Source organism: Bacillus cereus ATCC 14579 (assembly GCF_000007825.1).
Classification (GTDB): domain Bacteria; phylum Bacillota; class Bacilli; order Bacillales; family Bacillaceae_G; genus Bacillus_A; species Bacillus_A cereus.
Window position 1 is genome coordinate 4,527,007 of sequence record NC_004722.1, and the last position, 230,686, is coordinate 4,757,692.

The window sequence follows — 230,686 nt, forward strand, 5'->3', positions numbered from 1 at the left end:
GTTCCAGCGCATCACTTTATCATCTCATCCTTAAAAATAAGAAGGTATATAGGGCACTACCTCATTTGCAAGAGTCCAATTTATTCAACTAACGAGTACGTTATATTTTCCCTTTTTTATAAACTAAAAAAGAGGTGCATTATACACCTCTTTACATTTTAAATCAATTATGTTCTTTTTTAAAGAGCTTTTGTTTCTCTCTGCTTAATTTCGAAGCTACCAGTGCCTCGAGGAAGCTCGATGCTCTCACGCGTTTTCGCGTTTAAACCTTCTGCAATATATTCTGCAGCAACATTTGGATCAATACGATCCCCACAAGTATAAACATCAATACTTGCGTAACCGTGCTCCGGAAAGCTATGAATTGTTAAATGTGATTCTGAGATAATTACTACTCCACTTACACCTTGTGGTGCAAATTTATGGAAAGCAACCTCACGCACTTCAGCACCAGCTCTTAGTGCTGCATCCACAAATAATTGTTCAATATACGGCATGTCATTAAGCTTGTCGAAATCGCAATCCCAAAGTTCAGCGATCACGTGACGACCCATCGTATCCATAGTATCCATTCTACAGTTCCCCCTTGTAAATTTATTCTAACTGTTCGAATTGAAAACTAATTTGCAATTTGGCTTGCTCCACTACCACGGGGGAAAGTTAGTCCAGAGAGGTCCTAACCCTTTAAGTAGTGACTACGTACCTCAGCTCTTAAGTTTACGAGTGTTAGTATACTTTGTTTATTTTCATTTTGCAACAACAGTTTTTTCGATTTTCTGTCATATTTTCCTCTTTACTTTTCCCTAAAAAAAATAAACGATTCACAAATGCAGTAATCACAACGTTTCGTGGTATGTCCACTTTTTAAAATATACTTATATAATTTTTTTCCTTTTCAGAAAAAATTAAAAAAAGAGGGCAAATATCGCCTTGCCCTCTCCTCCCTTATTCACTTAAATGTGTTGCACATTTTCTTGTTTCGCTAACTCTTCAACAACTAACGTTACAAGATCTACAACACGACGAGAGTAACCCCACTCGTTATCATACCAAGCAAGTACTTTCACTTTACGATCACCCATTACCATTGTAGATAAACCATCGATAATAGCTGAGTGTGTATTTGTATTAAAGTCGATAGATACTAAAGGCTCTTCGCTGAATTCTACAATACCTTTTAACGCACCGTTTGCAACAGTTTTGAATGCATCGTTAATAGCTTCAACTGTCACATCGCGTTTTACATCTACTACTAAATCAACAAGAGACACGTTTGGTGTTGGTACACGAAGTGCCATACCATGAAGTTTTCCGTTTAAATGTGGAAGAACTTTTGCTAGCGCTTTCACAGCACCTGTCGTTGTCGGAATGATTGATTGTCCGCAAGCACGTGCTCTTCTTAAATCTTTATGTGGGTTATCAATATTTTTTTGGTCATTTGTATAAGCGTGAACTGTCGTCATTAAACCGTTTTCAATTCCAAACTGCTCATCTAACACCTTCACAACAGGCGCTAAACAATTTGTTGTACAAGATGCATTTGAAATAACAGTATGTTTTGTAATATCTAATTGGTCTTCGTTCACACCAACTACAATTGTTACATCTTCATTTTTACCAGGCGCTGTTAAAATAACTTTTTTCGCTCCAGCTTCAACGTGAAGAATTGCTTTTTCTTTCGAATTAAATTTACCAGTTGCTTCAATTACAACTTCAACACCTAAATCTGTCCAAGGCAATTCCTTTGGATCGCGGTTGTTTAAAAGGCGAATCATTTTTCCATCAACTAATAAGTGATCTTCAAATGCTTCTACTGTTCCGTCAAACTTGCCATGAACTGTATCATATTTAATTAAGTGTGCTAACGTTTCAGATGGATAGCTTGCATTGATTGCTACAATTTCGAATGCGCTTTCTTTTATTGCTTGACGAAATACCATTCTCCCAATACGTCCAAATCCATTAATTGCCACACGAGTCATAATATGTTATCCCCCTTGAATGCGTTATACTATTTATCTCCAATCCCAATAATAGTATAACACAAAAAGGGGATATGTCACTAAGCATTTTCATTAATTTCACAATTTTTTAGTCAATAATGTTCCACTTTTTTAAAATTACCTGCAATTGTGTTTTCGTTCCCATAATTGTGCCATCATTATTTATCACTTCATCTGCATTTTTCACTTTTTCTTCTAACGGCATTTGAGATTGAATACGAGCTGTTGCTTCTTCTTCTAAAAAGTTATTTCGTTTCATTAAACGTTCTAATTGCGTATGCGGCTTAACCGCTACAACTAAAATGCGGTCAACGAGACTTGTTAATTTGCTTTCAAATAAGAGAGGAATATCTAACACAACCGCTTGCATACCTTCTTTTATGTACATTTCCTTTTGCCTATTCATTTCCTCACGCACTGCAGGATGAACAATTTTATTTAACTGCAATCGTTTTTCTTCATTATAGAAAACGACACTTCCTAGTTTTGGACGATCTAGTTCTCCATCCTCTTGTAACACTTCCGTTCCAAATACTTCTACTATTTTGTTATATGCTGGTTTTCCTCGCTCTACAACTTCTCTTGCGATAATATCTGCATCAATAACTGGTATGCTCAGTTCACGAAACATTTGAGACACTGTACTTTTTCCGCTTGCAATGCCTCCCGTTAATCCAATTACTACTGTCATAATAATCCTCCTCATAATAAAAGGCGCGAAACTAATGTTCCACGCCCATACTTACATTTTCCAAATTCCAATAATGATGAGTAATACTCCAGGCAGGAATGTAAATTTTTGTAACCACTTCATATTTGATAAAACCGTTCCAAGTTTCATTCCAATAAATAAAAACAAAGAACTCATAACTGCAACTAATATCGCCATCATAGCGGGTGCATACCCTAATAAAGATGCACCAATTCCGGCACCAAATGAATCTACAGAAAGAGCTATACCAAGAAGTAATGCTTCTCCTGCAGAAATGGTGCCTGATTTATCAAAATCTGCAACAGTCGGTTTCCGTAAAATTTGAATCACTAGGCCTAGCGAGGCAATCTCTAATTTCCAGACCTTCTCCTCTTGCTTCGGTTCTTCTTTTCTCTCACTTCGAAAAAATTGATATAATACCCAAATCCCTATTCCAATAAGAACAAGCCCACCGATACGCGTTGCGATAACAGGTGAAAATACTTTCGCGATCATATGTCCAATTCCCATTGAAACAAGCATAACAGCCGCTGAACACATTCCGATAATTATAATTGATCTTAGTGGAATTCTTACGCTTCTTAAACCATATGTTAGCCCTACACTACAGCTATCTAAGCTTAATGTAAAAGCTAATAAAATAAGAGATAAATAAAGGTACATCGGTAAGCTCCTCCCTTATACATAGCTCTGCTGTATGTATATGACAAATGCCTATCCGATGTTATCTCTTTTCTATATTCTAGGCTGACAAATTGGGCAGTAATGCGTTCCTCGCCCGCCAACAACTGTTTTTTCTAATATCGTGCCACAAGTTACGCACGGCTCTCCTTTTTTCCCATATACATTTAGGAGTTCTTGGAACGAACCAATTTGCCCTTGTGAGTTGATATACGTCCGAATTGTACTTCCGCCACGCTTTACTGCTTCGCCTAGCGTTGTAACGGTAGCCTCATAAATTCGCTCAATTTCTTCTACTGTTAAAGACGAAGCTTCTCGTTCTGGATGGATTTGAGAACGGAATAAAACTTCATCTACATATATATTTCCAAGCCCTACTAAAAGACGCTGGTCCAGTAGCACAACTTTTATTTTACGATTTGTCTTTTGTAATCTTTCTTGTAAATACTGCGGTGTCATTTCAGCATCAAATGGCTCCGGACCTAAGTCAGCAAGAGGCATTTGGTTCATTTCTTCACCTTTCTTAAAGAGATGCATCGTACCAAACTTTCTCACATCTTTATAATGTAATTCCGTTCCATCTGTAAATAAGAAACGGACGTGCGTATGTTTATCAATCGGCTCATCCTCTTGATGTAATAAAAACTTACCTTCCATACGCAAATGTGAAACAATGACATAATTCGTTACATATAAAAGCAAAAACTTTCCTCTTCGCTTTATATTTTCAATCTTCTCGCCTTTTAGCATTTCTTTAAAGATTTCTGCATCATCCGGTCGTTTCACTATTTTTGGATAAGTAACAATAACATCTTCAATCGTTTTTCCTGTTACAAGATTTTCAAGTGTCCGTCTGACGTTTTCAACCTCTGGTAATTCAGGCATTTCATCACTTCCTTATTTTGCGTCGTACCAAGTTGGACCGTAAGAATAATCAACTTTCAGCGGAACTGCAAGTTCAATCGCATGTTCCATTACTTCAGGTACAAGCTGCTCTAATTTTTCGATTTCTTCTTTTGGTGCTTCAAATATTAATTCATCGTGTACTTGCAGAAGAAGACGCGCTTGTAATCCTTCTTCTTCTAAACGATCTGCCATAATAATCATCGCTTTTTTAATAATATCTGCTGCAGTACCTTGAATTGGTGTATTCATCGCTGTACGCTCAGCGAAGCTACGCAAGTTAAAATTACGACTCGTAATTTCTGGAATATAACGGCGACGATTTAATAATGTAGCTACATATCCTTTTTGTTTCGCATCTTTTACGATGTCCTCCATGTATTCTTGTACACCAGGGAAACTTTCTAAATACTTTTCAATAAATTCCGCTGCTGCTTTTCTTGTAATTCCTAAGTTTTGTGAAAGACCATAATCACTAATACCATACACAATTCCGAAGTTAACAGCTTTCGCTTGTCGTCTCATATTTGAAGTTACTTCATCTTTTTCAACGCCAAATACATCCATAGCTGTTTTCGTATGAATATCCATGTCATGTTGGAACGCTTCAACTAGCCCTTTATCATTTGCAATATGAGCTAATACACGCAGTTCGATTTGTGAATAATCAGCCGCATACATAATCCATCCTTCTTCTGATGGAACAAATGCCTGACGAATCTTTCTTCCTTCTTCTAATCGAATCGGGATATTTTGCAAGTTCGGATCCGTTGAACTTAATCGACCTGTTTGCGTTAACACTTGATTAAAGCGAGTATGAATTTTAGATGAATCTTCATGTACAACTTTCAGTAAACCTTCAATGTAAGTTGAATTTAGTTTCCCTAATTGACGATAATGTAAAATATTTGGAATAATTTCATGGTGATTCATAAGCTTATCTAGTACATCAGCTGACGTAGAATAACCTGTTTTCGTCTTTTTAATAACCGGTAAGTTTAAGTTCTCAAACAGAATAACACCAAGCTGCTTCGGTGAATTAATATTAAACTCTGTTCCCGCAAGCTTATAGATTTCCTGTTCCATTTCCTTTAATCTACCCGCAAGTTCTTCTCCCATATTACGAAGACGCTCTGTATCAACTTTTACACCCTTTACTTCCATATCAGCTAATACACGTGCAAGCGGCAATTCTAACTCTGTAAACAGTTCATATTGCTCATTCTTCTTTAACTCTTCAACGAATGTTTGCTTTACATCATATAATACATGCACTTTACGAGCCACATGCTCCGCGACTACCTTTAACTCTGGAACAGCACGTTTCGCACCTTTTCCGTAAACTTCTTCATCTGATTTCACAGCATGCGTTTCTTTCATTTTCGCTACAGTACAGAAATCTTTATCTGTATCAGCCGGGTCAAGTAAATAAGCAGCGATTAATAGATCAAAGTCAATCCCTTGCATATCTATCCCATTCCATTTCAGTGCAACGATTGCACGCTTCGCATCAAATGTATGCTTTCTCATCTCTCCATCTGCAAGCCACTCTTTAAAAGCATCTGACTTAAGAGCAATGTCTGTCTGAATAAAGTAACATCCATTTTCATTTTGAATACCGAAACCTTGAATGTCTGCTTTATGATAGTTATCTTCTTGTACTTCAACGATAAGCGCACTATCTTGCTGAAGCATTTCTTCTGTAACTTCTTCCACAATATCAAATGTAATATCATCTAATTCAGCTGGAGCTGTTTCTTCTGGCGTAACACCTAATTTATTTAAAAGAGATGTAAATCCTAAACTCTCGAACATTGGAATGACATCACTTGCTTCATATCCTTTATACGCCATATCATCCACATGAACTGTAATCGGCGCATCTGTAATAATAGTTGCAAGATCCTTACTCATAAGAGCTTGTTCTTTATTTTCTTCCAGTTTTTCTTTTAATTTCTTCCCACTTACTTGATCTAGATTTTCATACACTTCTTCAACCGTTCCAAACTGTGTTAACAATTTAATCGCCGTTTTTTCACCAACTCCTGGTACACCCGGAATATTATCTGATTGGTCTCCCATTAAACCTTTCATATCGATAATTTGCTTTGGTGATAAGCTGTATTTTTCAAATAAAGCTTCTTTCGTATATTCATCCACTTCTGTAATCCCTTTTCGCGGAATACATACAAGCGTGTTATCAGAAACAAGTTGAAGTAAATCTTTATCTCCTGAAATAACTTTTACACTCGCCCCTTGCTCACTCGCTTCTTTCGCTAACGTTCCCATGATGTCATCCGCTTCATAATTTTCTAATTCATAACGCGGTACATTGAACGCATCCAGCATCTCACGAATAAACGGGAACTGCTCTGATAATTCAGGTGGAGTCTTTTGACGTCCTCCTTTATACTCACTATACGTTTTATGACGGAACGTTGTTTTGCCTGCATCAAACGCCACTAACATATGAGTTGGCTTTTCTTCCTCTAATATTCTCATTAACATCATTGTAAAACCGTAAATTGCGTTCGTATGTATACCTTTGTCGTTATTTAAAAGCGGTAGTGCAAAGAAAGCACGATACGCGATATTATTACCATCTACTAATACGACCTTTTTTTCCAAAATTGAAACCTCCCCATACAAATTTGAAATGATTTTTTTCACAGAAAAAAACCGTTCCTTTCCTCTTTCTATATTAACATGACTAATAGAGAGAAGAAAAATAACGGCTATTTTCTTTCATATATAAAACAGACTTATATTGGCATAAAGGGAAGTGACGAGAACAGCTTAACTATTCTCGTCCAAAATTACTCCTTGGATGAAGGGGTTTTCATGTATTATATTAACAGAGCTTTATTAATATTTAATTAAGCCATTGTTAATATATTGTAAACATCCTTCATCCTATTTTTCAGTTGCTGATTTCGGTAAAACAACTGTAAACGTTGTCCCTTCTCCAACTTCACTATCTACTGTAATCGTACCTTGATGCGCCTCAACTAAATGCTTTACGATCGACAATCCAAGGCCGGTACCACCAGTATTTCTACTTCTTGCTTTATCCACCCGGTAGAAACGTTCAAAAATACGCGGAATTTCCTCTTTACTAATACCAATTCCAGTATCCGATACTTTTATATAAGCATTATATTTATCTTCCGCTAACTCTACTGAAACAACGCCTCCAGCCGGTGTATATACGATTGCGTTATTAATTAAATTAATAAAGATTTGTTTCAAACGACTTGGATCTCCAATAACAGAGGCACGTTTTAATACATTAACTTGTAAAGAGATTTCTTTTTCTCCTGCTTTATTATCAAGTACCATATGAATATCTTCAAGCAGCCCCTTCATATCAACGGTTCCCATATTTAATTTAAATCCTTGTTGTTCGATCTTCGACAAATCTAATAAATCTTCAATTAATCCTTGCATGCGCTCACTTTCTTTTAAAATAATGTGCAAGAAATGTTCGCAGAATTTTTTATTATCCATCGCTCCGTCTAAGAGTGTTTCTGAAAAACCTTTAATAGAAGTAATCGGTGTCTTTAATTCATGAGAAACATTCGCTAAAAAGTCTTTTCTCATTTGTTCTAATTTCTTTAACTCTGTTATGTCATGGAATACGAGAACAATCCCTTTCCATTCATGGTTTGTCCCGATAATCGGCGCTCCATATACTTCGAAATGCTTCCGTTCAATTCCAAGTGGCAATAACATTTGTTTACGCACTTTCACTTCTGTCATAAAGATTTCTTCTACAAGCTCAATAATTTCTGTATGATGAAACGATTCATAATATAAGCGATCTAAATATTCTTCATCTGTTACGTGGAAAGTTTCCTTATAAGAGCGGTTTACAAGGTTTATATATCCTCGGCTATCAATTAAAATCATTCCGCTTCCCATATTTTCAATTAACGTATGCAGACGATCTTGCTGCATTTCTTGTTCAAGTGTCATCTCTTGTAAATTTCGAGCTAAAATATTAATCGCTTTACTCAGCATCCCTGTTTCATCCGAATGACTTTCGTATGCACGTGCTTTATAATTACCCTTTGCCAATTCAATTGCAACTTTCGTAACCGATTCAATTGGCCTAATATATTGCCCTGTAATTTTCATACCTAAAAATACAACTACGAGACAAGCAATGACAAATCCGATAATTAATAATCCCCACGTTTTTTGATGTACGTCTCTTAAAGGATCAATTATACTTTTCACCAAAATGTATCCTTGTTTTCCTTCTACATCTTGAACGAACACCGCATGATAAAATTCATTCTTTCGATCCGTTTCTTTCGTAATCACTTTACTTCGTTGTTTTGCCACTTCCGAAGAAAGTTCTTTAATCGTCTCTGGACTAAATGCCAATTCTTGTCCTTTTCTATATTGAACTTTCTTTTTTTCATCCAAAAATACGATAGAAGCTGGTATTTTTTCTTCTAACTTTTCAAATACGTATGGATTTTTTAAGACATTATCAAACCCTTGCTCTTCTGCTAACGTCGCAACATACTCTGTCTCTTTTACCATTCTCTCTTTAGCATGATCTATATAGTAGTTTTCAAACACAGTTTCTAGTAATAAACCTAGTCCAACTAAAATAAATACAATAAGAGAAACAAATGTAAAAAGAAGCCTGGAACGAAATTTATTCATTCCCTTTTGGCTCCTCTAATTTATATCCTAAACCACGTATCGTTTTAATGTACGTCGGTTTTTTCGTATTTTGTTCAATTTTATCGCGCAAATGGCTAATATGAACATCAACAATTCGTGTATCACCAGCAAAATCGTAATTCCATACAGCACTTAGTAATTGATCACGTGTTAACACGCGACTTTTATTTTTCGCAAGATACACAAGTAGTTCAAATTCTTTTGGTGTTAATTCAAGCTTTCTTCCTTGGAAATAAGCCTCATAAAATTCCGGTAAAATTTTAAGTTCTGCAATTGTGATGCTATCTTCATCTGGCGCTTCTGCAACTTGTTCTTCTTGTTGTAATTTCGTACGACGCAAAATCGCCTTCACACGAGCAACAACTTCTCTTGGACTAAATGGCTTTGTCATATAATCATCCGCCCCAAGTTCAAGGCCTAGCACCTTATCAAACTCATCATCTTTTGCCGTTAACATTAAAATCGGCGTCATAACGCGCTGCAATCGTAATTCTTTACACACTTCCATACCATCCATTTTCGGAAGCATTAAATCTAATATAATTAAATCTGGGCGTTCTGTTGTCGCTTTTTGAAGCGCCATTTCTCCATCCATCGCTGTTATAACTTCAAACCCAGCTTGTTGTAAATTAAATTCGATTAAAGTTAAGATAAATTCCTCATCATCAACTACTAAAATACGATTGTTCATTCTTTTCCTCCAAGTTATAGACTTGAAACCTTCTTCATCCTAGTATTTTCCCCGTTATTCTCATCATACTAGAAAACAAGGTCCCTCTCAATATAATTGTCTATTCATGGAGATCGTTTGTGTAGAATTGAGAAAATAGAAGTAATTACGATTCACCTGCAACTACACAGGATTTTGCCAAACTTTATAGATTGCTCTCTCTTCTTTAAAGCTCACTTCCGTATGAACTATAAAATCTTGATTTTGTGCTAGGAAAAACGAAAGAGCATACGCTATTTTATAATCTGGTGTTTCATATCCATCAAATACTCTCCCGTACATTTCATTCGCAACCCCGTCTGCCCACACTTCAGCTTCTCTTACCGTTTCAAAGATCACGTCTTCTCTTTTCCACCTCACCTAAAAAACCACTCCTTTAATTGACTTCAATTACCGATAATTATATTATTAATCTTAATATATAAATTAATAATATAAGGAGGTCTATTATGCGACTAATACTATCCATTCTATCTTTAGCAGTCACATGTATCCTTGCTTTTAACGCTCCGAGCTGGGATACGATTAAAACGGGGTGCTCAGAATTTGCTGAAGGGTTCAAAGAAGGGTTCTTCAACTAAAAATAGCGCTAGCATCCTTATTAAAGGTATGCTAGCGCTATTCATATTTTCATCTTTTTAAAAATTATCTAATGCTTTTTCCATAATAGAAACTGATTTAAAAGGTGGCGTTACTGTTAATGAACCTTTCACAACAGTTTCTCCTTTTTCATCATGAGCAGATACAAGCATATCAATTGTATGTTCCTCCTCAGAAACAGCCACAACTTCAAAGTGGATTTGTAACGTTTCATAATGGTGAACATGTTTCACGAATGTAAGGTCCTTTCTCGTAATATGACTTCCTGGACCCGGTAAATATTTCGTAACCGCCGTTGTAATCATTCCCGTTAGCATAATGCTTGGTACAATCGGCTTTTCATACGGAGTTTGGGATGCGTAATCATGCTGAATATATAATGGATTGGCATCATTCGTTAACCCTAAGTACAATAACAAATCTTTATCCTCAATTTTTTCAGTGATAGATAATTTCTCTCCTACTGTAATTTCATCCATTTTACGACCAATTTGAACTTTTTTCTTTAACATGTTACAACCCCCTCCGATTTTTTCACCTTATTATCCTACTAAAAGCGATACCTTATCCGAAATTTACTATGATGAGGGCAATGTATAGTATAAATCTACAGTTTCATTATAGGATATTACAAATGATAGCGTTTTCATATTATTTCAAAAAAACAATTCGGTAAATAGTAGAAAAAGATTCGGAATCCCGAATCTTTTTCACTACTATTCAATTATTAAACAAGAACTTTCATTACATTACGTACAGATTCTACAGAGCGATCTAACGCTTCTTTTTCATCTGCAAGAAGTTCTAATTCAATAATTTTTTCAATTCCGTTACCACCTAGAATTACTGGTACCCCTAAGTAAAGGTCACTATAACCATACTCACCTTCAAGGTACGCAATAGCTGGTAATATACGGCGTTGATCTTTTAAGATTGCTTCTGTCATTTCAACTAAAGAAGCTGCTGGTGCGTAATATGCACTACCGTTTCCTAATAAGCCTACAATCTCACCGCCACCTTTACGTGTACGTTCTACGATTGCTTCTAAACGCTCTTTCGGAATTAACGTTTCTAACGGAATACCGCCTGCATAAGAATAACGCACAAGAGGTACCATGTCGTCACCGTGTCCGCCAAGAACAAATCCTGTAATGTCTTTTACAGAAAGATTTAATTCTTGTGCGATGAATGTACGGAAACGAGCTGTATCTAATACACCCGATTGGCCGATTACACGCTCTTTCGGGAATCCTGCTTCTTTAAATACAGAATATGTCATTGCATCAACTGGATTTGTTAACACAACAATAATTGCATTTGGTGAATGTTTTGCAATGTCGCGCGTAATACTTTTCATAATTTTAGAGTTTGTTGCTACTAAGTCATCACGGCTCATACCAGGCTTACGTGCAATACCTGCTGTAATAACGACAACGTCAGAATCAGCAGTATCTGCGTAATCAGATGTTCCAATAATGTTAGCATCAAAACCTTGTACTGGGCTCGCTTCTAACATATCTAACGCTTTCCCTTTTGTTGGATTTTCCAGTTGTGGAATGTCCACTAATACAACATCTGCAAGTTCTTTTTGTGCTAATAAGAATGCCGTTGTTGCTCCTGTAAATCCTGCACCGATGACTGAAACCTTCTTGCGTTTGATTGTCATAATTTACCCCCCGCTTTAATTATGCGTTTTTGATTATCGCTACATCCATGTTTTTAATAAGTTCATTAGCGAACTCAGAACATTTCACTTCTGTTGCACCTTCCATTAAGCGTGCGAAATCATAAGTTACTACTTTTGAAGCAATTGTTTTCTCAACAGAAGCAGTTACTAATTTCGCAGCTTCGTTCCATCCTAAGTGTTCTAATAATAATACACCTGAAAGAAGAACAGAAGATGGGTTTACTTTATCTAAACCTGCATATTTTGGAGCTGTACCGTGTGTAGCTTCAAAGATAGCATGTCCAGTCACATAGTTAATGTTTGCACCAGGTGCAATACCAATTCCACCTACTTGTGCAGCAAGTGCATCAGAGATATAGTCACCATTTAAGTTCATTGTTGCAACAACATCGAACTCACGTGGACGAGTTAAAATTTGTTGTAAGAAGATGTCTGCAATAGAATCTTTTACGATGATTTTTCCAGCCACTTCAGCGTCTGCCATCGCTTTATTCGCTGCATCTTTACCATCTTTTTCAACGATACGATCGTATTCAGCCCAAGTAAATACTTTGTCGCCGAATTCTTGTTCCGCTACTTCGTAACCCCAGTTTTTGAAAGCACCTTCTGTAAATTTCATAATGTTTCCTTTATGAACTAATGTAACAGAAGAGCGTTTTTCGTTAATTGCATATTGAATTGCAGCACGAACAAGACGCTTTGTCCCTTCTTCTGAAATTGGCTTAATACCAATACCAGATGTTTCTGGGAAGCGAATTTTATTAACACCCATTGCTTCTTTTAAGAAAGCAAGAACTTTTTCTGCTTCTGGAGATCCTTGCGCATATTCAATTCCAGCATAAATGTCTTCTGTATTTTCACGGAAAATAACCATATCAGTATCTTCCGGACGTTTTACAGGTGAAGGAACACCTTCAAAATAACGAACTGGACGTAGACATACATATAAATCTAATTCTTGACGAAGTGCTACGTTTAGAGAACGAATACCACCGCCAACTGGAGTTGTAAGTGGACCTTTAATCGCGATTAAATATTCACGAATTAAGTTTAAAGTTTCTTCTGGTAACCACTCGCCTGTTTGGTTGAATGCTTTTTCCCCTGCAAGCACTTCTTTCCAAACGATTTTCTTCTCACCATCATAAGCTTTTTCAACTGCTGCTTCTAGTACGCGAGATGCAGCTGCCCAAATATCAGGACCAATTCCATCTCCCTCGATAAATGGAATAATCGGATTGTTTGGTACATTCATAACACCATTAGTTACAGTAATTTTTTCACCTGTCGTCAATGTGATAACCCCCATGTTTGAAATTTCATATGTATGAAACTGAGGGAATAACCCCTCAGTTCAAACCGTTAGTCAAATTAAAATATTCTAATCATTACATCTTTCCGAAAAAATCAGACTTTTGAAAGCGTATTTTCACTATCAAAATAGTGTTATTCGCTTATCGTTGTGCAATTGGAACATACACTTGATGCGTTGGTCCATTATAATCAGCACGCGGACGAATTAAACGGTTGTTTTCATATTGTTCTAGAATATGAGCTAACCAGCCTGACATACGGCTAATTGCAAAAATAGGTGTAAATAAGTCATGGTCAATTCCTAAACAATGGTATACAGAAGCTGAATAGAAATCAACATTTGGTGGAAGACCTTTTTCTTTTGTTACAATGTCTTCAATTTTGATAGACATATTATACCATTTCTCTTCTCCTAAAAGCACGCATAATCTCTTAGACATTTCACGTAAGTGTTTTGCACGTGGATCACCCTGCTCATACACACGGTGGCCAAAGCCCATGATTTTCACTTTATTTTGAAGAGCATTATGAATATATGACTCTACATTTTCTTCTTCACCAATCTCAGTTAACATCTTCATTACATTTTCATTTGCCCCACCGTGAAGAGGACCTTTTAATGCACCGATTGCTGCTGTAATACCAGAATATACATCTGAAAGTGTAGCTACGCAAACACGTGCAGTAAATGTAGAAGCGTTTAACTCATGATCTGCATGAAGTACAAGCGCCTTATCAAAAGCTTCAATTTCAACTTCATTTGGCTCGCGATCATTTAACATGTACAAGAAGTTTGCAGCTAATGATAAATCCTTTCTTGGCTCAACAATATCTAAACCTTTACGGATTCTCGCGTAAGCAGCAACTAAAGTTCCTACTTGCGCCTGTAATTTAACCGCTTTCAAATAATTGGACTTTTCGTCCATAATTTCAGCGCTCTCATCGTATAATGATAGCATGGAAATTGCAGTTCGTAAAACAGACATCGGATGTGCAATTTTTAAATCTACTTGTTTCAAATATGTTAAAATCTCACCTGGAACTTTATAGTATTCTGATACAATTTCATTAAATTCTGCTAGTTCTTTTTCATTAGGAAGCTTGCGGTGCCATAATAAGTACACTACTTCTTCAAACGTAGCATTCTCAGCTAAATCATCAATATTATACCCAACATAAGTTAATGTATCATCAATAATAGAGCTCACAGATGATGTTGTTGCTACTACCCCTTCTAAACCTCGAATAACAGTCATGACATTCTCTCCTTTTCCTGAAAATTCTCCCAACCTTGCTCCTTATATCTATTTGCTCCCCTTTTGAATTATGAACGCCCGTTCACTCTTTAGGCAAGCAAAATGCACGATCATGCAAATTTGTTGCGATGTTCCCCTCTTATTGTCCATTGTTTACATGGAAAGCATGAGCGTGAATGTCTCCCCGAATCCTCACGCTCAAAACAACAAGTTAGTGAGGAAAATTAATTCCGAAGAGTTTTATGATAAAAACAACATAAAACAATATCATTATAAAATTGTTTTATGTTGTTTTTATTTTATCTGGTGTAAAGTCTCTGCTGTTATGTAACTTTTCAAAGTTTCTAATCCTATTATAAACAATTATCTGACTTTTGTGAACAGAAAGAATTCAAAAATTTTATATTACTATAAAATTCCTTATTTAAACATTTGTATAATACTCATAACCGCATAGGCAATTCCAGCCCCAATTAACGGACCAACAGCAACCCCATTAAATAGCGCAACCGCTATAATTGTCCCAAAAACAAGCGCAGTTGTAATGTGGGGATCCGTTGTCAACAATTGTACGCCGCCTTTCGCTAACAAAGCGACCGCTACACCTGAAGCTAAAGCAATCCACGCATAATAAGATTTTGCCGCTTCTCCAAGTTGTTTAAAACCTATTTCCCCCGTCGCAATCGGTACGAGCACCGCTATTGTAATGACCGTTACACCTAGGTTAATTCCTTTCGTTTGTAAATAAGGAAAGACCTTATCTCCTAAAAACGTAAACTTCAATAAAAATAACACACCAATAGCCACAGTAAGCGATTGGTTTTTCGCAATAAGTCCTATAATAAGTAGTATGAATAAAAATAACGTTGACTGACTAATCATGTTTGCACTTCCTTTCTGAAAATAATGAACTCATTTCCAAACAAAAATACCTTTAAACCTATCGTTATACATGATATATCGATGCCTATTCAACATGAATCACTTCATTTTTTATGTATTTTAAAATGATAAATTGAGACTTTCACCATAAAAATTTAAGCGTGTATACATTTTAAAAAACAGACGTCTCTTCTTTCTTTTCTAATTAGAAACAGGTAAAATAAAAAGAAGAGAAAATGAAGTTTTTACCATATAGTAGAAGCATCAACACCAAGCTTTCACAGTCACTCACATACTGAAAAAGCAGGAAAAATCCATCATTCCACTATAACATAAAGTGAAACTTTAATCAGTGGGGCACACTCGTTATAAGTTGAACGAATTAGGATAATCCAAATTGGAATGGGAGGTATACATCTTTGAACCGAAACTTACTATATATGATATTGCGACTCATATTTGTCATTGTAGCAACGGTAGCTGGGTTCTATGTATTACTATACATGTCAGGGCTTATCTATCCTTTTATTATCGCTTTTGCATTTGCTTATTTGATTAATCCTGTCGTCAATTTCCTTAATCAAAAACTACAATTTCCTCGCGCACTAGCAGTACTCGTTAGCTTAATTCTCGTATTTGGAGCTATCGTTGGACTTGTTACATATCTTGTGACTGAAGCAATATCTGCCACAACATACTTACTACAACTTGTTACAGTAAAGTTTCCAGATATCGTTACATTCGCTCAGCAATTTGCACTTAATCATATTATGCCTCTCTACGATGATTTAATCTCTAAATTTAATCATCTTGGAGAACCACAGCGCTATACAATTACACAAAACATTCAAAACTTAGGAACAGAAGCGACAACACAAATGAAAGAACTTTTAACCGCCATTATAAGCGGGTTAACGAATTTCATTAGTGCACTGCCAACAACTTTAACTGTCCTTGTATTCATTTTATTAGCCACTTTCTTCATTAGTTACGATTGGCACCGTCTTGCTCAGAAAGCAAGAAAATTGCTACCGAATCGTGTACATGGCTATGGAAAAACTATTTTTGTCGACTTAAGAAAAGCTTTGTTTGGTTTTGTGAAAGCACAACTTACACTCGTATCTATGACAACTGTCATTGTACTAATCGGGCTTTTAATATTACGCGTACCATACGCCATTACTATCGCGATTATTACAGGGGTTGTAGATTTACTACCATATTTAGGAACAGGCGCAGTCTTTGTTCCATGGGTTATATACGTATTTTTCACTGGCGATACCGCATTCGCCATTGGTCTTCTCATTTTATACATCGTCGTGATTGTCCAAAGACAAATTATGGAGCCGAAAGTACTTTCATCTAACATCGGTCTCGATCCATTAGCAACACTCGTCGCTCTATTTGTCGGCTTTAAACTTTTTGGCTTTTTAGGATTAATCATCGGCCCAGTCACCTTAGTACTACTTAATACATTACACAAAGCTAATGTCTTCCATGACTTGTGGAAATATATTAAAGGTTCACCTTCAAAATAATAGTTTTTAATTCATACACAACAAAAAACTTACATGTAATCAGTGGGAAATTCCCACTGATTATTCCTTGTACTTATTTTTCATACTTATTACATAAAACAAGAGAATTGCACTCAAAAAAGATAATTCTCTTGTTTTTTTTGCATGAAAAACGCATATTCCGTGGTGTTTTTACATATTTATTCTAGTTATTTTATAATTATCATTTACATTTATTACTTTTTATGTAAACGAATAAATATGCAAAATAGCATAAAATAAGACTTCAACTAACAATCTCCGCCTTTTTATATGAATTTTTTACACCAATCGTTCCTCTATATAAGAAAGCAAAACTTTAATTTAGCAGTGTTTCCCTCCATCTTATTCATCTAAATTAATAGCACTAAAAAATCACAAGTTTAATCGAGGTACACACAAGAGTTCAAACGAAAATTATATAGCAAATATAATAAGCGAACGTTTTGTTCATCCCCACTCATCATTTGCCCCACATCAGACACTTACGAGCAGCCCAGCTTTGAGATAGAAATTCCCCCCACAAATAGCGCGGTAAAACAAAGCTTCAATCAGCAAGTTCCTCTCCTTTTACAAGACAAAAAAATAGCACTTAGATTTCTACAATCTAAGTGCTATTTCTGAATAATAATAGTAGAATTCTTTCTAAATTTCCATTCCATCCACTTCATAACAAGCGGCTTCAATAAAGCTCTCGTAATAGGGATCACGCAGATAAACCCTAGCATATCTGTCACATACCCAGGAAGCACTAAGAGAATACCTCCTACAAATACAAAAATACCATCTAGTACCGCCTCACCTGGCATTTCCCCTCTATTCAACTTAGATTGAATCTCTCCAAGCACTTTAAACCCTTGTCTTTTCGCCAAATACACACCTACAACACCTGTAAATACAATCATAGCGAACGTAGACCATAAACCTATTACATGACTTGATCCAATTAAGACCGTAATCTCAATCGCCGGTATTAAAATAAAAAAGAATAGTAACCACTTCATAGTTCTACACCTCTCTCACATCTCACTTTTAACGCCCTCACAATGCCTATATACATCATATGAAATATAGATACCCTTTCATATTAAAACCCATAACAAACAGCTTTTAAAAGCAATTCTAGGCGCTTTAAGCTAATTTTATCTCGTTTTTGTGTAAAAAAAAGAGAAGGACTCCGATCCTTCTCTCCAGTATTACTTATAGCACTTCCGCATGTCCATTATAAACAATTCCGCGTGCTGCATCAACTGTTACTTCTTGGCCATTTTTTAAAGTTGCTGTTACGCCGTTTACACCAACGATAACAGGAATACCGATTGATACACCTACAACAGCTGCATGGCTTGTTAAGCCACCTTCTTCTACAACTAAAGCTGCAGCTTTTTCGATTGCAGGAATCATATCTTTATCAGTGCTTGTTGTAACAAGGATATCACCTTCGTTTACGTTCGCTACAGCTTCAGCAGCTGTTTTTGCTACAACTACTTTACCTTTTGCAGCTTTACGACCGATTCCTTGTCCTTTAGCAATTTCTTCACCAACAACGTGGATTTTCATTAAGTTTGTTGTACCAGTTTCAGCAACTGGAACACCAGCAGTAATCACTACAGTATCTCCAAGTCCGATTAGACCTGCATCCATACCTGTTTGAATTGCTGTATCTAACATTTCGTCAGTTGAAGCTGCGCGCTTCTCAGCCATAAATGCTTGTACACCCCAAACAAGTGCAAGACGACGTCCTACTTGCTCGTCAGATGTTACAGCTACGATTGGAGATTTTGGACGGTATTTAGAGATCATTTTCGCAGTATATCCACTTTCTGTTGGAGCTACGATTGCAGCTACATCAAGAGCAAGTGCTGTATGTGCAACAGATTGGCTAATTGCATCTGTAATTGTTGGAGTGAACTCTTTAATACGTTTTTTGAACATATCTTCATATTGTAATGATTTTTCAACACGTACCGCAATGTTAGCCATCATTGTTACTGCTTCTACTGGGTATTGTCCAGCAGCTGTTTCACCTGAAAGCATGATTGCATCTGTACCATCGAAGATTGCGTTAGCTACGTCACTTGCTTCCGCACGAGTTGGACGTGGGTTACGTTGCATAGAATCTAACATTTGTGTTGCAGTAATAACTGGTTTACCTAACACGTTACATTTTTTAATTAGACGTTTTTGTACTAACGGTACTTCTTCTGGTGGAATTTCTACACCCATGTCACCACGAGCTACCATTAAACCGTCAGAAACTTCTAAGATTGAATCGATGTTGTCGATACCTTCTTGGTTCTCGATTTTTGGTACGATTTGGATGTATTGAGCGTTATGCTCTTCTAATAATTCACGGATTTCTAATACGTCAGACGCTTTACGTACGAATGAAGCTGCAATGAAATCAACTTTTTGCTCGATACCGAAGATGATATCTTTTACGTCTTTTTCAGTGATACCAGGAAGCTTAATGCTTACGTTTGGTACGTTAACACCTTTTTTATTTTTTACAGTTCCGCTGTTAAGAACTTTTGTACGGATGTTTCCATCAGCTTTTTCGATTACTTCTAGTTCGATAAGACCGTCATCGATTAGAATACGAGAACCTGGGTCTACATCGTCATAAAGACCAGCATAAGATACAGAGAACTTCTCTGCAGTACCTAATACTTGCTCAGTAGAAAGAACTACTTCTGCACCTGTTACAAGCTCAGCTTGTCCGTCTACGAAGTCGTGAGTACGGATTTCTGGACCTTTTGTATCAAGTAAGATACCAACTGTTTTACCAGTTTTCTTTGAAGCTTCACGAATGTTTTTAATACGAGCTCCGTGCTCTTCATGGCTACCATGAGAGAAGTTTAAACGAGCAACGTTCATACCTGCTTCGATTAATTGCTCTAATTTTTCAATACTTTCACTAGCAGGACCTATAGTACATACAATTTTAGTTTTACGCATATTGCACCTCCGAAAATTATGAAACCGTTCCCAAATATCTGACATTACGCCGATTAGATGGATAATTCTTTAGATAATTGATACATGTCTTTATCGATTGTATGCTTTTGAGCTAACGCTTCGATAATGTCATGATCAACAAGTTTGTTATCTTGAATACCTACACAACGTCCGCCTTTACCAGCAATTAATAATTCAACTGCTCTTGCGCCAAGACGACTTGCTAATACACGGTCTTGTGCACTTGGTGATCCACCACGTTGTACGTGACCTAATACAGTTACACGAGTATCAAAGTTTGTTGCTTCTTCAATGTGCTTACCGATGTCAATTGCACTTCCAACACCTTCAGCTACAACGATAATACTGTGTTTTTTACCACGTTCACTACCACGCTTCAGACGAGCGATAACATCATCCATGTCATACTCTTCTTCTGGAATTAAGATCGTTTCCGCACCATCAGCTAAACCAGCCCATAATGCGATATCACCAGCGTGACGTCCCATTACTTCGATAACATATGTACGTTCATGAGATGTAGCTGTGTCACGAATTTTATCAATTGCATCAATAACAGTGTTTAAAGCTGTATCGAAACCAATTGTGAAGTCTGTTCCAGGGATATCATTGTCGATTGTACCTGGTACACCAACACATGGGAATCCTTGTTCAGTTAATTTTTTAGCGCCTTGGTAAGAACCATCTCCACCAATAACAACAAGCCCTTCGATACCGTGTTTCTTTAATTGCTCGATACCTTTTAGTCGTACTTCTGGATCTTTAAACTCAAGACATCTTGCTGTATATAATTTTGTACCACCGCGGGGGATAATATCGCCAACAGAACCAAGTTCTAATTTTTCAATGTGACCAGAAATTAATCCAGCGTATCCATGGTAAATACCATATACTTCAATATCATGGAAAATCGCTTTACGAACAACTGCACGAATGGCAGCATTCATACCAGGTGAATCTCCACCACTTGTTAATACACCAATACGTTTCATTTGTACTCACCTCATAAAGATTATTTGCCTTATAATAAAATAACACGAAAAAATATAAAAATACAATGGAGAAGATGTGTCTTTTCATAATAAAAACGTGCATTCGCGAAGTGGAACGCACGCTTTTCTTATTTTATCCAAATGGAAGCGTTTGAAAACGAAACTTGCCCAATTTTCATATATTTTTCATAACGTTTTTCGATTAATTCATCTTTCGAAATTCCGTTTAATTGTTGAAAAGTTTTTTGAATCATTAAGTCTATATTTTCTGACTGTTTCAAAATATTACGGTGAGCTCCGCCTCTTGCTTCTGGAATAATTTCGTCAATTACACCTAATTCTTTCAAATCTGCTGCTGTAATTTTCATTGCCTCTGCAGCTTCCTTTGCTTTTCCTGCATCTTTCCAAAGAATTGCCGCTGCACCCTCTGGTGTAATAACAGAATAAGTGGAATTTTCTAGCATATGAATGTAATCTCCAACTCCAAGGCCTAGCGCACCACCACTACCACCTTCGCCGATAACGATACAAATAACAGGTACCGTTAAACCTGCCATTTCAAATAAATTGCGGGCGATAGCTTCACTTTGACCACGTTCTTCAGCAGCTTTACCAGGATAAGCTCCTTTCGTATCAATAAAACAAATAATAGGACGATTAAACTTTTCCGCCTGCTTCATTAAACGTAATGCTTTTCGATATCCTTCTGGATGAGGCATTCCAAAGTTACGGCGAATATTTTCTTTCGTATCTTTTCCGCGCTGATGCCCAATTACAGTTACAGGCATCCCTTTATATTTCGCAATGCCGCCGACAATCGCTGCATCATCGCCAAATAGACGATCTCCATGACATTCGAAAAAATCAGTAAATAAGTGCTCAATATAATCGAGCGTTGTCGGTCGTTCTGCATGACGAGCAATTTGAACACGGTCCCATACTTTCAGATTGCCGTATATATCTTCCTCTAAATTTTCTAGCTTTTCTTCCAAAATACGAATCTCCTCGCTGAAGTCCATCTGGCTGTTTTTCGTATAGTCTTTCAGTTCACGAATCTTATTTCTTAGCTCAACAACTGGTTTTTCAAATTCTAGCTCTGCCATACAGCCATTTCCCCTCCTTGATGAACTTCTAAAATCTTGCGAAGTGATTCTCTCATATCATCACGATGCACCACCGCATCTAATTGACCATGATCTAGTAAGAATTCTGCCGTTTGGAAATCTTCTGGTAGTTTCTCACGCACCGTTTGTTCAATTACACGTCTACCAGCAAATCCGATAAGTGCACCTGGTTCTGCAAGATTATAATCACCAAGTGAAGCGAAACTCGCTGAAACCCCGCCCGTCGTTGGGTGAGTCATAACAGAAATAAATAATCCTCCTGCATTACTATGCTTTTTCAAAGCTACGCTTGTTTTTGCCATTTGCATTAAACTTAATATACCTTCTTGCATACGGGCACCACCCGAAGCAGTAAAGATAATAAATGGAACTTGTAAGTCGTACGCCTTTTCAACCGCACGGGCGATTTTTTCTCCTACTACAGAGCCCATGCTCCCCATTCGAAAACGAGAATCCATTACTGCAACAACAACAAGCATGTCATCAATTGTTCCTTCACCAGTTACAACCGCTTCGTTCAATTCAGTCTTCTTACGATCGCTCTCTAGTTTCTCTTCATAACCTGGAAACTCGAGTGGATTTAATGAAACCATTTCTTTGTCATACTCACGGAATGACCCTTCGTCCAATATACTATCAAGACGTTCCCATGCATTCATAGGATGATGATATCCACAATTCACACATACTTTTAAATTTTTTAGAAGTTCTTTCGTATACATGATTTTTTTACATTCCGGACATTTTGTCATAACGCCATCTGGTACATCTTTTCGTACTTGTTCTGAAGGTATTGCAGCGTACTTTTTCTTTTTCACGAATAAATCTCTTAGCACAATTTGACCCCCTTCGTTGAGAGCTAAGGTTAGCGTAAGAAGAAAATGGGGCTAACACCAAAGTTTGATGTTAGCCTTATCTTCTCAATCTGTCTAATAACCTCACTCTTTACGTTTAACTTTAACCGCTAAGCGGTAGAATGTTTGTCATAACGTGTCATGGTCATTTCGACAAATTTTATACATTACGAGTGAAACTGTATATTCTCTACTAATTCATCGTAAATTTTTAGTGCATCATTTTCTTGTTTTTCTTCCAAAGTAGCATAAAGCTTTCTATACATATCGATAGAATCTCTTGAAACTTTACAAGAAAGAGTTGCTACGTAATCATTTACGATCATCCAAATGCGATATAGTAAATAATTATCGACTTGTTCAATAAGTGTTTTAAAGAACGTTTGATGAAGCGTTGGGACTGAGCTTTCATTTCCTTCAAGTACTTGGTGTAATCTACTTAGTACTTTAGAAAACGTTTCTTTCGGTAAATTACATACAATTCGAATCATATCTTTCTCAAGTAATCGTTTCGTTTGTAATAAATCACGAATTGTTTTCTCATCTTGCAATAAGAACGGAGCAATTAATTGTACAAGACCGTTATCATAAAAGTTTCGAATAAACGTCCCTTCACCACGTCTCGTTTCAATCAATCCTACCAGTTCTAAAGCACGCAATGCTTCTCTTACAGAGGAACGTCCTACGTTTAAGCGTGAACTTAACTCACGCTCAGACGGCAAACGATCCCCCGCCACCAAACCATCCTCTTCCATAATGGAACGGATTTTTTTTACAATTTCGAGATATACTTTTGTATTTGATGATGTCAATGGAAATTCCTCGCTTATTCTTTACCAATCAGCGCTAATTGTTTTGTTTTTTCAGCGATCTCATTTGGATCTACTTGACGGCGAGCTACTCCTGTCTCCATTGCTGCTTTTGCAACGTAAGCCGCTACTTGAGGCGCTACACGCGCGTCAAATGGTGCCGGAATGATATAGTCTGCATTTAACTCATCTTCTGCTACAAGCTCAGCAATAGCCTGTACAGCTGCCATCTTCATTTCTTCGTTAATTTGTGTCGCATGTACGTCAAGTGCACCGCGGAAAATACCAGGGAACGCCAGTACATTATTTACTTGGTTCGGGAAGTCAGAACGACCTGTTCCAACAACAGCTGCGCCCGCTGCTTTTGCCAATTCTGGCATAATTTCTGGAACTGGATTCGCCATTGCAAAAATAATCGCATCGTCATTCATTGTACGAACCATCTCTTCTGTTAATGCACCTTCTGCAGATACACCAATGAATACGTCCGCACCTTGTACAACATCAGCTAAAGAACCTTCTATACGATTCTTATTTGTATATTTTGCAACTTCATCCTTCACCGGATTCATACCTGTAGGACGACCATCATAGATTGCGCCTTTACGGTCACACATAATAATGTCGCGTACACCATAGCGATATAAAAGTTTAATAATTGCAATACCTGCTGCACCTGCGCCATTTGCGACAACTTTAATGTCAGACATTTTCTTTCCAACTAATTTCAGTGCATTTACAAGACCTGCTACTGTTACAATAGCTGTTCCGTGTTGATCATCATGGAAGATAGGAATATTTGTTTCTTTTTTCAAACGCTCTTCAATAATGAAGCAGTTTGGTGCTGCGATATCTTCTAAGTTAACGCCGCCAAAAGTTGGCTCCATTAATTTTACAGTTTCAACAATTTTATCTACATCGTTTGTATTTAAGGCAATTGGGAATGCATCTACACCAGCAAAGCTCTTGAATAATACAGCTTTACCTTCCATTACTGGAAGAGATGCTTCAGGTCCAATGTTACCAAGACCAAGTACAGCTGTTCCATCTGTCACAACTGCTACCATATTTCCCTTCATCGTATATTCATATACCTTACTTTTATCGTCATAAATTTCTTTACAAGGTTCTGCAACCCCTGGAGAATATGCAAGACTTAAATCTTTTGCATTTTCTACTTTTACTTTTGATACAGTTTCTAATTTTCCTTGATGCACTTTATGCATGTGAAGTGCTTCTTCACGAAGTGTTGACAAACTATCCACTCTCCTCAAATTATTCTTGCTGATATCAATTTCTCCAAGTGGTCTGACCACGAACACTACTACTATAATAATCGAAGTGTAGGGAAATTGTCCATTATATTTTCACAACTACATTTTCTTCCCCGACAATTTCACGAAGTGCTCCTAAACATTCTTCACTTGGATGAATCGATAAACTCCGAGATAATTGTACCATTTTATGTTCCTTTTCATAATAAATTAGTACTTTCGCAAAACCTGAATAGTCGAACAATATTTTCGTAACCTGATTTAAAAGCTTTTTCTCATACTGAGACGGCAATTTCACGTAAACAGATGCGTCTTTCTTTTCTTCATAAACATCCATTTCCTCTAGCGGATATAGTCCATTTACAATCCATTGCAGCTTATGATTTCTTAGCTCAATCGTACCGTCAACTAAAACAATTGCTCCTTCTTGCAACTTATCCGAGAAATGTATATACGTTTCCGGGAAGAGGACCGCTTCCATTTCATCATTTTGATCACAGAATGTAATAAATGCCATCTTTTGAAACTTTTTCGTACGAATCACTCTCACACTTGTTATATACACAATAGCTCTTTGTACTTTTTTCTTGTGTCGCATCGCCTGAGCGAGAGATGGAATTTCTAATTCTTTTGCTAACTTCACATATTGCGCTGTCGGATAACTTGATAAATAAAAGCCAAGCGCTTCCTTCTCTTTATTTAGTTGTTCAATAAAAGATAACTCTTCTCCTTGTACATATTTTGATTTTGGAACAGCATCTCCTAAATCACGTGCGAGATTCGCGTACTCTAACGCCCCTTTAATACTTTTCCATAAATTCGTTCTCGAAACACCAAAATCGTCAAAACATCCCGACCAGACGAAAGCTTCTAAATTACGCTCCGTTACGAACTTTGACGGCATACGAAGACAAAATTCAAATAAATCTTCGAACATTTTTTTCTCTCGTTCTTCTAATAATGCTGTCACTGTAGCCATTCCAATATTTCGGATCGAAAGTAAACTGTAACGTATCGCATTCCCTTCTATTTGGAAGTTGTAGCCACTCCTCTGAAGAGACGGTGGCAAAACGTGAAAACCTTTCCGCTTCGTTTCTCGTATATACTGTACAATCTTATCTTCATTTCCAATTGCGCTTGATAATAATGCCGTCATAAATTCCAGCGTATAATTCGCTTTCAAATAGGCAAGCTGATATCCGATCATACTGTAAGCTACAGCGTGACTTCGGTTAAAACCGTAATTCGCAAATCTTACAATTAAATCATAAATTTTCTCTGCAGATGTCTCATCATAACCATTTCGCAAACATCCTTGGACGAAATGCTTACGTTCCTGATCTAAAATATCACGATTTTTTTTACTCACCGCACGGCGCAGTAAATCTGCTTCTCCGAGCGAAAAACCAGCTAACTTCGATGCAATTTGCATAATTTGTTCTTGGTATACAATGACGCCGTATGTTCTTTCTAAAATTGGCTTTAAATCCGGATGTAAATATTCAATTTTTCTTTTTCCATGTTTCGATTCAATAAAAGTCGGTATCTGTTCCATCGGTCCTGGTCTGTATAACGAGTTAACAGCTACGATATCTTCAAACTCATTCGGTTTTAACCCGCGAAGTACATTTCGCATACCACCCGACTCAAGCTGGAATACACCTGTTGTATCCCCTCTCCCTAATAATTGGAACGTCTTTTCATCTTGAAGAGGTAAGTTTCTTATATCGATTTCTTTCCCTATTTTGTTCGCGATAAATTTTATAATATTTTCAAGTAACGTTAAATTACGTAATCCTAAAAAGTCCATCTTAAGCAAACCAAGTTCTTCTAGCGCATCGGCTGGATATTGCGTAACATAAACATCGTTATGTCCTTCTTGAATTGCTACACTTCCTGTTAGCGGTTCTTGACTCATAATAACACCAGCCGCATGAATAGACGTATGACGTGGTAAACCTTCTACACGTTTTGCGATTTCAAATACACGCTCATGCAGAAGATTCCCTTGTATAAACTCACGAAGTGATTGTGATTCTTCATATGCATCTTTTAACGTTATACCAAGCTTTGATGGAATAAGTTTTGAAAATATATCAATATCTCGCGGCGGAAGCCCCATTACGCGGGCAATGTCTCTAATTGCCGCTTTTGCTGCAAGCGTACCAAACGTTACAATTTGCGCAACACGGAGCTGACCGTATTTATCTTTCACATAGCGAATCATCTCATCACGTCTTACGTCTGGAAAATCAATATCAATATCGGGAAGCGTCACACGTTCAGGATTTAAAAACCTTTCAAATAATAGATCGTATTCAATTGGATCAATATCTGTAATTTCTAATACGTATGAAACGAGTGAACCAGCTGCCGATCCACGACCTGGTCCTGTTAGAATATGATTTTCATGTGCATACTTCATAAAATCCCATACGATGAGGAAATAATCACTAAATCCCATACGAGAAATAACATTTAATTCATGATCCAAACGCTTTATATGCACTTCTTTCGGTTCACCATATCGTTTCCGCAAACCTTCTTCACAAACACGACGCAAGTATATATCACTCGTTTCATTAGACGGAACAGGAAACTTCGGAAGTTGATTTACATGGAACGGTATTTCTACTTGGCAACGCTCTGCAATTTTTATTGTATTTTGGATTGCTTCCGGCGCATGGGAAAATAGTGCTTCCATTTCATCCGATGACTTTAAATAATACTGATCTGTTTTCAGCCTCGGCCTATCTGGATCAGTCATTTTCGTTCCACTTTCAACAGATAGTAAACATTCGTGAACAAGCGCGTCACTTTGATTGATATAGCGCACATCGTTTGTTGCAACGACTGGAATATTAACCCTACTAATAAATTCAAGTAGTTTCTCTTGTAAAAGCAACTCATCTTGAATCGCATGATGCTGCAAACTCATATAAAAATGGCCAAACATATTTTGATACGTGCGATCTACTTCTTCAGCCTGACTCTCATTGTCTTCTAGTAATAATTGCTCAATTTCGCCATCTTTACCTGGTGAAATTGCAATTAATCCTTTCGCATAATGCGCAAGCCACTTCTTAAGAATACCTTCTTTGGACTTTGTCATAATACTGCTAGAAATCTTTAATAAATTTTGGTAGCCTATTTCATTCTCAGCAAGTAATACAAGCGGATAAGACCTTTCTTCTTCTTCACTAAAAATAGAAGCGGTTAATCCAATAACGGGCTGTATACCATGTTTCTTACATGCTTTATAAAACGGAATAACGCCATACATAACATTTTCATCCGTAATAGCCAGCGATGAAAAACCGAGTTCTTTCGCCCTGACTACAAGCTCATCAATTTTACAAGCACTTTTTAATAAACTAAAAACGGTTTGACATTGTAAATGCACAAACTTCACTGTTGTACCCTCTCTTTACCTATTTGACTACTTTTATTATAGGTGATGAGGAAAGCGGAAATCAAAACATACTTCTTATACTTTGTCCATATATATGAAGAAGAAAGGGGAATGACGATGGATGTAAGAGAACATACTTTTTTCTCTCTGCTTATTATTAGTTATTTTATTGCCTTTGGGGTTATACTTGGCGGTTCATTAATTGGTGGATTTGGTGCGTTTCTTATCGGAAAACCAGCTCTAACTTACATTAATCAATTCGCCCAAAATTTAAGAATTTGGGCACTCGTTGCAGCAATCGGCGGAACATTCGATACCTTTTATAGCTTTGAAAGAAGTTTCTTTGGCGGAGATATGAAAGATATCGTAAAGCAAATTCTCCTTATTTTTTTCGCAACTGGTGGTATGCAAACAGGTCTCATTATTATTAAATGGCTAACGCAGGAACATGTATGAGAGTACCAAGTGCCAATACAGCAAAAAGATGGTACTTAGTATTAGCTGGGGCTGCTGTTGGAGGCGTGTTGAGCTGGTTTATTTTTTTGTACATATACGGTGTTTTTCAAGAAGAACAAGCTAGTAAAATAGCAGAACAAAGAGAAATTATAGAAAAACAAGAAGCAAAGCTCCACGTCCTTCTCGAAGATCAAGAAAAATTGAACACTGAAAATAAACGGCTCTTAACCATTCAAGAGATTAAAATAAAACTTATCAATCGAGAAAAATACGATTTAGACAATCTCACACTCGAAAATATGACTACATCTATCCATAATGACCTCCAACATCTTTTAACGAAAAACATTCAAAGTATCGCAAAAAATAAAGACCTACTTAAAAAGGTAATCGAAAATAAAACGTACAAACATTACGATCGGCTATACCGTTTTAAAGTCGATACAATATCTTTTGATACAGTGCTTGAAATTAGCATTACTATAGAGAAAGAAAAATAAAGAAGGAGGGCTTTAGCGCCGCTCCTTCTTTTCGTTCTAACATATAGTCTCTTATTTACAAATCTCACGTAAATCAGCAAAAAGACGATCCGCTTCTTCCCAAGAAGATGCCTTCGCACCAGAAGCCATCGGATGCCCCCCGCCGTTATATTGCATTGCTAATTTGTTTATAACTGGTCCTTTTGAACGAAGACGAACACGAATTACGTCGTCTTCCTCTAAAAATAGAACCCACGCCTTTAATCCATCAATATTGCCAAGCGCTCCAACAACACCAGATGCTTCAGAAGGAAGTACATCAAACTCTTCTAATACTTCTTTCGTTAATTTAATGTAAGCTGCTCCTTCTTCTACCATCGTAAAGTTTTGTAAAATATAACCGTTTAAACGAGCAATTTTTTCTTTTGTCTTATACATCTCATTGTATAAATCTGTGAATTTCACACCCATGTCAACAAGCTCACTTACGTAACGAAGTGTTTTTGCTGTCGTATTCGGGAATAAGAAACGACCTGTATCTCCAACAATTCCTGCTAAAATAAGGCGGGCTGCTTCTTTTGTTATTTTTAATCCTTTATCTTTTCCATAGTTATAAAACTCATAAATCATTTCACTTGTAGAACTCGCTGTCGTATCTACCCACGTAATATCTCCATACGGATCTTCATTTGGATGATGATCAATTTTAATTAACATCTTCCCTTTTGTATAGCGTTGATCGTCAACACGTTCTTGATTCGCAGTATCACAAACAATAACAAGCGCATTTTCGTATACACTATCTTCAATATCATCCATTACTCGTAAGTATGCTAGTGACGGCTCATTATACCCAACCGTATAAATATTTTTCTCTGGAAACGATTCTTGTAGAATTGTACCAAGACCACCCTGTGAACCTAACGCATCTGGATCCGGACGCACGTGGCGATGAATAATAATTGTATCAAACTCTTTAATTGCTCCTAAAATTTGCTCATGCATATGTATAATCTCCTTTTTAATCAACTTCTTCACTTTATCCTCCATTATAACGGAAAGTATTTCATACATGCGAACAATTGCTTTATAATAAAAGTTAGAAAGTTTAGATATTTCTTTTTCTTTTCTATTATTTTTCACAAAGCGATGGGAGTGTTCATTATGCCAGTATTAGTCTTCTGTATTATCGTCTCATTTATGTTGTACCTCTTTTACAAAACAAAATACTTTCGTACAAACCGCCCAATGGAGAAAGGTTGGCTCTCAGGAAAATCCGCAATGGCACTCGGTTCATTCGTTTTATTTTTCGGGATAAACCAATTCTTTTTAGAACTTTCAACCGCTCGTATTATCGTTGGTGTTTTATTCGTTCTATTTGGTAGTGCAAGTGTATTTAACGGGTTTCGCCAATACAAACATTTCTTGCCATTAGCAGTTAAAGAAGCTGAAGTCTATGAAGCAACGTAAAAAAGCATCAATATTGTGATGCTTTTTTACGTCCCTTAACTTTCAAAATCATATACGCAACAAACGCAGATGGTATATTAAATGGGTTCCCTTGTACGTGAAAATGTAATTGTTCTTCTCCAAAAGACATTTTTTCATATAGCTCTCGCTGAGATAATCCTGTCTTTTCCTTTTTTTCATGTAAACCTTGTAAATATAAATATTGAATCGGTATCATTACAAGAAAGTAAAATAGTGCGATACTACCAAAAAAGAGTACGGCTGACGACATAATGCATACCACCTCTCGCGATTCCATTTTCTTACAATATAATCATAACACAATATACAACTGAATTGAATTATTATTCCGTCTTTTCTCACATTACTTTTCCACTCCATCCCATACATATTTCACTAAAACTCCCATCTAAAATCATGCCTTTCAAATTTAAAACAACAAAAAAAGATGGAACAAATCAAAACGATTTGTTCCATCTTTTTATTTATCGATTAACTGAACCATAAGTAATGCTTTTCCAGACAACATTACCTTCATGATGCACCTCTACATCGACCTTACCAAATTTACGTCCAATTTCTAATACTTTCGGATGAACAGATACAACATTATCAATTTGAACCGGCTTTACGAAATAAATAGTTAAGTTTTCAACAATTAAATCACTTTTCTTTTGCGCACGAATGACGCGATTTGTCGCTTCTGTCACAATTGTTGCAAATACACCGTACGATAACGTCCCGATTGAGTTCGTCATTTGCGGCGTCACCGAAAATTGATATAGATGCTCATTCTTCGCTTCTTTTGGTGTCATAAATTGATTCGTTACAATATCATCAATGGTTTCTCCAACTTGTGGCTGACGTTGAATCATTTGCAGTGCCTGAAGTACATCTTGACGGCTAATAATACCTTGCAGTTTGTTTCCTTCCTCAACGACAGGAAGTAATTCAATTCCTTCCCACACCATCATACGTGCCGCAGCTGCGACAGACATTTTACCGTTCACTGTAATTGGGTGTTTTGTCATTACTTTATCAATTGGTGTTTCTTTCGCTACTCCGATCATATCTTTTGAAGTTACGATTCCTAGTACTTTGTTACTTTCATCGACAATTGGATATCTTCCGTGCATTGTCTCTTCGTTATATGCATGCCATTGCTGTACTGTATCACTCGGCTTTAAATATAACGTTTCTTCAATTGGCGTTAAAATATCTTCAACGAGTACAATTTCTTTCTTAATAAGTTGGTCATAAATTGCACGATTAATTAACGTTGCGACCGTAAATGTATCGTAGCTACTTGAAATGATCGGCAGCTTTAATTCGTCTGCTAATTTCTTCACATGATCTTCCGTATCAAATCCGCCCGTAATTAATACAGCGGCTCCAGTTTCTAGCGCTAATTCATGTGCATTGGTACGGTTACCAATAATGAGTAAATTCCCAGCTTCTGTATAGCGCATCATCGCTTCTAATTTCATAGCTCCGATTACGAATTTATTTAATGTTTTATGTAGTCCTTCTCTGCCTCCAAGTACTTGACCGTCGACAATGTTAACGACTTCTGCATATGTCAGTTTTTCGATATTCTCTTTCTTCTTTTGTTCAATTCGAATTGTTCCGACACGTTCAATTGTACTAACATATCCTTTATTTTCTGCATCTTTAATTGCACGGTAAGCGGTCCCTTCACTTACACTCAAATCTTTCGCAATTTGTCTTACAGAAATTTTATGGCCTACTGGCAGGCTATTAATATGTTCTAAAATTTGGTTATGCTTGGTAGCCAAATGGTTTCACCATACTTTCTTTTCCCTAAATTCTTCATGTGTTGTACTTTTAGTATACTATATTTTCAAAACTGTTACACTCTCTCTTTGCATACCTGTACTATTTTTTTTATAACAAAATGACGCTTACATTCCACCAGTCATTCTATTACAACAATGTAATGCTATTGTCATCTCATTCGATAGTTCGCCCACTTAATTGCCTATACAATTAAGACAAGAAATAAAACAAAGGAGCGAACACATGATGAAAAAACTTTTAGAGGTTGTAGGTGCTGTATTTTTAGCTTTCGTAGATGGGAAAAAAGTTGCAATGGAATTGAATGAAACACCTGAACAACCACGTACCAAAAGAGAAGAATCACCAAAACAAATACAAGCATTAAAAGCTGTCCTACACACGTAAAAAACCCTTCACTTTTCTTTTCAAATGAAGGGTTTCTTTTCTATAGTGTAATACTTTCTCCAGCTTCTAATACTTTCCCTGTACAATTTTGTAGCTTTTCTACAAATTGATATGGATCTTGTTCAATAACTGGGAACGTATTGTAATGCATCGGTACAACAGTTTTCGCATTAATCCATTTTGCCGCTAGTACAGCATCTTCTGGCCCCATTGTGAAATTATCACCAATTGGTAAAAATGCTAGATCAACTTTATTTAATTCCCCAATTAACTTCATATCAGAGAATAGTGCAGTATCTCCTGCGTGGTATACAGTTTTCTCTTCTGCTGTAAATAAAATACCTGCTGGCATACCTGTATATGTAATCGTCTTATTTTCTTCATCAATATAACTAGAGCCGTGGAATGCTTGTGTAAACTTCACTTTTCCGAAGTCAAATTCATGTGAACCACCAATATGCATCGGGTGTGTATTTACACCTTGCCAACTTAAAAATGTTGCTAGTTCAAATGGCGCTACAACAACTGCATTATTTTTCTTCGCAAGTTCTACTGTATCTCCAACATGATCACCGTGTCCATGCGATAAAAGAATTGCATCCACTTTTACATCTTCAGTTTTTAAATCTGTTTTCGGATTACCTGTTAAAAACGGGTCAATTAAAATAACTTTTCCATTCGCCTCAATTTTCACAACTGAATGTCCATGATAAGATACTTTCATTATTACATTCCTCCCCTGTTCACATTCTCACTTTGTATTCTACATGATTTTTCAATTCCCTGTCTTTTCTAACATCTATTTACTTGTCATAACGCTTTCTTCCGAGTTAAAGTTATATTTGTAATTAAATATCTCGGGGGTGCCAATCGATGAATGCTAGATTAGAAAATTTAATGCAATGGCTAAAAGAAAAAAACGTAGAAGCTGCGTTCTTAACTTCTACACCAAACGTCTTCTACATGACAAACTTCCACTGTGAACCACACGAAAGATTACTTGGTATGTTTGTATTCCAAGAAAAAGAACCTATTTTAATTTGCCCTAAAATGGAAGAAGGTCAAGCACGTAACGCTGGCTGGGCACATGAAATTATCGGATTTACTGATACTGACAGACCATGGGATATGATTGCAAAAGCAATTAAAGACCGCGGCATCAATGCAAATGCAGTTGCAATTGAAAAAGAACATTTAAACGTAGAGCGCTACGAAGAATTAACGAAATTATTCCCAAATGCAGCTTTCAAATCAGCTGAGGAGAAAGTTCGCGAACTTCGTTTAATTAAAGATGAAAAAGAACTTTCTATTTTACGCGAAGCAGCTAAAATGGCGGACTATGCTGTTGAAGTTGGTGTAAATGCAATTAAAGAAGATCGTAGTGAACTAGAAGTATTAGCAATTATTGAACACGAATTAAAAACAAAAGGCATACATAAAATGTCATTTGATACGATGGTATTAGCAGGTGCGAACTCAGCTCTTCCACACGGTATTCCTGGCGCAAACAAAATGAAACGCGGTGATTTCGTACTATTTGATTTAGGCGTAATCATTGACGGTTATTGCTCTGATATTACACGTACAGTGGCATTCGGCGAGATTTCTGAAGAACAAACTCGTATTTACAACACTGTACTTGCTGGACAACTACAAGCAGTTGAAGCATGTAAACCAGGTGTTACACTTGGCGCAATCGACAACGCTGCTCGTTCTGTTATCGCAGATGCAGGTTACGGAGACTTCTTCCCACACCGACTTGGTCACGGACTTGGAATTAGCGTACACGAATATCCAGATGTAAAAGCTGGTAACGAGGCTCCATTAAAAGAAGGTATGGTCTTCACAATCGAACCTGGTATTTACGTACCAAACGTAGGTGGCGTTCGTATTGAAGATGATATTTACATCACAAAAGACGGATCAGAAATTTTAACGAAATTCCCGAAAGAGTTACAATTTGTAAAATAATAGAAAAAGGCAGCGGGAGTGCTGCCTTTTTCTATTTCCCTACTATTTCAAATTTCTCTACAATCATTTTTGCTGGATAACTTTCAAGTATTTGAGAAAACCATACTTTTATTTTATCCCCTGTTTTTAACTGTTTATATGCGTCTTTGTCCTTAAAGCTCAAGACTATATGTGCTGGATGCTCTTTATTCATTTGTTGTTCTATATAATGTTGCAACTCTACTTTTGTTTCAACCGTTTTATCATCGGCAAAAAACATCGTGTCATTTCTTAATATGATATACCCTTCTTTAGGTACTTCTTTTACCGTTACTTGCTCTACTTGTTTTGTATCACACGCTGATAATACGACTAGAAATACACTTAAAAACATAACAATTTTCATATGCCTATTCATTTTTAACTCCTTACTCTAGGCTATTTCAAATTTAACACCATCTTCTCCTCATACTTATCATCCCATTTAATCACAACTTCTATAGGTTCATCTTTAGAGATAGGCGCGCAACTTACACAAGAAGACTTCATTTCAACCTTTGCTCCTCTATGAACTTCTGACGTTTGTGTCATTGTACTAAAGGCTCCATTAATAGCAATCTCTAAGTTTTTAAATTCTGTCTTTCCATCCCCGCCCTTATATTGAAACGTAAACATTCCATCTTCACTGTCATCCTTAATATGCCCTTTATATTGTCCAGTCCAACTTTTGCTCTCGCTAGAAAAAGTAAAATACCAAATCGAGCAGCTTCCTAAAAAGAAAATACTAATGAAAAAGAATAACGCTCTCTTCATCATGCCCCTCCATTCAAATGCACTTATTTATTGTCTATTTCTTCCTTCTATTATACTATTAAAATACAGAATTTTCTAAAATAGGGGGTTTATATGTTACAACAACAGTTAGAAGAAATTCGTAATAATAATTACATACTGGATAACACACTTAACATTGATTCTTTAAGTTCCAATATGCTTGAGCAAATTGGCGATACTGATAGCTATTTAAGGGACAAACTCATCTACTCTACTTTTTTTCATCTCATCAAGAAGGAATATCTTTCACACACACAATTACAGAAACTATTATTAGAAAGCATCGGTGAAAAATATTTATTGTATAAGATTCATTCAGATGATGAAGATGCGGTATTTACCCGAGCATTTACAACATTATTAATTGCCCTCATTATTGATGCTGATACAAATCATAATTTCTTATCACAGACTGATATTTCAAATGTAAAAGATCAACTAATTCTATATATGAACAACGAACATGATTTCCGGGGATATGTGCAAAAACACGGCTGGGCACATAGTATCGCTCATGCTTCTGATACATTTGAGGCGCTTGTGAATAGTCCTAAACTGGAAACTTTATATTACGAAGAAATATTACAAACTTTATTAAACAAAGTTTGTGTTCATTCCATCTATTACAAATATGAAGAAGATGAACGTATCGTTTATCCGATTGTCGCAATGCTACAAAATGGCTTAAAGGAAGAAGCACTCATATTAGCCCTTCGTGATTTAGTAGCTCAATTACCCGTTCAAAAACAAACATTACATATTGAATCATACGAGTTTCTATACGGAAATATAAAATCTTTCTTACGCAGCTTATTTTTCAGACTGCGCAAGCTTTCTATATGCGAAGAAACAGAATGCGAAATTGAAAAATTGCTACAAGAACTTCCAAAATATTATTAAAAAAAGAAGGCCACTCAAAAAGTGCCTTCTTCTATTTCACTAATATTTAATTGAAATTTCACGATCCAAACTGAGAAAAGGTGGACAAGAAGCGCAAACGCCATACATGCTCCGCTTAAAAAAGTTAGTATAGGATGCGAATACACGTGCCCCAATCCATAGGATACCGCCACGAAAAACATTGTTATGTAAATATAAATTGCTCCATGTATTTGCCTCATATAAACCTCCTTTTCCCATATTATAACATAAATTTTCTGATTATTCACATTAATTGCTTGTAATCAATATTTCTCAACTGTTACACCTCTTACAGCAGCCTTAATATATGGTGCTCCTTGTAAACTTTGTAAATCCTCTGTTTTGCCTGTTACGACTACACCGTATATTGGTAGGTCTTTTGGTTTGGTGTTTTTTATTTCTTTATCCCGCATTAACGGGCAGTAAGACCTCACATCAAAATTCAGCGGAAGCAAGAAGTTAGATGGGGGATGAACCCCACACTGATTAAAGTTTCACTTTATAGTTTATCCTAAAATATTCTCAGTATCCCTCTTTATTTTCACTTAAAGACATCCAAATGCAGCTTTTATAAATTGTTTCATAATAAAAAGCACATCCATTTTGATGCGCTTCTCTGAAATACTATTCTATTATTTCATCGCGTCCTTCACAACATCTTGAATCATAACGACTTCTGTTTTCATATCAACAGAGGGTGCTTCTTCATCAATACACTCATACCAAAATTCCAAGTGCTTTTTATCAATTTCATAATGAGAATTTTCGACAAGAGCCCCACCTTCTCCTTGCACAGAATACCAATATAAGTACTCTTCTCCATCTCTTATTTCCCGGAAAATTGTCTCAACGTACATCTTTTCGTCGTTTAATGTCAAAAGTACTTCTTTCATATTGTCATTCAGAAGCTGCATCCATTCATTTACTCGATGACTCTTACCAGGCTTAACTTTAAATCTCGTTAATTCTACATTCATTTTTCTTCCCCCGTTTTCTTACGTACAAACAAACTGTATTCTATTGGATGATAAAAACTTAATTTACTAGCTAATTTTCGCGAAGGAATATTGTCTACATAACAATCCCAGCTCGGTATAATATCATTTTGCATGCAATGTTCAATGAACCGTGTTGCAACAGCTTGAGCTAATCCTTTCCCTTGATGCGCTTCATGTGTTGCAATATCTATTTCAGCATAACCATTCCCGCTAAATATCGAGACACATTCAGCTACAATTATCCCATCTTGTTCTATACAAAATCCAAAACCACTATTCAAAAACGTTTCTTTTGATCCCCAATATTCTTTGTAGTACTCCTCTTTAAATTCACTGCTTCGCTCTATATCTCTTCTATCAATACGCTTCACTTCATATGTATTTTTGTTAAAATCTCGTTTTCTCTCCTCAAAGGTTACTCTTTGAAATTTCATTCGCGGGATGTTCCGAAGTGTATTACTAAAACGCTCTTCTAACATCATTTCCCACTCTTCACTTGAAGTAAAGAGTGTAAATCTCTTCTCTGTTTTCTCAATAGCTGTTTTTAAATATGAAAATAACTCTTCGTTATAATTTTGATCATCAGTATCACCAAATAAATAATAGATACCGTTAGCTGTAATAATTAATCCTGCTGTTAATTTCTCGTTTGCAAAAACCTCACCATCTATCACTTGATCACATACCGCATAAGCAAACGTCGTCGTTTTTGTATGACTTTCTAAAATCGGAAGGATTTTTCTATACTCGGCTACGGATAATTTTTTCATAATTGCTCCACTTTAATCGTATCCGCCTCTATATGTTCAAAACAAAGATTTACAGTTCTCTTTAATGCTCTCGTTCTATGAATCTTACATGCTGGAATTAAGATTGAATCATTTGGCTTTAAAACCGCTGTTTCTCCATCTTCAAAATCAATAAGTAATTCTCCCTCTAACACAATAAATAATTCATCCGAATTAGAATGATAGTGCCAATCATATTCACCAGTAAATACAGCGATTCGTAAGCAATGACTGTTTATATTTGAAACGACGAAGTTTTTATGTTGATCTTTAATATCCTTTGTTAATTCTATTAAGTTCACAGTCTCCATCTTTCGTCCCATCCTTTCATTAGTCGTTCTTCTAAAAAACTAACTTAATCTCCACCACCTCCGCAATCTCCTCCACCATCACTTGAGCTACTACAGTCATTGCTACTGTAGTCACCGAATCCACTTGATGAGCTTGAAGCGTATGAAGATTTTTTGCTTCTTTTTCTATCTTTTTTACTTTCATGACTAGGCCATACTGTAGCAAAGAGTATAACGAATAAGGCTAATTCTATTACAACAAGTATAAATTCTAGAATGCTCTCAATAATATTGGGAGTTATCCCAAAACTGTAAAACACTCCAAATGAATACATACACAAAATTACATACAGAGCCATACAAATATACCGAAATGTTTTCTCTATCGTAATGACTACTTTTTGTGAAAAAGGTATGTTCTGTTCCTTTTTGTTCTTTATATACCTTTGTCTCTTTGCCTGTTTTTTCTTCCTCTTTTTGCTCCCCATCGAATCCCCTCTTTTTATTATATAATTCTAAATTATCATAATGAAAATCGATTTACACCAATAAATAACAATTATTCACATGTTATTTCTCCATATAAAAAAGACCCTCCTCACGAAAAGGAAGGTCTCAAATGTATTTCTATTATGATAAAGCAGGAGCTTTTTCAAGAAGCTCTTTTGCATCAGCGTATTGTAAGCCGTGAGCTTCCGCAACTGCTTCGAATGTTACATAACCATCTAATGTGTTAATACCTTTTAATAATGCAGTGTTGCCTAAGCAAGCTTCTTTGTAGCCCTTGTTAGCAATTTGTACTGCATATGGTACTGTTACGTTTGTTAACGCAAGAGTTGACGTACGTGGAACTGCACCTGGCATATTAGCAACTGCATAATGAACAACGCCATGTTTTTCGTAAGTTGGGTTGTCATGAGTTGTAATACGATCAGTTGTTTCAAAAATACCACCTTGGTCAATCGCGATATCTACAACGACAGAACCTGGTTCCATTGATTGAATCATTTCTTCAGTTACAAGTTTTGGCGCTTTTGCACCCGGAATTAATACTGCTCCAATAACAAGGTCAGATTCTTTAACAGCTTCTGCAATGTTGTATGGATTAGACATTAATGTTTTTACTTGGTTACCGAAAATATCATCTAATTGACGAAGACGTTCTGCACTTAAGTCAATGATTGTTACATCTGCACCTAAACCTACTGCAATCTTAGCTGCGTTTGTACCAGCTTGACCACCGCCGATGATTGTTACTTTGCCGCGTTTTACCCCTGGAACGCCTGCAAGTAAAATACCTTTACCGCCTTTGTTTTTCTCAAGGAATTGTGCACCGATTTGTGCAGACATACGACCAGCCACTTCACTCATAGGTGCAAGTAATGGTAAAGAACGATTGTCTAATTGTACTGTTTCGTATGCGATTGATGCAACTTTGTTATCGATTAATGCTTTCGTTAATTGTGGTTCTGGAGCTAAGTGTAAGTATGTGAATAAGATTAAGCCTTCACGGAAATAGCCGTATTCACTTGCTACTGGCTCTTTTACCTTCATAACCATATCTTGATTCCATGCTTCTTCAGCAGTTTCTACAAGTTTCGCACCAGCTTGTACGTATTCTTCATCTGTAAAGCCAGATCCTAAACCTGCTCCTTTTTGAACAAAAACTTCGTGACCATTTTGTACTAAATGTACTGCTCCCGCTGGCGTCATTGCCACACGGTTTTCATTGTTTTTAATTTCTGTTGGAATACCGATACGCATGATTAGTTCCCCCTTGAGTTATGAAATGACCCCTGAATCATTTTTTAAAGCGCTTTCTACGCTCTTATATTTTAACATAATATCTCAATATTTGACAAAAAAATAACACGAGTTTTCCGATAGATTTAATTTTATATTAAAGGACAGTATTATCCGCACCTCTCAGCACAATGGATAAACTGTCCAATTATTCGAAACTTCATCTTATTTTATTCTATCGATGTCTATGAATAACATCCACTGCACCAGTCACTTCAATAATTGTACCGGTAATCATATCGGAATCGTCCTCACATAAAAACGAAATGGTTCTTGCAATATCTTCACCTGTTCCAGATCTACCAATCGGTGTGTTATGCTCTTTCAGCTGACGTGCTTCTTGAATAGTTGCCTCTTTCATATCGCCAATAATATCACCAGGACATACCATGTTCGCAGTGATACCATACTCCGCTTCTTCATAAGCAACTGTTTTCGTTAATGAAACAAGTCCTACTTTCGCTGCGGCAAAAGCTGAACGATAAATCCATCCCGGTGCACTATCCGCCCCTTGAAATCCGTAATTAATAATACGGCCAAAGTTCTGTTTTCTCATGACCGGAACGACAAGTTTTAATAAATGAAATACCGCTGTTAAATTTCCCTGAATCATTTCATTCCATTCATCTTCTTCATAATCAACTAACTTTTTTCGTTCAAATACATATGGACCAGCATTATTAATTAAAAAGTCAATTTTGCCAAAACGGCTCATCGCTTCTTCTACTATTTTATGTAAATCTTCCTTTTTCGTGACATCCGCTTGCACGAATTGTAGACGCTCTTCCACATCTTTATATGTTTCTTTCATCGTTTCCATAGCCGTGATATCGCTATGGTACGTTACTGTTACTGAATAGCCTTTAGCCAATAACTTTTCTGTTACTTGCTTTCCTAAACCTTTCGTACCGGCTGTAATGAGCGCATGTCTCACAAAACTGCCCCCTTTTAAATTGCTATACTTCATATGTAACAAGTTCTCGCTCCAATTACAACTAAAATGAATTGAAACAGAGTTTTCAAAATTCTGTAACGTTTCTGGCAAGCGCGTTACCAAAATTTGTTTTATAATTAAGTTGTAAACAGTTATAAAACAGATTGGGAGGAATTTACTATGAATAATACATATACAAATATTTTAATCGCAGTGGATGGTTCTAAAGAAGCAGAAAAAGCCTTTAAAAAAGCAATTCAAGTCGCAAAGCGCAACAATGCAACATTAACAATTGCTCATATCGTTGATGTAAAAGCATACTCAGCAGTAGAAGCTTATAGCCGTGCAATTGCGGAACGTGCAAATCTATTTGCAGAAGACCTATTAGAAGACTACAAAAAAACTGCGCTTGAAGCTGGTCTTGAAAAAATTGAAACTGTATTAGAATTCGGTAATCCTAAATCAAAAATTTCAAAAGAAATCGCTCCAAACCATAAAGTAGATTTAATTATGTGTGGTGCGACTGGTTTAAATGCTGTTGAGCGTTTCCTAATTGGTAGCGTCTCTGAACATATTATTCGCTATGCGAAATGCGATGTCCTTGTTGTTCGTGGTGATGAAGAGCAAGGTGAGCTTTAATTTATAGATAAAACACCAAGTCCACATAGGCTTGGTGTTTTTCATTTTATAAACTTCACTATAAACAAAAGACATGCTACGACAACAACGGTAATTGCCAACACATAAGGCGGAAGAAACTTCAAAGACCATAATGCCATCATAATCGTCGCAACCGTTAAGTACGTTCGCCTTGCACCTTCTGTCATTTTTTTACGAAATAAGAAAACATACAAATAACCAATTGGCGGCGTAATAAAGCAAAGAACGTATATGATTTTTGATTTTAAATACCACTTTTGTTCTCCAAGTTTCTTTATATCCCCTTCTATTCTCTTATGCTCTTGTTCTTTCTCTTCTTCTACAAGCGGATTTTCCTCTTCTCCTCGCTTTTCTTTCATATAAGGAAGAAAGTGCATAAAAAAATAGTATGCGAATACGAATGCTCCAAATCCAATATTTACTCTTTCTAATGGAATATGTTCACTAAAAAAAGCAGCAGTAAGCACTAAAGACAAACAGTATGTCATCATCCAAAAGGAACGTTTTCTCTTTTTCCGTTCCCTTTCTTTTTTGCCTTGTATATCTTTTCTTTTCGAAAGCCATATAGAAATAAAGCAATCTACTACAAATAGAGCAAAAATAAATATCGCAACGTGTACTGTTTCTAAATCCTCAAATGAAAAGATATTTGGGAATGCAACATGTAATACAATGAATGTGTACAAAATTAGCCCTATAAAATAAATACGTCTCATTTTCCATCCCTTTCTTATTTCCTAACATTACGTTAACATACATTTTTTAGAAATAGACGGACAAAATATATATGTGTAAAAAAGGAGGATGCTATATGGATGATTCTGAACGCATTATTTTAGATGTGAACGGCAAAGAAATTGAAATGCTAGATACGATTCGCACTCATTTTAAAGAGAAGCACGGCGTTGAACTAAGTAATGGTGCATTACTTCGTGATTTGATGGATATTGAGTATATTCGAATTACGGAAGATCGACATAAGTATGATTAAAAGAAAACGACTGCAGGCGAATGCCATCAGTCGTTTTCTTTCTTTATTTAAGCTCTTGATGTTTCCCGCCCATACCACCAGACTCATTGCTATCTTGGTGTACAGTTAGTTTATTTATTTTCGCATCTTTTAAAACTCTATATGTATATGATTCATTTGGTTCATCTTTAAACTGTACATTCATACCATAAGAATCCATTTTGCTATAAAAGGCCGGTTTTATATATAAAATATCACTTTCTTTATATCCTTTATCTTGTAAATGCCACATCGTTGCGATAACCGCTTCTTCTCGCTTTTCTTTTTCACCAACATACATATATTTGTCCAAAAGAAACACTTTAGCATTTGCAATTAAGCTAATTAACAGTACAATGATCAACACTATTTTTTTCATAGACTTCCCTTAAATTGTTATTTTTTACCACATTGTAACTTAAATGCTAGTAAAAAATAAAGTACGCCAGACTTTACTAGACTGGCGTACTTCCCAACTCAATTCTTAATAACTTCTTTCGTTAACCCCTTCGCCTTCTCCAAAGCGTTTTTGATTTGTTCAAACCCAGTCCCGCCAGCACTGTTACGACGCTTTACAGCTGCATATGGTGACAGCACTTCATACAAATCTTCTTCAAATAAGGAGCTCATTTCTTTATATGTTTCAAGAGAGACATCTAATAAATAAATTCCTTTTTGTGTGCAATATAGCACTAACTTTCCAACAATTTCATGAGCTTGACGGAATGGTAGTCCTTTGTTCGCTAAATAGTCAGCAATTTCTGTTGCGTTGGAGAAATCTTGCGTCACAGCTTGCCCCATTTTTTCTTTGTTTACAGTCATCGTTTCAAGCATGCCCGTCATAATATGAAGGCATCCTTCTACTGTTTTAACTGTATCAAACATTCCTTCTTTATCTTCTTGTAAGTCTTTATTGTAAGCGAGCGGTAATCCTTTCATTACTGTGAGTAAACTGAATAAATTACCGTATACTCTGCCTGTTTTACCACGGATTAGTTCCGCCATATCCGGGTTTTTCTTTTGCGGCATAATGCTGCTTCCCGTTGCATATTGATCGCTCATTTCAATAAATTGAAACTCTTGGCTACTCCATAAAATAAGTTCTTCGCAAAAGCGTGATAAGTGCATCATAAGCATAGAGGAGTTACTTAGGAACTCCAGTATGAAATCACGATCGCTTACTGCATCTAAACTATTTTCATAGATTCCATTAAATCCAAGAAGCTCCGCACTATACTCTCGGTCAATGGGGAATGTCGTTCCAGCTAACGCTCCTGCTCCTAATGGCGAAATGTTAATACGTTTTAACGAATCTTCATAACGATTCACATCACGCTCTAACATCCAAAAGTAAGCGAGAATATGATGAGCAAATGAAATCGGCTGGGCACGCTGCAAGTGCGTATAGCCCGGCATAATGGTTTCAATATTATTTTCTGCTTGTTGAACAAGAACAGTTTGCAATTGCTTTGTAGCTTTTATAATATGTTCTACCTTTTCTTTTAAATACAAATGCATATCTGTCGCTACTTGATCATTACGACTTCGGCCAGTGTGAAGTTTTCCTCCTACTTCGCCAATTTGTTCAATTAACATTTTTTCGATGTTTAAATGAATATCTTCTGCTTCTACTGAAAATTGTAGCTTATTCTCTTTTGCTTCTTTCAATAAATATTGAAGACCTATCTTTATTTTCTCTGCTTCTTCTTGCGTAACGATGCCTTGCTTTGCTAGCATCGTTACGTGTGCCATACTCCCATTTATATCTTGATTTACTAATTGTTGATCGAAGGAGATGGATGCTCCGAACTCTTCAACCCATGCTTCCGCTTCTTCTGTAAAACGTCCGCCCCAAAGTTTGCTCACGCTTCCACCTTCTTTTGATTCACTTGGCTGTATACTTTCGTCGGTAAACCGAATAATGAAATGAATCCAACTGCTGCATCATGATTAAATTCATCTTGAGCAGTATATGTTGCTAATTTTTCATCGTATAAAGAGTATTCAGATTTACGTCCTTCTACAATCGCATGACCTTTAAATAATTTCACACGCACTGTACCTGTTACATTCTTTTGCGTTTCTTGTAAAAATGCATGAAGCGCTTGTTTTAAAGGCGAGAACCATAAACCATTATAAATAAGTTCTGTTATTTTCTGTTCAATCACTGGTTTAAAATGTGCTACTTCTTTTACGTGTGTTAAATCTTCCAACTCTTTATGCGCAGTGATTAACGTCATTGCTGCTGGGCATTCGTATACTTCACGAGATTTAATACCGACAAGACGATTTTCTACGTGATCAATACGTCCAACGCCGTGTTTTCCAGCAAGCGCATTTAACGTTTTAATTAATTCTGCAAGTGAATATGCAGTGCCATTTAAAGTAGTCGGTACGCCTGCTTCAAATCCGATTTCTACAAACTCTGGTTTATTCGGTGTATCTTCTAATGCCAATGTCATCTCATATGCATCTTCTGGCGGCGCTGCCCATGGATCTTCTAAAATTCCACATTCGTTGCTGCGTCCCCATAAGTTTTGATCGATTGAAAACGGGCTATCTAAATTAATCGGAATTGGTACATCGTTTTCTTTTGCATAGGCAATTTCTTCTTCACGTGACCACTTCCATTCACGTACAGGTGCAATCACTTCTAAGTAAGGATTTAATGCTTGAATAGAAACTTCAAAACGAACTTGATCATTTCCTTTCCCTGTACATCCGTGTGCAACTGCAGTTGCGCCTTCTTGTTCTGCGATTTCTACTAATTTCTTCGCAATAAGCGGACGAGATAATGCAGAGACAAGAGGGTATTTCCCTTCGTATAATGTGTGTGCTTGCATCGCCATCAATGCATATTCGTTTGCAAATTCTTCTTGAACATCAATCATATATGATTTAATTGCACCTACTGAAAGTGCCTTTTCTTTTACAAATGCTAAGTCTTTACCTTCCCCTAAGTCTAAACAAAGCGCGATAATATCATAATTCTTCTCTTGTAACCATTTAATTGCAACGGAAGTATCAAGACCTCCGGAATATGCTAATACAACTTTTTTCTTCTCCATTTTGCATCCCCCTAAAGAATAAATATTCATTTTCTTTTATAATAATTCACACTTTACCACCTTTCACAAAATGTATCAAGAGTCATTTTCAAATTTTTTCAAACAATTTCGTCGAACTTCTTTCTGTTTTTATGTACAATATAAGCAGGAAAACGGGGGTGAACTTATGGAAAAGTATTTCTTATACGATGAACATCTAGGAATTGAAATTCCACATTTACAAGAAGACTGGGAAGAAATCCCCGAAAAAATGCAACATGCTATTTTACTAAAATGGGAACAAGTTCGCGGGAAAATTCCTGATCGTATAAAAGAACTTGAGCACTATATTAATACAAAACAACATTATTTAAATAACGAAGAAGACTTCGAAGTTTCTTGTAAACTAAATTCAGAAATTGCCGATCTTGCTTCCATCATTAATGACCTTTGGCTTTGGTATCGACTCACTCAAAATGTATCTGAGGGGAAAGCACACCAATGAAAAAAGCATGCCCCTCAATAACTTTGGGTCATGCTTTTTTTGTCATAACATGATTTACAATATATTTCTTGTGCTGTTTTCGCCAAACATACATCGAATGGACCAACTAATATACTTCTTTCTTTCGGCAACTTTACAAAAGCAACAAGCTCTTCTTCATATTGAATTTTTTTCTGACATGAAATGCATATTAATTCTTTTCTTTTGAACATGTCTTTTAGCATACCTTCACTCTCCCCTTCATCTATCTATATTAATATACTCTCATAATAGTTAAGACTTGTAAAAAAATGACACATTCTGAATCGAATGATTCATATACTATGTACAAAAGGAGGTTTAAAAATTATGCGTGCTTTCGTTATTATCACTTTAACTTTTTTAAGTGTGATTAGTTGGGATGCGTTTTTTAAAGATAAAAGTGATGAAAAGAACACAACGGAATAAAACCCTTTTTTCTTACTTATTGGACAAACCGTTATAAACTGTCCAATCCTCCGAAATAACTTAGGCTTTTCTACAAAAATATTTAAACATAACATTTTTTGTAGATTCCCTCCGTTTATTGTCGGTTTCCATCCGCATACATTTTTTAAAAGTATGATATAATAGTATAAATCTTGAAGGAAGGGATTTTGATATCATGATCGCTCGAAGGAGCATGTGGCATCGTATTGACGAATCATACACGTAGCGTATTTTTTAGCTCAGATACTTTAGTCTAGCGAAAAAAATACGAGAGTGGGGAAATTATGATTGCCCGAAGGATAATTTGGCAAAAAAAAGACTCTTCTTACACATAGCGTTTTGTTTAGGACTTAATTGTTACTAACTAAACAAAACAAAGAAGAGCAGGATTGCTAAATGACGAATCCTACTCCACGTTTTGTTTAGTCGTTTTAAGACTTAAACTAAAACGAAGGTAGGGAGAATTGATGGACGAGAGGATTATTCGTTATTTCTTCAGCGACATATAGCGTAGTTAGTTTTTTCGTAAACTAACTGAAAGCTACATGTGAGCTCGTAGTTAGTTTACAACACAAAAAGGACTACTAACTACGGAAAGAAGGAATAACGATGAGGAACATCCAAAGTCGGCAAATTATTAAAGAAATTTTTATGGTTTTAATCGGTTCATTTATTTTAGCAGCAGCGCTATATCACATTCACTTCCAAAACCACTTAACAGAAGGTGGATTTGTAGGAATTGCACTATTCATTCAAAACTTTTATGATATTTCACCATCTATTTCAACTGTATTAATGGATATCCCAATTATTTTACTGTGCGCTTCATTTTTAGGTAGAAAAATGGTTGGTTATTCATTCCTAGGTTCAATTTCATTCGGAGTATTTTATTCCTTTATGGAAAATTATTCTCCATTTACGGTAGATTTATCAAATAACTTATTTATAGCTGCAGTAGTTGGCGGTGCGTTAGCTGGTATTGGACTCGGTTTTATATTACGATTTGGCGGTGCAACCGGTGGAGACGATATTTTAACAATTGTATTAAGTAAACGAACTCGTTTTACAATTGGGCAAATTTTCTTCGTCTTTGACGCGATTGTTCTTGCGCTTTCATTATATTATTTAAATTGGACAGAAATTGCTTTTACTATTCTTTCGATTGCCGTACAGGCAAAAACATTGGATTTAATTTATTATCCAAAAACAGAAAAAACAGCAGAAAAGCAGCCAGTATCTGTTCCAATGTCCAAAAAACATGCAACAAATTAAAAAAGCGAAAGGCTTCGGCCTCTCGCTTTTTTTATGCTCTTTTTTCTTTCTCGACTATATGGCGCACTTGATAAAATCTATTTGCAAATTCAGTAACGTTTCTTGTTAAACGATAATTCACTGTAGATCCAATTGCCATTCCAATTACCGGTATACCTTGGAATAATTTACGACGAAGAGCATAAATCGAAAATGTCTTCAAAATTTGTTTTAACACAACCTCAGTAGAAGCTGTTTGTAGCACTGCTTCGTCTCCTTCGTAAAAGAACGAATCTTCTTGCTCCAGCTCTTGCAATAAATTGTACCAGGCATATTGCTGAAGTCTTCCTGGTAGTAATGACGCATGAAACACCTTTAACGCAAGCATCATTTCATACGGCTTGTTCACATCATGTCCAAATGATGTTGCAATAAGTTGGACTGCCTTCACATTTAACGCGATCATAACCGGAAAATCCGCCGTTAATAATAATAAACCTCCAGCACCTGTTGCCCCACCTTGTACAAATGAATATAGACGATGACGTGCTGTTTGCTGCTCTGCTATGTATGTTAATTGATCAATAGATAATGCTTTCAAATCTTCAAGCTGTTCAATCGATTCATCAAATAACCTTGATGTTCCTAAAATCCGATTACGTGCATCTAACTGTGCTTGTGAACTTTGAATAAATGCATGCAAATGAAAGAGCCATCCATCTGCTTTCGTGAAGAATTCTTTTCGCTTTTTCTCAGGTAATTTCGCAACTGTAGCATGTAACCATTTATCAAACACTTTTTGAAAATCGGTCGCTTCTTGCTCAACTAATTGCGCTTCCCATTCTTTTATATTGTCTAAAATGGCTTGTTCTCGCTTCGATCGCATCGTAACAACCACCTCGTTCGATTTTTTTCTATTGTAACATATTTCTGCTTATTCTTTGCAAATATGCTTGTCTATCTTTATTCACATACCATTTTTGAATGGCATAAAATATTAACAAAAAGGATGAGATAAATCACATGAATCTATCCGATATAAAAAAAGAATATAATGCGGTATTCAGCTTAGGACAAAACTGCTGGCCCGCTTGGGCATTATATCAATTAGAATTATCACCATTTTTTGGCGTTATTGATTTTATGCTAAGTCCCTCATTAGAAAAAGTGAATGTATTATTACAAAATCGATTTGACCGCTTTTTAAATTTCGAAAATTTATCCTTCATCTCATTTTGGGATGATGATGCAAAATTAAGATTAAGGGACAACCTTTATGAAATTGACTCCTGTCATGACTTTAAAACAGATGTAAACACACCAACTTCTTGGCCTTCTTATACAGAAATTAAGTTAAACTATGAACATCGTATTAATCGTTTTCTAGCTACAATTGAAACGGCAGAATCCATATTATTTATTCGAACTGGAGGAACATATGAAGAAGCATGTTCCCTGGAACAAATTTTATCTCAAATCGTTACACATACATTCTCTGTCCTGTTACTAATTCCTGCCGATATACCAACTATCACCCAAGAAGATTGGGGATTACAACGTATTTGCGTTATGAAATGTCCTATTATGGATGTATACCAATACAATGAAGCATTTTGGAAAGACTTATTTGATGGAATTACAGTTAGACCGCACACTTAAATACACGATACTTTTATCACACCATACATTATAATCGTCCTTATACAAAACAAATAAGGAGTGATTCTATATGTATCCACGTGCAAAAGCTTTCGGTCTTGCTGTACATCAAGATCGCCTTCTCGTACAAGAATATTATACAGAAGGTGAAATATATTATCGTCCTCTTGGCGGTTCAATTGAACTTGGCGAAAAATCAGCACATACTGTTATTCGGGAGTTTAAAGAAGAGCTTCATACGGAGATAGAAATCACCAATTATTTAGGGTGTTTAGAAAATGTCTTTCATCTCGATGGAGACATTGGTCATGAAATCATTCAACTATATTCTTTGCGTTTATTAGACACGTCACTATATGAAATGAAAATATTAAATATACAAGATGAAGAAACAGTAGCGTATGCGAAATGGATTCCTATTACGGCATTCATTCAGAAAGAAAAAATATTATATCCAGATGGAGTTTTAAAATACATCCAAAAGAAAAAAGACGAAATCCTATAGGATCTCGTCTTTCTTTTCATATATTAACCAATATCTCCAAGACGTAGTACGTCACGAGCAATCATAACTTCTTCGTCAGTTGGAATTACGATAATTTTTACTGGAGAGTGTGGGAAGCTGATGAATGCTTCTTCACCGAATACGTTATTACGTTTTGCATCGAAGTATACGCCCATGTACTCAAGGCCTTCTAATACACGCTCACGAATAATCGCACTGTTTTCACCTACACCAGCTGTGAAGATGATTGCGTCTACACCTTTCATACGAGCAGTGTAAGAACCGATGTATTTGTGGATACGGCTTACGAATACATCAAGTGCTACTTTCGCACGGTGGTCGCCTTCTTCTTCTTTCGCAATGATGTCACGTAGGTCACTAGAGTAACCAGTAAGACCTAACATACCACTCTTCTTGTTTAATACGTTAACTACTTCTTCTACTGTTTGGCCTGTTTTTTCCATGATGTATGGAATTAACGCAGGGTCAAGGTTACCAGAACGTGTACCCATTGTTACACCAGCAAGTGGTGTGAAGCCCATAGAAGTATCGATAGATTTACCGCCTTCTACTGCTGCGATACTTGCACCGTTACCTAAGTGACAAGAAAGTAAGCTTAAGCTTTCAATTGGACGACCTAATAATTCAGCCGCACGCTCAGTTACATATTTATGAGAAGTTCCGTGGAAACCGTATTTACGGATGCCGAATTTTTCATAGTACTCATATGGTAAGCTGTATAGGAATGCAGATTCCGGCATTGTTTGGTGGAATGCTGTATCGAATACTGCTACTGCTGGTACGTTTGGTAATACTTCTTGGAATGCTTTAATACCAACAACGTTTGCTGGGTTATGAAGTGGTGCTAAATCGCTTAATTCTTCGATATCAGCTAATACTTCATCAGTAATTAAAACAGAGTCAGCAAATTTTTCGCCGCCGTGAACAACACGGTGACCGATACCACCAATCTCATCTAGAGATTTAACGATTCCGTTTTCAGTTAACTTTTTAAGAAGCATATTAACTGCTACTGCGTGATCTGGAATGTTTGTAATTTCTTTTTGTTTTTCGCCATCTACAGTAATAGTGAAGATACTATCTTCTAAACCGATACGTTCTACTAAACCTTTTGTTAATACTGTTTCACTTGGCATTTCAAATAATTGGAATTTTAAGGAAGAGCTTCCTGCGTTAATCGCGATGATTTTTGACATCTAGTCTTTCGCCCCTTTTTCTCTTGGTAGTTGTGTGGATGTTTCCACAAACCGCTCGATTTTATCTGATCAAATTCACCAAATATGAAAACGTTTCATCATTAGCAAATTTTATACTCACGATTTTAATTTAAACATCGTCCGACATATATTTCAAGTGAAAAAATTGTAACACCAAGAAAAAATATATATTACAGATTTCAAAAAAATTCAGTTAAATCTTGTATATATTTAAAAATATGACATATTATATAAAACTGTACTACATGAATCACTAATGCTGTTACATATACCCAGCTTTATTTATGTGTTGCAAACCAAGCATTTAATTGATCCATAATGTCTTCCATCGCCTTCATGTTAGAGAATTTAGGCAACTCCACTAATAACGCCTGTTTTGGCATTGTTACATTAGCGCCTTTCTTTTGGAGAACAAATATACTTTTTGCATTTTTCTCGTTTTTAAACATGGAAACAGGAAGCTGTAATAACCCTTGAATAAAGCATGTTTCTTTAATAAATGCATGTAATTTTGGTGCCTGGTCACTTTCAAAAATGAAGTTTGGTACTAAGAAGAATAAGTAACCGCCCTCTTTCGTATGTTTCACACTTTGTTCAATAAATAAGTGATGGGCATACGACATTCCTTCATCTGCTTTTAATTTATATTCACTTGCACCGATTTCGTTTGGATAATAACCAACCGGTAAATCTGAAACGACTGCATCAACTGGATCGATATAAAGTGGTGCTAGTCCATCTTGATGGAAGAATTCGATTGCATGCTTTTGTAAATTTGCATTTACTAAAGCAAGTTTAATTAGCACTTCATCCACTTCTACACCAAATCCACTCATTGTTAGTCCTTCTTTGGCGCTATTAAACACTGTAGTCATTAAATTACCTGTTCCAATTGCAGGATCTAAAACTGTGATCTCGTTTTGACCTTGCATAAATTTATGGAATAAGTAACTCATGAACATTCCAACTGCATCAGGCGTCATTTCATGATTCGCTTGTACGCCTTCTTTCATTCCTTTTAAGATGGCTAACTGAAATGCTTTACGAATTTCTTCACCTTTATATGTTTCTTCATTAAACGTACTATATTCACGATTCAGCCTTTCAATTGCTGATTCGGATAATTCCTCTTGTAAAATCGCTCCCTCAAACAAGTTATCACCTGTTTCTACAAGCGCCTCTAAATATGTTACATCTAATTCTTTACGTAAAACTACCGCAGAAGAATCAAAAATAGAAAATAATGTTTCTACTGTCTGACTCACGTACATTCCTCCTTCTCTCTTTTACACATAACTTATATCATACCACAAAGTGATTTTTTCCAAAAAGAAAAAGCGACCTCCTGTAAAGAGCTCCCCTTTAGTTATATATGATATAACGTTTTTTCTCATATATCGATGCCGTTACAGAGCAATATATGAGAAAAAACGACCTCCTTATAAGAGGTCATTTTCTTCACATTACTTCGCAGATTTAGCTGCTTCTAATGCTGCTTCATAGTTTGGATGGCTTGTACCTTCGCTTACGTATTCTACGTAAACTACTTTGTCATTGCTATCTACTACGAATACTGCACGAGCAAGTAAACGAAGTTCTTTCATTACTAAGCCGTAAGCTTCACCGAATGAAAGGTCGCGGTGGTCAGAAAGTGTTACAACATTTTCTAAACCGTTTGCTGCACACCAGCGTTTTTGAGCGAATGGTAAATCAGCGCTAATTGTTAATACTTTCGCGTTTTCAATACCTGCTGCATCTTGGTTAAAACGACGTGTTTGTGCATCACACACACCTGTGTCGATTGAAGGTACAACACTAATTAATTTCACTTCGCCTTTGTATGTTTCTAAACTTACTGGAGATAAGTCGTTTGCTAATACTTGGAAGTTTGGCGCTTGATCGCCAACTTTAACTTCTGTTCCAACTAAAGTCATTGGATTACCTTTAAAAGTTACGTTTGCCACTTGAAAATCCTCCCTTATTTAAACAAAATATGTACAATGTAAATGATAGTTTGTCCCTATCGATAATGCAAATAAAATCGCTTTATTTACAAAAAAATTAAAGAAGCTAACCTATTGATTAGCTTCTTTATTCGTTAAATTTGAAATTCAGGATCATCTTCTTTTCGTTTATCCATCATTTCTTTCACTTTATCAACAGCTTGTGGCGCTAATTCAATTATCTTATCGATGACGTGTGTTTGTTTATCTAAGTGCAATACTTTCACACCATCTCCATTTATAACAAGAAAGGCAACAGGATTAATAGAAACTCCTCCACCACTTCCCCCGCCAAATGGATGACGGCCTGAATGTTCTACTTTACCAAATTCACTTCCACCAGCAGCAAATCCGAAACTTACTTTCGAAACTGTAAGAATTACGCTTCCATCTGCCGCTTTAATTGGGTCACCAACAATTGTATTTACATCAGTCATTTGTTTTAAATGCTGCATTGCTGTTGTCATTAAACCTTGAATTGGATGGTCCATTCTATATCCCCCCTATGCTTGAACAGATTTTTCTGTCATACCAGATCTTTGTCTTCTCATAAATACGAGTAATTTGACGCCAGTTTTTATAGCGCGGAATATACGAAAAGATGCTGTTAACTCGCATCTTGATGCAAATCCTTTCCCTTGAAAAACTGGGGTAATTTCAAATTCTGGTACGTCGACAATATGCATATATTGTCCGACAACTCCAGCAGCCATACCTTTTGTCCCCCATGCATATCCAGTGACAATTCCAGTACTAGCTGCATCGCCTGCTCCAATTTGTGTATGCCATTTCCAACCATTGATTTTCACTCGTTTGAGAAAATCTTTAACAATAGTATGAACTTCTTGAAGCTTTTTTATCAGTTCACCAATGCTGTCAAGTTGCGCCATAATTTTATTATCGAGTCCGCCGTCCTCTTCAGCTTTTTCGATTTTCTGTCCTGTCTTTTTCTGCTGTTTTTCAATTCTTTCCAACACATCAAATGTATATCGAATCATCCATATTTTCACTTGAAGCAAACATTGCTTTTCCATTTCTGAATATAAAAATGTCACCTTAAGCTTTATTTTCGACAATAGTATAAACAAAATAAAAAGAAGAAGAATTATTATTCCAATTACGAGCCACTTCATACGTATCATCCTTTCACTCCGTACCCATTATCGACAAGTTTATTCATCGTTAAACAGAGTTTTATAAGATTGAATATAAAAATTTTTCTAAAAATAAAAAGGTATTTTGACAATTTATATCGAAATATATTATTTGAACATATCATCAGGGAACGGACTCTAATGATATGTAGCACGAAAAACAGAAAATTTAACTGCAGTGGAGGGATACATAATGGCAGATCGTCGCAATTTATTTTTCTTTTATGGTGATGACAAAGCAACGCTCGTTGAAAAAATGAAACCAATCTATCGTATTTTAGAAGAGAATGGATTTACCATATTAGATCATCCAAAAAATGCAAACGCTATCGTCAGTGTTGGAGATGATGCAACCTTCTTACAAGCCGTTCGTAAAACTGGTTTTAGAGAAGATTGCTTATACGCAGGGATTTCTACGAAAGATGAAATTTCTTTCTACTGCGATTTCCATATTGATCACGTTGATACAGCCCTTCAAGAAATTACAAAAAATGAAATTGAAGTGCGAAAATATCCAACAATTCAGGTAGATGTAGATGGCAGTACATCTTTCCATTGTTTAAATGAGTTCTCATTACGTTCTAGCATTATTAAAACATTCGTTGTAGATGTTCATGTTGATGATTTATATTTCGAAACATTTAGAGGGGACGGTTTAGTAGTTTCTACCCCAACAGGAAGTACTGCTTACAATAAATCATTGCATGGTGCAGTTGTTGACCCGCTTATCCCATGTTTCCAAGTAAGCGAACTAGCATCTTTAAACAACAACACTTACCGTACGCTCGGTTCACCTTTCATTTTAAATCACGAACGTACATTAACTTTAAAACTAAGACCAGACGGTAACGATTATCCTGTTATCGGCATGGATAACGAAGCGCTTAGCATTAAACAAGTGGAAAAAGCTGTTGTACGCTTAAGCGATAAACAAATTAAAACAGTTAAATTAAAAAACAACTCTTTCTGGGAAAAAGTACAGAGAACGTTTTTATAAGATTAAAATAACCGCAGAATTATGGAATTCCATAATTCTGCGGTTATTTATTTCCCCCGATTGGCGCGAACAATAATCTCTTACTATCCGGCCGTTATTCTTGTCAGTTTTTGTCGGTAAGTCGATATATTCCGAAAACCGCTCATATATTTTTTACGCATCTTTTCTATAGACAACTTGGCCATCTATTACGGTCATTTCTGCTTGTACTTCTTTTATTTCTTCTGCCTCAATTTCAAAAATATTGCGGTCTAATATTGTAAAATCTGCTTCATATCCTTTTGCAATTTGCCCTCGCTTCGCTTCTTTTCCGATTGCATAGGCACTTCCTGTTGTAAATAAAGAAACAGCCTCATAAACCGTTAATCTTTCCTCAGGCATATAGCATATACCGTCAATAAAACTTCTACGTGTAACAGCGCTATATATGCCTAAAAACGGATTCACTTGTTCAATGGGAGCATCTGAGCCACCGTTGCAGTGTAATCCTGCTTCCAGTAACGTCTTCCAAGCGTACGCATAACGAAGACGGTGCTCGCCTAGTTTTTCAATGACTGACGGAAAATCTGATGAAAGAAAGACTGGCTGTATATCGATAATGGCTTGCAAGTTTTTCATTCTTTCTATCAACTCTTCACGAGCAAGCTGACAATGAATAATACGGTCACGTAACCCTTCTGCTGGTGGATATAATTCGAGTGCATCAATGACATATTCAAGCGATAAGTCACCGATAGTATGAATCGCAACTGGCATATGTAAATCTCGTGCTTTCTTTACTAATTCCGCAAGTTCTTCACGTGAGAAAATCGCAACTCCATTTGTTTCCTTCGCATCTTCATACGGTTCACTTAATAATGCTGTTCTTCCGCCAAAAGAACCGTCAGAGAAAATTTTCATTGCTCCAAATTCAATACAATGTTCATTTTCATATTCTTTTCGTTCATGTGCTACTTCATGGTGAACGAGCAAATGGGCTTTAAATGGCATTTCTTTTATAACGTGAGAAAACGCATTATATGTTTTTCTAAAACCACCATAATAATTTAAATCTTCCGTATGCCCGCCAACAAGTCCGTATTTCCAGCAATCTTTAATCGCTGTTTGCAGAGCTCTTTGTAAATAAGCTTCATCAATTTCTGGCTGAACATGTGTAATTAATTCTTGCCCTTGTTCATATAAAAGCCCTGTTAACTTATTTGATGAATCTCTACCAATTTTCCCGCCTTTTGGATCTTCTGCCTTTTCTGTTATATTCGCTTCTTGCAGTATGTATGAATTTACCCATGTAACGTGACGACAAACTCGCTTTAATAAAATGGGATGTTCTTTCGAAATTTCATCTAAATCACGCGCATGAACATCTTTCGTATCTGTAAAGTTATTTTCATTCCATCCTTCTCCAATAATCCAAGAGCCCTTTGGAGCTTCTTCCACTCGCTTCTGAACAAGAGTAAGCACTTCGCCATAAGATGTACAATTTGATAAATCTAGACGGAGTAATCTCTCTCCATGCCCAATAAGATGCATATGACTATCAACGAGACCTGGGATCATTGTTTTGCCTTTTAAATCGTACAATGTAACCGCGGCATATTGGTTTTCTAACTCTTCTTTACTTCCAACATCAACGATCGTACCGTTTTCAACGTAAACAGCGTCCACTTTTTCATTTTCTTCTCTCACTGTGTAAATGGTGCCGCCATACCAAATTTCTCCCATATATCCCATCTCCTTTATTTTTTATTGTATAAAAAAAAGCACCATTTCAAAACATGGTGCTTTTCTAAAAATTACTTTTGTTCGGTAGTAGATGTTGTAACTTGCCATTCAATATTAAATTTATCTTTTACTTGTCCGTATGCTGGGCTCCAGAATGTTTCTTGAAGTGGCATGATAACTTCTCCACCTTCTTGTAACTTATCGAATACTTCTTTTGCTTTTTCTGCATTACTAATTTGAATTGCGATTGTTACTTGAGATCCGATTGCATGCCCTTGACCTGGGAATGTATCAGAAATCATAAGATCCGTATTACCAACTTTTAAAGTAGCGTGTAAAACGCGCTCTTTCGCTTCAGCTGGAATCGGGTATTCTGGATTTTCAGGCATGTCACCAAAAGTTTGCATGACTTCTACTTTTGCATCTAAAGCCTCTTTATAAAACTGTACAGCTTCTTGCCCACTACCATCTAAAACTAAGTACGGATTAATACCTAAAATCATACGGACACCTCTTTTTTAAATTTATAAAATCGAACTTATGTTCGTTTTTATTTTATCATTGATTTACATTTCATTCAACTATTTACTTCACTGTTTTCAAAATTATTTTGACGGAATCTCCATCTCTTGTTTTCTAAGTTCAATACGGCGAATTTTTCCAGAAATCGTTTTTGGTAGTTCATCTACAAATTCAATTTTGCGAGGGTATTTATATGGTGCAGTGAGTTCTTTGACGTGTTGTTGGAGTGTTGGAATTAATATTTCTTCGTTCTTTTCTATATTCTCTCTTAATACGATAAATGCCTTCACGACACTTCCACGAATTTCATCAGGACTTGCGACAACTGCACATTCTCTTACGTACGGATGTTTTACAAGAGCATGCTCTACTTCAAACGGCCCGATTGTATAACCAGAGCTAATAATGATATCATCGCCGCGCCCTTCAAACCAGAAGTAGCCGTCTTCATCTTTCTTCGCTTTATCACCTGTAATATAATAATCACCGCGAAATTGCATCGCTGTACGCTCATCGTCTTTGTAATATTGTTTAAAGAGGGCCGGCGTTTCAATGTGAACTGCAATATCACCAACTTCGCCTACTTTAACTGGAGTACCTTCCTCATTTACGATATCGACATGGTTACCTGGCGTTGGTTTCCCCATTGATCCTGGTCTAATATCCATCCCTTTCATTACACCAACAAGTAATGTGTTTTCCGTTTGCCCATAGCCGTCTCTCACTGTAATATGAAAGTGCTTTTTGAACGTTTCAATGACTTCTCTATTTAACGGCTCACCTGCCGATACAGCGCTATGTAGTGCCTCTAAATTGTACTGGCTTAAATCTTCTACCTTTGCCATTAATCTATACTCAGTCGGTGTACAACAAAGCACATTCACCTTATTATCGTCTAATAAATTCAGGTACGTTTTCGGTTCAAACTTACCGTGATATACAAACCCTGTTGCCCCTGATCCTAAAGTTGCTAAAAACGGGCTCCAAATCCACTTTTGCCAGCCTGGACTAGCTGTTGCCCATACAATATCATTCTCTTCAATTCCGAGCCAATTTGGAGCGCTCGTACGTAAATGAGCGTATGCCCACGCATGTGTATGAACGACACCTTTTGGATTTCCTGTCGTTCCTGACGTGTAAGATAAAAAGACCATATCTTCTTTATCTGTCTTCGCCATTTCTAACATGTCACTCTCTGTTTCTAACGCTGTTTTTAAATTAATCCATCCATCTACTGACTGCTCGCTCAGGACAAATTTTCGAAGAGATTCCATCGCTTCTATATCATCAAACTGCCTAATATACGGCTCATAGCTTACTATCGCTTTTACTTCTCCATGTCCAATTCGATATTCTATATCTTTTTTACGTAACATTTCCGAGCTTGGAATTACGACAAATCCTGCTTTAATAGCAGCAATATACGTCATGTACGCTTCAATTAAACGCGGCATCATAATGAGAAGCTTGTCCCCTTTTTGCAAACCACTTTTTATAAAAGCGTTTCCAATTTTATTCGCACCTTGCATTAATTCAGCGTATGTAACTTCCCTTCGATTCCCTTTATCATCTTGCCAAATTAAAGCTAACTTCCCTTTATCACCTGTATATTTCTCTATTTCAGAAACTAAATTATAAGACGGTGGCGCCAACAATTCTTCTCGCTTCATAAAATATCCTCCCTTTTCTTTATGCCTCCTTTATATAATAAAGAATTTTCAGTTAATTTTGAACCCTCTTCTTTTGACAAATTTTTCAGTTCTGTCGAATTAGTAAACGAAATTACATCGACTTACCGACAAATAGCGACACAACACAAAAAAAGAAAGAGCGGGAGAACCCGCTCTTTCTAAGCCATCATATGGGATTATTTTTGGTAACCGCCTAATTGTTGCTCAGCTAGTGAAACTAGACGTTTAGTGATTTCACCACCAACAGAACCGTTAGCGCGAGCTGTTGCATCAGCTCCAAGTTGAACACCAAACTCTTGAGCGATTTCGTATTTCATTTGGTCTAATGCTGATTCAGCACCAGGAACCGCTAATTTATTTGTGCTACGTGACATGTTATATCACCTCCTTGTGAGTATAGAGTGTGATAAATAACATGACTTCATACACGTTTTAGATATGGTAATTTATGGTTTTAGAAAAGTTCTTCAAATTTTTCTTCTTCCGCCACTACTTCTACCGTTTGTAATACCATTGTTTCTTTGTTCGCTACAGCTTCATCGATTAATGGTGTGAAATCGTATTTCGCTTCAAAACGATTTGCTTTTTCACGTTTCGGCTTCGTCGCTGGGCTTGCTGGTGTGAATACAGTACAGCAATCTTCATATGGACGAATTGAAATATCATACGTGCCGATTTCTTCAGCGATTTTAATAATCTCTAATTTATCCATCGTAATAAGCGGACGAATAACTGGGTAGTTTGTTACTTCGTTAATCGTATGCATACTATCTAACGTTTGGCTTGCTACTTGTCCAAGACTTTCACCAGTCGTAATTGCAAGTGCGTTACGCTCCTCAGCAATGCGTTCTGTAATACGCATCATCATACGGCGCATAACCGTCATTGAATAGCTAGATGGGATTTCTTTATTAATCGTTTTTTGCACTTCTGTAAACGGAACAAGGTGAAGCGTTACTCGTTTACAATACTTCGTTAACTCTTGTGCTAAATCGATTACTTTTTGTTTTGCACGCTCACTTGTGAAAGGTGGACTATGGAAGTGAACTGCTTCCACAGATACGCCGCGTTTCATCGTTAAGTAAGCTGCTACTGGGCTATCAATACCACCAGAAAGAAGTACCATTACTTTTCCGCCAACGCCAACTGGTAAACCGCCAGCTCCCATACGCTCATCGCACATGATATAGCTATAGCCACTGCGGATCTCTACGCGTACATTTACATCTGGATTATGAACATCTACTGTAATATCTTCTGTATTTTCTAGAATGTGTCCGCCAATCTCAGGTAATAATTCCATCGTTCTCATTGGGAAACGCTTATAAGAACGGTGTACAGTAATTTTAAATGTTTTCACATCACCTTTTACTTGTAAGAAAGCTGCTAATGCACCTTCTTTAATGTCTTCTAATTCTGATGGTACTTTCATCGCTAAGTTAAACTTATGAATACCAAATACATCCTTCAATCTTTCAGAGACTGCTTCATGATCTTCACCATTTAACTGGATGTACATACGATCATGTGTTGCATCGATTTTAATATTTGGGAATTTTTTCAGTTTGAACTTCACGTTATCTTTTAATGTGCTTACAAACTTAGAACGGTTCTTACCTTTTGTCGTCATTTCTCCGTAACGCACTAAAATATATTCATATTTCAACATAATTTCTTTACCTCATCACTTCATATAATTTTGGCATCGTCTCTTTTACAATACCTTCAAATTGTTTTACTTCTTCCATTGTGTTTTCTGGTGCCAAACTAATACGAATAGCGCTTGCAGCTGCTGCATGCGGCACTCCCATTGACACTAACACTCTGCTCACTTCATTTGCTTTTGAAGAACAAGCAGATTTCGTTGACACATATACACCGTGTTCTTCTAAAGCATGAACGACTACTTCTGGTTTTAAACCAACAAATGATACATTTAAAATGTGCGGTGCTGCATATGCAAGCGACGTGTTAATCGTTACATCTTCCATCTCTTTAAAGAAACGAACAAGCTCTGCTTGTAAACTTTGCAAATGAGCTACCTTTTCTTTCACTTGTTCCATTGTCATACGAAGTGCTTTCACCATCGCTACAATGCCAGGTAAATTTTCTGTACCAGAACGATACTTAAGCTCTTGTTGACCACCTGATAAAATCGGATCTAATCTTACGCCATCGCGTACATAAAGAAGACCCGTTCCTTTTACACTGTGGAATTTATGTCCAGATATTGAGCAAAGATCAATATGAGACGCATATAAATCAAGCGGTACTTTCCCTATCCCTTGTACATGATCTACATGGAATCTTATTTTCGGATGATTCGATAATAACGTTCCAATTTCAGCAACGGGCTGAATTGCTCCAGTTTCGTTGTTCACATGAATAATTGACACAAGAATCGTATCTTCACGAAGTGCTCGTTTCACATCTTCTACCGACACAACACCATGCTCGTTAACCGGTAAATATGTTACATCAAACCCGAGTTCTTCTAATTGCTTATATGCCTCAAACACAGACGCGTGTTCAATATTTGTTGTAATGATATGTTTGCCACGCGAACGATTCCTCATCGCTATCCCTTTAATCGCAAGGTTATTCCCTTCCGTTCCACCTGATGTAAAAATAATTTCAGAAGGTTTAACACGAAGAAGCTGCGCTGCAATCGTTCTTGATTGTGTTAATAGACGCTCTGCCTCTCCTCCAAGCGAATGAATAGAAGAAGGATTACCAAAATATTTCCCAGCAACCGTCACGTACGATTGAAGAGCTTCTGGATATGGCTTCGTCGTCGCACTATTATCAAAATAGATCATCGTTCTTCCCCTTTCAGCGCTATCACATCGTATAATCATATCATAAATACGTGTCATTACGCTAAGACTACGCAAAGGTTCCATTTTATCTCGATTGGTGAAGGCTAATAATTGTCGAGGATGCCCTCCTATTACAGTTTCACTTTATCCCGCATGAACGGGCAATAAGACTCTCACCTCAAAATCCAGTTAGAGCAAAGAAGTTAGGTAGGAGTCGGGCTGTCCGTAAATGCCCGATTGGTGAAGGCTAGTAATCAATGGGGATGAATCCTCCTACTGATTACAGTTTCACTTTATTTTGAAACGAATAACCTTGCTGTATTCCGCTATTCATTATAGCAACATCGTCTGCAAAATTACACAAAAAAACAAACCCTTTTATGAAAGGGTTTGATCATTGTCTACATATTCAGCTATTTTTTGAACAACGCCAGGTTCAAGTTGCTCTAATACTGAAGCCGCTTGTTCTAAAGCTGCATCGTATTGGTATTCACGGAATAATTTCTCAGCATAATTTAAACTCTCTGCTAGGTTTTCATCATGACTACGGTAACGGTTACCGTACTGAATTAATTTTTCCACTAAATATGCTTGTCCAATTAACTCTTCTGTCATTTCAGCCACACCGTTCACAGTTGTGTATGCTTCTTCTAAACTGCTATTTACAGCGTTCATATTTAACGGCTTCACTTCTAATTGTTCATATACAGCTTGCATTGCCATTTGCCCTCTTTTTAAATCTTCCATAATACTCTCTGGAAGACCTGGCAAATTCGACTTTTGCATAAAGCGTTTCGTTTCGAAAATAGTATTTCGCATTTCTTGTAACTTCTCACGTGCTTCAAATTCTTCTTTGCGCATCGCTTGCAGCATTTCTTTATATTCTGCATGAAGTACTTTTAACGTTTCACATTGCTCATAAACCTCTTCTAGTTCCTCACGAATAATAGAGAAGGCAATATCTTGTTCTGCAACGCGTAATTGTAGCATTTCAAAACGTTTCGTTAAAATGTGCATTTGCTTTTCAATTACTTTTTGAGACTCAATGTCTTTATCTTGTAACTGATAGCTTTGTTTCACAAGTTGTGTTTCTGTTTTCGTTTCAATCGTTTCGATACGCATTTCTTCTAAGTCATCGTAAACAGACAGTGTTTTTTGCTCCACATAATGTCTCGCATGTACTTCTTGTTCCAATTGATCGTAGAAGCCATCTAAACGTGTTTTTAAGTTTTCTACTTTTTCAGCCGCTTCTGTTATATGAAGCTCCTGTATATCCATTAAACATGTTTGTAGTTGTTTCGTCATATCGCGAACTTCTTTAGGGACTTCCAAATAATCTAATACATAACCTTGTCTTACCATATCATTATGTCCGTGTAATAAATCTTCCAGCTGAACTGGTAATGTCGCTTGACACTCTACCAATAAATCTGGAATTTGGTGAATAATGATTTCTAAATCTGCTAAACCTTCTTCCAAACTAATAACAATTTCTCTCGCTTTTAAATAGTCGCCATTGTTTGTTGCTTCTTCAAAGGTTTTAAATTTCTCAGATTCAGCGTCTAGCATCTCTTCGATTTTCTGCTCTGCTGCTCCATACATATGTCTATGAGCAAGAACACTCTTTTTCATACTACGATATGTATCACGTAACCCTTCAATTTCCGAGCTATTTTTCTCATGGCTTTCTAACAATTGCTGTAATTCATTTAAAATGTCAGTAATACGATTATCAGCGTCATCTAAACCACTTATGGATTCGTTCATCGCATGCTTTGCTTTTCGGAAGGAGAATTGCGAGGCGAATTTTCGCGCTTGCGCTAAATCTTTGTCAGCTTTCGGAAGGGTTGTTGATACAATTTCATCCCATTCTTCACGCCATTTACCAAACAGTTCTTCTGTTTGACCCGTCATGTTTAAATCTTTTACCCGTTTTAGTTCATCTGCCACAGGTTTATCTTTTATCTCTTGTTTCCACTGCTCCAGTGCTTCAATATCTTTATATGAACGATTTCTTATCACAAGCTCTATCATGAGCAGCACTAGAATAGAGCTTACTACAATGATAACGATCGTCAGGATAGAATCCATGCAAAAAAGCCTCCTAGTTATATCTCTTTTTTTGTCCGTTCCGTTTATGAAATGGAAGGCATTATGTATAAAAAGGGAATTCCCCTATATTTAACAACTAACAATGTACTAATCATACCATGTAATGGTTTGTTTTTGACCTAGTTTTTTTTAAAATTTCATGTTTCTTTCAATGTGATTGTAATCTTTCTCAATATTCCGCCTACCTCACTCCCTATCCTCAAATGATTGTAATAACAAACAATCTTTCGTATGGGATACGAAATAAATTTTCCGCATGAGTGGTGGTTCAACAGAAATTACATGTACATTTCCTTGCCTTACAGACTGCTCTACTGCCCTTTCTGGAAGTAACGTGATACCAAGGCCAGCTTTTACCATTGCAAGCATCGGTTCTGCGTAAGATGTTTCCACAGCTATAGTTGGTTTTACACCTATTTCATGAAACATGTTCATGATCATTTTCCTTACATCACATATTTCTGGATATACAATTAATTTTTCATTGTGCAGCTCTTCTATTTGAATGACTATCTTCTCTTTGTACGGATGATTATTTGAAACGGCACAAACAATTTTCTCTTGTTGCACTTCTTTTATATACGTAGCACCTTCTACTACTGAATCGATGAACATCGCGTCAATCTCCCGCGCTTTAAATAAATCTCTTAATACTTCCGTATGCCCGATTTGCCATTCCACTTCGAACTCATCACCTAATATATCTTTACATTCTGATATGTAATGCTCCGCTAAACTCGGTAGTATACCAATTGAAAACTTCCGGTTCTCTTGATACCCCCTCATTTCTGTTTTCACTTCATTTATTTGCTCCAAAATCGGTAACATTCTTTTTATAAATAACTCTCCTGCCTCCGTTAACTCTACTCCTTGCGCAGAACGTTTAAGTAAAGTAACCTCTAAATCCGCTTCTAACTTTTGAATTTGTTTACTAAGCGCTGGTTGTGATATATGTAAAATCTTACTTGCCTTTGATAAACTTCGCGTATGCTTCACTTCAATAAACGATCGTACTGCCTCCAAATCCATCGTACACACCTCTAACAAAAAGTTATAACCGTTATAAGAAATCGATATTTCCTCCTATAAACAATTACTCTTTATACTTATTTCATCAACTTACTATAACGAAATGTAAAGGGGAAAGATACTCTTGAACAAAAATCAAATGCTACTCGGATCCTTTCTATGCTTACTCGCCGTCACTGCCTGGGGATTTATGTTTCCTGTAATGGCAAGAGCTCTGCAATTTATCGATCCATTCTTCTTCACAACGCTTCGCTATGGATCAGCAGCTATTATTTTTCTTATTTTGCTATTAATTACTGAAGGAAAGACTTCACTCCGCTTAGAAAAAAGAACACTTTCTCTATTCTTTTACGGGACAGTCGGTTTCGCGGGGTATGGTTTTCTCGTTTTCTACGGACAGCAACTTGCCGGACCTTCCGGAGCAATCCATGCAGCTATGATTCAATCCCTTATGCCACTGATTGCCTTATCACTGCAATGGATAACCCAAAATCGCCGCCCACAAAACTATACATTCCTTTGTATGTTCGTTGCATTACTTGGTGTTATGCTTGTCATTTCAAAAGGAAATATTGAATTACTATTTGGAGCTGCAAGCCACTTATCAACAAATATATTGATGCTATGCGGCGTTACTTGCTGGGTCATTTATACAAACGGGGCTGCTCGTTTTCAATCTTGGTCACCACTTAGGTACACGACATTAACTTGTTTATTTGGCTCCATTTCACTCATCGTTATTGTTACTTTCTTAACGTACACAAATATAGTTACTATGCCGTCACTGCGTACAGTTGTGAGCGTTCGTTTTGAACTCTTTTATATGTCGATTATCGCAGGCGTTATCGCTGTATTTTGCTGGAATATGGGAAATCGCTATATTTCATCTATTAACGGCATATTATTTATGAATTTAGTTCCTATCCTTGCACTCATTGGTTCTATCTTTCGAGGTTATACAGTCGATAAAATTGAAATCGCTGGAGCTGCATTAACAATTATCGCGCTATTATGTAACAATTTATGGCAAAGAAAAGTAAACATAAAAATCCCCACCTCAGTTCGTTAGGTGGGGATTCTTCACATATGAACAGCTCTTGGCCATTCATGGTACATATTCGCTTTACATAATGCTTGTTCCATCCATTGCTCAATCTCTTTCGTATACATTTCTATGAAAAATGTCTCAGACGGGAAAGAATGGAGTACTTCTGATATATATTGTGGATATAAAAACGGCATACTTATCATACCTTTTAATTGCGTCATAAACATTGTAAATGATACTTTCTGAAATTCTTGTTTCATTTGTCCTTGTCTAATCATTTGTTCTATATAATATCTTTCTTTAGAAAAATAAACGGTCATCACTTCACGAATTAATGTCGTATCAAGCGAAAGCTCTCGGTAGAAGAAACGTGTTAGTTCTCTATTTTCAAATTGATATCGTAAAATCCCGCGCACCATTTGCACCATTACATCTTTAGCCGACAAATACTCTCTCTGTTCAAACGACATTTCAATCACATGAATATATCCTTCTAAAAAATCAGTAATAAGCTGTTCTAATAAACCTTGCTTCCCAGCAAAATAATATGAAATATTCGCTACATTCACATCCGCTCGCTTTGCAATGTCTCGCACCGACGTTCCATCATAACCTTTCGTATTAAACAACGATATTGCCGCATCAATTACTTTTTGTTTCGTCTGCTTCATGCGCTCACTTCCCCTCACTGAACAGCTATAGTTTAAATTTCTTGACTTTTAAGACAAATTCCTTTAATTTTCTATCGACAAAGTCATGTGAAATACATCGTATTTTGCTAATATTTTACACATCTCGATAAAAAAGGAGCTGTTTCCATGTTTACTAAAGAAAGTTATGCAGGATCTCGTGTGCAGCAATATGAGACAGTAATTAAACAACTGGATGCGTTATTAACTGGCGAATCAAACGTAGTCGCAAACTTATCAAATGCTTCCGCATTATTAAACCAATTTTTAGATCGCGTTAATTGGGTTGGCTTTTACGTAACAGAAGGAAATCAGCTTGTCCTTGGACCGTTCCAAGGAATGCCTGCTTGCGTACGCATTCCATTTGGACGAGGCGTTTGCGGCGTAGCAGCTGAAACGAAAACAACACAGCTTGTAGCAGACGTTCACCAATTCCCAGGTCACATCGCTTGCGATAGTGCTTCTAATTCAGAAATCGTTGTACCAATTGTGAAAGAAGGAGCTGTCATTGGTGTACTTGACATTGATAGTCCCGAAAAGAATCGTTTCGATGAAGTAGATCAGCGCTATTTAGAAAAGTTTGTGGAAACACTCCTAAAACATATGTAAAAAGAAAAGAGCGAGTTATCGATTTAGTACGTCCTGTACAAAACCGATAGCTCACTCTTTTTTTATTGATTAACAGTAGATATTTTCTTTAATGCCTGCTCTAAATCAGAAACGATATCCTCCCACGATTCTAAACCGACTGATAAGCGTATTAAATTATCGAAAATGCCCATTTCTTTTCTTAGTTCAGCTGGAATCGCAGCGTGCGTCATCGTTGCTGGATGCTGAATTAACGTTTCTGTATCTCCTAAACTCACCGCAATTGTAATAAAGTGAAGATCATTAATAAACGCTTGCGTCTCTTCTTTTCCGCCTTTTACTGAAAAAGAAATAACACCGCCCCCGCGTTTCATTTGACGAGATGCTAACTCTCCTTCTGGATACCAAACACCTTCTACCGCATCATGTTTTCTTAAGAACGATACAATTTTTTCTGCATTATCACAATGACGATCCATTCTTACTGCTAACGTCTTTAACCCGCGTAATAATAACCACGCATCAAACGGTGCCATAATACCGCCGATATCCTTTCGCATCGGGCGAATCTTTTCAGCTAATGCTTTCGTTTTACAAATTGTTACGCCCGCTACAACGTCACCGTGACCACCAATATATTTTGTCGCACTATGCACAACAGCGTCACAGCCAAGCTCAAGCGGTCTTTGTAAATAAGGTGAACAAAATGTATTATCAACAATAACAAGTAAGCCTTTTCGCTTCGCAACCCGAATCACTTGTTTTAAATCAATTAATTTCATCGTTGGATTAATTGGTGTTTCAACGAAAATAAGCTTTGTATTTGAGCGAATTTTATTTTCAATATCAGCCTCTGTCTCCATATCACAAAACGAATGCGTAATCATAAATTTTTCTTCTAACACTTCTAAAAAACCGTACGTGCATCCGTATAATCCATTTGAACAAATAATATGATCTCCAGCCTTTAAAAAACCGATTAAAGTCGCTGAAATAGCTGCCATACCAGACCCGAAGGCAAGTGCCTCTTCTCCTCCTTCTAACACCGCCATACGTTCTTCAAATAATTTCACAGTTGGATTTCCAAGCCGTGAGTAAATATAAGATGGATCCACTCCCGCAAAACTCGCCTCTCCTTGCTGCGCAGTCTCAAATGTAAATGTAGAAGTTTGAAATAAAGGTGGTGTTAAACTTCCTTTATATTCCTCAGGTTTATAACCGTGATGAATTAACGCTGTCTCCATATGCTTCTTTTTCATAAAAACATCCCCCTTATGTTTTTATTGCCGCATATTCATCCATAAAAATTTGATGAACGTTTCCCTTCATTTTATGTAAGCGTTTTATTTGTGTTTCTATCTCTTCTTCTATATTGTTTTAAATTCCTTCTTATATTAATTTCCAAAATTTTTATGCATAAAACAAAAACGTACTTGCTTGACGAAACTCTGGGTAAAAGATATAATAGCGTTTGTGTAAAATAAAAAGGCAGCCTTGTAATGTGAGTTTATCGTTTGTATTTTGTTCCTCTACGGAGGTGTATCTCGTAACTCCCTGCTGCTGGAGCGAAGGTACATGAAAACAAAATGCCCGTAAATATCGATTACGTCTGTTTTTATTTTACGTAAATAAAAACATTTTTAAAGGAGGAGTCAACTATGGCTCGTTATACAGGTCCAGCTTGGAAACTGTCTCGTCGTCTTGGAATCTCTCTAAGCGGCACAGGAAAAGAATTAGAAAAACGCCCTTACGCACCAGGTCCTCACGGTCCTAACCAACGTAAGAAACTTTCAGAATACGGTTTACAATTACAAGAGAAACAAAAACTTCGTCACATGTACGGCATGACTGAGCGTCAATTCCGTCGCACATTTGACCAAGCAGGTAAAATGCCTGGTAAGCACGGCGAAAACTTCATGATCCTTCTTGAAGCTCGTCTTGACAACTTAGTTTACCGTATGGGCTTAGCTCGCACTCGTCGTGCAGCTCGCCAATTAGTAAACCACGGTCACATCATGGTTGATGGCGCTCGCGTAGATATCCCATCTTACCGTGTAAAACCTGGTCAAACTATCAGCGTTCGCGAAAAATCTAACAGCCTTGTTGTTGTTAAAGAAGCGATCGAAGTTAACAACTTCGTACCAGAATACTTAACTTTCGATGCTGACAAATTAGAAGCTACTTACACTCGTCACGCTGAGCGTTCTGAGTTACCAGCTGAAATCAACGAAGCATTAATCGTAGAGTTCTACTCTCGTTAATGACAAAAAGCCAATCCTGTGGATTGGCTTTTTTCGTTTATATATAAAATAAAATTATTTATTTTCCTCTTTCTGAACATATACATAAGCATCTTTCTGCTCTTTATGTACATCCACCTTCGAATTCTCTGCAAGCTGACCCGCATTTAGCAAAGAAAAAATAATGAGCGCTTCTAGTGACATTTTGTTTTACCACTCCTTTCTAGTTGTTATACATTTATCATACCGCTTACATGTGATTTCCGTATGAACTCGAAAAGGAGATTACAACAAAATGGTTACAAGCATATGAATGCACGCTATAATAACCATAAAATGGGAGGTGGATTCTTTTTGACAATAAATCAAATGGTTCAACTCGGAAGTTCATTTATGCTATTTATTACTTCCGCACTTATTAATTGGTATCAGGGAAGTAATTTAATAGATGATCCTGATGAATGGAAATATAGCGCTAAATTTACGAATTACTTTAAAGGTACCGTTTCAAATTACGAAGATATTTATCAAATCGACTTCTTTATATATGCAGCAAAATTTTATCCAACAGCATTTATCTTTATGCTAGTGAGTTTACTTTATATGCTCATATTAATTCTTTATATTCTATTCAAAAGAAAAGATGTGGCGTTTTAAATCCATACATAAAAACCCCGAATCATAAACTTTTCAGCCTACAATTCGGGGTACTATTTGTTTATATTCGTTTCGGATTAGTAACGAATTAAGAAATATTTCTTTTTACCGCGGCGAATGATTGTGAATTTACCTTCGATGCGGTCGTTTTCTGTTACAACGTAGTCTAATGCTTGTGTACGCTCACCGTTCACATAGATTGCGCCGTTCGTTACATCTTCACGTGCTTGACGTTTTGATGGAGAGATTTTGCTTTCTACAAGTAAGTCGATTAATACTGTATCTTCTGCAGTACGTTCTACAGATGGTACGTCTTTGAATCCTTGCTCGATTTCGCTTGCAGTTAGTTCTGCTACAGAACCGCTGAATAATGCAGCTGAAATTTTAATCGCTTGCTCTAATGCTTCTTCACCATGAACAAGTTTTGTCATTTCAGAACCTAACGCTTTTTGTGCTGCACGTTTTTCTGGTGCTTCAGCTACTTGTTTCTCAAGCTCAAGAATTTCTTCATGAGATAAGAATGTAAAGTATTTTAAGTATTTAACAACATCACGGTCATCTGTGTTAATCCAGAATTGGTAGAACTCGTAAGGAGTTGTTTTCTCTGGGTCTAACCAAATTGCGCCGCCTTCTGTTTTACCAAACTTCGTACCGTCAGATTTAGTAACAAGTGGAATTGTTAAACCGAATGCTTTCGCATCTTCTTCTGATTTACGGATTAATTCAAGACCAGCTGTAATGTTACCCCATTGGTCACTACCACCGATTTGTAGGCGGCACTTATGGTGTTGGTATAAGTTTAGGAAGTCGTATGATTGTAAAATCATATAACTAAACTCAGTAAATGAAATACCAGTTTCTAAACGAGATGCTACTGTATCTTTTGCTAACATATAGTTTAAACCGAAGTTTTTACCGATATCGCGTAAGAATGAAATGACATCTAAGTTACCAAGCCAGTCATAGTTGTTAGCCATTGTTGCTGGGTTGTCCACGTTTTCGAACTCTAAGAAGTTTGAAAGTTGGTTTTTAATGCTTTCTGTGTAGTAAGCAACTGTATCTTTCGTATTTAATGTACGCTCTGCTTTTTTACCACTTGGGTCACCGATCATACCAGTACCACCGCCAACAAGTGCGATTGGTTGGTGACCAGCTAATTGGAAACGACGTAACATTAATACTGGGTACATATGACCGATGTGTAAGCTATCCGCTGTCGGGTCGAAACCACAGTATAATTTAACGCTCTCTTTTTCTAATAATTGCTCAAAGCCCTCATCGTCTGTTTGCTGATTAATTAGACCGCGAAATTCAAGATCTTGTAAAATACCCATATCCTACATACTCTCCTTTAAGTTCATTACTGGCGTGAAGGTTGAAAACATAAAAAAATCGCCCCTTCAAATAAGGGACGATTTTGATTATCGCGTTACCACCCTAGTTGCAAGCAAAAAAAAGCCTACCACCTTATTTACATAACGGCTTAGCACCGTCTTTTCCCTTTTGAATACAATTCAATCGAAAAAAGATGCTCTAGGGGCGTAATTCGCGATCATCTATGTGCTGATTTTCACCGACCATCAGCTCTCTAAAACAGGGAAATGATCACTACTTCTCCCTTTCCACGCTCAATTATTCATATACTTTTCTTTATACCATCATTTATATAGGCATGTCAAATAGAGGTCAGGTTTCCCTTCTTGTCAATCCTTTACAACGTCGCAAGAAGTAATTTATTAGACATATAAAAGCCTCCCTCATCTATTCTTTTATAACTGTATACAGACGAGGAAGGCACTTCGTTCAAATATTATTTTAGTTTTTTTATAATCTTTGCAGGATTCCCGCCAACTACTACATTATTAGGCACATCTTTCGTTACGACAGCACCAGATGCGATTACCGCATTGTCTCCAATTGTTACACCTGGATTAATAATTGCTCTTCCGCCAATCCATACGTTATCGCCAATTGTAACTGGTTTTCCGTATTCTGATCCGCTTATACGCTCTACCGGATCAAGTGGGTGCGTTGCTGTATAAATGTGAACACCTGGAGCTAACATACAGTTCACTCCGATTGTTACCGGGCATACGTCTAAAATCGTACAGTCAAAGTTCGCGTAAAAATTTTCACCGACATGAATGTTATAGCCGTAATCACATCTAAAAGAAGATTCAAGATGAATATTATCTCCTGTCGTTCCGAATAATTCTTTTACGATTTCGCTACGCTCTTTCAATTGCTCTTCTGGCGTATCATTTAATTTTCTCGTTAATATACGTGCTTGCTCTCTTTCTTGTACTAAAACTGGATCAGCCGGTATGTACATTTCTCCTAGTATCATCTTTTCCTTTTCTGTTTTCATCATACTATCCCCTTTAACTTATATATACAAGTTCATGATATCATAAAAAAGAAAGGCCTGAACATTTTTCGTTCAGACCTTTCCCTCTTAATCTTCCATCGTTGATAAGTCACCTGTTGGTAAATTCAGCTCCCACGCTTTTAATACGCGGCGCATAATTTTACCACTTCTCGTTTTCGGTAATTTATCTCTAAATTCAATTTGTCGTGGCGCTGCATGAGCTGCTAGGCCTTTCTTTACAAATTGACGAATTTCTTCTTTTAATTCATCAGATGGTTCGTATCCTGCTCGAAGTGCGATAAATGCTTTAATAATTTCGCCGCGCACCGGATCAGGAATACCAATTACACCAGCTTCTGCAACAGCAGCATGCTCGATTAATTTACTTTCTACTTCAAACGGACCAACGCGCTCACCTGACGTCATAATTACATCGTCAATACGTCCTTGGAACCAGAAGTATCCATCTTCATCCATATAAGCAGAGTCACCTGATACGTACCAATCTCCCGGCATGAAATAAGATTCATATTTTTGCTGGTTATTCCAGATCCCGCGCATCATAGATGGCCAACCTTTCGCAATTGCTAAGTTACCCATTGTGTAAGGAGGCACTTCATTTCCTTCATTATCAACAATCGCTGCTTTCACACCTGGAATTGGTTTACCCATTGAACCTGGACGGATTTCCATACAAGGGTAGTTACAAATTACTTGTCCACCTGTTTCTGTCATCCACCACGTATCATGAATACGAAGTCCAAATGCATTCATACCCCAGCGAATTACTTCTGGATTTAACGGCTCACCAACGCTTAATACGTGACGAACTTGTGATAAGTCATATTTTTTAATTGCGTCTTGTCCAGCTCCCATTAACATACGGAATGCTGTTGGTGCGCTGTACCAAACCGTCACACCGTAATCTTGCAGTGCTTCATACCAAGCTTCTGGACTAAAGCGTCCACCTAAAATAACATTTGACGCTCCAACTAACCACGGTGCGAAAATACCGTAAGCTGTTCCAGTTACCCAGCCCGGGTCAGCAGTACACCAATATACATCGTCTTCTTTTAAATCTAATACCCACTTCGCCGTTTGATAGTGCTGAACCATTGCGTTTTGCGCATGAAGCACACCTTTTGGCTTACCAGTAGAACCAGACGTGTAATGTAGAATCAAACCGTCTTCACGGCCTAACCATTCAATATGTAATTCTTTTGAAGCTTGTTCAAATAACGGATTGAACGCTACCGTTTTACCGCCTTCTTCTACATTATCTCCAACAAGGAAAACTGTTTTTAAAGCCGGTAAATCATTTAATGGTACGCGCTCTAATAATTCAGGCGTTGTAATTAACACCTTTGCTTCGCTATCTTCTAAGCGATCGCGAACTGCGCCTTCCATAAATGCTTCAAATAGCGGTCCAACAATTGCTCCTAATTTCACTGCACCTAAAAGTGCGAAATATAACTCTGGAGAACGTGGCATAAAAATAAAAACGCGATCGCCTTTTTCTACATCGCCATAATTCTTAAGGACGTTTCCTGCTTTATTAGAAAAATCCTTCATTTCCTTAAATGTATATTTCTCTTTTCGCGATCCATCTTGATAATAAAGAGCTACTTTATTCTTTCGATCGGATTTCGCATGCTTATCAATTGCCTCATACGCCATATTTACTCGGCCTGTTTCATTCCAAGTAAAGTTTTTATTAACCTCTTCCCAGTTAAAATTCGCGTATGCCTCATCATAATTCGGCAAATTATTTTCTCCTTTAATGACAGGAAGCGTTTCTACTTTCATACTTTACATCCCCCTCCTATGTATTCTATTATCTATTATAATGACATTATTTAAAATTTTCAGTATATTTGTTGATTTTTAGACAAATTTTTAATGACAAATTTCGATTCACATCGCATATATTATAAAGTACGATATTAATAGATTCACAAACCCTCAAGGTGGTGAGCAATACATTGATTCATAAAAAAATATATAATGCTAGAAACTTAAAAACAGCGAAAGGCACTTTAATTATTGAAGGTCCTGTCTCTACACATAACTTAGAAATGTATGAGTTTCATCCAGACTTAATTGCGTTTCGTCCTGCCGAGCAACAATATAAAGCAATTGTCGAAATTTCTAAATTACCAGAAGCTCGTCTCATTATTGCTAGACATGACCAAACAATTGTTGGATATGTTACATACTTGTATCCTGATCCACTTGAACGATGGTCAGAAGGAAAAATGGAAAACTTAATTGAGCTTGGGGCAATTGAAGTAGTCCCAGCCTTCCGCGGGAGTTCTGTCGGAAAGAACTTACTAGAGGTTTCTATGATGGACGATTATATGGAAGATTACATTATATTGACGACTGAATATTATTGGCACTGGGATTTGAAACAAACAGGATTGAATGTGTGGGAATACCGAAAAGTAATGGAGAAGATGATGAATGCTGGCGGGTTACAATGGATGGCTACAGACGATCCTGAAATTTGTTCACATCCTGCCAACTGTTTAATGGTCCGCATCGGTAAACGCGTTGATACGGATTCTATTCAAGCTTTTGATCGTCTACGTTTTCACAATCGTTTTATGTATTAATAAAGGGGGCAACTGGAATGATTGTAGAAGAAATTATGAATCAAAATGTAGTTACATTACATCCAAACGATACAATCGAAACAGCAATCCGAACGATACGCACGAAAGGCATTCGGCACATTCCAATTGTCGATCAAAATAATCACGTCGTAGGCATTATTTCTGATCGGGATGTAAGAGATGCAAGTCCGTCTATTCTAGATGAACAAGTTTCACTCGATATGCTACAGCAACCGCTCGAACTTATTATGAAACATCCTGTTATGACTTGCCATCCTCTCGATTTCGTTGAGGAAATTGCTACTTTATTTTTTGAAAATAAAATTGGCTGTCTTCCTGTTACAAAGGCCGGGAAGTTAGTTGGAATCATTTCTGAATCTACAGTATTACACACGTTAGTAAAATTAACAGGAGCACATCAACCAAGTTCGCAAATTGAAATTCAAGTAAAAAACGAACCTGGTATTCTTGGAAAAGTCGTTGCTATTTTTAGTGATTTACAAATAAATATCGTGAGCGTTCTCGTCTATCCAGCAAAAGATGAGAATGATAAAGTACTCGTTTTCCGCATTCAAACGATGAATCCTCTAAAAGTGATTGATGCACTTGAAGCAGAAGGCTACCGCGTATTATGGCCAAACATCATGGGGATGCAGGCATGAGTAGCGCGTTTATTTATTCGGATGACTTCCGGGGCTATTCATTTAGCCCTGATCATCCTTTTAACCAACTGCGCGTCACACTTACGTATGATTTATTACAAAAGGGCGGTTTCATCTCTCCCTCTCAAATCATCTCACCACGGACGGCTACAGATGAAGAAATCGCCTACGTTCATACAGAGGAGTACATAAATGCGGTAAAACGTGCTGGAGAAGGAAAGTTAGAAAAATCAATTGCAATGTCCTATGGACTCGGAACAGAAGATACACCGATGTTCCCAAATATGCACGAAGCAAGCGCATTGCTCGTTGGTGGTACATTAACAGCTGTCGATGCTGTTCTTTCTGGGAAAGTAAAGCACGCACTTAATTTGGGCGGCGGCTTACATCACGGCTTTCGCGGCAAAGCATCTGGCTTTTGTATTTATAACGACAGTTCTATCGCAATGAAATATATTCAAAAGAAATACGGTTTACGCGTCTTATATATTGATACAGATGCTCATCACGGTGATGGCGTACAGTGGTCGTTTTATGATGACCCTAACGTATGCACAATTTCATTACATGAAACTGGTCGCTATTTATTTCCTGGAACTGGCGCTGTAAATGAACGCGGACAAGGTAATGGCTATAGTTATTCTTTTAACGTTCCACTCGATGCTTTTACAGAAGATGAATCGTTCTTAAAATCATATCGAACTGTTGTAAAAGAAGTTGCAGCGTACTTTAAACCGGATATTATTTTAACGCAAAATGGTGCTGACGCACATTATTATGACCCACTTACACATCTTTGTGCGACAATGAATATTTACCGTGAAATACCGAAGCTCGCTCGTGAAATTGCAAATGAATATTGCGACGGTCGCTGGATCGCTGTCGGTGGCGGTGGCTATGATCACTGGCGCGTCGTTCCAAGAGCTTGGGCACTCATTTGGCTCGAAATGAACAACATCCAAAACATCTCAGGTTATCTCCCTCCAGAATGGATTGAAGCTTGGAAAGGACAAGCAGAAACAGAACTTCCCCTCACATGGGAAGATCCAGACAACATGTATAAACCTATCCCCCGTAAACCAGAAATTGAAGAAAAAAACGCATTAACTGTAGCGAAATCCCTTGAAATTATTCGGAATAATATGACAAAATCTTTGTACTAAACGAAAAGGAGGCTCGTTTTTGAATAGCCTCCTTTTATTTATTGTCGGTTTCTGTCGGTAAGTCGATATATTTTAATAATCGCTGATATATTTCGAAATGCGCCGATATATTTTCATTTCATAACAGCCTGGCCCAACTTTTATGAGAAAAGGTAGTGATATTATGTGGAAACGACAAATGATCCACACGAAACGTGGTACATTTGAACTCTTTACAAAAGGAGATGGCGAATCGCTTTGTATTACACATCACTATTCACAATTTAATGAAACTGGTGATTACTTTGCGGATGTTTTTACTGCTACGCATCGTGTATTTCTCATTAATTTACGAGACGCTGGTAACTCGTTAAAAGCCAATTCAGAAAAAGAATTAAGCATGATTGAAACAATCCACGACTTGGAAGCCATACGAGAAGCATTACAACTTCCAACATGGCATTTCGCTGGCCATTCAACAGGTGGTATGCTTGGACTTTTATATGCAATTACATATCCACATTCCTTACAATCATTAGTCGTAGCAGGAGCTGCAGCAAGTAACTATACCGAAACACCATTCTGCATTTATCACCCAGCACATCCACAGTTTCATTATATGCAAAAACTCATCGAAAACTTAAAAAGCCCTCACCTTACAAATGAAGAACGGAAAGAACTATCTACTAAGAGAACAAAATTATCATTGTATAAACCAGAAAACTACAACTCTTATTTTTGTAAACCAATCAATAAAACAATGTCCATTAGCCGGATGAATGCTTTCGCCAATGAATATCCTTCATTTGATTTAAGAGAGAATTTACCTTCCATCCAAACAAAGACACTTATTATATGCGGAAGATATGATGTACAGTGCCCAATTCAATATTCTATCGAGATACATGATGGGATACGTAATTCTATCTTCATTCCATTCGAAAACAGCAACCATTATCCTTTTTTAGAAGAAGCTGCTCAGTTTACTTCTACTACTCAAACATTTTATAAATCGTTATTACCATTATTATCAATAAAAACTAAACACTGACAAAAAGCTCATAGCCTCTATACGACTATGAGCTTTTTTCAAATGAAATATTTCACACTAAAAACAACTAAAAAAACAAAAGAAATAACAACTAAACCCACATCAAGTAATACCGACTTTTTATCTCTATCTTTTAAACTTACCTTAGAGCTAGAAATGCTTTTAATTACCCAAAAGATCGCAAAAAAGAACCAACCGAAATGATCATTCGTAGAATCTTCATCATAAAACATTTGTATTGCACCAATAATCAATAAGATAAGTACGATATTAGTTCCAATCTTTAAAGTCTTATTTGATTTATTATCTTTTAATATATCCCCCAACATATAGCTCGCTCCCTATGCTCTCCTCTGTTTTGTTTCTCTTTACATTTTAACACAAATTACCTATTTCTTCCTTTTCATTCGAATAACATACAAAAAACCTGCCAATTACTCGGCAGGTATATTACACGTTAAAACGATAACCAGCTCCCCATACCGTTTCAATATATTGCGGGTGAGCTGGATCTCTTTCAATTTTTTCACGTAGCTTTCTAATATGAACGACAACAGTTGCTAAATCACCAGCAGAGTCTAATCCCCAAATGCGTTCAAATAGCTGTTCTTTATTTAATACTTGATTTGGGTTTGTGACAAAGAATGTTAATAAATCAAATTCCTTCGTTGTAAATGCCACTTCTTCATTGTTTATAAAAACTTTCCTCGCTCGTTGATCGATAGAAATTCCGTGAATATATAACGTATCGCGTTGCTTACTTACATTTCCTAATAATCTTTCATAACGAGAAATATGTGCTTTTACTCTTGCGACTAATTCACTCGGGCTAAACGGCTTCGTTATATAATCATCCGCTCCTAATCCGAGTCCGCGAATTTTATCTATATCTTCTTTTTTTGCTGAAACAAGTAGAATCGGAATATCTTTTACAGCACGTATTTGTTTACAAATTTCGAATCCGTTCATTTTCGGAAGCATAATATCTAAAATAATTAAATCATAGTCTTCTTGCAGGGCTATTTGTAAACCTGTTTCTCCTGAATGCTCTACATCAACTTGGAAATCATTAATTTCTAAATAATCTCGCTGTAATTCTGCAATACTTACTTCATCTTCTATTAATAAAATTCTTTTCAATTTACTCACCACATTCCTCTACTTTTTCCAATGAGAAGAAAATGCTTGTGCCTTTACCAAGCTCGCTTTCCGCCCAAATTTCCCCGCCATGTTCTTCAACAATTTGCTTCGCTATTGCTAAACCAAGTCCACTTCCACCTGTGCTAGAATTCCGCGATTGTTCTGCACGATAAAAACGTTCAAAGATATAAGGTAGCGTATCAGATTCTATACCTGATCCATTGTCCATCACTTTCACAATAACTTTATTATTATTACTCGATACTGTTACAGTAATTTTCTTCTCTTCTTTATCCATGTATTTCACACTATTATGAATTAAATTTGATATAACTCTATTTATCTTTTCGCAATCAGCCGTTACATATAGTGGTGATGTATGTAATTGCAAGTTAACTTCTATACCTTCTTTACTTAAATCCATTTGCATCTCTTCGATTAACTCTTGCATAAACGTATTCAATTCAACCGTTTCAAACTGAAAGGGAACTCGATTCAAATCGAGCTTTGAGAATAAAAATAATTCATCAATAAGTGTATCCATATGTCTTGCTTTCGTATGGATAGTTGTTAAATACTTATCCATTTTTTCTGGCGTATTTGCTACTCCGTCCTTTATTCCTTCTACATATCCGATAATTGATGTAATCGGTGTTTTTAAATCATGAGAGATGTTTGAAATAAGCTCTTTTCGATTTTCTTCATACTGCGTTTGCATCTCTATCGATTCTTTTAATCTCTTCCTCATTTCCTCAAATCCTTGATTTAATTGCCCTATTTCATCGTGTGATGTAACTGGTATTTGAAAATCTAAATTTCCTTCTTTAATTTTCTCCGTTGCGCCTTTCAATACAAAAATTGGTTTTATTACACTTCTTGAAACGAGGTAACTTAATAATCCAATGAGTAAAATGGCTAGTAGTAAGAGCGCTACGAATAAGATTGGAAATAATTTTTGTGTAAGATCTACAAATGAACTTTGCTTTTTTAATACAAATATACTTCCCTCTTCTTCCTGAGGAAAATAAAAATCAAACTTTACATATCGATAAAATGTATCGCCTAGTTCCGTTGTACCACGACTATTAATATTTGCTGATTCAAATTTCGGAAGGGTTTCTTTTAAAGATACACTTTCAAATACGTTTGAAGCATATGAAAGTGTTTCTCCTTTTCTTACTACTATTTTCACACCCTCTTTTTCTATTGCTGAGACAAACGACTCATCTAACAATTGAGATTGATGCTGTTTAGCTGCTGACTTCAACTCAAGATAGGCATTCTCTTCTTCTGGTGTAAGCGGCTTTTGAATGTAAGAACTTTTATAGAAATTTTTCACTGCTTCCAAGTCACCTGTTATCGAAAAAACGATTAAAAATCCCGCGACTAATATAAGCGTAATGGAAACGAGGATAACAGCAATATAAGAAAATAAAAACCTTGTTTTAATAGACATATCTTAAATCCTCACTTTATCAAACCTTATTATTTATAAGCATAAAAATATATGTTCAATTACTCAAGCGATTTTATAGTAATTTTAGCGTCAGTTTATAAAAATTTAATGTTCCTATTTTACAGTTGAAATTAGGAGGTTGAAATTCCATGTTCAAAAAAACATTCAGTATGATATGTTGCGTAATTTTTTTACAAGGATGCTCGCAAGAACAAGAAGTAAAAAAGGAGATGGCAAACATGGAGACTGCACTACTAGCAGCTACTGAAAAAAATGAAACGAATACTGTTATATCTTTACTAAAACAAGGCGCAAATATAAATGCGACGGATAGTCAAGGACGCACTCCGCTTATGATTGCTACATACAAAAATGATGTAAAAACCGCAAAGGCGCTTATCAAAGCCGGTGCTGACGTAAATATTCAAGATGACATGAAAAATAATCCCTTTCTATACGCCGGTGCGGAAGGTTACTTAGACATTTTAAAACTAACAATTGATGCTGGTGCAGATCCTACGATTACAAATCGTTACGGCGGAACAGCTCTTATCCCAGCTTCAGAACATGGCTATATTGACGTCATAAAAGAACTCCTCACTCGAACAAATATTGATGTAAATCATGTAAATAACCTGGGATGGACAGCTTTAATGGAAGCCATCGTACTAAGTAACGGAAACGAAACACAGCAACAAGTCATTCGCCTTCTTATTGAGCACGGCGGAGATGTAAACATTCCAGACAATGATGGTGTTACCCCGCTAGAGCATGCTCGCGCTCATCACTTTGAGGAGATAGAGAAGATTTTGTTAGAAGGCCGTAAGTAAAAAGCTAATTTTTGCCTTCCTCCCCCACCCTATGCTACATTTAAGCCGTTACATTAATATTAATAGGGTGGGAATAAACATGAACAAACCTAAAATTGGGATGATTGGACTTGGAAGTATTGCGCAAAAGGCCTATCTTCCAACACTTACAAAAGAAACTGATTGGAATTTTGTAGGGGCGTTTACACCTAACGCAGAGAAAAGAAAACAAGTTTGCCAGCAATACCGAATTCAAGACTTTCATTCTATTGAAATGTTAGCTTCGGAATGCGATGCAATCTTCGTTCATAGTTCAACTGCATCGCATTATGAAATCGTTTCTGAACTTCTAAAAAAAGGGATCGACGTTTATGTTGATAAACCGCTCGCAGCTACAGTGGAACAAGCTGAGCAACTAGTCGAGTTAAGCGAGAAGTATAACCGAAAATTAATGGTCGGATTTAATCGCAGATTCGTTCCTATGTATGTCGCTGCCAAAGAACAGGCTAATGATATTTCATGGATTCGAATTGAAAAGCATCGTACAAATAAAGTCGGGCCATATACGTACGACTTCACTATGTTAGATGATTATTTACACATTGTAGATACCGCTCGCTGGTTAGCTAATGATGACCTTAACGCCGTTCACAATATGATGCAAATCAATGAAAAGAATGAACTTCTTTACGGACATCATACATATACAACTCCAAGTGGACTGTTACTTTCTACTGCAATGCATCGCCATGCCGGTACAAATTTAGAACAAATTGAACTTGTAACGCCAGGGAAAATCATTCGCGTAAAAAATATGAATACATTTGAAATTGAACAGGAAAACTCAGTTTCACAAAGTGGTTCCCCATCATGGGATACGACGTTAAAACAACGTGGTTTTGAAGATGCTGTTCATCATTTTATTAAGTGTGTACAAGGCGATACAAAGCCTGTTGTAGATGGATTAGAAGGATTAAAAACGCAGCAAATGCTACAATCTTTACTAGATGATGTAAACAAAAATTAAAACGGATACATTTTTCAGAATTTACTTTCATTCCCATTCCCTCTTTATTTCTCTCGTAAATTTCTATAGAATATGTTGATAGGAATTATAAATTTCATAATGAATCGTGGAAAGGATGGGATTAACACATGTGGAACGAGTTTAAAAAATTCGCTTTCAAAGGGAATGTCGTTGATTTAGCTGTCGGGGTTGTAATCGGTGCTGCATTCGGTAAAATCGTTAGTTCTTTAGTAAAAGATATCATCACACCATTACTTGGTATGGTATTAGGTGGCGTTGACTTTACAAGTTTACACTTTGGATACGGTAAATCTGCTGTTATGTATGGTAACTTCATCCAAACAATTTTTGACTTCTTAATTATCGCAGCTTCTATCTTTATGTTTGTTAAAGTTTTCAACAAACTAACATCTAAAAAAGAAGAAGAAAAAGAGGAAGAAATTCCAGAACCAACAAAAGAAGAAGAACTTCTTGGCGAAATTCGCGACTTACTAAAACAGCAAAACTCTTCTAAAGATAGAGCATAATTGAACGGATAAAAAGGCATGTCCCCTCAAGACATGCCTTTTCTATATGCTATAACGTTTCCGAATTCATATGAATAAATAAAATAATACCAGCAACCATAAGTACCATAATGCTACCTGCAAATAGTGTAATACCAATAAACATTAAACTTGTGCTCATATCTACTGATACACTTTCAATAAAAATAGAAATTACATACGTGATAAGGGCAATTCCTGCAAGAATACTTCCTGGAACAAATCGCTTTAAACCATTTTGTTTTAACGTCATATATGCAAAAATAGCAGTCATACAAAGCGTAATTATCCAAAGAACGATCATCTCTTTTCCCCCCTCACAAGCCTTTTCTTTCTATTATACATGACATTGCCCTATAATAGTTAAATTTGCACTTATGTGACATATAACAAGGAATAGCCCCATCTATAGCGAAGGCATTATAACATACACTTATACAATAAGGAGGCTTTCATTTGGAATATACTACTACATATAAATTAGAGCTATCCGAACGATTCGATTATGTTACGATTGACTTAGACAAACAGTTTTTTTACATCGAAGTTGTAAATTTACAAAGTAATATAACTGTACTAAAAATATCAATTAACTTGCAAAAAGACGAAATGGTAAATGCAGTCGTACAAAAATACTATCCTGAATACGAATAAAAGCTCACAGCAATCGCTGTGAGCTTTTTTATACTTACTTCGTTGAATCTCTAAATTGGATACGGTGAGGTAAGATAACAGTGTGATCTTCCACTTTTTCTTTGTTCATATACTTTGTTAATAGACGCATTGCTACTGCACCGATATCATACATCGGTTGAACAACTGTTGAAAGCTGCGGACGAACCATTAATGCAAGGCGTGTATTATCGAAACCAAGTACTTCTACGTCAGTTGGTACGTTTAATCCAGCGTCTTGTGCTGCATGGATTACACCTAGTGCCATTTCATCAGAAGATACGAAGATTGCTGTTGGCTTTTCATCATTGCTCCAAAGCTTTTCGAATGCTTCGATACCTGAGTCATATGTGTAATCTCCATCGATTACAAGATTTTCATCATATGAAATACCTGCTTCTTCTAAAGCTTTTTTATAACCTTGTAACTTCTTCGCGCTTCCCGCTTTATCAATGAAAGGACCAGAGACGAAACCGATACGTTTATGTCCTTGCTCGATAAAGTGCTTCATTGCATCATAAGCTGCTTGTGTATAATCAATATTTACTGATGGCGTTTCATTTTGCTCATCAAATGATGCTGCTAATACAATTGGTACTGGAGATTTTTTAAATTCTTCAATGTGAATGTCTGTAATATCTTCACCCATGAAAACAATTCCGTCCACTTGTTTTCCAAGCATCGTATTTAATAAATGGAACTCTTTCTCTTTGTTTTGGTCAGAGTTACTTAAAATGATGTTATATTTGTACATTGTTGCGATATCTTCAATTCCACGAGCTAGTTCTGCATAAAACGTATTTGAGATATCAGGAATAATAACACCTACTGTAGTTGTCTTCTTACTTGCTAGTCCACGTGCTACCGCATTTGGGCGGTATCCTAAACGATCAATTGCTTCTAATACTTTCTTTCTTGTTGTAGGCTTTACATTTGGGTTACCGTTCACAACGCGTGATACGGTAGCCATTGAAACGTTCGCTTCACGCGCTACATCATATATTGTTACGTTCATCTCATCGCACACTCCTTCTATTTTTGTTATCTATTTTTATGTATCGGTTACTTGAATGAAAAAAAGACATCAACTCTATTTGCAGATGCCACCAATCGTCCCGAGTTCTTCCTTTTACTAATGATACGATAAAAACGCAGGCTCATACAATATTTTCCCGCAAAAGTTTCGAAAAAATTCGCTTCTTTTCTCGTATTTTCGTATTTTTTATGAAAAAAGGGCATTTTTTGTAAAAAAATAGATGTTTCCTTAGTAGAAATCTTATTTTAAGCAGTACGATAGTAAATGAAATTTATATCGGCGATTTTTCGAATATATCGACTGTAACTCGAAATATATCAGCGATTTTCCAAATATATCGACCGCAACTCTAATTATATCAGCGATTTTTTAAATATATCAACTTACCAACAAAAATCGACAATGACAGTCGCTATACAATAGGAGAAAGCTGTTCCAAAATGCCTTTTTGGAACAGCTCATTAAAAGTTTTTATAATTTACTTCCAAATGATTTTAATTCATTCATAAAATCATTGAACTGCGGTATATTCATTTGTTGCGCTGCATCAGATAAAGCTACAGCTGGATCGGGATGTACTTCAGCCATAATTGCGTCTGCACCAATTGCCATCGCTGCTTTTGCAGTTGGTAAGAGAAGGTCACGTCGCCCTGTAGAATGCGTTACATCGACAACGACAGGTAAATGTGTTTCTTTCTTTAAAATCGGCACAGCGGAAATATCAAGCGTATTACGCGTCGCTCTTTCATACGTGCGAATACCTCGTTCACATAAAATAATGTTCCCATTTCCCTTTGCCATAATATATTCTGCCGCATTAATGAATTCTTCAATCGTTGCTGATAGACCACGTTTTAATAATACTGGTTTATTCACAGCACCAGCTGCCCTTAGCAAATCAAAGTTTTGCATATTGCGAGCGCCAATTTGAATAACATCAACGTAATCTAATGACATCTCAATATCATTCGGATTTAAAATTTCACTAATAACAGCCAAATCATATTCATCTGCTACCTGGCGCAAAATTTGTAATCCCTCTAATCCAAGACCTTGAAAATCATACGGTGAAGTACGTGGTTTAAACGCACCACCACGCATTAATTTCAGACCTTGCCCTTTCATTGCTTCAGCAACTTGACGTACTTGTTCATAACTTTCCACTGCACACGGTCCCATAATAAAATGCTGATTTCCGTCACCAATTTTTTCACCATTAATTTCAACAATCGTATCTTCTGTTTTTTTCTTACGAGAAACAAGTAATGCTTTACGATGATCGTCTTCTTGTAATTCTAAACCAGCTTGAAAAATTTGTTTGAAAATATGTTGTAAAGTCGAAGTTTCAAATGGACCATTATTATTCTCTGCAATTAAATCCAGCATATTTCTTTCACGTACAGGATCAAAACGTTTCACACCTTGTACTTCTTTTAAATTACCAACTTCTTGTACGAGACGACCTCTTTCGTTTAGTAACTCTAATATTTGTAAATTAAGTTGATCAATTTCAGAACGTAAACGACCTAATTGTTGTGATGCCATAAGAAAGCCACCTCTTTCAAATTCCTATATGTTACTTTTTTAAGATAATTTATTATAGCTGATACATATACGATTGTCACACGATATACAGCAAGGAATTACTATCAAAAAACATTATATATTTTCATTTAAAATAAAAAAAAGACAGTTTACATACTGTCTTTTTTTACAAGAAGGAAACAAACGGTTTATCACTGTTTTTCTCTTTTATAATAACGGCCTCAATTTTACTCTCGGACTTGATCTGTAATTGTACTTTCGCATCTTTAGGCAATTTGTCTAACATGCCTTGAGCAGCCAATTGGGTAAGAGCCATTAATTCTGTTTTACCGTTATATTTAATAACAATATTCATATTTAATGTATCCATTTGATCTTTCTTATAAGAAACTTTAGCGTTGACTGGAATAAAATCTCCATTAGAAAAACCTTTTATTTCCTTAGCAAAGTTATTTATTTTTGTATTATCTTCTCCATGTGCTTGTGTAAATTCATCAGAAGGATATGAATACGACTTTTCATCGATCGTACTCCAATTTCCAAGGTTCGTATCATTCTTTTGAACAGTAGCACTAGCAATATACGTACCATTTTTTAAAGAACTTGTACTTTCTTGCTTAAAGATAGCAAACGTAATTGGAGATTTGTTATATTTATCATTTTTGTTAATAGCTTCAATAAGTTGTTTAGCAACTTCAGTCCCTTTAGACATAGCCTCTTCATTCGATACACTTGAAGACATAGCTAAGCCAATCATCACACCAGATAAACTTAATTCATTTGAATTCTGTTTTCCGAAATAATCTTGTTCTATAATATTTGTCAAAACTGGCGCTTCTACTTTCGCAACTAGTTCATCAATTAGTTTCTCTGGAATATACTGGTTTAATTGCAGTACGTGACTCTCTGTATCAAATTGCTGCGTTGCAATATTTATTAAACCATTTTCATACTCTGCTAAATCTAATTTAGAATTTGTTTTTATATTAGCTGTATTAATAACCTTTTGTTCTTTTAAAGGAATAACAGTTCTATAATAATCTTTAGAAACAGCAGTTCTCGGAATCATACTTTTTTCTTTTGTATCTTTTTGTATAACTTCATCCTTCTTACTAATCGTATTACTATTGTTACTACAAGCTCCCAGTAATAAACTTACGACTGCGAAGGATAATGCCATTTTCTTCATTACTTAAAACCTACTTTCAACAATCTAGTTATTTAGTTTGAACTATTAATAGTGTACCACTAAATATATTTCAACAAAAACAAAAAAAAGAAGCAAGCACCTTTAGCTTGCTTCTTTTTACTTTATATTCTCTTCTAAAGCATCTTTTTTAATATTCCAATGAGATGTATTCCATACTACCATCCCATCTTTTATGTATAACACTTGCGGTGATTCATGTCTAATACTGTATTGTTCTGCAACACGATTTGACACATCTCTCGCATCTTGTACGTATAAGTAATACGCTGGTACTTCTCTTTCTTCGCTGCAATACGCTTGAAATTCTGTGTATGCACCGTGACTAATTGGGCATGTCGTACTGTGTTTAAAAAGAACATACGGCTCGTTCTTTTCTACTAAGACTTCAAGCTCTTCAATTGTTTCAAGTTTTGTCATATTCATCACGATTCACCTCTCATACGAAATCTAGAGCGTTTCTCTTTCTTTTCAGCTTTTTTCTCAATTCTTTCTAATTTACGCTCTTCTTTTTCAACCTTCTTCTCTTGTCTCGACGCACGGTAATGATTGTATACTTCAATCGCCGCACTGCTCCACTGTACAACTTGCGCTACTTTATCAGCGTTATTTTCAATTTCGTCCGTTACAGAGTCTGATACATTACGAAGCTTCGTATTTAAAGATTGGATTGTCGTTCCAATCCCATCTACACCCGCTACCACTTTATTTAATGACTGTGACTTCTGTTGAATATCATCAGCTAACGCATTCGTTTTATGTAATAATTGCTCTGTCTCTACGCTAATTCCTTGCATTTGTTTTTCTAAACCTTCTAACGTGCTTGCAACGTTTTCTAACGTCTTCTGAACCGATAACAACGTTCTACATACATACACTACTAATACTGCGAAAGCAACCGCGATAATAGCCGCACTTACATATAAAAGAACTTGCATTTCATCACTTCCTTTATCTTTTTCATACTTTCCCCTATTATACAATCATTTTCCGTTTCATTCTAATCCCTATCTCATCATTAGAATTTTCATACTTATTCGTTAACTGTAACATAAATCATTCAACAAATTCCACTAAGTAGGTTACAATAGGAGAGGATACATAATTAGTAGGGAGGCTTTACATATGAAAGATCCACGTATTGAAAAGTTAGCATACAATTTAATTAACTACTCTATCCGCTTACAAAAAGGTGAAAAAGTATTAATTGAAAACTTTGGCTTACAAAAAGAACTTGTAACTGCACTTGTAAAAGAAGCATATGCAGCTGGTGGTTTCCCATTCGTCTCTTTAAAAGATCATCAAGTAGATCGCTCTTTATTAATGGGTGCTACTGAAGAACATTTCGAACAAATCGCTGCATATGAAGCAAGCGTAATGAAAGACATGGACGCTTATATCGGCCTTCGCTCTGGCGATAATATTAATGAACAAGCTGACGTTCCAAGTGAGCGTATGAAAGTTCATGGCCAAACAGTTGGTAAAAAAGTTCATAGAGACATTCGCGTTCCAAAAACACGCTGGGTTGTTCTTCGCTACCCAAATGCTTCTATGGCACAGCTTGCTAAAATGAGTACAGAAGCTTTCGAAGACTTCTACTTTGAAGTATGTAACTTAGACTACGGTAAAATGGATAAGGCGATGGACAGCCTTGTTACATTAATGAATAAAACAGATAAAGTTCGTTTAACTGGTCCTGGAACTGACTTAACATTCTCTATTAAAGACATTCCAGCAATTAAATGCTCCGGTCATTTAAACATTCCAGACGGTGAAGTATACTCTGCACCAGTTCGTGATTCTGTTAACGGTACAGTTTCTTACAACACACCATCTCCTTACAACGGTTATACATTTGAAAATGTACAACTTAAGTTCGAGAACGGCCAAATCGTTGAAGCAACTGCAAACGATTCAGAACGCATTAACAAAATCTTCGATACAGACGAAGGCGCACGCTACGTTGGTGAGTTCGCAATCGGCGTAAACCCATACATCTTACATCCAATGGGAGACATCCTATTCGATGAAAAAATCGATGGCAGCTTCCACTTCACTCCTGGACAAGCTTACGACGATGCATGGAACGGTAACAACTCGAACATCCATTGGGACTTAGTATGTATCCAACGCCCTGAATACGGCGGCGGCGAAATTTACTTTGACGACGTACTAATCCGTAAAGACGGGCGCTTCGTTGTACCTGAATTAGAAGCTTTAAACCCAGAGAACTTAAAATAATAAAAAAAACGCTCGGGATTTTTCCGAGCGTTTTTTTTATTAATACTTTAATAACTCTTTCGCCACATCTTCTGGCACTTTAAAACTCATTTTCTTATTTTTCATTTCAACTTCGACATAAGGGACATCTTTATATACTGTCATCGTACCAATTTCATGTAACTCTTTTTTATCTTTACTCGAATCCAATAATTTCGGTGTATCCTCTTGATACATTGTAAATGTTTTCCCTTGCGGAGTATCTAAAGGAGCCGATTGCATTTTCCACTTATCCATTTTCATGACTTCAAACAGCTTTTCAATTTTTTTCTTATCGGTAATTACTTTTTTCTCACTTGAATCAGTAAGTGATTCAATTTCAACTTTTTGTGCCTTTTCTAAGTTCATATCAGCCTTTTCCTTCTTCGCACTACACCCTATTAAAAGAAAGGATGCAGTTAACAGAAGTAAAAATAACATAAGGGCTTTTTTCATTTCTAATCCCCCTAACTACATAGTGCTACTTTTCTCACTTTTTGTTTGCTGAAAATGAAAATAATATAAAAGTGCCACTGCAATAGTACTTATTAATATTGGTATATATAAGGGCAAATCCCATTTCATATATACTCTAGTGCAAATAGCAAGCACCAGTAATATTTCTAAGCAAAACAAAGCTTTTACATATTTCATTTCTTACCCACCATTTCTATTTTCACATGTGGATTTTCTTTTTCGATAAGCGCCAAAAATTCATTCATATCTTGCGGCATCGCAACCATATGTACTTTATATGCATTCGTCGTAATTTCAAGAGACTTTCCGACCTGACGTATAATTCTCACATCTTTTAATACAATATCATCATTTAAAATACCGTACTTTAATACGCCATTTTCTACTTTATGTTTTTTAATAAATACTTCCCAAACGAGTGGTACATTTACAATGAAGCATAAACCCATCCCAATCAACGCTGACATCCAATGCGCTTTATTAGTGAAAAGCATGACAATTGGATATATAAACATAAAAACTAACGTAAGGCAAACGAAAATGACTACTGACTTACTTCTTTGAATTGGAAAGTTCATACCTACACCCCCTAATCCAAATTATACCACTATTTCCATTTTAGTTCATAGAAAAAGGCCATTTCTAAATGACCTTTTACACAATGTACCTATAAAATTTCTTATCTACCTGTAGCACCGGAAAGTTTTTCGGCAACTCGTCTATACTCACACTTTGAAAACCATTCTTTTCATAAAAGCGATGCGCCGCTAAAAATTTCACTGTCGTTCCTAAGTAAATATCTTTCAGCTTTTTATTCTCAGCCCATGAAATTGCTGTTTGGAGCAACTTATGTGATGCACCCCACTCTTTTCCGCGAAATTCTTTTTTTACGAACATTTTTCTTAACGCTACTTGATGATTCCCAATATCTAATAAAGCTACTGTTCCAACTACTTTACCATCATAATTTGCTACCCAAAAGTTTCCATGATTCCTTTGATAAAATGTTTCTATTTCAAGCAGGTCTGGCTGCTCTTCTTTCGTAATGGGGACATTGTACTCTTTTTGCTGAATATGAACGATAAGATTTACTACTTCGTCTTGAAATTTACTTTCATACGGAACAATATGAATCTTCTCGTTCATCGAATCTCCTTCCACTCTGAAGCTAATAAACTATATACAGCGATATCGTGGAAGTGATCGTATAGCCATTCTTCATCTCTTAAAACACCGTCTAACTTAAATCCTAAACGTTCTGGGATCGCGCGGCTTTTCACATTTTCAACACCGCATCTAATTTCCATTTTATTTAATTTTAAATTCTCAAATGCATAGTGAAGTACAGCCTTTACGCTACGCGTCATAATGCCTTTCCCGCCAGCATCTTCTGCCAGATAATATCCAAGGCTCGCCACTTTCTTCCCCCAGCTCACTGGATGAATGCCTACCATCCCAACAAGCTTCCCTTTATAACGTATGCCACTTTCAAAACCGTCTCCCTCTGCAAACTTCTTTAACCACATCGGACAAATCTCATCATAAGCATCAGCAGATTTCGTCCCATCTACCCAAGGAAGCCATCTTCTTAAATGGTTACGGTTTTGATTTATTAATTGATATAGTTCCTCTTTATGATGTTTTTCTAGTAATTGTAGTTCGATTTCGTCATCTACTCGGAGTGTGAACATATTTTTTAGTCCCCTTTTTAGTTTTCTTATTATTCTAACATTTATATTTCAAAACGCGTACCAATATATCAACGATTTTTGAAACATATCGAACACAACTCCATATATATCGACGTTTCAACATTAATGCACAACCACGACAACATAAAAAAGACGCACAGCCAAGCTATGCGTCTTTTCTATTATTTCTCTGCAACTTGAACTTCTTTTACGTAAGCCGCTTCGAATTTTTGGATGTCACCTGCGCCCATGAAAATTAGAACGCCGTTTTTATGTTTCTTTAATACATCCGTTGTTGTATCTGTAATTAATTCTGCACCGTCAATACGCTTTTGCAGATCTTCGATTGTTAATTCACCTTTGTTTTCACGTGCTGATCCGAAAATATCACATAAGTATACTTGGTCAGCTTTGCTTAGGCTTTCTGCGAACTCATCTAAGAACTTTTCTGTACGTGAGAATGTATGTGGCTGGAATACAGCGACAATTTCACGCTCTGGATGTTTTTGACGAGCAGCTTCAATCGTTGCATTAATCTCTGTCGGATGGTGTGCGTAGTCATCGATGATTACTTGCTCTCCCATCGGCTTTTCATTAAAGCGACGTTTTACGCCTTCAAAAGTTGTTAATTGATGTTTTACTGCTTCTACATCAACATTTTCATAATGGCAAAGCGCGATTACTGCTAACGCATTTAATACGCTGTGATTGCCGTATCCTGTAATTTTGAACGTATCATAGTACGTGTTACGAACGAATACATCAAATATCGTACCATCTGTTCTCTTTTGAATGTTGCGTGCTTGGAAATCATTATCTTCTCCAAATCCATAGAAAATAACAGGTACTTTCGCTTGAATTTTTTGAAGTTCTTCATCATCTCCACATGCAATAATGCCTTTTTTCACTTGCAATGCCATCTCTTGGAATGCACTGAATACATCATTGATGTCTGCAAAATAATCTGGATGATCAAAATCAATATTCGTCATAATTGCATAGTCTGGATTATAAGACAAGAAATGACGACGATACTCACAAGCTTCAAATACAAAATACTTACTATTTTCTACCCCATGCCCTGTTCCATCTCCAATAAGGTAAGATGTTGGGTGTGCACCTTGCATTACATGGGCTAACAAACCTGTTGTTGATGTTTTTCCGTGTGCACCAGTTACAGCAACACTTGTGTATTGGCTCATCAGGTCACCTAAGAAATGATGGTAACGATGGACTGGGATGTTTAATTCTTTTGCTGCTACGATTTCTTCATGCGTATCAGGAAATGCATTTCCTGCAATAATCACTTGTCCTTCTTCTACATTATTCTTATCAAAAGGAAGGATCGAGATACTACGCTTTTCCAACGCTGTTTGTGTAAAGAAACGCTTTTCATAATCAGACCCTTGAACAGTATGCTTCATATCATGAAGAATTTGCGCTAATGAACTCATTCCTGTTCCTTTAATTCCTACAAAATGGTAAACTGTCATCTTAAAGAACCTCCAACATTTCGAACTAATACAACGGCCTATCTATAAGACAGTATATGAATCTTTTCTTATTTTGGTAATCATCATACATTTTTGATGTAGTGAAGTTATTCTTTCCCTTCACTTATCAGGATAAACTCATACGTACTTAATTATATGTCCATAATAAGTCCATTATAGCAAAAAAGAAGCCGCTATACTATGATAACAGAAAAACTGATAGGGTCAATCACCTATCAGACTTTCTCTCTCTTTCACATCTCTTCTCTTTTTTCTAATTGAACACGCTCTAAACGTGGGTTTGGACGATATTTACGACCAGCTTTTGCTTCTGGTTTCCCATTTAGTTCTACATTATCACCAGTAAAGCCAATATTCATTTTTAATAAGCTACTTCCTACCCCGTATATGTCAACAGGTACGTTTTGAGCTTCAAATTCACGAATACGCTTCTCATCAAATCCACCAGTTACAACGATGTCTACATGCTGGAATCCTTCTTCATCAAGTGCTTTACGAAGTGCGAATACAAGCGATGGGTTTACACCACGTGGATCGAATGTTCCAAGTACTTCTGGGTGGCGAATAAAGTATTGATCAATCATCGTGCGGGACGTATCTACACGTACACCTTTTAATGTTGATCCAAATTCACGCGCTACGCGAAGTGCATCTGTAATGACATCATTGTTGTAATCAATTAATACAACTAATTCATCTTCTGGGAATTTCTTATGATATGCTTTTGCCGCTTCCACAACATCACCATTAAACATTTGAATTAATGCGTGAGGCATCGTCCCCATACCACTTTTGCCCCACCATTCATTCATCGCATGCGTCGCTTGTGCGCTCATACCTCCGATGTATGCTGCATAACCGTCACCAGCTTGTTGTGTATAATGATCATCACGATCTCCCATGAAAATAACTGGTTTTTCTTTATCTACGCTACGCGCAGCTTGGACAACGTTATATACGTTTGTCGCAACCGATGTACGACGAGCTAAAATCCCATCAATGACACCTTCTAAAAATCCGAAATTTTCATAAGGACCATGAATTGTTAACACTGTTTCAAATGGACTAATTTTATCGCCATCTTTTAAAGAGTTAATTTCAAGTTCCTCAGGATTTTTAGCGAATGTTTGTAGCAATGCAATTACTTCATCCGTTCCGCAAAGAACTGCATTTTCCTTTTGGAAAAATTGCATCGTTACAACACTTTTCGGGCGAAATTCTTCGATGATTTCTCTAGTCTTTAAAAAGTAAACGGCAGAGAACCAACCTTCTCCAACACGTTCGTCAAATTTAAATGTTTTATTTGTTAGTCTATTTATTTCACCTTTTAATTTTAATTCAATTTCTTTCATGTCGCTTTACTCCCTACTTTACTATCCAACATTTTCTCTTAGTATACAGCAAAACCGTTTACTATACATTTGTTTCCTGCATAGCGGCAAATTCATCCTCAGAAATAAGGACATCTCTCGGTTTCGTTCCTCTACCTTCAGAAATAATTCCTTGCGATTCCATCTCTTCAATGAGACGTGCCGCGCGATTATAACCGATGCGGAATTTTCGCTGTACAGAAGATGTGGACGCTCCCCCTTGTTCTACAACAAATTGACATGCATCAAGGAACAATTCGTCTTCCGACTCAGCTTGTTCTGTTTTCGCTAATAAATCCTCTTGCTTAAATAAGTAATTCGGCTTCATTTGCTTTTTCACATGATCAACTGTTTTTTCAATCTCATCATCCGATACGTATACACCTTGTACACGAACTGGTTTAGATGTACCGTTCCCTAAGAATAACATATCACCACGGCCAAGTAATTTCTCCGCGCCCCCAATATCAATAATCGTACGCGAATCAACTTGAGATGATACAGTAAACGCAATACGCGTTGGAATGTTTGACTTAATTAAACCTGTAATAACATCTACAGATGGACGCTGCGTCGCTACTAATAAATGAATACCACAAGCACGTGCTTTTTGCGCAATACGACAAATCGCTTCCTCAACATCACCAGGTGCTACCATCATTAAATCGGCTAACTCGTCAATGACAATAACGATATAAGGTAATGTCTCTCCTGGAATTTCTCGCTCACTTACAATCGTATTGTAGCGAGTTAAATCACGAGCACCTGCGTGTGCAAACAATTCATAACGGCGTTCCATTTCCTCAACTGCCCATTTTAATGCAGCTGTCGCTGCTTTTACATCCGTAATAACAGGTGCTACAAGATGCGGAACAGAATTGTATGGTGCAAGCTCAACCATCTTCGGATCAATTAACATTAACTTCACTTCATGTGGTTTCGCTTTATATAAAATACTCGTTAAAATGGCGTTAATACACACACTTTTACCTGAACCCGTTGCACCCGCAATAAGTCCGTGCGGCATTTTTCGAATATCCGTTACAATTGGGTCCCCTGAAATATCAAGTCCAAGCGCAACAGTAAGCGGTGATTCACTCTTTGTGAATACAGGACTTCTTAAAATTTCGCGAAGAAATACTGGCTTGCTTTCTTTATTTGGAACTTCAATTCCAATTGCACTCTTCCCTGGAATCGGCGCTTCAATACGAATATCTTTCGCAGCTAAACTTAACTTAATATCATCACTTAAGTTTGTAATTTTATTTACTTTCACACCTGGGTCTGGCTGTACTTCAAAACGAGTTACCGCTGGCCCTTGCGATACATTAATAACATGTGCGCCAACGTGAAAATTATTAAACGTTGTATCTAATAATTCTTTCTGCTCCTCTAACCATTCTGTATTATCTAACGCTGATTGCTGTGGAATCGACAACAGCGCTAATGGTGGAACAGTATATGTCGGTGGTGTATGCAATACATTTCGCATATCGTTCTCTCTTTGATTTACAACATATGCTTTCTCTTGTACTTCCGTACTTGAAATTGGCTTTTGTACTTGCTCTACCACTACTTGCTGCATTGGTTGCTCTTCCACTTGTGGTTCTGCTACTACTTGCTGCACTGGGCGTTCTTCCACTTGTGGTTCTGCTACTTGCTGCACTGGGCGCTCTTCCACTTGTGGTTCTACTACCACCTGCTGCACTGGGCGCTCTTCCACTTGTGGTTCTACTACCACCTGCTGCACTGGACGTTCTTCCACTTGTGGTTCTACTACCACCTGCTGCATTGGGTTTTCTTCCACTTGTGGTTCTACTACCACCTGCTGCACTGGGCGCTCTTCCACTTGTGGTTCTACTACCCCCTGCTGCACTGCACGTTCTTCCACTTGTGGTTCTACTACCACCTGCTGCATTGGGTTTTCTTCCACTTGTGGTTCTGCTACTACTTGCTGCACTGGGCGTTCTTCCACTTGTGGTTCTGCTACCTCTTGTTGTACTGGCTTATTCTCTACTCGTACATTAGCAGAAGGCTGCATTGCATTTGCTCTAGCTGCATGTCTTTCCATTAATCGTGTTCTATCTTGTTTCAACATAACAACATTAAATGGTACATGGCGCTTTTTCTCACGTTTTGGTTCTTCTTTTTGTACAACTGGTTGCTCTTCTGCGATTGGTGTTTCTTCTACAACTCGTTGCTCTTCTACGACTGGCGCTTCTTCTACAACTCGTTGCTCTTCTACGACTGGCGCTTCTTCTACAACTCGTTGCTCTTCTACGACTGGCGCTTCTTCTACAACTCGTTGCTCTTCTGCGACCTGTGCTTCTTCTACAACTCGTCTATTTTCCTCTGTTTCTGCAATTAAAACATTCGCAAAGCTTTGAACATCTTTCTTCGTTTGTTCATCAGCCTCAGCAACATGTATGAATTCACTCTTTTGTTCAATTGCTTCATCTTCTTGCTGAATTTCCTCAAGTGCTACAAATGTCTCTACTACAGGCGCTTTTGTTTCTGCAATCACTTCTGTTTCTTCTGCTTCCGCAATTACTTCCACTTCTTCTGCTTCCGCAATTACTTCCACTTCTTCCGTTTCCGCAATTACTTCCACTTCTTCTGACTCTTCTGTTTCTGTAATTACTTCCACTTCTTCTAGCTCTTTCGCTTCCGCAATTACTTCCACTTCTTCTGACTCTTCTGTTTCTGCAATTACTTCCACTTCTTCTGACTCTTTCGCTTCCGCAATTACTTCCACTTCTTCTGACTCTTTCGCTTCCGCAATTACTTCCACTTCTTCTGACTCTTTCGCTTCCGCAATTACTTCCACTTCTTCTGACTCTTTCGCTTCCGCAATTACTTCCACTTCTTCTGACTCTTTCGCTTCCGCAATTACTTCCACTTCTTCTGACTCTTTCGCTTCCGCAATTACTTCCACTTCTTCTGACTCTTCTGTTTCTACAATCACTTCTACTTCTTCTGCTTCCGCAATTACTTCCACTTCTTCTGTTTCCATAACTACTTCTTCTGGCTCTTTCGTTTCTGCAATTACTTCCACTTCTTCTTCCACTTCTTCAGGTGCCTCTGTTTCCATAACTACTTCTTCAAGCTCTTCCGTTTCTGCAATTACTTCTACTTTTGACACTTCTTCTGGTATTTCCACAATGATTGTTTCTTCAAGTTTTTCTTCTGCTTTGACAATCACTGATTCTTCTGGAGCTTGCTTTTCTACTTCAATAGTAGGTTGTTTTATTTCTGTATTACGTTTAATTTCTTCTGATAATATTGTATCCTCGTGCTCTACTTTAGAAGCTACTAATTCTTCTTGTAGATTGTTTTCGTTTAACACCACTACATCTTTTTCTAGCTTAGCACTTTCCATCTGCTCAGCTACTGTTTTATGAAGTAATTCATCCGCTGAAACTTCCTGCGGTGTACTCATTTCTTTAATCACTTCTTTTTCTTCTACTAAAGGCACTTGGCGTTCAATTTCATAACCGTTTTTCTCTAGCCATTGATCAACTACTGACTTTTCTTCCTTTTTATTCTCTTCATATTGTTGCTCTCCTTGCTGGTTAGCAGCTCTATGACTAGAAGAAGTTGGTGCTTGTCCTTCTGAGAAATCAGATAATTTATATCCTTTTTTCTCTAACCATGCATCAACGACTGATTTACCCTCTACAGATATTTCAAGATCTTCTCTTTCTTTTACTTCCTCCTGCTTTTCAACCTTTTTCTCTACTGAAGGACGGTTATATCCATAAATTGGCGAAATCATTTCTGTTGGACGAAATGGTCTACGGTTACTCTCTTGCGAAGGTGCAGATGCCTTTTTAACGACAGACTCCCGCACCGGTTCATATTGCACTTCCGGTTCTTCATATGTAGAAACAACCTTTTCCACATACGGTCGTCTGCTTCTTTCCACCTTTATTCCTCTTTGGGCAGTCGGTTCTTCATATGCTACTCCTTGAACAGGTTGTTCTTCAAAGCGATTTACTTCGCTTTCATCCTCTTCATCGAACCCATTATCCGGTACTAAAGGAAAACGGCATTTACCTGCATTCCTACTTGCCATTTGTGCTTCTCTTGCTTCAGTGTAGTGGTTTACACGAGGAATTTTCGGCTGACTTTCAATTTGCTTTGGTACTTCTTTATTCATCGCTGTTTGTTCTTCCTCTTTGTTAAACAGCTTTTTCATCCAATCTAACATGCTTACCACTCTTTCTACTAAATAGTAACATCCTTTATTGTATCAGCATTCGGCAAAAAGTGCAGGTAAAATTAAGCATGTCATATTTATCCACAATATTCTAATTTACGAGTGTTTTCATATGGAAAAACGCAGCCTTTCATGTAAGACTGCGTTTAAGCTTTACTCTTCCGATATGCATCTACACTATCCGTTACACTTTGCAATAAAGAATTTACATACTGCGGGTCAGATAATTTTTTGTCTTCTTCATAGTTTGACATAAACCCAAGTTCTAATAACACACCAGGAACCTTTGCCCAATTAAATCCAGAAAGATCATCCCGAAATTTAATTCCATTTACTTTTACTTGCTGGTTCTCCCTCATTTTATTTACAATCATTTGAGAGATTTGAAGACTTTCCGCATAAATCTCTTTCGTATACGGACTTCCTTCTGCCGGCGTCAATACAGCAAACCCACTTTCGTTTGGATTTTCAGAACCATCTGCATGAAGACGTAAAAATAAATTCGCCTTATGATTATTTGCGAATGTCGCCCGTTCTTTATTACTTATATCAACGTCTTGTGATGTTCTCGTCATTAATACTTGTATCCCTTTTGCTTCAAGCTTTTCTTTTAATAAAAAAGCCATTTCTAATACAAGTACAGCCTCTCTCTTTTTCGTCACAACACCTGTTGTACCGTCTGTCACTTTATATTTTTGCGTTGTTGCCCCTGGTCCAATTGGCTCTAAATTTAAATTCGCTTTTTGTTGATGTCCTGGATCAATAACAACGAGAAACTTCTCTTGTTTTTCATTACCCTCTACTTTTTGTTCATTATTTTGCACTGGTTGCTCAGTTGGCTGTACTGGCGTAGTTTCTTCTTTCTTTTCCTCAGATGATACTTCCTCTTGCTTATGTTCTACTTGCTCATTCGTTTGAATTGCTTGTGACTCTTCATTCTTTTCTTGTTCTTGCTGCTTTTCTACCGGTGCGTCTTCTTTGGTATCTTTGTTTTTCTCTTGTATAGAAGATGTAGTTTCTTTTTTCGGCTGCTCTTGTGAACAACCGGCCATATATATTCCAATGAATGCAATCATGCTCATTATTTTTATATACTTCATACTTCTCTCCCATCACTTTGCACCGGATTCAAAGTTTTTCTTATAATTGCCCTATAATCTCATCCATATTTCCAATATAAACTGGCTGCCATTTTTCTGTACCACGTTCTGCAGTATAAACCGGATAAGCGTCATCATCTATATTTACGAAAACTGGATCGCCCATATCCGTTTCATATCCAATTGTAATCCATCCTTCTTGCCACTTTCCGTTTTCTTCACTTATTAATGAATTTTTATGTTTATCGTATCGGTAACCGATTTGTCCTTTTTCTAATTCACTTTCACTAAACACATATATTTCATAAGTACCTAGCTCAATATCTTGCTGTTTTGAAGTTTCAATTCGTTTTAGAAGTTCTGCGATTTTTATTTGTTGTTTCATACGTCTATCCCCTTCTATTTTTCTAAATTTTAACTAGTTTGTTTATAAAATACAATATAGATTTTAAGAAAAAAGGTGACATCCTTATAATATGAATGATTTTTTGAATATATCTGTCACAACTCTACATATATCAACGATTTTTCAAATATATCTATCGTAACTCTACATATATCAACGATTCGACACGGAATATCGACTTACCAACAAAAAATGACAAAACAAAAAGAGAGGCTGCCCAAAAGGACAACCTCTCTTTTCTTATATCAATTAAAATTTAAACTCTTGTCCAACTTCAAAGCTATCTTCTAATACAAGAATACCTTTTTCTTGTGGAGCATCTGGAAGCTCTAATTCACGTGCAGAGCAGATCATTCCAGAAGAAGGAACACCGCGAAGTTCTGCTGGTTTAATTAACATACCACTTGGCATTACAGCACCAATTTTTGCAACGACAACTTTTTGTCCTGCATCAACGTTTGGTGCACCACATACGATTTGTAATGTTTCTGTACCGATTTCTACTTTACAGATGTTTAGCTTGTCAGCATTTGGATGCTTTTCTTTTTCAGCTACATAGCCTACAACAAATTTCGGAGAAAGATCTGCTTCTACTGTTTCTTCAAAGCCATTCTTCGCTAAAATTTCGTTGATTTTCTCTACAAGCTCTTTCGTTAATGTAAGGTTGCCTGTTTCTTTTACTTCTAAGTAAGAAGATGCATTAAAGATGTTGAATCCTGCTGTTACATTGCTTTCACGATCATATACGCGTGCAACATCTCCTTTGCGATCAAAAGTACGGTTCTCTAAAGTAATATCTTGTAAGGCAACAATTAAAGTGTCACCAATTCCTTCAAGGTTGTAAAAAACGTTCACTTCGTTCATCCTTTCTCTTTTCCATCTGTCTTCTTCCGATTTTTCGCTAAAATAAAGATTGGTTCAAATTCTCCATCTTCATATACGAATGAAAGTGATGTAATCGGAACATGCCCTTCGGCAAAAAATTTCATTGTCATTTGTGCAATAATATCATAACCGATTTCGTTGACGATATCAGCAATAATTAATACATCTTGGTGAGGAACAGCAACAACCATGTCACCAGAAATCTTTTCACGCATCGATTGTAGTAACGATTCGTTTAAAATACGAGTCGCGTCATACCCATCATTTGTGTTTAAAAAGTAGAATGTATTACCCGCTACTGTGTCTTGTTTAAATTCATAACCTAATGAGCGTGCGTTGAATAATGCCATTTCACGCACTTGCTGTTCTGTAAGTTCTAATTTTTGTAATAGACGCTCATCAATTAGTCGATACGTTTTATTCGAATCTAGCGCGTAGTAAATACGTGTTTCCGCCGTATGATCCGTCATAATAAACGGATTTCCTTCTTCTGCTTGTTTCGGGAAAGAAGTAGAGCGAATAACAGGTAAAATTTTCGCTCCGCTATTTTCTTCTTTATGCATCGCAATTAGCGCTTCTTGTACGTAATAAGCAACTTCTTCAATTGCCTTTTCCTTGTTCACTTCCCATTTTGCCACAACTCCTGGAAGCGATACGTTAATACCTTTTTTGGAGTCTTTTTGTTCAATACGTAAAACTTCTTTCTCACTATCATACTGAAAGTCCCATTCTGGGCGAGATAATTTCTTTATTAACTCATCTTTCATCTTTTTACTTGTCATCTTCATCTCTTTTTTCCTCCCTTCCAAAAAAATAACCTCCCCCGCGAAGGTAGAGGTTGTTTTACAATTCAATTGGCAAATTGCCTTATTTTAAACCTTCAATGAACTCTTCGATTTGTTCTTGTGTTTTACGATCTTTGTTTACATAGCGACCAGTTTCTTCACCTTTATTGTACGCTACAAAGCTCGGAATGCCAAATACGTCTAATTTTACACATAGATCAATAAACTCATCACGATCTACATAGTAAAATGAGAAATCACTATATTTCTCTTCTACTTCTGGCATAAATGGATCTACAAAGCGGCAGTCTGGGCACCATTCTGCTGAGAACATAAAGACTACATTCTCTTCATTTTTTAACTGTTGGAATTGCTCCATGCTTTCTAATGACTTCATCTATATTTCCTCCTCTAACGGGTGCATTTTTCATGTTATAATCTTTCTTTTATACTACCATACATCGCGTACGGTGCAAGGTTTATGCTTGCTTTTTGTCATACTTATATTGCCCAACTAACAACTTAACAACGTGTACAAATAATTCCGTGCGGTCGACATAATCATCTGTAAAAATACCGATAGCACCTTCGTGACTACGAATATCTTTTCGCTGCACAAACTCTTCCATCACTTCGCTTAATTCCTTACCATCTTCAAGAGGTGCTAAAAAATCGTCTGGTAACGTAATACGCGCTCCTCCGGCCACAAATACTTTCCCATCCATTGTTGCTAGCGCGCCCCAGTTACACATAAATAAACCGTGCTCCGTTTTCATTACGCCGCCTTCTAGCCCAATACCAATTGGAGCTTCTCCTTCCTCTAGCGCTCGCTTCGCTCTATTAATCGCTCCTTGCATCGTCTCTTCATCTGAGAAAGGCTGAGCTGATACTCCTGACGGAACAGAAAGAGATGTAATTTCAGCATCTTTCCAAACCTTCTCCACAGCGCCAACCTTCGTTTTATTCTTTGATCCTACTACTACTTTCCATTTCGTTCACCTCTATAAAAATTCATCATTCTATTCTAATATCCCTATCAGATACGAATTAAGCATCAACCACTACCACATATCACCAAGTCATCTATTCAGCCTAAAAAAGAAGGTTTTTTCTAACAACATTACCGTCTTCAAAAACAAAAACAGCCTTCCTCTCACTTCCTACTTGGAGTCTTCATACATCATTCGAACACCAATTAAGCACTGACCGCTCCCACTCATCGCTGGGTCATCTATTCAATCTAAAAAAGAAGGTTTTTTCTAACAACATTACCGTCTTCAAAAACAAAAACAGCCTTCCTCTCTTTTCCTATCCAGGGTCTTAATACACCATTCGAGCACCAATTAGGCACTGACCGCTCCCACTCATGGATGGGTCATCTATTCAAGCTAAAAAAAGAAAGGCTCTTCAGCCCTTCTTCCTCTCTACGCGTTATTCTTAATTGTCTCTAACGTCGTTTTATCTGTTGTTCTTACAAGCTTCGTAATTAATTCTTTCGCCGCTGCATAATCATCAACATGTAAAATTGAAGCATGTGTATGAACGTAGCGTGCACAAACACCAATTACTGCTGATGGGATACCAGAGTTACTTGTATGTACACGGCCCGCATCTGTACCACCTTGTGAAATAAAGTATTGGTACGGAATATTGTTTGTTTCTGCTGTATCTAAAATGAATTCGCGTATTCCTCTATGTGTTACCATCGTGCGATCGTAAATACGAAGAAGAGCACCTTTTCCTAATTGACCGAACTGTGTTTTGTCACCAGATGCATCGTTTGCTGGACTTGCATCAAGCGCATAGAAAATATCTGGTTGAATCATATTTGCAGCTGTTTGCGCTCCGCGGAGGCCTACTTCTTCTTGTACAGTAGCACCAGAGTATAAAGTGTTTGGTAATGTTTCATCTTTTAATTCTTTTAACAATTCGATTGCAAGACCACATCCGTAACGGTTGTCCCAAGCTTTCGCCATAATTTTCTTCTCATTTGCCATCGGTGTAAACGGGCAGATTGGCACGATTTGTTGTCCTGGTTTTACACCAATCTCAATCGCATCTTCATAGCTATCTGCACCTATATCAATTAACATATTTTTTATATCCATCGGTTTTGCACGTTGCGCGTCACTTAATAAATGAGGAGGAATAGAACCAACAACCCCAATAACAGGACCATTCTTCGTCATAACTTGTACACGCTGTGCTAATAAAACTTGGCTCCACCAGCCGCCTAACGTTTGAAAACGAAGCATTCCGTTTTTCGTAATTTGCGTAACCATGAAACCTACTTCATCCATATGACCTGCTACAAGAACACGCGGGCCAGTTTCGTCCCCTTTTTTCAGACCAAATACGCTACCTAAACCGTCTTGTACAATTTCATCCGCATATTTGCTTAATTCTTGTTTCATAAAACGGCGTACATCATGTTCAAAACCTGATGCACCTTGTAATTCTGTTAACGTACGAAATAATTGTAATGTCTCTTTATTCACGAAGTCCCCTTCTTTCAAACCTTAGTAGAATACCTCTTTTATTGTAACGAAATTTTCGAAATGTTTCTAGTTTCTTCTTTTTTAGCTGTATTTGCTTTATAATTATTATCGGTACACTATTTTTATTTTATAGAATTGAGGTGAATATATGAGCTGGAAAGGTTTAGTAGCAGGTCTTGGCGTTGGGTTCGCAGCTGGTTATCTCGTTGCAAACAAAGTACAAGAACAATCCCATATTTCTTCAGAAAAAGCATTGAAAATGGTGAAACAAGCATTAAGTCATAAAGGTGAAATTACTGGCTCTTGGGTACATATGGTTCCAGAGACATTTGAAAAATATGATGTCGCATATGAAGTTTATCGCGGCGGTCTTACAACAATGTTAAATGATATACAAGAACGATTTGAATTTTTAGTTGATGCTAAAACAGGTACTGTTTTAGAGGTTATAGCAGCATAAAAAGGAGGGTTCCCATTAGGTGAACCTCTTATTTTTTAATTGTGGGTATTGATTAAAATTATATCAGCGATTTCCCAATTATATCGATTTATCAACAAAACCCGACAATAAAAAAGAGGCTGCTCCAATAAATATGATGGAACAACCTCCTATTTTTATGCTTCTATACTCGTTTTCCGTTCTATTTTTTCTACGATATGCCCTTCCTCATTCCACTTCACAGCGCGATAATATGCATCATGGTAAAACGTAAACCATGCCTCTTTTTCAGCACCATACTTCATCCACTTTTGCTTATTTTCAATCGAGGTCATCGGATAATCATCGTATGCCATTACCCATAATACATTTTGATGCGCATGCGTCGGTAAGAGATCCGCTAAGTGTAGCATCGTTTCCCCTTGACTCTCCAAAGCGATAACTGCATGTCCATCACTATGACCACCCGTACGCGCCATCTTGATTTCATCTGTAATTTCTATTTCTTGCTGGAACGTAACAACTTGATCTACAATTGGCTCCCAATTTTCCTTCCAATATGTATTACGTGATCTAATGTTTGGATTCCTCATTTCATTCCATTCTGTTTCACTTACGTAAACTTTCGCATTTGGAAATGACGGTACAAGGTGATCATCTTCCCATTTTGTTAGACCAGATGCATGATCAAAATGAAGATGTGTCATCAAGACGTAGTCGATATCTTCAGGCTTTAATCCTAATTTTTCTAATGATTCATAAACCGATGATTCTTCTGTTACACCTTGATTTCGTTTCATCTTCTCATTCAACTTACCGTTTCCTATCCCGGAATCAATGAGCATATTTCCATCTTTTGTTTGCAAAAGTAACGGATCTGTTCGTAAATAAATATGATTTGTATCATTATGTTTATATTTACGTGACCAAAGTACTTTCGGCACGACTCCAAACATTGCTCCTCCATCTAAATGTGTATTCCCGCCTTTTAACCACGTTACTTTTATATCTCCAATTTGTAACTGTTCCATTACACATCCCCCTTTTCAATTAATCTTAACATAAAATTCTGATTATTTTAGATGTAAAAAAACCTACGCATTACTGCATAGGCTCTGTACGATATTTTGCTTCAACTCGGTAAATACGATGACCTTTACTAGAGAATTTCTCTTCGTATTCAGTCATGATGTTACCTTCAAAGTCGCTGTTATGAAGATCTAAGCTTAAGTACGTTAGTAACATACCGTACTCAGCCATACTCATAAGAGAATATTCAAATAAACCTTGGTTATCTGTTTTGAAATGAATTTCTCCGCCTTCTACTAACACTTCTTCGTAATTACGTAAAAATGTTTTATACGTTAAACGACGCTTCGTATGACGTTTCTTTGGCCATGGATCTGAGAAGTTTAAATAAACGCGATCAATTTCACCTTTCGCAAAGAAAACTGTTAAATCTTCAGCATCTTTATTAATTAACTTTAAGTTTGGTAATTCTTCTTCAATTAATTTATCAAGTGCATCTACAACAACACTTGTGAATTTTTCAATTCCAATATAATTAATATGTGGATTCGCTTTCGCCATATCATACATGAAGCGGCCACGACCTGTACCTACTTCAATGTGAATTGGTTGTTCGTTTCCAAATACTTCTTTCCAGCTACCAGCGCGCTCCTCTGGGTTTCCGATTACGATATGTGAATATTCATTAATTCGATCCATTGCATACGGTTTATGTCTTAAACGCATAGATGTTTCCCTCTCTTTACATAGCTATTTTAAAGGAATAATTCCTTCTTTCTTTTTTAATCAATCTACCAAACAAAAAACCAAGTACGTACGAGCACTCGGTCCGTTTCTTTCAAGTATAAGATGTACCATTTTGATAAAAACTACATACAGCATTAAACATTCCATGACGAAACAGCTTTTTCTCTTACATTTGAAGAGAAAAACAATCGAAAGGATGATCCGTTCATGCCAATTAATCAACAACATCAATTAGAAGTGCTGAAAGATATTTTAGTCAACCACCAAAGTGATTGCTGCGGGACAGTTTCAGAATGCGAGCAATTAGAGCGCCTCATTCAATCGTTACTCGCAAACGATAATATAAGTAGTGACGCTAAAACAATGCTAAACGATGTATATTCTTATAGTCAATCGGGTAAATCTTCCTCTAATTTGGACAACCATATTTCCAATAATCAAGAACAACTTACTCAGTGGATTGCTGGAATGGACAATTTTTCTTAAGTATCATTCTGAAGCAAGTAGTTGCTGTAAATATTGATGCCAATATTCAGCTTCTGCTTGCTGTTTTTTTGTTGTATGCCATTGAATAGACAAAATCGTTTGTGCTATCACATACCATCTCATACGCCTAAGCAGCGATTCATCCATTTCAATATCATAGTAACCGAGCCACTCACTCCATTCCTGGCGCGGAATGTACCAATATAATAACATACCGAGGTCTAGAGCTGGGTCAGCAATTACAGCTCCATCCCAATCAATTAAAAACAATTCATCTTCATCCGACAATAGCCAGTTGTTATGGTTTACATCACAATGGCATACAACGAATTCATTGTATTCAATAGCTTTTAATGAATCCATTAAATATTGAAGGCCTTGCTGAATTGTTTCATCATCCCTTATATCTCCTCTTAAAACGAGTTGCAGTTGTTGTAATAACTCTTGTGCGTGAAGCGGCTGCTTCCCAAGTCTTTGAATCATCTGTACAAGCGCTTTAGAGGAGTGTATTTTCTTCAAAAGTTTCGCAACACGTTCTAGTTTCATATCCTCTGGCTCTAGCTTCTGTCCCGGAAGCCATTTTTGAGCAGAAATTACATCACCATTCGTTACCCTTCTTGTCCAAAGTAATTTTGGAACAATTCCTTCTGCTGACAATACCGCTAAAAAGGGCGATGTATTCCGCTTTAAAAATAACTTCTGTTGTCCGTTTTGCGCAATATATGCATCGCCCGTTACTCCACCAGCCGGTACAAGACTCCACTCTTTTCCTAATAATTGTTCCAACCATTCCATATTCATTACCCGTTAACAAATCCTTATCTTTTATAGTTATGAAAAGAAAAACCGCAACATTTCTACACATGTTGTGGATTCATATATTTTACTGTAAATGAAAAGAAAAATTAGCCTAAGCCAAAAATCCTCTATTTTATTTTACAAAACCTGTCATAGAATGACAACTTATCAAAATCGTCACCTTTGTCAATTCTACATTTATTACATTCTCATCGTCAAGTAGCGATTTGTCACATTATCGTCAATATATACGTGCTAATTGGAGCGAGCTTAAGTTCCTTTCCTCTAAATGAAGAAATTGGCTCTATTTTCGCTTCGTTTTCGTTTACTAACACATGCCACGTTACTTCTTTCGGAAGTTGCACAGTTTTAGCTTCTAAACCGCTATTAAATAAGACGATAATCTCTTTCCACGGCCCAAACGTTTCTACATGCTCTAGGTGATATGCAAGTACTTCTATAGATGTTTGTAAAAAAGTCATATGTTTTTTTATAAGGTCTGCGCTTTGTAATCGGAATGCCCCATGCTCTTTACGAATCGCAATTAAACCTTTTATATAGTTAACGGTCTCTATCTCTTTCTCTTTTTGATCCCAATCTAATTGATTGATCTTATCATTTGCATTATAACTATTTTCATTTCCTTTCTTCGTACGATAAAACTCTTGCCCTGCGTGTAAGAAAGGAATGCCTTGTGAAAGAATAACCATTGCGCTCGCTAACAGGTGACGTTTTTTCAAAATCGTTTCTGATTCTTCATTACTGCGCACTAGTTTATCCCACATCGTCATATTATCATGACATTCTACATAGTTAATGCTTTGCGCTGGCTCTAGAAACAGCCCTGTTTCTTTCATACTTAAAAGACTTCCTGCTGCAATATACTGCAAATGATTACAGTCTACATGCCCACCAAATGCAAAACCACGCTTATTTATATGAAATGTACTCCCTTTTATCCCATCACGAAATTGATCATTAAACTGCGCGATATGTGGCATTTTCTTCGCATTATTTAACGTTGCTTTTTCCTCACGAGGAAGCGGTGTTTGTAAATCCCATCCTTCTCCTAATAACAAAGCATCTCTTTTTATGTTTCGCACTTCTTTTTCTATCATATTCATTGTATCAACATCTAAAATTCCCATTAAGTCGAATCGGAATCCATCGACATTGTATTCAGTAAGCCAATATAAAATAGACTCTACAATGAATTTCCTCATCATTTTCCGTTCAGACGCTATATCATTTCCGACTCCCGTCCCATTAGAAGGCATACCATCTTCACCATGACGAAAATAATATCCTGGAACAAGCTTTTCAAATGATGATAGCTCTCTTTCATAAACATGATTATATACAACATCTATAATCACCCTAATACCTTGTTTATGAAATGTTTCAATTAGTTGTTTGCACTCAACTATCCTGTTATACGGATCAGAGGGGTTTGTAGCATAATATCCTGTTGGTGCATTGTAATATAATGGATTATATCCCCAATTATAGGCGGACGAAGGATTCGCCTCATCTACACCACCGAAACAATATAAAGGTAATAGTTCAACATGTGTAACACCTAAATCTTTTATATGAGACAACCCTGTTAATGTCCCATTCCGTCCTGTTGTTCCCTCTTCCATCAATCCTTTATATGTTCCCTTTTGAATTACTCCACTATTTGGATGTATAGTCGCATCACGAATATGCAGTTCATACAATATGGCATCTGTCATTGATTGTAATGTTGGTAATCCCTCTCGTCTTGTTACATTCGTTTTTTCTAAATTGATAACAACACCATGTTTTCCATTTACCGTCACCGACTTTGCATAAGGATCCACAGCTTCGTTCCATATTAAATTAATACAAACAAGAAATGTATAGCGTGCTCCGTTTAAATCACCTTGTAATGTTTGGAATCCAAACTCCCGTTTTCTCCCCTGTACATTTCATGATCGGTATATTCTTTATCGCTCTTATAAATTCTTACTTTCGCAAGCCTTGCAGTTGGGGCCCATACTTTAAATGTCGTTTCTTCTTTTTGATAAACAGCACCTAAATCTGTACCTTCGTAATAATACTTTTCATCGAAACTTTTTGTTCGAATAACAGCACCTATTTGTAAATCAGTTTCTTCATTCCGTTCATCTCGTACTGTATAATACTTCCCCACATCTAGCGGCTCTTCTATAAAGCACTCATACTTCGTTGCATCTGGAAGCGCAATAGTATGAGCAATCGGTAAATCTTTCACATTACTTCCTTCTTGCAAACGAAATGTCCGACTTGTTCCATACGCATGTGGGAGCAAAATTGTAATTTTATTCATTTCATCTAAATAGGCATCAAATGGACGTTTTACTTTCAACATAAAAAAATCACCATCATTCTCAAAGTTAAAATAAAGTGAAACTTTAATGAGCGAGAAAATTTCTCCATCCTCACTTATTATTAGCCTTCACCAATTAGGCGAGATAAAATGAGCTGCAAATGATAAGGCTTTTCTTATCAACAAGACTCTATACAGTAACTCCATTCTTCTCTATAGTATATTCACCTGCATAAAAAACGTTTTCAACATTCTATTTTTGTAATTTTATTTCAGCAATCGATTTATACTTCGGGGTTTCTTTCACGTGGGATTCGTATAAAGTAATTGTATCTGCTTGAAATGATATTTCAGGCACTTCTTTTATACTTTCTAAACGAAACTTTTCTTCTCCTATCCATTTACGAGCAACGGTAATATGCGGGTGATATGGGCGTGTTTCTAGAGAAAATCCATTTTCTTCACAAATGGCATGTATTTGCTTTTGCAACTGAAACAAATCGTGATTCTCACTTACCTTCGCCCAAAAAATACGAGGCTGATCTTCCCTACCAAACGTTGAAAAACCTTGTAATGTGAACGATAGTTCTTTTGTTTCTGCAATTGTTTTTAATCCATTCTTTATTCCCTCTAATTGTTCCCCCGTTGCACTCCCTAAAAATGAAAGGGTAATATGATAGTCTTCTTTATGTACCCATGAACGAAATTGTAATTCCTCTTGCATATCCTCTTTATAGTTAGACAGCATTTCTTTTATATGATTCGGTAACGTAATTGCGACAAAATAATGCAGTTCCATGTACATCTTCTCCTTCTTTTCTATTGTTGCTTTTCTTTCTTATCTCATTCAGGTAAAAAGAAGCCGCTCTCCAAAATAGAGAGCGGACATTATTTATATATCCATTACTTCGCTAATTCATGAATTGCTTGCGCGTAAATTGCTGTTGCTTTCAATAAGTCTTCAATTTCGATATACTCATCTTTTTGATGCGCAAGTTCTTCTTTTCCAGGGAATAGCGGGCCAAATGCCACACCAGCTTTTAATGAACGAGCATAAGTACCGCCGCCGATTGCTAATAGTTCTGCTTTTTCACCTGTTTGTTCTTCATACACACGTTGTAACGTACGGATTAATACGTGATCTTTATCGACGTGATGTGGGCGAGAATTAGAATAGTCAGCCACTTCAAAACCATGCGTACCAACATATTCTTTCAACTTCACAATTGTTTCTTCAAAGTTAGTTGTAACTGGGTAACGTACGTTTAGCCCTAAGTTACCACCGTTTTCTTTCGTATAAGAAATGCGACCGACATTCACTGTTAACGGACCGCTAATTTCATCTTTGTAAGCAATAGTAGCTTTTTCACCAAAAATATCACCAGTAAATGTTTCTGTTGCAAATGTCGCAAATGCAGTTGCTTTTCCATCAAGTGAAACTGTAGTTAAGAAGTTTGCTAATAATAAACCTGCATTTTCTCCTTTTTCAGGAGTAGATCCGTGCGCTGAAATTCCTTCTATTTGCAACGTCACTGTATTTCCTTCTATAGTCGATTTCCCTATTTTTTTAGCAGTTTGTAAATACTCTTCATATGCTACTGTAAGTGCATTTACATCTTCTCCTGTAATAACCGCTTCTGCAAAATCAGGAACCATATTTAAACGGCGCCCTGAATCAAATGAAACAAGTTCATATGTACCTTTTTTCTCTTCACTACCATTTTGCACAACTTGTATATCAGAAATTCCTTTTTCTGCATTAATAATTGGAAAATCCGCGTCTGGCGCAAAACCGATTGTTGGCATTTCTTCGTTTTTAAAGTAGTGATCTACACATTTCCAATTGCTTTCCTCATCTGTTCCTATAATCATACGAACACGTTTGGAAAGAGGTAAGCCTAATTCTTTCACAATTTTCATCGCATAATATGCTGCCATCGTTGGGCCTTTATCGTCAATTGCACCACGTGCAAAAATCTTTCCGTCGCGAATATCTGCACTATATGCAGGAGTCGTCCAGCCATCTCCTTCTGGTACAACGTCAACGTGACAGAGAATACCTACTAATTCTTCTCCTTGCCCCATTTCAAGATGACCTGCATATCCTTCTAAATTTTTAGAAGTAAAACCTTCAGTTTCTCCTTTATGTAACATGAAAGATAAAGCTTTTTCTACACCTTCACCGAATGGTGCGCCCTCTTTCGCAGATTCTTCTTCCCATACACTTTTAATTTGTAAAAATTGTTGTGTATCACGAATTAAATCATCTTTTCGTTTCGCAACTTCTTCTGTCCAATTAATTGCTGACATCACGCATCCATCCTTCACTATATTGTTTCTTTCATCATAACAAACCGAAATCTCTTATGCTATACACGAAAACTAAATACCGAACAATTGTAATATTTCAGATATTTCTTATTAGTTTTTCTTTTGTTTTTTCAAAAAAATTTGCAGGAATTTGGCGTTTTACGTAGAATTTTATGTGTTAGTTGACTGACCATATATACAATGTCAACTACCAATATTTTTCTATATGAATATTTGTTAAATTTCTGTAAAATTTAAGTAGATTAAAGCATGAATTTTATCATGTAGAGTACAATGGTAGTAACGACCTTCTTTCCTGAATGGGGTCAAAAAAACTAGTAGAGGAGTGGTTTTCTCTTGAAACCTACAACTACTCGTATGCTAACACGCATTAAATCAATTTATATGTACATCAATGAAAACGGAACGGTAACGACGAAAGACCTTGTAGATGAGTTCGGGATCACACCGCGAACGATACAACGTGATCTAAATGTGTTGCAGTTTAATGAACTCGTGTATAGCCCTTGCCGCGGTAAGTGGACAACAACAGGAAAGAAAGTGAGAATGACCTCATAACGAAAAATAATTGTATGGTAAATAAATACATACCCCTTTCTAATAATTAGAAAGGGGTCTTTTCTGCGCCTATAAAGGTACTACTTTTCAGTATCTACTTGATATGTTTTTAACATTTCTACTTCTTCATCTGTTAGCTCTCGGTATTGTCCAAGTTCTAGTTCTTCATCTAATACTAACGGACCCATCTCTGTTCTCTTTAGGTAGACTACTTTTTTTCCTACCGCTTCAAACATACGCTTCACTTGATGGAATTTCCCTTCCGTAATCACAAGCTCAATTTCAGAAATATCATCGCTTTTCAATATTGTAAGTGCACCTGGCTTTGTTTCATAGCCATCGTCTAAAATAACACCTTTAGCAAATTCTTTTACATCCTCTTCTGTTACTACTCCTGCAACGTGTGCATAATATTTTTTCGGCACATGCTTTTTCGGAGATAATAATTGATGTGATAACTTCCCATCATTTGTTATCAATAAGAAGCCTTCCGTATCGATATCAAGTCGTCCAACTGGGAACGGATCAAAGATTGCATCTTCTAATTCTAATAAATCTATTACTGTTTCATGATTATCATCTTCCGTCGCTGAAATAACACCTTGTGGTTTATGCATCATTAAGTAAACAAATTCTTTGTATTCCACAACTTCACCGTGAATCATAACTTCTTGCTCTTCTACATTTACATGAACTTTCGCATCTTTTACTGGCGTTCCATCAATTTTCACAACGCCATCTTTCAATAATTTCTTTACTTCTTTTCTACTTCCATATCCCATATTTGCTAATAATTTATCTAATCTCACGTTTTTCACCTTCTTTATTTATCATAGAAAAGGGGACGTAATTACGCCCCTCTTGATTTCAACTTTATTTTAAATCTACTACCAAGTTTACGTTGAATTTTATCTAATGCTTCTCCACCAAATACTCTTTCAAGTACTCCTGTGCGAATTGCTAACAATCCGTAAACAAGACCGCCAATACCTGCACAAATCGCAACTGTTATAAGAGCACCAATACGGCCATCAGGCGAAATCATGAAGGATAGAATCCATTGTGATAGTTTTACAGCAACGACCATTATAAGTGTCAGTACTGCAATTTGGAATGTTCTTTTATATACAACACCGAATGAATAGTGTGCGTATTTTTTAATTTGTTGATTTGTGTACCAAACAGAAGCTAAGAAACCAACTGCTGTCGCTAGAATTGCTCCTACTGTACCGAAATAACGAATAAAGATTACGTTACATACAAATTTCAAAATAACGCCCATTATAAGCGCAATAATCGCATGCTTCTGCTGGTTAATACCTTGCAGGATTGCTGCTGTTACTGTAAATAAAGCGAATAACAACGCAACTGGTGCATACCACATTAATACTTGTCCACCTAGTGGATCTGAATCGTAAAACGCAGTATAAATTGGATATGCAAGTGAAGAAATACCGACAACTGCTGGCAATGTTAAAAACATATTTGCCTGGAATGTTTGTGTAATTTGTAATTTCAAATAGCGGTATTGTTTTTCAGTAAATGATTTTGTGATTGCTGGTACAAGCGTTAAACTAAACGCTGTTGCAAGTGATACAGGAATCATAATTAACTTATGCGTCCACATTGTGAAAATACCGAGAGCTCGCTCTGCGATATCACCTTGACCAATCGCCTGCATAATTGAGTTAAATGTCAATGTATCAATTTGTTGATATAAAGGAATTGTTAACCCAATTACAACGTAAGGAATCGCATATGCAAATAACTCTTTAAACAATTGAACGGTGCTTACTGTTGATTCTGGTACAGTTTGTTCAATTAAATATTGATCCAAATATTTTTTACGTTTTAGCCAGTACCAAATTAACACACCGAGTGCTCCAACCGCTGAAACGAACGCAGCAAATGTCGCTACTCCAACTGCTGTTGCAACAGTACCGCCAAGTACTTTAATAACGATAAAACTACCTGCTAATAAAAAGACGATACGAATAATTTGTTCAATAATTTGTGAAACGGTAGTTGGTCCCATAGACTGGTGACCTTGGAAATAACCACGAATTAAACTCGCTGCTGGTACAACAATAAGCGCGAAGCTTACAAGACGAATGATCGTCGTAACTTCTCCTACATTATTGTGTATACTTTGTTTACCAAGCATCGCTTCTGCAAACAATGGCGCCGTCATGTACAGTACTAGGAACGAAAGAACTCCTGTTACTATCATCATAACCATTCCCGAGCGGAACATTCTCCGGCTCGTTTTATAATCGCCAAGCGCATTATATTTGGAAACAAATTTTGAAACAGCAAGTGGCACACCTGCCGTTGCGATACTTAAAAAGATCGTATATGGAATGTATCCATATGTATAGAGCGTTCCGCCTTCTGTTCCTACTAATGCATGAAACGGAAAGACGTAAATCATGCCTAAGAACTTTACTAAAAATGTCCCTAGCGTAACAATAAGCGTTCCGCGCAGAAATTTCGAATCGGACATACAAAAATCCTCCTACATCTACATAAAGTGAAACTATAATTAGTTGGAGACTTCTCTCCTACTCCTTATTAGTTGAACCATTCGAGCATTTACAGGCTAACAGACTCCCTATTTACTTCTCCTAAATCTTGAGGTTTTAGTCTTATCGCCTACAAATGGCAGGATAGTGCTGAACTCTAACTTTTGTATTGTACCACAATTCTCTCATTAAGCAGTACTTCACTCTATTTTTCTTTTAAGGGAAAACATGCTATTCTTTTAGGCAGGAAATGTAGAAAATGAGGTCGATATATTATGCATTATGATGTTATTGTCATCGGCGGCGGTCCTTCTGGGCTAATGGCTGCAATTGGTGCTGCAGAAGAAGGCGCAAATGTCTTACTTCTTGATAAAGGAAATAAACTTGGGCGTAAACTTGCAATTTCTGGTGGCGGACGCTGTAACGTAACGAACCGTCTACCACTTGATGAAATTGTTAAACATATACCAGGAAACGGTCGCTTCTTATACAGCGCTTTTTCTATTTTTAATAATGAAGATATTATTACATTCTTCGAAAATCTCGGTGTTAAATTGAAAGAAGAAGACCCCGGTCGCATGTTCCCTGTGTCAAACAAAGCACAATCTGTTGTAGACGCACTTTTAACACGATTAAAAGACTTAGGTGTAAAAATTCGTACAAATACGCCTGTTGAAACGATTGAATATGAAAATGGTCAAACAAAAGCAGTTATACTGCAAACAGGCGAAGTGTTAGAAACAAATCACGTCGTTATCGCTGTTGGCGGAAAATCAGTTCCTCAAACTGGATCTACTGGAGACGGATATGCTTGGGCTGAAAAAGCGGGTCATACAATCACAGAATTATTCCCAACAGAAGTACCTATCCTTTCAAACGAGCCGTTTATACGTGACCGCTCATTACAAGGTCTTGCTTTACGTGATATAAACTTAAGTGTATTAAATCCGAAAGGAAAAGCTATCATTTCTCACAAAATGGACATGCTCTTCACTCATTTCGGCCTATCTGGACCTGCTGCTCTTCGCTGTAGCCAATTCGTCGTGAAAGCACTGAAAAAGTTTAAAACGAATACAATACAAATGAGTATTGATGCATTGCCAGAGGAAAATAGTGAACAACTATTTCAGCGCATGCTGAAACAAATGAAAGAAGATCCGAAAAAAGGAATTAAAAACGTTTTAAAAGGTTATGTTCCTGAACGTTACTTCCTATTCTTATTAGAAAAAAATGAAATTGACGGCAGCGAACAAGCTGGACAAGTTTCTCACGAAAAGATTCGTGCACTTGTGAAAGACTTTAAAGAGTTTACTGTGAATGTAAATGGTACGCAGTCAATTGAAAAAGCATTCGTTACTGGCGGAGGTGTATCCGTGAAAGAAATTAATCCGAAAGAAATGTCTTCTAAATTTACGAACGGCTTATATTTCTGCGGAGAAGTTCTTGATATTCATGGTTATACTGGTGGCTATAATATTACATCAGCCCTTGTTACTGGTAGAATTGCTGGAACGACTGCTGGAGAAAACGCGAAAATGCAATATTAAAAAAAGAAACAGGGATTCCTGTTTCTTTTTTAATATTGCCATGAAATCATTATCGGCGATTTCTCAAATATATCGACTTACCGACAAGAAGCGACAAACATCTGCTCCATGTAACTTTCCATTGCTTTTTTGTTGCTTTATATACCTTAGTACCTTTATATTTTATATTGTTGAATATTTAAAAAGGGTAAGGGGAAAACAAATGAGAAAAAAAGTCATGATGTCTTTAATGTTAATGACGTTTCTTTCTGCGGTAGAAGGAACGATTGTTAGTACAGCAATCCCTCGTATAACGAGTGATTTGTCAGGCGTCGAACTTGTTAGTTGGGTATATGCAATTTATATGCTTGCAACAGCTGTTTCGACTCCAATATACGGAAAGCTCGCTGATTTATTTGGCCGTAAAAAAGTTTTACTGATCGGAGCTACAATCTTTTTAGTCGGTTCTGCACTTTGCGGAGTCGTTACATCGATGGAACAATTAATCTTCTTCCGCGCGCTTCAAGGTATCGGTGCTGGTGCTGTTATGCCAATCACAATGACGATTATTGGAGACTTATATAGCGAAGCGAAAGACCGCGCGAAAGCACAAGGTTGGATGAGTGCCGTTTGGGGTGTATCCGGTGTTATCGGACCGTTAGTAGGTGGATTTTTAGTTGATTCCCTTTCTTGGCGTTATATTTTCTTCCTAAACGTTCCATTCGGAATTATCGCTTGCTTAATGATTGCAATTTACTACAAAGAATCTATTAAACCTGCTAAGCATCATATCGATTATCTTGGTGCAACAGTCTTCTCATTAAGTACAATCGCTCTACTATATGCATTATTAACAGGTAGCAGTAAGCAAAACTGGGGAGACATGACAATTATCGGCCTATTAATCTTTGCCGCTATTTCATTTATTATTTTCTTATTCATCGAGAAGAAATCTCCGGAACCATTAATTCCGCTAGCACTTTTCTCTAACCGTACATTATCTACGATAAATATATTAACTCTTATTGCTGGCGCAATGATTATTAGTATTACAATGTACCTTCCAATTTGGAGCCAAGGTGTATTAGGGAAAAACGCTACAGAAGCTGGACTTATTTTAATGCCAATTCCTGTTATGTGGACATTTGGCGCTATTTTCTCTGGTAACTTAGTAGGCAAATTAAAAACGAAACAAATCATTTTACTTGGAGCTAGCATTTTATCAGTCGCTACGTTCTTATTATTTACACTATCAACAAATTCACCATCGTTCCTTATTTATGTAGCAGTCGGATTATTCGGCTTAGGAATGGGGCTTGTGACACCGATTTACATGGTAACAATTCAAGCAGCCGTACCAGCTCATACACGCGGAACAGCTGTTGGTTTAAACACATTTATTAATACATTTAGTCAAACGTTAGGTGCTGCAATATTCGGTACAATCTTCAATACGATGATTCACGCACGTGGTATTAAAAATCTTGATCTTGTATCTGGTGGACATGGCGGTACTACAGCAAACGTAGTAACCGAATCGCAATCTGCATTAGCATCAAGCGTACACGTCATTTATATGAGCACTTTCGTATTAGCAGTATTTACATTAATTATCGCTTGGCTCTTATTAAAGCCAGCTACACAAACAAGTGAGCAACAATAAAAAGGATGACCATTTTGGTCATCCTTTTTATTCTTCATTCTCCACAATATGTTTCAGCATGGATAATTTATTATCCCAAAAACGTTCATAATACGAGAGCCATTGTTGTAATTCTTCTAATGGTTCTGGATGCAAACGATATATCTTCTCTCTTCCGCTTTTTCTTCCACTTACTAAATTCGCTTCCGAAAGAATATGAAGGTGCTTTACAACCGCAGTACGACTCATCGGAAAATGATCCGTTATTTTGGAAATCGGTAACTCTTTGTCACTTAATAACCGTATTACTTCTCGGCGGGTTGGATCAGCAATTGCTTGAAATACATCATATTTCGCTGCTGACGAGGACACTTAGCCTTCGACAACCTTTTTCAGTTTTTCATTTACAATCGCTACCCAACCACCGCTCATTCTATCGCGAATAATAGAGCTCTTCGCATTTGCTTTCGGAAGAATTTCATCAGGATGTTTCCAGCCGCCGTGAATTAACGTAAATTCTGTTTTGTTATCTCCTAAGTCTTTCAAATCAAATGAAACAACCCAGCCATCTGTATCCCATGAGAAAGATAAATGGTTTGGTTCATCAATTTCTAATACTTTACATGGTGATGGCCCAAATGGTGATTGCACATGAAATTCATGTCCTACCTCTAATACAAAATCATTTGGCATAAACCATGACGCAATCCCTTCTGCAGTTGATACTACACTCCATACCTTTTGAATAGACGCGTTAAAAACGATTGTTTGTTTAATATCATTTAATGTATTTTGTTGTTCCATTTTCATTCTCCTTTACTCGGCGTTACAACATAACACCTTTTGGTTATACTTCGATAATATAACACCTTTTAGTTTCATGTCAACGCTAATTCTTTTACTGTTGAGAAATTCTCAACATTTTTTCAACAGGACAAACACCCTCTTAGCATTTCCTCATAATATACTCACAAAGGCAATACAAAATAAAAACTTCTTTCAACATGAAACTCCATCATTCATCTTGAAAGAAGCGCCTTACTTATATCATGCGTACTTCGTCTCTCCTCCTTCCCTCAAGGGACAATACGCGAGATATGACAAAGTCAGAAGGAATATGCCCACCATTTGAGTAGGTAGTTATTTCTCTTCTCCTCAACATTTCCTCAGGAGCGAAATGACTACCGACTCACTTTTTTCAAACAAAAATAAAAAGGGGATGAAAGCTATGTTCTATTGTATTAACTGCTCTGATATTCACCATGAAAAACATCCAAATGATAAAGTATTCAAAAACGGTTTTTATATTGATCCATTTTTAGGTGATCGTTATCACCTTGGTATGTGTAAAGATGCCCAAAACCATGAAACAGGGGAGCCTCTTTTAACGACAAAGAAATTAGGCACAACCCAATCTATTATGAACGTATTACCGACACATGTTGTCCCAACATAAAACATAAAAAAAGAGCTGGGTGAGCCAGCTCTTTTTTATGCTTTATAAACGATCATTGCTGAAAAACAATAAATTTGGTTTTCATCGTCGTTAATAGAAACACCAACTTGATACTTAATATCTACAAAGTTGCTATCATCAATCTTTTTCAAAAACACATTCACAGCGTCTTCTAAGTCTTTTTCGTGACTTTCATCAAATACTTTCACACGAATCATGTTAACACCGTCCTAGATCGCAGCCCTCGGCCGCTTGATTATTGCCACGGTGCGTATCTATGATGCGATAAAACTTTCCATTCTCATATATATATCCGTCTTCTAACACATATTCTTTATCTTCAGTATAGACATAAAACTTACCTATCATAAATTTACTCGTATATAATTCCAAATAATTTTGTCTAAATTTAGCTACAACTTTATTTGTAATATCAATTTTTATTGTGCGCCCCACCTTCTCTCCCTCCTTTGCAAAGAACGGATTTAGGTATATTGTATTAGCGCTTTTACATTTTATGCTTAAAAATAAGTGGATATGCCTTCTTTCTTCACCTGTACTATTTTTCTAAAAAAATCACGATAAATAAGGTCCCAAAAAAAAAGCATAAAAAAGCACTTTATCTTATTGACTCGAATATAAATATTATGTTATTATATAAAATTTGACATTTTTACATACGTATGCTATCATTAAAAGTGGTTACCACATATGGAGGTGGATGATTTGTTTCAAATTGGTGATAAAATCGTTTATCCAATGCACGGTGCAGGAATCATCGAAGCAATTGAAGAGAAAGAAATATTAGGTACTTCACGTCAATATTGTGTGATACGCATCATTAGTAAAGATATGCAAGTAATGCTTCCGATGGATCAATTAAAAAAATCAGGTATTCGTTATATCGTTGATCGAGGTACGTTAGATGATATACTTCTTGAATTTCAAAACGGGGAGTCAGACCCATCACTCTCATGGAAACAAAGATATACAATGAATATGGAAAAAATGAAAAACGGCAATTTACAAGATAGCGCAGAAGTTGTTCGGGATTTACTTCGCCGCAATAAAGAGAGAACTTTAAATGCGAGTGAAAAACAAATGCTAGATAACGCCCGAAAAATGATGATCAGTGAAGTTGCACTCGTACAAAATGTTTCTGAACATCAAGCAACAGAATTTCTTCAAGATACAATTAATCACTAAATTTAAAATAGCCGGCCGCTATTTTTTTTTGTAAAAAAAGGACGAAGAGTTTTATCTCTTCGTCCTTTTTTATTACCCACGCCCAGCTTGAAACGATGGATATAACGTCATTCCACCATCTGCAAATAGCGTAATGCCCGTTACATAACTCGCCTCTGAAGAAGCGAGCCAAGTTGCTACTGCTGCAATTTCTTCAGGGTTTCCAATATAGCCCATCGGTATCATACTTTCTACGTCAGCACGTTTTTTAGGATCAGCAAACTTTTCTGCATTAATCGGGGTATTAATTGCACCTGGTCCAATATTATTTACTCGAATACCTTTTGGCGCATATTCTAGCGCTAACGTTTCTGTCATCAGTTTAATACCACCCTTACTCGCTGCATAGTGCACAAATAGTGGCCACGGAATTTTCTCATGAACACTAGACATATTAATGACAGAACCTTTAATATCATGTTCTACAAAATATTTAATCGCTTCACGACTTCCTAAAAAAGCACCTGTTAAATTTGTATTAATTACCCTATTCCAATCTTCAAGCGGCATTTCATGCGACGGTACCGCGTTTTCTATCCCTGCATTATTAATCATAACGTCAAGCGTACCAAACTCTTTCACAGCAGATTGAATGAGATTCACAACATCTGATTCGACGGTTACATCACCTTTTACAGCAATCGCTTCGCCGCCTACCTTTTTAATTTCTTCTAACACATCATTCGCTTCTGATTCTCGTGAGCGATAATTAATAACCACTTTCGCTTTTTCCTTAGCAAACCTCACTCCCATCGCTCTTCCAAGACCAGTTGCTGATCCTGTAATAACGACAACTTTCCCTGCTAAATCACTATACATTTCCATACCTCCTTTAACTTTTGGCTATACCTAACATAATTCCGGCTGCGATAATAAAAACAATACCGACAACGATACCCGTTAATTGACGTTTCGTTTTCTTTTCACCTAATATAAGGATCCCACCAAGCGTGGAAATAATAATTCCCATTTGCGATAGCGAGAAACTTGTTGCGACTCCAACACGCGGCTGCGAAATGAATAAAAACATATTTCCAGCTGCCCAAATTAATCCTGGAATAATATTTCGGATTGCATATTTATTAAATGGATGATGTTTAAAGGTAAGCAAAATCCCACCTAACACCATACCAACTGCTTGTGGCAACAAAGCTGACCAACCATCTACGTTAAATAGTCTAATCACTACTACGTAAACTAAATAGCCGACTGTTGAAATTAATAAAATTACGATACCTCTTTTAAAGTTTGCTGCTTGCTCTGCATTCTTTTCTTCTTCACTTTGAAGCGATGTTAAAATAACACCGATAATAATACAAACGAGCGCTAAAATCCCAAGGACGACCGATATTGTCGTGGACCATTCATGAAATACGATAACGCCAAATAAAGTCGTCGCGACTAATTGAAGGCCTGTTGAAATTGGCATCGTCCTCGAAACACCCATTAAATCAATACTTTTCAATTGATTTGCCTGACCAAGCGCCCAAAATAAACCTGACACAACTCCAACTCCGATAACGGTAGGTGTTAATACTGGCTTCATAAAAATATAAACAACAATTGAGAAAATAAGTGCTCCAAACGTTGTTCCGAGCGTTTGACTATACGGTCCCCCGCCCAGTTTTACGTTAAATAGCACAATACTTCCCCAAAATATAGCTGGTAAAATCGCTAAAAATATATCCATCACTCATTACCTTTCTTTACTAAATGCATAGGTTATCACTCTAAGTCATTAGAGTGAGCTTTTATTTTTTCTTTTTCCCGTTCACAAACTTTTTCTGCAATAGCGTCAGAAACATTCTTTTCTCGCTCCACTTTCTTTATCTTTACGTGATCTAAATGGTCTTCCAAAGTAAGCGTAACTCTATCGTTCGGGGGATTATGCGCTCCTTGAAATGTAAGAAATTGTAGCTTCACTTCATACCTAGGAACAAATTCATCTTTCTTGCCGAGACGCTTTATATTTATAACTGAAGCACATTCATATTGATCTTCTTTCACTTGTCTAATAACTGAATAGTACCTATTTGATAATGCACTCTCTAAAAGCTGTTCTCTTGATTCTTTCGCGAAAGAATCACTTGGAGAAGAGAAAAAAGACGCACATAGCATTGTCATAACTACACATATTTTTTTCATAATTCCCTCCTTGTTCTATAGATTAGTGTTCTCAAAACTGCCATAAAAAAACGACTTTCCCTATATAGGAAAGTCGTTTTAATGAATCCAATATTAACCACCGCTCACTGGTGGGATTAGTGCAACAACATCACCAGATTGGACCCTGTCATCTTCATTTGCATATTCTTCATTAATCGCAACCATAATTGGCTCTGAAACTGGTACATTATATTCGTTCGCAACAACATCTTTTAACTGTGCAACCGTAATATTTTCTTTCTCTATTTGTAATTCACTTGTCCCTGCTTCTTCTTGCAAGTGCGCAAATAACAATACTCGAATCATACTTATAGCTCCTTCCCAGGCTCTCCCGCCGGATATGGTGTTTTTTCTAATTGATCACCAATCCATGAGTCACCATCTTCCCAAAACTCTTTTTCCAAATCGGAACAATTTGTTTTATGCGTTCCATAATATATTCGTTCGCTTCATAAGCCGCTTTACGGTGTGGTGTTGAAACAGCAACAACAACCGCTATATCAGAAATTTGCAACGTACCGATGCGATGTGTAATCGCAACGTGTGTACCTGGCCATTTCTCTTTCACTTCTAATCCGATTTTCTCTAGCATCTTTTCTGCCATCGTTTTATAAGCGACATATTCTAAGTATAATGTACGACGCCCTTTCGTAAACTCTCTAACCGTTCCAATAAATGTTGTAACAGCACCGCATTCACGTCGAATTACTTTCTTCGTTACCTCTTCAATCGAGATTTCTGTATCAATTACTTCATAATATGTATTTGTCATTTCGCACTCCTAACCGTTTGTAAAAACCAGTCTATGTACAACTCTTCTTCTGTTATATGAAATACTTTATATTCTTCTCGTATATTTACTGGGACATCATACCACGTAATAACCGCCACTATATTTTCTACTTTATGTAAAAGCTCAGCATCTTCCGCAGAACGAAGTAACACTACTTTCGGGTAGTTCTCTTTTTTATAGCCCTCTATTAAAATTGTATCCACTTTAAAAAACTCATATAAGCGAATAATTTCTTGCAAGGACCATTTCTTTCTTAGTGAAGAAAGTGAAAGTAATCCAGCACCTTCTACACTACTTACGACAGCACCAGCTTTACGGTGTCGTTCGCTATCTTTTTGCGCTACTTCTGGAAAACCTCCGTGCCCGTGATGTTTAATTGTAGCAACTTTCATTTCGCTTTCGGCTAATGCATGCACAATTTTCTCTACAAGTGTCGTTTTTCCGCTATTTTGATACCCTACTATTTGTAAGATTGAAGGGGCTTCGCCCATGGCCACTCACATCCCTCAGAGTGCTCTAACAATAATACGGATACTTTCATTCCGGTCTCAAATCCTCTCGTTCCTCCGGGTAACACGATAAAAGCATTCGCATCTGCAAGTGAAGATACCGCACTCGATTTATCTAAACCAACCGGCATCGCTTGTAACGCCCCATCCACAATTGTTACGTTCGCTCTTACGAAACGAGTAAATGGATTTGGCTTCGGAAAATCTTTTTGTAAAATAGCATCCGCTCTATATACGTGAGGTTCCTTCGCATACAAATACGTTTTTATAATTGGATGCACAAATAATTCAAAGCCTACATAACAAGCAGACGGATTTCCTGATAAACCAAAGAGTAACTTTCCATCAACTTCAGCTACTGTCGTTACACTTCCGGGCCTCATGGCTATCTTATTAAAGAGTACATTTGCCTGTAATCTTTCATAAATAGCTGGTAAGTAGTCATAATCTCCTACTGATACACCGCCTGTTGTAATTAAAATGTCGACCTCATCCATCGCTGATTGAACAGCTGTAAAACATGCATCTAACTCATCCGCGAGTTGACCATAATAACGAACTTTCCCGCCAGCTTTCATAATTTGAGCTGCGATCATATACGAGTTACTATTTCTAATTTTCCCCGGTTCTAACGGCTCATGTACTTCTAATAATTCACTTCCTGTCGTTACAATACCGACAACAGGCTGTTTTACAACTTTCACCGTGCTATATCCAAACGTTGCTAGTAAGGCCGCAACACCTGGATTAATTGCAACACCTTTCTTAACGAGAACTTGATTTTGTTTTATATCTTCTCCTTTAAACGACACATTGTCACCGTTATTAAAAGGGCGTTTTAACTTCATATATGTTTTCCCGTTCTTCTCAAACCCTTCTGTCAGCTCTAGCATTACGACTGCATTGCAATCTTCTGGAATAGCTGCTCCTGTCATAATGCGAATTGCTTCAAAAGCTCCTACTTCCTCTAAAAAAACGGAACCCGCCCCGATTTCTCCTATTACTTCAAATTCAACTGGATTCTCTTGAGTTGCTTCTTTCGTATCTTCTGCTCGAATGGCGAAACCATCGTAAGGGGAACGATCAAAATGAGGAACGTCATGATCTGAGACAACATCTTCCCCGAGAATTCTCCCGTAACTTTCCGTAATAGAAATTTCTTCTACTTCACCATGCTTCGCATATTTCATTACCCGTTCTACTGCCTCAGCAACTTGAATTGGAATTCGTTTTTCTACCATCGTTTCTCACCTCATATTTGCAATTTTTTTTATCTCGATTAAACTTTATATATTCAATAGAAATTACTTCAAGGAGGAATTCCATGTCTTCATTTACACATTTCAATGACCAAGGACGCGCAAAAATGGTTGATATAAGCGACAAAAAAGCAACCGTTCGAACAGCAATTGCGTGCTCTAGCATTGTCGTTACGAAAGAAATTTACGATAAAATCTCTCACAATGAAATTGGGAAAGGTGACGTATTAGCAGTTGCGCAAATCGCAGGCATTATGGCCGCGAAACGTACTTCTGATATTATCCCAATGTGCCACCCTTTATTATTAAAAGGTGTTGACGTTTCTTTCGATTGGAAACAATCAGAAGAACAATATCGTTTACTCATTGAAGTAAAAGTTAAAACAGAAGGTAGCACCGGTGTTGAAATGGAAGCTTTAACAGCTGCTTCCGCTACCGCTCTTACTGTGTATGATATGTGTAAAGCTGTCGATAAAGGTATGATTATCGGTGAAACGTACTTACTTGAAAAAACAGGTGGAAAAAGTGGAGATTATACGAGAAATTCATAATCCTCTCTCCGTTGAGCCTAAAGGGTTTCCTTTAGGTTCAACCTATATATCTTGCATATAAACTTTTCGCTACATTCATATCATTCGTCCCATGAATGAACGCCCTGCCATCTGTAAATAAAACAAAACGATATTCTTCTACCGGAAATGATAATAAATAAGGTGTCGCCTTTATCTCTACGCTTCTTTGTAAGCGTTTTTTAATTTCTTCTAAATTAAAATTCTTCCGCACACCCGGGCGAATTTGTACTGTATTCCGCCCACATAACACTTCTGTTTTCGTTTGTCCTTCAAATGTTAAACTCGGATATGTACGTAACCTTCCGCAAGATAAACAAGTATCTTTTTTCTGCCTATTCACTTTAAATGCCATCTGTTGATTATTCCAAAGATCAAACGATAACATCGTTTCACGAAGCGCACCAAAGTCTTCTACTAATATTTTCAGCGCTTCCGTAATTTGATGCGCAACTACTAATTGTACTGCCGGTTGTATAATACCAGCTGTGTCACATGTTGCACCGCTCGCTGGATGCTCCATTAAACAGCGAAAACACGGTGTTTTCCCTGGTAAAATTGTATACGTTACTCCGTAGCTTCCGACACACCCACCATATATCCACGGAATATTATACTTTTGTGAAATATCATTAATAAGAAGACGCGTTTCAAAATTATCTGTCGCATCTAATATTAAATCTACATCATTCACTAATTCTTCCATTTCTTGCACCGTTACATCCGTCACAACCGGATTTATTTCCACCTCAGAATTAATCGCTTTTAAATGTTCTGCAGCCGCTATCGCCTTCGGTTTATACTGCTTTGCATCTTCTTCTGTATATAGTTGTTGTCTTTGTAAATTACTCCATTCTACATAATCACGGTCAGCAATCGTTACTTTTCCAACACCTGCTCTAACAATCGCTTCTGCATTTGCCGCACCGAGAGCACCAGCACCAATAATAAGCACATGCTTCTCTCTTATTTTTCTCTGTCCTTCTTCTCCAACACCAGAAAATAATATTTGTCTTGAATATCGCTCCTGCATGCGATAGCCCCCTTTCTTATCCTCCTATATAAGACATTTCGATTTTCGGACGATTTTTTGCACTTTCTTCTGTTCGTTCATCCGAATACCTATCTTTTCTATTCATCCATACATCTTGTATAACACTTAATAACTCCTCATCCGAAAGATTTCCTCTAAGAAGTTCTCTTACATCCAAACCCTCTGTCGCAAATAAGCACGTATAAAACTTTCCATCTGCCGAAATTCTCGCCCTCGTACAAGAGACACAAAATGACTCAGAAACAGATGTAATAAAACCAACTTCAACATTTGTTCCAACGTACCGATATCGCTTCGCAACTTCACCAAAGTAATGCGCTTCAGCTGGCTCAAGTGGATCCATCTTATGAATCATCTCAATCAATTCTCGTTTTGTAACGACTTGATCAAAATTCCACCCATTTGTACTACCAACATCCATAAACTCAATAAACCGAAGCGTGATTCCTTGCTCTTTAAAATACGCAGCCATCGGAAGTACTTGATGATCGTTCATCCCTTTTTTCACAACCATATTTACCTTTACTTCCAGCCCCGCCTCTTTAGCTGCTATAATTCCCTTAATTACCGGTTTCGTATTAATATTTCGACCATTAATATTCTTAAATATGTCGTCATCTATTGCATCTAAACTAACGTTCACTCTATGTAATCCAGCTTCTTTTAATGCCTTCGCTTGTTTCGTTAAATGTACAGCATTTGTCGTTAACCCTATATCTATTAGCCCATCAATTTTCACAAGACGTGCAATAAGTTTTGTTAAATCTTTACGAAGTAGTGGCTCACCGCCAGTAATTCTAATTTTTCGTACACCAATGTTAACAAATAATTTTGCCAAACGCTCAATTTCATCAAAAGTTAGTAAAAACTCATCTTTCAAAAAAGCATAATCTGACCCAAATATTTCCGCTGGCATACAATATGTACATCTAAAATTGCAACGATCAATGACAGATATACGTAAATCTTGAAGTGGGCGTCCAAAAAAATCTTTAACCATCTCCTGCATCGCCACCCTCCCTTTCTGCCAAATTTCTTTCTTTTCATTCTATTATAATATATTTTCGAACTGCGATGTTTTTGCTCAAGAGAATAATGTGAAACTTTAAATAATTAGAGGGGATCCCCTCCCCTGGTTAACGAGGTTTACTTACAAATACAAAGATAAAAAAACCTTGAAACATAAAAGTTTCAAGGTTTTCTGCTTATTAACTTAATCTAATAATAGTTAGGGTAGCCCCTGGCGTTGCTGTAGATAATGTAGCTACTGCAACTACTCCAAATAACTGTAAGCTAACAGCGGCTCCAGCAGGCAAGTTAGCGATTATTGTTGCACTAAATGAACCAGTAGCCACTGTCGGGGCATTTATCGTTCCCGCAAGCGGACTGCCATTTACAGTTATACGAGAACTTACAAGTAAACCTGCCGTTAAATTAATTGTATAGGCTATATAATAGTTTCCTGCATTCGCAACTGTAAATACAGTATTTCCACCACTAACGGTTATTCCTGGGCCAATATTTTGATTGTTCGGTAACGGTACGTTCGTACCCCCTAATAAAACGGAAATAGCGGTTCCTGATGTATTATTCGCAAACGCATACGTTGCAGTTGTACTAACTCCAGTCGCCCCGGTCGCTCCAGTGGCTCCAGCTCCGGTTGGACCTGTATCTCCAGTTGGACCTTGTGAACCGGTTGCTCCTGTAGCCCCCGTTGGACCTTGGATTCCTTGCGGGCCTTGAATTCCTTGGGGACCTTGAATCCCTTGTGGACCTGTAGCTCCGGTTGCTCCTGTAGCTCCCGTTGGACCTTGAATTCCTTGCGGGCCTTGAATTCCTTGTGGGCCTTGAATTCCTTGGGGACCTGTCGCTCCGGTTGCTCCTGTAACTCCCGTTGGACCTTGAATTCCTTGCGGGCCTTGAATTCCTTGGGGACCTTGAATCCCTTGTGGACCTGTAGCTCCAGTTGCTCCTGTAGCTCCCGTTGGACCTTGAATTCCTTGCGGGCCTTGAATTCCTTGCGGGCCTTGTGGGCCGGTCGGACCTATCTCTCCTTGCGGACCTTGGATTCCCTGTGGGCCTTGTGCCCCGGTTGCCCCTGTCGCTCCTTGGATTCCTTGAGGACCTTGTGGACCTTGAATTCCTTGGGAGCCGGTTGGACCTATGTCGCCTTGTGGGCCTTGAATTCCTTGGGGACCTTGTGCTCCGGTTGCCCCCGTTACTCCTTGGATTCCTTGGGGACCTTGAATACCCTGTGGACCGGTTGGACCTATCTCTCCTTGAACACCTTGGATTCCTTGCGGGCCCTGTAAACCCGTCACTCCGGTTGCTCCCGTTGCTCCTGTCACTCCAGTTGAGCCTGTCGCACCGGTATCTCCTGTTACTCCTGTCGCACCTGTTGCTCCTGTCGGGCCAGGTGGTCCACCTGATGGACCTGTCACTCCTGCCGGACCTGATGGCCCCGTTGGGCCGGTCGGTCCTGCTGGTCCTCCTGACGGGCCAGTCACCCCTGTTGGACCGGTTACTCCTGTTGGACCGGTAGTTCCTTCTCCCGTCGCTCCGGTTGCCCCCGTATCTCCTGTTGCTCCCGTCGGACCTTGCACTCCTTGAATTCCTTGTGGTCCTTGCACTCCTTGTGCACCTGTTGCTCCTTGAATCCCTTGTATTCCCTGCACTCCTTGTGCGCCCATCGGACCTGTTGGACCAATCGCCCCTTGTATTCCTTGCACTCCTTGGGGCCCCTCTGGACCGGTTGCTCCTATTTCCCCTTGTATCCCTTGAATTCCGGTTGCTCCTTGTGCTCCAGTTGCTCCCGTTATCCCTTGCACACCTTGTATTCCCTGTATTCCTTGTGGACCTTGTGGGCCGGTTGCTCCTTGCACTCCTTGAATGCCTTGTATTCCCTGAGGACCCTCTGGACCCGTTGCTCCAACTGGCCCTTGAACACCTTGTATTCTCTTGCGGCCCCTGCATCCCTCTGGCCTTCTGGGCCCGGTTGGACCTATCTCTCCTTGTATCCCTTGGATTCCAGTTGGACCTTGTGACCCAGTCGGACCTATGTCACCTTGCGGACCTTGGATTCCCTGTGGGCCTTGTGCTCCTGTTCCCCCTGTCGCTCCTTGGATTCCTTGAGAACCTTGTGGGCCTTGAATTCCTTGGGGGCCAGTTGGACCTATGTCGCCTTGTGGGCCTTGAATCCCTTGCGGACCTTGATCTCCTGTGGCCCCCGTTACTCCTTGAATTCCTTGGGGACCTTGAACACCTTGTGGCCCTGTTGGACCTATCTCTCCCTGCACACCTTGGATTCCTTGCGGACCCTGTAAACCCGTCACTCCGGTTGCTCCCGTTTCTCCTGTCGCTCCTGTCACTCCAGTTGAGCCTGTCGCCCCAGTATCTCCTGTTACTCCTGTCGCCCCGGTTGCTCCTGTCGGGCCAGGTGGTCCACCTGATGGACCAGTTACTCCCGCCGGACCTGATGGCCCCGTTGGGCCGGTCGGTCCTGCTGGTCCTCCAGACGGGCCTGTTACCCCTGTTGGACCAGTTACTCCTGTTGGGCCTGTAGTGCCTTCCCCTGTCGCCCCAGTTGCTCCCATATCTCCTGTTGCCCCCGTCGGACCTTGGATTCCTTGAATTCCTTGTGGACCTTGCACTCCTTGTGCACCCGTCGCTCCTTGAATTCCTTGTACTCCTTGCACTCCTTGTGGCCCCATCGGACCGGTTGGACCAATCGCCCCTTGAGCACCTTGCACTCCTTGTGGCCCCTCTGGACCCGTTGCTCCTATTTCCCCTTGTATCCCTTGAATTCCAGTTGCTCCTTGTACTCCTGTTGCTCCCGTTATCCCTTGCACACCTTGTATTCCCTGAATTCCTTGTGGGCCTTGTGGGCCTGTTGCTCCTACCGGTCCTTGAATGCCTTGTATCCCCTGTGGACCCTCTGGACCCGTCGCTCCAACTGGCCCTGGCACACCTTGTATTCCTTGCGGGCCCTGCAGTCCCTCTGGGCCTTCTGGACCTGTTGGTCCTATATCACCCATCGGACCTTGTATCCCTTGAACTCCCTGTGGCCCTGTTTCTCCTGATGGCCCTGGTACTCCTTGTATACCTTGTGGACCTTGATCTCCTGTGGCCCCTGTTACCCCTTGTGGCCCTATAACCCCCTGTATACCTTGTGGACCTTGATCTCCTGTTGCTCCCGTTGCCCCTTGAATACCTTGAACTCCTTGTATTCCTTGTTCACCAGTTACTCCCGTCGGACCAGGAATACCTTGAATACCCTGCGAACCTTCTGGACCTGTTGGCCCAATTGGTCCTTGAATCCCTTGGATTCCTTGCAAGCCCTGTGCTCCCGTACTTCCAGTCGGACCTGTACTTCCCGTTGCTCCTGTTACCCCTGTACTTCCTGTAGCCCCAGTATTCCCCGTTGCTCCAGTCGCACCTGTACTTCCACTCGGTCCACCACCTGGACCTGTCGCACCAGTCGGCCCCGTCGGACCAGGAGGTCCTCCAGATGGTCCAGTTATTCCAGTTGGACCTGTTATTCCAGTCGGGCCTGTTATCCCCTGACCAGTTGCTCCAGTCGCTCCGGTTGCACCTGTATTTCCACTCGGTCCTGGTGTTCCTTGTATCCCTTGTGCTCCTTGTATTCCTTGTGGACCAGTTGCACCCGGTAACCCTTGGACGCCTTGAATTCCTTGAGATCCCTCAGGTCCCGTCGCTCCAATTGGCCCCTGTAATCCCTGTATCCCTTGTATACCTTGTGCCCCAGTCGCTCCCGTTGGACCAATCGGACCTTGTAGCCCTTGCACACCCCCCGGTCCTGTCGCTCCAGTTTCTCCTTGTGGTCCTCTCAATCCTTGTGGCCCCTGCTGTCCTTCTGGTCCAGTTGCACCTATTGGACCAACTGATCCTTGTATCCCTTGCACACCTTGAGGTCCTGTCGGGCCCATCTCCCCCATCGGACCTTGTAATCCTCTTGGTCCTTGAGGTCCTGTTGGGCCTTGTGGACCGGTTGGACCAGTAATCCCTATACCTGTAAATCCAGTTGGAACAGGGGGGAAAGTAGGCCCAATAAGTTCTGGTGGAATTCTAAAATTAGAGCTTAACGAATTTTGCTTCCGATTATTATCACGATTCTTCACACTTTCACCACCTACAAACCGTCTTTTTCATAATAAATAAGCCTCTTCTTAATCTATTTACAAAAATAATTTCCAAGACTATTTTTATTTTAAATAATAAAAACTCCCTTAATTCCTTAAGGGAGTCCTGCAATTGAATCCATATTATCTGTATTAGGGACAGCTTGTGCTATACCCGATGTATTTACACTTTGCCCCATATTTGTTCCTGTTACAGTACCAGCAGGAGTGCCTCTTGTATATGTTGTCGTCACCGAATCACCTGGCTGTAAACAAAGCTTCGTCTCCGTCCCTATTACTGTAACAACATCAACCCAAGTGCACCCCATTGAACCACTATATGATTTCGAAGCAGTAAATGAAGTATCACTCAAATTATCACCGGTAAATATATTCCCAGTGTTATTCACAATAACAAATTCTTTTATATGAGCAGGCATAATTACACTCTACCTTTCCTCTATGAACCTAATGTACGTGTACTTGTTGCTAACGGCGGAAGAAACACTGATGTTCTAATGACTGCTTCTGGCTGTCTTTTCCCATTAAAAAAAACAGCCGCACTCGACCCTCCAGCACCTGCATATACTTTTGCTACAGCTAAAGGCGAGATATCATAACAGTCGCCGACATTAACAGCTCCTGTATTATTCATAATTTTTACTTTACGCAAATTAATCCCCATTTACCCCTCCTCCTTTTTATACTGTATGCAAAAGAAAAAAACTTGAAACAGACTCGTTTCAAGTTTTTAACTATTAACTATTTCGTTTCACCTTCATATTGAAGCATACCGCCAACCATATTCACTGTTTTAAATCCTTGCTCATTTAAATAATGACATACATTTTCACTGCGCATTCCTGAACGACAAATAAAGATATATTCATTCTCTTTATTAAAGAAATCTACTTTATGTGGGATATCGCCCATTTTAATATGTACAGCTTCTGGAATCTCTCCTGCCGCTACTTCTTCATCTTCTCTTACGTCTACTAAAAATAACGTTTCTCCATTTTCTAAACGCTCTTGTACCTCTTCTGTAGTAATTGTTTTAACTTCTGTCATATGTAGTTCCTCCTTATATACAATAAAACCTTTAGTTTCTTTTTCACAAACATTCTCTACCAATTTTAGCACGCAAAAGAAAGAACGCAAAGAATCGAAAAACTATTTCTCAATTTTCTCGCAAAACTTATTCTTTACAAACATAACTCTTGCATTGTATCCTCAATATACTTGTCTTATGAAAGGAGCCAATGAAAATGACACTTTCCCTTTTCATAATGGGCATCATTTTCTTAATCGCTGCAATTATTACTCTTAGTATGAAAAATACTAAAAAAATAAAATCACCCCAAGAAATGTCATTCTTATTTCTATTGCTTAGTATCGCATTCTTCGGTATAGCAATTGCCACATATATTTTCCGTCTACAAATCATGTAAAAAAAGGTGCCTACTACAAACATTGCACCTTTTCCCCATCATTTGTCTTCTAAACAAAACTAGATACTTTCCGATTTAAAAATTCATAAACTTTCTTTTCAAATAAATGAATATCAAATGCTCCCGCCATATGCCCATTTATACTTTCTATCTCATACACTTCCGCATACTTCCCTTGTTTTTGCAAAATATCTACCATTTTATAGTTGTAACGAGACGGCTGAAGCAAATCTTGTTTACATGGAATCATAAGTACATTCGCTTCTATGTTAGAAAGAGATTCTTCTAATGAAGAAAAACCATGTGCAATATCATGCAATAAAACTGCCTTTGCAGTATACATCCATGAATTTGCATCTACTAACTCTATACTTCTATATGTCGCTTTATTTATCTCTTTTTCAAATGATGTTAGTGTAGAAAACTTTTCATAAGGTTCTATCTCTATACTATTACGAGGAAATGCCATTTCATAAAAATGCTCATCAAACGCGTTCATAAACATCATTCTATTTGCTAAATGAAGCCCCTTTATCGGCTGCTCTTCTCCATATTTTCCACCTTTCCAACTTGGATCCAGTTGAATTGCTTCAATCGCATTTTGCGCTACGTTTACTGACGTAATAATTGGATTTTGTGGGTTCGTAATAACGCCAATCATCCGCTCTACCATATGTGGATAGTGAACCGCCCATTGTTGTGCAATCATTCCCCCTACCGACGGTCCAATTACAGCGTGTAACCTTGAAATTCCCATACCTTTTATTAACTCATATTGCATACGAGCTACATCAAGAAATGTAAAAACCGGAAAATCCATAGCATATTCTTCTCCAGTTTCTGGATTAATCGATTTCGGTCCTGTTGTAATCACATATGGATTTCTCACCTGCACATTACAAAGATTATCTGTACATATAACAAAATACTTATTTGTATCAATTGCTTTTCCAGGTCCAATGAGCCCATCCCACCAACCAGACTCCTCATCATGCACTGTATATTTTCCTGCCGCATGACTTGTTGCACTAAAATAATGACAAACCAAAATCACATTTGACCTTTCTCTATTTAACGTACCATATGTCTCGTATCCCATTTGAACAGGAATTTCCCTGCCATTTTCAAACGTAAACCCTTTTAAAACAAACTTCTCCTTTTTTACAATTTGCACAGATTCTCCCTCTTCCCGTTATAGTATGAACTGCTTACTAAAGATTTTTTTCCATGCAAACTAATCTCCTTCTTCTTTTCATAAATAAATGAATAATATACAAAATTAGCCACAAAATAGCACTATATTACAAGATTAAAGAGGGTATACACATGATTTGGAATTGGTTACGTAAGAAAAAAAAATCAAATAAACCAGAAGCAAACGAAACAGATAATCAGGAGCAGCATTCTAACAATGAAGAGGATGATAACAAAGAACAGACTAGAAGTATGAAACATAATAAAGGTAAAAATCACGAACAAAAAGATTCTTCTCAGGATAAGCAACAAAGTACTAAACAAAAAGATTCTTCTCAGGATAAGCAACAAAGTACTAAACAAGAGGATTCCTCTCAGGATAAGCAACAAAGTACTAAACAAGAGGATTCCTCTCAGGATAAGCAACAAAGTACTAAACAAAAAGATTCTTCTCAGGATAAGCAACAAAGTACTAAACAAGAGGATTCCTCTCAGGATAAGCAACAAAGCGCTAAACAAGATGAACCTTCTCAGGATAAGCAACAAAACTCTAAACAGGATGATTCCTCTCAAGATAAGCAACAAAGTGCTAAACAAGAGGATTCCTCTCAGGATAAGCAACAAAACTCTAAACAAGATGACTCTTCTCAGGATAAGCAACAAAACTCTAAGCAGGATGATTCCTCTCAAGATAAGCAACAAAGTACTAAACAAGAGGATTCCTCTCAAGATAAACAACAAGGTGCTAAACAAGGTGATTCGTCTCAAGATAAACAACAAAACGCTAAGCAAGATGAACCTTCTCAAAGTAAGCAACAACACTCTAAAGGTAATAGTATTTATGATTTTACGAAACCAGAAAAAGACCGTATCCATTCTTTACAAAATTTAATAGAGAAGCTGAAAAAATCTAGTGATTTTGTGAATTATCATACATCCGACGATGAAACGATGCCTTATTGGATTTCTTACTATCGTCCTTCGCTTGATGGAGAGAAATTACAAAAATATTTAATGCCTACTCTTTTGGAACGACCTAATGCTTCACTAGAAGAGCTGAAAGAACATATTCCAATGAGCGGCATTACAATTACGAACGACTTACAAAAAATTGAGGATATGGTTTTAAAGGGGCATGCGATTATTCAATTGAATCAGCAAGATCAAAAATGTATGCTTGCAAACATTGCAATTGATAATTATCGTGCACCAACCCCTCCTTTAAACGAATCAACTGTTATTGGTCCGCAAGAAGGTTTCGTAGAGGATATTGATACAAACATTAATTTAGTTCGAAAACGTCTTCCTGTTTTAGATTTACAAACAAAAGAAATGATTATTGGCGAGTTTTCAAAAACAAAAGTTGTCATGATGTATTTAGACAACCTTGCTGAAAAAGATAATGTAGATTTTCTAGAAGAGTCATTACGCGCTCTTGAATATGATCAAATTAATGATAGTGCTTATTTACAAGAATTAATGGGTGAAAAATCGATTTTCCCTCTCTATATCAATACAGAACGTACTGATAGAGTTACAAAAGCACTAATTGATGGAAAAATCGCTATTTTCGTTGATGGTTCTCCAAGTGTTTTACTAACACCTGTATCCTATTTCGATTTTTTCATTTCACCAGAAGACTATAACGTCTCCTGGATGTACGCTACATTTTCAAGGATTTTAAGATTAATTGCCGTTCTATTTTCAATTTGCGCTACACCGTTATACGTTGCAGTTTTAAATTATCATTATGAACTTATTCCAAGTGATTTACTTGAAACTTTGATTTTATCAAGGGCACAAGTACCATTCCCACCTTTAATTGAAGCGCTCTTTTTAGAACTTGCAATTGATTTATTAAGAGAAGCCGGCGCAAGGTTACCGATGAAAGTTGGGCAAACACTCGGTATTGTAGGCGGTATCGTAATCGGGCAAGCATCTGTACAAGCTGGGTTAACGAGTAACATTTTATTAATTATCGTTGCACTATCAGCACTCGCTTCCTTTATTACACCTATTTATAAAATGGGGAACGCTGTTCGATTACTACGCTTTCCTTTTCTTATGTTTGCAGAAATAGGCGGATTGTTCGGGATTTCTCTTGGATTTATCTTTTTATTTACTCATCTCTTTAGACTTACTTCCTTACGTAAGCCGTACGCTTTGTTTTATCCGACAAGGCAACAATCAGTTAAAGATTCTTGGATTCGTTTTCCATTAACAATGATTGATACGAGAGATGTGCAAGCAAGACCACAACATGTAAAAAAAGCAGCGAAAGGAATTTCAACAAAACATAGATCAGATTTTGATGATTGAGAAATGAGGTGCATTGATGAGTAAAGTTCAAGAAAAATATCAAATATCTCCTATCTTTGTTTTCTTCTTAATTCACGGTGCACAGTTTGGTGCTGGAGTTCTCGGATTCGCTCGAATCATCGCAAAGGCCGCTGGATACGACGGATGGATGGGAGTTATAATCACAGGAATTTTCATCCATATTCTTATATGGATGATGTATGTCTTATTAAAAGAAACAAATGGGAATTTAGTTGATTTACATCGGCAAACATTTGGAAAATGGCTAGGAAATGGCATTAGCATCATCTTTATGGCTTATTTTTTAATCGTTAGTATTTCGGTCATCCGAACATATGTTGAAATTATTCAAGTATGGATGTTTCCTACCGCTTCCACCTTTATGTTAACACTCTTTTTATGCTTAGTTAGCTATTACATTATCTCTTCTGGATTTCGTGTAATTACCGGTATTTGCGTCATCTCTGTTGGTGGTACATTAGGATACTTATTTCTAAGCTTATTCGTTTTGAAATATTCACATTGGGATAATTTACTACCTATATTCACACATTCTTTTTCAGACATTTTAAAATCCGCTCAACTGTCAATCTACAGTATGACCGGTTTTGAAATTTACCTCATGGTGTATCCATTTGTGAAAAAGCCTATGCAATCTCATAAATTTGCTCAATACGGGGCACTATTTTCAAATCTTCTATATTTATTTAGCACCCTTTTAGCCTTTGCATTTTTTAGTGAAAAACAATTGTTAAAAACGATATGGGCCCAACTTTCTATGACCCAAGTCATTCAATTACCATTTATAGAAAGACTCGAATATATTGCAATTTCAGGCTATGCACTCGTTATTATTTCAAGTTTCATCCTCCCTTTATGGGCGTCAATGAGAGGAACACATGAAATATTCCGTGTAAAACAAAGGGGTATTTTAATTGCTTTTATCTTTATCACTCTCATTGTTTCGCAACTTTTAACCAACAGACACGATATTAATAACTTTATTAGTAATGTATCAAAAGTTAGTTTTTGGCTCATTTATGTATACATCCCAATCCTATTTATTATTGTGTGGGTGAAAAGAAAATGGAAAAAATCAAAAGCACAAGCAAATTAATACTTATTTCTTGTATAACATTCTTCAGTCTAATTGGATGTTTACAAAAAAATATTATCGATGATGTACAACTTATTCAAGGAAGCGTTTTTGATGTCGCAAAAGATAATAAAGTAAAAGTGACATTCGTTTGTCCCATTCAGAAAAAAGGAAATAAAGTTCAAGTTTTTGAAGGCAGTGCAAATGCAGTAAAACAAGTAAAAGCAGACACATCTTTAGAGTCTTCTCAACCATTTGCTAGCGGACAAATGCGTGTCGCTCTATATACAATAAGGCTTGCCAAAACAGGAATGTCTACTTCATTCGATACATTACTTCGAGATGTGAATATAGGGAACGCTTTATATGCTGCTTTATTAGATGGGAATGGTACTGAACTTTTAAAGGGCAAATATTCGACTTCATACAACGTTGCAATTTATATAAAAAAATTGCTAGAACATAACATGGAGACCGGACCTTTACCAGCGGATAATCTACATATAGGAGCATTTCGCTATTATCAAGAAGGAAAAGACTACTATATTCCCATTCTAAAGAAGCATGGTGATAAAATAAAAATTACCGGAATTGGCCTTTTTAAAAAAGATAAATATATCGGTAAAATTGCGGAAAAAGATATGTTCATATTTAAAGGACTATTAGAGAAACATAAATTAGATTCACATGAATTTAAAACAGATTCTGCGTACGTAATGATTAATAATATTCGTTCTGTTCCAACTTACGATATAAAAATTAAAAACGGAAAGCCTTCTTTTTTCATTAACGTTCGTCTTGATGCACGTATTCAAGAACTATCAAAACAAATTAACTTAGAAAATAACAAGAACACAAAAAACATTGAAAAAGATGTCCAAAAACAATTAGATAAACAAGCTGCTAAGTTAATTAAGCAACTTAAATCTTTAGGCGTCGACCCTCTCGGGCTAGGTGCAAAGTATAAGCAACATTATCGCCCATTCAAATTAGAAGAATGGAGACAAATGTATAAAGATGTTCCGGTTCATATAAAATACACCGTAAATATTACAAATTCTGGTGTCATTGAATGAGAAATGATTGAACTCCTCTCTCCAGCATGATACAACGGAGAGAGGAGTTTTTTTATTATCAAATAGAGAGAGAAGATATTTATGGGGGAGCTTATGTCTAAAAAATTAGTAAAGCCTATTTTAAATGGTATTTTATTTCTCGGCGTCTTTTTATTTGCTCATACATACTTAAAAAATGTTTCCTTCACACGTTACTTGCTTGTCGTTATACCAATGTTACTGGTCGGTATTTTTGGCATCGATCTTATTTCATCCCTTTTAATAAAAAAAGAAGAATAACGAGCGAACATCTTATTTCGATAAGATGTTCTTTTCATTTCATAATCACCTTATGTTACAATAAACTTCGGCATAACGTAAGAAAGGATGAAACAACATGACAAACGAAAAAGGTTTAGATAAAGGATACGAACTTGTTGCGAAAATGCATGAAGTATTCGGACATCCTGTGACAAATACTCCAACAAAATTAACAGAAGAGCGTGCAAAAATCCGTGCAAGTTTTATGCAGGAAGAACTAGAAGAATTTCTAGAGGCAACGACTGTTGAAGATCAATACGATGCACTGATTGACCTTATTTACTTTGCATTCGGAACGTTTGCAGAAATGGGCGTACGTCCAGATAAAGGATTCGAAATTGTAAACAACGCCAACATGGCAAAACTATTCCCTGATGGGAAGCCTCGATTCCGTGAAGGTGACGGTAAAATTCTAAAACCTGAAGGCTGGCAAGCACCAGAACCACAACTTCGTGCTGAAATTGAACGTCAGCGTCAAGAAGCTGAAAAAAACTGCTAGGATTTCCTAGCAGTTTTTTATTATGTCTTTTTTTCTGGCAATCATTAATGACCCACGTGTCCCGCATGTCCTGCAGCTCCACTAATGCTAGCCGCTCCTGCTGCTGCCCCCGCTCCTCCTGCTCCAATTCCACCTGTCCAAGGAGAAGATTGTTGTTGTTGATACTGTTGGTATTGTTGGTGTTGGTGTTGTTGGTGTTGTTGGTGTTGTTGGCCTTGGTAACCTTGATGACCATGTTGACCTTGGTGACCGTGGTGGCCTTGATGGCCGTGGTGATGTACTTGTTGTTGATGATGTCCATGATGACCGTGGTGACCTTGGTGGTGATGGTGGCCATGATGACCATGTTGACCTTGGTGGCCGTGGTGGCCATGGTGACCATGGTGATCTTGATGAATTTGATAAAGAACAGCCTGCGGATGTATATGATGGTGGCCGTGGTGATGTGCTTGTTGTTGATGATGTCCATGATGACCGTGGTGACCTTGGTGGTGATGGTGGCCATGATGGCCATGGTGACCTTGGTGGTGATGATGTCCATGATGGCCATGGTGACCTTGATGATGGTGTCCATGATGACCGTCGTGGTGGCCATGTTGACCGTAAAAACCTTGTGGATAACCACCTACTCCTCCAACGAAAGATGGGAATGTAGTTGGTACGCCTACTGGTACTCCTCCCGCTGCTCCGCCTACAAATGTTGGGATTCCTGTTTGCACTCCAGCTACTGATGATGGAAATCCTCCTGTTAATGTTGGAATTCCAGTTTGCGCTCCAGCTACTGATGTGGAAAATCCTCCAGGTGTTCCACCCATCCAGCTCGGAATTCCGCCATATCCTTGTTGTCCGCCTCCCATTAACATCATTTGTTCATAACTATCCGATCCACCTCCGAAAAAGCCATGTGGTGCATTATTGTCCATCCCTTTCATTCCTTTCACCTCTTCTACTCAATTTAGCCTACCTTTTTTATCATATTTCCTATAGAAAAATAGGTGTTTGTCTGTATTGGAATTCCGCTCTTTTATTTGTACGTATTGGAATAATTGAAAACTTAGACTAGGGTGATCCAGAGATTATTTTCTACACAAAAAAGCTCAGAGTATACATACTCTGAGCTTTTATTTAGAATAAATTAATTTGCAACAACATTAACAAGTTTTCCAGGAACAACAATTACTTTACGAACTGTTTTCCCTTCAATTTGGTCTTGAATTGCTTCAAGTGCAAGTTGTTCCATTTCTTCTTTTGATGCGTCTTTACTCATTGTTAGTTTTGCACGAACTTTACCCATAACTTGAACAACAATTTCAACTTCATCTTCTACAAGTTTAGACTCATCAAATGTTGGCCAGCTTGCATATGTGATTGTTTCATTGTATCCAAGTTTGCTCCATAGCTCTTCCCCGATATGAGGTGCAACTGGTGCAATCATTTTTACGAAACCTTCTACATATTCTCTCGGAAGTGTTTCAGCTTTGTATGCATCGTTGATGAATACCATCATTTGAGAAATCGCTGTGTTGAAGCGAAGCTCTGCATAGTCTTCTGTTACTTTCTTCACTGTTTGATGGTAAGCTTTTTCAAGCTCTTTATTTGGTGCGTCAGTAATTTTCTCACTTAATTCACCGTTATCTTGAACGAATAGACGCCATACGCGGTCTAGGAAACGACGAGCTCCGTCAAGACCATTTTCAGACCAAGCAATTGAAGCATCTAATGGTCCCATGAACATTTCGTATAGACGAAGTGTATCTGCACCGTGGCTTGCTACGATATCATCAGGATTTACAACGTTACCTTTTGATTTACTCATTTTCTCGTTGTTTTCACCTAGAATCATACCTTGGTTGAATAATTGTTGGAATGGCTCTTTCGTTGGAACTACACCGATATCGTATAATACTTTATGCCAGAAACGAGCATATAGTAAGTGAAGTACGGCATGTTCTGCACCACCGATATAAATATCAACTGGAAGCCATTGTTTTACTTTTTCAGGATCTACAAGTGCTTCGCTATTGTTTGGATCGATGTAACGTAGGTAGTACCAGCAGCTACCAGCCCATTGCGGCATTGTGTTCGTTTCACGACGACCTTTTTTACCAGTCTCAGGATCAACAACATTTACCCACTCGTCAATGTTAGCAAGTGGTGATTCACCTGTACCTGAAGGACGGATGTTTTCTGTTTTCGGAAGAACTAATGGTAATTCCTCTTCTTTCACAGCTGTCATTGTACCATCTTCCCAGTGAATTACTGGAATTGGTTCACCCCAGTAACGTTGACGGCTGAATAACCAGTCACGTAGACGGTACGTTACTTTTTGATTTCCTGCGCTCGTTGCTTCAAGCCATTCAATCATTTTTGCGATTGCTTCTTCTTTATTTAATCCATCAAGGAATGCTGAGTTTACGTGTGCACCATCACCTGTGTACACTTCTTTCGTAATATCTCCGCCTTTTACAACTTCCTTCATTGGAAGATTAAATACTGATGCGAATTCATAGTCACGCTCATCGTGAGCTGGAACTGCCATTACAGCACCTGTTCCGTAAGTTGCAAGAACATAGTCAGCGATCCAGATTGGTAATTTCTCACCGTTTACTGGGTTAACTGCGTAAGCACCAGTGAATACACCAGTTTTCTCTTTCGCAAGTTCTGTACGCTCTAGGTCACTCTTCATTTTTACAGCGTTAATGTAAGCTTCTACCGCTTCTTTTTGTTCTGCTGTTGTAATTTCTGCAACAAGTGCATGTTCTGGAGCTAGTACACAGTATGTTGCACCAAATAATGTATCAGGGCGCGTTGTGAAAACTGTGAATTTCTCGTCTGTACCATCGATGTTGAAGTGTACTTCTGCACCTTCAGAACGACCGATCCAGTTACGTTGCATATCTTTTAAGCTTTCAGGCCAATCAAGCTCATCTAGATCTTCTAATAGACGATCTCCGTAAGCTGTAATTTTTAACATCCACTGTCTCATCGGACGACGCTCAACTGGATGTCCACCACGCTCACTCTTACCGTCAATGATTTCTTCGTTTGCAAGTACTGTACCAAGTGCTGGGCACCAGTTTACAGGTACTTCATCAACGTAAGCTAAGCCTTTTTCAAATAGTTTTAGGAAGATCCATTGCGTCCACTTATAGTAGTTTGGATCTGTTGTATTTACTTCACGGTCCCAATCGTAAGAGAAACCTAATGATTTAATTTGGTTACGGAATGTATTAATATTATGCTCTGTAAATTCAGCTGGGCTGTTTCCAGTATCAAGTGCATATTGCTCTGCTGGAAGACCAAATGCATCCCATCCCATTGGATGCAGAACGTTATATCCTTGCATACGCTTCATACGAGATAAAATATCTGTCGCTGTATAACCTTCTGGATGTCCTACGTGTAAGCCTGCACCTGATGGATATGGGAACATATCTAGTGCATAAAATTTTGGTTTTTCTGTCTCATCTGGCGTACGGAATGTTTTATTCTCTTCCCAGTACCCTTGCCACTTCTTCTCAATTTCTTGATGATTAAAGCTCATGAGATACCCTCCTTGAAATTCTATTTATTTTCACCGCCCAAAATACAAAAAACCTCTCATCCCTAGAAAGGGACGAGAGGTTATAGATTCCCGCGGTACCACCCTAAATTAATGTACAAATATACATTCGCTTAGATCCGTAACGTGGATTAACGGCAATTGCTACTATTAGTTTCACAACTGCAACTCAAAGGCGAGTTCATAACGAAACGTGGATTGACTTGCACCGACCGTCAACTCTCTAAACCAGCTTCTATTACTACTACTCCTTCTCACTGTTATTACACATATAAGTTAAGTGAACTATCCTTCACCTAGTATCCCTTAAGAGCTTACTTAAAGCGAGGACTTCTCGGTTAATCGTTACTCTTAATAACTAACGAATTCATCTTAAGACAGCCGAGCTATCTCCCTTGTTCTAAAGGTTGTTTTATTTAAATATATTCTAAAACATGTTACATGTTCCGTCAAACTAAACTGCAATTTTTTCTTCAACTGTTTCTTCTACTTTTACTCGTTTATCATAAATGCTCGTTGCTATAAGCGCTACTACAAGCATTACCATGATTGCTATAAACAATACTTCCATATTGTATAAATCCACAATTGCTCCGCCAACGACCGGTCCGAACATTTTCCCTACAGTCGCCGCACTATTTACGACACCTTGATAAAATCCTAATTTATCTTTTGGTGCAAGTATATTTGCAATCGTTGGAACCGCAGGCCATACAAATAACTCACCAATTGTTAATGTTACCATCGCAACGAGGAACATCGTAAATTGCTGCGCTTGACTTAACACAATGAATGACGCCGCAAAAATGAAGATTCCAATCATAATTTGCTGTTTTAAAGAACGCTTCATCCAACGAATTAGCATACTAACAAGTGGTTGCGCACAAACAATCATCGCTCCGTTTATCGTCCATAGTAAACTATAGTGACGAAGGCTAATATTCAATTCTTGCATATGTGTTGCAATCGCTCCTTGCCACTGTACGTATGTAACCCAGCATAAAGCATATGCTACACACACGATAAGAAGTGCTTTAAATCCAGGTGTAAGTGACCACCCTTTTTTCGTTTCGACTTCTTTTTGCACTCCTGGCTCTTTCTTGTCTTCCATACCGCGGAATCCAATAAAAGCAATTAAAAAGAAAACAAAGTATAAAATAAAATTCGCTAAGAAAATATAATCAAAACGATACGATGCAACTAATCCACCACATGCTGTTCCGATCGCAATACCAACATTTTGTCCAACGTACATCGCATTAAATGCCCGTCTTCCGCCTTCTGGCCAAACCGTACCAACCATCGCATACATCGATGGGAAGACCATTCCAGAACCGAAGCCGATTAACGCTAGCCATTCAACATATAACGGCCAACCGTGGAAGAACACAAGACCTAAAATCGATACAAGTGTAATCACAATCCCTACTAAAGTTGATTTATAACCGCCCCATTTATCAAATAAAACACCGCCGAGCAAGTTTCCGATTACACCAGTAAGCGAATTGATCATTAATACCATTCCGGCCACAGATAAAGATTTTCCTAGGTGATCATGCAAATAAATTGTATTAAAAGGCCATAAAAAAGAAGCACCCGTGACATTAATAATCATCCCAGCTACTAATAGCCATACTTTCCTTGGCATAGTTTCCCCTCCTATTCTATTTTTTTCGTTCATATATATAACAGTAAAATTGTAGTCGTTTTTAAATAGGAAGGCAACTGATTAATAGTTGATGAAATTCAGATAATGGTTCGACGGTAAATGAAATTATATTGATTGCTTCTTAGATTATATCAGCGATTATTAAAATATATCGACTTACCGACAAAAAATGACAACAGTAACAATGTATAAAGAGGCTGCATGAACTTCATGCAGCCTCTTTATACTATCCAACTTCCTTTTCTCGCTTCGCACTTTCTTTAGCGCTCCATTTAAATATTTTATCTAATAAGGAATATATTCTCCCAGATTCTTTCGTTAACAAAGGTCCTAACGATGCTAATATTAAAACATACAAAGCTGAGAATGGTTTAATAGTTGCCATTAAGCCGCCCGCAATTCCAATATTCGCGACGATAATGGAAAATTCTCCGCGTGATGCAAGTGTTAAACCGATATTCGTAGAAGCCTTATGCGATAACCCAGCTTTACGCCCCGCAACCATTCCAGCAGTAAAATTACCGATAAGAGTAATGAAAACTGCTCCTAATGCCAACCACACTGCTCCTCCAAGTGAAAATGGGTCTATACTTAAACCGAAGCTGAAAAAGAATATGGCTCCAAAGAAATCACGAAACGGAACAACGAGCTGTTCAATTCGATCACTATGCTCTGTTTCAGAAAAGACGAGCCCCAATAATAATGCTCCAATCGCCTCCGCGACATGAATCGTTTCTGAAAATCCTGCTACAAAGAACAAAATAGCGAATATTACGATAATAAAAATTTCATTGGACGAAATATCTAACATTTTATTTAAAAATCGTGTAGCTTTTCTAGCAACTACAAAGAATAGTAGCATATACCCTACTGCGATTAAAATAGATGTAAGAGCCCCTACAAGTGACGTTGCCCCTCCGAGTACTAATCCTGAAACAACTGATAAATATACGGCTAAAAAGATATCATCAAACATAATGATTCCTAAAATTAGCTCCGTCTCTTTATTACCAGATCTTCTTAAATCAACAATTACTTTCGCAACAATTGCACTCGATGAAATTGTTATGATCCCAGCAATAATTAATGTTTCTAATAAGGGGAAACCCATTATATATCCGTAAAGTAAACCTAATATAAAATTAAGCGATATATGAACAGTTCCCCCAAAAGCAATTGACTTTCCTGATTTAATTAATTTTTTAATTGAGAATTCTAAGCCTAAATAGAATAAGAGGAATATAACGCCAACACGGCCGAGGAAGGAAATAACTTCTCCGCTTTCAATAAATCTTAAATCGATAAGCCCTAAATCTGGGGCATGGGGCCCCACTAGCATACCGAGTATAATGAGAAACGGAATAATCGAGAACTTTAACTTTGCAGCGAGAATAGCTGCAAAAGCGACTAATACTAACGCAGTCCCAACTTCAAAGATTAAAGTATCCATCGATTATGAATCCCCTCCTACTGAAAGCAACTCATTAATAATTCTTTTTACTTCATGTCTTTCACCTGATAGTACGAGCATATCGCCAGCTTCAATGATAGAATCTGGGCCTGGATTAAAGAACTTCTTCATATTCTTTTTCAAAATGGCAATAATCGTTACGTTATATGTGTTTCGGACATGTAAACTACCAATTGTTTTTTGTACGACTGGTGCATTATTTTCCACCTTAAACCACTCAATTGATAATCCTTCAAAGGCCATTTCAATCGTATCTAAAGCTTGTGGTCTATATACCATTCCGCCCAATATAGCTGCAATTTGTCTCGCTTCGGAATCACGAAGAGAGACGCTTGAAATACTCTCCTCATGATCAGCATCAAAATGGTACATTTCTCTTCGGCCATCATCATGAATAACGATAACCATCTTTTCATTACCTTTTGTAATCACTTCAAACTTACATCCAATACCCGGCAGTTCACTCTCTCTAATATTCATATTTTCCGCCTCCTAATTCTTTTAGTTACGGCTTTTATAAATCGACATCAATCTCCGTTTTAAAGGTCTCATCCTTTGAAATACCTAAATACTTTAGCGTCTCTGATGGAGTCGCGTGATGAAAATGTTTTTGCAACAGCGCAATCGCTATCCCTCTTTTGTACGCATGAAATCCGAATGTTTTTCGCATTGAATTCGTTCCGATCTTACCAACAACTCCAACTGCTTCTGCAGCATTATGAATTACACGATACGCTTGTTGGCGCGTAATTGAATTTGGCGTTTTATTAGATTGAAATACGTAATTTTCTCTTTTAACGCCAATAGATTGTACGTAATCTAAAAGCGCTTCTTTTACTTTTGTATTTAAATAAATATCTTGTTTGAATTTTTCATCTTTCACAGGAAGAGTATAAAACTCTTTAACAGTCCCATCTTCATTTAATACATCTTCAAATTTCATGCTAAGTAATTCTGTAATTTTTAATCCTGTGTTAATTCCAATAACAAATAAAAGATAATCTCGCTGGGAGTGCTCTTTTAAATATTTTTTCATAGCCTCAATTTGGCTTATATCTTTTAATGCCTCTACAACTTCCATACATGTATTCTCCTCATCTTATGAACGGTAATTTTCTCATTATGTTGTCCATTTTACCTTATCATGCTATGAGATTTCCATGTGTTATCCATTATTTTCACAATATACTCAGGTGGTTCTGAAAACTTTCAATGTGGAAACTTACGATTGTATAAATACGTTGCGGTAAAAAATGTGGGGATAAAAGTTCAGCTTCTTTCTACAGATTGGATTCCTCCTTTCCTTATACAGCTACTTCTACTTTTATATTACGTTACTTACTTGCATTATATTATATATATAAGTAACATTAAAGTGTTTTTTCTGAAAATAATAAAAACCGAGCCTTTTTGCTCGGTTTTTATTATTAATCTTCTTTCGGAAGAACAATTCCTTTATACAATTGAACTGTAATGAAGTAATAAATCGCATAAATAACTACGAAAATTACGATTGGTACCCAAATACGGAAGTACGGATCGATTAAAATAAATCCGAAAATATTCATACCAACTAATACGTGAGCGATACCCACAATTGCTGGGAATAAGAATACTAAGAATAACTCTTTATAAATCGATTTCGTTAATAACTCACGGCGCACACCGATTTTACGGAGCATTTGATAACGCGTAATATCTTTTGATGCACCAGAAAGAATTTTAAACATAAGACAGCTTGCCATCATTGCTAAGAACGCAATTCCAAGGAAGAATCCCATAAACACTGTTCCGCTCGCAAAGCCGTAGAACATGTCATACATTTGATGTTTACTATTCATTTGTTCAGCTTTTACATTTTTATATTTATCTAGTTGCAACTCGTCAATTTTTTTCCATTCTTTTTCATATGTTAAGAAATCATCTACTTTTCCGATAAATGCTATACCTTCTTTACCACTTATCCCATCGTACATTTTTTGATCTACAATTTTAATTGCATGATCTTCGTATATATAATATGGATGAATTGTGCTAAAAGCATCTACCCATTCTTCTGGAAGTTCTTTAGCGTTCACATCTTTTTCATTCATTTCTCTAGAAACTGCACCTACTGGTAATTCCTGTGAAGCCTTCTTCGTATTTACTAAATCCTTCATCGACTTCATATTTTCCATATCTTTTACTAAAGGACGATTTTTCTCTAAATCTTCTTTTACATAGTAAACGTATTTATCATCTACTTTGTAACGATATTCGCTTTTCTCTTTAAATGTAATACCGTTTAAAATTTTCTTTTCTTCAGCTGTCGGATTATGAACTACTGAATCATAGATTACTAAACCATCAACCATTTTTATAACGTTATTTTTAAACGCCATACCACCTGAAATTGCACCAGCTCCAAGAGCAACTAACATCGCTACTGTTGCAAGTACCTTTGTTAAGCTATTAATACGGAAATTTAATTGTGCAAATGTAAAAGCGTTAAGTCCTTTTTCACTACGCTTTTTATTACTTTTTAACTTTTTAATAATAACTGGAAGAAGTGATCCAAATAACATGTAAGTACCAGCTGTTGTTGTAATTAATGCAATAAGGATTCCCATCTCTCTTAATTTTTCCATGTAAATCATTGATGCATAGCCAATTCCTAATAAAATAACCGCAAGGAAGGCAACTAAGCCTGTCATTTTCCCTTTTACTGCAACACGTTCTGTTTGTGCATCTGCATGTACAAGTTGCAATACAGAAATACGTGATAATTTAATACTGTTCATAATTGCTGATAGTACAAATAATGCAAAGAAGAAGATGCAAGTAACAGTCATAGATGGGAGGTAAAATGCTTTATAGCCTTCACCAGCAAATTCTAATTGTTTCATTAATAATTGACCGATACCTTCTGCAAGTCCTACACCAACTGCAATTCCAATTGCAAGAGACGCGGCGCCTAATACAATTGTCTCAATAAACATAAGTAATGTAACTTTATGCTTTTTTGCTCCTAACATCATATACATACCAAACTCTTTTTGACGAAGAGATAGTAAGAAAGAGTTCGCATATAAAATATAGAAGAACGTTATGATTGCTAATAAAAATGAACCTGCTTGGAATACAAATCCGATTGATTTAATCACTGAATTAGATTCAAGAAATGATTCATTTAGTGCTAACGTTTGAAACATATAAAAGATTGAAATCGACATGACAAGACCAACAAGTAAGACGATATAATCTTTTAGCTTACTCTTTAGCCCTGACATGGAAAGTTTGAATAACATGCTCTAGAACCTCCTTTCTTACGCTTTTTGTGTGCCTAAGTCCGCAAGCACATCTAAAATTTCTTTATAAAACTCTTCACGTGTACCGCCGCGGTGAATTTCTTTATATAGCTCACCATCTTGAATGAATAAAATACGCTGACAGTAACTTGCACTGTACGGATCATGTGTAACCATCATAATAGATACGCCTTGATCTTTATTTAAGTTTGTCATCGCATCAAGTAAACTCGTTGCATTTTTAGAATCAAGCGCTCCTGTTGGCTCGTCCCCTAAAATAATTGCCGGCTCATGCACTAAAGCACGCGCTGCTGCCGAACGTTGCTTTTGCCCACCAGATACTTCAGATGGGTACTTTTGAAGTATTTCTGTAATCCCTAACATATCCGCTACTTTCTCGACTTTTGGTCCAATGTTACGTGATGGAACACCTTGCAAGGAAAGTGGAAGTGCAATGTTTTCATAAATAGATAAGTTTTCTAACAAATTAAAATCTTGGAAGATGAATCCTAATTTTTGTGAACGGAAATCAGAAAGCTCACCTTGCTTCATTTTTGTAATATCCGTACCCGCAATTTCAACAACGCCGCCCGTTGCTTTATCTAATGTTGAAATTACATTTAATAATGTCGTTTTACCAGAACCAGATGGTCCCATAATTCCAACAAACTCACCCTCTTGAATTGAGAATGACACACCTTTTAACGCGTGTGATTGGTTCTCACCTTTTTTACCGTACACTTTTTGAACGTTTTTCACGTCTACAACTGGTTTCGTCATATATATCCTCCTACGCTTGTTTTTCCATTACCTATTTTGCGCCTTTTGGAGGTGAACTGCTATTTGTTAACATTACATTTACCTTACACTTTTGTAATATAAAGAAGGTGGGCGTGTAAGTTTGGCTTTTACTACTTTGAATATTAGTGACATATCGAATCGGTAAATGAAATTATATCGGCGCAACTACAAAAGCTGAAAATAAAAATAGGCTGCTCCACAAAATGAACAGCCCACTTCTCTCTCTATTTCTTTAAAGGTGTTACCGTCCAGTACGTAATAACACGCCAAATCCATTCTAATGGACCCATTTTAAAGATTTTCATCCAAATTACGCTAAATACAATTTGAATTGCATAAATTGCAATACATACATATAAAGTCTGCATGTAAGTTAAGTTACCTGCAAAGTTACATACACTTCCTGCGATTAAAATCATTGCAGTTTGACCGATATAATTTGTTAAAGCCATACGACCATAGTATTTCAATGGTGCTAATAATGTTTGAACTGGTTTTAACTGAAGTAATAAAATTAATGCTCCGACATAGAAAGCTGAAATAATTGGTCCAACAGTAATACCAATTTTTAGAAACTGGCTTGCAGCATCCATTGTTCCGTCTTCATTCATAAGTATCATATTTACAAATGGATCAGCAGGAACGTGCCCATATTGATACCATACAGCTATGACACTTAAAACAAACATAATGCCTGTAAAAATAGCGACTTGCTTTATGTTTTTTGAAAGATTTTCAAATACACGATATTGTCCTGCAGCAAGTCCTAATAAAATTAAACCAAGTGGTAATAGTTCTTTAACTCCCATTACACTGAAGGCAATTGTCAAAATAAGTCCTAGTACTAGGTTCACTTCTTTTTTCGCTTTATAAAACGGTAAAACGATTAACCCGCAAATTGCGTATAACGCTAGTGCTTCTCCAGGCTGAAACATTTGATGAATTAAACCAAAAATAAATAGTGCAACTAAGCGGCGTAAAAATAAAACATAGCCATTTTTCCCTTTCGCAATCGCTCTTGAAATAAAGATATAGAATCCCACTCCAAATAAGAATGAGAAGATTGAGAAGAAACGACCTTCTACAAATAAGTATAAAAATCTTTGATAGCTAGCATCCACTGTGCTAGGATCTGGAATTTTAATGTTAAGTAGTGCGAGAATATTTACTAAAATAATCCCTAGTAGTGCAAAGCCACGAATGTAATCTAACTCATCAATTCGCTTGTTTATAATATTGTTCCCCATAAAGCAACTCCTTGTATAAAACTTAATCCTTTCTTACTCTACTGGAGAAAGCTGCTCACAACTATCGACAAACCTTACATAAATCTTACATTATTGTCATATAGCAAAATAAAACCAGGTCATATTGCGACCTGGTCTACTCTGATTGTTTCGATTTTTGAGGTTGTCCTTTTTTACTATTACGCTGTTTTACTTGAACAATCGGATCAAGTTCATTCGAAAACTCAGCGTTATGTCCATTTTGCGTTTTTTGTTCTGGGTTATTTTGATCTGAACGTTTCGCCATTACATTCACTCCTTATTAGTGCGGTGTAATAATCATTTGATGTTGCAATTGGCGAATTGCCATACGTGCTCTATTTAACTGCTCACGTTGCTCATCATTCGCATGTTGTTGCATCGTTTGTAAATCGTTATACGCTTGTTCTAATTGTAACTGCGCATCTGAATACTCCATCGTATTATAATGCTCTTGTCTCATACCAAGATCTAATTGTTCTTTCGCATATTCCACCGCTTGTTCCGCTTGTGTAATATAAGATTCAAGTGATTGACGCTCTGCCATAATTGTCCCTCCTTGCTTCAATTCCCCTTTAGTGTGTCCCTTCCATCTGAACCTTATGAGTATGTTATAATGGATTTTGTTTCATTTTGACTCGGCTTAGGAGGGAAAGTAATGAAGGTTCAAAACCCTTTTCCATATACAAACGACAATAAACGTTATCATACATGGAATTATCATTTACGAAATGAATTTGGTGAAAAAATCTTTAAAGTTTCATTAGATGCTGGCTTCGATTGCCCGAACCGTGACGGTACAGTTGCTTATGGCGGTTGTACATTTTGCAGTGCTGCTGGATCTGGTGACTTCGCTGGCGATCGCCGCGATGATGTTATAACGCAATATCATGAAATGAAAGAAAAAATGCGCTCAAAGTGGAAAGATGGAAAATGTATCGCTTATTTCCAGGCGTACACAAATACACATGCACCACTTGAAGTGTTAAAAGAAAAATTCGAACCGCTTCTAGCAGAAAAAGACGTTGTCGGTCTTTCTATTGCGACTCGTCCAGATTGTTTACCGGACGATGTCGTTGAATATTTAGCGGACTTAAATAAACGCACTTACCTTTGGGTTGAACTCGGACTACAAACCGTCCATGAACGTACTGCAAATCTTATTAATCGTGCTCACGATTATCCTTCTTACGTTGAAGGTGTAAATAAATTACGTAAGCACGGCATTAAAGTTTGTTCTCATATTATTAACGGCCTTCCACTTGAAGATTACGACATGATGATGGAAACAGCTCGTGAAGTAGCGAAGCTTGATGTACAAGGAATTAAAATCCACTTACTTCACTTATTAAAAGGAACGCCAATGGTGAAGCAATATGAAAAAGGACAACTCGAGTTCCTTTCTCTTGAGGATTACGTAAGTCTCGTTGTTGACCAACTTGAAATGATTCCAGAAGACGTAATTGTGCACCGTATCACAGGTGACGGTCCGCCTGATTTAATGATTGGTCCAATGTGGAGCTTAAATAAATGGGAAGTATTAAATTCCATTGATGCAGAATTTGTACGCCGCGGAAGCTGGCAAGGAAAATATGCAAATGAGGAGAAACAAAAATGAAATTAGAACGTGTATTACCGTTTGCTCGCTCGCTTCTGCAAACGGCAGTAAAAGAAGGCGATTACGCTGTAGATGCAACTTTAGGAAACGGCCATGACACTTGCTTCCTAGCTGAAATCGTTGGAGATAACGGAAAAGTATTTGGATTTGATATTCAAAAAGAGGCAATTGAAAGCTCAACAACTCGTCTAAAAGAAAAAGAACTTTTCGAACGTACTGTTTTAGTTCACGATAGTCACGATACACTTCTATCCATATTACCAGAAGATGCAAAAGGAAAAGTAACAGGCGCAATTTTCAACTTAGGTTACCTTCCAGGCGGAGACAAGCATATCGTTACAAAACCGAACTCAACAATCTCAGCGATCGAACAATTATTAGAAGTAATGGCACCTGAAGGTATCATCGTCCTTGTTATTTACCACGGACACCCAGAAGGACAAGTAGAACGGGACGCTGTTCTCAAATTTGCCGAAGAATTAGACCAAAAACAAGCACACGTACTGCGCTACGGCTTCATTAACCAGCAAAATAACCCACCATTTATTGTGGCGATTGAGAAGCGATAAAGTGAAACTTTAATCAGTGGGGGCATCCCCACTGATTATTAGTTGAACCAATCGGGCATTTATGGGCAGTTTATCTCCCACCTAACCTCTTTGCTCCAGGCGAATTTTAAGGTGGGAGTTTTACTGCCCGTTAATGCGGGGTAATATATCAACGATTTTTCAATTATATCTATCGTAACTCGGGATATATCAACGATTTTTTCGATATATCTATCATAACTTACAATATATCAACGATTTCTCGGATATATTGATTGTTCGACAAAACATAACAAAAAAAGACGTGCACTCATTGCACGTCTTTTTGTTATTCTCCTATATAATGGATATATACTATATTTGAAGAAAGAAGGATAGAACTTTGTTAGTAGAACTAAGGGGAATTCAAAAGAAGTATGGCAAATCACTTATACTAGACAACATTGATTTATCCATTCCAGAAGGAGAAGCACTCGCCATTATTGGCGGGAACGGGACTGGAAAAAGTACTCTACTCAAAATAATTGCAGGCTTTATTTCACATACGGCAGGGACAATTCAAAGGAAAGAACATATACAAATCGGCTATGTACCTGAACATTTTCCTGAAGGGATTCGTTTTACATTAGAGGATTATCTATTTCATCTCGGCCGCATTCACGGTTTATCAACAAAATATGTAAAAGATAAAATTCCGCTGCTTCTTGAAAGGTTTCATTTACTTCATGCAAGACATTCCGTTGTACGAAACTTTTCAAAAGGTATGAAACAAAAAACAGGCATTATGCAAGCGTTACTTACGGACGTACATTTATTAATTTTAGACGAACCGCTTTCTGGGCTCGATCCTAACTCTCAGCAAGAATTAGAACATATTTTACTCTCATTAAAACAACAAGGTATATCCGTGTTATTTACATGTCACGAAAAACAACTATTAGAAAACTTCGCTGATAGAATTGTGACGTTAGCAAATCATACAATCATAGAAAATATCTCTGCACAAAAAGGAGCAGAACAAGTCTATATTGAAGCAATCGTTCACGAAACATTTTCAGCGATAGAACTACAAAAACAATCCGGTTTTATACACGTTGCACACAATTCAAATCAAAACCTTATTCAATTGCACATCGAAAAAGAATATACAAATGACATACTTCAGTTTTTATTACATAAAAAAGCATCTATCACACTGCTACAACCTAATTTTTAAATCGAAAGAAGGTTTATTATGTTCGCGCTTATTCGTTACCATTTTCTCGACTATACAAAATCGTATAAGTACGTCCCTCCTATTGCGATGTACTTTGTGAGCTTACTTTTTGTATATACATATAAACCGACTCCTATTGTACCGACATATTTAGAAACAGCTCTCGCGCTTTATTTATTATCTGCCTGGATTACAATCACAATTTTTCATACGGAAGACCCTATACAAGAGCAAATTACTATTTCTCACACAAATAATATTTCCGCACTATATGTTGGTAAATATATTACAGCTCTTCTCATTTGTACTGTGTTATCTTTTATATCCGTACTCTACCCAATTATTTTGCAAATGTTTAATGAAAAAATAACAGTTTCTTTATTTCTAGTCGGATTTCTCGCTCACATGTCTTTCTCTATACTAGGAATTTCAATCGCAACATTATTTACTAGAAATATAATTCAAAAAGCAGGCACTGCTTGGCTTAGCCTTACATTCATATTACTTATAACGATTGCTTCTATCCAATTTAAAAAAGAGTTACTATGGTTTTTACCACCTGTCGAAAGCTTTCTCATGCTTGGACAATACAACTATAATATACTGACTCACACACTATGGCTCACAGCTTGGGCTATCGTATATTCATTTTTATTATTTACCTTATTTCTTTTTATCGTTCGCAAAAAACGTTTTTAATTACATATTAAAGGAGACGAAATAATGATCGGAATACTAGCAGGAATGGGGCCAAAATCAACTGGACCATTCATCGATACAGTTGTAGCAGAGTGCCAAACAATATACGGAGCAAAGCATGATATGGACTTTCCTCATATGATGATTTACTCGTGCCCAACACCGTTTTATATGGATCGCCCTATTGATCACGAAGCGATGAAAAAAGCGATTATTGAAGGGGCACAAAAACTCGAGAGTACTGGCGCAAGCTTTATCGCTATGCCGTGCAATACGGCGCATCTTTATTTTGAAGAATTACAGGACTCTCTTTCTATTCCTATTTTGCATATAGTTGATGAAACGTTACAAGCGATTCCTGAAACTGCAAAAAGAGTCGCTCTTCTCGCAACGGAAGCAACTGTTCAAGCTGATATTTACCAAGATGGGATTGCAAAGCGGAATATAGAATACATTCATCATGAAACATGGCAGGAAATGATTAATCAAATTATTACTTGTATTAAATCTGGAGAGATTGAAAAAGCTCACGAATTGTGGAATGCGCTCGTTTTACAATTGAGAGAGGAAGTTGATACCGCCATTATCGCATGTACCGATTTGAATGTGGTGGCGAGTGAGAATTTTGTTGATTCTTCTCAATGTCTTGCGAAAGCGGTTGTTAGGATGTATCTATCAAATACAAAGAAATCTTCATAAACATAGAAAACATCCCTTTTGAAATGTGTTTTATGTTTTATGAAAATCATCCTAAAAACTTTTAACTTTCTTCACAATTCTTTCAAAGTAATCACACTTAATCTCGCTATATTAAATAAGTAGTTATTCATATAGGGAAGGTTAGGGGAACTGAAAGTATGAAAGTAAATCGTTCGCTTCATTACATTTTTTGGCGTTGGCATTTTTATGCTGGGCTTTTTATTACGCCGCTTCTTATTACATTGTCACTAAGCGGAATTGGGTATTTATTTCGGGAAGAGGTTGAGGATTTCATCTATAAAGATTTATATTTTGGGAAGAGCGCTCAAACGGAATCTATTTCGATGTCTGATTCTATTTCCTTAACAGAGAAAAAATATCCACATTATAGCGTGGCGAAAATTAGTGAGTTTAATGGGGATTATAATACGAGACTTACGATTGCAAATGAGTATACTGGGCAACAAAAATATGTGTATTTAGATAGTAATAATCAAATTGTTGGGGATCAAAACGCAAGTGAAACGTTTGCTAATATAATGAGGGAATTACATAGTTCTCTTTTAGTTGGTGGCACTGTCGTAAACTATACTGTAGAACTCGCGGCATGCTGGACAATCTTTTTAATCGTAACCGGATTGTACATGAGTATACGACAATTCAAAAACACACCATCATCCAATAAGCGAGAAAAAGCAAAAAGACGTCATTCTATTATCGGTATTATATTTACAATTCCTCTCTTTCTGCTAGTCGCATCTGGATTGCCATGGTCAGGATTTATGGGGAACCAAATTTATAAAATCGCATCGTCAAATGAATCACTCGGATATCCAAAATTGTACATGGCTCCACCTGAATCAAAGGTAAAAGAATTGCCGTGGGCAACAAGAAAAGAAGCTCCGCCTGAATCAAATTTAAATGAACCGAAAGCAATTTCTGTCGATGAATTACAAAAAGGAATTGAAATAAAGAAGCCATATGTTATTTCACTACCAGCTGATCCGAAAGGTGTATTCACTGTTTCGAAATCGAGCGGTTCTGGTATTACAGGTATGCATGTTGCACCAAATGAAGAGATAACAGCTTACTTTGACCAATATAGCGGGGAGCTCATTTCAAAAACGGACTATCGTGATTATGGATTACTTGCACAATGGTTCACTTACGGTATCCCGCTTCATGAAGGACATTTATTCGGATGGCCAAATAAAATATTATGCTTACTAACGACATTATCTCTACTACTTCTCATTTATTACGGAATAAAAATGTGGTTAGCAAGAAAGCCGAAAGGAAAATTAGCAGCACCTCCAAAACAAAGAGATAAGAAAAGTATATTCGTTTTCTTTATCATGATGGTAATACTAGGCGCTGTCATGCCTTTATTTGGACTATCTGTTTTAGTTATTTTAGCGATTGAACTTCTTATATATGTATTTTCAAAAATACGATCATAATGAAAAGAAAACCACTCTACATGAGTGGTTTTTTTCATCACTGCGCTGTTTTCTTTCGGTACATCTTCCCGTTCCAATAGAAGAATCGTGAAGTGAGGCCTCCGTACTTTACAATGCGCCGTGCCATTTTGTGCATATTCTTTTGTGCTGATACTTTTTGATCTGATAAATAAATACCAAGTAACCCTCGGCTTATGAGACGATGAAACTTCGCATGAGGCAAATCACCAATGCTCTTCTCTGCTTCTTCTACAAAGTGTTTCATCCGATCTAATATCGCTTGCTCGTTTTCGTAATAACTACAGAAATTCAAATCTCCGCCTATACGGTCTTCTTCTTGATCAATGAAATAATCAAGCAAAATATGAAGTCCTTGTACGTAAGGGAAGTACCCTTGTCTAATTTTCGCAATATCTTCATCATGTAACTCATCATGAAATGCATATGCTACAAGACAGAAAATTCCAAGTGTAGAACCGGCACATGCTGAAAATTCAAACCAACTCATCTCAGGTAAGTTTTCTTTATGTGCTTCAAACCAATTTTTCAAGCGCGGCTCTCTTTCTTCTAATTTCACGTGTTTATGAATTTGCAAATCACAATAATAACAAGCAAGTTCATGAAGAACAGGAGCAATTTTGTCATAGTGCTTCGTTTTCTTTAAAACATCTTGGCATGTTTCAACAAGTTCATCTAAATAACCACCATCATCTTGATCATCACGATAACGATAATAATTACCGCCACCTTCTACTTCAGGTGATAATGCCATTAACATCGATTCATGCAGTGCGGCAAAATCATTTGGATCAAGTGATGTACTGCGATCACATAAATTATCTAAATAGTCGCTGATCGTTTGATACGCTACGATAAAACGAATACATTCTTCTCGGTGTTCATTTGCTAGCAGAGCTAAAATGCCACCGCCCTCACAATGAAACGTTTTATGCTCAATACTTGCGATTGCCTGACTATGAAGCTCATCATTCGGAATATGGTAGGCACGCTCTTTCCACATCGCTAGCTCATGGTGTACAACCGGAAACACATCACGGTATACTTTCGCCATGAGCGTTATGGGATTACTCGGTACGTTCACTTCTTCCTTCATCTCCTCTATTAAATGTACAAATAATGATTTATTTGTTTGTTTTTACTATATTATTGACATGCATTTCAGTAAATGACTGAATATAACTCAAAATTTCATCACGCTCATACTCATTTAATAACTCGTGATAACAATTCGGCCATTCTTTAAAAGCCTTATCACTTATTTTAACATTATCAAACCAAGTGCGGACACGTGTTTTATCTACAAGTTTATCCTCACAAGCTTGCATTAGCAAGAGCGGAACATCTGGAAAATCATCTATTTTTTTATGAGCAATTTCGATAGACTTAATCAATTCACTATACCAACGTACTGATACTTTGCGCAAGAACAAAGAATCATTCTCCATTGCATCTCTCACCTCGTGGTTACGTGTTGACATTTCCACCGTAAGATTCGTTGCAAATTGCAATTTTGGAGCCACAACATTTAATATTTTTGAAGCAAATTGAAGCGGAGCAGAGGGTCCAGTCACTACCCCTAAACAAGGCGAACTCAAAATAATACCCTCTACATCTTCTCTCTTCGTTTCTTGCATCATACGAATGACAATAAGACCACCCATACTATGACCGAATAGAAAAATAGGTAACCTATACTTTCTTGCTTCTTTCACCCATAGTTTAACTTCCTCTATGTATTCATCAAATGAATCAATATGTCCTCTATTTCTTGAAGGCGTTCCATGGGACGGAAGATCCCCCATCACGACGTGGTAGCCGATATGATTCCACATTTCCGCAACGGCTTCGTAACGTCCGTGATATTCCATTGCGCCGTGCACAATAACAATGACAGCCTTTGCTTCCTCCGCTTCATAATTCCACATACGGCTCTCCTCCATTTCACTCTTTCTCATAATTTGATACACTAAAACTAGTCTCTAGGAAAGGAAGACTTTACATGATATATCCTTACAAAGAAAAAAAACCGAAAATTGCGAGTAGTGCTTTTATCGCTGACTATGTTACGATTACAGGCGATGTTTACGTTGGCGAGGAATCAAGTATTTGGTTTAATACAGTCATCCGTGGTGATGTGTCACCAACGATCATTGGAGACCGAGTAAATGTACAAGACCAATGTACACTCCACCAAAGCCCTCAGTATCCTCTTATCTTAGAAGATGATGTTACAGTTGGGCATCAAGTTATTTTACATAGTTGTCATATTAAAAAAGATGCTTTAATTGGAATGGGATCCATTATATTAGATGGTGCTGAAATTGGCGAAGGAGCTTTTATCGGCGCTGGAAGCCTCGTTTCACAAGGAAAGAAAATTCCACCAAACACGTTAGCTTTCGGTCGTCCCGCGAAAGTCATTCGTGAATTAACAGCAGAAGACCGTAAAGATATGGAGCGTATTCGCACGCAATACGTTGAAAAAGGTCAATATTATAAATCATTACAGAAGTAAATTTCCGCTGCCATAAGATTGGCAGCTTTTTTTATATAAAAACTAACTTTTTCTTTACAAAACATTATTACTCCCTCAACAAAATCTTATTAAAATAAAAGCTAATATCTCCATATATATGTAAACGAGGGAGGAGAATTTTCATGAAGGTCAGTGGATTATATAAAATAGAATGTTACATTTTCAAAGGAATTAATCGCTACTTTGATCAAAAAACATTAAATATCTTTTTCAGCAATATTACTCATATCGGTGGCGCGACTTTCTCCATCGCACTCACACTTTTCTTTTTAATTTTTGCAAAAGGTACTTTACATCAGGCAGCAATTGCAACTGCTATTTCTTTAGCAATTAGCCATATTCCTGTACAAATATTAAAAAGATGGTATCCACGAAAACGTCCTTATTTAACAATTCAGGATGCAAAATATCCAGTCCATCCATTAAAAGACCACTCTTTCCCGTCTGGTCATACAACAGCCGTTTTCTCTGTCTTCATTCCATTTATTTGCTATAATCCAAGCTTACTTGCTTTCCTATTACCGTTAGCGTTATGCGTCGGTATTTCACGTATTTATTTAGGCCTTCACTATCCGTCAGATGTATTCGTCGGTATGTGCCTTGGCACTTGTTCTGGCATCATCTCTTTTTATCAATTCATCCCACTTTTCACATAAAGGAGTGATATGATGAGAGTCGCCATTTTTACCGATACTTTTACGCCACAAGTTAACGGGGTTGCGAAAACGTTAGAGCGATTAACACAATATTTTCAGAAAGAACAGATCGCCTATTCTGTTTTCGCCCCTCAGCATACAGCTGAAGATAATTTTGTAGCGAATGTGAATAAGATGAGAAGTATCCCGTTAACAATATTATATCCAGAATGTCGTTTTTCTTTTCCTACTCCGCGTATTAAACGGGAACTACTTTCCTTTAAACCTGACATTATTCACATTGCCACACCTTTCAACATGGGACTTTGTGGATTGTATTATGCAAAAAAGTTAAACATCCCAGTTGTCGGTTCTTATCATACTGATTTCGATGCCTATTTACGTTATTACAAAATCGAATTCCTCTCCAATATGCTTTGGAACTATTTAAAATGGTTTCATAGTCATATGCAAAAAAATTTTGTACCTTCCTTTGAAACATTACATCAATTAAAAAATAAAGGCTTTCAGACCCTCTCTATATGGGGACGTGGTGTAGATTGCACACTCTTTCATCCAGCTTACAATACAGACCTATTCCGAAAAAAATATAATATTACAGCGAAGTATGTCCTTTCCTATGTTGGACGAATTGCTCCTGAAAAAGATATTGATACGCTGCAACACCTTATCGTTAAAACAGCACATACTCGAAACGATATTCATTGGCTCATCGCAGGAGACGGTCCTCTAGCAACAAGTTTACGTGAAGCTGTTCCGAAAACAAATATCACTTTTACTGGCTATTTACAAGGCGGGGATTTAGCTGAAGCATATGCTTGTTCTAACATAATGGTGTTTCCATCAGCTACTGAAACATTCGGAAATGTCGTACTTGAATCACTCGCATGCGGTACACCTGTTATTGGTGCAAATAGTGGCGGGGTTAAAAATATTATTACAGATGGAAAAACGGGAGTTCTTTGTCCGCCTAAAAATGAAGATGCATTTCTATCATCCATTTATTTTTTATTACAAAATGAAGAAAAACTTGAGCAGATGGGAATAGAATCTTCCTCTTTTGCGAAATCAAAGAGCTGGGATGAGGTCTTTCGTGGCTTGCTTAACCAATATGAAGAAGTCCTTCAGCATAACGCATCAGAGTTGCTTGCTTAAATAGAAAAACTCCCTTCAAAAAACGAAGGGAGTTTATTACATGGTCATAAATTTTAGTTTAATAAATGATACATAAGGTTAAGCATTGTTTTATTTCTATATTAATTATATCAAAAATAAACATAACTAAACAGAATTGTAATAAAAACCCATAAAAATTAATATATGGTTATACAGTGTTTTAACTGTATAATGATTTTAAGAATTCCCCTTAAAATCAACTCACTCACATACCTTTATACAGCAATTGTTCCCCAATTCTGTATATCAAAAAAACCTTTCATTCATTTGAAAGGTCTTTTTGAGCCTGCACATATTCTTCTTTCGTATTTACATTTATAAACCAATCCGCATTCGCTTGTACATCTTCTCCAGAAACATACTTCACATTACATTGTGATAAAAGCTGCCCCATACTTCTTTTTTCTTCCTGAAGTAAAGCATAAATCTTTTCTTTCACGCGGTTATGATACGCCGCAAGTAGCGGTTGTTTTCTTCCATTAATAATAGGTACAACCGCATCATATTCATTGTTCGTTTGCTCTAGTAAAATGGTAAACCATTCATGCGAAACATTTGGCGCATCGCAAGGCATAATAGCGTACCAATCTGCTTCTATGTATTCCATTCCTGATACAATGCCGGCCAGCGGTCCATTCCCTTTATAGTGCGGAATGTCTTCTATAACAGGTACTTGTACGAATTGCTCTACTCGCTCTTTTATATCAGTATGGCTAATTACTACAATGTCTTGCAAAGTATTTCCCATCACTTTCACAATATGCTCAACAAAAGTAGTTTCCTTCCAAATTGCTAACGCTTTCGGCTCACCGAATCTACTCGACATACCACCTGCTAATACAATTCCAGCATACTTACTCATTGGCGATGCAGCTCAAATGTAATATGACCTAATTCCGGTAAAATTAATTTATTCATCGCAAGGCGAACCGCTCCGCTAGACCCTGGCATCGAGAAGACTACTTTGCGCCCAATTGTACCACCAATCGCTCTACTTAACATTGCGCTGCTTCCGATATCTTCTAAATAACTAATCATACGGAACAGCTCACCAAATCCAACAATTTCTTTATCTAATAACGCTGATACTGCTTCAATTGTGACATCGCGTTTCGTAATACCAGTACCGCCATTTGTTAATACAACATCTACATCTTCCTTATGATAACCAGCTAACACTGCTTGCTGAATACTTTCTTTATCATCTTTTACAATTTCATAAGAAGTTACTTTATGTCCCGCTTCTTTTAACAATTCATGTAATAGTTGTCCGCTCTTATCTGTTTCTTCCGTACGTGTATCGGAAATCGTCACGATCTTGCAACGCACTTCTTTTGGAGCTTGTTTTTTATGTTCAGTTACACTCATTTTTTATCTTTCCTTTCTTAAAGACTTTTCTTCATTTTATCATACATACCTTTACACAATTATGTATGAAGCCAATCATGCGCCATGATACAATATAAGTATACTAACCCACAAAAAGGAAAGTGCCCTTTCTTATACTCCTAGACTACACATCTTTAGCTACTCTTTATATTTTCTACATAATAGAATTCAATTTTAAAACTTGTACTAAAAAATAAATTGGAGGTCTACATAGTATGGAACTTTATAAAAAATTAACAACAACATTCATCCTCTTATTCATCGCTTCAATCACTGTCGGCTTTTCCTTAAAAGGCGCAATTCCATACGCTACATTAGTAAGCATTATATTCGCGACACTATTTTTACTAAGTAGTGCCTTTTGCGCAGGTAAAGCACGTCAAATGAAAGGTTGATTACATATGTTCCAGAAGAAATCAATCCTTTGTAAATCATGTGAAAAGGAAATACAAAAGGAGGACTTACATTGTTTGAATCAAACCGTATCCAGTTACGAAAGTTTTCCGAAGATGATATTCTAACATATTATAAATGGCATAATGATATAGACGTTATGAGTTCAACTACTCTCACTCTTGATAAATATTCCCTTCAAGACACAGAAAAACTTTGCCAGCAATTTATTCATTCTTCGGACTCTAAGAGCTATATCATTGAAGAAAAATCTACGCATCTTTCAATTGGTATTACTTCTTTAATTCATATTGATTCGTATAACCGAAACGCTGAATGTATTATTGATATTGGTAACAAGGATTACTGGGGGCAAGGTTATGGGAAGGAAGCTTTCACCTTATTATTGGATTATGCATTTTTAGAATTAAATTTACATCGCCTTTCTTTACGAGTATTTTCTTTTAACGATAGAGCAATTAAATTATATAAATCACTCGGTTTTCAACATGAAGGAACTTGTAAAGAAGCTATATTCCGCAATGGCAATTGGCATGACATTGAACTCTTCGCTTTATTCCAACGTAATTATAAATAAAAAAAGCTTTGCGCTCACCGCGCAAAGCTTTTTTTCATATATTATAGACCAGCTTGCTCTTTTAAAGCTGCTGCTTTGTCTGTACGTTCCCATGATAGATCTACATCAGTACGTCCAAAGTGGCCGTAAGCTGCTGTTTGTTTGTAAATTGGGCGACGTAAGTCTAGCATTTTAATAATACCAGCTGGGCGAAGATCGAAGTTGTTACGAACTAGCTCTACTAGTACGTCTTCAGATACTTTACCAGTGCCGAATGTATCAACTGAAATTGATACTGGTTGTGCTACACCGATTGCGTATGCAAGTTGTACTTCTGCTTTTTCAGCAAGACCAGCTGCTACGATGTTTTTCGCAACATAACGAGCTGCATATGCTGCAGAACGGTCAACTTTCGTTGCATCTTTACCAGAGAATGCACCGCCACCGTGGCGAGCGTATCCACCGTAAGTATCAACGATGATTTTACGTCCTGTTAAACCAGCATCACCTTGTGGTCCACCAATTACGAAGCGGCCAGTTGGGTTAATGAAGAATTTCGTTTCTCCATCCATTAATTCTGCTGGTACTACAGCTTTAATTACGTGCTCTTTTAAGTCGCGATCGATTTCTTCCCATGTAACATCTGGGTGATGTTGTGTAGAAATTACGATAGTATCAACACGTACTGGTTTACCATTTTCATCATACTCAACTGTAACTTGCGTTTTTCCATCCGGACGTAAGTATGATAATGTATCATCTTTACGTACTTCAGTTAAACGGCGAGCTAATTTGTGAGCAAGCGAGATTGGAAGTGGCATTAACTCTTGTGTTTCATTACATGCGAAACCAAACATTAAACCTTGGTCTCCTGCACCAATTGCCTCAATCTCAGCGTCAGTCATTTGACCTTCGCGTGCTTCTAGCGCTTGGTCAACACCCATAGCGATGTCAGCAGATTGCTCATCGATAGATGTTAAAACTGCACAAGTTTCTGCATCGAATCCGTATTTTGCGCGTGTGTAACCAATGCCTTGAATTGTTTCACGAACGATTTTTGGAATATCTACGTAAGTAGAAGTCGTAATTTCCCCCGCTACCAATACTAAACCAGTTGTTACAGTTGTTTCACAAGCTACACGTGCATTTGCGTCTTTTGATAAGATCGCATCTAAAATTGAATCAGAAATTTGGTCACAAATTTTATCTGGATGTCCTTCAGTTACAGACTCAGATGTGAACAGATGACGTTTTTTTGTCATGTGGTAAACCTCCCTACAGTAATTGTATATATTGTACGGAACTCATCCTTAATTTGCCACAAACTGCGACATACATTTATTCTCCCACACAAGCATACAGAAAAACCTTTCCTACTTTACATAGAGGAAAGGTTTAATTTGCTACTTGCATACTGCTTTTTGCCCTTCGCTCTTATCGTTCGAGACCTGTAGCCTCGCACAGGTTTTAGCACCTATTCACCTGTATTTACCACTACAAGTGAGGTTGCTGGGCTTCATCGGGCCTGTCCCTCCGCCAGCTCGGGATAAGAGAGTATCCGTCCCAACCTATACTAAAGAAATGATATTCATTTGTCAATTAATATTCACATTTTCCTGAAAGTTTTTCTCAATACGCCTGAAATGAAATATTAATAGGGAAATAATGCATTCACACAAACAAAAAGAAATAAATAGTATACATTATTTATATAATTGTGTTATACTCTTGTTGGGGATTACGAGAAATATTTCATTAAATGAAAAGGATGGTATATAAATATGAGTACTGTGAATGTCCAAATTGGTTTACACGAATTATTGAACGGAAGCAATGCACAGATTCAACTAAGTGTTCCGCAATTAGTGGAAAAAGTATTAATGCGAAATGAAGGGAAATTAACTTCGACTGGTGCCGTTTCTGCTTCAACTGGAAAATATACAGGACGTTCTCCTAAAGATAAATTTATTGTGAAAGAAGCATCGGTTGCTGACAAAATTGCTTGGGGAGCTGTAAACCAACCGATTTCTGAAGAACATTTTAATAAATTATATACTAAAGTTTTAGAATACTTAAAAGAAAAAGAAGAGTTATTCGTCTTCAAAGGATTTGCAGGCGCTGACCGCAATTACCGCCTACCAATTCAAGTTATTAATGAATATGCATGGCACAATTTATTTGTACATCAATTATTCATTCGTCCAACTGAAGAAGAATTAACAACTCATGAGTCAGAGTTCACAATTGTTTCTGCACCGAACTTCAAAGCTGATCCAGCTGTTGACGGTACAAACTCTGAAGCATTCATTATGGTTTCATTCGAAAAACGTATTGTACTAATTGGTGGTACAGAATACGCTGGAGAAATGAAAAAATCAATCTTCTCTATTATGAACTTCTTACTACCTGAACAAGATATTCTTTCTATGCATTGCTCTGCAAACGTAGGTGAAGAAGGCGACGTAGCACTATTCTTCGGTTTATCTGGAACAGGTAAAACAACATTATCTGCTGATCCAAACCGTAAATTAATCGGTGATGATGAGCACGGTTGGTCTGATAACGGTGTATTCAATATTGAAGGCGGTTGCTACGCGAAATGTGTAAACCTTTCTCACGAGAAAGAACCACAAATTTTCGATGCAATCACATTTGGATCTGTTTTAGAAAACGTTATCATTAATGACCAAACACGTATCGCCGACTACAACGATACTACTTTAACAGAAAATACTCGTGCTGCATACCCTATGCATGCGATCGACAATATCGTACTGCCAAGTGTTGCTGGACACCCAAATACAATTATTTTCTTAACTGCTGATGCATCTGGCGTATTGCCTCCAATCAGTAAGTTATCAAAAGAGCAAGCTATGTATCATTTCTTAAGTGGTTACACTAGTAAACTAGCAGGAACAGAGCGCGGCGTTACTTCTCCGCAAGCAACATTCTCAACTTGCTTCGGTTCACCATTCTTACCACTTGATGCATCTCGCTATGCTGAAATGCTTGGTGAAAAAATCGAGAAACACGATGCGAAAGTATTCTTAGTAAACACTGGCTGGACTGGTGGCGAATACGGCGTTGGTAAACGTATGAACTTAGGTTACACTCGTGCAATGATTCAAGCAGCATTAAACGGTGAACTTGCGAAAACTGAAACAGCTAAACATGACATCTTCGGTCTTGAAGTTCCACTTCACGTACCAGGTGTACCTGACGAAGTGTTAATGCCTGAACAAACTTGGGCTGATAAAGCTGCTTACAAAGCAAAAGCAATCGAACTTGCAAATGAATTCAAAGCTAACTTCAAAAAGTTCGACAGCGTATCTGAAGACATTATTAACTTAGGCGGTCCAATCGCTTAAATTAAAACTTTCTGTTGGAATAACCCTTTACTCATATGAATAAGTGTCGTGTAACCGTAAAGTTTCGCGTACTCACCGACAAAACCCAATGCGGCTTAACGGTTACACACACTTACATAAAAAAGAAGCTTACGTGAAAACGTAAGCTTCTTTCTATATCTTATATAAAGTGAAACGCTAATCTCTTCATCTGTGACCTAGATTATAAAATTACAGCTTCGAATATATACATTATATCCCTACTCACTACATCTCTCGGGTTTCACATCGTATGGGGCTAAAAAAGGCCCTGACCGCTTCTATTCGTGACTGGATCATCTATTCCATCTAAAAAGAAGTCTTTTATCTTTTTAGCTCTTTGTTAGTTCTTTCTCATCTTTCATGCTATAGTAACCTAAATTCACAACGATTAAGAAATACCCACCCATAATCCCTACTGCAAACGCCCACATAACCATGTGGTGCTCAATTTCGTACATAATAATAGCACCCAAAATGGCAGCTGCAAAACGGTTAAACATACCAAGTGTCGGTGCTTTCGTCTTCTTTACAATACTATCTCCAAGCTTCTCAATTCTTCTGCCTAAAAGCCAAACGCAATACATACTTACAATAAGCCCAATTCCAGCGCCTAAAAAGTGTGCTGAAAACGGTGTTAACATCCAACCTAGTAACAAAATACCTAGTATATAATACGATTGGATTTTAAATGATCTTAGTGACATACTAATCATGCTGTACCTCTCTTCATTCGTTCTTATCTATCCAACAAAAAATTTCTTTCAAATTCATATTCCTTACATTCATTTCATTCAAATTAAAAACAACATAAACATACTGTTTATGTTGTTTAAATGTTTTTAGAAAATAATATTATACAAGATTTCAAACATCATATTCTCATATTTTGTGACGGTTTTTCAAACTTTTTTCGTCCATTTATGAAAAAAATGATATCAATCTATGAACATACGGATATGATGTAATAAGCACACAAATAAAGGGGGCGTCTAATGATTTATTTTTTAATGGCTCTCATTCACCTCATTATCCCTGCACTTATTGGACTTTCATTGTATTGGTACACGAAAAATCATAGCATTTTTTACGCTGTCCTCGGTGTTCTTCTTCCAGGTATTATTCTTATTACACTCTTCCGTATTCCATTTTTAAACTTAATTCCACTTATTACTGCTATCTTGTTTCTCATCTTCTTACCAAAAATAAAAAAATAGGAAAGCAGATCATAGGTGATCTGTTTTCCTATTTTGATATAGGTTCCCCTGCAATAGAATGAACTTTTACTTTCTCCGATTTCACAAACCATAGACCGACAAAAATGATAATTCCACCGATGATCTGTTGAAACGATACATATTCATTTGCCCAGACAGCTGCAAATAAAACAGCTACAAGCGGCGTTATATACATATATACCATCGTATGTGACGCCCCAATTTTTTGAACACCAACATACCACATTACTAAACCGAATACTGTTACAAAGAAAATAGAATATAGTAAAGCAAATAGTGTCATTCCGTGAGTAATGTGAAATGGCATGACAAACACATGTGGACCACTTAACAATAATAGCGGAATCGCACCCACTAATGCAGACCATGCAGTAACACGTAATGCTGAATATTTTTTAATTAATGGTCCTGCTAAAACAGGATAAAGCCCCCAGCATATTGATGTAATAAGTCCAATTCCATTGCCATAAAAAGAACTAGTAAGTGAATGTCCTGCTACTAAAACTAAGGCTGCACCAACAAAGGCAGTCATAGAACCGATTAACTTTCGAGAAGAAAACTTTTCTTGTTTCAAGAAAATCGCAAATGCAGTTGTAAAAATAGGTGAAATAGAAATGAGTAAAGAGGCATTTGTAGCGGATGTATATTTGACAGTTTCCATAAATAACGTTTGATACAGTACAATACCTACAACGCTAACGATAATTAATCTAGGTATATCCGTTCGCTCCATATAAACCGACTTTTCAATACAAAAGGTAAGGAGTAACAGAAGCGGTGCCGCCGCCATCATACGAAGTGCAGTAAACTCAATTGCTGTAAATTCTAAAAGTCCATACTTCGCAATTGTATAGTTAATCCCCCAAATAATAACAACACTTAAAATTAATAACTCAATTCCCCATCTTCTCATGCGTATCCCCTCCGCAAAGAAGATTATACAGAAAATTCAATCACATGTACATTTCATCATGTGAAAAAATCTTTTTATTATATGAAACGTTTTGGTAAATGAAATTATATCGGCGCAACTCCATTTATATCAGCGATTTTTTCAATATATCGACTTATCGAGAATAATAGCGACTTATAAAATAAAAAAAGTGAATCCAAAATACATTTTGGACTCACCTTTACTATACTCGAACGTGTAATTTCATATTTGGATTATAAAACTGGCTTGGGCTCTTCAACTGAAAAGTTCCTCCACCTTCATGCCAATCAACCGTTAACTTATCGTCCATAAATACAAGCTTTGTACGATCAGCGATAAAATTCATTGTGCTTGATTCAATATCCACATCGCGCTCATCTTTCTCTGCTACAGCTACTAAATCGATGATTCCGCTCATAACACAACCGCAACCTTCATTATCATAAAATAACTTTATATATTTCGCTTCACTTGGAATCGTATCCATAATCTTTTTATATGCTGCTTCTGTTACAGTAACGTACATATGTTAATCTTCATCCTCTCTTCTCTTATCATTAATATATTGTATCACCATTTTTCTTAAAAGTTATATACAGAAAATTAAGACTAATATACAATGTATGTGATAAAGTTTCAGCAATCGAGCTTTTATGAGTAGTTCATGCAGGAGAAAGGATGTTTACTATCTGTGTTCAAACTACAACGATATCCCATGTTATTAGGTGTATTTAGTAGTTTCTTCATTTCTAGCGGAATGCTATTACAGCATGTACTTCCCTATTCTCCTTCTATTAGCTGGATTCTAGGTTTTATTTGTTTCCTATCCGCTTCTTATTTTGCTACGAAGAATACAAACAACTCATAAAGCAAGAATCATCTTAAGGAGGATTATCAAACATGCCAGCCTTAAAAAAAATAGAGCAATCACTCGATCACTTATTCCAAATTGAAAAATACGGAAAAGATAGTGCCTTTAGTCGATTTATCCCAGCCGTATATGATCCTATCAAATTTCCTTGGCAACAATTTTTCGAAGCAAATTTTGTAGATTTATTTAACGGCCTTATGATGCACGGATCTGAAAATGTAAACAAAGTATTTTTAGCTGTATTCCCTACAGATGACGTTCTTGAAACATTCATTTCACAATCCACACCCGGTGATTTACTCTTTATGCATCATCCCCTTGTAATGGAGTGCGGTGATCCGCTTGGAAGATCAGGCCGCGGTTTCTTACCAATTCCTGAAAAATATTTGCAAGGAATAAAAGAAAAACAACTTTCTATATATACATGTCACGTACCAATGGATTTTCATCAAACACATGGAACGAGTATTTCAATTGCAAAAGCATTAAACGCTACTGTAGTGGACGACTTTGCATATGGAGGTCCAGAACAAGAACCAGTTGGCCTTATTTGTGAAATAGATGAAACATCAACAGAAGCACTCCAAAAACATCTAAAACAACTCTTCCAGATTCCTTACACAGACTTCGAAGGTAAACGACATGATTCCATCAAAAAAATCGCAATTATCGCTGGATGTGGCGATGTCGTATCTTTAATGAAGGAAGCAGAAGAAAAAGGTGCTGAAGCATATATTACAGGAGAAATCCATTGCCATATCGATAATGATTACGGCAGACATAAATACTCGCTCATTATGGATTATGTAAAAGAAACGAATATGTCTCTAATTGGTGTGTCACACTCTGCCTCTGAATATTTAGTGAAAGAGACATTGATGTATGATTGGTTTAAAGAGAATTTTGATGTGGATGTTATTTTACTTCCTCAGGAAAAATGGTGGCTCTAACACTACTTAATTCTCCTCCCGCTATCTTTTGAAATCTAGACACAAAAGACGATCTGCCACACAAAATTATAGAATTCATAATATATATATATTAGTTCTATTTTAAAAACTAGATTTTGAAAATATAGAAAGGAGAACATATATGTACCCACGTAATTTTTTTAGTTGCGATGGTAGACGCAACAGCGGCTCTAACGGAAATACTGGACCCACGGGGAACACCGGACCTACGGGGAACACTGGACCCACGGGGAACACTGGACCCACGGGGAACACCGGACCCACGGGGAACACTGGACCCACGGGGAACACCGGACCCACGGGGAACACCGGACCTACGGGGAACACCGGACCTACGGGGAACACCGGACCCACGGGGAACACTGGACCCACGGGGAACACCGGACCTACGGGTAATGCTGGACCCACGGGGAACACCGGACCTACGGGTAATGCTGGACCTTCCGGAGCTGGTTTCCAAAGTACTACCACCTTTAGTCTAGCAGCGGCTCCCAACTATAAAAAAGGACAAGTTGTCACTTATACGGGCAGTGGCTATGTTGTAAAAAAAGATGCACCTCAAGGGTTTCCTAATATATCTCCAGATTATATCGTATTAGTAGAAAGTGGACCTACCGGTAGTACCGGGCCTACCGGCATCACTGGGCCTACGGGGAACACTGGACCTACGGGCATTACTGGACTTACGGGATCTGCCGATAGTGCTTCAGCAAAAAGTATTGTTTTTCAAGGAACAAATGCTGGTTTTCAACGTATAGCGGGTTCTCCTGGAATTGACTCCAATGTTATTCCATATGTCACTGCTGGAGCCGGTAGTATTGTCGGCTTTTCTGCGTCTATAAATATAAATAATTTACCTGCTGCTATTTATACGATTAATATTTGCAGAAATGTCCCAACAAACCTCACAACCCCTTCTTCTAGCTACATCCTATCTACTATTACCTTAACTACTACTGACAAAATTACCGGAACTATGGTATTTTCCATTAAACCAACGGATAGCGGAGCAGGACAAATTCAAGTATTTAATCCTACCCCGGCAGTAGGTCCCGCTACTGTAACTTGGACTAGTATTACAACTGGAAACCCAGTTGCAAGAGGAGATGCTATATCCCTTTATATTACCCCTGGAATTACTGCAAGTGCTGTATATTCTATTTTTCTAATTACCGATATATAGCAATTCATTTCATAAAAAAAGACCCGAAATTCGGGTCAACAAATAGAAATATAAATGAACTACAACAAATAACAGACAAAGCCATTATATATTTTTCATAGTAAAACATCCATTATTTTCTTTTTACACTATCAATATATTATTTTTCGTTATCGTCCTCTTTTTTAGAACGTCTACCTAAGAAGAACACAAGAACATCACTTCCAAATAAGTGATGTTTTTTGTAGTTAATGCAGTGGTAACATAACTTCAACCGTCGTTCCAACCCCAACTTCACTTTCAAAACTTATTTTACCGTTGTGGTCTTTAATAATTTTTTCTGTAACTACTAAACCTAGACCAGTTCCTGTTTCTTTCGTTGTATAAAAGGCTTCATTTAACTTTGGAATTTTATCTTTCGGAATGCCGCATCCCTCATCTTTCACTTGAACGATGATTCCATCTTTTACAGTAACTTTAATCGTAATTGTTCCGCCAACTGACATTGCTTCAATTGCATTTTTGATTAAATTAAAAAAGACCTGTTTTAATCGTTTTTCATCACATGTAATTGATGGTAAGTCTTTACTGTAAATACCTTGTATGTAAACTCCTTGTTTTAAAGCTGGCTTTTCCATAACTCGAATAACATAAGAAATAATTTCTTGTATGTTATGAGTTTCTGATTCTAGTGATTTAGATTTCTCAAATCCACTAAGTTCTGTAGCAATTATATGAATCCGATCTACTTCTTGTTTCATAATATCACTATAAATTTTATCCTCTGGATGCTTGTCTGCTTGTTTATTCACAAGTTTTTTTAAGTTTGCTAAAGGTCTTCTAATCTTATAACCAATAACCGTTGCCATCTTTCCAACAGCTGCTAGTTTTTCTGTCTGTTTTATTTCTTTGTCCATCATCTCAAGCGTACGAACGTAAGACTGAACCCTTAAAAATATAATCCAACATATGATAGTAAATACGCTATATAATGCCATTGGGATTAAAACGAGAGAAGATTGAATAATGATTCCTGTAAGAGCATACTTTCCGATAAGTATCGCTGGAACTAACCAGAAATATCTTTTATTCACAAAGATTGGTGCAAACAAAATAAAAAATCCTTCTACTATATTTCCACCGTCAAATTCTGCATCGCTACCATAATAAATCATAATGTTATGGATACAATCTAATACATTATAGCCAATTAGAATAATATACTTTACCGCAAAAGCATTCTTCCATTTCATAAAGTATATTCCAATGCAAAACAATACCACCATCAAAAAGTAAAGCCATAAACCTAAACCATCTTCAAACTCTCCTACACCTTCTTGCTCTCCACCGATTAACGGTACGATAAATTCATAGGCAAGATCATATACGAAAAATATAATAAAAAATAAACTTAAAAATGCTTTCAGCGCCTTTATTTCTTCATTTTTAAATATATAGCCTTTATTCATATGGTAACTCCTAGCTTTTCTTCCACTTGGATTTCAGTATTTCCACACTTCCTTGGGAGAATGATGTCTATTCTCGTTCCAGTATCTTTTTCACTTGAAATATGCAACTCACCAAGGTGCTCGGCGACAATTCGATTCGCTACCGTCAGTCCCAGACCAATTTTATCTTGTTTCGTTGTATAAAAGGCCTCTGTAACACGGGGTAAGTTTTCTTGCTTAATACCATGACCATTATCGATCACACTGATCATTACATATTCTTTCCCTTTATTTTCTAATTGTAAATGTAATATACCACCTTGTCCCATTGCCTCTAAAGCATTTTTTATCGTATATAAAAAGACTCCTCTTATTTTTCGTTCATCACATTCAACTTCTATTGTTTTTTCTTCCACATTAGAAATAAACTGAATGTTTAATTCATCTATTTTTTCACGAAGACTTGTTATTACTTGTAATACAATTTTTCCTACATCATGTTTCTTATAAATAGAAGGTTTGCATGTAGCAACTTCCATTAACTCACTTATCATATTATTCATATTTTCTATTTCAAAAATCATACGTTTATAAATAGGATCCTCTTCATGCTTCTCTCGTTGTAATTGCGTAAATCCTTTTAATGAAGCAAGTGGATTTTTAATTTCATGTCCAACCGTCGCTGCCATTTTTCCGATTACTGCTAATTTCTGTGATTCACTAGCAATCGCAATACTTTCCTTTACAGCTGAAAGATATTGTAAAAATCGGTTTAAAATGATATACGCAGCTATTAACATAAGTGTATACATAATAAGGAACATAAATGCTTTTACTTCCTCTAATACAAATAAATAAATTAAATATTTTCCTACAATAGAGGAAAGTAAAAACACATAGAATTTTTTATTTAAAAATATAGGTACAAAGAAAATGAGAATAATTTCTATTATATTTGTCGCATCAAACGCCGCCTTATTATAAAAAACATACGAAAATATATTAGCGAGTTCTATCCCTATGTATGCAAATATCCATGCATATTTAACAAGGTTTGCCTTCTCTTTTTTCATTAAATATATATTCACGCACAGTATTGCTACTCCGCAAATAACTTGCCATATTATGTTGTATCCCTTATCCATTATTGATTTATCTTCTAATACGATTGCATAGAAAATTTGATATACAATAACAATGACATATAACACCCATAAAAGGATTTTTGCATTTCTTTCTTCTTCTTTATATGATAGAAAACTTTCTTTCACTTCAACACCCCTTCAAAATAATATCTCGAAGAATACCATTTATTATAATAAATGATTTTCATAGACAAACAAAGATAAATCGAACATTTGAGGAAAATCATGCCAACTATGCAATATCTTCATGCTATATACAAGCATAAAAAACATAAACAATAATACGTATATTATCGGAGGTGTTTTTTATGGATGGCAAAAAAAATAAAAAGACCGAACAACTCCAATCTTTCATGCGTGAAAATGAAGGAAAGGAGATGACAACAAATACAGGTATTAAAATTTCAAACGATGAAAACTCTTTAACTGCCAGTGATCGTTTCAGAACGATTAGACATAGTGCAGGGAACGTCAAATGGACAGTGGGAAGTAAATGATACTTTCTTAACAGGCTCACCACTCTTTTATGATGGATTACTTCTTATCGGCGGAAAGATGGATGATCATTTTCTTAACAACGCAAGTTCATTTGTCGTAGAATCATATAATCACTTTAAGCCGATTGGCTCCTTCCAAAACGGCTCTTCTATTATTCAATCTTTAAATATCGAAGGAAAGCCTGGTGTTTTAATAGAACAAGACTCTACGCGACTAGCAAATGAATTTATTAAAGCTATGACAAAACAACGCTTTTGGGATCGAGTATATTCATAAAATAGGGGGACATTTATGTTTGTTACTGTCGAGAAAGATGTGCATATTTTTGTGCAAGACGTTAACCCTGGTCCAGGTAGTAAGACTGTTTTCTTCGTTCACGGATGGCCTTTAAATCATCAAATGTACCAATATCAACTCAATGTTTTACCTGAGCATGGCTTTCGCTGTATCGCCATGGATATACGAGGGAATGGGCAATCTGATAAGCCATGGACTGGTTACACGTATGATCGATTAGCCGATGATATCGCAATTGTTCTGGAAGCACTTCAAGTAGAGAACGCTACATTAGTCGGTTTCTCAGTTGGTGGTGCTCTTTCTATTCGCTATATGTCTCGCTATAATGGGCGCCGCATTTCTAAGCTCGCATTAATTGACGCTGTCTCCCCCTCTTTCGTTAAAAATCAAGAGTCCCCTTACGGTGTACCGAAAGAACAAGCAGATGCTCTCATTAATCAAATGTATGCTAATTTACCAAAATTTTTAAATGATGTATCTTTATCCTTTTTTAATAGAAACTTAGGGGCTGCAACCCTTGAATGGTTTTCTTATCTCGGTATGCAGTCCGCTTCTTATGCCCTTATAAAAATTTTACAAGCAGCTGCAAATGAAGATGTAACGAAAGATTTAAATAAAATTAACGTCCCAACAAAAATCTTCCACGGCGTTCACGACCAACTAATTCCTTACAAAAGTGCTGAGCTTACGCAACAACGAATTAAAAATTCTCAGTTACATGCTCTTACAAATAGTGGTCATGGTTCACCAATCGATCAAGCGGATGAATTAAATAAAGAACTGATAAAATTTTTACATGCATAACAACTGCAATACAAGAACGAAAGTTAATATAATCGATTTTTCACAAAACATAAAATTCACATATTTCTCACAAATACACAAATAAAACGATTACATTTTCATATATACTAAATGTACAGGTAATACTCCCTAAACCCAGCTTGTCTGGTTACCCCGTTAAATACTATGAAAAAAGAACTTGTATCGTTATACAAGTTCTTTTTGTTTCTTTTATTTAAAGAGGATATCTTTACTATATTGATTTCCGACGAGTAAATCATATTGGAGCATTTTATATTGCTCTAACATTTCTTTTTGTTTCTTTGTTAAATCATTGATTACTTCTCCATTTTTATCAACTTTTAATTCATCTCTAAGTACTGGTATTTCCTTGTAAAGTTCCGATAAAAATTGATAAAATAAGGATTTATTTAATCCTGCATAATCAAAAATAAGATTAGAAAAATGAATTGGGCTTACTAAACCTAAATTATCATTTGGCATATCAAAGTTTGCATACATTAATAGCGGCGTTTGCGCCATCGCTAAACGTTCATTCGATGTTTTTTCATTCGTTATATACTCATTTTCTTTATAAAAAGATTTATTTGTTCCTAATGATGGAAGATGATCTCCAAAGAATACTAATAATGTAGGTCTATCAAAATTATCTAGTTGCTCTATTAAATATTGAAGAGCCTCATCTGAACGTCTTAATCCTTCTGTATACGTCTCTAATTCTCCCTTTGATTCTTCATTTTCTAGACCGCTAATTTCGATTAGGTTTTCACCAAATCGGCCCTCTGTAAATGGAAAATGATTTTGCATCGTAACTGCATGAATAAATGTAGGTTGTTTTTGTTCCTCTAACTCAGCAATTATCTCTTTACTCATCGCTAAATCACTAATATAATCTCCATCAATATCCACATTTTCCATCGTGTCCTCTGCATTAAACTTATCAAATCCTAACACCTTATATACATCGTCACGTTTAAAGAATGTGCGACCAAATGAATGAATTGCACTTGTATAATAACCTTCTTTTTTCAACGCCGTAGGGATTGATGGAATTTCTTTCTTATTTGTAATAACCTGCTGATATGGTATAGAACCTGGCTTTAACAAACTCATTGAATAACTTGTTAATGCCTCAAATTCAACGTTCGCCGTATTTCCCCCAAATGTAGGAGAAATAGTTTGTCCACCAGGAAAGTTTTCTATATAATGATGTAAATTTGGTACAGGATCTTCACTAAAAGAAAGGTTAGTTACTTTCGTCGGATCCCAAAACGATTCACTCATTACAAAAATAATATTCGGTTTCTCTTTTTTCTTTTGGCTCCCTATATTTCCACTATATTGTTTTTTTATATCGTTTGCTATTTGAAGCATATTTTCTTTAGAATAATTTTTTGGTTTTTCCATAACTGTTGTATCTAAATTGCTAATAAACCCAAGTACAAAACCATTTGAAGCATAGTTCTCATTTTGATTCCACAAAACAAAATCTACACCTGATTTTTGAAATACTTTATTCATAAATGTATTCGCAAAATTACCATACGCATATAGAACAAAAATAGACCCTACTACTAATAAGGCTCTTATTCCTAGATGAATCTTTACATTTTGAATATACCTTCTCATATATATCCCTGCTACAATACAAGCTACGATACTTAAGATAATGACAAAAATATAACTCCAACTAAAATAGTCCATCACCATCGGTATAACAGATTGCATATGCGTAATTTGTGTAAAATCAGAAGGATATAACGGATCACCTCTGAAAATAAGCTTCAAATAATTCACAATACATAAAATGACTAACGTACAGCTCGTTAAAACCATACTTAGAAAAACCTTACCTATTAAATTATATACAAGAATATATATTGCATAAATTACTACAAAACTTAATATAAACTGCATATTATAAAAGTAAATCCAATTCATTGCCTCTATGAAACTCATATTAACTTGCATGACAATATAAAATAACGCTACTGTATGAGCTAGCAAAAATAATATAAAATGCTCTCGTAGGGATGCTCTAAGTATAGACATCTCTTTTTTATTGAAATGCGTAATATAAAACGTTATGCCCCATACGAAAATCATCATAACACTTAAAACAAGCTTTTGATTTAAATGATCTTTCATCATGTCTAAATTGAAAACCTTTAAAATCATAAACAGTATAGTTATTACTAATAAAGTCACCATACTACTTATAATGCTAGAAATTAATATATTTCTTTTTGGAAGATGAAAAAGTGTAGAACCATACTTCAATTCATTCCCTCTTTTCTATGTATTAATTTCACCTCGCATCGAAAAAACTATTTGTATTAAAATAACATATATCCTATATTTCGTCTGCAAACTTGCTTCTACTATAAATATATTTCCTTAATACTTCCTTAATCAATAGTTAAATTGTGGCATACAAATTACTCATTCTTGAAAAGCTTAATTTTAGCACTCCACTTTATGATATAATAACTATTTTTTAGAAATCCTTAATGCTATTAAAGATTCCACATGAAAATACGAAAGAATTAATAAACAAGCGTTGTACGTTTTTAACAACTATTACTATAACGAAAAGAACCCGCCACAAGACAGGTTCTTTTCGTTATTTTATGATGAAAGAGAAGATGATTAGCATGTGTATTATATAAAAGGAAGCAGCCATATTTTCCATACGATACATACGAGTACTGTAACTACAAAATCAAAAAAATCTAATCTCGGGCCTTTTTTCATATTCATATGTAGCCACATATGAAACCATTTTATTTTTGTATATTTATGGATGTTTTTCTTTGCAAATCGGTAAATAAGCATTTGCATGATAAAAAATCCGGCCACAAAAATAAATAATAAGATGAGAAATCCAATCACAAAATTCCTCCTATTTTTGTAGCGTTTTTTCTACTATCCGATTTTTCAAAACCCACTCTTCAAACTGGGCACTTCCAAATTCCCAGCTAAGATCGCGAGCATGTACAGAAAAAACGTAATGACCAGCATATTCGTCCATAAATCTCCCTAACTCTACATCGTCTTTCTGAATACCGTATACTCCAAAATTAAAATACACATCCCATACGTCTTCATTCTTTCTCTTATAAGCAATCGATTCCATATCACATTCTGTCCCGAAATAATCAAGATGTAAATGTACGCTATCATCGTATTCGTACTCCATTTTATCACCCCTTATATTTGTACTTCTTTACCACCAAAAAAATTCCTGCTATCTACACTCACATATGGGCGATTACCTACATATCATGCTTGTAGAGTGACTTCTAGGAGGTGTTATATAGTGAAAAAATTAATCGCGATTTTTTGCATCATGTTACTAGCTGTTTTTACTTTTGCTGCTTGTAGTAGTAAAAAAGAAGGTACGAAAGAACAAACTCAAAACATTCGCGTCGGCGAAGTTACCCATTCTCTCTTCTATGCCCCATTATATGTTGGGATTGAAAAAGGATTTTTTAAAGATGAAGGACTAAATATTGACCTACAAACAACAGCTGGTGGCGATAAAACGATGACCGCCCTATTATCTGGCGGAATTGATATTGCTCTCGTCGGTTCTGAAACGTCTATTTACGTTCATCAACAAGGAGCGAAAGACCCTGTCATTAACTTTGCACAGCTTACACAAACAGATGGGACATTTTTAGTTTCACGTAAAAAACTAGACTCTTTTAATTGGAATGACGTAAAAGGTGTTACATTTTTAGGACAGCGTAAAGGCGGCATGCCGCAAATGGTTGGGGAATACGTTTTAAAGAAAAATGGCATTGATCCTCGTAAAGATACGAACTTAATTCAAAATATCGAATTTGCTAATATTGCAAATGCCTTTGCATCTGGTACAGGAGAGTTTGTCCAGCTCTTTGAACCGACTGCAAGCATATTCGAAAAAGAAGGTAAAGGTTATATCGTCGCTTCATTCGGAAATGAATCTGGTACTGTTCCTTATACAACATTCATGGCAAAAGAAAGTTTCTTAAAGAAAGATAAAGCTGCTGCTGAAAAGTTCACACGTGCGCTCTATAAAGCACAGCAATGGGTTGATACACATAGTCCAGAAGAGATTGCTGATGCTGTTTCCCCGCTATTTAAAGACACTTCAAAAGACATTACAGTAAAAGTAATTGAACGGTATAAAAAGCAACATTCTTATGCGACAAATCCACTACTAGATGCGGAAGAATGGAAACAGCTCCAAACGATTATGAAAGACGCTGGTGAATTACAAAAAGAAGTCCCACATGAAGCGCTCGTCAATACAAAAATTGCCGAAAGCGTTATTAAGAAATAGAGGCGAAGTGTATGAGTTTTTTACAAATACGTAACGTTTCTCACTGCTTTTTTGCAAAAGAGAATGCCAAACTTATTCTTGAAGATATGAGCTTACAAGTGGAAGAAGGCGAATTTATTTCTATACTCGGCCCAAGTGGTTGCGGTAAAACAACGCTCCTCTCAATCATTGCTGGGTTACTTGATCCAATTGATGGTATTGTCTTTTTAGATGGTGAACCAATTACAACGAAAACATCATCTATGGGATATATGTTGCAGCAAGATTACTTATTCCCGTGGAAAACGATTGAAGAAAATATTATGCTTGGACTTCATATTCGAAGGATTTATGATGAACAAATGAAAGAACATACTTTAAATCTTTTAAAGCAAGTCGGTCTACATGGGGTAGAAAGACAATATCCTCGTGAACTATCCGGCGGTATGCGTCAACGTGCTGCTCTCGTTCGAACGTTAGCAACTGATCCGAAAATTTTATTACTAGATGAACCATTCTCCGCACTCGATTATCAAACGAAATTAAAACTAGAAGAACTCGTTTTCAACTTACTAAATAAATATAAGAAAACATCACTACTTGTTACTCACGATATTGAAGAGGCGATTGCGATGAGTGATCGTATTTATTTACTTCAAGCGAATCCTGGAAAAATCGCGAAAACCTTTATCGTCCCGGAAAGTATCCGTTCTTTATCACCGTTAGAAGCACGCCATCACTACGATTTCCCAGCCCTCTTTCAAGATATATGGAAGGAGCTGGAACGACTTGGATAATATAAAACAACTACATGAACAATTTCGAAAGAAAGAACGCAGGCGTGCTTGGATTGCTCGCTCACTACAGCTTTTACTACTTATTCTTTTCTTTGCACTATGGGAAATAGCTAGCAAAAAAGAATGGATTGATCCTTTACTCTTTAGCTCTCCTTCGAGTATTTGGGATCTCTTCTTAACGAAATGGATCGACGGTTCACTTTGGGTCCACATATGGACGACATTGCTGGAAACAGGAGTAGGCTTCATTCTCGGAACGGTACTCGGTGCTATTATTGCCACGTTTCTTTGGTGGATGCCACTTCTAGCCCGCGTACTTGATCCTTACCTCGTCGTCCTAAATGCAATGCCAAAAGTTGCACTCGGTCCAATCATCATCGTTATTTTCGGTCCAAACATTTCATCTTCTATCGCAATGGGAGTAATCATTTCCATCATCATTACCATTCTCGTTATTTACAGTGCATTTCAAGAAGTCGATTCTAACTATATAAAAGTGATGGACACATTTGGCGCAAATAAATGGCAATGTTATAAGCAAGTCGTTCTCCCTGCATCCTTTCCAGCAATTATCTCAACGTTAAAAGTAAATGTTGGTTTATCCTGGGTTGGTGTTATTTTCGGAGAACTTCTCGTTTCCAAACAAGGACTTGGCTACTTAATTAGCTACGGATTCCAAGTCTTTAACTTCACACTCGTCTTACTTAGCGTACTACTCACATGTGTTCTTGCAACTCTTATGTATGTATTTGTTGAGGCATTTGAAAAAATTCTAATTGGAAAAAGAAAAAGAAGCTGACTCAAAACAGTGCGCTATAGTCAGCTTCTTTCTTTTACCTTTTATCACACATTTTCGTTTCATTTGTAATGTTTCCATCCGCAACCGTAACTGTATGGAAACAGTCTTTCACACGTACTGTAACGACATTATCTTTTCGATCTATCACATGATAATCATTAAACTTTTCATTCAAAGCACTACGAATTTGCTCCCCTTCAAAAATCGGAAAACCGTGAGACATTACCCAAATGAGACCAGCAACAGCAAGAATCGTTTTCATACGTTTCATTACCTCCTCGAGAGTAAACTTATAGTCCCTACAACACGCGCATTATAATTGTGTCTAAATTGTGACATTTTTATACTAATTCTCTTTTGTGCCTCCAGTTCCTTCTTCTTTTTGATAAAAATACAGAATTTTCAATTTTATCAACATAAGAAAAAACGCAAAGAATTAAAAATTCTTCACGCTTTTCTTTAACGAAACTATATCGAAAGCATAACTCACATTAGTCTCCACTTTGTTGTTCTATCGTTTTCGAAACATCATATAATCCTGACAGCACTTCCGCTCTCATTTTTACAAGCTCAGGGAACTGATAGAAGAAAGCAATTTTCTTATATTTTAACTCTGTTCCTTCTTTCACTTTTTTTGAATCTTGTAAAATGAACGCTGTAAATGTATCTGCGATATCTTCCGTTACATTTGTTGTTCCATATAGCGATACAAAATCATCATGCTTTTCTTTATAAAATTCAATTTGTGCCTCTTCACTTTCTTCTACTTTCTTTTCTGTCCACTCTTGCTCAATTGGTTTCCAAAATTCATTATAAAATTGGTTAATATACGAAGTTTTTCTCGCACATCCATTTTTCACGAACACCGTTTTACATTTATTTCGATACGATGAAATGTCTTTCTCTTCATCAAACGCCTCTAAATACTTTCTATCCACTGGTACTTGTTTATGTCCAATCGTTAATACGTGAGCCGTTTCATGAATTAATGTTTTCATCACTTCATCTATATTCACCCCAGAATCGAGCACGTCTAAACTAAGCAACCAATCTCTCGGGTCATCTATACTTGGCATGACATGGGCAACAACGCCATCATAACCATCCGTTATTAGACCAAATCCTGTTATATTCTCACGATATTTCACTGGGACGAGAGTGCGATACATGTCCCATAAGGTTTCATGATACTCTCTATCTTGTCGCTGACTTAACAAATCATCTTTTGCTACTTCGTCATCTGCAAAAACTTTATTCAATCTCTTACGATCCAATCTCTCAAAATAAGGATCTACAATTTCATCATCATCGATATAATAAGAAGCTAAAAAGAAGTAATTGTCATCCTCTTCTTTTTTCTGTTCCGCCTCTTTCATATTCATACTTTCATACTCTTCTATGTCATAATCCTCTACTTTTTCAAGTTCTGAAAGTTCCTCTATCTTTTTATATACTTTTTGTAATGTTTTATCTCCTATTTGCGTGCACTCTTCTTCTGTTTTACAAATTTCTTTTTCTTTTGTAACCTCGATAGCACTATCGCATCCTGCAACTAAACCGCTTGCTATAATACAACACACTAACTTGCCATACAGTTTCTTCATACAATCCCCCATTATTCCATTCTACAAAATATCATAATCATTTTTTTGCGAATATGCGATAATTAATTATAAAAACTGCAAGGAGGCTTCTCATGATTCGTGCAATCTTATTCGACTTAGATGGAACACTATTAGATCGACGCCAATCTTTAGAACAATTTATTTGTGAGCAATATAATCGCTTCTCCTCACATTTGATGAGTATAGAGAAATCAAAGTATTGTTCTCGATTTCTTGAACTCGATAATAATGGCTATACGTGGAAGGATAAAGTATATGCTACTCTCCTTTCCGAATACAACATTACTACTTTAACGCAAGAGCAACTACTACACGACTATATTACAAACTTCCAACATCATTGTATTCCTTTCAAAAACACGCATGAACTACTTCAACAGTTAAAAAAGCGAAACATTAAAATTGGTATTATCACAAACGGTTTTACTGAATTTCAGATGAGCAACCTTCGAGCACTACATATACATACGTATACAAACACCATTCTCGTTTCAGAAGCTGAAGGAATTAAAAAACCTCACCCTGAAATTTTCGAACGTGCTTTGCAAAGACTAGATGTGAAGGCAGAAGAATGTCTTTATATTGGAGATCATCCAGAAAACGATGTGCTTGGTTCTGAACAAGTAGGGATTCTTGGTGTTTGGAAAAAAGATTCGTTTTGGGGTGATTTTAAGCATTCACGTATCGTAGATGATTTGTTGGAGGTGCTTTCGTTTTTAGAGGTGGAGGTGGAGATAAAAATACAATAATAGTAATTAAATTATATCAACAATTTTCACAATATATTGATTTACCGACAAAAAATAATAAGAGGAGGCAGTTGTTCAAAAACGCCTCCTCTTATTATTCATATACTGTAAACTGCGGTTTACTCGGATGATCTTTTACTAGCGCATCATCTGGAAACTTTGAAACTTTTTGATATACGGCAATGTCGCCGATACACCCTGCTGTTAGTAGAATTCCTAAAAATGAGAGTGGCTCCAGATTCATAGCTAATCCCAATACAATTGGCAAAATTCCAGTTGGTAAAAACGGAAGCATTAACACTTTCTTCATTTGCTTTACTGTAACCGCCTGTTTAGAATGAGCATATGCAACACCTAATTTCCAATTAACGCCCCATTTTAGTTCACTCCACGGAACACCTCCGATATAGCGAAAGCCAATTAAATGTATCGCTTCATGAATACAAACGAGAACAATCATTGCGATAATAAAAAGAAACATCGTTAATAATGTAACTTCGACTTGAACCCCACCTGAAAGAAATATATGCAAATAACCAATTCCAACCGACAAAGCAATTATTATAAAAAATAAAGAAAAGTTTAATTTAACCATCGAAACAGTAACAGTCGTTTCTTTTCTTTTATCCATCTTCCCCCTCCTAAAATGTAAATATATCTTTACAAAATTGTATAATATCCCTAAAATAATGTAAAGATATGTTTACATTTATTCTTACATACAAAAAAAGAAACCGGCTACTTTACTTTGTAAAACAGCCGATTTCTTCTATATGTTTCATCGTACGCGCTAATACGTCATCGCGCATTATAAAGCTAAATTTTCTATTCGTTTTAATGTTGTCAGGAATGTCTTTTAATAAAACAGACCCTTTCGTTTCTTCGTAATGCGTATGTTCTTCTACCGCACTAATTGTTGCAAAATAAATGTTTTTAATGATTATTTTGTCTTTTCCAGATACTTTGTATTGTCCTAAGTAAGTTAAATCAGAAACTATGCCGCCGGTTTCTTCATGAACCTCTCGAACTGCCGCTTCTTCCGGTGTTTCCCCTAGTTCTACTTTACCACCTGGAAATTCAAGACCGCGACGTAAATGATGCGTTAATAACCATTGATCCCCGTACCGGCATACAACCCAAACATGCTTTGGCTCAGGAGAAAATGGATAACGTTCAAACGATAATTGTACAGTGTTGTGGTAATAATCTTTAAATTTGTACATGCCATTACTCCCCTATTGATGGTTACAAGTTTTTCCTACCACAAATTGTAGCATATTCTCGCTTTTCTGCATAATATTATCCAATTACAATCCATTGATTATTCCCATTTGTGCGACTAATTCTTTCGTCTCATGATTTCCTAAATCGTAAATCATTTTATATGCTTTTTGTAGTTGTTCATCATATCGGTCATTATTTGAATCGTGATGATACTCAACAAATGGAACGTGGGAGCGTACAAATGACCCTAAATCTTCTACATATGCTTGATCAAAGTGCTCTCTTAATTCCGTAATTTCCTCATCATTTGCCGAAATCTCAAAATTATACGTATCCGCCGTCTTCACTTGTGAAATTTGACCGTTTCCTATTGATATATAATATGTTTTTTTCGTCTCCATGTAACACCCTTCTTTCATCCTTTTATTTTCTATTGTTTTCATCAATTACAAAATTATGTAAAATAAAGAAAAGGAGGGATTTTATGTTCAAAATATTAATTATCGGTATTATCATCGTCCTAATCATCCTCGTACTCTCCGTCATGACAATTAATAAAGGCTATGCTTATAAACATTCCGTCGATAAACTAGAAGACAATCCTTATACAAAAAAGAATAAGGAGAATTCCTAATATGCTTCGTATACTTCGCATCATAGTAGCACTCACTGTGATCGTTATGTCGGCAATTGGATTATATACAGGTCAAAATAATTCTTTACCTCTTTCACAATTTCTATTAGGGGCTTTAATGTTTCTCATCGCATTTGAACAAATAAAGAAAAGGGAATCAGCAACTGGACTTATTTGTATTATTGCCGGTGCTTTCATTTGGATTGTTCTCATTATTACCTACATAAAATAGAGGAGGTCTTTTATGCTAAAATGGGGACGGATTACTTTATCACTTATTGCCTTATCTATAGCAATCTATGGATTTTTTACTGGTAATAGAGAAATAATCCCTTATATGTTCATCTTTTTAGGAGGTATGGCCCTCACCATAAGTTTAGAGGAAATATTAAAACAGCAAACAGGAGGTAGTGTGCTCGCTCTACTAGCAGGAGCCGCTGCTTTATTTATTGGTTTCACAGAAATATTCTAGTAAATGGTCTAAAGGGGGCTATACGATGCTAACTCTAACTATATTACGGATTTTTTTAGCATTTTTCATGCTTCTCTTACTCACTCTAAGCACTTATGTCCATTTTACCGATAATTTTTCACTTCTCCCATACGTACAATTTATTCTCAGTTGTTCCTTTATTCTTCTAGGAATTAATGAGTATCCCGTATTTTTTCGTTTCTAGTCTCATATTCTTCTTTTTAATATCAAACTCTTTCGCTACATGTAGAATAAAATTTCGATCAATTTAGCATTTATAATTATTTTCTCTCAGTAACTATTTCTTTCTACTTAAGGGGGATTCCATGTTAAAAAACATTCAAATTATAATCGCCACTATCGCTCTTTCTCTCGCCCTATTTAGCTTCTTTGCAAACTTCACTATTCTTTTACCTTACGTGTTTATCCTTTTAAGTATTATGTTTATCCTTTTTGGAATTGATGAAATGAAGAAACGGGAAAAAGCAAAAGCATTTGTTTATTTTCTCGGTTCTGCCTTTGTTTTATATGTTGGAGTATCTAATATATTTTCATAAAAAAGAAGAGTATGTTCGCTCTTAGTACAATAAAAAAACTGCCCTTTCACAGGCAGTTTTCCTTTTTATCCAAACACTTTCTCAAGTTCATCTTTATCTTGGCTTAACCAGAAGTTCATTAAGCGTTGCGCTCCTTCTAAGTCGTGAAGCTTCGCTTGACCACATTGTGTTTCATTTGCAGCTGGAATTTCTGTAATTTGAACCGCATCTTTTAATGTTAGTTCTAATAAATCAATGATTTCTCGTACTGTCGGTGTTCCGCTTACTACAAGATAATATCCTGTTTGGCAGCCCATCGGTGAAATATCGATAATATCAAAATGCGGATAACGATCAATATATTTACGTAAATTAAATGCTAATAAATGCTCTAACGTATGAATAACATCTGGTTTCATTGCTTGTTTATTCGGTTGGCAGAAACGAATATCAAATTTATTTACAATACCGTCACTACCTACATTGTGAACTCCGCAATGTCTTACATAAGGTGCCTTTACAATCGTATGATCTAATTCAAAGCTTTCTACTGATGGCATACAACATCTCTCCCGCTTTTAATTTAATTCCGTTATATCCAATATGATATAACGGAAATGCACATTAGTAAAGTATTATGTACAGTCGTGCTATAATACTTTAAGAATATGCTGAAAAGGAGACCGTTATGAAACAGATTTTTATTGGGATTATACGCTTTTATCAAAAATTCATTTCTCCGATGACACCACCAACATGCCGTTTTTATCCGACTTGTTCTCATTACGGATTAGAGGCGTTTCAAAAACATGGTGCACTCAAAGGTTTTTGGCTTACTTGTAAGCGTATATTAAAATGTCACCCTTTCCACCCGGGAGGATTTGATCCTGTCCCAGATAAAAAGGATGACAAAGTAAATTCTTAATTGTCGTAACCATTCACAACTAAATCTAATTTTCCTGTTTCAGGATCGATAACAAGACCGTGAACAGGTACTTCTTCTGGAAGTAACGGATGGTTGCGAAGTATCGATACGCTATGTTCTACACTTTCTTCTACACTAGAGAACCCTTGTAGGAATCTTTCTAAATCGATTCCAGAATAACGGAGTGTATCTAATTTCTCATTTGTTATACCGCGCTCTTTCATCTTCTCAATTGTACTGCTTGCCTGAATTTTTGCCATACCGCAATCGTGGTGACCAACTACACAAACTTCATCAGCACCAAGTTCATATACAGCAACTAAAATACTACGCATAATACTTCCGAATGGATGTGAGATAACAGCTCCTGCTACCTTAATAATTTTCACATCACCGTTACGCATATTCATTGCTTTTGGTAATAATTCAACAAGACGAGTATCCATACAAGAGATAATTACCATTTTTTTATTCGGGAATTTTCCTGTTTCATACTCTTCGTATTTTTTCTCTTCAACAAATTTCTCATTGTACTGCAAAATCTCTTCTAATGACTTCATAGTAAAGGACCCTCTTTTCTCTCGTTTACACTACATAAATAGTGTACCAAAATATGAAAAACTCAAAAAGGATATCGCTTTATAGTAAAAATAAGATATTTTCAGATAATCGACATAATTCTTTCAAAATATACACACAGCTTTGTAACAAGTTTCACATACTTTAAACGTATTTTCACTATAAACTGATTGTAGATAATGTAAAAAAGGAGTGAATATTTATTATGTCCGACGTTCTGTTACTGAGTCGTTTTCAATTTGCAATTACTATTTTTTATCACTTTTTATTTGTACCTTTGACAATCGGACTTGTTATTTTGGTGGCATGTATGGAAACTCAATACGCCCGCACATTGAATCCAACATACCGCAAAATGGCAAATTTCTGGGGTAAATTATTTACAATTAACTTCGTAATGGGGATTATAACCGGGATTACAATGGAATTCCAATTTGGAACAAACTGGTCTGAGTACTCCAAATATATGGGAGACATTTTCGGATCACCTCTCGCAATCGAAGCACTTGTTGCCTTCTTCTTAGAATCTACTTTCATGGGAATATGGTTATTCGGTAAAGACAAAATTTCACCAAAGTTCCGTGCCTTCTGCATGTGGATGGTTGCACTTGGAACAAATATTTCCGCCCTTTGGATTATTACAGCAAACGGCTTTATGCAAAACCCTGTTGGCTACGTAGTACGTAACGGCCGCGCTGAATTAAATGATTTCTGGGCACTCGTTACGAATCCATACGCTTGGAATATGTTCTTCCATACTGTAGTTGGTTGTTATATTGTTGGTGCTTTCTTCGTTATGGCAATTAGTGCCTATCACTTATTACGTAAAAATGAAGTTGAATTCTTCAAAAAATCATTTAAGTTCGGCTTAATGTTAGGCTTATTCGCCGCAACAATTACACCGTTTATGGGACATCAATCTGGTGTATCAGCAGCTAAATATCAACCCGCAAAAGGAGCTGCGATGGAAGCAGTTTGGGAAACTGGAAAAGGACAAGGCTTCTCAATTGTTCAAATTCCTGATGTAAAAAATGAGAAGAACTTTGAATTCCTTACGATTCCAAAACTCGGAAGCTTCTTCTACACAAATTCATTTGATGGCGAAATTGTTGGTTTAAAAGATATTCCGAAAGATGAACGTCCAAATGTTAACCTCGTGTATTATAGCTTCCGCTTAATGGTTGCACTCGGTATGTTCTTTATGGCATTAACTTGGTATGGCTTCTATTTAAACCGAAAAGGAAAACTAGAAAACTCAAAACGTTATTTAAAAATTACAATATGGTCTGTCTTACTTCCTTATATTGCGATTAACGCAGGATGGATTGTCGCTGAAGTAGGTCGCCAACCATGGACAGTATATAAACTAATGCGTACAGCAGAATCTGTATCGCCTATATCTGTTCCACAAATTTGGTTCTCATTAATTAGTTTAATTTTATTCTACACTTTACTTTTAATCGCAGACGTATACTTAATGCTGAAGTTCGCGAAAAAAGGACCTGCCGCATTAGAAGAACCTGCTACTGAGGGAGGTGTGGCTCATGTCTCATGATATGCTTGCAATCATCTGGTTCGGTTTATGGGGCGTGATTTGGACAGTTTACTTCATTCTTGACGGGTATGCACTTGGTAACGGAATGATTTTTCCTTTCGTTACGAAAGATCGACAAGAACGAAATCAATTACAAGAAGCAATTGGCCCGTTCTGGGGCGGTAATGAAGTATGGTTAATTACAGCTGGTGGCGCAACATTTGCTGCTTTCCCAGTCACATATGCTAATATGTTTAGTTATTTATATACACCGTTATTCTTAGTATTACTTGCACTATTTGCTCGTGCCGCTGGACTGGAATTCATGCATAAAGATGATTCACCAATTTGGCAAAAAACTTGTAAATGGGCATTTGCAATTGGCAGTTTCTTAATCGCCTTTTTATTCGGTGTTACATTTGCTAACTTGTATTACGGACTACAAATCGGAAAAAATGGCTATGAAGGAAATTTACTTAGCTTACTAAACCATTACGGTATATTAGGTGGTCTTTTCTTCACTGCTATATTTGTCGTATCCGGTGCCCTTTGGGTCATGATTAAAACGACTGGTGAAGTATCCGACCGTGCTTATAAAATCGCAAGACCGTTTTCAATGGCAGCTGCTATCATTTTAGCTATTTTCTATGTAGCGACTGCTAATCGAACAAACTTATTCCAAAACTTTACGGAATATCCGGTACTATTCATTCTTCCAGTACTTGCAATGCTAATGAGTGTACTCGCACTAATTATGGTGTACAAACATAAAATTGGCCTTGCATTCACATTCGTTTGCCTAACAATCGCAATGTTTATGACAACTGGCTTTGCAGGTATGTTCCCAAGAATGTTACCATCTCGTATTAACGATGCATACAGTACAACGTTATACAACGCAGCTGGTAGTCAATTAAACTTAAAAATTATGTTCTTCGTTGCAATGGTCATGGTACCAATCGTTATTGGATATCAGCTTTGGAGCTACAGTATATTTAAAAATAAAATTCATAAAGACTCTGCTAAAGGGTATCACTAAGGTAAAAAAGACACTTCATTTGAAGTGTCTTTTTTATACGTATGATTTTCGATAAGATGTTATATTTCTAATCTAACAACTATACTACAGAAGAATCATTAACAGCTCACAGCTAGATTGTATCATAGGGCAACTTCATCATTTTATGCAATTTTACATACTGTACTATAAAGTAAACTGTATCCCCTGATCATTCGCATCATTATCCCATACATCAGCTGTACTAATCCCGCTAAACGTTTGTACTTTCATTCCTGTATTTGATGATCCCGATCCATTATAAGCCTTCGTCTTTTCAATCGGCTGTACGTTATATTTGTCACCTACATTAATTGTTCCATTGCAGTTTTCAATAATAACACCTTCCACAACTGCCGGCATTTTGTCACCCACTTTCATTTCTTTACTTTTATTTTATGAAAATCGCCTAGAAAAATAGCATGTTTCAATAAGGAAAAAGCACTCAATTTGAGTGCTTTTTCTTTAAGCATAAAGACAAGTTTGGAGACAGTTGACTTCTTCAAAATTTTATTAGGGGTAATATTTTGAAAAAGAAAGCCTTTCATATGTAGGTTAACACCACTGGAATATATAGTAAATTGATAATATTTATACGGAAGATTGCTAATGTTTAGTATAGATAGTTTACACTATGCTAACAGTGTAAACTATCTATACTAATAAAAAAAGGTGCCTTCAAAAAAGACACCTTTCAAAAACAGACACTATAAAACAGAATTATTTATTGTTATACGATTGTTAGATACAAAAAGTAGAGGGAAATGTTTGTATGAAATTCTGCTTTATAAAGTCTGTCTACAACTTATATTGTAATCCTCTTCATTTGAAAAAAAATATAATATGCACAATTGCATACAAAAAGAAAAAGCACTCTACTGAGTGCCTTTTCAACCATTTTACTTTTAATATATCGCTTTGAATATATTGTAACATACGTATCTATATATTTTATTGAGAAAATTCAAAATCCTTTTTCTTTCATTTTCACTTATAAAATCATGTAATATAAAAGGTATGTCAAATTCTTATACAAGTTGAGGTGTACTATATTTATGATGTATTTCGGAATTATTCCTCTTATATTATTTATTATTTTTCTTATCTCATATTTAAAAGATCCGCGAAAAATAATAAACGGCTTTTTATTTAATGCCTTTATCTGTTTTTTCCTTCTTTTTTGTGTGATTGTATCATTGAACTCAGATAGTGATGTCCTACGCTACATTATATTTTTACCTTTTTTAGCACTTCTCATTATGCTTCCTTTCGGTATTGTTGCTTTAATGTTTGGGCTATTTCTTAATGCTAGAATTTTAATGAAGCGAGAAGGACGACGGTTCACTAACTGTTTAACACTCCTTGCTGCTTTAGGGATGTTATTCTTTATGTTACTCCCTATTATAAATCCAGCAAGTTTGGTTTCATCGCATTTAGAGCCTATTTTTGCAGCTATTTCTCTTATAAGCATATATTTCTTTATACACTTATCTAACTTCTTAAGCGCATATTTTTTATACCAATTCAACAGACCAAGACGTAATCAAGATTTCATTATCGTTCTCGGTAGCGGCTTAATTAATGATAAAGTACCACCTTTACTTGCAAGCCGAATTAATAAAGCTATCGACTTTTATTGGAAACAAGCTGCTGTTAATACACCACCAACAATTATTTTCTCTGGCGGTCAAGGTCCAGATGAAGGACTTCCTGAGGCAGAAGCAATGCAAAATTACGCTGTTGAAAAAGGCATTCCGATTGAACATACAGTGCAAGAAAATCGCTCTGTAAACACATATCAAAACATGTTGTTCTCTAAAGAAATTATGGATTCTTTAAAGCCTGAAGGTAAATATAAAAGTATTTTTACCACAAATAATTTTCACCTTTTCCGCGCTGGTATATATGCAAGACAAGCTGGTCTTAATAGCCAAGGAATTGGATCAAAGACAGCATTTTATTACTGGCCTAACGCAATGATCCGTGAATATGTTGCGATTGTCGTAATGGGACGTAAGCGCCATATGAAAATATGTGGAACTATTTTAGGCTTCGCTGTATTCGTATCAATACTTAGTTTTATATTTTCTTAATAGCATCCCATCCTTTGAAAGGATGGGATTTCTTATACTTATTTCAAAAATATTTTAAAGATAATATGGTCATAATATTCCCTGCATACATCCATTAAAGGAGAAATTTTTCAAATTAAATGTTAAAATAAAATTTAGGTGTGAATTATGTAACAAACAAGAAACTAGTTTGAAACGAGGAAATTACATGGAGAAAATTATCAAAAACAAGCCCAATAAGCTAAAAATTGCTTCGAAAGCTTTGATGATTATTATTGGGGCATTTATCACAGCGTACGGATTAGAAGCAGTATTAATTCCAAATAACGTATCAGACGGTGGTGTAACTGGTTTAAGTATCGTTAGTTCAAGATTATTTGGATTGCCATTAGGAGCTCTAATCGCAGTTATTAACATTCCTTTCGTTTGGTTAGGATATAAGCAAATCGGTAAAAGCTTTGCGATTTATTCTATTATTGGAATTGCTTCATTAGCAATAGGTACCGTTGTCATGCACGGAATACCAGCTATTATTGAAGGCGATACATTATTAGTTACAGTTGTTGGTGGTATTATCATCGGTTTTGGTATGGGACTAGCATTACGTAACGGTGGGGCATTAGATGGAATCGATATGCTTGCTGTATTGCTTTCTCGTAAGTTACCATTTGGAACGAGTGACCTTATTTTATTCTTAAACATGTTCGTATTTATTTTCGTATCAACCGTATTCGGTCTTCAAGGAGCTATCCTTTCGGCAATTGCTTACTTTATTGCTTCGAAAGTGATTCATATCGTTGAAGTTGGTTTAAGTGGTTCGAAAGCATTTAAAATCATTACAAAAGAGCCTGAATTAATGGTAGAAACAATTCGCGATCGTTTAGGCCGAAGTGCAACATATAACGAAGTATACGGTGGTTATTCAAGAGAGAAGTTTAAAGAAATTTCATGTGTAATTAACCGTTTAGAAGAAAGTAAAATGAAAGAACTTATTAATGAAATCGATCCACACGCCTTTATTACAGTTTATGACGTAGCAGAAGTAAAAGGCGGTAACTTTAAGAAACGTGATATTCATTAATCTTTATGAAAAAAGAGGGTGGTGCCCAATATTGGCACACCCTCTTCTGTTATTGTTGTCAGTTTTTGTCGGTTAGTCGATATATTTCGATAATCGCTGATATATTTTTACTCCCCCCATCTTCCCCCGCTCTTAATCCATACCACGTATTTTTGAAAGGCTGGCACTTCTTGTTGGAAACGAAGCGGAACATACAGAAAAAGAGTACATGTACATAGTATCCATAGAATACCTACTACAAAGTGCAATTTCATCGTTGTGCTAATAAACAAACTTAAGAATAATACGAGGAACATAATTACACTAAATCTTTTATACATAGTCATAATAATCTCCTCCTTATAACTTCATTGTACCAGTTATAAGGAATTAATTTCCATAATAAAAAAAGACCAAAAAGCAAATTTCACTTTTCGGTCTCTACACTATCTTCTCTTCGTAATCTTTCCTGAACCACCGACCCTCGTTTTCGGAGGAGATGTATTCCTTGGCGGCGTTTTAATAGATGATTTCGGCTTCACATCTGATCCGCTCGAACCACCTGGTGTTTTCGTTATTTTCCCTTTGCTTCCAGTAGAAGGCGGAGGCGTGCTGCTTCCTTTTTTCGTAATACTTCCTGTATCTCCTACAGAAGATTTCGAATCTACATTATCGCCACGCTTAATGATAGACCCTTTCCCTTCCTTCGTAATTGGAGGCGGGGTTTTCTTTTCTTCTTTCGTAGGCGGTCTCTCTGGAATAACTGGTTTATGATTTTGTCTGTCATTATATCCGCGATAATCACCGTACGATGATTTTCGTGAACCGAATATATCATTTAATATACTACCCATAATATATCCTTGCAGGAAGGACGGTTGGTAATTTTGACGGACAAACTCTTTATTACTTATTTCAATTAACGTATCAGATGGCTTCTCTTTATCCTTTTGCAGATTATAAATCTTATCAGAATAAACGAGGAACATTTGATTTTCGTCTTCTTTAGATGCTTGCTTCGGTTCTCTTTCATTCATGAGTTCCTTCGCGACTTCAGGAACTGACCGATTGGCGGCCCTATACACGTAAGATTCTTGTTTACCTTCTTTTGCAACAGATTCAAGCGGATAACGGTCTTGAATCGACTTTGTCTGCCCGCCCTGACAACCTGATAAGGCATATCCAGCAACAACAAGTAATGTAACGATAGCAAGTATAGGGATCACGAACGATTTAATCATGGTAAACAATCGGTTTGACATGATTACGCCCCCTTACATTGCTCTTATAATTTGTACATCAGCAGGAATAATTGCTTCTCCCTCATACATCATTGTGCGACCATTTTGCCATTCAATACGTAATAATTTTCGATTATCCGATTGGAACTCCCATACATACTGTTCTTCTGAAGCTGAGAATGGTGTTTTCCCCATCACAACAACACGTCCGTTATATTGCTCTTCCATATGGTACTCTGTATCATCCATCTCAATTGTCGTCGGAATTTCATCAATCGAATCTAAACGACCATCAATTGGTGTATATAATTTGTAATACGTATTTTCACGATCTTCAATTTTTAAATAACGAATATCTTTCCCGTCTTGCAGTGTTAAAACAATTTCTTTACGAGAATGCATACTCGTTTTCCCAATTAATTCATACATGACTAATGAAACTTCAACCATATCGCCAGGAGCTAACGTTAACAAACTTTTCTCTGGTTTCGGCGGTTCTGGGCTTTTCATTATATTTTTAATTCGCTTAAATAAACTCATGAGCTACCCCTCCTTCTCTCTTTATAAACAAGCACCTAAAATAAGTGCACCCACAATATGTAATGATCCGGCCAACATCGCGTGCGCAACACTGCCTTCTTTCGTACCTTCTTCTAAATCTAAACCAGCCATTTTCTTTAACACAAATTCGATAAACATTTCTACCACTAATAAAATAACGAAAGAAACTGCTGATGCAAGAAGTGCTTGCCATAAATCATTTGCTTTCGTTATCGATTGAGATAAAATGTACCCTTGCGCGAATAATTTCATAACGAAACGAGTTGTTACAGCTGTATTCCCATTTTTTATTTCTTTTAAATCATTGTATTTTGTAAAAATCGAATCAACCCACATAATTGCAAATAAAAGTACTGCACTCGCTCCAGTCCATACAAGCATGGCTAATACATTTGTCCATGTCATTGCAAAACCTCCTCTAAATATAAAGTGAAACTTTAATCAGTGGGGAGGTGTTCATTCCCCGCTGATTATTAGTTGAACCAATCGGGCATTTACGGGCAGTAGATCTCCCCCCACCTCTCTGCTTTCACAAAAAGTAGAGGTGGGAGTCTTACTGCCCGTTAATGCGGGGTAATAGAAAACCGACATGAATTTGTTTAGACATGTCGGTTCATTTGTCTTTATTCTATATTATTTCTCATACTGCTTCATAATACGAGCTAATTCATCGTCAACAGCAGAATTTTTGTTTAAGCTTGCGAATTCATCATCTAATGATTTTTCTTTTTTATAAACTTCACCGCTTGCTTCCGCTTCAGCCTCTAATTGAAGAGCTTTCTCTTCCATACGGCTTAAACCAGCTTTTGCTGAATTTGAATCAAATCCAGACATCGCCTGATTAATATTCTTTTGTGCTTTCGCCGCATTTACACGCGCTACAAGTGTTTCACGTTTATTTTTCAGCTCATTTAATTGCTTACGCATTTCTTCTAGCTTTAGGCGCAGGTTATCAGCAGCAGCTTTATTTTGCTCGTAGCTTGCTTTATACTCATTCATTTTTTGCTCTGCATTTTGTTTTTCTTCTAATGCACGACGCGCAAGATCTAAGTTATTAGCTTGAACAGCCATATGAGCCTGCTCTTCACGTTTTTTCACAAGTGCTTCTTGCTCTTCAAATAATATTTTGAATTTCTTCTCAAGTGCGATTTGAGCTGCTACACTTTTCTCAGCCTCTTGTACATCAGCTTGCATATCGCGTAAATATTGATCAGTCATCTTAACTGGATCTTCCGCTTTTTCAATTAACGAATACACATTTGACATTGTTAAATCTCTTAATCGTTTAAATACAGACATCTAAATTCCTCCTATGATATACCTCATATTTCAAATTCACTACTTGGAAAACTGAAAAATCTCCCTTTACAGTAAAGAATATTCATTTTACAGCCTATGTGTTTATTATAACAAAACTAATATGTCCTTACATGTTATTTCCAAAATACATCCATTATAATATGACATTCTATATACAATATTGTATTTCTAATATATTCTCATTATCCCTCTTTGAAATTAACTTACTTTTGTGCAATTTCACTAAATTACATAAGTGTAATGTTACTGTAAGCTAACTCGATAGTTGCATTCCAATATTTCTTATACACTAATACCAGAAGCAACAAGCAAGCTTCTTCACTTGTAAGCAATAATACAAAAATTGTATTTACTATAAAACATATAAAAGGAGAAATCATCATGAAAAAATTAGTAGGAATCGGATTAGCAGCAGCAATTTCATTTGGAGCATTATCAGGTTGTTCTTTATTAGGAGAAAAAGCGAACGGCTTTGTACTGTACGGATCAGAAGAACAAGTTCAGCAAATTACAGATAAAAACAAAAAAGAAGTGAAAGAAAAAGACTTCTATAAAATGAAAATGACAACATTAGATGGTAAAAAAGTTCTTGTAATGGATAAGAAAACTGGTGAAGAACTAGTGAAAAAAGAGTTACTTAGCAAAGTTGATGAAAAAGACAACACGAAACCACTTGATAAATTACCAGCTGTAACAACAGAACAAGGTGTATTATTTGCAAAAGAAAAAGTAGAAAATGCTGCACTTGATGGGGCAAAATTAAAATATGAAGGCAACACAATTATCGGAAGTGGTCGTGCATATACAGATATGTATGCGATTGTCGATGACGCAACTTACAGCAATGTAAAAGGTGATGAAAAATCTGTAGGTGTATTAAAATTTGATAAAGACCCAAGTAAAGAATTCCCTGGTTACAAAGGCGTAGAAGCTTCTCAACTTGTAAAAATTAAAAAGTAAAACAAAAAAGCTTTGCGAAATTGAACTGCACCTCATATTTTAGAGCGTAAATTTACGGCAGATACGCCAAATGAAAAATGGGTAACCGATATTACAGAATTTAAATTATTCGGTGAGAAACTTTATTTATCACCTGTATTAGACTTGTATAATGGTGAAATCATTACCTATACAATTGGCTCTAGACTGACGTATTCACTTGTTTCAGAAATGTTAGAGACAGCATTAGAAGGTTTACCTGAAAATCACCAACTAATGATGCATTCAGATCAAGGGTGGCATTATCAAATGAAACAATACCGTCACGCATTACAAAAAAGAGGTATCGTACAAAGTATGTCTCGTAAAGGCAACTGTTATGACAACGCAGTAATGGAGAATTTCTTTGGAATCATGAAGTCTGAGTTTCTCTACATAAAAGAGTTTGAAAGTGTAGAGCACTTCAAAATAGAATTAGAAAAATATATAGATTATTACAATACAAAACGGATAAAGGCAAAATTAAAAATGAGCCCGGTGCAATACCGGACTCATTTTTATCAAGCTGCCTAATGAAATAACCGTGTCTAACTTTTAGGGGTCACTTCAAATTCGCAAAGCTTTTTTCTATTTATTATGAGCAATTTGCTCCATATCCGGGCTACAAGTTTGCGACTGACATGACTTATTTAAAGAACATGCCGCGCATTTTCCTTTTTTACTTCTCTTTACAAAATTAACTAACGTATATGCTGCATAACCAAAAATGATAGCTCCAATTATAATATTGACCATCATCACAATACATCTCCTTCTAAAATCCGAGTAAGGATCCAACTTGGTATATAATGAGCGTTAATACATAAGCAACTACGAGTGGATAAACGACTGAGAAAATCGTCCACTTCGCTGATCCTGTTTCACGTTTAATAACAGCTACCGTCGCTAAACACGGAACATATAATAAAATAAAGAACATAAATGCATAAGCTGATAATGCTGTATAATGTGCTCCCATTACATTTCCAAGCACATCTTCTTTCACCGCATAAATAATGGCCATTGTAGAAACGACAACTTCCTTCGCTAAAAATCCTGTTAAAAGGGAAGCTGCAGCTTGCCACGTTCCAAAACCAAGCGGTGCAAATAGTGGTGCGATAAATCCACCAATCATTGCTAAGAAACTGTCTCCCATATCAACACCAAACTCCTGATGGCCCTGCATAATTTAATAGCCAAATGACAACAGAACCACCGAAGATAAATGTACCTGCTTTACGAACAAATCCTTTCCCTTTCTCCCACGTACTTAGCCATAACGTTTTCGCTTGCGGCACGCGGTAAGGCGGTAGTTCAATAACGAAAATAGATTTTTCCGCTTTTAAAATGGTAAGAGACATAATCTTTGTAACTAATAACGCAAGGACAATCCCTGCAACATATAGGGAGAACACAACAGTTGCCTGACTATGAGGGAAGAATACTCCCGCAAATAACGCATATACAGGTAAACGTGCCGAACAAGACATAAATGGTGTTACAAGAACTGTAAGTAAACGTTCTTTTTCTTGTTCAATCGTTCTCGCTGCCATAATACCTGGAACATTACATCCAAAACCGATAATCATCGGAATGAACGCTTTTCCGTTTAAACCGAAGAACTCCATAATTCTATCCATAACAACTGCAATTCGCGCCATATATCCTGAGTCTTCTAATAATGAAATGAAAAAGAATAGTGCAAAGATTTGTGGAACGAATACTAATACAGCACCAACACCAGCAATAATACCTTCTGTAACGAGTGCTTGAATAAAATCAGAAGCCCCAACACTTGTAAGTCCAGCTGTCACCCAATCCGTAAGCTGGCCAGCAAAAAACTCATCTAACATATCAGATAACGGTGTCCCAATCCACGTAAACGTAACCTGAAAAATAAAAAACATAACTGCTAAAAAGATTGGAAGTCCTAAAATTTTATGTGTAATTAATCTATCAATTTTTTCTGAAAAAGGAATTTCCCCTTCTTTCTCATGCTTCATAACATTTGTTTTTAACTTTTCAATATACGCTTCACGAGTTTTGTAAATGTGCTCTTCTAACGTACAATCAAGTTTTCCTTCTAAGCGAGATCGAATGGCTATGAGTTCCTTATAAATTGGTAATGCTTTCATTTCTTTTTCTACTACTTCGTTATTACTTAAAAATTGAAGTGCTAACCATCTCGGATGCTCGTAATTCGCTGTCTCTAAAAGAGCAATTACTTCTCCAATTCCTTCATCCATTTGTACACCATATGAAATAAGGAATGGCTTTTTCTCTTTTTTGTCATTTTCTTTAAGAGTCGTAAGCAGTTCTTCACAGCCTTTTCCACTTCTTGCAACAACAGGAACGACTGTTACACCTAATAGCTCTGATAATCGTTTTACATCAATGACAATTCCTCTTTGCTTCGCCACATCAACCATGTTTAAACCAATTGAGACTGGCTTACCAAATTCAAGTAACTGCAACGTTAAATGCATATTTCTTTCAAACTGCGAGGAATCTACGATATTTAACATATGATTAAATTCTTCTGTTAATAGAAAGTTTGTTACAACACCTTCATCACGTGAAACTGGATTTAAATCATACACACCTGGCAAATCAATTAATGTTCCTTGTCTATCTTTTAATTTACCAACCTTCTTTTCTACTGTTACACCGCTCCAGTTTCCTACGTATTCATAAGAACCAGTAAGTGCATTAAATAATGATGTCTTCCCTGTATTCGGATTCCCTAGCAAAGCTACCTTATTCACGCTAATTCCACCTTTATCATTTTCGCATCACAATGACGAATACTAATTAACTGTCCACGACACTCCAATGTACAAGGACCTTTGAACATCGCTTTCTGTTTCAGGCGAAGTTCGCTTCCTTCAGCAAGACCGAAAGCAGCTAGTCTACGCTTTAATAGCTGATCTAAAGACTGAATACTTTTTACTAACACTTTCTCTCCAATTTTAATATCTACTAAGCTCATAACCTTCCCCCTCAGAAGAGAATGATAATTATTTTCAAAAAAATTATACCACACCCAATTTCTCTTGTACTATACCCTTTTGCTTCATATTTATTAACATTTCGCTACAATTCTATTTCAATTATTGTCATACTGTATTCGTTTGCCATTCTCATCCATTTCGCTTACAATAAACAATAACAAATAAAGAATTTCGTTATCACTGGGGGAGCCATGCCGCTGAGAGGGAACACTTCGTTCCGACCCTTCGAACCTGTTAGTTAATGCTAACGCAGGGATTGTGCAAACGTCCGAAATACATACCTCATTTTTATTTACGTATTTCGTATCCTCCTATGATATCTATTCTTTTTTGTACAACTTGGATTTAGGGGGAGACAACATGCGTAACACCAATTTACAAGCGATGATCGAATCTGCTATTCTTGCAGCCTTCGCCATGATTATCGATATTTTACCATTATCACTTAAACTTCCAACAGGCGGTTCTATCTCATTCGCTATGATTCCTATTTTTATTATTGCTTACCGCTGGGGCTTTAAATCAGCTTTCTTAGGCGGTTTAGTTTGGGGACTATTACAAATTGTCGTGGGAGATGCTTATATTTTAACACCTGTTCAAGCATTCATTGAGTACTTCATTGCCTTTGCTTTTATCGGATTTGCTGGCTTATTCTATCGTCCAATTCAAAAAGCACTTTTAACATCCAATGAAAATAGCTTAGAACAATCAAATTTAGGTAACCGTAAAGACAAACCTTCATCAAAACAAAATCAGGGTAAGAAAGTCCTTGCTTATATTATCCTTGCTACATTTATCGGTAGCTTTGCTCGCTATTTCTGCCACTTTATTGCCGGCATTATTTTCTGGGGACAATATGCGCCGAAAGGTCAATCAGCTGTGTTATATTCATTAATCGTAAATGGAAGTACAATGCTTGGTTCTTTTATTTTATGTACCGTTTTACTTATATTTTTATTTATCACTTCACCACGCTTATTCAAGAGCATCAGTGCTTATCAAATGAATACACAAAAAAAGGGCGCTTAATGAGCGCTCTTTTTTCATATCGTAATATCAATTAAAAATACAATAAATGCGCAAAAGAAAATAAATACCATTATACTTAGCCAATTGCTATGCACGGTTCATCGACTCCTTACATAACCTCATTTTCTAAACAAATTATACTGATTAAAAATAAAGATTAGGTAAAGATAATATGAAAATAAATTAAAAAAGCATAGATCATATTGTCTACGCTTTTTTCGGTAAATAGAAATAAAATAATACACCATCTTCTGTATTTTCTACCCCATATTCAGCATCATGTAGTTCTAAAATATTCTTTGAAATAGCAAGCCCAAGCCCCGTCCCACCTTGTGAACGCTGACGAGCTGTATCCACGCGATAAAAACGATCCCAAATTTTATCTAATTGCTCTTCTTCAATATGAGTACCTTTATTTTCAATGCACACTTTTATACGATTCTTCTCATCTATTGTAGAAATAATAATATCCTCTTTATTTGGTGTATATCGTATAGCATTCGTAATGAAGTTCACGATGACTTGTTCAATCCGGCCTTGATTTGCAATCACTTCAAATGAACTTATATTTTTATGAATATGAAGTTCTTTTTTCTCTATTTCCACAGATAGATGTTCACATATACCTTCAATTACTGTATCAATATAAAACGAATCTTTTTTCATTTTATATGTACCAGATTCAAATTTAGCTAACTCAAGCATATCCAAAATTAACGTATCCATTTTGTCTACTTCTCTCTCCATTGCCTGAAAATAATACTCTTTTTTATGTTCAGCTACCCCGTCTTTTAAAATAGAAATACAGCTTTTCATAATACTTAGCGGTGTTTTTAATTCATGTGAAACACCAGAAATGAATTCTTTTCGCGTCTTTTCTAACTTTCTTTCCTTTTCAATATCTTCTTCTAACTGTCCAATATGCGAATGGAGTTTATTTGATAGCACATTAATATTTTTCGATAAATCTCCAATTTCATCTTTCGAAGTAATCGGTATTTTTTCTGTGAAGTCTAAATGCGCTATTTTCTTTGTTGTATCATTTATTTTCAATAATGGCTTTGCAATTTGTTTTGAGTAATAGAACGAAGCTAAAAAAATAAGAACGACTACAAATGCAATGATATAGATATAATAATCTTGCACCATTTGTACAGCTTCATCTACCGGCTGTAAAGAAGCCATCGCATAAATATATGTTACCGATCCGTCTTTTTCTTTTATTGGTTTCATTAATAATTTATATTTTATATCATTCTTTTCGTAGTCCATTGTCTTTGTTGAATACTCTATTTGATTACTCTCTTTTAGTAACACATCCGTTTGAAATTCTTTTATACTATCCAAAAACAAAGTATTTTTATAAATTGGATTTACGGGGCCTTTTACATCTGGAAACTGTACTTTTGTAACAAACCCACCTATATAAGCATCTGGTTCTTGGGCAGCTTGCTCCTGAACAGCCGGCTTCTTTTCCTTACTTACTTGTTCCTCAGCTGCTTTCTTTTTCTCCTCATCTAATTTACTCATTTTCTCCTTAAATGCTTTTTCTAACGGTTTATTAGATCCACTTAAATTCTGCTTAGATAACGAGAAAGAGAATGGAATAAAACTATCTCCTTTTTTCACTCCAGAAAAATAAATTCCTTGGCCTAGAAACTGATCTGATGATTTATTCTCAATCTCTTCTATATTGACGAGATTGCCTAAAGGAATTTTGAATATTTGTTGTCCAAAGCTCTTTTGTTGCCTACGATCTATCGTTACTTCAAAATAAAAATCATCTGCATGTTTTAAATTCCCGTTCTTATCTAATGTCGTAATCCACGTATTATTTTCTCTTAAAAAGTCTTGCTCTAGTTTTTGAATTTCTTCTGCATTTCCTGCATAATTTAAATAATTCTTCTCAAAGGAATTTAAATTTACTTTAATATCTTCCACTTTTCGATTCGCATAATATTGTTTAAAAAATATCGTTTGTCCAATAAATATCGTCGCTAAAATCAACATACATAATGCTGTTGTAAGAGTAAATAATTTTAGTACAATTCCTTTTCTCATATATTCCCCTCAAATTTATAACCAGTTCGTACTACAGTTGTAATGTACTTTGCTTTCTCTCCTAATTTATTTCTTAAATTACGAATATGACTATTCACCGTTCGATCATCACCAGCAAATTCATATCCCCAAATTCTTGAAATGAGTTGCTCTCGCGTTAAAACGATTCCTTGATTTTTCATGAAATACGCTAATATTTCAAATTCTGTATGCGTTAAATTAATATCGGTTCTATCTACCGTAACAGTGCGAGACGGAAAATGAACGTGAATGCCGTGGATTGATAATGTATCATCTTCATTCTCTAAAAGTTGCTTTGTCACTTTTCTGCTTTCTAACAACCTTTTCGCTCTTGCTAATAAAATTGGCGGACTATACGGCTTCGTCACATAATCATCTGCCCCAAGTTCAAAACCAAGTAACGTATCGTCTTCATCTACACGCGCCGTCAGCATAATAATAGGCACCTCGGACGTCTTTCGAATCCTTCGGCAAACAGACCATCCATCGAGTTCTGGCAACATAATATCTAAAATAACTAAATCAACCTCTTCTTCTTCAAATACAACTAAAGCCTCTTTCCCGTCCCTCGCTTCAAACACTACATATTGCTCACTTAAAAAATAATCTTTTAATATTTCACGTAATATGTCTTCATCTTCAACAATTAAAATGTTTTTTGACATAACTTATTTATCCCCCTCTCGCTTTCAGAAACTATAATTTCACTTTGAATAACTAGCAGTTAACTTCGCCTCGATAATATATCTATCTGGTGCATCCCCTATATAATTAAATGGGTAACAAGTTGTCAGTGTTAATATCGGTTCTTCTTTTTTTATAATAACAGTGCGATCATCCGCATGGGTAATCCACGTCTTTTGAATTTCGTATGTGTACGTTTTATTATCATACTCTAAAATAAGAGTATCCTTTTCTTTCAACTCTCCTAAATCTGTAAATACAGTATCTCGATGTCCACTCAGTACAGTATGTCCCCCTCCAGATGGAGTTGTCGTTAAATCGCTAACGAACATACCCACTCCTTTTTTCAAAGTCGTATCATCTGCTCCCCAATATATAGAAAACTTCTTCTTTATTTTCGGTATGTTTAACATCGCTACCTTTTCTCCTTCTTTATGTTCTGTTTGAGAAGAAGGCACTTGAGAAGTTACAGGTGTTTCATGAGAAAGTTGAGTATCTTGTATATTTTTAAGGCTCTTTATTTCTTCTGCAGTTAATTGCCCGGCAGAGCTTCTTCCTTTATACCATTCCACAGCATAATAGGATCCCATGAATAGCCCTATAGCCATCAATATGATACCGATATAATTGAGTAACTTCATTCTTCATTCCTCCATGCCAAAAATGGTAGGAGTAACCTACCATTTTTAATATATGAAATTATCCCATTCTTTATAGGAAAATATTTTATTTACGCTTTAATCTTATTGCGACGATTCAAACCAAATAATGTACCTACCGCTACAAGACATGCACTTAATCCCATCATTACTACATTATTCGATGCTGTATTTGGTAATTTTTCACCTTGTACAACTGGCTTTGCTACTTCTTTTTTAGCTACTTCATTCTTTTGCTCGGCTTTTATCGCTGCTTCTTTTTTGGCCATATCGTTTTTTAACTGTTCTTGCGCTATTCTCTTTTTCTCTTCTTCACTTTTTTTCTCAGCTTTTATTGCTTCTTCTTTTTTAGCCATATCATTTTTTTCTTGTACTTGTGCCGCTTGCTTTTTCTCTACTTCACTTTTTTGCTGTTCCTTAATTGCTTCTTCTTTTTTAGCTTTATCTTGTTGCACTTGCGCTTCTTCCTTTGTTACTGTTCCAGTATCTGCACTCGCTACTGAAGAATATCCTACTGCTAAAAGTGCCATTGCACAAATTGGTAATAGTCTCTTTTTCATCTTAATTCTCTCCTTATATTTTATTCACATCAACTCGCACCGGATGTATTACTAGAATAAGCAAGAGATATAAATATAAGATGCAGATGAAATATATTTCATTTAAAGATTTCATTGTAGAAAAAGAAAAAAACATCGCAATATGTACGATGTTTTTTTGGGTGTGTGTCTCAATTATTTACATGTTACTTTCGCGTGATTTGGAAGTAGAACGGGCCGGAGCGATAACTAATTGTCTCGGCTCAGTTTTCTTGAAGTGATTTTTGACGTTACACTTACGACGTTGAACAACCCACGCTTTAATAGGGTTTGTTAAAATAATCTTTTGCTCTTCGTTAGGGGCCTCTTCTTCAAACCTACAACTCTCGCTCCATTTATTCCATTTCATTGTAAATTTAGAAGAAGAATGATCATCTTCACGATCAAACAAGTGCAAAAAATCCATTTTTCCATCTAGCATTACGGTGTTACTAGTCGCTAAAAAAGAAAAGGTCGTCCAACGTTTCTCCATGCCCTCCTACTCCTTTTTCACATATAGAGTGCCTAAAACTTAATTTACCTAAAATATGCTTGCCTTTTACCTTACACCCATAGTTTATCCAAAATGCTATTATGCAACTATCGATTTGCCTTACAACTACCTTACATTTTTGTAAGAAACAAAAAAACCTTCACTCTATATAATGAAGGTTTCTTACTTTTTATCTATATGATCTCTCATATCATCAAGTCCAGCTTCTTTTAGCTGCGACATCATACCGTGCGAAATTGCTCCTAACACTAAAGTCATTCCAATTAATGAAATACGAATCGCAGGTACATCAATTACGTAAGCCAACAGGCCAAGAACAATTGTTAAAAGTAATGCTTTTATAAATGTTACACTTGTGTACTGTTTCTTCTTCATCATATTCACCCTTTATGGAAGCGTTTTCTTAATATAATTAGTATATCATATCATCAGATGATTTTGTCGTTATCTTTGTAAAAAATTACTATCTCCTTTGACTTTTTCTATTCTATCCTTTACAGTCGAAATGTTCGCAAGTTTTACACTGTAGGAGGATTACAATGAATATTGAAATAAAAGACACTTTAATTTCTGAAGAACAATTACAAGCAAAAGTTAAAGAATTAGCACTTCAAATCGAACGTGACTTTGAAGGAGAAGAAATCGTAGTTATCGCAGTATTAAAAGGTTCATTCGTATTTGCTGCTGATTTAATTCGTCACATCAAAAATGATGTAACAATTGACTTTATTTCTGCATCTAGCTACGGAAATCAAACAGAAACAACAGGAAAAGTGAAACTACTAAAAGATATCGACGTAAACATTACTGGGAAAAACGTAATTGTTGTAGAAGATATTATCGATTCTGGTTTAACACTTCATTTTCTAAAAGACCACTTCTTTATGCATAAACCAAAGGCACTCAAGTTCTGTACATTACTTGATAAGCCAGAACGTCGTAAAGTAGACTTAACAGCTGAGTATGTTGGCTTCCAAATTCCAGACGAATTCATCGTTGGATACGGTATCGACTGTGCGGAAAAATATCGTAACTTACCATTTATCGCTTCAGTTGTAACGGAATAATATAATAAAATAAACTTTCATCAATTACTGGTGGAAGTTTATTTTCTATCACAATTCGTAAAAGACAAAGGGAGAGAAAAAAATGACAAAGACAAAATTTGAAAAAGTACTCCTCATCGTAAATCCGAAAGCTGGACAAGGTGACTTACATACAAATTTAACGAAAATCGTACCACCTCTTGCCGCAGCTTTTCCTGACTTACATATCCTTCATACGAAAAAGCAAGGTGATGCAACAAAATATTGCCAAGAGTTTGCTAGTAAAGTAGATTTAATTATCGTCTTTGGTGGTGACGGCACTGTATTTGAATGCACAAATGGCTTAGCACCTCTTGAAACTAGACCTACACTTGCAATCATTCCAGGCGGAACTTGCAACGACTTCTCTCGCACACTTGGCGTTCCGCAAAACATTGCAGAAGCGGCAAAACTTATTACAGAAGAACATATAAAACCAGTTGACGTTGCAAAAGCAAATGGACAACATTTCTTAAACTTCTGGGGGATTGGTCTCGTATCTGAAGTATCAAACAATATCGATGCAGATGAAAAAGCAAAGCTTGGTAAAATCGGTTACTATTTAAGCACAATTCGAACTGTAAAAAATGCTGAAACATTCCCAGTAAAAATTACTTATGACGGACAAGTATATGAAGACGAAGCTGTCCTTGTCATGGTTGGAAATGGTGAATATCTTGGTGGTATTCCATCCTTTATTCCGAACGTAAAATGTGATGACGGAACACTTGATATTTTCGTAGTCAAATCAACAGGTATTCAAGCATTTAAAGATTACATCGGAAAGAAACTATTCGAGGATTCAAATGAAAATGACATCTTCCACGTAAAAGCAAAATCCATTCATATTGAAACGAAAGAAGAAAAAGAAGTAGATACAGATGGAGAAAGTTCGCTTCATACACCTTGTCACATTGAATTATTACCAGGACACTTTACGATGATTTATAATCCTGCGGTTGTGTAAAGAAAAAAACGAGTGCTAGCACTCGTTTTTTCTCTTCTAATCTAGCTATGTCTTTGAATCATTTCTTGTATTTCTTTAACTCTCTCTAAAGTAATTCCATTTCTTTGTTCGATTGCTAAAGGATGCTCGGTTGGCTCTAATTCAACATACGGTGCCGTTCCAACTTCTCTTATATGTACATTTGTTTTTAAATTTAATGTTTCTGGATAAACTGGCATTTCTACAGATAACCACCCAAAATAAGGATCACTATTTTCTCGGCCTCTCTCATCCCACTTTTCTAATACTTCATCATAACTTTCTTTACTAAGTGATACCCAAACAGTCCATATGAAGTTTTCGTGGTAGTCAATGATAGGAATCTCTAAACAACCTCTAATAAAGTAATGCTCATCGTCCATTACGCAAAGTTCTGATGTTAAATGGAAGCGTTCCTCTCTTTCATGGGGCGCTACCTCGTAATAATAATATGGTGCTTCACTTCCGTAGCATAGAGGTAGTGCAAAACGATGCATTTGTACTTTTTCTCCGGATTTTCTTCTTCTTTTCATTTATTATTCTTTCTCCTATCCTTTTCAGTCACAATCAAACGCTACCCAATTTCTCCAATGCATGTTAGAATCCTTCTTCACAATAATACGTGGATCTTTCTTCTCTATTGCAGCGGCTACTGATTGGAAGAATTCATTTTCACTTACTTTTTCGTCTTCAACATGTTTCCATTCTTCCGTTTCATACGCTAGTTCCCAATTACCTTCTAAACCGAACTCTTCTAAAATCTCTTCTTTACTCCACCATAATAATGTTCTAACTTCTTCATTAGTAGCAAGCATACGCATAAAGTATGTTGGATAATGCTCTGTCGTTTGTACTTCTATTCCATTATTTATATAATCCTCTTCTGTAAATTCATATTCAAAATGCTGCTCACGAATTTTTAAACTGCCGTTATAAATATTCGGCATAAATTCACCTTCATCATTAAATAACTCATAATTGCCATCATTTAATTGTAAAATGCAATCATCACCCATTGAATGAGTAATTCTATCTCCATATACTTGAATATCATTACATACACCTAATGAACCTACACCAACAAGTTGAAACACCATTAACCAATCCTTAGTATCTTTAAAGAAAAGAGAGAATTTCACTTGCGAAATATCCATATATTCATTATCAAAGGCAGGAAATTCATAGTTACTTTGCTTTTTATCTAATAGTTTTAAAATATCTTTTTGCATATGTATCATCTTCACCCCGATATAAACAAAAATATTTTTTTAATTTCACTAGAGTATAACATAACCATACTTACCTGTGACATTCTAATAAAACTACTAAAAAATAGCAGAATGGCTTGTTTGCATACTCTAGTTCTTTTTATGTACAATGAAGGAAAGAAGTACCTTCATATAAGGGAGAGGACAAACTTTGTTCAACCAACAGTTAGTTAATTTACGCATTGATTTTGCATTTAAACAATTGTTTGGTACGAATGGTAGCGAAGATATTCTAATTGCATTTTTAAATGCTATGTTACAAGAGTCTTTAGAGTCGCCCATTGCTTCTCTACAACTAGAAGATCCACATTTACACAGGGAATATGAAGAGGATAAGTTATCTATTTTAGACATTTCAGCGACATTAGACACAGGAACAAAAGTTAATGTAGAAATACAACTCAATAATAATCACGATATGGTTAAACGCAGTTTATATTATTGGGGAAGGCTATACACATCTCAACTACAAAAAGTGATGCCCTACAGTGCACTTCACAAAACCATCACCATAAACTTACTAAACTTCGCAATGTTTTCGGAACACCCAGCCTTCCATACAACGAGCGTATTATGGAATACACAACAAAAAAAAATCCTGAGTGAAGACATAGAAATCCACATTATAGAAATTCCAAAGTTAACTGAACAATGGCATGAAGAAAAAGTAAATCCGTGGAAAGATCCATTTGTTCGTTGGCTTTTATTGCTTTCAGCAAATGAGGATGAGCACTTAACTAAACTATTGGAGGATATTGCTATGAACCAAGACCCTATTTTACAAAAAGCAATAAATAAATGGGAACGTATGAGTCAGGATTCTTCTTTCCGACAAGCCTATGACGCAAGGGAGAAAGTTTTAATGGATGAAGCAGCAAAATTCGCCCATGCAGAGACAGAAGGAATTAAAAAAGGCATTGAAAAAGGTATTGAAAAAGGCATTGAAAAAGGCATTGAAAAAGGCATTGAAAAAGGCATTCAACAGGGGAAAATTCAAATGATTAAAAATATGTATGATCTTGGTATACCACTTGAAACGATTGCTAAGGCAAGTAAATTAAGTTTGCATGAGATTGAACATATTTTAGGACATAAATAGTCATAAAAAAAGAGCTTGAATAGTTTCAAGCTCTTTTTTATCAACTCTCCTCAATATCATCCAATTGAGTCTTATAACATTCATCACACTCTGGCCTCGTAGGAAGAATCCCTCTTTCATCAGGTAATAAAACCCTCAAAACTTCTCGATCCATCTCTACGAAAGACTTCATAATAATGGGATATCCTTCAATAATATTCGTATACTCAATCCCTTGTTCAAACTTTTTTCCGCTCTTTATTTCTTCTATTATGGTACAAAAAACACTATGCGCGACTTCAGGATCCATATTTAATGCTATTTGTAAATCTTGATGATTAAAGTTATCTCTTAGACCATGTGTATGATAATTAGCATGGATGCCATCAATATCTTCTGCTAATATGCTATGCATGTACCATCCATACTCTTGTAGCATATTTTCTTCCCATTCATCTGCATCCTCTTCTAAATCTTCATCAAACAAATTCGGATCATACCACACGTCCTCGTAATCTCCAGCAATTAAAAATCTCCAACCAGGTGGTAACCCTAAATACTTCTTTATTTCAGGTGCCCATTCATCAATATGTTGAACGTGTAAAGGAAGAAAGAAATCTTCTTCTGTCCCCATTTCTTCACCAGCCCAAATGTACCAACCTGTCGTTCCGTTTTCTATAGGCATTCGTAACCCATTAATCGGAGCGATACCATCTTTCACATTTTGCGCTATTCCTAATTTCAAGTCATTCGGAGATTCTACATACTCCGCTTTATATTTATCACATATACTCCTCTGTTCTTTTATGTATTTTTCCATCCTTTTAGCACACTCCCCAATTTTTGAAAGATAGATTTCTTTGCCGAAGCACTCTCTAACTTCCATACCCCACACGGATTATAAAATGGATCCTCTTGTTCATAACGTTTATCTATATAATGAGATAAAAGATACACTGGAGCATCTTCTGTGAAACTAATTGTATCTCCATCTTTCAAATTAGGTTTTTCCAATATATTATGTAGGTTAAAATCATTTAATAAATCTACAGCTACTTCCGGATCTATCCCTCCGTCTAAAACAACGTCTGGTAGATTAAATGCTTGCATTCCACATGAATAGTAACCGTCCTCTTCATCTCCAACTAAAGTTACAAGGTGCGAATACATCGGGAATATTTCCTTATTCTCTGCAAGCTCTTGCCATTCTTCTTTCGAATAAGCCACACCTGCTGTTTCAACTTTTAAAGCAAGTCCCCCTGCATTTAAAAGTTCCATTCCTACATCAATTACTTCTTGTAATCTCTCTTTATCGTCAACTTTGGCAATAACATACACTATATAAGTATGCTTCTCCAACTCCTGAAGCAATTCTTCATCAAAACGCTCACCACCTGCATAGAAGAAAGCCTCTCTCAAAGAAGGGTCTTGTTCATATATATCAATTTCAAAGCCAATCTCTTTCTCCTTATGGTGCATAACATTTCCCGCTAATATATAGTTACTTTTACTCACAACTTCTTGTATTAATTCTGTTCTATCTTTCCATAAACCAGGTACTCCAATAACGATTTGTGTCTCCATCATATGCACTCCAATTCTCATCTATTTTCAATCTATTCTTTCAATCTTCCAAACTAAATTAGCTGGGATATCTTTCTCTAAAAAGGTTAACATCCATACAGTTTTTCCTTTATCATTCATCAGTAGCACTTTATGATTTAACTTCCAAGCCACTTTACTAACATGATGAAACATCTTATACATATCTTCTTCTCTAATAAGCTTTTCCTTTTTGATTAACCGCCTCGTTCTATACTCTCTTATTTCTAAGTACACGTCAGCATAAGCCACTTCATGCTGACATGTTATACTACATACGTATTTTTTATTCGGACTACTCTTTTTTATATATACGAACTCGTTTCTATAATTCAATTCTAGTATCTTATTCTTCACTTTTTCTAACTCTTCTATATCCCAATCATATTTCACAGCTAAACGCTTCATTTCAACATGAACGATTTGAAGGGCTAATTCTTTTTTCTCTCTATCTGATAAATATGGAAAACCCTTCACACTCTCATACTCCACAAAAACATTCATATATTCAGGGAAAATTCTATATTTCTTCTCCCACTCATCGAGTAATGAAATATCATCCACACAATGAATCAAAATCCCTTTCTCATAATCCATTCTTAACTTTGGCATATGTCGACAATATAAAGAAGTAATACTGCTCGTCTCTTTACCAAAAGAGATGTCTTCATCGTAGTTGCTTGTAGATGTTAACTGTAATGCCTCTATGTTTCTGGTATGCTCTTTTACTTTTAGAAAACTCAATTGTATATCTCTTATAACCGGCATTTGCTCTCTCCTCTTCGCAATACAACTATGAAATATCTTTGTTAATACGCCTTAATCAATTTCAAGCCAGCCCATTCCCATAGAAAGAAATAACAGTCCGATTACCAAAAAGAGACCCCAGTTAAAAAATAGAATGGCGCTCCGTGCAATGGATCACTAAATAACTCTATCAAATTTCCAGCTACTACTTTCCATTTCTCTCTCTTTGAATTTTTTTCTTTTAATTCTTTTACAAATCGATAAATACTGAAACTGATTAAAGTGATACCAATTAATAAACATCCTGCTATGATAAGAATTTCCAAATGTAACACTCCATTTAAATACCATTTTCATGCACACCTCATTTTAACTAAAAAAAGCGAAAGAGAACATAATTTTCACTATGCTCTCTTTCGCTTTTCCAAAAACTGTATACCTTATTTTCATTTACTAACAATCCTGAAATAAGAACGAACTGTTAAGCAATAATAACCAATATAAATAACACTATACACCCCGATGCTAATTAGTAACGGAACTGCAATTTCATACGGAATAACTGTCGCTAATCCTTTGAGCGCAAATAAAGTGTGTAATATACCAACTACTAAAGGAATAAAGAAGATAAATCTCATTTGCTTCGCAACGGCTTTTTTCATTTCTTTTTTCGTGACACCGAGTTTTCGAAGAACGATGTAACGTTCACGATCTGCATGTGCTTCTGTTAATTGTTTGAAATAAATAATAGAGCCTGTTGCAAGTAAAAATACAAGTCCTAAGAATATACCACTAAACATCATTAACCCTGACGTTTCAATACCGCTGCGGAATATTGTATAGAAGTCACTGAATTGCTCTCTTCCTTCTGCATCTTCTTCAGATATTACTTTCTTTAATTTCTCCGTTAACACTTTACTATTTCTTTCGTCTTTCACATCAATATTTTTCACAGTATGAGAGCCAATTGTCTTCTTTGCTTGCTCATACACTTCATCCGGAACGACAACTAGAAGTTCATATAAGTTTGTAATGTTTTTTGCTTGTACATCTTTCACTTGTACTGGTGCTACTTCTTCAATTGGGAATGTAGCTTTTCGATTTTTATATACGCCACTATCTCTCTTACCTTCACTGTACATGCCATCAAATGCATACAATTCGTTCTTCTTTAAATCTAAAGTTTCTTCATTTAAATATTTTGCGATTGTATTAAATGATGATTGTGCGATAAGTTCTGTTGTTCTTGATTGTAATGAAGTGCCATCACCGTATTCTCCTACTACTTTTACCGTCTCTAATTCATATTGATGAATGACTTCATTCTGTCCTTCTTTTAAAATCTCATTTACTTTACGATCTAATTCCATATCTTTCTTTTCATAAGAATAACTAACTGGATGATATTTCTTCGCCTGCATATATGTGTTGTAATACATCGTTACAGAAGTTCCAACCGCCGTTAACGTTACTGCGCTTAATACGGCAATTGTTGCTAACGATTTTGCATTTCCTTTAATGCGGTATAGTAACTGAGACGTCGTAACCATTTTCATTCCGTTATAAAATGCGGATTTTTTATTTCGCACTCTTTTTAATACAAAAACGGTAAAGAACATAAATAATAAATACGTTCCAAGTACTGTCGCTAATAAAATGTAAAGTGCAAGGGGCATAAAGTTATCACCGCTCACATTTTTTATAGCCGTTACTGACAAGAAATAACCTGATCCAATTAATAATAAAGAAATGAAAGCCATTATTTTCGAACCTTTTGGCATGACTTCGCCTTCGTTATCTGCACGGAATAGCTCGATTAACTTAAATTGATAAATAACGCGGTATCCTTTAAACGATGTGTATAAAATGATGAGACAAAAAATAACTGTTGTATCTATAACCGCTCCAACTGGTACTTCAAAATGAACATTTACATGTAGCTCTAACATATTTAAAAGTAGCTTTAGGAATCCTTTTGAAAGTAAACTACCTATTACAATTCCGATTACTAACGATGATAAACCCATTAACATGTTTTCATAAAAAAGCATTTTACCTATTTCTTTTTTTCGAATACCAAGTAAAGAATAAACACCTATTTCTTTCTTACGCTTTCGTGTAAAGAAATCATTCGAATATATAATAAATATTGCAACGAAAATAATAAGCATTACACTCGCAAGCTGGAATCCTCGGCCGATGTTATCTCCAGCTTCACTTATTTGTGAATTGTATTGAAGCGCCTTAAACGTAAAATAAATGACGATGCTAAAAATCATGGAAGCAAAGTATATAAAATAATCTTTAAAATTTCGTTTTATATTACGAAGGGCGATGCTAGATAAGCTCATTTGTCGCACCCCCAGAGATTGAAGACATCATATCAATAATTTGTTGGAAGAACTGTTTTCTTGTCATCTCTTTGCGATGTAATTCTTTATATAACTTTCCATCTTTAATAAATACAACTCGTTTACAATAACTTGCCGCAAACGCATCATGCGTTACCATTAAAATCGTTACAAGATCTTTTTCATTTAATGTCTTCATACTTTCTAATAAATCCGTCGCTGACTTCGAATCAAGCGCACCAGTTGGCTCATCTCCAAAAATCATACTTGGATTTGTTACAATCGCTCTTGATGCCGCGCAGCGTTGTTTTTGTCCGCCTGAAGCTTCATACGGATACTGATTTAAAATATGATCTATCCCAAACTTCTTTGCAATCTCCTCAACGCGAGATTCTACTTCTCTCGCCTTCACCTTTGATAAAGCAAGTGGCAATGCAATATTTTCTCGCACTGTTAACGTATCTAATAAGGTTATAATCTTGAAAAATAAATCCTAAATGATTACGGCGAAAAAGTGCCAATTCATCATCATTCATCTTCACAATATCTTTTCCATCAATTAAAATCTCACCTTTTGAAGCCGTATCAATAGTAGAAAGTACATTCAAAAGTGTCGTCTTACCAGAACCAGACGGTCCCATAATACCGACAAACTCTCCTTCTTTCACTTGCAGTTGAATATCTTTCAACGCTTCAAACGTATTCCCGCCTGTATCATATATTTTCGAAATCCCTTTCGCTTCTAACATTGTTTTCATCTATTTGTACCTCCTGTTATAATTCGTGATGTTCTCTTTAAGCAACAGAATTCAGTATAGATACATTTTCTTAACAAATAGTGACGGGGTTTCTTAATATTTTCTTAAAAAGAAAAATCCAAAACCACATAAAGTGATTTTGGATTTAATATAGTTAAAATATTAAATTACATTTCGAACAAAAAGGAGCCGAATTCCCTTTTCTAATTTTCGCATCACATTTTGGGCAATATACATATCGCTCTTCTATCATTTGTCGCTCTATCATATGTAAGGATACTATTCTCATACTGCACATAATCCCAATTAATATAAGGCTAACAATGAGTAGCATACCTCTCGCCCTCCCCCTTTATCATTTTACCATAAAACAACAAACCCGATTCTCTCATCTAGAACCGGGTTTATACTTACAATCCTAACTTCACCTTCGCGCCATCAGGAATTATTTCTTCTTCTATTTGTACCTTATCGTGCACAGACTTTCCTCTCGTAATTACATGCCAGTAGGAACCTTTTTGCAATGTATCCACTCCATCAATTGTTATCTCTTTTTCGTTTCCATCCTTATCATATGTGTTCACTGTGTATGCACGGCCTTTATTTCCACCTAAATCTTTTCCATCGTTATCAATTACCGCATAACGATATTCTAATTTAAGAAACGGATTCATGGAATCTACTGTAGCACTCCCATTTAACAAATATGCCGCTCCTGCTATGATGACAAGTAATGATCCTAAAATAAATCTTTTCATCTATATTCCGCCTTTCATTATGTTTTTCTATAAGACCTTTCTAAGTATAGAGAGCATTTCTTAATAAAAACTCGTGCGGTTTCTTAACTTTTTCTTAATGTCACAGGGCTTTGCATCAGCACTTCGATAAATAAAGCCATATTAATAATAAAAGGAGGCTGCCGCCTCCTTTATTTACTCATCACTGTATTTCTTTTTTGTCTGTAAAAATAAAACACACTCACAATCAATGCAATACTCCCGCCAAAATACAAACCATACTCTATCGCAGCTGCTACAATCCTTTCAATATGTTGTCCAAATAAAGAACCGAGCACAAAATAAACGAGTGTCCAAACAAATCCTGTCGTATAGGAATACAAAGCATATATCCGAAATGACATGTTATTCATCCCAACTAAATACGGTACGATATGTCTTACAACTGGTATGAAATAGCTTGTAACTAACGCGTACTGTCCGTATTTATCAACCATTTCTTGTGATTTCATCAAATACTTCGCTTTTTTCTTTTTCATTAATTTATGGAGTACCTTCGTTCCAAAAACCTTCCCTAATATATATCCTAAAGAAAGCCCTGATACAACACCTAAATATGTTAATACGAATGAAGGAACAACACTTAATATACCTACTGAAGATACGAAACCACCACTCATAACAATCATTTCATCTGGAATTGGCATACCGATAATCCCTAACCATAAACAGAAAAATAAAGCCCAATAACCGTATTGTTCAATATAAGATAATAATTCATGTAATTCCATTATGCATATGCTCTCCTTAGTTCTTTTTTGCAACTAAAGACGTAGGCTGGCGGGAAATTAAGCCATACTTTTTCTAGTGTAATTTCAGGGAAGAAATGCTGTATAAACCCTTTTTTCACAAGTGAATATTGAAATGTAATGAACTCACCATTCTCATGTATCGCTTCCATCGCATTATTTAAAATGCGCTTTGAAACTTCTTCTGGTAAAGAAGTGAAAGGCAACCCTGATAAAACGTAATCAATGCATTCTATATTGTGCTCCCCCATATACTTCTTTATATTTTCAGCTGAACCGTGTACAACAATGACATTCTGCTCATCTTTAAACTTTCTTTTTAATTCTTTGAAAAATACTTCATTAATTTCAATAAGAAGAAATATCGTTTCCTTCTTTTTTCTCTTCATAATCTCTTTCGTAAAAACCCCTGTGCCAGGCCCTAACTCTACAATACATTTCGCTTTATTAAAATCAATTACATCAACCATTTTCTTTGCTAATATTTTTGAACTTGGCGCAATTGCACCAGTATGTTTTGGATGCTTTATAAATTCATGTAAAAATGTAATGAGCTGCATGTAAACCTCTCCTCATTCGTTCGATAGTTTTTAACTTGTGTCTAAGTATAACTATCGTTTCTTAATAAAAATTGAGGAAGTTTCTTAAGATTTTATGAAGAATAAAAAAAACAGCTATCGCGTGTAGCGATAGCTGCCCCTTATTACTTCGCACTCACGATCTTATAATAAGAACGAACCGTTAAGAAGTAATATCCAATATAGATGACACCGTATACTCCAATACTAATGAGAAGCGGAATCATAATTTCAAATGGTAATATATTTGATAAACCTTTTAGTGCAAATAAACTGTGTAAAATACCGATTACTAACGGAATAGCGAAGATAAAGCTTACTTGTTTTGCGATAGCTTTCTTCATTTCTTGCTTCGTTACACCAACTTTATGAAGGACAATGTAACGATCACGGTCAGCACTTGCTTCTGTTAATTGTTTAAAGTAAATGATTGAGCCTGTTGCTAATAGGAATACTAATCCTAAGAATAACCCAATAAACATCATTAAGCCTGTCGTTTCAAGCCCCATTTGGAATCCTGTATAGAAATCGTTAAATGGTTTTAAAACTTCTGATTCTCCAGCTGGCATAATGCTTGCTAATTTTGCTGTTAACTCTTTACTATTTCGCTCACCTTTTACATCAATATTTTTTACAGTACGCGTTTCGTTTACTTGTTTCACTTGCTCATATGTTTTATCAGGAACGATTACAAATAGTTCATTTAAATTTGTAAGGCTTCTATTATTTACACCTTTAATTTTTAATTCTTTTGACTCATTTCCAACAGGGAATACAGCTGTATTTCCTGTATAAAGAGGACCAAAATCAAGTTTCTCAATATATAAGCTATCATATACGAAAGCTTCATTCGCACTCAAATTTACAGGTTCTACATCTAAGTGTTTCACATGTTTATTAAAGCTTGATTGAGAAATAAGCTGGTACTGATTCGTAACATTATAGTGTGCGTTCAGAACTTGATCAGCTCTTTCACCTTTAAATGTTCCTTTCACAGGAATCATTTCAACTTCTGATTCATATGTGACTGGGTGATTATTCTTCTCTCCAGCAAGTATTTCATTTACTTTTTTATCTAATGCTGCATCTTTTTTCTCATAGGAATAACTATACGGCGCAGCAACTTTTGATTGCGTAAATGTGTTGTAATACATCGTAACTGACGTACCAACCGCTGTTAATGTAACTGCACTTAAAATAGCGATTGTCGCCAATGATTTCGCATTTCCTTTAATACGATATAGTAACTGCGATGTCGTTACCATATTCATACCATTATAAAATGCTGACTTATTATTTCTTGCACGTTTCAATACAAATACTGTGAAGAACATGAACAGTAAATAAGTCCCTGCTACTGTCGCTAATAAAATATATAATGCAACGACCATAAAGTCTGCATACATAACTGCTTTCATGTACATTAGCGCTAAAAAATAACCTGAACCGATTAAGAAAACTGAAATTAATGCCATGATGACAGATCCTTTTGGCATTGCTTCTCCTTCACGTTCTGCACGGAAAAGTTCAATTAACTTAAAGCGATAAATTAAACGATATCCTTGAAGTGATGTATATAAAATAATCACAAAGAAAATAATTGCTGTATCAATAATAGCAGCCATCGGTACTTCAAAATGAACATTTAAATTTAATCCCATCATATTTACTAATAACTCAAGGAATAATTTCGAAAGGACACTACCAATCGCAATCCCGATTACTAATGACATTAATCCCATTAACATATTTTCATAAAAGAGCATTTTACCAATTTGTCTTTTACGGATACCTAATAACGAATATAAGCCAACTTCTTTTTTACGTTTACGTGTAAAGAATCCGTTCGAATATATAATGAACACCGCTACGAAAATGATAAGCATCACACTGGAAACTTGGAACGCTCCGCTAATCTTTTTAGAAGCTTCTGCTGCTTTTTCCATTTGTGAATTATATTGCAGTGCTTTAAATGTAAAATAAATAACGATACTAAAAATCATAGATGCGAAATATACAAAGTAGTCTTTAAAGTTCCGCTGTATGTTGCGGAGGGCAATGCTAGATAAGGTCATCAGCCATACCTCCAGAAATAGAAGACATTACGTCAACAATTTTTTGGAAGAACTGTTTACGCGTCGATTCACCGCGGTGCAATTCTTTATATAGTTCACCATCTTTAATGAAAATAACTCGTTTACAATAACTTGCTGCAAATGCATCATGCGTTACCATTAAAATTGTTGAGTTATCATATTCATTTAATGACTTCATACTTTCAAGTAAATCTGTTGCAGATTTAGAATCAAGCGCTCCAGTTGGCTCATCCCCGAAAATCATACTTGGATTCGTAACGATTGCACGTGATGCTGCGCAGCGCTGCTTCTGTCCACCAGATACTTGATATGGGAACTGACTTAAAATATGATCAATGCCAAATTTCTTTGAGATTTCAAGAACGCGGCGATCAATCTCACTCGCTTTCACCTTTGATAACGCAAGTGGTAAAGCAATATTCTCTTTCACTGTTAATGTATCTAATAAGTTATAATCTTGGAAAATGAAGCCTAAATGATCGCGGCGGAATAATGCTAACTTATCATCATTCATTTTCACAATATCTTTTCCATCAATTAAAATTTCACCGTTCGTCGCATTATCAATTGTAGAAAGAACATTTAGTAAAGTCGTCTTACCAGAACCAGAAGGTCCCATAATTCCAACGAACTCACCTTCTTTTACTTGTAAGTTAATACCTTTTAACGCTGCAAATTTATTACCACCCGTGTCATATACTTTTTCAATATTTTTTGCTTCTAATACTGTTTTCATCTCGACATCCCTCATTTCTTCTATTCTCTATTTTCAACTATATACACTCTCTACTCTTGCCACTATCGATGTTTCTTACACAAACATGACAGTTATGTAAGGCACATAAGTAAAGAAATCAAAAAGTTAACGTAATGAATTAAAGTACTTTGTTACTATAACATTGGGATATCATACCATCCATTCATTCTCCTTACAGGAACATTACAATTTTGTAAGGTAAAAAATGCACCTACAAAGTTGTGCACGAAATGTCGGATGGAGCTATTTCGTTCCTGCTATTCTATGTACAGAGGAGGTCATAATATGGATTCACTTAAAAATATGAATGCTGCAATGCGCTATATTGAAGATAACCTTACGAATGAAATTGATTTTAAAGAAGTTGCGAGGCTAGCTCTTTGTTCTGAGTATCACTTTAAAAGAATGTTTTCGTTTTTAGCAGGTATATCACTATCTGATTATATTCGCTGTAGACGTCTTACTCTCGCTGCCTTTGAACTAAAAAACAGCAATGTAAAAGTCATTGATATCGCTATAAAATATGGATACAACTCACCAGATTCATTCGCTCGTGCATTTCAAAACTTGCACGGTATAACACCTTCAGAAGCCCGAAATAGTAGCCATTCTTTGAAGGCTTATTCACCAATGACCTTCCAATTATCCATTCAAGGAGGAAATGAAATGAATTATCGAATTGAAGAAAAAGAGGCATTTCGAATTATAGGTATTACAAAACGAGTACCAATCGTTTTTAATGGTGTAAATGAAGAAATTGCTTCTATGTGGAAAAGTTTAAACCCAGAGTCTATTCAAACATTAAAGTCCCTTTCGAACATTGAACCTACTGGAATTATTAGTGCTTCTACTAATTTTTCTGAAGGAAGAATGGAGGAAAAAGGAGAACTTGATTACTATATTGGAGTAGCCACAACGAAGGATTGTCCAGAGCAATTCGGGCAACTTGAAGTCGCAGCTTCAACATGGGCTATATTTGAAGCTGTCGGTCTATTTCCTGATGCATTACAAAATGTGTGGGGGCGTATTTATTCTGAATGGTTCCCTTCTTCGAACTATGAACTAGCGGAAGGACCGGAAATATTGTGGAATGAACAGAAAGATATATCTTCTCCAAACTTTAAAAGTGAAATTTGGATACCGGTTTTGAAGAAGTGATAAAAAAAACAAAGCTGCTCTTCCCTAAAAGGAAAAGCAGCTTTATTTACATTTTTAGTTCTTTTTTATAAGCAATATATGAATATCCCATCGTTAATCCTACTGCACCAATAATAATTCCAACCATTACGAAAGATTTCCACGCCACTGGTGCAAAAACACTTAAAATCATAATGATCCCCAATGCAACAAACACCTTTCCGCTAAAACGGTGCGTTTTTCTCCACACTTCTTCGTTACTTAATGTCCACGGTGTTTTTATACCTACAAAGTAGTTTGGTTTACATTGTGGTAAATAGTTTCCGATGACTATAAATAAAATACCCACTAATAATTCCGGCACGCGATTAATGAATAAATTGTATCCTAATCCACTTGTAATAATATCTATATTCCCTACAAATAGTAGCAGTAGTATCCCGTTATTCATCATCATAAAAGCTTTAGAAAACTTCTCGTAGTTCGCTTTCTTTGGATCAATCTTTGGTAACACGTTTAGAAAAATATATAAAACAATCATAATTCCAACCATAGAAAGCATTCCATACAATTTAGAAGAATATCCATCTACTTTACCGCCGCTCCAATGCGTTGCAATTGTATCCGGTAAATGTGGCCAAGCAAACGCCCAAGCTAAACAAGTTATAACAATTAATAAGATTGCAAAAAGATGCTTTTTCATTTCCCCTCTTCCCCCTTATTCGTAAATGTAAACACCCAAGTCAATAAATCTTGAAAGACCGTTGTGTTTAAAGAGTACATAACGAATTGCCCTTTCTTTTCATCTTGAATAAGTTCAGCATTTTTAAGTGCATTTAAGTGGTGTGAAATACTTGGTTTTGTCATATTGAAATGTTCAGCAATCTCACCAGCGGTTAGATCGCCTTCTTTTAATAAGTCTAAAATTTTTCTCCTTGTTGGATCTGCTAATGCTTTGAATGCTTGATTCAATGTCTTTCTTCCTTTCGATAATTAGACATTTAGATATTTATCTAAACATTAAACCAATTACTGTTATTTGTCAATTTCATCCAGCGCCCTTTTTACTTTTCTCACTTTTAACCTATACTGTTTACTAGCTTATCTTTCAACATAATGAAAAGACTTGAAACACATGATACACTATAGCTACAATTGTTTTTTTGAGGAGGAATATACATATGTATAAAATTTTAATCGTTGAAGACGATCCAAATATTTCATCATTACTGCAATCTCACATTCAGAAGTACGGTTATGAGGCTGTGGTAGCGGAGAATTTCGATGATATTATGGAATCGTTTAACGCAGTGAAACCACATCTTGTTTTACTTGATGTAAACTTACCGAAATTCGATGGTTTCTACTGGTGCCGTCAAATTCGTCATGAATCTACTTGTCCAATTATTTTCATTTCAGCGCGTGCTGGTGAGATGGAACAAATTATGGCAATTGAAAGCGGTGCGGATGATTACATTACAAAACCATTCCACTACGACGTTGTAATGGCAAAAATTAAAGGACAATTACGCCGTATTTACGGTGATTATGCACCAAATATTTCTGAACGTATCGTTGAAGTTGAAGGTTTAAAACTATTCCCTGAACGTCCAGAAATTCATTTTGGATCTGAACAAGTTCTTTTAACGAAGAAAGAGGCAATTTTAGCAGAAATGTTATTATCTAAATTCCCTCGTACAGCGAGCCGTGAAGATTTATTAGCTGCGCTTTGGGATGACGAAAGTTTCGTTGAGGAAAATACATTAAACGTAAACATTACACGTCTTCGTAAAAAGTTTAATGAGCTTGGCATTGAGAACTCTATTGAAACAGTACGTGGACTTGGATATCGCTTTAACGCAACTTGGAGTGAATAAGCATGAAGCTATTTTTACGTGATCATTTTGCATTTTTTCTACTGTACGTATTAAACTTCGGTATCATTTTCGTTCTTTATGATGCAGTAGACGGATTTCAAAATAATAAATTTTACTTCGTCGTTTTAAGCCTATACTTATTTATTTGTTTCCTCGCTTATCGTTACGTTCGCAATCGTAGAATGTACCATAGATTAAGTGAGCAACCAGAAAAAATGGAAGATGCGTTTATTGAAAGAGCAACTGCTCCGATGCCTCACGGTGTCAATGAACTCGTACGTACGCAGTACCGTTTATTCCAAAAAGAACTACAATCGTATGAAGTAAAACAACAAGAACATCAATTATTCATTAACCATTGGGTACATCAAATGAAGACACCTGTTTCTGTTATGCAGCTTATGGTGCTAGAAATGGAAGACGAGCATTTAATTCCAAAGTTTAAAAAAGAATTAGAGCGTCTAAACCAAGGGCTTGATATGGCTTTATACATGGCTAGGTTAAATAACTTCCATGAAGATTTCCATGTCGAGACGATTTCATTAAAAGATACGGTAACAAAAAATATTAACGGATTAAAAGAACTATTCATTCGTAATGGTGTCTTCCCTGTTTTAGAAGTCCATTCTGATTTAAAAGTTGCTTCTGATGCGAAATGGCTAAAATTTATCATCTATCAGTTAATGACAAATGCTGTTCGTTACTCTGGGGAACGCGGAAAGAAAGTATTCTTATCTGCTTACCAAAACGGAAAAGATATTATTTTAGAAGTTCGCGATGAAGGTGTTGGTATTCCGCAAGAAGATATTCGAAGAGTATTTGAACCATTTTACACTGGGAAAAACGGTCGCGCGTTCGGAGAATCTACTGGTATGGGACTTTATATTGTAAGTAAAATTTGTGATTATTTAGGTCACTCTGTCAAACTAGATTCTGAAGTTGGTAAAGGAACGACGATTAAAATCATCTTCCACAACGCTGCAAATAATCAAGCAGAACATACGGAGAAGGTGACCGAAGCATGATCGTAACATATGCAAGCAAAATGTATGAGAACTCACTCTCATACATTTTTTGCAATACAACTACTTCTATATCTTCTAGCCGGAGGTATAATCTATGACATTTTGGCAATTTGCATTTAAAAACGTCACGCGCAACTCAAGAGCTTATTTTGCTTACTTTGTAAGTAGCTCCTTTTCCATTGCTGTGTTCTTTTCGTTTGCTGTTTACTTATTCCATCCGAAATTACAAAACTTTGACATGACCTCTGAAATTTCAGGATTAATGATATTTTCAGAAGTAGTAATTGTATTTTTCTCTTTCTTCTTTTTACTATATTCCATTGGTACTTTTTTAAAAGTTAGAAAAAAACAATTTGGTATTTTGACCATTTTAGGAATATCGAGAAAACAATTACATCGTCTTATTTTTATGGAGAATATGTTAATCGGGATTTTATCTATCTTTTTCGGCATGCAGTTTGGAGTTGTTTTTTCTCAATTTTTCTTATTAGTAACAGCCAAACTTACCCATGTTCCAGGAATATATTTATACGGGCCTACTAACGCGTTTATTTTAACAACCATTGTTTTCCTTAGTCTTTTTATCATTGTATCTGCATTCACACCAATGCTTATTCGTACAAAAAAAGCAGTACACCTTTTAAAAACAAATGGTGGAAAACAAAAAGAAAGAAAACCATCCATACTTGTTTCATTATTTGGTGCGATTTGTTTATTTGGTGGTTATGCGTTAGCTGGAAATCCTAAATATTTCGTATCAGTAAG

247 protein-coding genes, 9 pseudogenes, 2 riboswitches and 2 other annotated features (1 of these 260 cut by a window edge) are annotated in these 230,686 nt (G+C 36.5%); of the genes and pseudogenes, 83 read left to right on the forward strand and 173 right to left on the reverse strand.

Annotated elements, in window-relative coordinates; all coding sequences use genetic code 11:
- Positions 1-179: 179 nt before the first annotated feature.
- The 9 genes from speD to BC_RS22915 all read right to left on the reverse strand — a co-directional run bounded on the left by speD (position 180) and on the right by BC_RS22915 (position 10,087).
- A complete protein-coding gene (gene speD / locus BC_RS22875; protein ID WP_002003660.1) occupies positions 180-563 on the reverse strand; it encodes an adenosylmethionine decarboxylase in 384 nt (127 codons plus the stop codon).
- Between the two features lie 390 nt (positions 564-953).
- Positions 954-1,982: a glyceraldehyde-3-phosphate dehydrogenase gene (locus BC_RS22880; protein WP_000198982.1), complete on the reverse strand. Its 1,029-nt coding sequence runs from the start codon at positions 1,980-1,982 to the stop codon at positions 954-956.
- Positions 1,983-2,091: 109 nt separating this feature from the next.
- Positions 2,092-2,694, reverse strand: coding sequence for a dephospho-CoA kinase (gene coaE / locus BC_RS22885; protein ID WP_000219314.1), 603 nt, complete (start codon positions 2,692-2,694; stop codon positions 2,092-2,094).
- Positions 2,695-2,745: 51 nt separating this feature from the next.
- The gene (gene ytaF, locus BC_RS22890) at positions 2,746-3,378 is read right to left on the reverse strand and encodes a sporulation membrane protein YtaF (RefSeq protein ID WP_000281747.1); all 633 of its coding nucleotides are present in this window, start codon (positions 3,376-3,378) and stop codon (positions 2,746-2,748) included.
- Between the two features lie 72 nt (positions 3,379-3,450).
- Complete coding sequence (mutM, locus tag BC_RS22895; protein ID WP_001114478.1) at positions 3,451-4,281, reverse strand: DNA-formamidopyrimidine glycosylase; 831 nt, start codon at positions 4,279-4,281, stop codon at positions 3,451-3,453.
- Positions 4,282-4,293: 12 nt separating this feature from the next.
- The gene (polA, locus tag BC_RS22900) at positions 4,294-6,927 is read right to left on the reverse strand and encodes a DNA polymerase I (protein WP_000412823.1); all 2,634 of its coding nucleotides are present in this window, start codon (positions 6,925-6,927) and stop codon (positions 4,294-4,296) included.
- Between the two features lie 285 nt (positions 6,928-7,212).
- Entirely contained in the window at positions 7,213-8,976 is a 1,764-nt protein-coding gene (gene phoR, locus BC_RS22905) for a sensory box histidine kinase PhoR (protein WP_001032106.1), read from the reverse strand.
- Complete coding sequence (gene phoP / locus BC_RS22910) at positions 8,969-9,688, reverse strand: two-component system response regulator PhoP (RefSeq protein WP_001065220.1); 720 nt, start codon at positions 9,686-9,688, stop codon at positions 8,969-8,971. Before phoP ends, phoR begins: the two co-directional genes overlap by 8 nt.
- Before the next feature lie 162 nt (positions 9,689-9,850).
- Positions 9,851-10,087: a hypothetical protein gene (locus BC_RS22915; protein WP_001267383.1), complete on the reverse strand. Its 237-nt coding sequence runs from the start codon at positions 10,085-10,087 to the stop codon at positions 9,851-9,853.
- 89 nt (positions 10,088-10,176) lie between these two features.
- Between BC_RS22915 and BC_RS28250 the strand changes: the two genes are divergently transcribed.
- Positions 10,177-10,308, forward strand: coding sequence for a hypothetical protein (locus BC_RS28250; RefSeq protein WP_001237022.1), 132 nt, complete (start codon positions 10,177-10,179; stop codon positions 10,306-10,308).
- A gap of 57 nt (positions 10,309-10,365) precedes the next feature.
- On the opposite strand, the gene BC_RS22920 is transcribed toward BC_RS28250, so the two are convergent.
- The 5 genes from BC_RS22920 to BC_RS22940 all read right to left on the reverse strand — a co-directional run bounded on the left by BC_RS22920 (position 10,366) and on the right by BC_RS22940 (position 15,463).
- Positions 10,366-10,839, reverse strand: a complete 474-nt coding sequence (locus BC_RS22920) for a MaoC family dehydratase (protein ID WP_000914180.1) — start codon at positions 10,837-10,839, stop codon at positions 10,366-10,368.
- A 215-nt stretch (positions 10,840-11,054) separates the two neighbouring features.
- Positions 11,055-11,993, reverse strand: a complete 939-nt coding sequence (mdh, locus tag BC_RS22925; protein WP_000153230.1) for a malate dehydrogenase — start codon at positions 11,991-11,993, stop codon at positions 11,055-11,057.
- Positions 11,994-12,012: 19 nt separating this feature from the next.
- On the reverse strand, positions 12,013-13,305 hold the full coding sequence (gene icd / locus BC_RS22930) for an NADP-dependent isocitrate dehydrogenase (RefSeq protein WP_000206898.1): 1,293 nt from the start codon (positions 13,303-13,305) through the stop codon (positions 12,013-12,015).
- Positions 13,306-13,465: 160 nt separating this feature from the next.
- The gene (gene citZ / locus BC_RS22935; RefSeq protein ID WP_000503652.1) at positions 13,466-14,614 is read right to left on the reverse strand and encodes a citrate synthase; all 1,149 of its coding nucleotides are present in this window, start codon (positions 14,612-14,614) and stop codon (positions 13,466-13,468) included.
- Between the two features lie 387 nt (positions 14,615-15,001).
- Positions 15,002-15,463, reverse strand: coding sequence for a DUF441 domain-containing protein (locus BC_RS22940; RefSeq protein ID WP_000625507.1), 462 nt, complete (start codon positions 15,461-15,463; stop codon positions 15,002-15,004).
- A gap of 419 nt (positions 15,464-15,882) precedes the next feature.
- Here BC_RS22940 and ytvI point away from each other — a divergent pair, with 419 nt between their 5' ends.
- Positions 15,883-17,001: a sporulation integral membrane protein YtvI gene (ytvI, locus tag BC_RS22945; RefSeq protein WP_001081388.1), complete on the forward strand. Its 1,119-nt coding sequence runs from the start codon at positions 15,883-15,885 to the stop codon at positions 16,999-17,001.
- 632 nt (positions 17,002-17,633) lie between these two features.
- Here ytvI and BC_RS22950 read toward each other — a convergent pair.
- The 8 genes from BC_RS22950 to dnaE form a co-directional block, all read right to left on the reverse strand.
- The gene (locus BC_RS22950; RefSeq protein ID WP_000871622.1) at positions 17,634-18,023 is read right to left on the reverse strand and encodes an FxsA family protein; all 390 of its coding nucleotides are present in this window, start codon (positions 18,021-18,023) and stop codon (positions 17,634-17,636) included.
- A gap of 196 nt (positions 18,024-18,219) precedes the next feature.
- Positions 18,220-19,977 (reverse strand): pyruvate kinase, encoded by a 1,758-nt coding sequence (gene pyk, locus BC_RS22955; protein WP_001232673.1) that lies wholly within the window; start codon positions 19,975-19,977, stop codon positions 18,220-18,222.
- A 53-nt stretch (positions 19,978-20,030) separates the two neighbouring features.
- Entirely contained in the window at positions 20,031-20,990 is a 960-nt protein-coding gene (pfkA, locus tag BC_RS22960) for a 6-phosphofructokinase (RefSeq protein ID WP_000821167.1), read from the reverse strand.
- 128 nt (positions 20,991-21,118) lie between these two features.
- Positions 21,119-22,093, reverse strand: coding sequence for an acetyl-CoA carboxylase carboxyl transferase subunit alpha (gene accA, locus BC_RS22965; RefSeq protein ID WP_000818803.1), 975 nt, complete (start codon positions 22,091-22,093; stop codon positions 21,119-21,121).
- Complete coding sequence (accD, locus tag BC_RS22970) at positions 22,081-22,950, reverse strand: acetyl-CoA carboxylase, carboxyltransferase subunit beta (RefSeq protein ID WP_000942856.1); 870 nt, start codon at positions 22,948-22,950, stop codon at positions 22,081-22,083. Before accD ends, accA begins: the two co-directional genes overlap by 13 nt.
- 185 nt (positions 22,951-23,135) lie before the next feature.
- A complete protein-coding gene (locus BC_RS22975) occupies positions 23,136-23,780 on the reverse strand; it encodes a FadR/GntR family transcriptional regulator (RefSeq protein ID WP_000204448.1) in 645 nt (214 codons plus the stop codon).
- A 14-nt stretch (positions 23,781-23,794) separates the two neighbouring features.
- Complete coding sequence (locus BC_RS22980; protein WP_161508111.1) at positions 23,795-25,003, reverse strand: NAD(P)-dependent malic enzyme; 1,209 nt, start codon at positions 25,001-25,003, stop codon at positions 23,795-23,797.
- 133 nt (positions 25,004-25,136) lie between these two features.
- Positions 25,137-28,463 carry a DNA polymerase III subunit alpha gene (gene dnaE / locus BC_RS22985; protein ID WP_000673716.1) on the reverse strand — a complete coding sequence of 1,109 codons (3,327 nt, stop codon included), beginning with the start codon at positions 28,461-28,463 and terminating at the stop codon, positions 25,137-25,139.
- A gap of 42 nt (positions 28,464-28,505) precedes the next feature.
- On the opposite strand from dnaE, the gene BC_RS22990 reads away from it, so the two are divergent.
- Positions 28,506-28,919 carry a YtrH family sporulation protein gene (locus tag BC_RS22990; RefSeq protein WP_002005839.1) on the forward strand — a complete coding sequence of 138 codons (414 nt, stop codon included), beginning with the start codon at positions 28,506-28,508 and terminating at the stop codon, positions 28,917-28,919.
- A complete protein-coding gene (gene ytrI / locus BC_RS22995; RefSeq protein WP_001265736.1) occupies positions 28,916-29,419 on the forward strand; it encodes a sporulation membrane protein YtrI in 504 nt (167 codons plus the stop codon). Before BC_RS22990 ends, ytrI begins: the two co-directional genes overlap by 4 nt.
- 51 nt (positions 29,420-29,470) lie before the next feature.
- Here the strand turns inward: ytrI and BC_RS23000 are convergent, their stop codons facing one another.
- On the reverse strand, positions 29,471-30,403 hold the full coding sequence (locus tag BC_RS23000; protein WP_000545136.1) for a DHH family phosphoesterase: 933 nt from the start codon (positions 30,401-30,403) through the stop codon (positions 29,471-29,473).
- A 159-nt stretch (positions 30,404-30,562) separates the two neighbouring features.
- Between BC_RS23000 and BC_RS23005 the strand changes: the two genes are divergently transcribed.
- On the forward strand, positions 30,563-30,868 hold the full coding sequence (locus BC_RS23005) for a YtpI family protein (RefSeq protein WP_001144776.1): 306 nt from the start codon (positions 30,563-30,565) through the stop codon (positions 30,866-30,868).
- Between the two features lie 7 nt (positions 30,869-30,875).
- Here BC_RS23005 and BC_RS23010 read toward each other — a convergent pair whose 3' ends face one another.
- Together BC_RS23010 and BC_RS23015 are read right to left on the reverse strand one after the other, a co-directional pair.
- Positions 30,876-31,139 (reverse strand): DUF3949 domain-containing protein, encoded by a 264-nt coding sequence (locus BC_RS23010; RefSeq protein WP_000093045.1) that lies wholly within the window; start codon positions 31,137-31,139, stop codon positions 30,876-30,878.
- A 210-nt stretch (positions 31,140-31,349) separates the two neighbouring features.
- Positions 31,350-32,664: pseudogene (locus BC_RS23015) on the reverse strand (DRTGG domain-containing protein).
- A gap of 244 nt (positions 32,665-32,908) precedes the next feature.
- On the opposite strand from BC_RS23015, the gene BC_RS27775 reads away from it, so the two are divergent.
- Entirely contained in the window at positions 32,909-33,070 is a 162-nt protein-coding gene (locus BC_RS27775; RefSeq protein ID WP_000976303.1) for a hypothetical protein, read from the forward strand.
- 40 nt (positions 33,071-33,110) lie between these two features.
- Here BC_RS27775 and BC_RS23020 read toward each other — a convergent pair whose 3' ends face one another.
- The gene (locus BC_RS23020; protein WP_000868927.1) at positions 33,111-33,794 is read right to left on the reverse strand and encodes a metal-dependent hydrolase; all 684 of its coding nucleotides are present in this window, start codon (positions 33,792-33,794) and stop codon (positions 33,111-33,113) included.
- A gap of 149 nt (positions 33,795-33,943) precedes the next feature.
- On the opposite strand from BC_RS23020, the gene pepQ reads away from it, so the two are divergent.
- A complete protein-coding gene (gene pepQ, locus BC_RS23025) occupies positions 33,944-35,041 on the forward strand; it encodes a Xaa-Pro dipeptidase (protein WP_000994025.1) in 1,098 nt (365 codons plus the stop codon).
- 31 nt (positions 35,042-35,072) lie between these two features.
- Here the strand turns inward: pepQ and BC_RS23030 are convergent, their stop codons facing one another.
- The gene (locus tag BC_RS23030; RefSeq protein WP_001079377.1) at positions 35,073-35,438 is read right to left on the reverse strand and encodes a DUF3221 domain-containing protein; all 366 of its coding nucleotides are present in this window, start codon (positions 35,436-35,438) and stop codon (positions 35,073-35,075) included.
- A 20-nt stretch (positions 35,439-35,458) separates the two neighbouring features.
- Complete coding sequence (locus tag BC_RS23035) at positions 35,459-35,833, reverse strand: hypothetical protein (RefSeq protein WP_000816717.1); 375 nt, start codon at positions 35,831-35,833, stop codon at positions 35,459-35,461.
- Positions 35,834-35,926: 93 nt separating this feature from the next.
- Between BC_RS23035 and BC_RS23040 the strand changes: the two genes are divergently transcribed.
- Complete coding sequence (locus BC_RS23040; protein ID WP_000941475.1) at positions 35,927-36,754, forward strand: DUF2785 domain-containing protein; 828 nt, start codon at positions 35,927-35,929, stop codon at positions 36,752-36,754.
- A 14-nt stretch (positions 36,755-36,768) separates the two neighbouring features.
- Here the strand turns inward: BC_RS23040 and BC_RS23045 are convergent, their stop codons facing one another.
- From BC_RS23045 to BC_RS23080, 8 genes and pseudogenes are all read right to left on the reverse strand, one after another.
- Positions 36,769-36,975 (reverse strand): hypothetical protein, encoded by a 207-nt coding sequence (locus tag BC_RS23045; protein ID WP_001248908.1) that lies wholly within the window; start codon positions 36,973-36,975, stop codon positions 36,769-36,771.
- 63 nt (positions 36,976-37,038) lie between these two features.
- Positions 37,039-37,179: pseudogene (locus BC_RS23050) on the reverse strand (anti sigma factor C-terminal domain-containing protein); the annotation flags it as partial.
- A 228-nt stretch (positions 37,180-37,407) separates the two neighbouring features.
- Complete coding sequence (locus tag BC_RS23055; RefSeq protein ID WP_001100217.1) at positions 37,408-37,752, reverse strand: DUF6176 family protein; 345 nt, start codon at positions 37,750-37,752, stop codon at positions 37,408-37,410.
- Positions 37,749-38,543: a GNAT family N-acetyltransferase gene (locus BC_RS23060; protein WP_000736744.1), complete on the reverse strand. Its 795-nt coding sequence runs from the start codon at positions 38,541-38,543 to the stop codon at positions 37,749-37,751. Before BC_RS23060 ends, BC_RS23055 begins: the two co-directional genes overlap by 4 nt.
- The gene (locus BC_RS23065; RefSeq protein WP_000450925.1) at positions 38,540-38,872 is read right to left on the reverse strand and encodes a cupin domain-containing protein; all 333 of its coding nucleotides are present in this window, start codon (positions 38,870-38,872) and stop codon (positions 38,540-38,542) included. Before BC_RS23065 ends, BC_RS23060 begins: the two co-directional genes overlap by 4 nt.
- A gap of 44 nt (positions 38,873-38,916) precedes the next feature.
- Positions 38,917-39,339, reverse strand: a complete 423-nt coding sequence (locus BC_RS23070; protein WP_000534945.1) for a hypothetical protein — start codon at positions 39,337-39,339, stop codon at positions 38,917-38,919.
- 142 nt (positions 39,340-39,481) lie between these two features.
- Positions 39,482-40,615, reverse strand: coding sequence for an alanine dehydrogenase (gene ald / locus BC_RS23075; RefSeq protein ID WP_001219410.1), 1,134 nt, complete (start codon positions 40,613-40,615; stop codon positions 39,482-39,484).
- 214 nt (positions 40,616-40,829) lie between these two features.
- Positions 40,830-41,621 carry an SDR family oxidoreductase gene (locus BC_RS23080; RefSeq protein WP_002024902.1) on the reverse strand — a complete coding sequence of 264 codons (792 nt, stop codon included), beginning with the start codon at positions 41,619-41,621 and terminating at the stop codon, positions 40,830-40,832.
- A gap of 147 nt (positions 41,622-41,768) precedes the next feature.
- On the opposite strand from BC_RS23080, the gene BC_RS23085 reads away from it, so the two are divergent.
- Positions 41,769-42,227 (forward strand): universal stress protein, encoded by a 459-nt coding sequence (locus BC_RS23085; RefSeq protein ID WP_001066673.1) that lies wholly within the window; start codon positions 41,769-41,771, stop codon positions 42,225-42,227.
- 41 nt (positions 42,228-42,268) lie between these two features.
- Here BC_RS23085 and BC_RS23090 read toward each other — a convergent pair whose 3' ends face one another.
- Positions 42,269-42,964 (reverse strand): hypothetical protein, encoded by a 696-nt coding sequence (locus BC_RS23090; protein WP_001252880.1) that lies wholly within the window; start codon positions 42,962-42,964, stop codon positions 42,269-42,271.
- Positions 42,965-43,059: 95 nt separating this feature from the next.
- Here BC_RS23090 and BC_RS23095 point away from each other — a divergent pair, with 95 nt between their 5' ends.
- Positions 43,060-43,239 carry a hypothetical protein gene (locus BC_RS23095; protein WP_000342760.1) on the forward strand — a complete coding sequence of 60 codons (180 nt, stop codon included), beginning with the start codon at positions 43,060-43,062 and terminating at the stop codon, positions 43,237-43,239.
- A 43-nt stretch (positions 43,240-43,282) separates the two neighbouring features.
- On the opposite strand, the gene BC_RS23100 is transcribed toward BC_RS23095, so the two are convergent.
- From BC_RS23100 to BC_RS23110, 3 genes are all read right to left on the reverse strand, one after another.
- A complete protein-coding gene (locus BC_RS23100; protein ID WP_000725030.1) occupies positions 43,283-43,636 on the reverse strand; it encodes a DUF3139 domain-containing protein in 354 nt (117 codons plus the stop codon).
- Between the two features lie 98 nt (positions 43,637-43,734).
- A complete protein-coding gene (argH, locus tag BC_RS23105; RefSeq protein WP_000041296.1) occupies positions 43,735-45,123 on the reverse strand; it encodes an argininosuccinate lyase in 1,389 nt (462 codons plus the stop codon).
- Positions 45,120-46,325, reverse strand: a complete 1,206-nt coding sequence (locus BC_RS23110; RefSeq protein WP_000412315.1) for an argininosuccinate synthase — start codon at positions 46,323-46,325, stop codon at positions 45,120-45,122. Before BC_RS23110 ends, argH begins: the two co-directional genes overlap by 4 nt.
- Positions 46,326-46,491: 166 nt before the next feature.
- Between BC_RS23110 and BC_RS23115 the strand changes: the two genes are divergently transcribed.
- Positions 46,492-46,809, forward strand: coding sequence for a hypothetical protein (locus tag BC_RS23115; protein WP_000417218.1), 318 nt, complete (start codon positions 46,492-46,494; stop codon positions 46,807-46,809).
- Between the two features lie 14 nt (positions 46,810-46,823).
- On the opposite strand, the gene BC_RS23120 is transcribed toward BC_RS23115, so the two are convergent.
- Positions 46,824-47,033 (reverse strand): hypothetical protein, encoded by a 210-nt coding sequence (locus BC_RS23120; RefSeq protein ID WP_000910274.1) that lies wholly within the window; start codon positions 47,031-47,033, stop codon positions 46,824-46,826.
- An 853-nt stretch (positions 47,034-47,886) separates the two neighbouring features.
- On the opposite strand from BC_RS23120, the gene BC_RS23125 reads away from it, so the two are divergent.
- Positions 47,887-48,549: a YitT family protein gene (locus BC_RS23125; protein WP_001244515.1), complete on the forward strand. Its 663-nt coding sequence runs from the start codon at positions 47,887-47,889 to the stop codon at positions 48,547-48,549.
- Between the two features lie 31 nt (positions 48,550-48,580).
- Here BC_RS23125 and BC_RS23130 read toward each other — a convergent pair whose 3' ends face one another.
- The gene (locus BC_RS23130) at positions 48,581-49,414 is read right to left on the reverse strand and encodes an EcsC family protein (RefSeq protein WP_001256850.1); all 834 of its coding nucleotides are present in this window, start codon (positions 49,412-49,414) and stop codon (positions 48,581-48,583) included.
- A 137-nt stretch (positions 49,415-49,551) separates the two neighbouring features.
- Here BC_RS23130 and BC_RS23135 point away from each other — a divergent pair, with 137 nt between their 5' ends.
- Both BC_RS23135 and BC_RS23140 read left to right on the forward strand, forming a co-directional pair.
- Entirely contained in the window at positions 49,552-50,187 is a 636-nt protein-coding gene (locus tag BC_RS23135) for a DUF1796 family putative cysteine peptidase (RefSeq protein WP_001053729.1), read from the forward strand.
- Between the two features lie 70 nt (positions 50,188-50,257).
- Positions 50,258-50,692, forward strand: a complete 435-nt coding sequence (locus tag BC_RS23140) for an NUDIX hydrolase (RefSeq protein ID WP_000283500.1) — start codon at positions 50,258-50,260, stop codon at positions 50,690-50,692.
- Between the two features lie 23 nt (positions 50,693-50,715).
- Here BC_RS23140 and ackA read toward each other — a convergent pair whose 3' ends face one another.
- The 5 genes from ackA to BC_RS23165 all read right to left on the reverse strand — a co-directional run bounded on the left by ackA (position 50,716) and on the right by BC_RS23165 (position 55,075).
- Entirely contained in the window at positions 50,716-51,909 is a 1,194-nt protein-coding gene (gene ackA / locus BC_RS23145; protein ID WP_000034575.1) for an acetate kinase, read from the reverse strand.
- 299 nt (positions 51,910-52,208) lie between these two features.
- Positions 52,209-53,195: a class I SAM-dependent methyltransferase gene (locus BC_RS23150; protein WP_000084366.1), complete on the reverse strand. Its 987-nt coding sequence runs from the start codon at positions 53,193-53,195 to the stop codon at positions 52,209-52,211.
- A gap of 198 nt (positions 53,196-53,393) precedes the next feature.
- Positions 53,394-53,894: a thiol peroxidase gene (tpx, locus tag BC_RS23155; RefSeq protein ID WP_000024529.1), complete on the reverse strand. Its 501-nt coding sequence runs from the start codon at positions 53,892-53,894 to the stop codon at positions 53,394-53,396.
- A 134-nt stretch (positions 53,895-54,028) separates the two neighbouring features.
- Positions 54,029-54,424 (reverse strand): GerW family sporulation protein, encoded by a 396-nt coding sequence (gene ytfJ / locus BC_RS23160; protein ID WP_000350003.1) that lies wholly within the window; start codon positions 54,422-54,424, stop codon positions 54,029-54,031.
- 12 nt (positions 54,425-54,436) lie between these two features.
- Positions 54,437-55,075, reverse strand: coding sequence for a DUF2953 domain-containing protein (locus BC_RS23165; RefSeq protein WP_002164419.1), 639 nt, complete (start codon positions 55,073-55,075; stop codon positions 54,437-54,439).
- Between the two features lie 205 nt (positions 55,076-55,280).
- Between BC_RS23165 and BC_RS23170 the strand changes: the two genes are divergently transcribed.
- The gene (locus BC_RS23170) at positions 55,281-56,084 is read left to right on the forward strand and encodes an NAD kinase (protein ID WP_000785177.1); all 804 of its coding nucleotides are present in this window, start codon (positions 55,281-55,283) and stop codon (positions 56,082-56,084) included.
- Between the two features lie 153 nt (positions 56,085-56,237).
- Here the strand turns inward: BC_RS23170 and BC_RS23175 are convergent, their stop codons facing one another.
- From BC_RS23175 to BC_RS23210, 8 genes are all read right to left on the reverse strand, one after another.
- Positions 56,238-57,806 (reverse strand): amidohydrolase, encoded by a 1,569-nt coding sequence (locus tag BC_RS23175; protein ID WP_000504021.1) that lies wholly within the window; start codon positions 57,804-57,806, stop codon positions 56,238-56,240.
- A gap of 71 nt (positions 57,807-57,877) precedes the next feature.
- Positions 57,878-58,309 (reverse strand): VOC family protein, encoded by a 432-nt coding sequence (locus tag BC_RS23180; protein WP_000600350.1) that lies wholly within the window; start codon positions 58,307-58,309, stop codon positions 57,878-57,880.
- 102 nt (positions 58,310-58,411) lie between these two features.
- The gene (gene mbcS, locus BC_RS23185) at positions 58,412-59,998 is read right to left on the reverse strand and encodes an acyl-CoA synthetase MbcS (protein ID WP_000817768.1); all 1,587 of its coding nucleotides are present in this window, start codon (positions 59,996-59,998) and stop codon (positions 58,412-58,414) included.
- Positions 59,999-60,195: 197 nt separating this feature from the next.
- Positions 60,196-60,393, reverse strand: a complete 198-nt coding sequence (locus tag BC_RS23190) for an alpha/beta-type small acid-soluble spore protein (RefSeq protein ID WP_000091640.1) — start codon at positions 60,391-60,393, stop codon at positions 60,196-60,198.
- Positions 60,394-60,473: 80 nt separating this feature from the next.
- Entirely contained in the window at positions 60,474-61,688 is a 1,215-nt protein-coding gene (thiI, locus tag BC_RS23195; protein WP_000922339.1) for a tRNA uracil 4-sulfurtransferase ThiI, read from the reverse strand.
- A gap of 7 nt (positions 61,689-61,695) precedes the next feature.
- Positions 61,696-62,838 carry a cysteine desulfurase family protein gene (locus BC_RS23200; protein WP_000638992.1) on the reverse strand — a complete coding sequence of 381 codons (1,143 nt, stop codon included), beginning with the start codon at positions 62,836-62,838 and terminating at the stop codon, positions 61,696-61,698.
- Positions 62,839-63,216: 378 nt separating this feature from the next.
- Positions 63,217-64,929: a septation ring formation regulator EzrA gene (ezrA, locus tag BC_RS23205; RefSeq protein WP_000377302.1), complete on the reverse strand. Its 1,713-nt coding sequence runs from the start codon at positions 64,927-64,929 to the stop codon at positions 63,217-63,219.
- A 207-nt stretch (positions 64,930-65,136) separates the two neighbouring features.
- The gene (locus BC_RS23210) at positions 65,137-65,979 is read right to left on the reverse strand and encodes a LysR family transcriptional regulator (RefSeq protein ID WP_000362529.1); all 843 of its coding nucleotides are present in this window, start codon (positions 65,977-65,979) and stop codon (positions 65,137-65,139) included.
- A gap of 124 nt (positions 65,980-66,103) precedes the next feature.
- Between BC_RS23210 and BC_RS23215 the strand changes: the two genes are divergently transcribed.
- Positions 66,104-67,048 carry a DMT family transporter gene (locus BC_RS23215; RefSeq protein WP_011110420.1) on the forward strand — a complete coding sequence of 315 codons (945 nt, stop codon included), beginning with the start codon at positions 66,104-66,106 and terminating at the stop codon, positions 67,046-67,048.
- A gap of 11 nt (positions 67,049-67,059) precedes the next feature.
- Here the strand turns inward: BC_RS23215 and refZ are convergent, their stop codons facing one another.
- Positions 67,060-67,698 (reverse strand): forespore capture DNA-binding protein RefZ, encoded by a 639-nt coding sequence (refZ, locus tag BC_RS23220; protein ID WP_000814923.1) that lies wholly within the window; start codon positions 67,696-67,698, stop codon positions 67,060-67,062.
- Positions 67,699-67,845: 147 nt separating this feature from the next.
- Between refZ and BC_RS23225 the strand changes: the two genes are divergently transcribed.
- A complete protein-coding gene (locus tag BC_RS23225; RefSeq protein WP_000494340.1) occupies positions 67,846-68,325 on the forward strand; it encodes a GAF domain-containing protein in 480 nt (159 codons plus the stop codon).
- Between the two features lie 62 nt (positions 68,326-68,387).
- Here BC_RS23225 and megL read toward each other — a convergent pair whose 3' ends face one another.
- Positions 68,388-69,563: a methionine gamma-lyase gene (megL, locus tag BC_RS23230; protein WP_000726562.1), complete on the reverse strand. Its 1,176-nt coding sequence runs from the start codon at positions 69,561-69,563 to the stop codon at positions 68,388-68,390.
- Between the two features lie 399 nt (positions 69,564-69,962).
- Between megL and rpsD the strand changes: the two genes are divergently transcribed.
- The gene (rpsD, locus tag BC_RS23235; protein WP_000135317.1) at positions 69,963-70,565 is read left to right on the forward strand and encodes a 30S ribosomal protein S4; all 603 of its coding nucleotides are present in this window, start codon (positions 69,963-69,965) and stop codon (positions 70,563-70,565) included.
- Between the two features lie 54 nt (positions 70,566-70,619).
- On the opposite strand, the gene BC_RS23240 is transcribed toward rpsD, so the two are convergent.
- Positions 70,620-70,748 carry a hypothetical protein gene (locus BC_RS23240; protein ID WP_000050944.1) on the reverse strand — a complete coding sequence of 43 codons (129 nt, stop codon included), beginning with the start codon at positions 70,746-70,748 and terminating at the stop codon, positions 70,620-70,622.
- A gap of 105 nt (positions 70,749-70,853) precedes the next feature.
- On the opposite strand from BC_RS23240, the gene BC_RS23245 reads away from it, so the two are divergent.
- The gene (locus BC_RS23245; protein WP_000994181.1) at positions 70,854-71,201 is read left to right on the forward strand and encodes a YjdJ family protein; all 348 of its coding nucleotides are present in this window, start codon (positions 70,854-70,856) and stop codon (positions 71,199-71,201) included.
- A gap of 77 nt (positions 71,202-71,278) precedes the next feature.
- Here BC_RS23245 and tyrS read toward each other — a convergent pair whose 3' ends face one another.
- From tyrS to acsA, 3 genes are all read right to left on the reverse strand, one after another.
- Positions 71,279-72,535 carry a tyrosine--tRNA ligase gene (gene tyrS, locus BC_RS23250; RefSeq protein WP_000512101.1) on the reverse strand — a complete coding sequence of 419 codons (1,257 nt, stop codon included), beginning with the start codon at positions 72,533-72,535 and terminating at the stop codon, positions 71,279-71,281.
- A gap of 70 nt (positions 72,536-72,605) precedes the next feature.
- Positions 72,606-72,835: a binding site (T-box leader), on the reverse strand.
- A 176-nt stretch (positions 72,836-73,011) separates the two neighbouring features.
- The gene (locus tag BC_RS23255) at positions 73,012-73,572 is read right to left on the reverse strand and encodes a maltose acetyltransferase domain-containing protein (RefSeq protein ID WP_002026426.1); all 561 of its coding nucleotides are present in this window, start codon (positions 73,570-73,572) and stop codon (positions 73,012-73,014) included.
- A gap of 84 nt (positions 73,573-73,656) precedes the next feature.
- Entirely contained in the window at positions 73,657-75,375 is a 1,719-nt protein-coding gene (gene acsA / locus BC_RS23260) for an acetate--CoA ligase (protein ID WP_000862049.1), read from the reverse strand.
- A gap of 176 nt (positions 75,376-75,551) precedes the next feature.
- On the opposite strand from acsA, the gene acuA reads away from it, so the two are divergent.
- The 4 genes from acuA to BC_RS23280 all read left to right on the forward strand — a co-directional run bounded on the left by acuA (position 75,552) and on the right by BC_RS23280 (position 79,039).
- Positions 75,552-76,184, forward strand: coding sequence for an acetoin utilization protein acetyltransferase AcuA (gene acuA / locus BC_RS23265; protein WP_000581388.1), 633 nt, complete (start codon positions 75,552-75,554; stop codon positions 76,182-76,184).
- A gap of 17 nt (positions 76,185-76,201) precedes the next feature.
- Positions 76,202-76,846 carry an acetoin utilization AcuB family protein gene (locus BC_RS23270; protein ID WP_000634583.1) on the forward strand — a complete coding sequence of 215 codons (645 nt, stop codon included), beginning with the start codon at positions 76,202-76,204 and terminating at the stop codon, positions 76,844-76,846.
- Positions 76,843-78,009, forward strand: coding sequence for an acetoin utilization protein AcuC (gene acuC / locus BC_RS23275; protein ID WP_000092830.1), 1,167 nt, complete (start codon positions 76,843-76,845; stop codon positions 78,007-78,009). Before BC_RS23270 ends, acuC begins: the two co-directional genes overlap by 4 nt.
- A gap of 142 nt (positions 78,010-78,151) precedes the next feature.
- On the forward strand, positions 78,152-79,039 hold the full coding sequence (locus BC_RS23280; protein ID WP_002041890.1) for an alpha/beta fold hydrolase: 888 nt from the start codon (positions 78,152-78,154) through the stop codon (positions 79,037-79,039).
- 38 nt (positions 79,040-79,077) lie between these two features.
- On the opposite strand, the gene BC_RS23285 is transcribed toward BC_RS23280, so the two are convergent.
- The 3 genes from BC_RS23285 to BC_RS23295 form a co-directional block, all read right to left on the reverse strand.
- Positions 79,078-79,368: a hypothetical protein gene (locus tag BC_RS23285; protein WP_000900162.1), complete on the reverse strand. Its 291-nt coding sequence runs from the start codon at positions 79,366-79,368 to the stop codon at positions 79,078-79,080.
- A 121-nt stretch (positions 79,369-79,489) separates the two neighbouring features.
- A complete protein-coding gene (locus tag BC_RS23290) occupies positions 79,490-80,179 on the reverse strand; it encodes a response regulator transcription factor (RefSeq protein ID WP_002195828.1) in 690 nt (229 codons plus the stop codon).
- A 1-nt stretch (position 80,180) separates the two neighbouring features.
- The gene (locus BC_RS23295; RefSeq protein WP_000023877.1) at positions 80,181-81,635 is read right to left on the reverse strand and encodes a sensor histidine kinase; all 1,455 of its coding nucleotides are present in this window, start codon (positions 81,633-81,635) and stop codon (positions 80,181-80,183) included.
- A gap of 149 nt (positions 81,636-81,784) precedes the next feature.
- On the opposite strand from BC_RS23295, the gene BC_RS23300 reads away from it, so the two are divergent.
- From BC_RS23300 to mscL, 3 genes are all read left to right on the forward strand, one after another.
- Positions 81,785-82,465: an ankyrin repeat domain-containing protein gene (locus tag BC_RS23300; protein WP_000474106.1), complete on the forward strand. Its 681-nt coding sequence runs from the start codon at positions 81,785-81,787 to the stop codon at positions 82,463-82,465.
- Positions 82,466-82,544: 79 nt separating this feature from the next.
- Complete coding sequence (locus BC_RS23305; RefSeq protein WP_001039694.1) at positions 82,545-83,471, forward strand: Gfo/Idh/MocA family protein; 927 nt, start codon at positions 82,545-82,547, stop codon at positions 83,469-83,471.
- Positions 83,472-83,599: 128 nt separating this feature from the next.
- Positions 83,600-83,998, forward strand: coding sequence for a large conductance mechanosensitive channel protein MscL (gene mscL, locus BC_RS23310; RefSeq protein ID WP_000267011.1), 399 nt, complete (start codon positions 83,600-83,602; stop codon positions 83,996-83,998).
- A gap of 49 nt (positions 83,999-84,047) precedes the next feature.
- On the opposite strand, the gene BC_RS23315 is transcribed toward mscL, so the two are convergent.
- Positions 84,048-84,320 (reverse strand): DUF3917 domain-containing protein, encoded by a 273-nt coding sequence (locus BC_RS23315; protein WP_000636589.1) that lies wholly within the window; start codon positions 84,318-84,320, stop codon positions 84,048-84,050.
- Between the two features lie 152 nt (positions 84,321-84,472).
- Here BC_RS23315 and BC_RS23320 point away from each other — a divergent pair, with 152 nt between their 5' ends.
- Positions 84,473-84,670 (forward strand): hypothetical protein, encoded by a 198-nt coding sequence (locus BC_RS23320; protein WP_002195827.1) that lies wholly within the window; start codon positions 84,473-84,475, stop codon positions 84,668-84,670.
- 34 nt (positions 84,671-84,704) lie between these two features.
- On the opposite strand, the gene ccpA is transcribed toward BC_RS23320, so the two are convergent.
- The 5 genes from ccpA to BC_RS23345 all read right to left on the reverse strand — a co-directional run bounded on the left by ccpA (position 84,705) and on the right by BC_RS23345 (position 89,414).
- Positions 84,705-85,703 carry a catabolite control protein A gene (ccpA, locus tag BC_RS23325; protein ID WP_001103297.1) on the reverse strand — a complete coding sequence of 333 codons (999 nt, stop codon included), beginning with the start codon at positions 85,701-85,703 and terminating at the stop codon, positions 84,705-84,707.
- A 492-nt stretch (positions 85,704-86,195) separates the two neighbouring features.
- The gene (locus BC_RS23330) at positions 86,196-87,269 is read right to left on the reverse strand and encodes a bifunctional 3-deoxy-7-phosphoheptulonate synthase/chorismate mutase (protein WP_000168209.1); all 1,074 of its coding nucleotides are present in this window, start codon (positions 87,267-87,269) and stop codon (positions 86,196-86,198) included.
- Between the two features lie 166 nt (positions 87,270-87,435).
- Entirely contained in the window at positions 87,436-88,458 is a 1,023-nt protein-coding gene (locus BC_RS23335) for a CamS family sex pheromone protein (RefSeq protein ID WP_000738025.1), read from the reverse strand.
- A 117-nt stretch (positions 88,459-88,575) separates the two neighbouring features.
- Positions 88,576-88,902: a bacillithiol system redox-active protein YtxJ gene (ytxJ, locus tag BC_RS23340; protein ID WP_001057469.1), complete on the reverse strand. Its 327-nt coding sequence runs from the start codon at positions 88,900-88,902 to the stop codon at positions 88,576-88,578.
- The gene (locus BC_RS23345) at positions 88,902-89,414 is read right to left on the reverse strand and encodes a DUF948 domain-containing protein (protein WP_001197720.1); all 513 of its coding nucleotides are present in this window, start codon (positions 89,412-89,414) and stop codon (positions 88,902-88,904) included. Before BC_RS23345 ends, ytxJ begins: the two co-directional genes overlap by 1 nt.
- Before the next feature lie 187 nt (positions 89,415-89,601).
- On the opposite strand from BC_RS23345, the gene BC_RS23350 reads away from it, so the two are divergent.
- Positions 89,602-90,717 carry an aminopeptidase gene (locus BC_RS23350; RefSeq protein WP_000654729.1) on the forward strand — a complete coding sequence of 372 codons (1,116 nt, stop codon included), beginning with the start codon at positions 89,602-89,604 and terminating at the stop codon, positions 90,715-90,717.
- 39 nt (positions 90,718-90,756) lie between these two features.
- On the opposite strand, the gene BC_RS23355 is transcribed toward BC_RS23350, so the two are convergent.
- The 15 genes from BC_RS23355 to BC_RS23420 form a co-directional block, all read right to left on the reverse strand.
- On the reverse strand, positions 90,757-91,191 hold the full coding sequence (locus tag BC_RS23355; protein WP_000709855.1) for a hypothetical protein: 435 nt from the start codon (positions 91,189-91,191) through the stop codon (positions 90,757-90,759).
- 15 nt (positions 91,192-91,206) lie between these two features.
- Positions 91,207-91,389 (reverse strand): hypothetical protein, encoded by a 183-nt coding sequence (locus BC_RS28115; protein ID WP_000878324.1) that lies wholly within the window; start codon positions 91,387-91,389, stop codon positions 91,207-91,209.
- A complete protein-coding gene (locus BC_RS23360; protein ID WP_001010641.1) occupies positions 91,386-91,790 on the reverse strand; it encodes a PH domain-containing protein in 405 nt (134 codons plus the stop codon). The genes BC_RS28115 and BC_RS23360 overlap by 4 nt, the downstream gene beginning before the upstream one ends.
- A gap of 76 nt (positions 91,791-91,866) precedes the next feature.
- Positions 91,867-92,358 carry a GNAT family N-acetyltransferase gene (locus tag BC_RS23365; RefSeq protein WP_001003091.1) on the reverse strand — a complete coding sequence of 164 codons (492 nt, stop codon included), beginning with the start codon at positions 92,356-92,358 and terminating at the stop codon, positions 91,867-91,869.
- The gene (locus BC_RS23370) at positions 92,355-92,903 is read right to left on the reverse strand and encodes a GNAT family N-acetyltransferase (protein WP_000494663.1); all 549 of its coding nucleotides are present in this window, start codon (positions 92,901-92,903) and stop codon (positions 92,355-92,357) included. Before BC_RS23370 ends, BC_RS23365 begins: the two co-directional genes overlap by 4 nt.
- Positions 92,904-93,085: 182 nt before the next feature.
- On the reverse strand, positions 93,086-94,396 hold the full coding sequence (gene murC / locus BC_RS23375; protein ID WP_000219468.1) for a UDP-N-acetylmuramate--L-alanine ligase: 1,311 nt from the start codon (positions 94,394-94,396) through the stop codon (positions 93,086-93,088).
- 254 nt (positions 94,397-94,650) lie between these two features.
- Positions 94,651-95,769: a nicotinate phosphoribosyltransferase gene (locus tag BC_RS23380; RefSeq protein ID WP_000658370.1), complete on the reverse strand. Its 1,119-nt coding sequence runs from the start codon at positions 95,767-95,769 to the stop codon at positions 94,651-94,653.
- Positions 95,770-95,830: 61 nt separating this feature from the next.
- The gene (locus tag BC_RS23385) at positions 95,831-99,997 is read right to left on the reverse strand and encodes a DNA translocase FtsK (RefSeq protein ID WP_000888025.1); all 4,167 of its coding nucleotides are present in this window, start codon (positions 99,995-99,997) and stop codon (positions 95,831-95,833) included.
- A gap of 155 nt (positions 99,998-100,152) precedes the next feature.
- On the reverse strand, positions 100,153-101,106 hold the full coding sequence (locus BC_RS23390) for an N-acetylmuramoyl-L-alanine amidase (protein WP_000874046.1): 954 nt from the start codon (positions 101,104-101,106) through the stop codon (positions 100,153-100,155).
- Positions 101,107-101,146: 40 nt separating this feature from the next.
- A complete protein-coding gene (locus BC_RS23395) occupies positions 101,147-101,491 on the reverse strand; it encodes a hypothetical protein (protein WP_000813166.1) in 345 nt (114 codons plus the stop codon).
- A 270-nt stretch (positions 101,492-101,761) separates the two neighbouring features.
- A complete protein-coding gene (gene ytpR, locus BC_RS23400) occupies positions 101,762-102,376 on the reverse strand; it encodes a YtpR family tRNA-binding protein (protein WP_001006770.1) in 615 nt (204 codons plus the stop codon).
- Positions 102,373-103,185 (reverse strand): DUF1444 domain-containing protein, encoded by an 813-nt coding sequence (locus tag BC_RS23405; protein ID WP_000784588.1) that lies wholly within the window; start codon positions 103,183-103,185, stop codon positions 102,373-102,375. The genes ytpR and BC_RS23405 overlap by 4 nt, the downstream gene beginning before the upstream one ends.
- 79 nt (positions 103,186-103,264) lie before the next feature.
- Entirely contained in the window at positions 103,265-103,579 is a 315-nt protein-coding gene (locus BC_RS23410; protein WP_000838193.1) for a thioredoxin family protein, read from the reverse strand.
- An 82-nt stretch (positions 103,580-103,661) separates the two neighbouring features.
- Complete coding sequence (locus tag BC_RS23415) at positions 103,662-104,126, reverse strand: DUF84 family protein (protein ID WP_000416993.1); 465 nt, start codon at positions 104,124-104,126, stop codon at positions 103,662-103,664.
- A gap of 480 nt (positions 104,127-104,606) precedes the next feature.
- Positions 104,607-105,680, reverse strand: coding sequence for a M42 family metallopeptidase (locus tag BC_RS23420; protein WP_001031514.1), 1,074 nt, complete (start codon positions 105,678-105,680; stop codon positions 104,607-104,609).
- A 148-nt stretch (positions 105,681-105,828) separates the two neighbouring features.
- Between BC_RS23420 and BC_RS23425 the strand changes: the two genes are divergently transcribed.
- Positions 105,829-106,140, forward strand: a complete 312-nt coding sequence (locus BC_RS23425; protein WP_000118543.1) for a PepSY domain-containing protein — start codon at positions 105,829-105,831, stop codon at positions 106,138-106,140.
- 155 nt (positions 106,141-106,295) lie between these two features.
- Here BC_RS23425 and BC_RS23430 read toward each other — a convergent pair whose 3' ends face one another.
- Positions 106,296-107,150, reverse strand: coding sequence for a YtnP family quorum-quenching lactonase (locus tag BC_RS23430; protein WP_000436855.1), 855 nt, complete (start codon positions 107,148-107,150; stop codon positions 106,296-106,298).
- Between the two features lie 70 nt (positions 107,151-107,220).
- Complete coding sequence (trmB, locus tag BC_RS23435) at positions 107,221-107,874, reverse strand: tRNA (guanosine(46)-N7)-methyltransferase TrmB (protein WP_001239385.1); 654 nt, start codon at positions 107,872-107,874, stop codon at positions 107,221-107,223.
- 228 nt (positions 107,875-108,102) lie between these two features.
- On the opposite strand from trmB, the gene BC_RS23440 reads away from it, so the two are divergent.
- Positions 108,103-108,381 carry a YtzH-like family protein gene (locus tag BC_RS23440; protein ID WP_001122235.1) on the forward strand — a complete coding sequence of 93 codons (279 nt, stop codon included), beginning with the start codon at positions 108,103-108,105 and terminating at the stop codon, positions 108,379-108,381.
- Between the two features lie 3 nt (positions 108,382-108,384).
- Here the strand turns inward: BC_RS23440 and BC_RS23445 are convergent, their stop codons facing one another.
- The 4 genes and pseudogenes from BC_RS23445 to pepV form a co-directional block, all read right to left on the reverse strand.
- Positions 108,385-109,182 (reverse strand): phosphotransferase family protein, encoded by a 798-nt coding sequence (locus tag BC_RS23445; RefSeq protein ID WP_001986674.1) that lies wholly within the window; start codon positions 109,180-109,182, stop codon positions 108,385-108,387.
- A gap of 227 nt (positions 109,183-109,409) precedes the next feature.
- A pseudogene (gene pulA / locus BC_RS23450) lies at positions 109,410-111,553 on the reverse strand (type I pullulanase).
- 211 nt (positions 111,554-111,764) lie between these two features.
- Positions 111,765-112,310, reverse strand: a complete 546-nt coding sequence (thpR, locus tag BC_RS23455; RefSeq protein ID WP_000418986.1) for an RNA 2',3'-cyclic phosphodiesterase — start codon at positions 112,308-112,310, stop codon at positions 111,765-111,767.
- A 104-nt stretch (positions 112,311-112,414) separates the two neighbouring features.
- The gene (gene pepV / locus BC_RS23460) at positions 112,415-113,821 is read right to left on the reverse strand and encodes a dipeptidase PepV (RefSeq protein WP_001274260.1); all 1,407 of its coding nucleotides are present in this window, start codon (positions 113,819-113,821) and stop codon (positions 112,415-112,417) included.
- Positions 113,822-114,178: 357 nt separating this feature from the next.
- Here pepV and BC_RS23465 point away from each other — a divergent pair, with 357 nt between their 5' ends.
- Positions 114,179-114,400 carry a DeoR family transcriptional regulator gene (locus tag BC_RS23465; protein WP_000805512.1) on the forward strand — a complete coding sequence of 74 codons (222 nt, stop codon included), beginning with the start codon at positions 114,179-114,181 and terminating at the stop codon, positions 114,398-114,400.
- 80 nt (positions 114,401-114,480) lie between these two features.
- On the opposite strand, the gene BC_RS23470 is transcribed toward BC_RS23465, so the two are convergent.
- Positions 114,481-115,209: a pseudouridine synthase gene (locus tag BC_RS23470; RefSeq protein ID WP_001234947.1), complete on the reverse strand. Its 729-nt coding sequence runs from the start codon at positions 115,207-115,209 to the stop codon at positions 114,481-114,483.
- Positions 115,210-115,250: 41 nt separating this feature from the next.
- Positions 115,251-116,903, reverse strand: a complete 1,653-nt coding sequence (locus BC_RS23475) for a putative polysaccharide biosynthesis protein (protein WP_001284028.1) — start codon at positions 116,901-116,903, stop codon at positions 115,251-115,253.
- A 294-nt stretch (positions 116,904-117,197) separates the two neighbouring features.
- Between BC_RS23475 and BC_RS23480 the strand changes: the two genes are divergently transcribed.
- Together BC_RS23480 and BC_RS23485 are read left to right on the forward strand one after the other, a co-directional pair.
- A complete protein-coding gene (locus BC_RS23480) occupies positions 117,198-118,469 on the forward strand; it encodes an NAD(P)/FAD-dependent oxidoreductase (RefSeq protein WP_000558868.1) in 1,272 nt (423 codons plus the stop codon).
- Between the two features lie 202 nt (positions 118,470-118,671).
- Positions 118,672-120,111 (forward strand): MDR family MFS transporter, encoded by a 1,440-nt coding sequence (locus BC_RS23485; RefSeq protein ID WP_001228021.1) that lies wholly within the window; start codon positions 118,672-118,674, stop codon positions 120,109-120,111.
- A gap of 27 nt (positions 120,112-120,138) precedes the next feature.
- Here the strand turns inward: BC_RS23485 and BC_RS23490 are convergent, their stop codons facing one another.
- Positions 120,139-120,462, reverse strand: a complete 324-nt coding sequence (locus tag BC_RS23490; protein WP_000098837.1) for an ArsR/SmtB family transcription factor — start codon at positions 120,460-120,462, stop codon at positions 120,139-120,141.
- Positions 120,463-120,894: an SRPBCC family protein gene (locus tag BC_RS23495; protein ID WP_000437765.1), complete on the reverse strand. Its 432-nt coding sequence runs from the start codon at positions 120,892-120,894 to the stop codon at positions 120,463-120,465. It abuts the gene before it with no gap.
- Positions 120,895-121,318: 424 nt separating this feature from the next.
- Between BC_RS23495 and BC_RS23500 the strand changes: the two genes are divergently transcribed.
- The gene (locus tag BC_RS23500; protein WP_000498989.1) at positions 121,319-121,546 is read left to right on the forward strand and encodes a DUF3973 domain-containing protein; all 228 of its coding nucleotides are present in this window, start codon (positions 121,319-121,321) and stop codon (positions 121,544-121,546) included.
- A gap of 35 nt (positions 121,547-121,581) precedes the next feature.
- On the opposite strand, the gene BC_RS23505 is transcribed toward BC_RS23500, so the two are convergent.
- Both BC_RS23505 and BC_RS23510 read right to left on the reverse strand, forming a co-directional pair.
- The gene (locus BC_RS23505) at positions 121,582-121,764 is read right to left on the reverse strand and encodes a sporulation protein Cse60 (protein ID WP_000621751.1); all 183 of its coding nucleotides are present in this window, start codon (positions 121,762-121,764) and stop codon (positions 121,582-121,584) included.
- Between the two features lies 1 nt (position 121,765).
- Positions 121,766-122,002 carry a DUF2553 family protein gene (locus BC_RS23510; protein ID WP_000533806.1) on the reverse strand — a complete coding sequence of 79 codons (237 nt, stop codon included), beginning with the start codon at positions 122,000-122,002 and terminating at the stop codon, positions 121,766-121,768.
- A 255-nt stretch (positions 122,003-122,257) separates the two neighbouring features.
- On the opposite strand from BC_RS23510, the gene BC_RS23515 reads away from it, so the two are divergent.
- Positions 122,258-122,752 carry a CarD family transcriptional regulator gene (locus BC_RS23515; RefSeq protein ID WP_000451443.1) on the forward strand — a complete coding sequence of 165 codons (495 nt, stop codon included), beginning with the start codon at positions 122,258-122,260 and terminating at the stop codon, positions 122,750-122,752.
- A 72-nt stretch (positions 122,753-122,824) separates the two neighbouring features.
- On the opposite strand, the gene BC_RS23520 is transcribed toward BC_RS23515, so the two are convergent.
- From BC_RS23520 to moeA, 7 genes and pseudogenes are all read right to left on the reverse strand, one after another.
- Complete coding sequence (locus BC_RS23520) at positions 122,825-123,610, reverse strand: glucose 1-dehydrogenase (protein ID WP_000286674.1); 786 nt, start codon at positions 123,608-123,610, stop codon at positions 122,825-122,827.
- 13 nt (positions 123,611-123,623) lie between these two features.
- Positions 123,624-124,481 (reverse strand): glucose uptake protein GlcU, encoded by an 858-nt coding sequence (gene glcU / locus BC_RS23525; RefSeq protein ID WP_000350861.1) that lies wholly within the window; start codon positions 124,479-124,481, stop codon positions 123,624-123,626.
- Positions 124,482-124,516: 35 nt separating this feature from the next.
- A complete protein-coding gene (locus BC_RS23530; RefSeq protein ID WP_000717683.1) occupies positions 124,517-124,936 on the reverse strand; it encodes a DUF3888 domain-containing protein in 420 nt (139 codons plus the stop codon).
- A 93-nt stretch (positions 124,937-125,029) separates the two neighbouring features.
- Positions 125,030-125,263, reverse strand: a complete 234-nt coding sequence (gene moaD / locus BC_RS23535) for a molybdopterin converting factor subunit 1 (protein WP_000621778.1) — start codon at positions 125,261-125,263, stop codon at positions 125,030-125,032.
- Between the two features lie 2 nt (positions 125,264-125,265).
- A pseudogene (gene moaE, locus BC_RS23540) lies at positions 125,266-125,729 on the reverse strand (molybdopterin synthase catalytic subunit MoaE).
- Positions 125,726-126,241 (reverse strand): molybdopterin-guanine dinucleotide biosynthesis protein B, encoded by a 516-nt coding sequence (mobB, locus tag BC_RS23545; protein WP_000503325.1) that lies wholly within the window; start codon positions 126,239-126,241, stop codon positions 125,726-125,728. The pseudogene moaE and the gene mobB overlap by 4 nt, the downstream one beginning before the upstream one ends.
- The gene (moeA, locus tag BC_RS23550) at positions 126,211-127,500 is read right to left on the reverse strand and encodes a molybdopterin molybdotransferase MoeA (RefSeq protein ID WP_000229690.1); all 1,290 of its coding nucleotides are present in this window, start codon (positions 127,498-127,500) and stop codon (positions 126,211-126,213) included. The genes mobB and moeA overlap by 31 nt, the downstream gene beginning before the upstream one ends.
- An 83-nt stretch (positions 127,501-127,583) precedes the next feature.
- Here moeA and moaC point away from each other — a divergent pair, with 83 nt between their 5' ends.
- Positions 127,584-128,069 (forward strand): cyclic pyranopterin monophosphate synthase MoaC, encoded by a 486-nt coding sequence (gene moaC / locus BC_RS23555; protein WP_000094146.1) that lies wholly within the window; start codon positions 127,584-127,586, stop codon positions 128,067-128,069.
- A 37-nt stretch (positions 128,070-128,106) separates the two neighbouring features.
- Here the strand turns inward: moaC and BC_RS23560 are convergent, their stop codons facing one another.
- The 6 genes from BC_RS23560 to BC_RS23585 form a co-directional block, all read right to left on the reverse strand.
- Complete coding sequence (locus tag BC_RS23560) at positions 128,107-129,120, reverse strand: molybdopterin-synthase adenylyltransferase MoeB (RefSeq protein WP_001158098.1); 1,014 nt, start codon at positions 129,118-129,120, stop codon at positions 128,107-128,109.
- Positions 129,121-129,136: 16 nt separating this feature from the next.
- Complete coding sequence (gene moaA, locus BC_RS23565) at positions 129,137-130,150, reverse strand: GTP 3',8-cyclase MoaA (RefSeq protein WP_001157119.1); 1,014 nt, start codon at positions 130,148-130,150, stop codon at positions 129,137-129,139.
- A 199-nt stretch (positions 130,151-130,349) separates the two neighbouring features.
- The gene (locus tag BC_RS23570) at positions 130,350-134,279 is read right to left on the reverse strand and encodes a BclA-related collagen-like exosporium protein (protein WP_000796079.1); all 3,930 of its coding nucleotides are present in this window, start codon (positions 134,277-134,279) and stop codon (positions 130,350-130,352) included.
- 116 nt (positions 134,280-134,395) lie between these two features.
- Complete coding sequence (locus BC_RS23575) at positions 134,396-134,719, reverse strand: hypothetical protein (RefSeq protein WP_001110858.1); 324 nt, start codon at positions 134,717-134,719, stop codon at positions 134,396-134,398.
- 20 nt (positions 134,720-134,739) lie between these two features.
- On the reverse strand, positions 134,740-134,964 hold the full coding sequence (locus tag BC_RS23580; protein WP_000512469.1) for a spore germination protein: 225 nt from the start codon (positions 134,962-134,964) through the stop codon (positions 134,740-134,742).
- 77 nt (positions 134,965-135,041) lie between these two features.
- Positions 135,042-135,347, reverse strand: coding sequence for a rhodanese-like domain-containing protein (locus BC_RS23585; RefSeq protein ID WP_000141204.1), 306 nt, complete (start codon positions 135,345-135,347; stop codon positions 135,042-135,044).
- Between the two features lie 197 nt (positions 135,348-135,544).
- Here BC_RS23585 and BC_RS23590 point away from each other — a divergent pair, with 197 nt between their 5' ends.
- Complete coding sequence (locus BC_RS23590) at positions 135,545-135,727, forward strand: hypothetical protein (RefSeq protein ID WP_000175905.1); 183 nt, start codon at positions 135,545-135,547, stop codon at positions 135,725-135,727.
- Between the two features lie 49 nt (positions 135,728-135,776).
- Here the strand turns inward: BC_RS23590 and BC_RS23595 are convergent, their stop codons facing one another.
- Complete coding sequence (locus BC_RS23595; RefSeq protein WP_001167641.1) at positions 135,777-136,901, reverse strand: alpha/beta fold hydrolase; 1,125 nt, start codon at positions 136,899-136,901, stop codon at positions 135,777-135,779.
- 152 nt (positions 136,902-137,053) lie between these two features.
- On the opposite strand from BC_RS23595, the gene BC_RS23600 reads away from it, so the two are divergent.
- The 5 genes from BC_RS23600 to BC_RS23620 all read left to right on the forward strand — a co-directional run bounded on the left by BC_RS23600 (position 137,054) and on the right by BC_RS23620 (position 142,211).
- On the forward strand, positions 137,054-139,240 hold the full coding sequence (locus BC_RS23600) for a spore germination protein (protein ID WP_000638066.1): 2,187 nt from the start codon (positions 137,054-137,056) through the stop codon (positions 139,238-139,240).
- Positions 139,241-139,256: 16 nt separating this feature from the next.
- Positions 139,257-140,357 carry a spore germination protein gene (locus BC_RS23605; RefSeq protein ID WP_000049051.1) on the forward strand — a complete coding sequence of 367 codons (1,101 nt, stop codon included), beginning with the start codon at positions 139,257-139,259 and terminating at the stop codon, positions 140,355-140,357.
- Positions 140,327-141,412, forward strand: a complete 1,086-nt coding sequence (gene gerHC, locus BC_RS23610) for a spore germination protein GerHC (RefSeq protein WP_000411389.1) — start codon at positions 140,327-140,329, stop codon at positions 141,410-141,412. Before BC_RS23605 ends, gerHC begins: the two co-directional genes overlap by 31 nt.
- A gap of 93 nt (positions 141,413-141,505) precedes the next feature.
- Entirely contained in the window at positions 141,506-141,691 is a 186-nt protein-coding gene (locus BC_RS23615; RefSeq protein WP_000038781.1) for a hypothetical protein, read from the forward strand.
- 97 nt (positions 141,692-141,788) lie between these two features.
- On the forward strand, positions 141,789-142,211 hold the full coding sequence (locus BC_RS23620) for a hypothetical protein (protein WP_000180554.1): 423 nt from the start codon (positions 141,789-141,791) through the stop codon (positions 142,209-142,211).
- A gap of 44 nt (positions 142,212-142,255) precedes the next feature.
- Here BC_RS23620 and BC_RS23625 read toward each other — a convergent pair whose 3' ends face one another.
- From BC_RS23625 to BC_RS23675, 11 genes are all read right to left on the reverse strand, one after another.
- Positions 142,256-143,143, reverse strand: coding sequence for a protein VrrB (locus tag BC_RS23625; RefSeq protein ID WP_000677604.1), 888 nt, complete (start codon positions 143,141-143,143; stop codon positions 142,256-142,258).
- 203 nt (positions 143,144-143,346) lie between these two features.
- Positions 143,347-145,755 carry a leucine--tRNA ligase gene (leuS, locus tag BC_RS23630; RefSeq protein ID WP_000009461.1) on the reverse strand — a complete coding sequence of 803 codons (2,409 nt, stop codon included), beginning with the start codon at positions 145,753-145,755 and terminating at the stop codon, positions 143,347-143,349.
- A 65-nt stretch (positions 145,756-145,820) separates the two neighbouring features.
- Positions 145,821-146,040 (reverse strand) — a binding site (T-box leader).
- A gap of 187 nt (positions 146,041-146,227) precedes the next feature.
- The gene (locus tag BC_RS23635) at positions 146,228-147,421 is read right to left on the reverse strand and encodes an MDR family MFS transporter (RefSeq protein ID WP_001137543.1); all 1,194 of its coding nucleotides are present in this window, start codon (positions 147,419-147,421) and stop codon (positions 146,228-146,230) included.
- 247 nt (positions 147,422-147,668) lie between these two features.
- On the reverse strand, positions 147,669-148,892 hold the full coding sequence (locus BC_RS23640; RefSeq protein WP_000380178.1) for a cation:proton antiporter: 1,224 nt from the start codon (positions 148,890-148,892) through the stop codon (positions 147,669-147,671).
- Between the two features lie 3 nt (positions 148,893-148,895).
- Positions 148,896-149,393 (reverse strand): cation:proton antiporter regulatory subunit, encoded by a 498-nt coding sequence (locus tag BC_RS23645; protein ID WP_001026053.1) that lies wholly within the window; start codon positions 149,391-149,393, stop codon positions 148,896-148,898.
- Positions 149,394-149,427: 34 nt separating this feature from the next.
- The gene (locus BC_RS23650; protein ID WP_000454210.1) at positions 149,428-149,994 is read right to left on the reverse strand and encodes a tyrosine-type recombinase/integrase; all 567 of its coding nucleotides are present in this window, start codon (positions 149,992-149,994) and stop codon (positions 149,428-149,430) included.
- Between the two features lie 346 nt (positions 149,995-150,340).
- The gene (locus BC_RS23655; RefSeq protein WP_000897763.1) at positions 150,341-152,200 is read right to left on the reverse strand and encodes an FtsX-like permease family protein; all 1,860 of its coding nucleotides are present in this window, start codon (positions 152,198-152,200) and stop codon (positions 150,341-150,343) included.
- An 18-nt stretch (positions 152,201-152,218) separates the two neighbouring features.
- Positions 152,219-152,980 carry an ABC transporter ATP-binding protein gene (locus BC_RS23660; protein WP_000165844.1) on the reverse strand — a complete coding sequence of 254 codons (762 nt, stop codon included), beginning with the start codon at positions 152,978-152,980 and terminating at the stop codon, positions 152,219-152,221.
- A 245-nt stretch (positions 152,981-153,225) separates the two neighbouring features.
- Complete coding sequence (locus BC_RS23665) at positions 153,226-154,248, reverse strand: DUF418 domain-containing protein (protein ID WP_000527690.1); 1,023 nt, start codon at positions 154,246-154,248, stop codon at positions 153,226-153,228.
- 136 nt (positions 154,249-154,384) lie between these two features.
- Positions 154,385-154,534: a hypothetical protein gene (locus tag BC_RS23670; RefSeq protein WP_001129340.1), complete on the reverse strand. Its 150-nt coding sequence runs from the start codon at positions 154,532-154,534 to the stop codon at positions 154,385-154,387.
- 15 nt (positions 154,535-154,549) lie between these two features.
- Positions 154,550-154,813 (reverse strand): YtzC family protein, encoded by a 264-nt coding sequence (locus BC_RS23675; protein ID WP_000840865.1) that lies wholly within the window; start codon positions 154,811-154,813, stop codon positions 154,550-154,552.
- Between the two features lie 111 nt (positions 154,814-154,924).
- Here BC_RS23675 and BC_RS23680 point away from each other — a divergent pair, with 111 nt between their 5' ends.
- From BC_RS23680 to BC_RS23705, 6 genes are all read left to right on the forward strand, one after another.
- The gene (locus BC_RS23680) at positions 154,925-155,884 is read left to right on the forward strand and encodes a TIGR01212 family radical SAM protein (protein ID WP_000868031.1); all 960 of its coding nucleotides are present in this window, start codon (positions 154,925-154,927) and stop codon (positions 155,882-155,884) included.
- Positions 155,881-156,453 carry a class I SAM-dependent methyltransferase gene (locus BC_RS23685; protein WP_000764471.1) on the forward strand — a complete coding sequence of 191 codons (573 nt, stop codon included), beginning with the start codon at positions 155,881-155,883 and terminating at the stop codon, positions 156,451-156,453. The genes BC_RS23680 and BC_RS23685 overlap by 4 nt, the downstream gene beginning before the upstream one ends.
- 361 nt (positions 156,454-156,814) lie before the next feature.
- On the forward strand, positions 156,815-157,648 hold the full coding sequence (locus BC_RS23690; RefSeq protein ID WP_000959720.1) for an ABC transporter ATP-binding protein: 834 nt from the start codon (positions 156,815-156,817) through the stop codon (positions 157,646-157,648).
- Between the two features lie 18 nt (positions 157,649-157,666).
- Positions 157,667-158,347, forward strand: a complete 681-nt coding sequence (locus tag BC_RS23695; RefSeq protein WP_000457766.1) for an ABC transporter permease — start codon at positions 157,667-157,669, stop codon at positions 158,345-158,347.
- A gap of 24 nt (positions 158,348-158,371) precedes the next feature.
- Positions 158,372-159,046: an aspartate/glutamate racemase family protein gene (locus BC_RS23700; RefSeq protein WP_000579289.1), complete on the forward strand. Its 675-nt coding sequence runs from the start codon at positions 158,372-158,374 to the stop codon at positions 159,044-159,046.
- A gap of 158 nt (positions 159,047-159,204) precedes the next feature.
- Positions 159,205-160,506 carry a PepSY-associated TM helix domain-containing protein gene (locus tag BC_RS23705; protein WP_000867835.1) on the forward strand — a complete coding sequence of 434 codons (1,302 nt, stop codon included), beginning with the start codon at positions 159,205-159,207 and terminating at the stop codon, positions 160,504-160,506.
- Positions 160,507-160,543: 37 nt separating this feature from the next.
- Here the strand turns inward: BC_RS23705 and BC_RS23710 are convergent, their stop codons facing one another.
- On the reverse strand, positions 160,544-161,608 hold the full coding sequence (locus BC_RS23710; RefSeq protein ID WP_001102461.1) for a tetraprenyl-beta-curcumene synthase family protein: 1,065 nt from the start codon (positions 161,606-161,608) through the stop codon (positions 160,544-160,546).
- A 40-nt stretch (positions 161,609-161,648) separates the two neighbouring features.
- Complete coding sequence (locus BC_RS23715) at positions 161,649-162,452, reverse strand: alpha/beta hydrolase (protein WP_000267410.1); 804 nt, start codon at positions 162,450-162,452, stop codon at positions 161,649-161,651.
- Between the two features lie 74 nt (positions 162,453-162,526).
- Between BC_RS23715 and BC_RS23720 the strand changes: the two genes are divergently transcribed.
- The 3 genes from BC_RS23720 to BC_RS23730 all read left to right on the forward strand — a co-directional run bounded on the left by BC_RS23720 (position 162,527) and on the right by BC_RS23730 (position 164,871).
- The gene (locus BC_RS23720; RefSeq protein WP_000640188.1) at positions 162,527-163,039 is read left to right on the forward strand and encodes a gamma carbonic anhydrase; all 513 of its coding nucleotides are present in this window, start codon (positions 162,527-162,529) and stop codon (positions 163,037-163,039) included.
- 143 nt (positions 163,040-163,182) lie between these two features.
- A complete protein-coding gene (locus BC_RS23725; RefSeq protein WP_000868582.1) occupies positions 163,183-163,716 on the forward strand; it encodes a phosphatase PAP2 family protein in 534 nt (177 codons plus the stop codon).
- A 12-nt stretch (positions 163,717-163,728) separates the two neighbouring features.
- Positions 163,729-164,871, forward strand: a complete 1,143-nt coding sequence (locus BC_RS23730) for a glycosyltransferase family 4 protein (protein ID WP_001261602.1) — start codon at positions 163,729-163,731, stop codon at positions 164,869-164,871.
- A gap of 280 nt (positions 164,872-165,151) precedes the next feature.
- Here the strand turns inward: BC_RS23730 and BC_RS23735 are convergent, their stop codons facing one another.
- Together BC_RS23735 and BC_RS23740 are read right to left on the reverse strand one after the other, a co-directional pair.
- Positions 165,152-165,754 (reverse strand): molybdenum cofactor guanylyltransferase, encoded by a 603-nt coding sequence (locus tag BC_RS23735; RefSeq protein WP_000049593.1) that lies wholly within the window; start codon positions 165,752-165,754, stop codon positions 165,152-165,154.
- Positions 165,751-166,260 carry a MogA/MoaB family molybdenum cofactor biosynthesis protein gene (locus BC_RS23740; protein ID WP_000117124.1) on the reverse strand — a complete coding sequence of 170 codons (510 nt, stop codon included), beginning with the start codon at positions 166,258-166,260 and terminating at the stop codon, positions 165,751-165,753. Before BC_RS23740 ends, BC_RS23735 begins: the two co-directional genes overlap by 4 nt.
- 236 nt (positions 166,261-166,496) lie before the next feature.
- On the opposite strand from BC_RS23740, the gene BC_RS23745 reads away from it, so the two are divergent.
- Together BC_RS23745 and BC_RS23750 are read left to right on the forward strand one after the other, a co-directional pair.
- Positions 166,497-166,676 (forward strand): hypothetical protein, encoded by a 180-nt coding sequence (locus BC_RS23745; protein WP_000424797.1) that lies wholly within the window; start codon positions 166,497-166,499, stop codon positions 166,674-166,676.
- A gap of 71 nt (positions 166,677-166,747) precedes the next feature.
- A complete protein-coding gene (locus BC_RS23750; RefSeq protein ID WP_000464126.1) occupies positions 166,748-167,272 on the forward strand; it encodes a GNAT family N-acetyltransferase in 525 nt (174 codons plus the stop codon).
- Positions 167,273-167,313: 41 nt separating this feature from the next.
- On the opposite strand, the gene metK is transcribed toward BC_RS23750, so the two are convergent.
- Positions 167,314-168,513 carry a methionine adenosyltransferase gene (gene metK / locus BC_RS23755; protein ID WP_000163123.1) on the reverse strand — a complete coding sequence of 400 codons (1,200 nt, stop codon included), beginning with the start codon at positions 168,511-168,513 and terminating at the stop codon, positions 167,314-167,316.
- A gap of 169 nt (positions 168,514-168,682) precedes the next feature.
- Positions 168,683-168,804, reverse strand: a riboswitch (SAM riboswitch).
- A gap of 228 nt (positions 168,805-169,032) precedes the next feature.
- Between metK and pckA the strand changes: the two genes are divergently transcribed.
- Positions 169,033-170,619, forward strand: a complete 1,587-nt coding sequence (pckA, locus tag BC_RS23760) for a phosphoenolpyruvate carboxykinase (ATP) (RefSeq protein WP_000108802.1) — start codon at positions 169,033-169,035, stop codon at positions 170,617-170,619.
- Between the two features lie 350 nt (positions 170,620-170,969).
- Here the strand turns inward: pckA and BC_RS23765 are convergent, their stop codons facing one another.
- Complete coding sequence (locus BC_RS23765; RefSeq protein ID WP_000624926.1) at positions 170,970-171,353, reverse strand: ATP synthase subunit I; 384 nt, start codon at positions 171,351-171,353, stop codon at positions 170,970-170,972.
- 279 nt (positions 171,354-171,632) lie between these two features.
- On the opposite strand from BC_RS23765, the gene BC_RS23770 reads away from it, so the two are divergent.
- Positions 171,633-171,854 (forward strand): hypothetical protein, encoded by a 222-nt coding sequence (locus BC_RS23770; protein WP_000639042.1) that lies wholly within the window; start codon positions 171,633-171,635, stop codon positions 171,852-171,854.
- Between the two features lie 28 nt (positions 171,855-171,882).
- Here BC_RS23770 and BC_RS23775 read toward each other — a convergent pair whose 3' ends face one another.
- The gene (locus BC_RS23775; RefSeq protein WP_001255411.1) at positions 171,883-172,788 is read right to left on the reverse strand and encodes a DMT family transporter; all 906 of its coding nucleotides are present in this window, start codon (positions 172,786-172,788) and stop codon (positions 171,883-171,885) included.
- 223 nt (positions 172,789-173,011) lie between these two features.
- Positions 173,012-173,335: an iron-sulfur cluster biosynthesis family protein gene (locus tag BC_RS23780; protein WP_000289570.1), complete on the reverse strand. Its 324-nt coding sequence runs from the start codon at positions 173,333-173,335 to the stop codon at positions 173,012-173,014.
- A gap of 374 nt (positions 173,336-173,709) precedes the next feature.
- On the opposite strand from BC_RS23780, the gene BC_RS23785 reads away from it, so the two are divergent.
- Positions 173,710-174,630, forward strand: a complete 921-nt coding sequence (locus tag BC_RS23785; RefSeq protein ID WP_001111125.1) for a Nif3-like dinuclear metal center hexameric protein — start codon at positions 173,710-173,712, stop codon at positions 174,628-174,630.
- Positions 174,631-174,772: 142 nt separating this feature from the next.
- Entirely contained in the window at positions 174,773-175,834 is a 1,062-nt protein-coding gene (locus BC_RS23790; RefSeq protein ID WP_000283544.1) for a collagen-like protein, read from the forward strand.
- Positions 175,835-176,061: 227 nt separating this feature from the next.
- On the opposite strand, the gene BC_RS23795 is transcribed toward BC_RS23790, so the two are convergent.
- Both BC_RS23795 and BC_RS23800 read right to left on the reverse strand, forming a co-directional pair.
- Complete coding sequence (locus BC_RS23795) at positions 176,062-177,282, reverse strand: ATP-binding protein (RefSeq protein ID WP_001032628.1); 1,221 nt, start codon at positions 177,280-177,282, stop codon at positions 176,062-176,064.
- Complete coding sequence (locus BC_RS23800; protein ID WP_000664890.1) at positions 177,279-178,532, reverse strand: ATP-binding protein; 1,254 nt, start codon at positions 178,530-178,532, stop codon at positions 177,279-177,281. The genes BC_RS23795 and BC_RS23800 overlap by 4 nt, the downstream gene beginning before the upstream one ends.
- 182 nt (positions 178,533-178,714) lie before the next feature.
- Here BC_RS23800 and BC_RS23805 point away from each other — a divergent pair, with 182 nt between their 5' ends.
- From BC_RS23805 to BC_RS23815, 3 genes and pseudogenes are all read left to right on the forward strand, one after another.
- Positions 178,715-178,903 carry a hypothetical protein gene (locus BC_RS23805; RefSeq protein ID WP_000348760.1) on the forward strand — a complete coding sequence of 63 codons (189 nt, stop codon included), beginning with the start codon at positions 178,715-178,717 and terminating at the stop codon, positions 178,901-178,903.
- Positions 178,836-179,180, forward strand: a pseudogene (locus tag BC_RS23810) (catalase); the annotation flags it as partial. The gene BC_RS23805 and the pseudogene BC_RS23810, both read left to right, overlap by 68 nt.
- Before the next feature lie 15 nt (positions 179,181-179,195).
- A complete protein-coding gene (locus tag BC_RS23815; protein WP_000498278.1) occupies positions 179,196-180,005 on the forward strand; it encodes an alpha/beta fold hydrolase in 810 nt (269 codons plus the stop codon).
- A 210-nt stretch (positions 180,006-180,215) separates the two neighbouring features.
- Here BC_RS23815 and BC_RS23820 read toward each other — a convergent pair whose 3' ends face one another.
- The 3 genes from BC_RS23820 to BC_RS23830 form a co-directional block, all read right to left on the reverse strand.
- Positions 180,216-182,285 carry an LTA synthase family protein gene (locus BC_RS23820; RefSeq protein ID WP_000873616.1) on the reverse strand — a complete coding sequence of 690 codons (2,070 nt, stop codon included), beginning with the start codon at positions 182,283-182,285 and terminating at the stop codon, positions 180,216-180,218.
- 381 nt (positions 182,286-182,666) lie between these two features.
- On the reverse strand, positions 182,667-182,897 hold the full coding sequence (locus BC_RS23825) for a hypothetical protein (RefSeq protein ID WP_000578982.1): 231 nt from the start codon (positions 182,895-182,897) through the stop codon (positions 182,667-182,669).
- A gap of 10 nt (positions 182,898-182,907) precedes the next feature.
- Complete coding sequence (locus BC_RS23830) at positions 182,908-183,204, reverse strand: DUF3986 family protein (RefSeq protein WP_000455579.1); 297 nt, start codon at positions 183,202-183,204, stop codon at positions 182,908-182,910.
- Between the two features lie 120 nt (positions 183,205-183,324).
- On the opposite strand from BC_RS23830, the gene BC_RS23835 reads away from it, so the two are divergent.
- The 3 genes from BC_RS23835 to BC_RS23845 are packed head-to-tail and all read left to right on the forward strand — an operon-like array spanning position 183,325 to position 185,907.
- Positions 183,325-184,332, forward strand: a complete 1,008-nt coding sequence (locus BC_RS23835) for an ABC transporter substrate-binding protein (protein WP_000733143.1) — start codon at positions 183,325-183,327, stop codon at positions 184,330-184,332.
- 11 nt (positions 184,333-184,343) lie between these two features.
- On the forward strand, positions 184,344-185,108 hold the full coding sequence (locus BC_RS23840; protein WP_000009036.1) for an ABC transporter ATP-binding protein: 765 nt from the start codon (positions 184,344-184,346) through the stop codon (positions 185,106-185,108).
- Positions 185,101-185,907, forward strand: coding sequence for an ABC transporter permease (locus BC_RS23845; protein ID WP_000368771.1), 807 nt, complete (start codon positions 185,101-185,103; stop codon positions 185,905-185,907). The genes BC_RS23840 and BC_RS23845 overlap by 8 nt, the downstream gene beginning before the upstream one ends.
- A 34-nt stretch (positions 185,908-185,941) precedes the next feature.
- On the opposite strand, the gene BC_RS23850 is transcribed toward BC_RS23845, so the two are convergent.
- Positions 185,942-186,169: a hypothetical protein gene (locus BC_RS23850; protein WP_000849112.1), complete on the reverse strand. Its 228-nt coding sequence runs from the start codon at positions 186,167-186,169 to the stop codon at positions 185,942-185,944.
- 229 nt (positions 186,170-186,398) lie between these two features.
- A complete protein-coding gene (locus BC_RS23855; RefSeq protein ID WP_000737818.1) occupies positions 186,399-187,511 on the reverse strand; it encodes a hypothetical protein in 1,113 nt (370 codons plus the stop codon).
- Positions 187,512-187,603: 92 nt separating this feature from the next.
- Between BC_RS23855 and BC_RS23860 the strand changes: the two genes are divergently transcribed.
- Positions 187,604-188,281, forward strand: coding sequence for an HAD family hydrolase (locus BC_RS23860; RefSeq protein ID WP_000617263.1), 678 nt, complete (start codon positions 187,604-187,606; stop codon positions 188,279-188,281).
- Positions 188,282-188,375: 94 nt separating this feature from the next.
- Here the strand turns inward: BC_RS23860 and BC_RS23865 are convergent, their stop codons facing one another.
- From BC_RS23865 to BC_RS23875, 3 genes are all read right to left on the reverse strand, one after another.
- On the reverse strand, positions 188,376-188,912 hold the full coding sequence (locus BC_RS23865) for a DUF3267 domain-containing protein (RefSeq protein WP_000361294.1): 537 nt from the start codon (positions 188,910-188,912) through the stop codon (positions 188,376-188,378).
- A 112-nt stretch (positions 188,913-189,024) separates the two neighbouring features.
- Positions 189,025-189,504 (reverse strand): antimutator 8-oxo-(dGTP/GTP)ase, encoded by a 480-nt coding sequence (gene mutTA / locus BC_RS23870; protein WP_000276385.1) that lies wholly within the window; start codon positions 189,502-189,504, stop codon positions 189,025-189,027.
- A gap of 84 nt (positions 189,505-189,588) precedes the next feature.
- Complete coding sequence (locus tag BC_RS23875; RefSeq protein ID WP_000448409.1) at positions 189,589-189,906, reverse strand: hypothetical protein; 318 nt, start codon at positions 189,904-189,906, stop codon at positions 189,589-189,591.
- An 83-nt stretch (positions 189,907-189,989) separates the two neighbouring features.
- On the opposite strand from BC_RS23875, the gene ytzI reads away from it, so the two are divergent.
- From ytzI to BC_RS23895, 4 genes are all read left to right on the forward strand, one after another.
- A complete protein-coding gene (gene ytzI / locus BC_RS23880) occupies positions 189,990-190,139 on the forward strand; it encodes a YtzI protein (protein ID WP_000472794.1) in 150 nt (49 codons plus the stop codon).
- A gap of 1 nt (position 190,140) precedes the next feature.
- Positions 190,141-190,371, forward strand: coding sequence for a DUF3953 domain-containing protein (locus BC_RS23885; RefSeq protein ID WP_000944458.1), 231 nt, complete (start codon positions 190,141-190,143; stop codon positions 190,369-190,371).
- 12 nt (positions 190,372-190,383) lie between these two features.
- Positions 190,384-190,611, forward strand: coding sequence for a DUF3953 domain-containing protein (locus BC_RS23890; RefSeq protein WP_000922253.1), 228 nt, complete (start codon positions 190,384-190,386; stop codon positions 190,609-190,611).
- A 326-nt stretch (positions 190,612-190,937) separates the two neighbouring features.
- On the forward strand, positions 190,938-191,168 hold the full coding sequence (locus BC_RS23895) for a YczI family protein (protein ID WP_000916668.1): 231 nt from the start codon (positions 190,938-190,940) through the stop codon (positions 191,166-191,168).
- Between the two features lie 65 nt (positions 191,169-191,233).
- Here BC_RS23895 and luxS read toward each other — a convergent pair whose 3' ends face one another.
- Complete coding sequence (gene luxS / locus BC_RS23900) at positions 191,234-191,707, reverse strand: S-ribosylhomocysteine lyase LuxS (RefSeq protein ID WP_001141371.1); 474 nt, start codon at positions 191,705-191,707, stop codon at positions 191,234-191,236.
- Positions 191,708-191,835: 128 nt separating this feature from the next.
- On the opposite strand from luxS, the gene yidD reads away from it, so the two are divergent.
- Complete coding sequence (gene yidD, locus BC_RS23905) at positions 191,836-192,072, forward strand: membrane protein insertion efficiency factor YidD (protein WP_000809334.1); 237 nt, start codon at positions 191,836-191,838, stop codon at positions 192,070-192,072.
- On the opposite strand, the gene BC_RS23910 is transcribed toward yidD, so the two are convergent.
- Positions 192,069-192,632: a beta-class carbonic anhydrase gene (locus BC_RS23910; protein WP_000838169.1), complete on the reverse strand. Its 564-nt coding sequence runs from the start codon at positions 192,630-192,632 to the stop codon at positions 192,069-192,071. The two genes, yidD and BC_RS23910, sit on opposite strands and share 4 nt — an antisense overlap.
- Before the next feature lie 224 nt (positions 192,633-192,856).
- On the opposite strand from BC_RS23910, the gene cydA reads away from it, so the two are divergent.
- Both cydA and cydB read left to right on the forward strand, forming a co-directional pair.
- Positions 192,857-194,206 (forward strand): cytochrome ubiquinol oxidase subunit I, encoded by a 1,350-nt coding sequence (gene cydA / locus BC_RS23915; RefSeq protein ID WP_001286188.1) that lies wholly within the window; start codon positions 192,857-192,859, stop codon positions 194,204-194,206.
- Complete coding sequence (gene cydB, locus BC_RS23920; protein WP_000017662.1) at positions 194,196-195,224, forward strand: cytochrome d ubiquinol oxidase subunit II; 1,029 nt, start codon at positions 194,196-194,198, stop codon at positions 195,222-195,224. The genes cydA and cydB overlap by 11 nt, the downstream gene beginning before the upstream one ends.
- Positions 195,225-195,389: 165 nt before the next feature.
- On the opposite strand, the gene BC_RS23925 is transcribed toward cydB, so the two are convergent.
- On the reverse strand, positions 195,390-195,623 hold the full coding sequence (locus BC_RS23925) for a spore germination protein (protein WP_002001299.1): 234 nt from the start codon (positions 195,621-195,623) through the stop codon (positions 195,390-195,392).
- Between the two features lie 674 nt (positions 195,624-196,297).
- Here BC_RS23925 and BC_RS23930 point away from each other — a divergent pair.
- A complete protein-coding gene (locus tag BC_RS23930) occupies positions 196,298-197,335 on the forward strand; it encodes a YdcF family protein (RefSeq protein ID WP_000990093.1) in 1,038 nt (345 codons plus the stop codon).
- 187 nt (positions 197,336-197,522) lie between these two features.
- Positions 197,523-198,395 (forward strand): YitT family protein, encoded by an 873-nt coding sequence (locus BC_RS23935; RefSeq protein ID WP_000411240.1) that lies wholly within the window; start codon positions 197,523-197,525, stop codon positions 198,393-198,395.
- A 107-nt stretch (positions 198,396-198,502) separates the two neighbouring features.
- Here the strand turns inward: BC_RS23935 and BC_RS23940 are convergent, their stop codons facing one another.
- The 5 genes from BC_RS23940 to BC_RS23960 form a co-directional block, all read right to left on the reverse strand.
- Positions 198,503-198,721, reverse strand: coding sequence for a hypothetical protein (locus BC_RS23940; RefSeq protein WP_000180104.1), 219 nt, complete (start codon positions 198,719-198,721; stop codon positions 198,503-198,505).
- Positions 198,722-198,820: 99 nt separating this feature from the next.
- Complete coding sequence (locus tag BC_RS23945; RefSeq protein ID WP_000071211.1) at positions 198,821-199,636, reverse strand: DUF4247 domain-containing protein; 816 nt, start codon at positions 199,634-199,636, stop codon at positions 198,821-198,823.
- 12 nt (positions 199,637-199,648) lie between these two features.
- Positions 199,649-200,155, reverse strand: coding sequence for a DUF4178 domain-containing protein (locus tag BC_RS23950; RefSeq protein ID WP_000051758.1), 507 nt, complete (start codon positions 200,153-200,155; stop codon positions 199,649-199,651).
- A gap of 21 nt (positions 200,156-200,176) precedes the next feature.
- A complete protein-coding gene (locus BC_RS23955; protein WP_000220322.1) occupies positions 200,177-200,581 on the reverse strand; it encodes a DUF350 domain-containing protein in 405 nt (134 codons plus the stop codon).
- Positions 200,582-200,809: 228 nt separating this feature from the next.
- Entirely contained in the window at positions 200,810-201,475 is a 666-nt protein-coding gene (locus BC_RS23960) for a PspA/IM30 family protein (protein WP_000110280.1), read from the reverse strand.
- A gap of 402 nt (positions 201,476-201,877) precedes the next feature.
- On the opposite strand from BC_RS23960, the gene BC_RS28480 reads away from it, so the two are divergent.
- Positions 201,878-202,456 carry a lipoprotein BA_5634 family protein gene (locus BC_RS28480; protein WP_000737468.1) on the forward strand — a complete coding sequence of 193 codons (579 nt, stop codon included), beginning with the start codon at positions 201,878-201,880 and terminating at the stop codon, positions 202,454-202,456.
- Between the two features lie 27 nt (positions 202,457-202,483).
- Positions 202,484-203,008 (forward strand): annotated as a pseudogene (locus tag BC_RS28485) (IS3 family transposase); the annotation flags it as partial.
- Between the two features lie 54 nt (positions 203,009-203,062).
- Here the strand turns inward: BC_RS28485 and BC_RS23975 are convergent.
- The 3 genes and pseudogenes from BC_RS23975 to BC_RS23985 form a co-directional block, all read right to left on the reverse strand.
- The gene (locus BC_RS23975; protein ID WP_000989598.1) at positions 203,063-203,233 is read right to left on the reverse strand and encodes a FeoB-associated Cys-rich membrane protein; all 171 of its coding nucleotides are present in this window, start codon (positions 203,231-203,233) and stop codon (positions 203,063-203,065) included.
- A 16-nt stretch (positions 203,234-203,249) separates the two neighbouring features.
- A pseudogene (feoB, locus tag BC_RS23980) lies at positions 203,250-205,239 on the reverse strand (ferrous iron transport protein B).
- Positions 205,236-205,463, reverse strand: a complete 228-nt coding sequence (locus BC_RS23985) for a FeoA family protein (protein ID WP_000060512.1) — start codon at positions 205,461-205,463, stop codon at positions 205,236-205,238. Before BC_RS23985 ends, feoB begins: the two are co-directional and overlap by 4 nt.
- Before the next feature lie 194 nt (positions 205,464-205,657).
- Positions 205,658-205,759, forward strand: a riboswitch (TPP riboswitch).
- Positions 205,760-205,845: 86 nt separating this feature from the next.
- On the opposite strand from BC_RS23985, the gene thiT reads away from it, so the two are divergent.
- Positions 205,846-206,514, forward strand: coding sequence for an energy-coupled thiamine transporter ThiT (gene thiT, locus BC_RS23990; RefSeq protein WP_001246588.1), 669 nt, complete (start codon positions 205,846-205,848; stop codon positions 206,512-206,514).
- A 207-nt stretch (positions 206,515-206,721) separates the two neighbouring features.
- Here the strand turns inward: thiT and BC_RS23995 are convergent, their stop codons facing one another.
- The 6 genes from BC_RS23995 to BC_RS24020 form a co-directional block, all read right to left on the reverse strand.
- Positions 206,722-208,575 (reverse strand): sensor histidine kinase, encoded by a 1,854-nt coding sequence (locus BC_RS23995; RefSeq protein WP_001225342.1) that lies wholly within the window; start codon positions 208,573-208,575, stop codon positions 206,722-206,724.
- Complete coding sequence (locus tag BC_RS24000; RefSeq protein ID WP_000041856.1) at positions 208,572-209,261, reverse strand: response regulator transcription factor; 690 nt, start codon at positions 209,259-209,261, stop codon at positions 208,572-208,574. The genes BC_RS23995 and BC_RS24000 overlap by 4 nt, the downstream gene beginning before the upstream one ends.
- A gap of 39 nt (positions 209,262-209,300) precedes the next feature.
- Positions 209,301-209,921, reverse strand: coding sequence for a class D sortase (locus tag BC_RS24005; protein ID WP_000771592.1), 621 nt, complete (start codon positions 209,919-209,921; stop codon positions 209,301-209,303).
- Between the two features lie 89 nt (positions 209,922-210,010).
- On the reverse strand, positions 210,011-210,499 hold the full coding sequence (locus BC_RS24010) for an LPXTG cell wall anchor domain-containing protein (protein WP_000746705.1): 489 nt from the start codon (positions 210,497-210,499) through the stop codon (positions 210,011-210,013).
- Positions 210,500-210,677: 178 nt separating this feature from the next.
- On the reverse strand, positions 210,678-211,010 hold the full coding sequence (locus BC_RS24015) for a hypothetical protein (RefSeq protein WP_000415613.1): 333 nt from the start codon (positions 211,008-211,010) through the stop codon (positions 210,678-210,680).
- A 183-nt stretch (positions 211,011-211,193) separates the two neighbouring features.
- Positions 211,194-211,409, reverse strand: a complete 216-nt coding sequence (locus BC_RS24020; protein ID WP_002001286.1) for a hypothetical protein — start codon at positions 211,407-211,409, stop codon at positions 211,194-211,196.
- Positions 211,410-211,570: 161 nt separating this feature from the next.
- On the opposite strand from BC_RS24020, the gene hpt reads away from it, so the two are divergent.
- Both hpt and BC_RS24030 read left to right on the forward strand, forming a co-directional pair.
- Positions 211,571-212,098 carry a hypoxanthine phosphoribosyltransferase gene (gene hpt, locus BC_RS24025; RefSeq protein ID WP_001019295.1) on the forward strand — a complete coding sequence of 176 codons (528 nt, stop codon included), beginning with the start codon at positions 211,571-211,573 and terminating at the stop codon, positions 212,096-212,098.
- Between the two features lie 82 nt (positions 212,099-212,180).
- Complete coding sequence (locus tag BC_RS24030) at positions 212,181-213,083, forward strand: diacylglycerol/lipid kinase family protein (RefSeq protein WP_000167893.1); 903 nt, start codon at positions 212,181-212,183, stop codon at positions 213,081-213,083.
- A gap of 41 nt (positions 213,084-213,124) precedes the next feature.
- Here BC_RS24030 and BC_RS24035 read toward each other — a convergent pair whose 3' ends face one another.
- Both BC_RS24035 and BC_RS24040 read right to left on the reverse strand, forming a co-directional pair.
- A complete protein-coding gene (locus tag BC_RS24035; RefSeq protein WP_000830214.1) occupies positions 213,125-213,634 on the reverse strand; it encodes a DUF2199 domain-containing protein in 510 nt (169 codons plus the stop codon).
- A gap of 24 nt (positions 213,635-213,658) precedes the next feature.
- Positions 213,659-214,330 carry a DUF7003 family protein gene (locus tag BC_RS24040; RefSeq protein ID WP_001168100.1) on the reverse strand — a complete coding sequence of 224 codons (672 nt, stop codon included), beginning with the start codon at positions 214,328-214,330 and terminating at the stop codon, positions 213,659-213,661.
- Between the two features lie 190 nt (positions 214,331-214,520).
- Between BC_RS24040 and BC_RS24045 the strand changes: the two genes are divergently transcribed.
- Entirely contained in the window at positions 214,521-215,468 is a 948-nt protein-coding gene (locus BC_RS24045; RefSeq protein WP_000483126.1) for an Rpn family recombination-promoting nuclease/putative transposase, read from the forward strand.
- 40 nt (positions 215,469-215,508) lie between these two features.
- On the opposite strand, the gene BC_RS24050 is transcribed toward BC_RS24045, so the two are convergent.
- The 12 genes and pseudogenes from BC_RS24050 to BC_RS24105 form a co-directional block, all read right to left on the reverse strand.
- A complete protein-coding gene (locus tag BC_RS24050) occupies positions 215,509-216,267 on the reverse strand; it encodes a DUF4262 domain-containing protein (RefSeq protein ID WP_000417362.1) in 759 nt (252 codons plus the stop codon).
- A complete protein-coding gene (locus tag BC_RS24055; RefSeq protein ID WP_000449847.1) occupies positions 216,252-217,031 on the reverse strand; it encodes a DUF4261 domain-containing protein in 780 nt (259 codons plus the stop codon). The genes BC_RS24050 and BC_RS24055 overlap by 16 nt, the downstream gene beginning before the upstream one ends.
- 27 nt (positions 217,032-217,058) lie before the next feature.
- The gene (locus BC_RS24060) at positions 217,059-217,817 is read right to left on the reverse strand and encodes a hypothetical protein (protein ID WP_001144124.1); all 759 of its coding nucleotides are present in this window, start codon (positions 217,815-217,817) and stop codon (positions 217,059-217,061) included.
- Positions 217,818-217,868: 51 nt separating this feature from the next.
- Positions 217,869-218,122: pseudogene (locus tag BC_RS24065) on the reverse strand (hypothetical protein).
- Between the two features lie 120 nt (positions 218,123-218,242).
- The gene (locus BC_RS24070) at positions 218,243-220,147 is read right to left on the reverse strand and encodes an ABC transporter permease (RefSeq protein ID WP_000059437.1); all 1,905 of its coding nucleotides are present in this window, start codon (positions 220,145-220,147) and stop codon (positions 218,243-218,245) included.
- A pseudogene (locus tag BC_RS24075) lies at positions 220,134-220,905 on the reverse strand (ABC transporter ATP-binding protein). The gene BC_RS24070 and the pseudogene BC_RS24075 overlap by 14 nt, the downstream one beginning before the upstream one ends.
- A 154-nt stretch (positions 220,906-221,059) precedes the next feature.
- Positions 221,060-221,239 carry a hypothetical protein gene (locus BC_RS24080; protein WP_000924676.1) on the reverse strand — a complete coding sequence of 60 codons (180 nt, stop codon included), beginning with the start codon at positions 221,237-221,239 and terminating at the stop codon, positions 221,060-221,062.
- Between the two features lie 76 nt (positions 221,240-221,315).
- Entirely contained in the window at positions 221,316-221,663 is a 348-nt protein-coding gene (locus BC_RS24085) for a YxeA family protein (RefSeq protein ID WP_000819387.1), read from the reverse strand.
- Positions 221,664-221,833: 170 nt separating this feature from the next.
- Positions 221,834-222,433: a DedA family protein gene (locus BC_RS24090; protein WP_000418943.1), complete on the reverse strand. Its 600-nt coding sequence runs from the start codon at positions 222,431-222,433 to the stop codon at positions 221,834-221,836.
- Complete coding sequence (locus BC_RS24095; protein WP_001176066.1) at positions 222,433-223,011, reverse strand: class I SAM-dependent methyltransferase; 579 nt, start codon at positions 223,009-223,011, stop codon at positions 222,433-222,435. The genes BC_RS24090 and BC_RS24095 overlap by 1 nt, the downstream gene beginning before the upstream one ends.
- 143 nt (positions 223,012-223,154) lie before the next feature.
- Positions 223,155-225,104, reverse strand: a complete 1,950-nt coding sequence (locus BC_RS24100) for an ABC transporter permease (protein ID WP_000176149.1) — start codon at positions 225,102-225,104, stop codon at positions 223,155-223,157.
- Positions 225,091-225,861: an ABC transporter ATP-binding protein gene (locus BC_RS24105; protein ID WP_000859655.1), complete on the reverse strand. Its 771-nt coding sequence runs from the start codon at positions 225,859-225,861 to the stop codon at positions 225,091-225,093. The genes BC_RS24100 and BC_RS24105 overlap by 14 nt, the downstream gene beginning before the upstream one ends.
- Before the next feature lie 306 nt (positions 225,862-226,167).
- On the opposite strand from BC_RS24105, the gene BC_RS24110 reads away from it, so the two are divergent.
- Positions 226,168-227,040, forward strand: coding sequence for an AraC family transcriptional regulator (locus BC_RS24110; RefSeq protein ID WP_000377714.1), 873 nt, complete (start codon positions 226,168-226,170; stop codon positions 227,038-227,040).
- 46 nt (positions 227,041-227,086) lie between these two features.
- Here BC_RS24110 and BC_RS24115 read toward each other — a convergent pair whose 3' ends face one another.
- Positions 227,087-227,722 (reverse strand): SdpI family protein, encoded by a 636-nt coding sequence (locus BC_RS24115; RefSeq protein ID WP_000716356.1) that lies wholly within the window; start codon positions 227,720-227,722, stop codon positions 227,087-227,089.
- Complete coding sequence (locus tag BC_RS24120) at positions 227,719-227,991, reverse strand: autorepressor SdpR family transcription factor (protein WP_001070523.1); 273 nt, start codon at positions 227,989-227,991, stop codon at positions 227,719-227,721. Before BC_RS24120 ends, BC_RS24115 begins: the two co-directional genes overlap by 4 nt.
- 209 nt (positions 227,992-228,200) lie before the next feature.
- Here BC_RS24120 and BC_RS24125 point away from each other — a divergent pair, with 209 nt between their 5' ends.
- From BC_RS24125 to BC_RS24135, 3 genes are all read left to right on the forward strand, one after another.
- Positions 228,201-228,896, forward strand: a complete 696-nt coding sequence (locus BC_RS24125) for a response regulator transcription factor (protein ID WP_000276738.1) — start codon at positions 228,201-228,203, stop codon at positions 228,894-228,896.
- A 2-nt stretch (positions 228,897-228,898) separates the two neighbouring features.
- Complete coding sequence (locus BC_RS24130) at positions 228,899-229,921, forward strand: sensor histidine kinase (RefSeq protein WP_000765340.1); 1,023 nt, start codon at positions 228,899-228,901, stop codon at positions 229,919-229,921.
- Positions 229,922-230,015: 94 nt separating this feature from the next.
- Positions 230,016-230,686, forward strand: partial view of an ABC transporter permease gene (locus BC_RS24135; protein ID WP_000145051.1) — the start only. 1,309 nt of this gene lie beyond the right edge of the window; the window shows 671 of its 1,980 coding nt (coding positions 1-671); its start codon is at positions 230,016-230,018; its stop codon lies beyond the right edge, outside the window.

Bases quoted from the DNA above. Each gene is read 5' to 3' on its own strand.
- hpt (WP_001019295.1), top strand. From the start codon at position 211,571: ATGAATATTGAAATAAAAGACACTTTAATTTCTGAAGAACAATTACAA.
- ytaF (WP_000281747.1), bottom strand. From the start codon at position 3,378: ATGTACCTTTATTTATCTCTTATTTTATTAGCTTTTACATTAAGCTTA.
- BC_RS23405 (WP_000784588.1), bottom strand. From the start codon at position 103,185: ATGAAGATGACAAGTAAAAAGATGAAAGATGAGTTAATAAAGAAATTA.
- BC_RS23855 (WP_000737818.1), bottom strand. From the start codon at position 187,511: ATGAAGAAACTGTATGGCAAGTTAGTGTGTTGTATTATAGCAAGCGGT.
- BC_RS23000 (WP_000545136.1), bottom strand. From the start codon at position 30,403: ATGCATGAGCAAATTTTAGGAGCAATTAAAGAGTTTGATACAATTATT.
- BC_RS23850 (WP_000849112.1), bottom strand. From the start codon at position 186,169: ATGAAAACGATTCTTGCTGTTGCTGGTCTCATTTGGGTAATGTCTCAC.
- BC_RS23175 (WP_000504021.1), bottom strand. From the start codon at position 57,806: ATGGGAGAAATTTGGTATGGCGGCACCATTTACACAGTGAGAGAAGAA.
- mutTA (WP_000276385.1), bottom strand. From the start codon at position 189,504: ATGTACAAATTTAAAGATTATTACCACAACACTGTACAATTATCGTTT.
- mutM (WP_001114478.1), bottom strand. From the start codon at position 4,281: ATGCCTGAATTACCAGAGGTTGAAAACGTCAGACGGACACTTGAAAAT.
- BC_RS23430 (WP_000436855.1), bottom strand. From the start codon at position 107,150: ATGGAACAGTTACAAATTGGAGATATAAAAGTAACGTGGTTAAAAGGC.
- BC_RS23035 (WP_000816717.1), bottom strand. From the start codon at position 35,833: ATGAAGAGAGCGTTATTCTTTTTCATTAGTATTTTCTTTTTAGGAAGC.
- BC_RS23995 (WP_001225342.1), bottom strand. From the start codon at position 208,575: ATGAGAAAAGGAATTGTACTAAAATTATTTACTCTTACAACAGCATTA.
- BC_RS23860 (WP_000617263.1), top strand. From the start codon at position 187,604: ATGATTCGTGCAATCTTATTCGACTTAGATGGAACACTATTAGATCGA.
- thiI (WP_000922339.1), bottom strand. From the start codon at position 61,688: ATGTTGAAATATGAATATATTTTAGTGCGTTACGGAGAAATGACGACA.
- BC_RS23200 (WP_000638992.1), bottom strand. From the start codon at position 62,838: ATGATCTATTTTGATAATAGTGCGACGACGAAGCCATATCCAGAAGCT.
- BC_RS24000 (WP_000041856.1), bottom strand. From the start codon at position 209,261: ATGTCAAAAAACATTTTAATTGTTGAAGATGAAGACATATTACGTGAA.
- BC_RS23410 (WP_000838193.1), bottom strand. From the start codon at position 103,579: ATGAAGTCATTAGAAAGCATGGAGCAATTCCAACAGTTAAAAAATGAA.
- BC_RS24050 (WP_000417362.1), bottom strand. From the start codon at position 216,267: ATGGAAAAATACATAAAAGAACAGAGGAGTATATGTGATAAATATAAA.
- gerHC (WP_000411389.1), top strand. From the start codon at position 140,327: ATGGAAAAAATCAAAAGCACAAGCAAATTAATACTTATTTCTTGTATA.
- moaA (WP_001157119.1), bottom strand. From the start codon at position 130,150: ATGCAGGAGATGGTTAAAGATTTTTTTGGACGCCCACTTCAAGATTTA.
- BC_RS23985 (WP_000060512.1), bottom strand. From the start codon at position 205,463: ATGAGCTTAGTAGATATTAAAATTGGAGAGAAAGTGTTAGTAAAAAGT.
- BC_RS27775 (WP_000976303.1), top strand. From the start codon at position 32,909: ATGATGAAAAAACTTTTAGAGGTTGTAGGTGCTGTATTTTTAGCTTTC.
- BC_RS23240 (WP_000050944.1), bottom strand. From the start codon at position 70,748: ATGTCACTAGAAGCGCTCATTATTTTTTCTTTGCTAAATGCGGGTCAG.
- BC_RS23650 (WP_000454210.1), bottom strand. From the start codon at position 149,994: ATGGAAGTTGTAGAGGCATTAAAAGATATAAGCCAAATTGAGGCTATG.
- BC_RS23715 (WP_000267410.1), bottom strand. From the start codon at position 162,452: ATGTGGAATTATGAAGCGGAGGAAGCAAAGGCTGTCATTGTTATTGTG.
- ccpA (WP_001103297.1), bottom strand. From the start codon at position 85,703: ATGAACGTAACAATATATGATGTAGCGCGTGAAGCGAACGTTTCAATG.
- BC_RS23720 (WP_000640188.1), top strand. From the start codon at position 162,527: ATGATATATCCTTACAAAGAAAAAAAACCGAAAATTGCGAGTAGTGCT.
- BC_RS23775 (WP_001255411.1), bottom strand. From the start codon at position 172,788: ATGAGAAGATGGGGAATTGAGTTATTAATTTTAAGTGTTGTTATTATT.
- BC_RS23380 (WP_000658370.1), bottom strand. From the start codon at position 95,769: ATGAAAGAAATTGAATTAAAATTAAAAGGTGAAATAAATAGACTAACA.
- moaC (WP_000094146.1), top strand. From the start codon at position 127,584: ATGTCTTCATTTACACATTTCAATGACCAAGGACGCGCAAAAATGGTT.
- mbcS (WP_000817768.1), bottom strand. From the start codon at position 59,998: ATGAAGCGAGAAGAATTGTTGGCGCCACCGTCTTATAATTTAGTTTCT.
- BC_RS23950 (WP_000051758.1), bottom strand. From the start codon at position 200,155: ATGAGTTTATTTAAGCGAATTAAAAATATAATGAAAAGCCCAGAACCG.
- BC_RS23830 (WP_000455579.1), bottom strand. From the start codon at position 183,204: ATGGAGTACGAATACGATGATAGCGTACATTTACATCTTGATTATTTC.
- ytpR (WP_001006770.1), bottom strand. From the start codon at position 102,376: ATGAACGAAGTGAACGTTTTTTACAACCTTGAAGGAATTGGTGACACT.
- BC_RS23245 (WP_000994181.1), top strand. From the start codon at position 70,854: ATGAATGCACGCTATAATAACCATAAAATGGGAGGTGGATTCTTTTTG.
- BC_RS23885 (WP_000944458.1), top strand. From the start codon at position 190,141: ATGCTTCGTATACTTCGCATCATAGTAGCACTCACTGTGATCGTTATG.
- BC_RS23370 (WP_000494663.1), bottom strand. From the start codon at position 92,903: ATGTTCACACTCCGAGTAGATGACGAAATCGAACTACAATTACTAGAA.
- BC_RS23680 (WP_000868031.1), top strand. From the start codon at position 154,925: ATGAAGGTTCAAAACCCTTTTCCATATACAAACGACAATAAACGTTAT.
- BC_RS23335 (WP_000738025.1), bottom strand. From the start codon at position 88,458: ATGAAGAAAATGGCATTATCCTTCGCAGTCGTAAGTTTATTACTGGGA.
- BC_RS28115 (WP_000878324.1), bottom strand. From the start codon at position 91,389: ATGAAATATGTAAAAGCTTTGTTTTGCTTAGAAATATTACTGGTGCTT.
- BC_RS28250 (WP_001237022.1), top strand. From the start codon at position 10,177: ATGCGACTAATACTATCCATTCTATCTTTAGCAGTCACATGTATCCTT.
- BC_RS23480 (WP_000558868.1), top strand. From the start codon at position 117,198: ATGCATTATGATGTTATTGTCATCGGCGGCGGTCCTTCTGGGCTAATG.
- BC_RS23140 (WP_000283500.1), top strand. From the start codon at position 50,258: ATGTATCCACGTGCAAAAGCTTTCGGTCTTGCTGTACATCAAGATCGC.
- BC_RS23705 (WP_000867835.1), top strand. From the start codon at position 159,205: ATGAAAGTAAATCGTTCGCTTCATTACATTTTTTGGCGTTGGCATTTT.
- BC_RS23315 (WP_000636589.1), bottom strand. From the start codon at position 84,320: ATGATCGTTCTTTGGATAATTACGCTTTGTATGACTGCTATTTTTGCA.
- BC_RS23875 (WP_000448409.1), bottom strand. From the start codon at position 189,906: ATGGAGACGAAAAAAACATATTATATATCAATAGGAAACGGTCAAATT.
- BC_RS23600 (WP_000638066.1), top strand. From the start codon at position 137,054: ATGATTTGGAATTGGTTACGTAAGAAAAAAAAATCAAATAAACCAGAA.
- BC_RS23345 (WP_001197720.1), bottom strand. From the start codon at position 89,414: ATGCAAGTTCTTTTATATGTAAGTGCGGCTATTATCGCGGTTGCTTTC.
- BC_RS24130 (WP_000765340.1), top strand. From the start codon at position 228,899: ATGAAGCTATTTTTACGTGATCATTTTGCATTTTTTCTACTGTACGTA.
- BC_RS22940 (WP_000625507.1), bottom strand. From the start codon at position 15,463: ATGATTAGTCAGTCAACGTTATTTTTATTCATACTACTTATTATAGGA.
- BC_RS23935 (WP_000411240.1), top strand. From the start codon at position 197,523: ATGGAGAAAATTATCAAAAACAAGCCCAATAAGCTAAAAATTGCTTCG.
- BC_RS23910 (WP_000838169.1), bottom strand. From the start codon at position 192,632: ATGAAGTCATTAGAAGAGATTTTGCAGTACAATGAGAAATTTGTTGAA.
- BC_RS23735 (WP_000049593.1), bottom strand. From the start codon at position 165,754: ATGAGTAAGTATGCTGGAATTGTATTAGCAGGTGGTATGTCGAGTAGA.
- BC_RS23100 (WP_000725030.1), bottom strand. From the start codon at position 43,636: ATGAAAAAAATAGTGTTGATCATTGTACTGTTAATTAGCTTAATTGCA.
- BC_RS23360 (WP_001010641.1), bottom strand. From the start codon at position 91,790: ATGAACTTTCCAATTCAAAGAAGTAAGTCAGTAGTCATTTTCGTTTGC.
- BC_RS23225 (WP_000494340.1), top strand. From the start codon at position 67,846: ATGTTTACTAAAGAAAGTTATGCAGGATCTCGTGTGCAGCAATATGAG.
- BC_RS23020 (WP_000868927.1), bottom strand. From the start codon at position 33,794: ATGAAAGTATCTTATCATGGACATTCAGTTGTGAAAATTGAGGCGAAT.
- BC_RS23940 (WP_000180104.1), bottom strand. From the start codon at position 198,721: ATGACTATGTATAAAAGATTTAGTGTAATTATGTTCCTCGTATTATTC.
- luxS (WP_001141371.1), bottom strand. From the start codon at position 191,707: ATGCCATCAGTAGAAAGCTTTGAATTAGATCATACGATTGTAAAGGCA.
- BC_RS23135 (WP_001053729.1), top strand. From the start codon at position 49,552: ATGAATCTATCCGATATAAAAAAAGAATATAATGCGGTATTCAGCTTA.
- moaD (WP_000621778.1), bottom strand. From the start codon at position 125,263: ATGATTCGAGTATTGTTATTTGCGCACTTGCAAGAAGAAGCAGGGACA.
- BC_RS24040 (WP_001168100.1), bottom strand. From the start codon at position 214,330: ATGCAAAAAGATATTTTAAAACTATTAGATAAAAAGCAAAGTAACTAT.
- BC_RS23590 (WP_000175905.1), top strand. From the start codon at position 135,545: ATGACACTTTCCCTTTTCATAATGGGCATCATTTTCTTAATCGCTGCA.
- BC_RS23675 (WP_000840865.1), bottom strand. From the start codon at position 154,813: ATGGCAGAGCGTCAATCACTTGAATCTTATATTACACAAGCGGAACAA.
- BC_RS23790 (WP_000283544.1), top strand. From the start codon at position 174,773: ATGTACCCACGTAATTTTTTTAGTTGCGATGGTAGACGCAACAGCGGC.
- BC_RS23125 (WP_001244515.1), top strand. From the start codon at position 47,887: ATGAGGAACATCCAAAGTCGGCAAATTATTAAAGAAATTTTTATGGTT.
- BC_RS23485 (WP_001228021.1), top strand. From the start codon at position 118,672: ATGAGAAAAAAAGTCATGATGTCTTTAATGTTAATGACGTTTCTTTCT.
- BC_RS23180 (WP_000600350.1), bottom strand. From the start codon at position 58,309: ATGATTTTAGGTATTAATCCGTACTTAGTTTTAGATGGTAGTGGGCAA.
- BC_RS23560 (WP_001158098.1), bottom strand. From the start codon at position 129,120: ATGCAGGAGCGATATTCAAGACAAATATTATTTTCTGGTGTTGGAGAA.
- BC_RS23780 (WP_000289570.1), bottom strand. From the start codon at position 173,335: ATGTACGTTACTGTAACAGAAGCAGCATATAAAAAGATTATGGATACG.
- BC_RS23210 (WP_000362529.1), bottom strand. From the start codon at position 65,979: ATGGATTTGGAGGCAGTACGATCGTTTATTGAAGTGAAGCATACGCGA.
- BC_RS23890 (WP_000922253.1), top strand. From the start codon at position 190,384: ATGCTAAAATGGGGACGGATTACTTTATCACTTATTGCCTTATCTATA.
- BC_RS23785 (WP_001111125.1), top strand. From the start codon at position 173,710: ATGCCAGCCTTAAAAAAAATAGAGCAATCACTCGATCACTTATTCCAA.
- yidD (WP_000809334.1), top strand. From the start codon at position 191,836: ATGAAACAGATTTTTATTGGGATTATACGCTTTTATCAAAAATTCATT.
- BC_RS23695 (WP_000457766.1), top strand. From the start codon at position 157,667: ATGTTCGCGCTTATTCGTTACCATTTTCTCGACTATACAAAATCGTAT.
- ald (WP_001219410.1), bottom strand. From the start codon at position 40,615: ATGCGTATCGGTATTCCAACAGAAATTAAAAACAATGAAAACCGTGTG.
- cydA (WP_001286188.1), top strand. From the start codon at position 192,857: ATGTCCGACGTTCTGTTACTGAGTCGTTTTCAATTTGCAATTACTATT.
- BC_RS23445 (WP_001986674.1), bottom strand. From the start codon at position 109,182: ATGAATATGGAATGGTTGGAACAATTATTAGGAAAAGAGTGGAGTCTT.
- BC_RS22920 (WP_000914180.1), bottom strand. From the start codon at position 10,839: ATGTTAAAGAAAAAAGTTCAAATTGGTCGTAAAATGGATGAAATTACA.
- BC_RS24090 (WP_000418943.1), bottom strand. From the start codon at position 222,433: ATGGAATTACATGAATTATTATCTTATATTGAACAATACGGTTATTGG.
- acuC (WP_000092830.1), top strand. From the start codon at position 76,843: ATGAGTAGCGCGTTTATTTATTCGGATGACTTCCGGGGCTATTCATTT.
- BC_RS22950 (WP_000871622.1), bottom strand. From the start codon at position 18,023: ATGAAGTGGTTACTATTCTTTTTTATTTTAATACCGGCGATTGAGATT.
- BC_RS23170 (WP_000785177.1), top strand. From the start codon at position 55,281: ATGGCAGATCGTCGCAATTTATTTTTCTTTTATGGTGATGACAAAGCA.
- refZ (WP_000814923.1), bottom strand. From the start codon at position 67,698: ATGAAGCAGACGAAACAAAAAGTAATTGATGCGGCAATATCGTTGTTT.
- BC_RS23440 (WP_001122235.1), top strand. From the start codon at position 108,103: ATGCCAATTAATCAACAACATCAATTAGAAGTGCTGAAAGATATTTTA.
- BC_RS23115 (WP_000417218.1), top strand. From the start codon at position 46,492: ATGGAAAAGTATTTCTTATACGATGAACATCTAGGAATTGAAATTCCA.
- BC_RS23060 (WP_000736744.1), bottom strand. From the start codon at position 38,543: ATGAAAAAATTATCCGTAGCCGAGTATAGAAAAATCCTTCCGATTTTA.
- BC_RS23475 (WP_001284028.1), bottom strand. From the start codon at position 116,903: ATGTCCGATTCGAAATTTCTGCGCGGAACGCTTATTGTTACGCTAGGG.
- thiT (WP_001246588.1), top strand. From the start codon at position 205,846: ATGCGTAACACCAATTTACAAGCGATGATCGAATCTGCTATTCTTGCA.
- BC_RS23305 (WP_001039694.1), top strand. From the start codon at position 82,545: ATGAACAAACCTAAAATTGGGATGATTGGACTTGGAAGTATTGCGCAA.
- BC_RS23495 (WP_000437765.1), bottom strand. From the start codon at position 120,894: ATGGAACAACAAAATACATTAAATGATATTAAACAAACAATCGTTTTT.
- BC_RS23795 (WP_001032628.1), bottom strand. From the start codon at position 177,282: ATGAATAAAGGCTATATATTTAAAAATGAAGAAATAAAGGCGCTGAAA.
- BC_RS24080 (WP_000924676.1), bottom strand. From the start codon at position 221,239: ATGCTACTCATTGTTAGCCTTATATTAATTGGGATTATGTGCAGTATG.
- BC_RS23645 (WP_001026053.1), bottom strand. From the start codon at position 149,393: ATGAATATTAGAGAGAGTGAACTGCCGGGTATTGGATGTAAGTTTGAA.
- BC_RS23120 (WP_000910274.1), bottom strand. From the start codon at position 47,033: ATGCTAAAAGACATGTTCAAAAGAAAAGAATTAATATGCATTTCATGT.
- BC_RS23895 (WP_000916668.1), top strand. From the start codon at position 190,938: ATGTTAAAAAACATTCAAATTATAATCGCCACTATCGCTCTTTCTCTC.
- BC_RS23615 (WP_000038781.1), top strand. From the start codon at position 141,506: ATGTCTAAAAAATTAGTAAAGCCTATTTTAAATGGTATTTTATTTCTC.
- BC_RS23605 (WP_000049051.1), top strand. From the start codon at position 139,257: ATGAGTAAAGTTCAAGAAAAATATCAAATATCTCCTATCTTTGTTTTC.
- BC_RS23620 (WP_000180554.1), top strand. From the start codon at position 141,789: ATGACAAACGAAAAAGGTTTAGATAAAGGATACGAACTTGTTGCGAAA.
- BC_RS24015 (WP_000415613.1), bottom strand. From the start codon at position 211,010: ATGGAGAAACGTTGGACGACCTTTTCTTTTTTAGCGACTAGTAACACC.
- mdh (WP_000153230.1), bottom strand. From the start codon at position 11,993: ATGACAATCAAACGCAAGAAGGTTTCAGTCATCGGTGCAGGATTTACA.
- BC_RS23865 (WP_000361294.1), bottom strand. From the start codon at position 188,912: ATGGATAAAAGAAAAGAAACGACTGTTACTGTTTCGATGGTTAAATTA.
- trmB (WP_001239385.1), bottom strand. From the start codon at position 107,874: ATGCGTTTAAGACATAAACCGTATGCAATGGATCGAATTAATGAATAT.
- BC_RS23580 (WP_000512469.1), bottom strand. From the start codon at position 134,964: ATGGGGATTAATTTGCGTAAAGTAAAAATTATGAATAATACAGGAGCT.
- BC_RS23005 (WP_001144776.1), top strand. From the start codon at position 30,563: ATGCCAGTATTAGTCTTCTGTATTATCGTCTCATTTATGTTGTACCTC.
- BC_RS23085 (WP_001066673.1), top strand. From the start codon at position 41,769: ATGAATAATACATATACAAATATTTTAATCGCAGTGGATGGTTCTAAA.
- BC_RS24070 (WP_000059437.1), bottom strand. From the start codon at position 220,147: ATGAGCTTATCTAGCATCGCCCTTCGTAATATAAAACGAAATTTTAAA.
- glcU (WP_000350861.1), bottom strand. From the start codon at position 124,481: ATGGATATATTTTTAGCGATTTTACCAGCTATATTTTGGGGAAGTATT.
- leuS (WP_000009461.1), bottom strand. From the start codon at position 145,755: ATGAGCTTTAATCATCAAGAAATTGAGAAGAAGTGGCAAGGGTACTGG.
- ackA (WP_000034575.1), bottom strand. From the start codon at position 51,909: ATGTCAAAAATCATCGCGATTAACGCAGGAAGCTCTTCCTTAAAATTC.
- BC_RS22880 (WP_000198982.1), bottom strand. From the start codon at position 1,982: ATGACTCGTGTGGCAATTAATGGATTTGGACGTATTGGGAGAATGGTA.
- BC_RS23840 (WP_000009036.1), top strand. From the start codon at position 184,344: ATGAGTTTTTTACAAATACGTAACGTTTCTCACTGCTTTTTTGCAAAA.
- BC_RS23730 (WP_001261602.1), top strand. From the start codon at position 163,729: ATGAGAGTCGCCATTTTTACCGATACTTTTACGCCACAAGTTAACGGG.
- BC_RS23520 (WP_000286674.1), bottom strand. From the start codon at position 123,610: ATGTATAGTGATTTAGCAGGGAAAGTTGTCGTTATTACAGGATCAGCA.
- BC_RS23815 (WP_000498278.1), top strand. From the start codon at position 179,196: ATGTTTGTTACTGTCGAGAAAGATGTGCATATTTTTGTGCAAGACGTT.
- rpsD (WP_000135317.1), top strand. From the start codon at position 69,963: ATGGCTCGTTATACAGGTCCAGCTTGGAAACTGTCTCGTCGTCTTGGA.
- coaE (WP_000219314.1), bottom strand. From the start codon at position 2,694: ATGACAGTAGTAATTGGATTAACGGGAGGCATTGCAAGCGGAAAAAGT.
- ytzI (WP_000472794.1), top strand. From the start codon at position 189,990: ATGTTCAAAATATTAATTATCGGTATTATCATCGTCCTAATCATCCTC.
- BC_RS23110 (WP_000412315.1), bottom strand. From the start codon at position 46,325: ATGGAGAAGAAAAAAGTTGTATTAGCATATTCCGGAGGTCTTGATACT.
- BC_RS23070 (WP_000534945.1), bottom strand. From the start codon at position 39,339: ATGGGGAGCAAAAAGAGGAAGAAAAAACAGGCAAAGAGACAAAGGTAT.
- BC_RS23095 (WP_000342760.1), top strand. From the start codon at position 43,060: ATGGATGATTCTGAACGCATTATTTTAGATGTGAACGGCAAAGAAATT.
- BC_RS23010 (WP_000093045.1), bottom strand. From the start codon at position 31,139: ATGTCGTCAGCCGTACTCTTTTTTGGTAGTATCGCACTATTTTACTTT.
- BC_RS23300 (WP_000474106.1), top strand. From the start codon at position 81,785: ATGTTCAAAAAAACATTCAGTATGATATGTTGCGTAATTTTTTTACAA.
- BC_RS24115 (WP_000716356.1), bottom strand. From the start codon at position 227,722: ATGAAAAAGCATCTTTTTGCAATCTTATTAATTGTTATAACTTGTTTA.
- BC_RS23585 (WP_000141204.1), bottom strand. From the start codon at position 135,347: ATGACAGAAGTTAAAACAATTACTACAGAAGAGGTACAAGAGCGTTTA.
- BC_RS23805 (WP_000348760.1), top strand. From the start codon at position 178,715: ATGGATGGCAAAAAAAATAAAAAGACCGAACAACTCCAATCTTTCATG.
- BC_RS23625 (WP_000677604.1), bottom strand. From the start codon at position 143,143: ATGAAAGGGATGGACAATAATGCACCACATGGCTTTTTCGGAGGTGGA.
- BC_RS23355 (WP_000709855.1), bottom strand. From the start codon at position 91,191: ATGAAAAAAGCCCTTATGTTATTTTTACTTCTGTTAACTGCATCCTTT.
- ezrA (WP_000377302.1), bottom strand. From the start codon at position 64,929: ATGGATTCTATCCTGACGATCGTTATCATTGTAGTAAGCTCTATTCTA.
- ytrI (WP_001265736.1), top strand. From the start codon at position 28,916: ATGAGAGTACCAAGTGCCAATACAGCAAAAAGATGGTACTTAGTATTA.
- BC_RS24110 (WP_000377714.1), top strand. From the start codon at position 226,168: ATGGATTCACTTAAAAATATGAATGCTGCAATGCGCTATATTGAAGAT.
- BC_RS23640 (WP_000380178.1), bottom strand. From the start codon at position 148,892: ATGGATACTTTAATCTTTGAAGTTGGGACTGCGTTAGTATTAGTCGCT.
- moeA (WP_000229690.1), bottom strand. From the start codon at position 127,500: ATGGTAGAAAAACGAATTCCAATTCAAGTTGCTGAGGCAGTAGAACGG.
- BC_RS23575 (WP_001110858.1), bottom strand. From the start codon at position 134,719: ATGCCTGCTCATATAAAAGAATTTGTTATTGTGAATAACACTGGGAAT.
- BC_RS24010 (WP_000746705.1), bottom strand. From the start codon at position 210,499: ATGAAAAAGAGACTATTACCAATTTGTGCAATGGCACTTTTAGCAGTA.
- BC_RS24125 (WP_000276738.1), top strand. From the start codon at position 228,201: ATGTATAAAATTTTAATCGTTGAAGACGATCCAAATATTTCATCATTA.
- BC_RS23365 (WP_001003091.1), bottom strand. From the start codon at position 92,358: ATGAACGAGAAGATTCATATTGTTCCGTATGAAAGTAAATTTCAAGAC.
- BC_RS23055 (WP_001100217.1), bottom strand. From the start codon at position 37,752: ATGAATGTAGAATTAACGAGATTTAAAGTTAAGCCTGGTAAGAGTCAT.
- BC_RS23390 (WP_000874046.1), bottom strand. From the start codon at position 101,106: ATGAAGTATATAAAAATAATGAGCATGATTGCATTCATTGGAATATAT.
- pfkA (WP_000821167.1), bottom strand. From the start codon at position 20,990: ATGAAACGTATTGGTGTATTAACAAGTGGTGGAGATTCACCTGGTATG.
- BC_RS23975 (WP_000989598.1), bottom strand. From the start codon at position 203,233: ATGATGGTCAATATTATAATTGGAGCTATCATTTTTGGTTATGCAGCA.
- BC_RS23090 (WP_001252880.1), bottom strand. From the start codon at position 42,964: ATGAGACGTATTTATTTTATAGGGCTAATTTTGTACACATTCATTGTA.
- BC_RS23500 (WP_000498989.1), top strand. From the start codon at position 121,319: ATGTTCTATTGTATTAACTGCTCTGATATTCACCATGAAAAACATCCA.
- BC_RS23930 (WP_000990093.1), top strand. From the start codon at position 196,298: ATGATGTATTTCGGAATTATTCCTCTTATATTATTTATTATTTTTCTT.
- BC_RS23945 (WP_000071211.1), bottom strand. From the start codon at position 199,636: ATGTCAAACCGATTGTTTACCATGATTAAATCGTTCGTGATCCCTATA.
- BC_RS23660 (WP_000165844.1), bottom strand. From the start codon at position 152,980: ATGACGAAACCAGTTGTAGACGTGAAAAACGTTCAAAAAGTGTACGGT.
- BC_RS23725 (WP_000868582.1), top strand. From the start codon at position 163,183: ATGAAGGTCAGTGGATTATATAAAATAGAATGTTACATTTTCAAAGGA.
- pckA (WP_000108802.1), top strand. From the start codon at position 169,033: ATGAGTACTGTGAATGTCCAAATTGGTTTACACGAATTATTGAACGGA.
- BC_RS23285 (WP_000900162.1), bottom strand. From the start codon at position 79,368: ATGTTGGGGGATATATTAAAAGATAATAAATCAAATAAGACTTTAAAG.
- BC_RS23505 (WP_000621751.1), bottom strand. From the start codon at position 121,764: ATGATTCGTGTGAAAGTATTTGATGAAAGTCACGAAAAAGACTTAGAA.
- BC_RS23655 (WP_000897763.1), bottom strand. From the start codon at position 152,200: ATGTTATTCAAACTTTCCATGTCAGGGCTAAAGAGTAAGCTAAAAGAT.
- mscL (WP_000267011.1), top strand. From the start codon at position 83,600: ATGTGGAACGAGTTTAAAAAATTCGCTTTCAAAGGGAATGTCGTTGAT.
- pyk (WP_001232673.1), bottom strand. From the start codon at position 19,977: ATGCGTAAAACTAAAATTGTATGTACTATAGGTCCTGCTAGTGAAAGT.
- BC_RS23700 (WP_000579289.1), top strand. From the start codon at position 158,372: ATGATCGGAATACTAGCAGGAATGGGGCCAAAATCAACTGGACCATTC.
- BC_RS23740 (WP_000117124.1), bottom strand. From the start codon at position 166,260: ATGAGTGTAACTGAACATAAAAAACAAGCTCCAAAAGAAGTGCGTTGC.
- BC_RS23065 (WP_000450925.1), bottom strand. From the start codon at position 38,872: ATGGAGACTGTGAACTTAATAGAATTAACAAAGGATATTAAAGATCAA.
- BC_RS23165 (WP_002164419.1), bottom strand. From the start codon at position 55,075: ATGATACGTATGAAGTGGCTCGTAATTGGAATAATAATTCTTCTTCTT.
- phoP (WP_001065220.1), bottom strand. From the start codon at position 9,688: ATGAACAATCGTATTTTAGTAGTTGATGATGAGGAATTTATCTTAACT.
- BC_RS23925 (WP_002001299.1), bottom strand. From the start codon at position 195,623: ATGAAAGTGGGTGACAAAATGCCGGCAGTTGTGGAAGGTGTTATTATT.
- acsA (WP_000862049.1), bottom strand. From the start codon at position 75,375: ATGAAAGTAGAAACGCTTCCTGTCATTAAAGGAGAAAATAATTTGCCG.
- BC_RS23255 (WP_002026426.1), bottom strand. From the start codon at position 73,572: ATGATGAAAACAGAAAAGGAAAAGATGATACTAGGAGAAATGTACATA.
- BC_RS28480 (WP_000737468.1), top strand. From the start codon at position 201,878: ATGAAAAAATTAGTAGGAATCGGATTAGCAGCAGCAATTTCATTTGGA.
- BC_RS23080 (WP_002024902.1), bottom strand. From the start codon at position 41,621: ATGAAGTATAGCAATTTAAAAGGGGGCAGTTTTGTGAGACATGCGCTC.
- BC_RS23770 (WP_000639042.1), top strand. From the start codon at position 171,633: ATGATTTATTTTTTAATGGCTCTCATTCACCTCATTATCCCTGCACTT.
- BC_RS24035 (WP_000830214.1), bottom strand. From the start codon at position 213,634: ATGAAAAGAAGAAGAAAATCCGGAGAAAAAGTACAAATGCATCGTTTT.
- ytfJ (WP_000350003.1), bottom strand. From the start codon at position 54,424: ATGGACCATCCAATTCAAGGTTTAATGACAACAGCAATGCAGCATTTA.
- BC_RS23425 (WP_000118543.1), top strand. From the start codon at position 105,829: ATGAGCTGGAAAGGTTTAGTAGCAGGTCTTGGCGTTGGGTTCGCAGCT.
- BC_RS23130 (WP_001256850.1), bottom strand. From the start codon at position 49,414: ATGCGATCGAAGCGAGAACAAGCCATTTTAGACAATATAAAAGAATGG.
- BC_RS23385 (WP_000888025.1), bottom strand. From the start codon at position 99,997: ATGTTAGATTGGATGAAAAAGCTGTTTAACAAAGAGGAAGAACAAACA.
- pepQ (WP_000994025.1), top strand. From the start codon at position 33,944: ATGAATGCTAGATTAGAAAATTTAATGCAATGGCTAAAAGAAAAAAAC.
- tyrS (WP_000512101.1), bottom strand. From the start codon at position 72,535: ATGGGTATTTTACAAGATCTTGAATTTCGCGGTCTAATTAATCAGCAA.
- pepV (WP_001274260.1), bottom strand. From the start codon at position 113,821: ATGTCAGCAATTAATTGGACAGAAGAAGTTGCGAAACGAAAAGATGAT.
- BC_RS23670 (WP_001129340.1), bottom strand. From the start codon at position 154,534: ATGGCGAAACGTTCAGATCAAAATAACCCAGAACAAAAAACGCAAAAT.
- accA (WP_000818803.1), bottom strand. From the start codon at position 22,093: ATGGCAGAGCTAGAATTTGAAAAACCAGTTGTTGAGCTAAGAAATAAG.
- BC_RS23295 (WP_000023877.1), bottom strand. From the start codon at position 81,635: ATGTCTATTAAAACAAGGTTTTTATTTTCTTATATTGCTGTTATCCTC.
- BC_RS24085 (WP_000819387.1), bottom strand. From the start codon at position 221,663: ATGAAAAGATTTATTTTAGGATCATTACTTGTCATCATAGCAGGAGCG.
- BC_RS23350 (WP_000654729.1), top strand. From the start codon at position 89,602: ATGAAAGATCCACGTATTGAAAAGTTAGCATACAATTTAATTAACTAC.
- BC_RS23330 (WP_000168209.1), bottom strand. From the start codon at position 87,269: ATGGCATCACAACAATTAGGTCGTTTACGTTCTGAAATTGATCAACTT.
- BC_RS24030 (WP_000167893.1), top strand. From the start codon at position 212,181: ATGACAAAGACAAAATTTGAAAAAGTACTCCTCATCGTAAATCCGAAA.
- BC_RS24105 (WP_000859655.1), bottom strand. From the start codon at position 225,861: ATGAAAACAGTATTAGAAGCAAAAAATATTGAAAAAGTATATGACACG.
- BC_RS23745 (WP_000424797.1), top strand. From the start codon at position 166,497: ATGGAACTTTATAAAAAATTAACAACAACATTCATCCTCTTATTCATC.
- BC_RS23960 (WP_000110280.1), bottom strand. From the start codon at position 201,475: ATGTCTGTATTTAAACGATTAAGAGATTTAACAATGTCAAATGTGTAT.
- cydB (WP_000017662.1), top strand. From the start codon at position 194,196: ATGTCTCATGATATGCTTGCAATCATCTGGTTCGGTTTATGGGGCGTG.
- BC_RS23515 (WP_000451443.1), top strand. From the start codon at position 122,258: ATGGAGGTGGATGATTTGTTTCAAATTGGTGATAAAATCGTTTATCCA.
- BC_RS23765 (WP_000624926.1), bottom strand. From the start codon at position 171,353: ATGATTAGTATGTCACTAAGATCATTTAAAATCCAATCGTATTATATA.
- thpR (WP_000418986.1), bottom strand. From the start codon at position 112,310: ATGGAACTGCATTATTTTGTCGCAATTACGTTACCGAATCATATAAAA.
- BC_RS24055 (WP_000449847.1), bottom strand. From the start codon at position 217,031: ATGGAGACACAAATCGTTATTGGAGTACCTGGTTTATGGAAAGATAGA.
- BC_RS23395 (WP_000813166.1), bottom strand. From the start codon at position 101,491: ATGAAACAACAAATAAAAATCGCAGAACTTCTAAAACGAATTGAAACT.
- BC_RS23665 (WP_000527690.1), bottom strand. From the start codon at position 154,248: ATGGGGAACAATATTATAAACAAGCGAATTGATGAGTTAGATTACATT.
- BC_RS23040 (WP_000941475.1), top strand. From the start codon at position 35,927: ATGTTACAACAACAGTTAGAAGAAATTCGTAATAATAATTACATACTG.
- BC_RS23955 (WP_000220322.1), bottom strand. From the start codon at position 200,581: ATGACATGGACAAATGTATTAGCCATGCTTGTATGGACTGGAGCGAGT.
- BC_RS22980 (WP_161508111.1), bottom strand. From the start codon at position 25,003: ATGCATAAAGTGCATCAAGGAAAATTAGAAACTGTATCAAAAGTAAAA.
- BC_RS23635 (WP_001137543.1), bottom strand. From the start codon at position 147,421: ATGCCAAGGAAAGTATGGCTATTAGTAGCTGGGATGATTATTAATGTC.
- BC_RS23270 (WP_000634583.1), top strand. From the start codon at position 76,202: ATGATTGTAGAAGAAATTATGAATCAAAATGTAGTTACATTACATCCA.
- BC_RS24100 (WP_000176149.1), bottom strand. From the start codon at position 225,104: ATGACCTTATCTAGCATTGCCCTCCGCAACATACAGCGGAACTTTAAA.
- BC_RS24005 (WP_000771592.1), bottom strand. From the start codon at position 209,921: ATGAAGTTACTCAATTATATCGGTATCATATTGATGGCTATAGGGCTA.
- BC_RS23190 (WP_000091640.1), bottom strand. From the start codon at position 60,393: ATGTCACGTAGCACAAATAAATTAGCGGTTCCTGGTGCTGAATCAGCA.
- megL (WP_000726562.1), bottom strand. From the start codon at position 69,563: ATGAAAAAGAAGCATATGGAGACAGCGTTAATTCATCACGGTTATAAA.
- BC_RS23530 (WP_000717683.1), bottom strand. From the start codon at position 124,936: ATGAAAAAAATATGTGTAGTTATGACAATGCTATGTGCGTCTTTTTTC.
- BC_RS24060 (WP_001144124.1), bottom strand. From the start codon at position 217,817: ATGCCGGTTATAAGAGATATACAATTGAGTTTTCTAAAAGTAAAAGAG.
- ytxJ (WP_001057469.1), bottom strand. From the start codon at position 88,902: ATGAATATGACAAAACTTGAAACAATTGAAGAGCTTGAAGTCTTAGTA.
- murC (WP_000219468.1), bottom strand. From the start codon at position 94,396: ATGACAGTTTACCATTTTGTAGGAATTAAAGGAACAGGAATGAGTTCA.
- phoR (WP_001032106.1), bottom strand. From the start codon at position 8,976: ATGAATAAATTTCGTTCCAGGCTTCTTTTTACATTTGTTTCTCTTATT.
- speD (WP_002003660.1), bottom strand. From the start codon at position 563: ATGGATACGATGGGTCGTCACGTGATCGCTGAACTTTGGGATTGCGAT.
- BC_RS23280 (WP_002041890.1), top strand. From the start codon at position 78,152: ATGAGAAAAGGTAGTGATATTATGTGGAAACGACAAATGATCCACACG.
- BC_RS24020 (WP_002001286.1), bottom strand. From the start codon at position 211,409: ATGATGAAGAAGAAACAGTACACAAGTGTAACATTTATAAAAGCATTA.
- BC_RS24095 (WP_001176066.1), bottom strand. From the start codon at position 223,011: ATGCAGCTCATTACATTTTTACATGAATTTATAAAGCATCCAAAACAT.
- BC_RS23045 (WP_001248908.1), bottom strand. From the start codon at position 36,975: ATGAGGCAAATACATGGAGCAATTTATATTTACATAACAATGTTTTTC.
- metK (WP_000163123.1), bottom strand. From the start codon at position 168,513: ATGACAAAAAAACGTCATCTGTTCACATCTGAGTCTGTAACTGAAGGA.
- BC_RS23030 (WP_001079377.1), bottom strand. From the start codon at position 35,438: ATGAATAGGCATATGAAAATTGTTATGTTTTTAAGTGTATTTCTAGTC.
- mobB (WP_000503325.1), bottom strand. From the start codon at position 126,241: ATGGGCGAAGCCCCTTCAATCTTACAAATAGTAGGGTATCAAAATAGC.
- BC_RS23685 (WP_000764471.1), top strand. From the start codon at position 155,881: ATGAAATTAGAACGTGTATTACCGTTTGCTCGCTCGCTTCTGCAAACG.